At 35.3% G+C, this 230,686-nt stretch carries 208 protein-coding genes, 1 other RNA gene, 2 pseudogenes, 4 riboswitches and 1 other annotated feature (2 of these 216 running past the window's edge); of the genes and pseudogenes, 57 read left to right on the forward strand and 154 right to left on the reverse strand.

Annotation, left to right across the window (positions count from 1 at the left end; all coding sequences use genetic code 11):
• A protein-coding gene (locus SUCMO_RS0106895; protein ID WP_019879891.1) for a hypothetical protein crosses the window boundary here: on the forward strand, window positions 1-494 show its 3' portion. 469 nt of this gene lie to the left of the window's left edge; 494 of the gene's 963 nt are visible here — the last part of the coding sequence; its start codon lies beyond the left edge, outside the window; its stop codon occupies window positions 492-494.
• Between the two features lie 114 nt (window positions 495-608).
• Here SUCMO_RS0106895 and SUCMO_RS0106900 read toward each other — a convergent pair whose 3' ends face one another.
• Complete coding sequence (locus SUCMO_RS0106900) at window positions 609-1,529, reverse strand: hypothetical protein (RefSeq protein WP_019879892.1); 921 nt, start codon at window positions 1,527-1,529, stop codon at window positions 609-611.
• 148 nt (window positions 1,530-1,677) lie between these two features.
• Here SUCMO_RS0106900 and dinB point away from each other — a divergent pair, with 148 nt between their 5' ends.
• A complete protein-coding gene (gene dinB, locus SUCMO_RS10525) occupies window positions 1,678-2,928 on the forward strand; it encodes a DNA polymerase IV (RefSeq protein WP_019879893.1) in 1,251 nt (416 codons plus the stop codon).
• Window positions 2,929-3,005: 77 nt separating this feature from the next.
• Window positions 3,006-3,458: a DMT family transporter gene (locus SUCMO_RS0106910; RefSeq protein ID WP_019879894.1), complete on the forward strand. Its 453-nt coding sequence runs from the start codon at window positions 3,006-3,008 to the stop codon at window positions 3,456-3,458.
• Between the two features lie 26 nt (window positions 3,459-3,484).
• On the opposite strand, the gene SUCMO_RS0106915 is transcribed toward SUCMO_RS0106910, so the two are convergent.
• The 14 genes from SUCMO_RS0106915 to SUCMO_RS0106980 all read right to left on the reverse strand — a co-directional run bounded on the left by SUCMO_RS0106915 (window position 3,485) and on the right by SUCMO_RS0106980 (window position 14,171).
• On the reverse strand, window positions 3,485-3,874 hold the full coding sequence (locus SUCMO_RS0106915; protein ID WP_019879895.1) for a DUF134 domain-containing protein: 390 nt from the start codon (window positions 3,872-3,874) through the stop codon (window positions 3,485-3,487).
• 74 nt (window positions 3,875-3,948) lie between these two features.
• Window positions 3,949-4,143 carry a DUF5320 domain-containing protein gene (locus SUCMO_RS0106920; protein WP_019879896.1) on the reverse strand — a complete coding sequence of 65 codons (195 nt, stop codon included), beginning with the start codon at window positions 4,141-4,143 and terminating at the stop codon, window positions 3,949-3,951.
• Between the two features lie 145 nt (window positions 4,144-4,288).
• Window positions 4,289-4,534 carry a phage tail protein gene (locus tag SUCMO_RS0106925; protein ID WP_019879898.1) on the reverse strand — a complete coding sequence of 82 codons (246 nt, stop codon included), beginning with the start codon at window positions 4,532-4,534 and terminating at the stop codon, window positions 4,289-4,291.
• A 77-nt stretch (window positions 4,535-4,611) separates the two neighbouring features.
• On the reverse strand, window positions 4,612-4,944 hold the full coding sequence (locus tag SUCMO_RS0106930) for a cupin domain-containing protein (RefSeq protein WP_019879899.1): 333 nt from the start codon (window positions 4,942-4,944) through the stop codon (window positions 4,612-4,614).
• Between the two features lie 183 nt (window positions 4,945-5,127).
• Window positions 5,128-5,739 carry a dienelactone hydrolase family protein gene (locus SUCMO_RS10530; protein WP_019879901.1) on the reverse strand — a complete coding sequence of 204 codons (612 nt, stop codon included), beginning with the start codon at window positions 5,737-5,739 and terminating at the stop codon, window positions 5,128-5,130.
• Window positions 5,740-5,751: 12 nt separating this feature from the next.
• Window positions 5,752-6,084, reverse strand: coding sequence for a hypothetical protein (locus SUCMO_RS0106940; RefSeq protein ID WP_019879903.1), 333 nt, complete (start codon window positions 6,082-6,084; stop codon window positions 5,752-5,754).
• Between the two features lie 229 nt (window positions 6,085-6,313).
• Window positions 6,314-7,468: a methylated-DNA--[protein]-cysteine S-methyltransferase gene (locus SUCMO_RS11475; protein WP_019879904.1), complete on the reverse strand. Its 1,155-nt coding sequence runs from the start codon at window positions 7,466-7,468 to the stop codon at window positions 6,314-6,316.
• A gap of 108 nt (window positions 7,469-7,576) precedes the next feature.
• Window positions 7,577-8,215 carry a nitroreductase family protein gene (locus SUCMO_RS0106950; RefSeq protein WP_019879905.1) on the reverse strand — a complete coding sequence of 213 codons (639 nt, stop codon included), beginning with the start codon at window positions 8,213-8,215 and terminating at the stop codon, window positions 7,577-7,579.
• 143 nt (window positions 8,216-8,358) lie between these two features.
• Window positions 8,359-9,222: an MORN repeat-containing protein gene (locus SUCMO_RS10535; RefSeq protein WP_019879906.1), complete on the reverse strand. Its 864-nt coding sequence runs from the start codon at window positions 9,220-9,222 to the stop codon at window positions 8,359-8,361.
• Between the two features lie 244 nt (window positions 9,223-9,466).
• On the reverse strand, window positions 9,467-11,125 hold the full coding sequence (locus SUCMO_RS0106960; RefSeq protein WP_019879907.1) for a nucleoside kinase: 1,659 nt from the start codon (window positions 11,123-11,125) through the stop codon (window positions 9,467-9,469).
• Between the two features lie 27 nt (window positions 11,126-11,152).
• A complete protein-coding gene (locus SUCMO_RS0106965; protein WP_019879908.1) occupies window positions 11,153-11,623 on the reverse strand; it encodes a TspO/MBR family protein in 471 nt (156 codons plus the stop codon).
• 22 nt (window positions 11,624-11,645) lie between these two features.
• Window positions 11,646-12,350 (reverse strand): 2-phosphosulfolactate phosphatase, encoded by a 705-nt coding sequence (locus SUCMO_RS0106970; RefSeq protein ID WP_019879909.1) that lies wholly within the window; start codon window positions 12,348-12,350, stop codon window positions 11,646-11,648.
• A 120-nt stretch (window positions 12,351-12,470) separates the two neighbouring features.
• Entirely contained in the window at window positions 12,471-13,358 is an 888-nt protein-coding gene (locus tag SUCMO_RS0106975) for a cation diffusion facilitator family transporter (protein WP_019879910.1), read from the reverse strand.
• Window positions 13,359-13,407: 49 nt separating this feature from the next.
• Window positions 13,408-13,498, reverse strand: a riboswitch (NiCo riboswitch).
• Between the two features lie 121 nt (window positions 13,499-13,619).
• On the reverse strand, window positions 13,620-14,171 hold the full coding sequence (locus SUCMO_RS0106980; protein ID WP_019879911.1) for a GNAT family N-acetyltransferase: 552 nt from the start codon (window positions 14,169-14,171) through the stop codon (window positions 13,620-13,622).
• Window positions 14,172-14,393: 222 nt separating this feature from the next.
• On the opposite strand from SUCMO_RS0106980, the gene ahpC reads away from it, so the two are divergent.
• Complete coding sequence (gene ahpC / locus SUCMO_RS0106985) at window positions 14,394-14,957, forward strand: alkyl hydroperoxide reductase subunit C (protein WP_019879912.1); 564 nt, start codon at window positions 14,394-14,396, stop codon at window positions 14,955-14,957.
• A 13-nt stretch (window positions 14,958-14,970) separates the two neighbouring features.
• Window positions 14,971-16,497 carry an alkyl hydroperoxide reductase subunit F gene (gene ahpF / locus SUCMO_RS0106990; protein WP_019879913.1) on the forward strand — a complete coding sequence of 509 codons (1,527 nt, stop codon included), beginning with the start codon at window positions 14,971-14,973 and terminating at the stop codon, window positions 16,495-16,497.
• Window positions 16,498-16,592: 95 nt separating this feature from the next.
• On the opposite strand, the gene SUCMO_RS11015 is transcribed toward ahpF, so the two are convergent.
• Window positions 16,593-17,621, reverse strand: coding sequence for an MORN repeat-containing protein (locus SUCMO_RS11015; protein ID WP_019879914.1), 1,029 nt, complete (start codon window positions 17,619-17,621; stop codon window positions 16,593-16,595).
• A gap of 327 nt (window positions 17,622-17,948) precedes the next feature.
• On the opposite strand from SUCMO_RS11015, the gene SUCMO_RS0107000 reads away from it, so the two are divergent.
• Window positions 17,949-18,848 (forward strand): PhzF family isomerase, encoded by a 900-nt coding sequence (locus SUCMO_RS0107000; protein WP_019879915.1) that lies wholly within the window; start codon window positions 17,949-17,951, stop codon window positions 18,846-18,848.
• Between the two features lie 123 nt (window positions 18,849-18,971).
• Here the strand turns inward: SUCMO_RS0107000 and SUCMO_RS0107005 are convergent, their stop codons facing one another.
• The 4 genes from SUCMO_RS0107005 to SUCMO_RS11405 all read right to left on the reverse strand — a co-directional run bounded on the left by SUCMO_RS0107005 (window position 18,972) and on the right by SUCMO_RS11405 (window position 24,141).
• On the reverse strand, window positions 18,972-22,031 hold the full coding sequence (locus tag SUCMO_RS0107005; RefSeq protein ID WP_019879916.1) for an efflux RND transporter permease subunit: 3,060 nt from the start codon (window positions 22,029-22,031) through the stop codon (window positions 18,972-18,974).
• Entirely contained in the window at window positions 22,028-23,092 is a 1,065-nt protein-coding gene (locus SUCMO_RS0107010; RefSeq protein ID WP_019879917.1) for an efflux RND transporter periplasmic adaptor subunit, read from the reverse strand. Before SUCMO_RS0107010 ends, SUCMO_RS0107005 begins: the two co-directional genes overlap by 4 nt.
• A 291-nt stretch (window positions 23,093-23,383) precedes the next feature.
• Window positions 23,384-23,959 (reverse strand): TetR/AcrR family transcriptional regulator, encoded by a 576-nt coding sequence (locus tag SUCMO_RS0107015; protein WP_019879918.1) that lies wholly within the window; start codon window positions 23,957-23,959, stop codon window positions 23,384-23,386.
• Window positions 23,960-23,997: 38 nt separating this feature from the next.
• Complete coding sequence (locus SUCMO_RS11405) at window positions 23,998-24,141, reverse strand: hypothetical protein (protein WP_019879920.1); 144 nt, start codon at window positions 24,139-24,141, stop codon at window positions 23,998-24,000.
• Between the two features lie 502 nt (window positions 24,142-24,643).
• On the opposite strand from SUCMO_RS11405, the gene SUCMO_RS0107030 reads away from it, so the two are divergent.
• Window positions 24,644-26,755, forward strand: coding sequence for an EAL domain-containing protein (locus SUCMO_RS0107030; protein ID WP_019879924.1), 2,112 nt, complete (start codon window positions 24,644-24,646; stop codon window positions 26,753-26,755).
• A gap of 186 nt (window positions 26,756-26,941) precedes the next feature.
• On the opposite strand, the gene SUCMO_RS0107035 is transcribed toward SUCMO_RS0107030, so the two are convergent.
• The 5 genes from SUCMO_RS0107035 to tnpB form a co-directional block, all read right to left on the reverse strand.
• Complete coding sequence (locus tag SUCMO_RS0107035) at window positions 26,942-27,706, reverse strand: GNAT family N-acetyltransferase (RefSeq protein ID WP_019879925.1); 765 nt, start codon at window positions 27,704-27,706, stop codon at window positions 26,942-26,944.
• 27 nt (window positions 27,707-27,733) lie between these two features.
• Window positions 27,734-28,603, reverse strand: a complete 870-nt coding sequence (locus SUCMO_RS0107040) for an AraC family transcriptional regulator (RefSeq protein WP_019879926.1) — start codon at window positions 28,601-28,603, stop codon at window positions 27,734-27,736.
• A 92-nt stretch (window positions 28,604-28,695) separates the two neighbouring features.
• Window positions 28,696-29,820, reverse strand: a complete 1,125-nt coding sequence (locus SUCMO_RS0107045; RefSeq protein ID WP_019879927.1) for a radical SAM protein — start codon at window positions 29,818-29,820, stop codon at window positions 28,696-28,698.
• A 233-nt stretch (window positions 29,821-30,053) separates the two neighbouring features.
• On the reverse strand, window positions 30,054-31,121 hold the full coding sequence (gene rsgA, locus SUCMO_RS0107050; RefSeq protein ID WP_019879928.1) for a ribosome small subunit-dependent GTPase A: 1,068 nt from the start codon (window positions 31,119-31,121) through the stop codon (window positions 30,054-30,056).
• 210 nt (window positions 31,122-31,331) lie between these two features.
• Window positions 31,332-32,426 (reverse strand): IS200/IS605 family element RNA-guided endonuclease TnpB, encoded by a 1,095-nt coding sequence (gene tnpB / locus SUCMO_RS0107055; protein ID WP_019879929.1) that lies wholly within the window; start codon window positions 32,424-32,426, stop codon window positions 31,332-31,334.
• Window positions 32,427-32,471: 45 nt separating this feature from the next.
• On the opposite strand from tnpB, the gene SUCMO_RS11440 reads away from it, so the two are divergent.
• On the forward strand, window positions 32,472-32,609 hold the full coding sequence (locus tag SUCMO_RS11440; protein WP_019879930.1) for a hypothetical protein: 138 nt from the start codon (window positions 32,472-32,474) through the stop codon (window positions 32,607-32,609).
• A 111-nt stretch (window positions 32,610-32,720) separates the two neighbouring features.
• Here SUCMO_RS11440 and SUCMO_RS0107065 read toward each other — a convergent pair whose 3' ends face one another.
• From SUCMO_RS0107065 to SUCMO_RS0107160, 18 genes and pseudogenes are all read right to left on the reverse strand, one after another.
• Window positions 32,721-33,041, reverse strand: a complete 321-nt coding sequence (locus SUCMO_RS0107065) for a TfoX/Sxy family protein (protein WP_019879931.1) — start codon at window positions 33,039-33,041, stop codon at window positions 32,721-32,723.
• A gap of 359 nt (window positions 33,042-33,400) precedes the next feature.
• Entirely contained in the window at window positions 33,401-36,499 is a 3,099-nt protein-coding gene (locus tag SUCMO_RS0107070; protein WP_019879932.1) for a type I restriction endonuclease subunit R, read from the reverse strand.
• Between the two features lie 2 nt (window positions 36,500-36,501).
• Window positions 36,502-37,689 carry a restriction endonuclease subunit S gene (locus SUCMO_RS0107075; protein ID WP_019879933.1) on the reverse strand — a complete coding sequence of 396 codons (1,188 nt, stop codon included), beginning with the start codon at window positions 37,687-37,689 and terminating at the stop codon, window positions 36,502-36,504.
• Window positions 37,689-38,699, reverse strand: coding sequence for a virulence RhuM family protein (locus SUCMO_RS0107080; RefSeq protein WP_019879934.1), 1,011 nt, complete (start codon window positions 38,697-38,699; stop codon window positions 37,689-37,691). Before SUCMO_RS0107080 ends, SUCMO_RS0107075 begins: the two co-directional genes overlap by 1 nt.
• Window positions 38,692-40,248, reverse strand: coding sequence for a type I restriction-modification system subunit M (locus SUCMO_RS0107085; protein ID WP_019879937.1), 1,557 nt, complete (start codon window positions 40,246-40,248; stop codon window positions 38,692-38,694). The genes SUCMO_RS0107080 and SUCMO_RS0107085 overlap by 8 nt, the downstream gene beginning before the upstream one ends.
• Before the next feature lie 230 nt (window positions 40,249-40,478).
• Window positions 40,479-41,348, reverse strand: a complete 870-nt coding sequence (locus tag SUCMO_RS11635) for an AAA family ATPase (RefSeq protein ID WP_019879938.1) — start codon at window positions 41,346-41,348, stop codon at window positions 40,479-40,481.
• A gap of 282 nt (window positions 41,349-41,630) precedes the next feature.
• Window positions 41,631-42,752, reverse strand: coding sequence for a glycerate kinase family protein (locus SUCMO_RS0107100; RefSeq protein ID WP_019879940.1), 1,122 nt, complete (start codon window positions 42,750-42,752; stop codon window positions 41,631-41,633).
• Between the two features lie 600 nt (window positions 42,753-43,352).
• On the reverse strand, window positions 43,353-43,736 hold the full coding sequence (locus SUCMO_RS0107105) for a MerR family transcriptional regulator (protein ID WP_019879941.1): 384 nt from the start codon (window positions 43,734-43,736) through the stop codon (window positions 43,353-43,355).
• 230 nt (window positions 43,737-43,966) lie between these two features.
• The gene (locus SUCMO_RS0107110) at window positions 43,967-46,906 is read right to left on the reverse strand and encodes a DEAD/DEAH box helicase (RefSeq protein WP_019879942.1); all 2,940 of its coding nucleotides are present in this window, start codon (window positions 46,904-46,906) and stop codon (window positions 43,967-43,969) included.
• Window positions 46,906-47,304: a (deoxy)nucleoside triphosphate pyrophosphohydrolase gene (locus SUCMO_RS0107115; protein ID WP_019879944.1), complete on the reverse strand. Its 399-nt coding sequence runs from the start codon at window positions 47,302-47,304 to the stop codon at window positions 46,906-46,908. Before SUCMO_RS0107115 ends, SUCMO_RS0107110 begins: the two co-directional genes overlap by 1 nt.
• Before the next feature lie 158 nt (window positions 47,305-47,462).
• Window positions 47,463-47,882, reverse strand: coding sequence for a GIY-YIG nuclease family protein (locus SUCMO_RS0107120; RefSeq protein ID WP_028953938.1), 420 nt, complete (start codon window positions 47,880-47,882; stop codon window positions 47,463-47,465).
• Window positions 47,883-48,145: 263 nt separating this feature from the next.
• Window positions 48,146-48,709 (reverse strand): hypothetical protein, encoded by a 564-nt coding sequence (locus SUCMO_RS0107130; protein ID WP_019879947.1) that lies wholly within the window; start codon window positions 48,707-48,709, stop codon window positions 48,146-48,148.
• Window positions 48,710-49,159: 450 nt separating this feature from the next.
• Complete coding sequence (locus SUCMO_RS0107135; RefSeq protein ID WP_019879948.1) at window positions 49,160-49,414, reverse strand: IS1096 element passenger TnpR family protein; 255 nt, start codon at window positions 49,412-49,414, stop codon at window positions 49,160-49,162.
• Window positions 49,415-49,700: 286 nt separating this feature from the next.
• Window positions 49,701-50,195 (reverse strand): annotated as a pseudogene (locus SUCMO_RS0107140) (PDDEXK nuclease domain-containing protein); the annotation flags it as partial.
• Window positions 50,196-50,287: 92 nt separating this feature from the next.
• Window positions 50,288-50,419: an integrase core domain-containing protein gene (locus tag SUCMO_RS11765; protein ID WP_083938722.1), complete on the reverse strand. Its 132-nt coding sequence runs from the start codon at window positions 50,417-50,419 to the stop codon at window positions 50,288-50,290.
• 625 nt (window positions 50,420-51,044) lie between these two features.
• Window positions 51,045-51,323 (reverse strand): DUF1905 domain-containing protein, encoded by a 279-nt coding sequence (locus SUCMO_RS0107145; RefSeq protein WP_019879951.1) that lies wholly within the window; start codon window positions 51,321-51,323, stop codon window positions 51,045-51,047.
• Between the two features lie 175 nt (window positions 51,324-51,498).
• Window positions 51,499-51,723 (reverse strand): helix-turn-helix domain-containing protein, encoded by a 225-nt coding sequence (locus tag SUCMO_RS0107155; protein ID WP_019879953.1) that lies wholly within the window; start codon window positions 51,721-51,723, stop codon window positions 51,499-51,501.
• Window positions 51,724-51,970: 247 nt separating this feature from the next.
• Window positions 51,971-52,624 (reverse strand): flavodoxin family protein, encoded by a 654-nt coding sequence (locus tag SUCMO_RS0107160; RefSeq protein WP_019879954.1) that lies wholly within the window; start codon window positions 52,622-52,624, stop codon window positions 51,971-51,973.
• A 160-nt stretch (window positions 52,625-52,784) separates the two neighbouring features.
• Here SUCMO_RS0107160 and SUCMO_RS10545 point away from each other — a divergent pair, with 160 nt between their 5' ends.
• On the forward strand, window positions 52,785-53,060 hold the full coding sequence (locus SUCMO_RS10545; protein WP_245539351.1) for a winged helix-turn-helix transcriptional regulator: 276 nt from the start codon (window positions 52,785-52,787) through the stop codon (window positions 53,058-53,060).
• A 529-nt stretch (window positions 53,061-53,589) separates the two neighbouring features.
• On the opposite strand, the gene SUCMO_RS0107170 is transcribed toward SUCMO_RS10545, so the two are convergent.
• The 10 genes from SUCMO_RS0107170 to SUCMO_RS0107220 all read right to left on the reverse strand — a co-directional run bounded on the left by SUCMO_RS0107170 (window position 53,590) and on the right by SUCMO_RS0107220 (window position 62,830).
• Entirely contained in the window at window positions 53,590-54,156 is a 567-nt protein-coding gene (locus tag SUCMO_RS0107170; protein ID WP_019879957.1) for a 6-carboxytetrahydropterin synthase, read from the reverse strand.
• Window positions 54,157-55,099: 943 nt separating this feature from the next.
• Window positions 55,100-55,609, reverse strand: coding sequence for a hypothetical protein (locus SUCMO_RS0107180; protein ID WP_019879959.1), 510 nt, complete (start codon window positions 55,607-55,609; stop codon window positions 55,100-55,102).
• Window positions 55,610-55,839: 230 nt separating this feature from the next.
• Window positions 55,840-56,265 carry a cupin domain-containing protein gene (locus SUCMO_RS0107185; protein ID WP_019879961.1) on the reverse strand — a complete coding sequence of 142 codons (426 nt, stop codon included), beginning with the start codon at window positions 56,263-56,265 and terminating at the stop codon, window positions 55,840-55,842.
• 81 nt (window positions 56,266-56,346) lie between these two features.
• Window positions 56,347-57,453 carry a DUF362 domain-containing protein gene (locus SUCMO_RS0107190; RefSeq protein ID WP_019879963.1) on the reverse strand — a complete coding sequence of 369 codons (1,107 nt, stop codon included), beginning with the start codon at window positions 57,451-57,453 and terminating at the stop codon, window positions 56,347-56,349.
• Between the two features lie 59 nt (window positions 57,454-57,512).
• Window positions 57,513-58,052, reverse strand: coding sequence for a flavodoxin family protein (locus SUCMO_RS0107195; RefSeq protein WP_019879964.1), 540 nt, complete (start codon window positions 58,050-58,052; stop codon window positions 57,513-57,515).
• A gap of 55 nt (window positions 58,053-58,107) precedes the next feature.
• Complete coding sequence (locus tag SUCMO_RS0107200) at window positions 58,108-58,677, reverse strand: cyclophilin-like fold protein (RefSeq protein WP_019879965.1); 570 nt, start codon at window positions 58,675-58,677, stop codon at window positions 58,108-58,110.
• Between the two features lie 26 nt (window positions 58,678-58,703).
• Window positions 58,704-59,090, reverse strand: a complete 387-nt coding sequence (locus SUCMO_RS0107205) for a MerR family transcriptional regulator (RefSeq protein WP_019879966.1) — start codon at window positions 59,088-59,090, stop codon at window positions 58,704-58,706.
• A 20-nt stretch (window positions 59,091-59,110) separates the two neighbouring features.
• Window positions 59,111-60,178, reverse strand: a complete 1,068-nt coding sequence (locus SUCMO_RS0107210; RefSeq protein ID WP_019879967.1) for an alpha/beta hydrolase — start codon at window positions 60,176-60,178, stop codon at window positions 59,111-59,113.
• 286 nt (window positions 60,179-60,464) lie between these two features.
• Window positions 60,465-61,565 carry an MBL fold metallo-hydrolase gene (locus SUCMO_RS0107215; RefSeq protein WP_033297373.1) on the reverse strand — a complete coding sequence of 367 codons (1,101 nt, stop codon included), beginning with the start codon at window positions 61,563-61,565 and terminating at the stop codon, window positions 60,465-60,467.
• A 68-nt stretch (window positions 61,566-61,633) separates the two neighbouring features.
• Window positions 61,634-62,830, reverse strand: coding sequence for an MFS transporter (locus tag SUCMO_RS0107220; protein ID WP_019879971.1), 1,197 nt, complete (start codon window positions 62,828-62,830; stop codon window positions 61,634-61,636).
• 280 nt (window positions 62,831-63,110) lie between these two features.
• Here SUCMO_RS0107220 and SUCMO_RS0107225 point away from each other — a divergent pair, with 280 nt between their 5' ends.
• Window positions 63,111-64,178 carry an alpha/beta hydrolase gene (locus SUCMO_RS0107225; RefSeq protein ID WP_019879972.1) on the forward strand — a complete coding sequence of 356 codons (1,068 nt, stop codon included), beginning with the start codon at window positions 63,111-63,113 and terminating at the stop codon, window positions 64,176-64,178.
• A gap of 213 nt (window positions 64,179-64,391) precedes the next feature.
• On the opposite strand, the gene SUCMO_RS10550 is transcribed toward SUCMO_RS0107225, so the two are convergent.
• Entirely contained in the window at window positions 64,392-64,853 is a 462-nt protein-coding gene (locus SUCMO_RS10550) for a recombinase zinc ribbon domain-containing protein (RefSeq protein ID WP_211209234.1), read from the reverse strand.
• A 16-nt stretch (window positions 64,854-64,869) separates the two neighbouring features.
• Window positions 64,870-66,011 (reverse strand): IS3 family transposase gene (locus SUCMO_RS11300; RefSeq protein ID WP_156819268.1). Its coding sequence is split into 2 segments (ribosomal slippage): window positions 64,870-65,760 and window positions 65,763-66,011, totalling 1,140 coding nucleotides; the frame shifts between segments, so codons are not numbered across the junction.
• Window positions 66,012-66,094: 83 nt separating this feature from the next.
• Between SUCMO_RS11300 and SUCMO_RS10555 the strand changes: the two are divergent.
• A pseudogene (locus tag SUCMO_RS10555) lies at window positions 66,095-66,736 on the forward strand (hypothetical protein); the annotation flags it as partial.
• Between the two features lie 291 nt (window positions 66,737-67,027).
• Here the strand turns inward: SUCMO_RS10555 and SUCMO_RS0107250 are convergent.
• Entirely contained in the window at window positions 67,028-67,381 is a 354-nt protein-coding gene (locus SUCMO_RS0107250; RefSeq protein ID WP_019879978.1) for a helix-turn-helix transcriptional regulator, read from the reverse strand.
• A gap of 207 nt (window positions 67,382-67,588) precedes the next feature.
• Here SUCMO_RS0107250 and SUCMO_RS0107255 point away from each other — a divergent pair, with 207 nt between their 5' ends.
• The 3 genes from SUCMO_RS0107255 to SUCMO_RS0107265 all read left to right on the forward strand — a co-directional run bounded on the left by SUCMO_RS0107255 (window position 67,589) and on the right by SUCMO_RS0107265 (window position 71,170).
• Window positions 67,589-69,850: an ATP-binding cassette domain-containing protein gene (locus tag SUCMO_RS0107255; RefSeq protein WP_019879979.1), complete on the forward strand. Its 2,262-nt coding sequence runs from the start codon at window positions 67,589-67,591 to the stop codon at window positions 69,848-69,850.
• A gap of 12 nt (window positions 69,851-69,862) precedes the next feature.
• On the forward strand, window positions 69,863-70,285 hold the full coding sequence (locus SUCMO_RS0107260) for a MarR family winged helix-turn-helix transcriptional regulator (protein WP_019879980.1): 423 nt from the start codon (window positions 69,863-69,865) through the stop codon (window positions 70,283-70,285).
• A 462-nt stretch (window positions 70,286-70,747) separates the two neighbouring features.
• Window positions 70,748-71,170, forward strand: coding sequence for a sigma factor-like helix-turn-helix DNA-binding protein (locus SUCMO_RS0107265; RefSeq protein ID WP_019879981.1), 423 nt, complete (start codon window positions 70,748-70,750; stop codon window positions 71,168-71,170).
• Window positions 71,171-71,273: 103 nt separating this feature from the next.
• Here the strand turns inward: SUCMO_RS0107265 and SUCMO_RS0107270 are convergent, their stop codons facing one another.
• Genes SUCMO_RS0107270 through SUCMO_RS0107295 form a run of 6 tightly spaced genes read right to left on the reverse strand, consistent with a single transcriptional unit; the run spans window position 71,274 to window position 79,057 of the window.
• Window positions 71,274-74,432, reverse strand: a complete 3,159-nt coding sequence (locus SUCMO_RS0107270; RefSeq protein ID WP_019879982.1) for a type I restriction endonuclease subunit R — start codon at window positions 74,430-74,432, stop codon at window positions 71,274-71,276.
• A gap of 1 nt (window position 74,433) precedes the next feature.
• Window positions 74,434-75,411, reverse strand: coding sequence for an anti-phage protein KwaB (gene kwaB / locus SUCMO_RS0107275; protein ID WP_019879983.1), 978 nt, complete (start codon window positions 75,409-75,411; stop codon window positions 74,434-74,436).
• Between the two features lie 3 nt (window positions 75,412-75,414).
• Window positions 75,415-75,999: an anti-phage protein KwaA gene (gene kwaA, locus SUCMO_RS0107280; protein WP_019879986.1), complete on the reverse strand. Its 585-nt coding sequence runs from the start codon at window positions 75,997-75,999 to the stop codon at window positions 75,415-75,417.
• A 9-nt stretch (window positions 76,000-76,008) separates the two neighbouring features.
• Window positions 76,009-77,208, reverse strand: a complete 1,200-nt coding sequence (locus tag SUCMO_RS11020) for a restriction endonuclease subunit S (RefSeq protein ID WP_019879987.1) — start codon at window positions 77,206-77,208, stop codon at window positions 76,009-76,011.
• Window positions 77,201-78,829, reverse strand: a complete 1,629-nt coding sequence (locus SUCMO_RS0107290) for a type I restriction-modification system subunit M (protein WP_019879988.1) — start codon at window positions 78,827-78,829, stop codon at window positions 77,201-77,203. Before SUCMO_RS0107290 ends, SUCMO_RS11020 begins: the two co-directional genes overlap by 8 nt.
• Window positions 78,830-79,057 carry a helix-turn-helix domain-containing protein gene (locus tag SUCMO_RS0107295; RefSeq protein ID WP_019879989.1) on the reverse strand — a complete coding sequence of 76 codons (228 nt, stop codon included), beginning with the start codon at window positions 79,055-79,057 and terminating at the stop codon, window positions 78,830-78,832.
• A gap of 795 nt (window positions 79,058-79,852) precedes the next feature.
• On the opposite strand from SUCMO_RS0107295, the gene SUCMO_RS11445 reads away from it, so the two are divergent.
• Both SUCMO_RS11445 and SUCMO_RS0107305 read left to right on the forward strand, forming a co-directional pair.
• Entirely contained in the window at window positions 79,853-80,011 is a 159-nt protein-coding gene (locus SUCMO_RS11445; protein ID WP_019879990.1) for a hypothetical protein, read from the forward strand.
• A gap of 53 nt (window positions 80,012-80,064) precedes the next feature.
• Window positions 80,065-81,723: a recombinase family protein gene (locus SUCMO_RS0107305; RefSeq protein ID WP_019879991.1), complete on the forward strand. Its 1,659-nt coding sequence runs from the start codon at window positions 80,065-80,067 to the stop codon at window positions 81,721-81,723.
• Here the strand turns inward: SUCMO_RS0107305 and rlmD are convergent.
• From rlmD to SUCMO_RS0107325, 4 genes are all read right to left on the reverse strand, one after another.
• A complete protein-coding gene (gene rlmD, locus SUCMO_RS0107310; protein WP_019879992.1) occupies window positions 81,651-83,030 on the reverse strand; it encodes a 23S rRNA (uracil(1939)-C(5))-methyltransferase RlmD in 1,380 nt (459 codons plus the stop codon). The genes SUCMO_RS0107305 and rlmD overlap by 73 nt on opposite strands.
• 17 nt (window positions 83,031-83,047) lie before the next feature.
• On the reverse strand, window positions 83,048-83,794 hold the full coding sequence (locus SUCMO_RS0107315; RefSeq protein ID WP_019879994.1) for an ABC transporter permease: 747 nt from the start codon (window positions 83,792-83,794) through the stop codon (window positions 83,048-83,050).
• 5 nt (window positions 83,795-83,799) lie between these two features.
• Window positions 83,800-84,636 (reverse strand): ABC transporter ATP-binding protein, encoded by an 837-nt coding sequence (locus SUCMO_RS0107320; protein WP_019879995.1) that lies wholly within the window; start codon window positions 84,634-84,636, stop codon window positions 83,800-83,802.
• Window positions 84,637-84,756: 120 nt separating this feature from the next.
• Window positions 84,757-85,044, reverse strand: coding sequence for a hypothetical protein (locus SUCMO_RS0107325; RefSeq protein ID WP_156819269.1), 288 nt, complete (start codon window positions 85,042-85,044; stop codon window positions 84,757-84,759).
• A gap of 169 nt (window positions 85,045-85,213) precedes the next feature.
• On the opposite strand from SUCMO_RS0107325, the gene fba reads away from it, so the two are divergent.
• From fba to argH, 5 genes are all read left to right on the forward strand, one after another.
• Window positions 85,214-86,143, forward strand: coding sequence for a class II fructose-1,6-bisphosphate aldolase (gene fba, locus SUCMO_RS0107330; RefSeq protein WP_019879999.1), 930 nt, complete (start codon window positions 85,214-85,216; stop codon window positions 86,141-86,143).
• A 75-nt stretch (window positions 86,144-86,218) separates the two neighbouring features.
• The gene (locus SUCMO_RS0107335; RefSeq protein WP_019880000.1) at window positions 86,219-86,794 is read left to right on the forward strand and encodes a DJ-1/PfpI family protein; all 576 of its coding nucleotides are present in this window, start codon (window positions 86,219-86,221) and stop codon (window positions 86,792-86,794) included.
• 122 nt (window positions 86,795-86,916) lie between these two features.
• On the forward strand, window positions 86,917-87,861 hold the full coding sequence (gene argF / locus SUCMO_RS0107340; protein WP_019880001.1) for an ornithine carbamoyltransferase: 945 nt from the start codon (window positions 86,917-86,919) through the stop codon (window positions 87,859-87,861).
• Window positions 87,862-87,917: 56 nt separating this feature from the next.
• Window positions 87,918-89,132, forward strand: coding sequence for an argininosuccinate synthase (locus SUCMO_RS0107345; RefSeq protein WP_019880003.1), 1,215 nt, complete (start codon window positions 87,918-87,920; stop codon window positions 89,130-89,132).
• Between the two features lie 2 nt (window positions 89,133-89,134).
• Window positions 89,135-90,550, forward strand: coding sequence for an argininosuccinate lyase (gene argH / locus SUCMO_RS0107350; protein ID WP_019880004.1), 1,416 nt, complete (start codon window positions 89,135-89,137; stop codon window positions 90,548-90,550).
• 434 nt (window positions 90,551-90,984) lie between these two features.
• Here argH and SUCMO_RS0107360 read toward each other — a convergent pair whose 3' ends face one another.
• From SUCMO_RS0107360 to recG, 16 genes are all read right to left on the reverse strand, one after another.
• Complete coding sequence (locus tag SUCMO_RS0107360) at window positions 90,985-91,677, reverse strand: tRNA threonylcarbamoyladenosine dehydratase (RefSeq protein ID WP_019880006.1); 693 nt, start codon at window positions 91,675-91,677, stop codon at window positions 90,985-90,987.
• A gap of 27 nt (window positions 91,678-91,704) precedes the next feature.
• Window positions 91,705-91,885, reverse strand: a non-coding RNA gene (ssrS, locus tag SUCMO_RS11215) — 6S RNA.
• 51 nt (window positions 91,886-91,936) lie between these two features.
• Window positions 91,937-94,354 carry an ATP-binding protein gene (locus SUCMO_RS0107365; RefSeq protein ID WP_019880007.1) on the reverse strand — a complete coding sequence of 806 codons (2,418 nt, stop codon included), beginning with the start codon at window positions 94,352-94,354 and terminating at the stop codon, window positions 91,937-91,939.
• Between the two features lie 146 nt (window positions 94,355-94,500).
• Complete coding sequence (locus tag SUCMO_RS0107370; RefSeq protein WP_019880008.1) at window positions 94,501-94,995, reverse strand: hypothetical protein; 495 nt, start codon at window positions 94,993-94,995, stop codon at window positions 94,501-94,503.
• Window positions 94,996-95,175: 180 nt separating this feature from the next.
• On the reverse strand, window positions 95,176-95,829 hold the full coding sequence (locus tag SUCMO_RS0107375) for a YdcF family protein (protein WP_169336621.1): 654 nt from the start codon (window positions 95,827-95,829) through the stop codon (window positions 95,176-95,178).
• Between the two features lie 104 nt (window positions 95,830-95,933).
• Window positions 95,934-96,863 (reverse strand): cysteine synthase A, encoded by a 930-nt coding sequence (gene cysK / locus SUCMO_RS0107380; protein WP_019880010.1) that lies wholly within the window; start codon window positions 96,861-96,863, stop codon window positions 95,934-95,936.
• Between the two features lie 100 nt (window positions 96,864-96,963).
• Window positions 96,964-97,407 carry an Hsp20 family protein gene (locus SUCMO_RS0107385; protein WP_019880011.1) on the reverse strand — a complete coding sequence of 148 codons (444 nt, stop codon included), beginning with the start codon at window positions 97,405-97,407 and terminating at the stop codon, window positions 96,964-96,966.
• 382 nt (window positions 97,408-97,789) lie between these two features.
• Entirely contained in the window at window positions 97,790-100,399 is a 2,610-nt protein-coding gene (gene alaS / locus SUCMO_RS0107390) for an alanine--tRNA ligase (protein ID WP_019880012.1), read from the reverse strand.
• A gap of 218 nt (window positions 100,400-100,617) precedes the next feature.
• Complete coding sequence (locus SUCMO_RS10565; RefSeq protein ID WP_019880013.1) at window positions 100,618-100,929, reverse strand: metalloregulator ArsR/SmtB family transcription factor; 312 nt, start codon at window positions 100,927-100,929, stop codon at window positions 100,618-100,620.
• Window positions 100,922-101,398, reverse strand: a complete 477-nt coding sequence (gene folK, locus SUCMO_RS0107400) for a 2-amino-4-hydroxy-6-hydroxymethyldihydropteridine diphosphokinase (protein WP_019880015.1) — start codon at window positions 101,396-101,398, stop codon at window positions 100,922-100,924. The genes SUCMO_RS10565 and folK overlap by 8 nt, the downstream gene beginning before the upstream one ends.
• The gene (gene folP, locus SUCMO_RS10570) at window positions 101,391-102,590 is read right to left on the reverse strand and encodes a dihydropteroate synthase (protein WP_245539352.1); all 1,200 of its coding nucleotides are present in this window, start codon (window positions 102,588-102,590) and stop codon (window positions 101,391-101,393) included. Before folP ends, folK begins: the two co-directional genes overlap by 8 nt.
• A gap of 7 nt (window positions 102,591-102,597) precedes the next feature.
• The gene (gene folE2, locus SUCMO_RS0107410; protein ID WP_019880017.1) at window positions 102,598-103,362 is read right to left on the reverse strand and encodes a GTP cyclohydrolase FolE2; all 765 of its coding nucleotides are present in this window, start codon (window positions 103,360-103,362) and stop codon (window positions 102,598-102,600) included.
• Window positions 103,363-103,725, reverse strand: coding sequence for a 6-carboxytetrahydropterin synthase QueD (gene queD / locus SUCMO_RS0107415; protein WP_019880018.1), 363 nt, complete (start codon window positions 103,723-103,725; stop codon window positions 103,363-103,365).
• An 18-nt stretch (window positions 103,726-103,743) separates the two neighbouring features.
• Window positions 103,744-104,235 (reverse strand): hypothetical protein, encoded by a 492-nt coding sequence (locus tag SUCMO_RS0107420; protein ID WP_019880019.1) that lies wholly within the window; start codon window positions 104,233-104,235, stop codon window positions 103,744-103,746.
• A 5-nt stretch (window positions 104,236-104,240) separates the two neighbouring features.
• Window positions 104,241-104,936, reverse strand: a complete 696-nt coding sequence (locus SUCMO_RS0107425; RefSeq protein WP_019880020.1) for a TVP38/TMEM64 family protein — start codon at window positions 104,934-104,936, stop codon at window positions 104,241-104,243.
• A gap of 15 nt (window positions 104,937-104,951) precedes the next feature.
• Window positions 104,952-107,006 carry an ATP-dependent DNA helicase RecG gene (recG, locus tag SUCMO_RS0107430; protein WP_019880021.1) on the reverse strand — a complete coding sequence of 685 codons (2,055 nt, stop codon included), beginning with the start codon at window positions 107,004-107,006 and terminating at the stop codon, window positions 104,952-104,954.
• A gap of 124 nt (window positions 107,007-107,130) precedes the next feature.
• On the opposite strand from recG, the gene rpmB reads away from it, so the two are divergent.
• Complete coding sequence (gene rpmB, locus SUCMO_RS0107435) at window positions 107,131-107,322, forward strand: 50S ribosomal protein L28 (protein WP_019880023.1); 192 nt, start codon at window positions 107,131-107,133, stop codon at window positions 107,320-107,322.
• A gap of 77 nt (window positions 107,323-107,399) precedes the next feature.
• On the opposite strand, the gene SUCMO_RS0107440 is transcribed toward rpmB, so the two are convergent.
• The 13 genes from SUCMO_RS0107440 to SUCMO_RS0107500 form a co-directional block, all read right to left on the reverse strand.
• Window positions 107,400-107,798, reverse strand: coding sequence for a zinc-ribbon domain-containing protein (locus SUCMO_RS0107440; protein WP_019880024.1), 399 nt, complete (start codon window positions 107,796-107,798; stop codon window positions 107,400-107,402).
• A 97-nt stretch (window positions 107,799-107,895) separates the two neighbouring features.
• On the reverse strand, window positions 107,896-109,413 hold the full coding sequence (gene rny / locus SUCMO_RS0107445) for a ribonuclease Y (protein WP_033297381.1): 1,518 nt from the start codon (window positions 109,411-109,413) through the stop codon (window positions 107,896-107,898).
• A 165-nt stretch (window positions 109,414-109,578) separates the two neighbouring features.
• On the reverse strand, window positions 109,579-110,043 hold the full coding sequence (locus SUCMO_RS0107450; protein ID WP_169336622.1) for a regulatory protein RecX: 465 nt from the start codon (window positions 110,041-110,043) through the stop codon (window positions 109,579-109,581).
• Window positions 110,033-111,142, reverse strand: a complete 1,110-nt coding sequence (gene recA / locus SUCMO_RS0107455) for a recombinase RecA (RefSeq protein WP_019880027.1) — start codon at window positions 111,140-111,142, stop codon at window positions 110,033-110,035. Before recA ends, SUCMO_RS0107450 begins: the two co-directional genes overlap by 11 nt.
• 125 nt (window positions 111,143-111,267) lie before the next feature.
• Window positions 111,268-112,128 carry an Hsp33 family molecular chaperone HslO gene (gene hslO, locus SUCMO_RS0107460; protein ID WP_019880028.1) on the reverse strand — a complete coding sequence of 287 codons (861 nt, stop codon included), beginning with the start codon at window positions 112,126-112,128 and terminating at the stop codon, window positions 111,268-111,270.
• A complete protein-coding gene (ribH, locus tag SUCMO_RS0107465; RefSeq protein WP_019880029.1) occupies window positions 112,129-112,593 on the reverse strand; it encodes a 6,7-dimethyl-8-ribityllumazine synthase in 465 nt (154 codons plus the stop codon). It abuts the gene before it with no gap.
• A gap of 180 nt (window positions 112,594-112,773) precedes the next feature.
• A complete protein-coding gene (locus SUCMO_RS0107470; protein ID WP_019880030.1) occupies window positions 112,774-113,976 on the reverse strand; it encodes a bifunctional 3,4-dihydroxy-2-butanone-4-phosphate synthase/GTP cyclohydrolase II in 1,203 nt (400 codons plus the stop codon).
• A 5-nt stretch (window positions 113,977-113,981) separates the two neighbouring features.
• The gene (locus SUCMO_RS0107475; protein ID WP_019880031.1) at window positions 113,982-114,638 is read right to left on the reverse strand and encodes a riboflavin synthase; all 657 of its coding nucleotides are present in this window, start codon (window positions 114,636-114,638) and stop codon (window positions 113,982-113,984) included.
• A 3-nt stretch (window positions 114,639-114,641) separates the two neighbouring features.
• Window positions 114,642-115,739, reverse strand: coding sequence for a bifunctional diaminohydroxyphosphoribosylaminopyrimidine deaminase/5-amino-6-(5-phosphoribosylamino)uracil reductase RibD (gene ribD, locus SUCMO_RS0107480; RefSeq protein ID WP_019880033.1), 1,098 nt, complete (start codon window positions 115,737-115,739; stop codon window positions 114,642-114,644).
• 85 nt (window positions 115,740-115,824) lie between these two features.
• Window positions 115,825-115,941: riboswitch (FMN riboswitch) on the reverse strand.
• A 48-nt stretch (window positions 115,942-115,989) separates the two neighbouring features.
• On the reverse strand, window positions 115,990-116,640 hold the full coding sequence (gene rpe, locus SUCMO_RS0107485; protein WP_028953948.1) for a ribulose-phosphate 3-epimerase: 651 nt from the start codon (window positions 116,638-116,640) through the stop codon (window positions 115,990-115,992).
• 169 nt (window positions 116,641-116,809) lie between these two features.
• Window positions 116,810-118,747 (reverse strand): TRAP transporter permease, encoded by a 1,938-nt coding sequence (locus SUCMO_RS0107490; protein ID WP_019880035.1) that lies wholly within the window; start codon window positions 118,745-118,747, stop codon window positions 116,810-116,812.
• A 12-nt stretch (window positions 118,748-118,759) separates the two neighbouring features.
• On the reverse strand, window positions 118,760-119,188 hold the full coding sequence (locus SUCMO_RS0107495) for a DUF1850 domain-containing protein (protein WP_169336623.1): 429 nt from the start codon (window positions 119,186-119,188) through the stop codon (window positions 118,760-118,762).
• 119 nt (window positions 119,189-119,307) lie between these two features.
• Entirely contained in the window at window positions 119,308-120,282 is a 975-nt protein-coding gene (locus SUCMO_RS0107500; RefSeq protein ID WP_019880037.1) for a TAXI family TRAP transporter solute-binding subunit, read from the reverse strand.
• A gap of 381 nt (window positions 120,283-120,663) precedes the next feature.
• On the opposite strand from SUCMO_RS0107500, the gene pdxR reads away from it, so the two are divergent.
• The 7 genes from pdxR to nuoB all read left to right on the forward strand — a co-directional run bounded on the left by pdxR (window position 120,664) and on the right by nuoB (window position 129,386).
• Window positions 120,664-122,034, forward strand: a complete 1,371-nt coding sequence (pdxR, locus tag SUCMO_RS0107505; protein WP_019880039.1) for a MocR-like pyridoxine biosynthesis transcription factor PdxR — start codon at window positions 120,664-120,666, stop codon at window positions 122,032-122,034.
• A 102-nt stretch (window positions 122,035-122,136) separates the two neighbouring features.
• Entirely contained in the window at window positions 122,137-124,119 is a 1,983-nt protein-coding gene (locus SUCMO_RS10575) for a proton-conducting transporter transmembrane domain-containing protein (protein ID WP_019880040.1), read from the forward strand.
• A gap of 5 nt (window positions 124,120-124,124) precedes the next feature.
• A complete protein-coding gene (locus SUCMO_RS0107515) occupies window positions 124,125-125,006 on the forward strand; it encodes a respiratory chain complex I subunit 1 family protein (RefSeq protein ID WP_019880042.1) in 882 nt (293 codons plus the stop codon).
• A 15-nt stretch (window positions 125,007-125,021) separates the two neighbouring features.
• The gene (locus SUCMO_RS0107520; RefSeq protein ID WP_019880043.1) at window positions 125,022-125,651 is read left to right on the forward strand and encodes a hypothetical protein; all 630 of its coding nucleotides are present in this window, start codon (window positions 125,022-125,024) and stop codon (window positions 125,649-125,651) included.
• Window positions 125,652-125,654: 3 nt separating this feature from the next.
• Window positions 125,655-127,121, forward strand: a complete 1,467-nt coding sequence (locus SUCMO_RS0107525) for a proton-conducting transporter transmembrane domain-containing protein (protein WP_019880044.1) — start codon at window positions 125,655-125,657, stop codon at window positions 127,119-127,121.
• A complete protein-coding gene (locus tag SUCMO_RS0107530; RefSeq protein WP_019880045.1) occupies window positions 127,122-128,639 on the forward strand; it encodes a hydrogenase large subunit in 1,518 nt (505 codons plus the stop codon).
• A 9-nt stretch (window positions 128,640-128,648) separates the two neighbouring features.
• Entirely contained in the window at window positions 128,649-129,386 is a 738-nt protein-coding gene (nuoB, locus tag SUCMO_RS0107535; protein WP_019880046.1) for an NADH-quinone oxidoreductase subunit NuoB, read from the forward strand.
• A 64-nt stretch (window positions 129,387-129,450) separates the two neighbouring features.
• Here nuoB and SUCMO_RS0107540 read toward each other — a convergent pair whose 3' ends face one another.
• On the reverse strand, window positions 129,451-130,710 hold the full coding sequence (locus SUCMO_RS0107540; protein ID WP_019880047.1) for a diaminopimelate decarboxylase: 1,260 nt from the start codon (window positions 130,708-130,710) through the stop codon (window positions 129,451-129,453).
• Window positions 130,711-130,783: 73 nt separating this feature from the next.
• Here SUCMO_RS0107540 and SUCMO_RS0107545 point away from each other — a divergent pair, with 73 nt between their 5' ends.
• The 10 genes from SUCMO_RS0107545 to SUCMO_RS0107590 all read left to right on the forward strand — a co-directional run bounded on the left by SUCMO_RS0107545 (window position 130,784) and on the right by SUCMO_RS0107590 (window position 143,404).
• Window positions 130,784-131,806 (forward strand): PTS sugar transporter subunit IIC, encoded by a 1,023-nt coding sequence (locus SUCMO_RS0107545; RefSeq protein WP_019880048.1) that lies wholly within the window; start codon window positions 130,784-130,786, stop codon window positions 131,804-131,806.
• A gap of 101 nt (window positions 131,807-131,907) precedes the next feature.
• Entirely contained in the window at window positions 131,908-132,378 is a 471-nt protein-coding gene (locus SUCMO_RS0107550) for an acyl-CoA thioesterase (RefSeq protein ID WP_019880049.1), read from the forward strand.
• A gap of 326 nt (window positions 132,379-132,704) precedes the next feature.
• Window positions 132,705-134,744: a bifunctional diguanylate cyclase/phosphodiesterase gene (locus tag SUCMO_RS0107555; protein WP_083938727.1), complete on the forward strand. Its 2,040-nt coding sequence runs from the start codon at window positions 132,705-132,707 to the stop codon at window positions 134,742-134,744.
• Between the two features lie 42 nt (window positions 134,745-134,786).
• The gene (locus tag SUCMO_RS0107560) at window positions 134,787-136,979 is read left to right on the forward strand and encodes a bifunctional diguanylate cyclase/phosphodiesterase (protein ID WP_019880051.1); all 2,193 of its coding nucleotides are present in this window, start codon (window positions 134,787-134,789) and stop codon (window positions 136,977-136,979) included.
• Window positions 136,980-137,118: 139 nt separating this feature from the next.
• On the forward strand, window positions 137,119-137,736 hold the full coding sequence (locus tag SUCMO_RS11770) for a 4Fe-4S binding protein (protein WP_019880052.1): 618 nt from the start codon (window positions 137,119-137,121) through the stop codon (window positions 137,734-137,736).
• Between the two features lie 230 nt (window positions 137,737-137,966).
• Window positions 137,967-138,212: a TM1266 family iron-only hydrogenase system putative regulator gene (locus SUCMO_RS0107570; protein ID WP_019880053.1), complete on the forward strand. Its 246-nt coding sequence runs from the start codon at window positions 137,967-137,969 to the stop codon at window positions 138,210-138,212.
• A 16-nt stretch (window positions 138,213-138,228) separates the two neighbouring features.
• Window positions 138,229-139,647: a [FeFe] hydrogenase H-cluster radical SAM maturase HydG gene (hydG, locus tag SUCMO_RS0107575; protein WP_019880054.1), complete on the forward strand. Its 1,419-nt coding sequence runs from the start codon at window positions 138,229-138,231 to the stop codon at window positions 139,645-139,647.
• A 74-nt stretch (window positions 139,648-139,721) separates the two neighbouring features.
• Window positions 139,722-141,359, forward strand: a complete 1,638-nt coding sequence (locus SUCMO_RS0107580; RefSeq protein ID WP_019880055.1) for an AsmA family protein — start codon at window positions 139,722-139,724, stop codon at window positions 141,357-141,359.
• A 107-nt stretch (window positions 141,360-141,466) separates the two neighbouring features.
• Complete coding sequence (locus SUCMO_RS0107585; protein WP_019880057.1) at window positions 141,467-142,360, forward strand: DMT family transporter; 894 nt, start codon at window positions 141,467-141,469, stop codon at window positions 142,358-142,360.
• A gap of 66 nt (window positions 142,361-142,426) precedes the next feature.
• Complete coding sequence (locus tag SUCMO_RS0107590) at window positions 142,427-143,404, forward strand: diaminopimelate dehydrogenase (protein ID WP_019880059.1); 978 nt, start codon at window positions 142,427-142,429, stop codon at window positions 143,402-143,404.
• Between the two features lie 291 nt (window positions 143,405-143,695).
• On the opposite strand, the gene SUCMO_RS0107595 is transcribed toward SUCMO_RS0107590, so the two are convergent.
• Window positions 143,696-144,196, reverse strand: a complete 501-nt coding sequence (locus tag SUCMO_RS0107595) for a YjiG family protein (RefSeq protein WP_019880060.1) — start codon at window positions 144,194-144,196, stop codon at window positions 143,696-143,698.
• A gap of 2 nt (window positions 144,197-144,198) precedes the next feature.
• Complete coding sequence (locus SUCMO_RS0107600) at window positions 144,199-144,852, reverse strand: nucleoside recognition domain-containing protein (protein ID WP_019880062.1); 654 nt, start codon at window positions 144,850-144,852, stop codon at window positions 144,199-144,201.
• Window positions 144,853-145,121: 269 nt separating this feature from the next.
• Here SUCMO_RS0107600 and SUCMO_RS0107605 point away from each other — a divergent pair, with 269 nt between their 5' ends.
• On the forward strand, window positions 145,122-146,213 hold the full coding sequence (locus SUCMO_RS0107605; RefSeq protein ID WP_019880063.1) for an amidohydrolase: 1,092 nt from the start codon (window positions 145,122-145,124) through the stop codon (window positions 146,211-146,213).
• Window positions 146,214-146,511: 298 nt separating this feature from the next.
• Here SUCMO_RS0107605 and aspS read toward each other — a convergent pair whose 3' ends face one another.
• The 15 genes from aspS to SUCMO_RS10590 all read right to left on the reverse strand — a co-directional run bounded on the left by aspS (window position 146,512) and on the right by SUCMO_RS10590 (window position 163,658).
• Window positions 146,512-148,302 (reverse strand): aspartate--tRNA ligase, encoded by a 1,791-nt coding sequence (aspS, locus tag SUCMO_RS0107610; RefSeq protein ID WP_019880064.1) that lies wholly within the window; start codon window positions 148,300-148,302, stop codon window positions 146,512-146,514.
• Entirely contained in the window at window positions 148,296-149,570 is a 1,275-nt protein-coding gene (gene hisS / locus SUCMO_RS0107615) for a histidine--tRNA ligase (protein WP_019880065.1), read from the reverse strand. Before hisS ends, aspS begins: the two co-directional genes overlap by 7 nt.
• Window positions 149,571-149,578: 8 nt before the next feature.
• Window positions 149,579-151,042, reverse strand: a complete 1,464-nt coding sequence (gene hemZ / locus SUCMO_RS0107620) for a coproporphyrinogen dehydrogenase HemZ (protein ID WP_019880066.1) — start codon at window positions 151,040-151,042, stop codon at window positions 149,579-149,581.
• Window positions 151,029-151,481, reverse strand: a complete 453-nt coding sequence (locus SUCMO_RS0107625) for a Fur family transcriptional regulator (RefSeq protein ID WP_019880067.1) — start codon at window positions 151,479-151,481, stop codon at window positions 151,029-151,031. The genes hemZ and SUCMO_RS0107625 overlap by 14 nt, the downstream gene beginning before the upstream one ends.
• Before the next feature lie 4 nt (window positions 151,482-151,485).
• Complete coding sequence (locus SUCMO_RS0107630) at window positions 151,486-152,532, reverse strand: AI-2E family transporter (protein WP_019880068.1); 1,047 nt, start codon at window positions 152,530-152,532, stop codon at window positions 151,486-151,488.
• On the reverse strand, window positions 152,532-153,152 hold the full coding sequence (locus SUCMO_RS0107635; RefSeq protein ID WP_019880070.1) for an MBL fold metallo-hydrolase: 621 nt from the start codon (window positions 153,150-153,152) through the stop codon (window positions 152,532-152,534). The genes SUCMO_RS0107630 and SUCMO_RS0107635 overlap by 1 nt, the downstream gene beginning before the upstream one ends.
• A 22-nt stretch (window positions 153,153-153,174) precedes the next feature.
• Window positions 153,175-153,624 (reverse strand): D-aminoacyl-tRNA deacylase, encoded by a 450-nt coding sequence (dtd, locus tag SUCMO_RS0107640; RefSeq protein WP_019880071.1) that lies wholly within the window; start codon window positions 153,622-153,624, stop codon window positions 153,175-153,177.
• Between the two features lie 4 nt (window positions 153,625-153,628).
• Window positions 153,629-155,854: a RelA/SpoT family protein gene (locus SUCMO_RS0107645; RefSeq protein WP_019880072.1), complete on the reverse strand. Its 2,226-nt coding sequence runs from the start codon at window positions 155,852-155,854 to the stop codon at window positions 153,629-153,631.
• A 31-nt stretch (window positions 155,855-155,885) separates the two neighbouring features.
• Window positions 155,886-158,192 carry a single-stranded-DNA-specific exonuclease RecJ gene (recJ, locus tag SUCMO_RS10580; RefSeq protein WP_019880073.1) on the reverse strand — a complete coding sequence of 769 codons (2,307 nt, stop codon included), beginning with the start codon at window positions 158,190-158,192 and terminating at the stop codon, window positions 155,886-155,888.
• Window positions 158,193-158,262: 70 nt separating this feature from the next.
• On the reverse strand, window positions 158,263-158,583 hold the full coding sequence (locus tag SUCMO_RS10585; protein ID WP_019880074.1) for a LapA family protein: 321 nt from the start codon (window positions 158,581-158,583) through the stop codon (window positions 158,263-158,265).
• A 16-nt stretch (window positions 158,584-158,599) separates the two neighbouring features.
• Complete coding sequence (locus tag SUCMO_RS0107660; RefSeq protein ID WP_019880075.1) at window positions 158,600-159,142, reverse strand: hypothetical protein; 543 nt, start codon at window positions 159,140-159,142, stop codon at window positions 158,600-158,602.
• Window positions 159,096-160,664, reverse strand: coding sequence for a pilus assembly protein PilM (gene pilM, locus SUCMO_RS0107665; protein ID WP_019880076.1), 1,569 nt, complete (start codon window positions 160,662-160,664; stop codon window positions 159,096-159,098). The genes SUCMO_RS0107660 and pilM overlap by 47 nt, the downstream gene beginning before the upstream one ends.
• A gap of 16 nt (window positions 160,665-160,680) precedes the next feature.
• Window positions 160,681-161,373 (reverse strand): prepilin peptidase, encoded by a 693-nt coding sequence (locus SUCMO_RS0107670; RefSeq protein ID WP_019880077.1) that lies wholly within the window; start codon window positions 161,371-161,373, stop codon window positions 160,681-160,683.
• 19 nt (window positions 161,374-161,392) lie between these two features.
• A complete protein-coding gene (locus SUCMO_RS0107675) occupies window positions 161,393-162,439 on the reverse strand; it encodes a type IV pilus twitching motility protein PilT (protein ID WP_019880078.1) in 1,047 nt (348 codons plus the stop codon).
• A 10-nt stretch (window positions 162,440-162,449) separates the two neighbouring features.
• Window positions 162,450-163,658 (reverse strand): GspE/PulE family protein, encoded by a 1,209-nt coding sequence (locus SUCMO_RS10590; RefSeq protein ID WP_019880079.1) that lies wholly within the window; start codon window positions 163,656-163,658, stop codon window positions 162,450-162,452.
• A 107-nt stretch (window positions 163,659-163,765) separates the two neighbouring features.
• Here SUCMO_RS10590 and SUCMO_RS0107685 point away from each other — a divergent pair, with 107 nt between their 5' ends.
• Together SUCMO_RS0107685 and SUCMO_RS10595 are read left to right on the forward strand one after the other, a co-directional pair.
• Complete coding sequence (locus SUCMO_RS0107685) at window positions 163,766-164,248, forward strand: hypothetical protein (RefSeq protein WP_019880080.1); 483 nt, start codon at window positions 163,766-163,768, stop codon at window positions 164,246-164,248.
• Window positions 164,249-164,253: 5 nt separating this feature from the next.
• Window positions 164,254-165,441, forward strand: a complete 1,188-nt coding sequence (locus SUCMO_RS10595) for a type II secretion system protein GspD (protein ID WP_019880081.1) — start codon at window positions 164,254-164,256, stop codon at window positions 165,439-165,441.
• A 68-nt stretch (window positions 165,442-165,509) separates the two neighbouring features.
• Here SUCMO_RS10595 and efp read toward each other — a convergent pair whose 3' ends face one another.
• From efp to SUCMO_RS0107730, 8 genes are all read right to left on the reverse strand, one after another.
• Entirely contained in the window at window positions 165,510-166,067 is a 558-nt protein-coding gene (gene efp, locus SUCMO_RS0107695; protein ID WP_019880082.1) for an elongation factor P, read from the reverse strand.
• A 23-nt stretch (window positions 166,068-166,090) separates the two neighbouring features.
• Entirely contained in the window at window positions 166,091-167,143 is a 1,053-nt protein-coding gene (locus SUCMO_RS0107700; protein ID WP_019880083.1) for a M24 family metallopeptidase, read from the reverse strand.
• A 65-nt stretch (window positions 167,144-167,208) separates the two neighbouring features.
• Window positions 167,209-167,418 carry a DUF4911 domain-containing protein gene (locus SUCMO_RS10600; RefSeq protein ID WP_019880084.1) on the reverse strand — a complete coding sequence of 70 codons (210 nt, stop codon included), beginning with the start codon at window positions 167,416-167,418 and terminating at the stop codon, window positions 167,209-167,211.
• On the reverse strand, window positions 167,411-168,634 hold the full coding sequence (locus SUCMO_RS0107710) for a U32 family peptidase C-terminal domain-containing protein (protein WP_028953953.1): 1,224 nt from the start codon (window positions 168,632-168,634) through the stop codon (window positions 167,411-167,413). Before SUCMO_RS0107710 ends, SUCMO_RS10600 begins: the two co-directional genes overlap by 8 nt.
• Window positions 168,635-168,684: 50 nt before the next feature.
• Window positions 168,685-169,644: an endolytic transglycosylase MltG gene (gene mltG / locus SUCMO_RS0107715; RefSeq protein WP_211209239.1), complete on the reverse strand. Its 960-nt coding sequence runs from the start codon at window positions 169,642-169,644 to the stop codon at window positions 168,685-168,687.
• 130 nt (window positions 169,645-169,774) lie between these two features.
• The gene (locus SUCMO_RS0107720) at window positions 169,775-170,095 is read right to left on the reverse strand and encodes a DUF1292 domain-containing protein (RefSeq protein WP_019880088.1); all 321 of its coding nucleotides are present in this window, start codon (window positions 170,093-170,095) and stop codon (window positions 169,775-169,777) included.
• 101 nt (window positions 170,096-170,196) lie between these two features.
• On the reverse strand, window positions 170,197-170,610 hold the full coding sequence (ruvX, locus tag SUCMO_RS0107725; RefSeq protein WP_019880089.1) for a Holliday junction resolvase RuvX: 414 nt from the start codon (window positions 170,608-170,610) through the stop codon (window positions 170,197-170,199).
• Between the two features lie 26 nt (window positions 170,611-170,636).
• On the reverse strand, window positions 170,637-170,882 hold the full coding sequence (locus tag SUCMO_RS0107730) for an IreB family regulatory phosphoprotein (RefSeq protein WP_019880090.1): 246 nt from the start codon (window positions 170,880-170,882) through the stop codon (window positions 170,637-170,639).
• Window positions 170,883-171,034: 152 nt separating this feature from the next.
• Window positions 171,035-171,254 (forward strand) — a binding site (T-box leader).
• Window positions 171,255-171,296: 42 nt separating this feature from the next.
• Between SUCMO_RS0107730 and ileS the strand changes: the two genes are divergently transcribed.
• Entirely contained in the window at window positions 171,297-174,092 is a 2,796-nt protein-coding gene (gene ileS, locus SUCMO_RS0107735; protein WP_028953954.1) for an isoleucine--tRNA ligase, read from the forward strand.
• A 51-nt stretch (window positions 174,093-174,143) separates the two neighbouring features.
• On the opposite strand, the gene SUCMO_RS0107740 is transcribed toward ileS, so the two are convergent.
• The 5 genes from SUCMO_RS0107740 to SUCMO_RS0107760 all read right to left on the reverse strand — a co-directional run bounded on the left by SUCMO_RS0107740 (window position 174,144) and on the right by SUCMO_RS0107760 (window position 180,496).
• Window positions 174,144-175,391, reverse strand: a complete 1,248-nt coding sequence (locus SUCMO_RS0107740; protein WP_019880092.1) for a glutamate-5-semialdehyde dehydrogenase — start codon at window positions 175,389-175,391, stop codon at window positions 174,144-174,146.
• A gap of 63 nt (window positions 175,392-175,454) precedes the next feature.
• Complete coding sequence (gene proB, locus SUCMO_RS0107745) at window positions 175,455-176,594, reverse strand: glutamate 5-kinase (protein WP_019880093.1); 1,140 nt, start codon at window positions 176,592-176,594, stop codon at window positions 175,455-175,457.
• An 18-nt stretch (window positions 176,595-176,612) separates the two neighbouring features.
• Entirely contained in the window at window positions 176,613-177,881 is a 1,269-nt protein-coding gene (gene obgE / locus SUCMO_RS0107750) for a GTPase ObgE (protein WP_019880094.1), read from the reverse strand.
• A gap of 94 nt (window positions 177,882-177,975) precedes the next feature.
• Complete coding sequence (locus SUCMO_RS0107755; protein ID WP_019880095.1) at window positions 177,976-179,196, reverse strand: SLC13 family permease; 1,221 nt, start codon at window positions 179,194-179,196, stop codon at window positions 177,976-177,978.
• Window positions 179,197-179,572: 376 nt separating this feature from the next.
• Entirely contained in the window at window positions 179,573-180,496 is a 924-nt protein-coding gene (locus SUCMO_RS0107760) for a bile acid:sodium symporter family protein (protein ID WP_019880096.1), read from the reverse strand.
• 404 nt (window positions 180,497-180,900) lie between these two features.
• On the opposite strand from SUCMO_RS0107760, the gene SUCMO_RS0107765 reads away from it, so the two are divergent.
• From SUCMO_RS0107765 to SUCMO_RS0107780, 4 genes are all read left to right on the forward strand, one after another.
• Complete coding sequence (locus SUCMO_RS0107765; protein ID WP_019880099.1) at window positions 180,901-181,032, forward strand: OadG family transporter subunit; 132 nt, start codon at window positions 180,901-180,903, stop codon at window positions 181,030-181,032.
• 48 nt (window positions 181,033-181,080) lie between these two features.
• Complete coding sequence (locus tag SUCMO_RS0107770; protein WP_019880100.1) at window positions 181,081-182,205, forward strand: sodium ion-translocating decarboxylase subunit beta; 1,125 nt, start codon at window positions 181,081-181,083, stop codon at window positions 182,203-182,205.
• 309 nt (window positions 182,206-182,514) lie between these two features.
• Window positions 182,515-183,804 carry an NPN-dependent 2-hydroxyacid racemase, LarAH10 family gene (gene larAH10, locus SUCMO_RS0107775; protein WP_019880101.1) on the forward strand — a complete coding sequence of 430 codons (1,290 nt, stop codon included), beginning with the start codon at window positions 182,515-182,517 and terminating at the stop codon, window positions 183,802-183,804.
• Window positions 183,805-183,829: 25 nt separating this feature from the next.
• A complete protein-coding gene (locus SUCMO_RS0107780; protein WP_019880102.1) occupies window positions 183,830-184,261 on the forward strand; it encodes a hypothetical protein in 432 nt (143 codons plus the stop codon).
• Window positions 184,262-184,304: 43 nt separating this feature from the next.
• Here the strand turns inward: SUCMO_RS0107780 and alr are convergent, their stop codons facing one another.
• Window positions 184,305-185,429 carry an alanine racemase gene (alr, locus tag SUCMO_RS0107785; RefSeq protein ID WP_019880103.1) on the reverse strand — a complete coding sequence of 375 codons (1,125 nt, stop codon included), beginning with the start codon at window positions 185,427-185,429 and terminating at the stop codon, window positions 184,305-184,307.
• Between the two features lie 135 nt (window positions 185,430-185,564).
• Between alr and tsaE the strand changes: the two genes are divergently transcribed.
• The 8 genes from tsaE (at window position 185,565) to groL (ending at window position 192,264) form a co-directional block, all read left to right on the forward strand.
• The gene (gene tsaE / locus SUCMO_RS10605; RefSeq protein ID WP_019880104.1) at window positions 185,565-186,041 is read left to right on the forward strand and encodes a tRNA (adenosine(37)-N6)-threonylcarbamoyltransferase complex ATPase subunit type 1 TsaE; all 477 of its coding nucleotides are present in this window, start codon (window positions 185,565-185,567) and stop codon (window positions 186,039-186,041) included.
• Window positions 186,022-186,720, forward strand: coding sequence for a tRNA (adenosine(37)-N6)-threonylcarbamoyltransferase complex dimerization subunit type 1 TsaB (gene tsaB / locus SUCMO_RS0107795; RefSeq protein WP_019880105.1), 699 nt, complete (start codon window positions 186,022-186,024; stop codon window positions 186,718-186,720). The genes tsaE and tsaB overlap by 20 nt, the downstream gene beginning before the upstream one ends.
• Window positions 186,704-187,156, forward strand: coding sequence for a ribosomal protein S18-alanine N-acetyltransferase (rimI, locus tag SUCMO_RS0107800; protein WP_019880106.1), 453 nt, complete (start codon window positions 186,704-186,706; stop codon window positions 187,154-187,156). The genes tsaB and rimI overlap by 17 nt, the downstream gene beginning before the upstream one ends.
• 18 nt (window positions 187,157-187,174) lie before the next feature.
• Window positions 187,175-188,179, forward strand: coding sequence for a tRNA (adenosine(37)-N6)-threonylcarbamoyltransferase complex transferase subunit TsaD (tsaD, locus tag SUCMO_RS0107805; protein WP_019880107.1), 1,005 nt, complete (start codon window positions 187,175-187,177; stop codon window positions 188,177-188,179).
• Window positions 188,180-188,211: 32 nt separating this feature from the next.
• A complete protein-coding gene (locus SUCMO_RS0107810) occupies window positions 188,212-189,606 on the forward strand; it encodes a histidine kinase N-terminal domain-containing protein (RefSeq protein ID WP_019880109.1) in 1,395 nt (464 codons plus the stop codon).
• Between the two features lies 1 nt (window position 189,607).
• Window positions 189,608-190,198: an ANTAR domain-containing response regulator gene (locus SUCMO_RS0107815; RefSeq protein ID WP_019880110.1), complete on the forward strand. Its 591-nt coding sequence runs from the start codon at window positions 189,608-189,610 to the stop codon at window positions 190,196-190,198.
• A gap of 101 nt (window positions 190,199-190,299) precedes the next feature.
• Window positions 190,300-190,584, forward strand: coding sequence for a co-chaperone GroES (gene groES / locus SUCMO_RS0107820; protein ID WP_019880111.1), 285 nt, complete (start codon window positions 190,300-190,302; stop codon window positions 190,582-190,584).
• A gap of 51 nt (window positions 190,585-190,635) precedes the next feature.
• Window positions 190,636-192,264 (forward strand): chaperonin GroEL, encoded by a 1,629-nt coding sequence (groL, locus tag SUCMO_RS0107825; protein ID WP_019880112.1) that lies wholly within the window; start codon window positions 190,636-190,638, stop codon window positions 192,262-192,264.
• Between the two features lie 256 nt (window positions 192,265-192,520).
• Here groL and SUCMO_RS0107830 read toward each other — a convergent pair whose 3' ends face one another.
• The 27 genes from SUCMO_RS0107830 to SUCMO_RS0107960 all read right to left on the reverse strand — a co-directional run bounded on the left by SUCMO_RS0107830 (window position 192,521) and on the right by SUCMO_RS0107960 (window position 226,353).
• Entirely contained in the window at window positions 192,521-194,203 is a 1,683-nt protein-coding gene (locus SUCMO_RS0107830) for a methyl-accepting chemotaxis protein (RefSeq protein WP_019880113.1), read from the reverse strand.
• A 168-nt stretch (window positions 194,204-194,371) separates the two neighbouring features.
• Window positions 194,372-196,339 (reverse strand): TonB-dependent receptor plug domain-containing protein, encoded by a 1,968-nt coding sequence (locus SUCMO_RS0107835; RefSeq protein ID WP_019880114.1) that lies wholly within the window; start codon window positions 196,337-196,339, stop codon window positions 194,372-194,374.
• A gap of 116 nt (window positions 196,340-196,455) precedes the next feature.
• On the reverse strand, window positions 196,456-197,859 hold the full coding sequence (gene hutW / locus SUCMO_RS0107840) for a heme anaerobic degradation radical SAM methyltransferase ChuW/HutW (RefSeq protein WP_019880115.1): 1,404 nt from the start codon (window positions 197,857-197,859) through the stop codon (window positions 196,456-196,458).
• The gene (locus tag SUCMO_RS0107845; protein WP_019880116.1) at window positions 197,852-198,379 is read right to left on the reverse strand and encodes a flavodoxin family protein; all 528 of its coding nucleotides are present in this window, start codon (window positions 198,377-198,379) and stop codon (window positions 197,852-197,854) included. The genes hutW and SUCMO_RS0107845 overlap by 8 nt, the downstream gene beginning before the upstream one ends.
• 11 nt (window positions 198,380-198,390) lie before the next feature.
• Window positions 198,391-199,185: an ABC transporter ATP-binding protein gene (locus SUCMO_RS0107850; RefSeq protein WP_019880117.1), complete on the reverse strand. Its 795-nt coding sequence runs from the start codon at window positions 199,183-199,185 to the stop codon at window positions 198,391-198,393.
• Window positions 199,182-200,192: a FecCD family ABC transporter permease gene (locus SUCMO_RS0107855; protein ID WP_019880119.1), complete on the reverse strand. Its 1,011-nt coding sequence runs from the start codon at window positions 200,190-200,192 to the stop codon at window positions 199,182-199,184. The genes SUCMO_RS0107850 and SUCMO_RS0107855 overlap by 4 nt, the downstream gene beginning before the upstream one ends.
• On the reverse strand, window positions 200,193-201,161 hold the full coding sequence (locus tag SUCMO_RS0107860) for an ABC transporter substrate-binding protein (protein WP_019880120.1): 969 nt from the start codon (window positions 201,159-201,161) through the stop codon (window positions 200,193-200,195).
• A gap of 101 nt (window positions 201,162-201,262) precedes the next feature.
• Window positions 201,263-201,910 (reverse strand): energy transducer TonB, encoded by a 648-nt coding sequence (locus tag SUCMO_RS0107865; RefSeq protein WP_169336625.1) that lies wholly within the window; start codon window positions 201,908-201,910, stop codon window positions 201,263-201,265.
• Between the two features lie 325 nt (window positions 201,911-202,235).
• Window positions 202,236-202,931, reverse strand: a complete 696-nt coding sequence (locus SUCMO_RS0107870) for a queuosine precursor transporter (protein WP_019880122.1) — start codon at window positions 202,929-202,931, stop codon at window positions 202,236-202,238.
• The gene (locus SUCMO_RS0107875) at window positions 202,924-203,658 is read right to left on the reverse strand and encodes a hypothetical protein (RefSeq protein ID WP_019880123.1); all 735 of its coding nucleotides are present in this window, start codon (window positions 203,656-203,658) and stop codon (window positions 202,924-202,926) included. The genes SUCMO_RS0107870 and SUCMO_RS0107875 overlap by 8 nt, the downstream gene beginning before the upstream one ends.
• A gap of 119 nt (window positions 203,659-203,777) precedes the next feature.
• Window positions 203,778-205,274 (reverse strand): sensor domain-containing diguanylate cyclase, encoded by a 1,497-nt coding sequence (locus SUCMO_RS0107880; protein WP_019880124.1) that lies wholly within the window; start codon window positions 205,272-205,274, stop codon window positions 203,778-203,780.
• 45 nt (window positions 205,275-205,319) lie between these two features.
• Window positions 205,320-205,395, reverse strand: a riboswitch (cyclic di-GMP riboswitch).
• Between the two features lie 32 nt (window positions 205,396-205,427).
• Complete coding sequence (locus SUCMO_RS0107885; RefSeq protein ID WP_019880125.1) at window positions 205,428-206,453, reverse strand: glycosyl hydrolase family 18 protein; 1,026 nt, start codon at window positions 206,451-206,453, stop codon at window positions 205,428-205,430.
• A 13-nt stretch (window positions 206,454-206,466) separates the two neighbouring features.
• A complete protein-coding gene (locus tag SUCMO_RS0107890; protein ID WP_019880126.1) occupies window positions 206,467-208,335 on the reverse strand; it encodes a polysaccharide deacetylase family protein in 1,869 nt (622 codons plus the stop codon).
• A 14-nt stretch (window positions 208,336-208,349) separates the two neighbouring features.
• Window positions 208,350-210,182 (reverse strand): glycosyltransferase, encoded by a 1,833-nt coding sequence (locus SUCMO_RS0107895; protein ID WP_019880127.1) that lies wholly within the window; start codon window positions 210,180-210,182, stop codon window positions 208,350-208,352.
• A 74-nt stretch (window positions 210,183-210,256) separates the two neighbouring features.
• Window positions 210,257-212,893, reverse strand: a complete 2,637-nt coding sequence (locus SUCMO_RS0107900; protein ID WP_019880128.1) for a polysaccharide deacetylase family protein — start codon at window positions 212,891-212,893, stop codon at window positions 210,257-210,259.
• 20 nt (window positions 212,894-212,913) lie between these two features.
• Window positions 212,914-214,314, reverse strand: a complete 1,401-nt coding sequence (locus SUCMO_RS11025) for a hypothetical protein (RefSeq protein ID WP_019880129.1) — start codon at window positions 214,312-214,314, stop codon at window positions 212,914-212,916.
• Between the two features lie 84 nt (window positions 214,315-214,398).
• Window positions 214,399-214,482, reverse strand: a riboswitch (cyclic di-GMP riboswitch).
• A gap of 177 nt (window positions 214,483-214,659) precedes the next feature.
• Window positions 214,660-216,264, reverse strand: coding sequence for an FAD-dependent oxidoreductase (locus tag SUCMO_RS0107910; RefSeq protein WP_019880130.1), 1,605 nt, complete (start codon window positions 216,262-216,264; stop codon window positions 214,660-214,662).
• 10 nt (window positions 216,265-216,274) lie between these two features.
• A complete protein-coding gene (locus tag SUCMO_RS0107915) occupies window positions 216,275-216,952 on the reverse strand; it encodes a 4Fe-4S dicluster domain-containing protein (protein ID WP_019880132.1) in 678 nt (225 codons plus the stop codon).
• A 20-nt stretch (window positions 216,953-216,972) separates the two neighbouring features.
• Window positions 216,973-217,818, reverse strand: coding sequence for an FAD/NAD(P)-binding protein (locus SUCMO_RS0107920; RefSeq protein WP_019880133.1), 846 nt, complete (start codon window positions 217,816-217,818; stop codon window positions 216,973-216,975).
• Window positions 217,811-218,848 (reverse strand): 4Fe-4S dicluster domain-containing protein, encoded by a 1,038-nt coding sequence (locus SUCMO_RS0107925; RefSeq protein ID WP_019880134.1) that lies wholly within the window; start codon window positions 218,846-218,848, stop codon window positions 217,811-217,813. The genes SUCMO_RS0107920 and SUCMO_RS0107925 overlap by 8 nt, the downstream gene beginning before the upstream one ends.
• A 1-nt stretch (window position 218,849) precedes the next feature.
• On the reverse strand, window positions 218,850-219,830 hold the full coding sequence (locus SUCMO_RS0107930) for a 4Fe-4S dicluster domain-containing protein (RefSeq protein WP_019880135.1): 981 nt from the start codon (window positions 219,828-219,830) through the stop codon (window positions 218,850-218,852).
• Entirely contained in the window at window positions 219,818-220,270 is a 453-nt protein-coding gene (locus SUCMO_RS0107935) for a hydrogenase iron-sulfur subunit (protein WP_019880137.1), read from the reverse strand. Before SUCMO_RS0107935 ends, SUCMO_RS0107930 begins: the two co-directional genes overlap by 13 nt.
• Complete coding sequence (locus SUCMO_RS0107940; RefSeq protein ID WP_019880138.1) at window positions 220,261-222,246, reverse strand: CoB--CoM heterodisulfide reductase iron-sulfur subunit A family protein; 1,986 nt, start codon at window positions 222,244-222,246, stop codon at window positions 220,261-220,263. Before SUCMO_RS0107940 ends, SUCMO_RS0107935 begins: the two co-directional genes overlap by 10 nt.
• A 27-nt stretch (window positions 222,247-222,273) precedes the next feature.
• Entirely contained in the window at window positions 222,274-222,666 is a 393-nt protein-coding gene (locus SUCMO_RS0107945) for a 4Fe-4S dicluster domain-containing protein (RefSeq protein ID WP_019880139.1), read from the reverse strand.
• Window positions 222,667-222,675: 9 nt separating this feature from the next.
• A complete protein-coding gene (locus tag SUCMO_RS0107950; RefSeq protein ID WP_019880140.1) occupies window positions 222,676-223,464 on the reverse strand; it encodes a CoB--CoM heterodisulfide reductase iron-sulfur subunit B family protein in 789 nt (262 codons plus the stop codon).
• A gap of 184 nt (window positions 223,465-223,648) precedes the next feature.
• Window positions 223,649-225,445, reverse strand: a complete 1,797-nt coding sequence (locus tag SUCMO_RS0107955) for a heme NO-binding domain-containing protein (RefSeq protein ID WP_028953957.1) — start codon at window positions 225,443-225,445, stop codon at window positions 223,649-223,651.
• A 140-nt stretch (window positions 225,446-225,585) separates the two neighbouring features.
• Entirely contained in the window at window positions 225,586-226,353 is a 768-nt protein-coding gene (locus SUCMO_RS0107960; RefSeq protein WP_019880142.1) for a 4-hydroxy-tetrahydrodipicolinate reductase, read from the reverse strand.
• A gap of 273 nt (window positions 226,354-226,626) precedes the next feature.
• Between SUCMO_RS0107960 and SUCMO_RS11030 the strand changes: the two genes are divergently transcribed.
• Together SUCMO_RS11030 and SUCMO_RS0107970 are read left to right on the forward strand one after the other, a co-directional pair.
• Entirely contained in the window at window positions 226,627-229,110 is a 2,484-nt protein-coding gene (locus tag SUCMO_RS11030; RefSeq protein ID WP_019880143.1) for a cache domain-containing protein, read from the forward strand.
• Window positions 229,111-229,136: 26 nt separating this feature from the next.
• Window positions 229,137-230,686, forward strand: the 5' portion of a protein-coding gene (locus SUCMO_RS0107970; RefSeq protein WP_019880144.1) for a DUF3369 domain-containing protein. It continues 13 nt past the right edge of the window; 1,550 of the gene's 1,563 nt are visible here — the first part of the coding sequence; its start codon is at window positions 229,137-229,139; the stop codon falls past the right edge of the window.

Raw genomic sequence — 230,686 nt, forward strand, 5'->3', positions numbered from 1 at the left:
TCAGTTTTCAAAGCAATGTATCACCCCAAAACAACATCTCCAAAGCTGATACATTTTTTCAAGATCTCAATAGCGCTTGGCTACAATTTCGCTCTATTGCAGTAATTTTCATGCCTGTTACTTTCTTCTTTGCTCTGCTACTATCAACAACTTGGTTAGAACAGTTAGCCCCAACTTTAGATCAAATCTTACAAAGTTTTTCCCTATCTACTGCTGGTGTTATGGTTATTATTGCTGGCTTACCTACTTTAATTGCTGCTATTGGTTTAGCTGGTAGCTTATTTGCACAAGGACTTCTTTCTGCACCTGAAGTAATCTTCACACTTCTCTTAGCTGCTTTTGGGCATAACGTATATGATTCATGTTCTAGAGTCTGGCCAAGTAATGTTGCCATTTTCGGACTAAAACTAGGTACATCACTTACTTTAGTCGGAGCGAATTTATATTTGGGCACTGTCGCAATAGCTATTTTTATCACTTATAATTTCCTTTAAATATTTTTCAATTATTTTTCACAAAATGATAATAGCTCTGAAAGTTAGTAATAATACTAAAACTTCAGAGCTATTTTTATTGTTAAATATTATTTTTCTAATTTAGACTTTAGTTTATATTTTCTCTGTTTGTGCCTTCGACTTTTGAATTTTAGACGGAATTTCTTTAGCTACTTGCTTTACTTCTGCGGGGATTTTAATTTTTTCTTGTTTATCTAACATAATTACTTCAGATTTCATCGTTAATTTAGAAGCTGCTAAAAATTTAGCTAAGTCTTGTTTATCTTTATCCTTCATTTTTTTATCATATTTGGCAATAACATTATTAACAATATTTCTAGTAAAATCAGTAAAGTCAATTTCCGAATTAATAACTTTATTCTTCCGATCAATTTTTTCCTTATAAGTAATATCTCCAGCTTTACTCATAATTTCGTGATATGCTGTCAAAAATTCTGTTTTTGCTTCTGGAGTTTTAAAAGAAGTTTTATCTGCTAAGATAGCTTTCTCCACTAAATCATATAACCTAGTTGTGTTCACAACTACTGCTAATTCAACTTGTTCAGTATTATAATTTAATAATTCTACTGATTTTATGAATTCTAAACGTTCAACCTTTTGTTTTTCTGCTAACTTTTTATCATTTATAATGAGATTAGGAATTATTTGTTTAGTCCACTGCTTATCCAGTTGAGTATATACATGTAGATCTGTTCCATTTTGTTCTAAGTATTGTTGTATTGTAAACTCTTTTTTAGCTTTACCTAACATTAAAAATTCAATTTGATAATCTAATTTGCTAACTTTAGATTTACTATCTACACCTAAAACATCAATCTTAGCATTAAAGTTGGCAATTGGAGTAATTAGTTCTAAATCCACTTTAACTTTCGAACCACGTGCTTCGAACTCTTGATATATCGGCGCCAAATATCTTTCAACATCTGTCATTGTCAATTGACCTGCCGCTGAAACCTGATTGCTACTAACAAAAGCAAGTAGCATCCACATAACAATTATAATTTTTCTTATCATCAGTTTATCGCCTCCGTAAATATCTAACATGTTACTTAGAATAGCATTTTTTTTTAAGCAAATCAAGTTTATACATTATTTGCTATTTTGCGAACAATAAGCTATAATTTAACCAAACATTAGTTCGTTTGGTGGTGACAATTAGTTCATGCCTGATATTTTACATATTGACTTAAACAATTTTTATGCTTCAGTAGCTTGTCTCGAACGCCCCCAACTAAAACATCTTCCCCTAGCAGTTTGTGGTAGCCAACAAGAGCGTCATGGCATTGTTTTAGCTAAAAACGAACCAGCTAAAGCTCTCGGCGTTAAAACTGGCGAAGCTATTTGGCAAGCCAAAACTAAAGCCCCACACTTAATAATCGTTGAACCAGATTTTTCGCAATACTACTTTTTCTCGCAAAAAGCGCGTCTAATTTACAGCGAGTACACTGATCAAGTTGAACCTTTTGGCATTGACGAAGCTTGGCTAGATGTTACAGGTTCCAAGAATCTTTTCGGTCAACCTTTAGAAATCGCAGAAATAATTCGCCAAAGAGTAAAACAAGAACTAGGACTTACTGTTTCCATTGGTGTTTCTTTTAATAAAGTTTTTGCCAAATTAGCTTCTGATCTCAAAAAACCTGATGCTATCAGCCAAGTAACTCTAGAAAATTTCCAAAATGTAGTTTGGCCTTTACCCATAGAAAATCTACTTTATGTTGGTAAAGCAACAGCTAGTAAATTAAGACTATTTGGCATAGATACTATTGGTAAATTAGCCAAACTTGACAAAAACTTTCTCCGAACTAAATTAGGTAAATGGGGTCCTATGCTCTGGCTTTATGCCAATGGACTAGATCAAACCGTAGTTAGCAAAATTTCTGACGAAAAATCAATAAAATCGTTGGGGAACAGTACAACTTGTGCCCGTGACCTTCATACTGCAGCCGAAGTTAAATTAGTTTTTGCTACCTTAGCCGAAAGTATTGCTTTAAGATTACGGGAAAATAAATTAAAAGCGCAAGCCTTGCAAATAAGTATTCGAGACAATCACTTAGACTATATGCACAAACAGATTACTTTTGCTACAGCAACTGACCACAGTGAACAACTTTTATCTTTGGCCATGCAACTTTTTAACGAAACTTATCTGTGGAATAAGCCCGTTAGAAGCCTTGGCCTGCGCTGTATTAATTTAATAAACTTGACTCAAACCGGTGAACAACTTTCTCTATTCGCCGAAACCCAACAAACAACTGACCAGCAAGCACGTATAGTTGCAATAAGTGATCAAATACGTGCTAAGTTTGGCTATAATTCTCTTACTAAGGCTAGCACATTACTCGACCAACAGCTTACGCACTACCAAGAAGACGATATTCATTATCGCCAGCACAATAGTTTTCACAGTAGGTGATTTTTAGCTTTTTGTCCTTTACGAATCCTAAACCGCCAATTATAATTAGTCTAAAACAATATTAAGGAGGATAATTAATGTCTCTAGTCTATTACTTTCTATCTTTTATAGCTGGTTTAGCACTTACATTGCAAGTTAGCATCAATACTCAGTTGCGACTAGCAGTAAATAGTCCTCTATTCTCATCTTTAATTTCTTTTGCAATTGGCACTATCGCCTTGGCCATTATATTCTTTTTTTCATTATCTAGCGGTAACTATTCGCTTACTCAAACTAACTTTAGTAGCCTAAGTCTCTGGCTTTTCAGTGGCGGACTTTTAGGCGCTTTTTATGTATTCATTACTATATTGGCTTCCCCCAAAATTGGCTTTGCTAATATGTTCAGCTTAGTACTTTGTGGGCAAGTTCTCTTAGCCGTATTATTAGACCATTATGGAATTCTAGGCAATACACTACACGCCTTCACCCCACTACGCGCTTTAGGCGTTTTATTTTTAATAGCTGGTGTTTATCTTATTCATCGTTTTTAAAAAATAACTGACGGAACAATGTTCCGTCAGTTATTTTTACACTCCAAATTAAAATTTTTCTGTAGATTTTTCCCACAAGCATTACGTCGACACCGCCCACAAGCTAAGCGTCGTTCTTGTTCATTGTAGAATTCATAGTCGCCTCCAGCAATCATCAAAACATGACCATTAACTAATGAAGTAGCTAATTTTTCCCGCGCATCAGTGTACAATTTTTGCACAGTACCACGCGATACCTGCATTCTTTCTGAACACTCTTCTTGTGTAAACCGCTCTAGGTCAATCAAGCGAATAGTTTCGTATTCTTCTACTGACATTACAATAGTTTCTTGCGTTTCACCTTGATTCCTAAGGGGACCATATAATTCACTGGCTGGTAGACAACAAACTTTTTTCCATTTTCTTGGTCTAGGCATTGATGTTTTCTCCTAAAAATAATTTTTATTTACATCTATTTTACCATAACCCCGCAAGCAGACAAACTTTCCCGCTAAATACCTTGTTGACCTTTGCGTCTACCCTGTTGACAGCCTTTGCCACCACGTCTACAGCCTTTACCACTGCCAAAACCATTTATACCCTTCTCACTAGTGTTAGCTGTCATTTCTGCTGTATTACAAACACCTAATCCTCTACCTGTTTTACTGCCTTCACCCATTGGTCCTGTTCCATCTCTTCTTGGCATTTCAATCGCTCCTTTTAAAATCTTTAGTTATATTCGGCATATGCCAATTACAATTTCATTATAACTTTATATTTTGCATATGTCAATAACTTTCAATAAAAAACTACCTACTTATGTTTTTGTAGGTAGTCTGTTTAGTTTAATTTTACTGGCGTTGTGGGAAAAGACCTCTTACGGCAATATGATAATGCATTGCTGTGTGTGGAGCCTTATTTCTTAAGTCTGGCAAAGCAAATGTAGCTTGACCATCCCCTCCATAAGTTGTTCCGATAAGTGCAAACAACGCCTGATTTTCAGTTATTCTCAAAAGTTGACCTTCACAAGGCATCCAACCTTCAATTTTCCAAGAAAATGCAAATAACTGGATTTGTCCTAAAATTGGTTCATCCACGATTAATCACCTTCCTTATTTTCTTGGCTATATCATATCAGTTTTATTAGAAAAAATAAAGAAAAATAAACTTCTGCCTAGGAATGTTGAGGAATAATTGCAAATAAAATCAAGTCTTCTGTGCCCGTATTTATCACACTATGGCTATGACCTTGCGGACAATAATGGCATTTACCCACACTTAATACTTCCTCTGATGCATCATAAATAGCCTTCCCAGTTCCTTGTAAAACATACACAATTTCACTTTCTTGCTCATGCTTATGCATTCCAATTGAAGCACCTGGGGCTAAAGTTACTTTCATAATTTTATTTACTGCATCATTATAAATTTTAGCATTAAATTCTTTTTCACCACCACGAAAATTAGCAATTGTAGTTGTTGTTATTTTTTCAAAATCAATAAACACTTAAACGCCTCACTTTTTAATTTTTATAAATTTATTGAACTAATACCTTTTAAACTAGCAGTTATCTCAAACTCTCCTAACCTTTAATAAATACCCTTAACATCAGAATTTGCTCTGATTATGATAATCGCTTGAATTTCACCTAACTACTTATAGATTACTAAAATTATAATATCGTTGAACTTATATCATAGTTTCTAGTTCTGCTAAAAACAACTCTACACTTTTTTGTGCTTCTAAATTAGATGTAAAAGAAAATTTTTTACCATAAGAATCCATAAACCCATGTCGTCCTGTAATTTTTTTGCTTTCTAGATTTGCCTTGCCACTTAATAATTCAATTACTTTATCAACTTCGAACAAATCTTCACTAGCAAACAGCACTAATGCTGGACAAACTGGTTGTAAGTGCAGATAATCTCGAATTCTCGACCCATAAAAACACACTACCGCTGCACAGTTGCTGTTCTCACAACACAACCAAGCTAAAGTTGCCCCAACACTAAACCCTATAACAATTACTTGCTCGTATTCTTCTTTTAAATCATTTATTAACCGCTCTACTTGTTTAACAATTTTAAAACCAACTTGCTGGTTAAAATAAGTATAAGCTTCAGTTTCCTGCTCATAAGCAAAAGTTATCTCTCGCTTTAACAAATTAGGCGCAAACACTGCATACCCTTTCTGTTGATAGCTTATACACAATTCTTCAATAAAATCATTTAGACCATAAATTTCATGTAAAATAACTACTGCCTGTTTTAGCTGTTCTTGTTGACTAACAAATGTCCACAAAACTTTTACCTCTCATTCTAGTTCTTTACCACAATGTGGGCAAATCTTCAAATTATTGCGCTCATAATCATTTATTTTTTGGTAAAAATCTTTCAAATAATTGTAGTCTCTAGCAAATAAATCCTCAATTATTTCTGGTTTAATTTCCTCACAAGTCCCAATATTCTTAATTACTTTTGCTAGCAAAAACACATACACCGCTGCAGCATTACCTTTTTCATTTGCTTTTTTTACAGCTGTTAATTCGTCAGCAGCTGAAGCTAAGCGCATTATCCCTTTTTGATGAATAATACCTTGCCTATCAATATAACCTCCTGGTAAAGAAAACTCAAATTCCGTTTGCATCTCTACCACCTCCTAAAATTAACTCCATGTATTTACCTTTAGCTTACAAACACCATGCGCACTAAATGCCGCTCGCTGTTATGATTGCTCCGCACCAGAAAGAATTTGCAACACTTTAAATATTCATTTAAAAAGCATGAAAAATACTGTTTCAGAAGTCATTATAATAGCTGAATCACTCGGTTTCTAAACTACTATTTACTAATTAAGACAGCTTATTTTTTTTATATTAGTTTCTACGCATCGCCCGAATTTCGTTTTTAACAAGCAAAGAAACTCGACAAGATTCAATAATTTTTTGCACTGCTTTATTGTGAGTAAAGTCATCTAACAAATTGTTTTGCAAATACGCTTTAGTCAACGCTGGTGCTTTAAGAAAACAAGTTGCAATTACCCAGGCCACTGCCATCTTTACGTAGTACCCGTCATGCTTAATTTTATCTAAAGCCGCTAACACTTGCGCAGCATATTCCTCATCTAAATAATATTCTAAAAACATTACAACTGCAAAACGGACTTCAAATTCTTTTTTAGAAGCAAGATAAGGCTGCAAAAAATTCCAGACCTGTGCTTTATTATTTTTAGCAAATTTCAACCCATTACAAAAATTGTCGCAGATTGCCCAATTATTTATTTGCGGTACAAATACTTTTATATGGTGAAGCCGCTCTTCTAAACTACAGTTAGCATAACCAATAATCATACCTTGTAGCATAACTTCTTCAAAATGCTCTTGTGGTGCTACTTTTAAATATGAGCGCCAATCCTCTTTAAGCATATTTTTAGCTATTTTTCGCAAAATTGGCACACGAACTCCCAGTATATTATCTATATTCGGAACTAAACTTTTAGAAAATGCTTGGTATTTTTCTTCCGCTAATTCTTGTAGTTGCTGCTTTATTTGTTGGGGACATACTTGCGCTCCTGCTACTGCCAATTTTTCTAAGTTTAAGAGACTTTCTTTTAAACTTAAGCCTGCTGCAAAACCTATTAAGCTGCCTGTAACACCAATAACTCGATGACAAGGTATAAATATCAACAAAGGATTTTTATTATTAGCAGCCCCCACCGCCCGATATGCTTCTGGTTGACCAATTTTTTCAGCTATTTCTTTATAAGTTGCAGTTTCACCGTAGGGAATTTCACTCAAGGCTTGCCAGACTTTTTTTTGAAATGCTGTTCCTTGAGGGTTCAAAGGTAATTTAAATTCCTGCCGTTCCCCTAGGCAATATTCCTGTAATTGTTGTTGTGCTTTTTTCAAAATATAATTTAACTTATCTTGTTCTACAGGAATTTCATCTTGTACATAAGAAACTCTAATAATTTTCTTATCTTGTTCTTCAATGCAAAAATTCCCTAGGGCTGTTGTTACATATGCTTTCATCTTCCACCTCCAACTTATATTTGAAGTATACCTTAAAACAATATTTTTGTCTGCTAATGGTAAAGAAAAAATCGCTCAATTAAGCGATTTTTTTCCTGTCTTTATAATTTAATCAATTATCGTCATAACAGCTTCCACAGCTTTACGCGGTGGATTTTTTATATCAGTTCTTGCTGGTACACCTAAAGTTGACATCGCCGCCAAGTAAAAACCGGGTTTGGCAAAACCAAGATATTCACTAATTTCCTTATCAGCATAAGTTGCGCCTGTCATCCAACAAGTTCCATATCCCATATTTGCTGCAGCCAACTGTAGGTTTTGAATCGCCGCCCCAATATTTTGAATACCAGGGTTAGGTTTAGTGTATTCTAAGGCCTGTGCTTTATCTAATGTACTGTATTCCAGCAAATCGTCTGCCAAAGTTGGATATGGACCTGCATAAACCAAAATTAACATTGGCGCCCCCCTAAAAGCAGTATTATATTTCAGAGCTGCTCGAAACGCTTTTTGCTTAGCTTCATCTGTTAAATAAGCTGCCAATTCAGCATTTTTTTCTTCAACTAACTTTACAATTTTTTCGATTTTTTCTTGATTCTTAACTACCACAAAATGCCAGTTTTGTAAATTTTTGCCTGAAGGAGCATAAGTAGCTGCCTGAATAATCGCCGCTAAGTCTTCCGGTTTTACTACTTCATTTGTAAATGTTCTTACACTATGTCGCTTATAAATAAATTCTAAATTGTTCATTATTTTTGCCTCCGTTGGTTAATTATATATTTAATAAAATTCAATCATCCCCCCTAATAGGTTGTGATGAAATTCACTAAATTATAATACTATTATTGTATACATAATGCAAGAGGTTTAATGCAAAAACACTTTTTTATCTACTAACCTAGATATTCACCATATAACCAATACCCTTCTAGGCGTGTTCCATCAGATAAATATTTAATTCCTAAACCATCAGGCAAACCTTCAAAAACCTCGCCTTCATAACGAGAACCATCCTCATACTTGATTTTACCAATACCAGTGGCTTTCCCATTAATAAAGTCGCCCTCATAAGATTTGCCATTGGACCATTTAAAAATACCTGTACCTTGATATTTCCCATTTATAAAATCGCCTTTATACATATCTCCATTAGACCACTTAAAAGTTCCTTGTCCATGGTAATTTCCCTCTATAAAGTATCCCTCATAATAGTTTCCATTAGCCCATTTGAAAGTTCCTTTGCCATGATACTTTCCTTGGAAAAAATCTCCTTCATAATAGTTACCATTAGACCATTTAAATATTCCTTTTCCTTGATATTTCCCGTTTACGAAATCGCCTTTATACATATCTCCATTAGCCCAAGCAAAAACTCCTTTTCCATAATAGCTGCCGTTAACAAAACTGCCTTCATAATAATCACCGTTTGTCCATTTAAAAATCCCTTTTCCATGATATGTGTTTTCAGCAAAATCACCTTTGTAAAAATCTCCTGAAATTAGTGTATATACCCCTTTACCTTGATATTTGCCATTGACAAAATCTCCCTCATATTTTGAGCCATTTAGATATATATATACTCCCTTACCATGCATAGTACCATTAACAACATCACCTTCGTAAACATCACCATTAGAAAATTTTATTGTTTCTTTTGCACTAACTATATTTTCAGTATAACCAAGACCACTTCCAAAAATAGCAACTAGAAAACTAATTAACATCAGTCTAAGCAAAAATTTAGCCGTTGTTTTCATTGTCAACCCTCCTATTTTTGAACCAATTTTCTAATTATATCTTGCAACTATTTTTTTAATTTTGCAAATATTTATCTCGTATTTCATCTCAAAATTCTATATTTTATCTAACTGGAAAAATTTTATTAATTAGCACTGCTAATTTTTATTTTCATTTCTCCCAATCTTAATTTTATAGTGATTTTAATATTTTATATTAAAATCACTATTGTCTTGCCTGAAATTAAATACTCTCTTATAACGTTTAATCAAAAAAACAAGATTTACCTATAAACTCACGTAAAATAGAATTAAGAGGAATTTCCGCATCAGTAACAGGCGCAAAATAAGATAATAATCTAATTAGGCGTCTTGCTTCGCCGTGTTCTTTATGTTCAGTGCCTATTTTTTCTAATAGAGGAATAGCAAAGCTTCCCAATACTGCCAATTCATAAATTAAAGCTGAGTTAAACATTAAATCTGCATCTTCTGAATACGGGAAAATATTTTTTTCTTCACCACGCATTACGGAAGCCCACATTTTCAGTGTATTCAATGCATCACGATTTCTAAATTGACTATCTCTAACAATTCTGCGAATAAGTCGCGCATCAGTAGTTGGAATTCTATTGTGTTCATCAATTGCAATTTGTGTCATTGCACTAATATGAATTTTAATCTTATGATGCTTAGATACGCTAGCTGTAAGTTTTTCGTTTAACGCATGAATTCCTTCTATTATCACTAACTTTCGCTTTCCTAACTGTACTTTTCTACCAGACGCCACTTGTTTGCCAGTAGCAAAATCAAATCTAGGTAATTCCACCTCTTCTCCCAATAACATTCTGCGTAAATGTTCCTTAAAAAGTTCAACATCAACAACCTCTAAAGACTCCAAATCCAATTCACCTTTGGGCTTGGCAATTTTCTCCCGATCAATAAAATAGTCATCTAAAGAGATTTTTATCGTATCAATTCCCAATACTTTTAATTGCACACTTAACCTTTGAATAAACGTCGTCTTTCCTGACGAGGAAGGTCCTGCCACCAATATTATTTTAAAGCGATTGATATTATTCATAATATAATCTGCTATTTCAGCCATTTTTTTCTCATGTAATGCTTCCGCCATTAAAATAACATTGTTAATGTCACCAGCTTTCACATATTCGTTCAACCGTCCAATATAATCGCACTCAACAATTTCAGCCCATCTTTCAGCCTCTAAAAAAACTTTTGCTAATTTAGGCATTTCTTCAAATTGTGGCAATTTATATGGTTCCTCTTGCAAAGGAAATCTTAAAATCATTCCTGGTTCGTAATATCTAAGCTCAAAAGTTTTTATGTAACCTGTACTTGGAACCATTGTCCGATAAAAATAGTCATACCCTTCCCCACAAAAATATATGCCTGTATTTTGACGATTACTCTGTTTCAGGAGCTTAACTTTTTCAACTTCTCCCACAGCTTCAAACAATGCCACGGCTTCTTCAATACTTATCGTCTTTTTTTCAATAGGCAAATCTTCAGCAACTAATTCACGCATTCGCTTTTCAATAGCCTGAACATCAAAAAAATTCAATGGATAATCTAATCTAAATTCACAATAAAGCCCTTTACTCAACGAGTGTTCTACAATTAACCTGCCCTTCGGAAAAATTTCTCTAGCAGCTAAAACCATTATAAAAATCAGACTTCGCTGATACACTTTGAAACCGACTTCTGTTGCCAAGTCAAAAAATTCTACGACACAATCCTCATTAATCTTAGTGGACATATCTTTCAAATTATTATTAATCATCGCTGCAACGATTGGTGTTCTGTAAAATCTCAAAAAATCTTCACTTATTTTAAGTAAACTTACACCTTTGGAATAAGCGTATTCATCCCCATTAATACGTATTATAACTTTTTTAGCAAGCATAAACTCACATCCTCATCTTTGATTCAATTAGTGATTTAAAATCCACAAGCTATAATTCAAATAGCTAGCAAAACAAACCCAGGCTAAATATGGATATAGCAAATAGGATGTCTGTTTAGAAATGCGTCTAAAATAAACAATTGTCCAAACAATTGCCACTAATAATAGTATCATAACCAAAAATCCCAAATACGGAGAACGTAAACCAAAAAACACCGCTGACCAAACTACATTAAGAAAAAGTTGTCCACAAAAAATTCGCATGGCTCTTTTCCGTTGCACTAAAAATTCACTTGTCCAAATTTTATAAAAAGCAACTGCCAACAAGAAATATATAAAATTCCATACAGGTGCAAAAATCCAGTTAGGTGGTGATAAATGCGGCTTTAACAAGCCCAAATACCAGGTATTAACAGACATTTTAGTAAATATACTGCCTATAAAACCCGCTCCAAAACACAATATCAAGCTAAGCCCAAACTTAGGTATACTTTTCATTGCTACACCCCCAAGTTAAATTTTAAAAAACACTTATTTTGCCAGCTCTATAAACAGGAACTACATCACAAAGATCTTTTTGAAGGCAATAATTCAAATCATCTAAGTAGCCTAATTCTAATAAGCGTTTGCCATTTTTGCTTTGGCTTACAAATTCTTTTAGATTTTCAGACGCACTTTTGTACATTAAATAAGTGGCTATTGCAGAATCACTCCGCATATGGGTATCTGATAAATTATCAACCAAGGCTCCTGCACAAACTGCATCTTCTAAAGAAAATTGTCGATCCGTACCTGCACAAACAATAATGATATCTTTTCGCCAGCTTACCGCCTGTTGACAAACTGCTTTAGCGTTAATAAATGAACCAATCAAGCTGGTCTTTGCAGTTTTTGTAGCTTCAATTGCAATAGTTCCATTACTTGTAGTCATAATAATACTCTTATCTCTAACTGCCTCAGGGGTAAATTCTAAAGGCGAATTACCAAAATCAAATCCAGCAATCTTTACAGATTGTCTTTCACCTGCAAATAGAGCTGGAGAAATTTGTTTCCCTAAAGCCTTCGCTATATCTAAACTAGAAACAGGAAAAATATTCTTGCAACCATTAGACATAGCTGTAACAATGCTAGTCGTAGCCCGAAAAACATCTAGTATAATACATATTTTATCAGTTATATCAACTTGCTCTAAATTTATAGGTAATAATGCAACATCTACTTTCACTACTTCACCTTCTTCAATTTATTAAAGTTTTTTCCGTTGTCCATTTGCGCAACTATATAAAAAGCAAAACTGACTTGCTGTAATTATACATTAACGCAAGTCAGTTTTAAAAGCAACCTTTCATTTTTCTTTTTCATATGGCTCTGGATGTATCGTTACTTCACAGGGAGCAAAAATTTGCTTAAGTTCATATTCCACTTCATCACAAATAAAATGTGCTTGTTGCAATTTTAACTCTCCATCTAGAAAAATATACAAGTCAATTAACCTTTTACTTCCAGAACGTCTTGAATGAATATGCCGATACCCTCTAATCAAAGGGTTTTTATCTAAAAGACTTTGTATTATCAGTCGCTCTTCTTCTGGCAGCGCTACATCTATTAACTCATACACATTTTTCTTCGTCATACTATAACCCGCTTTAAAAATTATAATAGCAACTAACATAGCAATTATAGGATCTAGCCAATATAATCCTGTTATTTTTATTGCAACCAAGCCTAACAAAACACCCACGCTCGTCCAAATATCGGCCTGCAAATGCAAAGCATCCGCTTCAAGCGCATGTGATTGTGTTGCTTTCGCTACTTTTAATAAGTTTTTCGAAACAAAATAGTTTATCACAATAGAAATTAACATTACTACAATACCATATTCTAAAAATTGAGGAACTTCGTGCGCCGAAAACTTCTGTACTGCCTCATATATTATCCATATTGCGGCAAATATAATTAACAATGCCTCTACTGCACCCGATAAATTTTCAATTTTTCCATGCCCATAAGTATGTTTTTTATCAGGTTTTTTATCTGAATTTGCAACCGCTAAATAAGCAATACAAGCCGCCAATAAATCTACTGCCGAATGTGCGGCTTCTGAGACAATACTTACTGCCCCAGTAAAAACTCCTATCCCTAATTTTAAAAGCACTAAGATAAAATTAGAAATAACAGAAACTTTAGCAGCGCCTGTTTTACTACCAAAAAATTTTTCTATCAACTGATTCATACTTCCTCCCCTGCTACTTGAACAATAAAAATAGCCTATGGAACAAAAACATTGTCCCACAAGCTTAAATAATCTTGCTGCCATTTCGGCCCAGCTGTGTTAGCGCAGTAATATGCTAAACGCCTGCTTATTTGTACCATCTATATTAATAATATTGATGATACCATATGCTAAAAAATAATACAATAACTTTCTTTTCTATTGGGCAATCAATTTATAATCATAAAACTAACTTACTTACACCTATTGACTATAATTTTATTATATCGCCTGCAATTTTTGCCACCTTTTCTTAGTTAAAAAACTTACATGTTCTGTTCTAAATTCATCCAATAAACTCCAGTAAACATCTTTATTAGTGTGACTATAAATAAAACCACACTTTTTTTGGACACTTCTTGACTGTTCGTTACCTGAAAAATTACCACACCATAATTTTTCTAGTTGCAAAGTTTCAAACGCATATTGCATAACTGCATTTAGTGCCTCTGGAGTTAACCCCTTACCCCAAAACGGTTCAGCTATCCAATAACCTACTTCAGCTTCATCAACTGCTATATCTTTAACATTACTTTTTTCTCCAAATAATAAGCCTATACAACCTATTGGACAATTATCTTGCTTTAAACAGATAGCGTATGTTTCTGGCTCTGACAATATGCTGGCAATTATTTCTTGACTATTAGCGATACTAGTATGTACTGGCCAACCAGCAACAGGTCCTATTAAAGGATTTTTTGCAGATTCATATAAGCTAGGCGCGTCACTAATCAACCAAGGACGTAATCTTAATCTTTTTGTTTCTATTATCATTTTTTATCATATCCTCTATAATAGCTACTTTATATTTATTTTTTCTTAAATCTTTTATTTTATTCTAGCACAAACTTGCGTCTTGTTCGAATTATTTTAGACTAACTATTGACAAAGGATATTTAAGGTGCGATAATAATTACCAGATGATAATTATTATCCGTTAGTTTTTATTAAACGGATAATATCAAAAATTAAAACACTATTAGGAGGTAATTTATTATGTCATTAATCGGAACTGAGGTAAAACCATTTAGTGCTCAAGCTTATCACAACGGTAATTTTATAGAGGTAACAGAAGCTAATTTCAAAGGAAAATGGAGTGTTGTTTGCTTTTATCCCGCTGACTTTACTTTTGTATGCCCTACTGAACTTGAAGATTTACAAAACAACTATGAAGCCTTGCAAAAACTAGGTGTAGAAGTTTATTCTGTATCTACAGATACGCATTTTACCCATAAAGCATGGCACGATACTTCAGATGCTATCGGTAAAATAACATATATAATGATTGGTGACCCATCACATACTTTATCTAGACATTTCGAGGTTTTAATCGAAGAAAAAGGTTTAGCAGATCGCGGCACCTTTATTATTGACCCAGATGGTATTGTCCAAGCAATCGAAATTAATGCTGGCGGTATTGGTCGTGATGCAAGCATCTTAATTAATAAAATAAAAGCTGCCCAATATGTTCGCAATAACCCTAAAGAAGTTTGCCCAGCAAAATGGCAAGAAGGCGCTGAAACACTTAAACCTAGTTTGGACTTAGTAGGAAAGATTTAAGAGGTAACTAGCTATGGTACTAGACAAGGAAATCCGTGAACAATTAGCACAATATCTTGAATTACTAGAAGCGCCAATTTTAATAAAGCTAAGTGTTGATAATGATCCTATTTCCCAAGATATGACTAATTTAGTCAATGAGTTGGCCGAGTTGTCTTCTAAAATAACTGTTGTAAATACTAAGTTAGCTAGAACACCTAGTTTCAGTATTAATCGAGTTGAACAAGATATGGGCGTAACTTTTGCGGGCATTCCACTAGGCCATGAATTTACGTCTTTGGTTCTAGCGCTTTTACAAGTCAGTGGTCGAGCCCCAAAAGTGACTGAGCAAATAATTGAACAAATAAAAACAATCTCCGGCAACTTTAATTTCGAGTCTTATATTAGCTTAAGTTGCCATAATTGCCCAGAAGTAGTTCAAGCTTTAAATCTACTTAGTATTATTAACCCTAATATTACGCACACAATGATTGATGGTGCTACCTTTAAACAAGAAATAGCCGATAAAAATATTATGGCTGTCCCTTGCGTCTACTTAAACGGCGAGCTATTCGATAGCGGACGCATGAGTCTCGAAGAGATAATTACAAAAATAGCCCCCGCTTTAGAAACTACGGAGTTTACTAACAAAACCTATGATGTTTTAATTGTCGGTGGTGGTCCAGCAGGTGCAAGTGCTGCAATTTATGCGGCTCGCAAAGGCCTAAGTACAGCAATTCTTGTGGAGCGTTTTGGTGGGCAAATTCAAGATACTATGAGCATTGAGAATATTGCCGGAATCAAACACACCCAAGGACCAAAATTAGCTCAAAATTTAGAAGAACATGTTCGTGAATATAATATTGAGCTCTTTAAAGTTCAAAAGGCGGTAAAACTTCATAAAAACAACTTACTCGAATTAGAGCTAAATAGCGGGGCTAAAGTACAGGCTAAAACTTTAATTTTAGCAACTGGAGCTCGATACCGCCAATTAGGAATTCCAGGCGAAAATGAATTTAAAAACAAAGGTGTAGCCTATTGCCCACATTGTGATGGCCCTATTTTTAAAGGTAAGCGTGTGGCCGTTATCGGCGGTGGAAATTCAGGTGTTGAAGCAGCTATTGATTTAGCCGGAATTGTCGAACATGTAACCTTATTCGAATATTTGCCTGAATTAAAAGCTGACATCGTTTTGCAGCAACGTCTCTACAGCCTGCCTAATGTAACAGTTTTAAAAAATGTGCAAACCGCGGAGATTATCGGCACCGAAAAAGTAACTGGAATTAGTTATATTGACCGCGCAACTAACAACACCATAAAAGTTGACTTAGAAGGAGTTTTTATCCAAATTGGGCTTATTCCCAATACTGACTGGCTAAAAGATTCTCTAGAATTAAATGCTTGTGGCGAAATTATTGTAGATAGTCGTGGAGCAACTAATATTCCTGGCGTATTTGCAGCTGGTGACTGCACTAATACCCCATACAAACAAATTGTTATTTCTATGGGTTCTGGAGCAACAGCCGCCCTAAGTGCCTTTGATTATTTAATTCGCAACTAAATATAACTATTAAAACCCCTAGTTTATTGAGCTTATACTCATAAACTAGGGGTTTTACATTAGAATTATACATAAACAATAAAAAGGTTATTTTGTTAATAGTCTTTACTTGAACCAACCTCAGCTTTCTTTTCAAGAATATAACTAGTTTGAGGATGACCATAAAAAATCGTCACAGCAAAAGGAAATCTCCACGGAAACTGACTTTTGCCCCAAGAGGAAGGCAATTGCGGGATTTGATGTTTTCCCACCAATATTCCTAATTTATATCCTTCTCCTAAATTCCATGCAGCTTTCGAATCAAACTTGGCATCAGCTTCTGTATAAGGAATTCCATATCGTCCTGTAAGGCCTCTTTTTACGTAATGAAATTTATCTAAAATCTGGTCTTCATTGGCATATATTTGTACTGTAACCTGATACATTTTTCCTTGATAAAAGAATATTTCAACTCTAGCAGGCTCATCGTTATAAGTACTAACATATATTTGCCAACTTTGCTCTGATTTTTTGTCTGAACCAATGCGTGTAGTATTACTACGTTCGCCCATTATCTGTTTTGCCTCATTTTCCGTAGCACCCCAAGAAATTCCGAGCACTTTATCTGTTTTGAGTTTTATTACTGGCTCACCATTACTCCATTCTCCTTCATGTACAATCTCTCCCTTGGAATTTCTACTCGTACCATAACCATTTTGTAGTCCAGCTTTCCACTCGCCATCATAAGTATTCCCTACCCCAAATTTAAAAATACCCTGCCCTTCCCGAACACCATTCTTGTAATTCCCTATATATGAATCACCATCAGACCATTTTATATTTACTTTACCATTTAGTTTTCCTGCGAACATTTCTCCATCTGCTTGAACTGTAGTTTCTTTACCATCTTTGCCCTTAAAAACATATTGCAACTTTCCATACCCCTCTGCAACACCATTTACAGCTGGACCAATCCATGATGCTGATACTATATTTACATTCTCATCCCAAAATACTATACAAAATTTAATGCCATTTGTTGGATCACTTATCCATTTTTCATTAGTTGCCATAGCAATTGTGCTATGGCCAAAAATAACTAAAAATGCACTTAGTGTTAATATTACTTTTTTTAATAAATTCATACAAACTCCTCCATTAAATTAAATTCACACTACCAATCCGACAATCTATATTTTCATTATAGCATATGCTTGAGGTAATTTTTAAAACATTATGTGATAATAAAAACACCTTTTGTTTTAGTCTAACTAAACTAAAACAATTACAAGTTTTGTGTTTTTAATTACAAATCATGCCAATACTTAAATTACCTTGCTTACTAAAATTATTTAAACATTATTAATTACTTTACTATACATTAGAATAGCAACTACCCTTTAAGTGGGGTCTTGCGAAAAAATTTCTTTAATCTATAATTAACATATACTTATAGTATTGGAGTTGGAACTATGAAAAAATATAGGCTTTATCAAGTTGATGCTTTTACCAAAGAAATATTTAAGGGAAACCCAGCTGGAGTAGTCACTAATGCTGACGGCTTAACTGAAATACAAATGCAACAAATAGCTCGTGAATTAAACAATTCCGAAACGGTATTTATCTTTCAGGCTGATAATCCTAACTATACGACATATTTACGTTATTTTACCCCTACTAATGAGGTCCCGATCTGTGGTCATGCTACTATCGCCGCCCATTATGTGCGAGCTCTAGAAAACAACCTTGCAAGTCAAACTATCTATCATAAAACTGGGGCGGGAATTCTACCTGTTCATATTGAAAAGTTAAACAATGATTATAAAATTACTATGGTTCAAGGACAAATAGAATTCGGTAATTACTTAATTGATAAAGAAAAAACTATTCTTCTTAAAGCTTTAGGCTTATCTGAAACAGATTTGTTAACTACGCATCCAATTCAAATAGTATCCACTGGTCATTCGAAAGTTCTCATTGGTATTAAAGATATTAACCTTTTACACAACCTACAGCCTGAGCATCGTGTATTAAGCGAACTTAGCCAAAAGATAGATTGCAATGGTTACTATGTTTATACATTCGATCCAACCTCAGAAATTACAGTAAATGGTCGAATGTTTGCACCCGCTATTGGCATAACCGAAGACCCTGTTACTGGTAATGCCAACGGCCCCTTAGGAGCCTATCTGATTCAACAGCAATTAGTAAAAACACCTGCTACAAATTATAGTTTTAAAGCTAAACAAGGTGAAGCTATTGCTCGCACTGGAATTATCGAAGTCAATGTCCGCTTAGAAAATCATAAACCTTTGGAGGTTAGTATCTCTGGCAATGCTGTCATTGCTTTTCAAACAGAACTGCTCTTGTAAAAATATAAGCTGTATCAATCTTGGCTGTAGTGACCCCATAAAATAATAGAAAGCACAGTAGCATTATAACTACTGCGCTTTCTATTATTTTATTTACAACTTTGTTACTTATTTGTTACTCAATTAAATTTTCGGTGCTTTAAACCAAGTTGCATAAATAGTCGGCAAAACTAGTAGAGTCATTACTGTCGCTCCCAATAAGCCGCCGCCAATTGCTACCGCCATTGGTCCCCAAAACGTACTGCTAATTAATGGGACCATCCCTAAAATTGCAGTTGCTGCGGTAAGCATAATCGGTCTAAAACGTAAAATCGTAGAATCAACGATCGCATTACTTAAAGTTTCGCCGTTGCTTAAATGCTGCTCAATTTGATCTAGTAAAATTACAGAGTTACGAACAATCATACCACTTAAAGCTAAAATCCCCAGTTGGGCTACAAACCCTAATGGTAAGCCAGTTATTAACATCGCCACACTTACCCCAATTATCCCTAAAGGCAAAGTTAATAGGGCAATTACTACTAAAGATACTCTTTGCAATTGCAACATTAGCAATATTACTATAACTAAACTCATTACTGGCACGGTTTGCAATAAAAAATCTACAGAAGTTTTACTTCTCTCTGACGAACCCGCAACTTCAATACTATAGCCAAATGGCAATTGGTCTCGCAACTGTTGCAGTTCACTATAAACTTGTTGTGTAGCATCATTGCCAGTTATTTTTCCTACAACATCTGCTTGTACCGTTATTGTTGGCTTTAGATTATACCGCCAAATTGTACCTTCTTCTGCTTCATAACTAATTTTAGCAATTTGTTCTAAGGGTACAAAAGCGCCACCACCAATGTGGATTGGTAAATTCTTAATTTCTGCTAAAGTTTTTCGATTTTCCTTATCTAACCGAAATAATATGCCTAGCGTTTTATCCGCCTCATAATATTCACCAATAGTTAGACCACTAATTTGTGCCTGTAAATCTTTCGCTAAACTTTGGCTCGTTATCCCTAATAAACGAGCTTTATCTTGATCGACACTTAATTTCATACTCTTGGCTTTTTCTTGCCAATCATAATTTATGTTTTTCAATTCTGGCTTAGACTGCATAATTTGTCCAACTTTATTAGCCAGCTCTAATACTTTTGTTTGTTGATAACCAGAAACTCTCAGCATTACTGGATAATCTGATGGCGGACCAGTTTGAATTAGTTTAATATTTGAGCGGACTTCCTCAAAACCTTGATTAAATTGTTTTTCTAGCTTACTTTGTAATTGCTTACGCGCTTCTATATCTTTAGCTACAATAATAAACTGCGCAAAATTATTGGCTGGCAATTTCGGCTCTAGCGTTAAAATAAAACGTGGAGCACCTTTGCCGACATAATAACTATATTGCTTAATTAGCGGCTCATCTTCTAATAGTAAAGCTAATTTCTTGGCTTGCTGTTCTGTATCTAGCAACGAAGCCCCTTCTGGCAAAGTTAACTCTACTATCAACTCTGGTCTTGTTGAAGGAGGGAAAAATTCTTTTTTTACAAATTTCAAAGAAAACACCGCCAACACAAAACACGCTATAGTAAACCCTAAAACTAGTTTGCGATTATTTAAACACCAGACTAAAATTTTCTTAAAAAAATTATAAAACTTTGTATTATAAACTTCCTGCTTATTAGCCTGGTCATTTATATTTTCAGTCCTGCGCGGTTTTATTAGTACATAGCCAAATAGTGGGGTAACCATTACCGCCACTACCCAGGAAAATAATAAGGCAATCGTAATTACAGGAAATAAACTACTAGTAAATTCCGCAGAAGCTCCTTTGGCAAAACCAATAGGTATAAAACCTGCACAAGTTATTAAAGTTCCTGTCAACATCGGAAAAGCCGTCGCCTGGTAAGCATAACAAGCTGCCTCTACCCGTTCCCAGCCCTGTGCTAGCTTTACTTCCATCATTTCTACTGCAATTGTCGCATCATCAATTAATAAGCCTAAGGAAATAATCAACGCCCCCAGCGAAACCTTATGCAAATCAATACTCGCGATACTCATTCCAGCAAAAACCCCCGCTAAAACTAAGGGAATACACAAAGTTACCACCCAACCACAACGTACTCCTAAACTTAGAAAACTCACCGCTAACACAATAATAATCGCTTCCCAAAGTGACTTGGTGAATTCGCCAATTGATTCTTCCACGACTTGTGCTTGATTAGCAACTTGGCTAATTTCTAATCCTAGAGGCAATTCTTGTCTAATCATAGCAATTGCTTTATGTAACGCCAAACCCAAGTTAATAATATTACCGCCACTATCCATTGATACTGCCAGTCCCACCGCGGGTTGCCCATTATAATACATTTTCGGTTCGCTTGGTTCTACATAACCACGGCTAACTTTAGCAATATCCCCCAAACGAAAAGTTCTGCCCGCGGCACGTATTGGCAAATTATTCAGTTGCTCTAGATTGTCAAATAAGCCCGAAACCCGCAAATAAACATTATCAGACTTAGTCTCTAACATACCTGCGGGATTCATAGAGCTTTGAGCTTGAACTGCTTGTAATATAACCTTTGGATCTAGTCCGAGTTGCGCCAGTTTGTTACTTTGGATTTCAATATAAACTTTCTCGGGCTGAACACCAATTAATTCCACCCGCTTAACACTATTTACACCCAACAAAATTCTCCGAATTTGTTTTGCCTGAGCCCGTAATTCTTCATAACTATAATCACTTGCTGTCAAAGCATAGATACTGCCAAACACATCATCAAAGCGATCATTAAAAGCCGGCCCCACTACTCCCTGTGGCAAACTACCCTTAATATCATTAGCTAGGTTTCTCACCTCTAACCACGTAGGTCGCACATCTTTAGCGGGCACAGATTCTTTCAAATTTACATAAATTACAGCTTGCCCAGCTTTAGAATAGCTCTTTAAATAATCTAAACCAGGAGTATCTTGTAATTTTTTTTCAAGTTTATCCGTAACTTGTTCTTCGACTTGCTTAGCCGTAGCTCCTGGCCAAGCAACGCTTACAATCATTTGACGAATTACGTATTCCGGATCTTCCATTCTGCCTAAACGCGGGTAAGTAAACAGACCGGCGATAAATGTTAAGGCCACAAAAAAATACACAAGTTGCTGGTGTGCTAGCGCCCATCTGGTCAAGTTAAAATCTTTCATATACGCACCTTCTGCCCGGCGTGTAATTTTTGTACACCTGCTGTCACCACAATATCTCCTGTTTTAAGCCCTGATATTACCTCAATTTTATCATCTTTAAAATTACCTAGCTTAACCTCTTGTAACTGCACACAACCCTCACGCACTAACCAAACTTGAGCTTTAGTTTCTGTTTGATAAAGAGCAGTAATTGGAATTGTGTGAATTTTAGTTTTCTGGTCTTGATAATTTACTAATACATTAGCGGTCATCCCCAACTTAATTTCTGCTGGTGGCTCTAGCAAACTAATCCGTACCGTATATGTCCGCGTAACTTTATCGGCCACAGGCGAAATTTCTCTTACCTTTCCAACTACTTTAATGTTTTCTAAAGCCCAAAAATCTACTTGTACTGGTGTATTTATCGCTAACTGTTCCACTCTATTTTCTGGCACATTGATTTCTATTTCACGTTCCCCATCTCTTACTAAGGTAAGCACAGTTTGTCCCGCACTAACCACTTGTCCACTTTCTACAGCAATACTGGCAATAACCCCTGCCGCATCTGCTTTAAGATAACTATACTCTAGCTGATTAGCACCTTGATTATACTGTGCATTTGCTTGACGTACAGCGGCTAGAGCTACTTCATAAGCATTCTTATATTGATCTAGTTGGGAAGTACTTATTGCTCCTTGGGCATGTAAACTACTGTAACGTTGCAAATCACTACTAGCAAGTTCTAATTTGGATTCGGCCGCGGCAACTTGAGCCGCATTAATATTTACGGTTTGCCTAATATCCTGTGGATCTATTTGTAGCAAAACATCTCCAACCTTAACTTTACTACCCACTTCAACATTGCGGTTAATAATTTTACCAGCAACTTGAAAAGCTAATTTTTTTTCATAACGCCCACGTACCTCGCCTGAATAATTAGCCTGCTGAGTTGAGTCGCTATCTGTTACCGTATAAGTTCTCACTAAGGGATCTTTATTTAGACCATTATCAGCTATTTTACCGCAGGCTGTTAACGTAACTAGCAAAAGCAGCGTGCTAATTATACTAATAGTTTTTTTCATTTGGTTATCCTCCTTCTATAATCTTAAATATTCTCTCGCCTACTCACTATTTCGCGGTATTTAAAATTTAAAAAATTCACTTTATGCTCCTTATATCTATAATACATATTACAGATAGATACTCTATTTTTAATTATAATGTCAATAGACATTGCTTATTGGTGTTATAGCCTTATTTATTAAATAAAATCAACCAGTAAACTGTTTTAGTTTTTAAGTTTCCGACGTTGAAAAAAATAGTTCATAGAGACTTTACGATACTTTATAGTTTCGCTAAAAACCTCTATGTGATTAACGCGACTGGGGTTTAATAATTGCTTGCACTAGAAAATCAACTAATTCAGGTGTGTAATCTACTTCTGGCTCTAAAGGCCCTGTTTTGGCATAAGTAAAAGCTTGAAACAATTTAAAACCTGCATAAGCTACCACAGTTTCATTCACTTCGCGAAAAACACCTCTTGTTTTACCATCTTTAATTATTTGCGCAATTTTAGCAATTATTTCTTGATCAATAATTGCATGATATTTCCGTTTAACAAAAGCTGCAAATATCTCATCTTCTTTTAGAATTCCCGTTATAAAATTATCTTGATTAAAGTTTTGTACTGCAACATTAATCAAGGCAGTTAGTTTTTCTAACGGATCTGCAATTGTTTGAACTTCAGCAAATACCCGCTGCAAAAAAGCCTGTGATTCTCTTAAAATCAGGCTTTTCAATAAATCTTCTTTATCTTTAAAATGCAGATAAATTGTTTTTTTAGAAATACCGCAATCTCTACTTAACTCGTCCATTGTAGTTTTTTTAAAGCCAAAGCGTTCAATTCGATGCTGTGCTTTATCCATTATCATATTTTTAATTAAATTCAAATTTTCCCCCCCTAAAATAACATAGTATTTACTTGATACTAACCGCCAACGTATTTCTCTTTAAACTTCTTTTTTAACTTCAAAGCGTAAAATACTATTTCGCCTATTGCTACTACTTTGAAACAATAGCCATAATAAGATATTTGCGCACTTTTTTCTAATCGCCCCCTAAATTGATTCATAAACCAGCCACCAAACGTATAGATATTATCAGTCTCAAATTTAATACCTAATAATTGTTATATGTCCAAAATAGATTCTTGCGCACCTATATAAAAGGTTTTTAGTGCAATTTCTACAATCTGAACCTCTTTTACAGTATCATATTCGCTATCTTTATTAAATTTAAGTTTATCATTTATATTTTTTTCGGTCAATGATTCCGCTTTTTATTCCAATCAAATAATATTATTTTGTGTTAAATTACATTCAACCATTTATATGACTAATAACTCAAAAATACTTTTTATAACTCCAAAACTAGCTATACTATTATTAATAGCTTATAATGAAAAGATAATATTTTATCAGTTTATTTTTAATTATTGCCGTTATTCTTGCTTATACATTAACTATAATTTCTAATTGCCCTAAGTTCAATTCCCCATACATTTATTTTTGCTAATCATAAATCAAGGGTTTTTATATTGACTAAGTTTCTAGAAATTTTCTAAGGAGGATATTGTGTTTAATAATTTAATTTTAACTCTTTCTAATCAGCGACATCTCAGGGCAATTCAGCAGAGTCTTCTGTTAAATATGCCAATTATGGTAATTGGTTCTTTTGCAGCTGTATTTATAAATCTACCTCTAACTGAGTATCAAAATCTTATGAACTCCTTATTAGGCGCCAACTGGAAATTGTTAGGCACATCAATTTATAGCGCTTCCTTTGGTATTATTTCTCTTCTCTTAGCAGGAACTATCAGCTATTTGTTAGCTGAGCACCAAGAAGGATTTCATCCTTTAGTCGCCTCCATAACTGCTATTAGCTGCCTCACAATTTTAATCCAACCTGAATCAACTCAAGGTTTTTTGGGGTTGCCGGCACATTGGTTAGGAATTTTCGGCATATTTTTCTCAATAATAGTTACACTTTTGGTAACTGAAATATTTTTTTTTATTCGCTCCCTAGAATTAATAAAACTAGAAGCCTTTTTTGATAACCACGACCCCCTAATTGCTCAATCACTAACCAATATTATTCCTTTTGGGATTACACTAGCTATTTTTGCGATAATTAAATATATCAGCCTCGCTTATGGAATTGTAGATATTTGTCAACCCTTTTACAATCTAATAAAATCTTTGTTTACAGTAGGTGATTCTTCTTTATTTGCTGTACTCAAATACTACTTTGTCGTTCAAATTCTATGGTTTTTCGGTATTCACGGCCAAAATGTCTTAAGTTCAGTTTTGGACGATCTATATAAAATTGCTGCACAGCAAAATCTCCTAGCGTATAGTACTGGTGGACAACCAACCGAAATAATAACCAATGTTTTTATCACTACTTTTGCAACCATTGGTGGTACTGGTTCAACCTTATGTTTAATTTTGGCTATTTTATTTACATATAGACAAGGAATTCCCTACCGCTTAGCACAAATTTCTGTTTTGCCGGCAATATTTAATGTCAGCGAAATTTTAATATTTGGCCTGCCAATAGCCCTAAATCCAATTTTTTTGTTACCTTTTATTCTAACACCTCTAGTTCTGCTCTGTGTGGCCTATCTAGCTACACTAATTGGTCTAGTACCTATTACTAACAACATCATTCACTGGACAACGCCCCCTTTATTAAGCGGTTATTTAGCTACTAATTCTTTTAGCGGTATAGTACTCCAATGTGTTAATCTAGGCATAGGTTTTGCTATTTACTTACCGTTTGTAAAAATCTCAAAAAGGCAAAAACAGCAAGAACTGGAAAAATCTTTAACTTATTTATCCGAATTAGCATCTGTACCTAAAAATATGTATTCTACTAATCTAATTATTCGTGGTGATAATGCTGGTAAGCTTGCACGTCTTTTGGCACACGATCTCAAAGAAGCAATGGAACAAAAAACGCTTTACTTAGAATATCAACCACAAGTTTACCAAGGAAAAACAGTAACTGGTGTTGAAGCCCTTTTACGATGGAACCACTATTCACTAGGGAAAATCCCCCCTTCTTTAGTAATTATGTTAGCTGAAGAAACAGGTTTAATTCATTCTCTAGGTGGCTGGGTTTTAGCAACTGCCTGCCAACAATTAGCAACTTGGAAGAAAGCCGGCCTAGAAGATGTCGTTATGTCTGTCAATATCTCCGTTAAACAACTTACTAAAGATAAAATTTTAGAAGATGTAGCTAAAAGCATAGCTACTAGTGGTATTAATCCTTATGAATTAGAATTAGAAATAACAGAAAGTATTGCTTTGGATAATAATCATTATACCCAAAAACGCCTCCAAACCTTGACTACATTAGGTGTGAAAATTGCTATTGATGATTTTGGCATGGGACATAGTTCTTTAAGCTATATTAAAAACTTACCCATTAATACTTTGAAAATTGATCAATCTCTAAGCCGAGATATCACTTATAATTTACATAGCCGAAAAATGGTAACCAGCATTATTGAGATGTGTGCCTCTTTAAATCTAAAAGTAATTGTTGAGTATATCGATAAAATTGAACAACAACTACTCTTAGACGAATTAGGTGATGTTCATTGCCAAGGTTATTTATATAGTCCATCCTTAAGTCCAGACAGAGCTTTATCTTATATTCAAAATATGAATAACAAAAAATAAAGTAAACATCTAAAATATTATCCTATAGCCACTATAATTTTAAATGTTTTAGATTGAGCATTATAATCCTAGACTATGTTTAGTTATTCTTTTATTTTAGGAATAGAAAACTGGCCTGAAAAAATCCTGCTTTTTAAAGCTAATTTTTTCAGGCCAGTTTTCTATAACTTCTTTAATATTCTTGTTTTATTTATATCCTTTACTGTCTAAAATTTTAAGAAATTTATTTTCTGATAAAATTTCATGAGTTATAAATTCGCCTTTATAAAACAAACTAAAACTAGTAAAAGGCGTAGGTGCATTTTGTGCCGCCTCACAAGTTTTAAGTTTTATAACTTTAAGTGCAACTTGCTTATTTTCAGCTATTTTCTCAATAAGTGGCACATATTTAGCCGTAAATGGACATTGATTCGTATAATACAATGTAAATCCCACTTCACTTTCTGTTTTATGACAATTTAGGCAACTTACCTTGAATTTAGGTGGTTGGGAATTACTCGCAAAAGCTAAATAGTACAACTCAAAATAAGGCGCAAATTCTGCCGCCTTTTCAAATCCGTGGTGTTGCAAAAACTTAGTATCTGCCAAATAGGGCAATTTCTTTTTAGCTGTTAATATTGCGAGCCCTTGCTTTCCTTGCTTTTTAGCATCGTCAATACAGGCATTTAGCAATAACTTAGAATAGCCTTGCCCTTTATACTGCCCAGCTACCCATAGGCAATTAATATATATGTAATTGTCTGCTTCAATTGGTACCCAAGCTTTTTCGGCAGGGAGGTATTCAATAAAACATTTTCCTCGTATATTTCCCTTCAAAAAAACTAACCCCTCGGCAAATCTATCTTGCAGCCAGGATTTCTTAGCTTGTACCTGGCAATCATTATCATTAGCAATGGCACAACAAATATGCTCTTTAGCTATGTTTTCTGAGGTAACAGTGATAAGTTCCATTTTTTCTTACCTCCCCTGAAAATTTCTTTATTTTTTCTTAATTGGTACCCAAATTTCACTATAATAACTTTTATCTTTAATTCCTTGCGGATACTCTGCTGCATTTGTGTACAGTTCAATATTATATCCAGCTGCAATTTCATAATCACAACAATTAGGTAACCACTCAGTAAAAATTTTCTGATTTACAGCTTGTATTGCTTCTGGCAATGCTCCTTTGCATGGAAAAACAGCCCAAGTATTTTTAGGGATAATCTTTGTAGTAACACCTTGGGGAACATCTTGCATTGGATTGTAATTATCTGCGATCAAGTATTCAAATTCATCTGTCGGCATCCCACCTTCAATACTTTTATCAATGCAGACTCCATACATTCCACAAATTAATGCCCCACCTCCAGTTTGATAATGTTCGGCCCAAAACTGAGGGATTTCTGCAAAAGCATTATCATACTTAAATACTTTCGACACACCCATAATAGTAAACGCTTCTTTTTCTACAATTTTGTAATCCATAATATAACCACCTTCCAGCGAAAATTTTAATTTGAGCGGGGCCAAGGATTTTAACATTGCCCCGCCCTTTCGAACAGCAGTAGGGGTAAGCCCATGAAAACGGGTAAAAGCCTTGGTAAAACTATCTGGAGAATCGTAGCCGTACTTTAAGGCAATATCAATTACTTTATTTTCCGTTGCTACAAGCTCACTCCCAGCTAATGTCAATCTACGTTTTCTAATATATTCACTTACAGTAAAACCACATAACATCGTAAATCCTTTTTGAAAGTAAAAAGGTGATAGCCTTGCTCTTTCTGCAATGTTATCTATACTTAACTGACCTTCTAGATTGTTCTCAATATAATTTATCGCTTTACTAATGTCTTCAACCCAACCCATAAGTACACCTCTTATCTGCATTTCCATTCTACTGTAAAGTTAACATTATGTCCCGACTTTTTCTGTAAAATTTTGTCCGTTTTTTAGTCTGCTTAATAAAGCATTTCTCCTGGTCGGTAACCAACCGGTAACTCTTCTTCAACTAAAAATTTGAAATTAGGGTCTTTTAAAATTGGTAAGAAGGCGGCATAAGGTAGACAGGCAAATTCGCTAACATAATTACTAGCACCAAACCATTTGCCTTCTTTAGCTGCTAAATTTAAATCTCTAGCAAATTTTGTATGATTAGAGCAATCATGCACTATTAAATTCCATTGTTCATCTATTGCAATACGCATAAATTGCAAAGTTAATTCTCTGCTCCAAATAGGTGAAATATAGCCATGACGCGCCATATACATATTAGCCCCATAATAATTATCAATGTTGTTGGCATTTAAATGTAATTCTGCACAATTAATAAAATCAACTTTTGTAGCTAATATCGCCTGTTTCTTTTTGAAAAAAGTTTCAAAAAATTCTGGTGTCATTGGCGTTTCTATCCCTACATTATTTATATATTTTTTGGCAATAGCTATATTCTCTATAACTTTATCTGCACAATTAGAAGCGCCTAAGTTAAACCTTATTTCATTTAAACCTGCTTCCCCCAAAGCTTTCAAAGTTTCCTCCGTAGCTAAAGTCCCATTAGTGTATAAATGCTGATAAATTTCAACTTGATTAAATTTTTTGATTACCGAATAATATTTTTCTATCTCCATAAATGGTTCCAAATACACATAAGCAATTCCCGTAGGTTTATCTTGAATTTTTAGTAATAAATCAAGATCTTGTTCATAAAACTTTGTCCCACCAATACCCCATAGACCTTCACCAATTGGTGCTATATCATCTAATTCGCCATAATTATAACAAAATTTACACTCTAAGTTACATTTATTAGTTTTACGAATAGCGCTAAGCCCCGTCCCTAACAAACAAGACCGACAGCCTGGCGAAAATTTATTTTCATCGCCTATAAATCTAGTTCTTCCCTCTAGAGTTTTCAAACCTTTTATTTGCGCCATTAAAAGCTCATTGCGTTTTTCAACTGCTGCCTCGATTTGGGCTAAAGTTGCAAAAACGATTTCTTGTTGCTTGCTCATCAATTCTTCATCCTCGGGTAATTGAGCAAAAAATTCAAACCATATTAACGCATCTTTTTTAGAAATTTTCATTTTTTCTCCTTGTATTAACCTAATTAAATCATTATCTTTTATTTTATACCTATAACTTTAGCTTTTAGTATAATTTCTAATTATAACATAGTAAGCCATTGAATTATTTAAGTTTTATCCTAAAAACTATTCAAAAAAATAGTTTTTGTACCAGGTTAGTTTCGATAAAATTTTTTTCAAATAAAACAGGCTGTGTCTAAGACTAATTCCTAGTAACACAGCCTATTACTCGCTTAGTTTTTGTGTTTTTTATCTTTGGCAAACCTGCGAGCATTTTTCATGCCGCCGACTTCTTTAAACATCCGCTCTAATTTTTGAGTTTCAATTTGTTTGCTATTTAACCCTTGATAGGAAGACTCATTTTTTAATTTTATATAACTATCCAATCTCCTTTGGGTTATTGTTCCCGCGGCTATGGCCTTTTGTATTGCACAACCTGGTTCGTTAGTGTGCGTGCAATCTGTAAATTTACATTGCGGTATAAGTTCTTCAAGATCCGCAAAAGATTTTACTAAATCTAGGCTTTGAATCCCTAATTCACGCATCCCTGGAGTATCAATAACTGCGCCGCCAAACGAACACGGAAATAATTCTCTCCCAGTAGTTGTATGTCTGCCTTTATCAGCATTACCGATTTCATTTGTGGCCAAAACAGCTTCACCTAAAATCTGGTTAATTAAGGTTGATTTTCCAACCCCTGAGGAACCAATAAATGCTGTAGTAAGCCCTTTGCTCAAATATGATTTAAACTTATCAATATTATCCTGATACATACTAGTAGTTATTATCTGCGCAAAGCCAGAAGCTTGTTCAACTTCTGTGATTATGGCTTGTAGATTCGGACACAAATCGGACTTTGTAAGCACAATTACCGGAGTTGCACCACTATCCCAGGCAATTGCCAAATAACGTTCTAAGCGATTTAAGCTATAATTATTATTTAAAGACATACACAGAAAGACGACATCTACATTAGCCGCAACCACTTGAGCTTGCTCACTTACTCCCACCGCTGTACGCAAAAAAACACTTTTACGTGTTAAGATACACTGAATCAAAGCCAAATCTTCTTGGCTTTGACAAGAAATCATCACGTAATCGCCTACAGCTGGGAGCTTTGCTAATTCAGTAGTTTCATACCTTAGTTTTCCTGAGATTTGGGCAAACTGTTCCCCTTTGGTGGTTACTATTTTATATAAACCTTTATATTGGGCAATAACTCTTGCCAAAGTTAAGTCGGGATACATGCTGGACTCATTTATAAAGCGCTCTGTTAAGCCATATTTTTTTAAGATATTCATTTTCTTACCTCCTAAAAATCAAAGCAAGCTAGGAAGGAGGTTTTGATTTTTAAATTTTCAAAGCCCCCTCCCCTATTACAATCTCCATTTTTACTATATTTGATTTCTTGAACTACCACCACTTATAGAAGTGGTGGATTCTTGGGAACACGCCGACCAGTGTCAGCGTTTAACCAAGCTATCCCCGTAATTCCTACGGTTCTTTGGCTACTAAGCCAAAAGTCGAAGTCCTTCAGCAAGTATATTATTTGCTGCGTTCACATCCCTATCATGCACAGTATGGCAGTTTGGGCATTCCCATTCTCTAAGGTTCAAGTTTTTTACCTCTCTGTTGCGATATCCGCAAACAGAACAGCTTTGACTAGACGGGAATGACTTTCCAATGACTGAAATAGTCCTGCCGTACCAATTAGCCTTATATTCAAGCATAGAACGAAATTCAGACCATCCCACCTCGGCAATTGATTTTGCTAATTTATGATTCTTAATCATATTGCTAGTTTGTAAATCTTCTAAGCAAATCGTTTGATTATCACGAATTAGCCTAGTAGATAGCTTTTGTAGAAAATCACGGCGACAATTAGCAATCTTTTCGTGGTGTCTAGCAAGTTTAATTCTAGCTTTATTGCGGTTATTACTACCTTTTGTTTTTCGAGATAGTGATCGTTGCAATTTAGTTAATTTACGCTCTAATTTGCGGTAGTATTTAGGGTTATGTATTTTTTCACCAGTAGAGAGGATTGCGAAGTCTTTGACTCCCAAGTCTACACCGATAGATTGACCAACTACGGGTAATTGATCTATTTCCACATCAACCAATACTGATACAAAATATTTACCCGATGGATTACGACGAATCGTAGCACTGATTATTTGCCCATCAACTTCCCTTGATTTTGCGAATTTCACTAGTCCAAGTTTAGGTAGTTTAATGATATTATCCACGATTCGGATAGAGGAATTATTACATTTACTAGTATACGATTGCACAGGATTTTTCTTAGACTTGAATTTGGGATAGCCTTTCTTTTCTTTGAAAAACTTCTGATAAGCAGAATCTAAGTCTTTTAGTGTAGTTTGTAGTGAAGTAGAATCAGACTCTTTTAGCCAAGGAAATTCTTTCTTAAGCTTGGTTAGCAACGCAGAACAGCCATTATAGTTAATTGTTGTATCATATTCCTCATAGGCTTCTTTTCTTTTTGCTAAAAAGTGATTATACACGAAACGATTACAACCAATCGACTTGGCAATTATAGTTTCCTGCTCTTTTGTTGGGTATAGACGAAATTTATAAGCTTTATGCATTGACTTTCACCTCCTTTACCTATAAGTCAATAGGAGGAATCATTTATGCGAGTGAAATTTACTACAACATTAGACAGCGAAATATTGAAAGAGTTGAAAATCCAAGCTATTCAAGAAGGAACCGATGTTAGCAAAATACTTGAAAAACTAAGTATTGAATATCTCAAAAAGAAGGAAACTTAGCGGTGGGAGTCTTCTTGCAAACTATGATAAAGTACTCATAGTTAAGACCTCCAAAAAAATTTTCTGGTCTATAAATATTCATTATTATTTTAGCTACTTTTATGAGTTTGCCTAAGATTTTTTCTTTTTAGGCTTGGGCACAGGTATGACCTCTTCTAAAATAGCTCCTACTTGTTCACTCAAACTAACATTATCAATATCTAAAATATAATGTTCCTTTGAACCTTTATAGGGAAACCCTAACTCTGCTTGAGCCATTAAGCTCTGAAGTTTTTCATGTTTTTTTACATAAACAGTATTATCACAAACTAAAAATATCGGCTTATTATTTATATATACCATGTACTCTCCAAACATTTTTCGATATCTTATTTCACCACAGGCTCTCACCTGCTCACATACAAACTCAATGTATTCTACTGTTGTTGCCATTTGCTAACCTCTTTCTAGCTACTAGCTCAAATTTTGCAGATTTTTAAAGCGGATACCCAAATTTTTTATTATTTGGAAGTTGTAAAACTACTTTCATTATACCACTTACAATATTAAAGTTCTAAAATTTCGTTAATAAGTATTGTATTTGCTATAAAATATGCTGTATTTACCTGCTTTATAGATATATTAGTACTAGATAAGTGTTCATATTCACTTATCTTAAATTATTAGGTATATAAACTGACATTTATAGAAAATAGATAGGCTTGAGGTTATATGAAATGACCCCGCCTATCTATTTTTATTTACTTATTGACTTAAGTCGCCAGAAAACAACCTTAATTTTCTTACTAAAATTAAACCTTTCCGCCTACACCTTTAAACTTGTCCACAAAGGCCATAATTTTTTGAAAAACACTACGTTTTTTCGTTAAATATTGCGGATTTAGCGGACTCATCTTAGGCAGAATTTCATTGAGTTCGGTACCATTTTCACTGACATATTCTTTTTTTAAAGAAGTGCTAATATATCTTTTCGCCGCTTCTGCATTAAGATTTTCCGCTTTAATTAATTCTTCCGCCTCACGCTTTTGCTCAGTTTGCGCAAAACTAAAAAAGCAATCAATAATACTAGCTTTATCTTGAATTTGATCTAAATCAGTTTGATTAATAAAATCAACTACCAAAGTTTCTTTAGCACGATTACCAACACTTGAACGAATTAAACGTCGCACTTCTTCAACTAATAATTCTTTATTTTTCATTTTTTTGTTATGCTCAAAAACTAACTCTAAAATATAATCTAAATTTATTTCTTGCGATTTTAGCAAATCTATTTCAAAAATCACATCATCCCAATCAATAGTCGCAGCACCTTTTTCTTGACCTGCTTTTTCGCGACGGATCCAATCTCTAATATCGTTATAAGTAGAGCGATAATCTTGAATAACTCTGTCTTTTAGCACTTGAACACCTTGCATAAGCTCAATATCTGCATCGCTAACATAATAAGTAGCTTTAAAGTTTTCTAAAGCTACAGGATCCGCTAAATCTACAGTTTGTAGCGCTTTTAAACTGGCAAATTCATCATAGTTTTGCAAAATATTTTCCACTCGCAAATATTCCCCAAACAGTTTAGCAAAATCTTTTTTATCTTTTTCTGTAACAATATCCTCAACATTAGGAAAACGCTCTTGCAATTCTTGTACTACTGCGCTATAACCGCGACGCGCTTCGCCAGTAAGCAAATCGGTAAAACCATCCATATATTCCCGATAGCTTTTTTCTAAAACTACATTTTTAGTATTCTTGTCGCCAAAGAGGGTAATAGCGTCTATGGTTGCCCGCTCTAAATCTCGAAAAGTAACAATATTGCCAAAGGTTTTAGTCGAATCATAAATACGATTAGTGCGCGAGAAAGCCTGTATTAAGCCATGATGGCGCAGATTTTTATCCACAAATAAAGTATTTAGTGTTGGCGCATCAAATCCTGTTAAAAACATCCCCACCACAATTAGCAAATCAATTTCCTTATCCTTTACCCGTTTCGCTAAATCCCGATAATAATTTTGAAATTCATTACCTTCTACACCATAATTAGTTTTAAAAAAGTCATTATAGTCCTTAATAGCTAAGCTTAAAAATTCTTTGGCACTACTATCTAAAGCCGAAAGCTCGAAAGTTTCATCACTAATCTCACCGATAGCAGTTTGCTCTTCATTCGCCGTAAAAGAAAATATCGTGGCAATCTTTAACGGTTTAGAACTTGCTTGCTGTAAATTCTTTAATGCTTCATAGTAAAGTTTAGCTGCTTCTACACTACTTACCGCAAACATAGCATTAAAACCTTTGCCACTAGCATTTAAGCGATGGGTTTTAACTCTAAAATTATTCAAAATGTATTGTGAAATTTCTTTGATTCGCTCTGGATGCAATAAAGCCTCTTTAGTTTCGGCAGCTGAGAGTTTTTTCTCATCTTGCTCGCTTTCTAGACTTTTGAATTTGGGCCGAACATCATTATAGTCCACTTTAAATTTCAGAACTTTTTCATCTCTAATCGCATCAGTGATTACATAAGAATGTAGTTCTCTGCCAAAAACTGAGGCTGTAGTTTCTGAACCTAAAGCATTCTCAGGAAAAATCGGCGTTCCCGTAAAGCCAAACTGATAGTATTTTTTAAATTTCTTTTGAATATTCTTTTGCGCTTCCCCAAATTGCGAGCGATGCGCCTCATCAAAAATAAATACTACCTGTTTATTATAGATTGGCAATTCAGCCTCATTTTTCATCAAATTATTAAGCTTTTGAATTGTCGTAACAATAATTTTATTATCATCTTTGGCAATATTCCGCTTTAAGCCGGCTGTACTTTCCGAGCCATTAACGCTATCAGGCGAAAAACGCTGATATTCTTTGATAGTCTGATAGTCTAAATCTTTTCTATCTACCACAAAAAATACTTTCTCTATAAAATCTAACTCTGTCGCCAAACGAGCCGCTTTAAAACTAGTCAAGGTTTTGCCAGAACCAGTTGTATGCCAAATATAACCACCGCTATCAGTAGTCCGCCAATTTTTTGCTTGATATGAACTAATAATTTTCCATAAAATCCGTTCTGTGGCCGCAATTTGATAGGGGCGCATAACCAGTAAGGTATCACTTACATCAAATACGGAATATTTTAGTAACACATTGAGCAAAGTATTCTTTTGAAAAAATGTGGCCGTAAAATCTTTTAAATCTTTAATCAGACTGTTATCGGCTTTTGCCCAGTTCATAGTAAAATCAAAACTATTTTTATCGCGTTTGGTTGTATTGGCAAAATAACGGCTATCGGTGCCATTAGAAATTACAAAAATCTGCAAATATTTATAGAGTGAATTTGCTGAGTTAAAACTTTCTTTGCTATAACGATGTACCTGATTAAAAGCTTCACGAATAGCAATCCCCCGCTTTTTAAGTTCCACTTGTACTAGTGGTAACCCATTAACCAAAATCGTAACATCATAGCGATTAGCCTGTGTACCCTTTTGCTCAAATTGGGAAATAACTTGCATTTTATTATTGGCAATATTTTTTTTATCTAGCAAATAGATATTTTGGATATGACCATCATCAAACACAAAATCATAAATATAATCATTATGTATTTTACGCGTTTTATCAATAATATTATCACTAGGTTTATCTAAATACTGCTCGCAAAATCTAAGCCATTCAGCTTCGCTAAACTCAACTTTATTCAGAATTTGGAGTTGCTTGCGCACATTCGCGAGCATTTTTTCTGGCATATTTAGTTCAGGTAAATATTCATAACCTTGTTTAACTAAATCAGAGATTAGCTCCTGCTCTAAACTACTTTCAGTTTGGTAACTTTCGCAAACCTGAGATAACTTAGTATATTTATCTAATACGATAAAATTATTGGATTCTGCTATAGTGCTATATTGAAACATCTTTAATCCTCCTGTTTGGGAAAGTTCAGAAGCATATTACGATAATATTCGTATTGTTGTTGACGAAGCTCTATTTCACGAGGTAGCCCCTCGCTGATTGAATTTGTTAGGGCATCAAATTTATCGAGGATAGCAACGATGCGTTCTTGCTCGGCAAGAGATTTATCAAAATTATTGGAGTAGGGAATTGGAAATTTTACTTCTTTTAATGCATTTGCATTAAATTGTGGCTGGCCACCTCCTGATACTAATTTATTGGCTTGAGCCCAAAAAAGTTTACTCTGAGAAAAATGCCAATAATACCTCGGGTTAATAAGTTTCTCCGAAAAACTAATCTTAATCAAAAATCCAGCATAAATGGCCAAATAATCTTCTTCAAAAATCATAGTTTTCCCATATGTTGCACCTGTTCGTGCCATCAACAAATCGTTTTTTTTAAGAATATACCTTTCATTTTCTTTAGAAATATCAATATACTTTTTATCTTCTGTTATTAGCTTTCCTCTCTCGTTAATATCTGTAATTCTTACAAATCTTGCTTCACCAGATTCCTGAGCTTTTGCTGCATACCCATATGTGAATTTTCCTATTTCACCCAAAGTCTTCCACTCAACCTCCCCTTCTTCAAAAGTAAGCAATTTATCACGATAATATTCGTATTGCTTTTTGCGAGCGGTTAGCTCTGCGGTTAGCTCTGCGGTCAGCTCTGTAAAAGTGTCTAAAATACGGACGATTTCTTGTTGGATTGGTAAGGGGGGTATGGGGATAATTATATCCCCCATAACATTACTCATAAGTTTAGGATTTCCCATACCACTTCTTACATACTTAGGAGCCTCCACACGCAATATATGATAAATATATCTCATCAATGTATCTTGTTTTGTTAGCTTTAAAATTCCACATACATTTGTAACATTAAATTTCCCTATCCTATAAAAAACTGTACCCGCATTTGCTCCATCAGTAGTCCATGTTAAATACTCACCATCGTAAGCATATGTATTTATTTTACCAAGCTCACCATTATTTTCAGTCTGTGATGAATATACTGGAAATTCCCCAAAATTTTCTATAATATCTTGTTTTGAAATTACTACGCCTCTACTTACATAACATATATCTTTAATTTTAAAAAATTCCACACCATTAGGACAAAGTTCAACAATCAATTCATCTAATTTACTCATTATTTTTCACCGCCTTTTTCTAGCAGCTGTTTTACTTGCTTTTCAAAGTCCGAATTGATTTTTTGCGTTTTATTAAATTCATCATATTCAGCCTTTGCTTTTTCATCTGCTTGCTTTTTGCTTATGCGACCTTTACCTGTTAAAATATCGTATTTTCTAAAAGCTAAAAATTCATTAATGCTGGTGGCAAAATCTTGCATAGTAAAAGTATTTTCTCGCTCAATCAAATCTTCTATATAATCAAAATATCCTGCTACCGCTCTTTCTAGCTGTCTAATTTCTTTTTCTGACAAATAGTTTTTTCCCACTGTAACATCACTTCTTAAAATTCTCCCATCTGGTGCATTTTTCCAAGTAATTAAGCCCATATGCTCTTTGTTTCTATCTGCACTTTCAGCAATTATTTCTGCGGCGGTTTTTCCAGTTATGGCAAAATGAAATTTATTTTGAACCATAGCATAAAACTCTTTTGTTAAGTCTGCGTTTTTATCATAGTCCAGACTGCACTCAGCAAATATATCTGTTATTTGTAACCAAATTCTTCGCTCACTTGCGCGAATAGAGCGAACTCGTTCTAATAGTTCTTTAAAGTAATCTTTTCCAAAAGCAGTTTTACCTTGCTTTAGTCGTTCATCATCTAACACAAAACCTTTAGTCAGATATTCTTTTAAAATTCCAGTTGCCCAGATTCTAAATTGCGTAGCCTTGCGAGAATTTACCCGATAGCCCACAGAAATAATCGCATCTAAGTTGTAAAAATCAAGGCGTCTTTTTACCTTTCTACTACCCTCAGTTTGAACTATTTCCATTTTGGAAACAGTTGCTTCAAGTTGCAATTCTCCCTCCGAAAAAATATTTGTAAGATGTTTTGAAATAGCAGGCACTTCAACATCAAACAACTCGGCCATCGCCTTTTGAGTTAGCCAAATAGTTTCATCTTTCACTACTGCATTGATAGCTACATCTTCTTCTGGGGTATTATAGATTAAAAATTTCAATTCCTTATTCATCTTGCCCCTCGATTTCTGCAATAATTTTATCTATTTCAGAGCGAAGGCTATCTATTTTGGCTACAGTAGTTTTAATTTCTGCATTTAAAACCTTGATATCAATAACTTCTCTTGTATCTTTAGCTTCAACATAGGAACTTACCGAAAGATTATAATCATTTTGAACGATAGCGTCATAAGCAACAGATTTAGCAACATACTCAACATCTTCTTTGCTATCAAACATTGCCATTATTTTCTCTATATGGTCTTCGGTAAGTATATTGTTATTAGTTTCTTTTTTATAGAAATCTGCCCCACTTGCATCAATAAATTGAACTTTATTATCAGTTTTGTGCTTAGACAACACCAAAATATTCACAGCGATTGAAGTTCCAAAAAACAAATTCGGCGCTACAGCAATAACAGTTTCTACAAAGTTATTATCAATCAAATACTGTCTAATTTTTTGTTCGGCGCCACCACGATAAAAAATTCCTGGAAAACAAACTATCGCCGCACGCCCTTTACTTGATAGATAACTAAGCGCATGCAACACAAAGGCAAAATCTGCTTTAGACTTTGGCGCTAATACTCCTGCGGGCGCAAATCTATCATCATTAATAAGCGTTGGATCATCGCTCCCAATCCATTTTACGGAATATGGCGGGTTAGATACAATCGCATCAAAAGGTTTATCATCAGCAAAACGAGGATCTAATAGCGTATTGCCTAATGCAATATTAAACTTATCATAATTAATATTATGTAAAAACATATTCATCCGTGCAAGGTTATAGGTGGTGTGATTTATTTCCTGTCCAAAAAAACCATCTTCGATAATATGCTCATCAAATTGTTTTTTAGCTTGCAATAATAACGAGCCAGAACCAGCGGCGGGGTCATAGATTTTATTGATGGTGGTTTGTCCGTGAAGTGCTAGTTGGGCAATAAGTTTAGATACACTTTGGGGCGTAAAAAACTCACCGCCAGATTTACCTGCATTAGCTGCATAGTTAGAAATTAAAAACTCATAAGCATCGCCAAACAAATCAATATGATTATCTTCAAAATTACCTAAATTAAGCCCTGCCACGCCTTTAATTACGGCCGCTAAACGCAAGTTTTTATCATTTACAGTATTGCCTAAGCGGTTACTAGTGGTATCAAAATCAGCAAATAGTCCTTTTATATCTAACTCGGACGGATAACCATTGGCTGAACTTTCAATAGCTCCAAATATCGTTGCTAAATCAGTATTTAAGCTTTCATTGGTATGGGCATTTTTAGCAATATTAACAAATAGTTGACTAGGATATATAAAATATCCTTTAGTTTTGATTGCATCTTCTTTAATTTCTTTAGTTATAATTGCATCATCTAGTTCCGCATAATTAATGCTTTCATCTCCAGCTGCAATATAATTTGCAAAGTTTTCACTAATAAAACGATAAAACAACGTGCCTAATACATATTGTTTAAAATCCCATCCATCTACCGATCCGCGAACATCATTGGCTATTTTCCAAATTTGTGCTTGTAATTCTGCTCTTTGTGCTGCTGTTGTCATTTTCCACCTCTAAATTATAAATATTTATTTTATCATTCTTATGCTGATGTTTATAAACCTGCTTGCTGTAATCAGCGTGCTACAAGCTTAGTCTTTAGTTCAAAACCATTTAACTTTTAGTATAACCTATCTACGCCTATTTTTCTATGTATAAAAAGCAAAAACTGGGGCAGACTTTCTAGAATCTGTCCCCAGTTAAATTAAGCAACTTTGCTAACTACCTAGCTATTTTATTTTTCAAATTCCGCCCGATATTTTTGAAAAAATTCATAATAAACCCGTACATTATGCAACTGAGTCCATTTTTTTGTAGTAACGGGGTATTCGTCTAAATCATAAATTTTTGCTCCTTTTAAAGCCAATACAAAAGGCGAATGCGTAGCAATAATAAATTGGCAACCAAAAAAACGAGCAGATTCAGCTAAAAAATCTACTAATTGCATTTGTCTTTCTGGCGATAGACTATTTTCAGGTTCATCTAAAAGATATAAGGCGTTTTCGGAAATTTTTTCTCTAAAATAAGCAAAAGCACTTTCGCCGTTAGATTCTTCTTTAAGATTTAGTCCGAGATTGCGTTTAACATACATCGACTGTGTCATTGATTGGGCCGCAACAATCTTTTTTAGTTCATTGCTTTTTTGTAGTATATTTTCCCGAGGTGGCCTTTGTTGACGCATTTGCAGATATTCCGCAAATAGTTTTTCCCGCTTATCATCAACACCCTCGTTTAACATCCGTAACTTTAAAACAAAATCAAAAACATCATCGCTAGTAATAATCCTACTAGCTTGTGGAATAGCACCACCTTTAATATTACATGCACATAACTTTAGATATTCTTCAAAAAAACTGGAACTATTACCGATTGTACCTCTAGTTAATTTTAATTTTTCGGCAATAATATTTAAAAGCGTAGTTTTACCAGAACCATTGCCACCATAAAGTATTGTTATCGGCTCAAACTCTAAATAGCTAAGCTGTTTTTGCGATAAAATTTTAAATGGATACAAGGTATTATAACATTTTCTTTTTATGTTATTTACAATATAATCAAATTCTTTATCGCCATCTGGTAAATATAGTTCTCGTAAATAAACCATTTTCCTACTCCTTATGTGAAGTTTTTTATGTTGCTTGCAATGCTTTTAGCCCTACAATGTATATTTCAAAAATCTTGTGAAACGATATGAACCGCCAAATATTAGTTATTTACCTTATAAAAATATAAATTGACTATTTCATCTAATTGAGCCGCAATTTCTGCAAATTCGCAATCTAAATTAAGCGTTCTAACGCTAATTAAATTTCCACTCATTTTGTAATCATTATCAATTAAAACTAACTCATCTGTTTTAGCATACTTAATTGTGCATTAGCTTCACCTACACCAATAGCCGCAGAATATTTTCCATTACCAACACCAGATTTTCTCGGCTACAAGTCACAGCTTCACTAAAAGGCACTGGCTTGCGATTAATACTAAAAACTGCCGTCAACCCTTTTTCATAAGCCTGCTCGCTAACTTCATCAACTGCGCCAGCTAAACAAATTACTGGCACCCCAGCAACCTTAGCTCGTGCCGCTACACCTGCAACAACTTTGCCCATTAGCGATTGATTATCAAATTTTCCTTCACCAGTAAACACCACATCGGCGCCAGCTAGTAGTTGCGTAAAATTTACCGCATCTAATACTACATCTATACCCCGCATCAGTCGCCCCTGAAAAAAGGCCGCCGCCCCAGCTCCCATACCACCAGCAGCTCCAGCTCCAGGCAATTTATCTACAGGACTATAACCTAGCTCTACTAATTTTTGCGCCAAGTGAGCCAACCCCGCATCCAAGCTTTCAACTTGCTCTAAACTTGCACCTTTTTGCGGAGCAAAAATTGCCGCCGCTCCCAAAGGACCACACAAAGGATTAGTTATATCACACATCACAACTACCTCTACTCCAACGATATTGTTTTGCAACTTACGAATATCAATTGAAGCAATATCCCTGAGAGTATCGCCCGTTGGCACAAATTTTTCCCCCTGATAATTGTAAAACACACAGCCTAAAGCTGCCGCTGCACCACACCCACCGTCATTAGTCGCACTACCACCCAACCCTAGAATAATTTTCTTAGTTCCAGCAGTAATGGCATGTTGCATCAATTCACCTACTCCATAAGTAGTTGCAGTGCCCACCGACAAACGACCGCTAACAAGTGGTAATCCAGCTGCGGCCGCCATTTCAATAACAACCGACCCATCACTTAAAATACCATAAAAAGAATCCAACGGCTCACCTAAAGGACCTCGTACCTTGCAATGAATCTTGCGCCCCGACATTGCCGCCAAAAAAGCATCTACAGTTCCCTCACCCCCATCGGCCACTGGTATTGTAACAACTTGAGCTTGTGGGCAAATTTTAACAACCGCCTGTTTCATAGCCTCACAAACTTCCTGAGAAGATAATGTGCCTTTAAAAGAATCTGGTATCAAAATAATTTTTTCCATTATATAGTATCGCCATTACCACCAATAACAATTTAAAGATTAAATCTGGCGACTTCTCCCTTCTAAGTTAAATTTTCTTACTAAATTATCAACAAAAAATTAAAGAAAGAATGTATACTACAACTACTGTCGTAATGCCTTGCACCAATGTTACCCCTGTCTGACACTTATAAGCAACATTGGTAGGCATGTTGGAAAACTGAGAAACAACCCAAAAATATAAATTAGGTCTCCCATGATTTTTAATTTTATCATAGAAGACCCTGTTTTTAATTAAATTTTAAAATTTTTCATAATAATTGTTTCTTGCCAATCCCCCTAACTTAGTCTAGGGGATTCTGGATGATAAATCGCCAAGTAAAAATAAATTGAAAACTTTTAATTTTACATGAATATTTTTCTTAACCGCTTTTCAAGATTGAATTTACTCACATTTTATTTAATAGAAACTGCTATTTTCCCATTATCATAGACAGTATTTCTAATAAATATAATCGTCTGAAATAGCCACTAAACGAATTAATAAAAAGTTTACAACAATAGAATATACTATTTATCTTTTAGTTTCACCTCAAAACTAATCGAACTTAACGACACTTATTACCAATTATCTTTATTCATAATTACCACAGATTCTTCAAGCTGATCGTAATTGTTAATTTTATACAACAAGCGCTCTTTAACGGCCTGCAGTTCCACAATACGTTCATTCAATCTACGGTGCTCTTCTAATAAAAGTTCTTTTCTTGCCTCTTTCGTAACCGCTCCTTGTTGATAAAGTTGAACATACTCAACAAGAGTTTCTACTGGCATCCCAGCTTTTCGCATGCAGTGAATAAATTGAATCCAGCCACAACTATAATCATCATATTCTCGAATTCCATTAGGCCTACGCTTAACTGGAGGAATAAGTCCAATTCGCTCGTAATACCGCAGTGTATCAGGTGTTAACCCGTATTTTTCACCTACTTCTGATATAAGCATATACGCAACTCCTTATTAACATAAAATAATTTCCTTTTATTCTAACACCTAGAGTTAACACTAGGTCAAATATTTTTTATAATTGACACTATCTCGCCCACGCCTGACGCTTTTTATAACTGCAGAAAGCTAAAGCTGGATTAGAACTTTTGATTCTTAGTCCAGCTTTTACATCGTTATTTATTGTTCATAACCCAATGTTTGCGCAAAAATATTATTTGCAATAGTTGCTACGACTCCCCAGTGATATACACATATAAAGCTGGCGCAACTGGAACAGACAATTGCATTTGCATCTTCACTACCGATACGCTCTTGCCGTCGCTCGTCGGCATACGTTCTTCAGATACACGCCCTTCTATTACCGCCAAATCACCCAGGTAATAAAAATCTAAGCCTTCATCGTTACTCTTTTTAATAAAGAGCGGTATGCGCATATTATTCTCCTTATGTTTCAATATGGACTGAACATCTGGGCTAGATATCGTGCGTTTGGACTTGGAAAACCATGTAAAATGAACATTACTGATAAAAGCATCCTCATATTTAGTAGTATCTGATATATCCTCTGCCTTATTATAATTGACAAAAATCGGGCAATTAGTTTTGTCCGGGCTAACTATATAGCCACCAACATTTTGAGCTACAGGATTTTCCTCCCAGTTTAAGATGCGAAAAACATCTTTGCGAGAATACTTTCTGTATAACATAAAACCGCCTATATAGCGATTAAGGTCATAACCATTCTCATAGGTTGCTCGTGCATATTCCAGAACATCCTTTGTAAAGCGCACAAAAATATCATTTGCCAGCAATTTAGTAGTGAAGGGATGCCAAACAATAGATTGTCCATCTTCCATTACGAGATTAAAACCATATTTATCCCCAACGCTAATCTTCCTACTCTTATTAGCTTTTCCTTCCTTTACGCTATTTTCTGTTACAAAACGGAAATTGATATTTTGAAGAGCACTCTGGATAGTCTTATCAGATGGTAAGTAGCCATATTTTTTGTAAATAGCAGCCTTAAAATCATCTAACTGTATATTGCCAGAATCTAACAATAGCTGTAAACACACTACTTCCTCTATACGCTTACCATTAGTAAGATCACGGCTTATATATCCTAATAGTAGCTTTTCTTGTGCAGATAATGTTCCTGGAAAAACAGCTTCTCGCTCCTCTACAAAGTTAAAATAAGAGCGACTAGCCTCAACATAAAGAAAAGCATCGCGAGAGCCATGTTTCAAAAAGTCCATCATCATAGGAATTTTACCCAATTTATACTTAAGCAAATCGTAATCGCTAATTAAGTCTCTTTTTAAATTCATCTTCGCCTGGTCAATGGCAGCATAAATACGTTCCTTTGCAATTCGCTCAAAATTAACAGTGGAAGAACCAGGAATACCGTCACTTTCACCAGCAATGAGTTTTCGCAGATTATCTTTGTTGTAGCTAGAATCTCCATAAAGGGCAATTGGAACTAGGTAATTGTTATTATAATTGCCTATAAAATCAATTACGGTAAGGTAACTCTTGCCGTTGGTCTTACGCAACCCACGCCCCAACTGTTGAACAAACACAATTGCCGACTGGGTCGGCCGAAGCATTATGATTTGGTTAACCTTCGGAATATCAATGCCCTCATTAAAAATGTCTACACTAAAAATATAGTCTAATTTTATAGCCGGGTCATCAGATTCCAGAAGCTCAATAGCTTTTTCTCTTTCTGACTCACTGCTCTCACCAGACAATGCTACACTCTTAAACCCTCTTTCATTAAAGGCCTTAGAAAGCTCACGGCTTACATTATTAGAATTGCAAAAAACAAGACCACGGATATCCCCATTGTCGCAGCCATACCACTGCGAACGTTCAATAATATGATTGATTCGTTCCTCGGACACGAGCTTTAAAAAAGCGGCATCCTCACCAACAACCGCATTGTCAACAACAACGTCAGTCACCCCAAAATAGTGAAACGGGCAAAGCATTTCCTCATCCAAGGCCCTGTGAAGGCGAATTTCATAAGCAATATTGTAATCAAACTGTTTGAAAATATCAAAACCATCAGTACGCTCAGGCGTAGCCGTCATTCCCAGTAAAAACTTAGGCTTTAAGTGCTTTAAAATCTTCTGATAAGTGATAGCGCCAGCACGATGGGTTTCATCTATAACAATATAATCAAAATGCTCCGCAGCAATGGCAAATAGGTTTTCATCACGACTAATAGTTTGGACTGTTGAAAATACATAATCTTTTTCAATTTCTTTATGGGCACCGCTAAATATCCCCATAGACTTCTCAGGCATAATTTTCAAATAACTCTCTAGCGCCTTATGTGCAATATTAGCTCTATGAACCAGAAACAACAATCGCTTAGGGTTAACCGCAGCTACGTCAAATGCCGATAAGTACGTTTTTCCTGTACCAGTAGCCGATATTAACAGCGCTTTGTCTTTTCCCTCTTTTCTAAGCGATGTTAGATTATCAAGGGCATTATTTTGCATCTCGTTGGGAATTATGCTCTTCGCTGATATTGCTTCGAGACTTTTTCTTTGAGTTGCCGCAAATTGTTTTTGTGCTTTATAAATACTCTGATAAGATTTTATATATTCCGGGGTTACCGCTGTCGCTGATTCAAACTCTTTGTCAAACTCATAAAGGGTATCTAAAACAATTTTAGCCTTCCGCATAGCGGCAACCCTAAGGTTCCATTCCTTGTTTGATGTTAGAGCGCTAGCCGTTAGATTACTACTACCAATGATTAAACTGTAATGGTCCTTGTGTTCAAAAATATATCCCTTAGCATGAAAATCTCCTTTAGTAACAATCTTGAGCACAACATTTTCAAAGGCCATAAGTTTGTTTAATGCATCAGGATGCGTAAAATTCTGATATTGTGACACCAAAACCTGCCCTTTAATCCCCTTAGCTTTTAGATATTCTAAGGTATTTACCAACACTGCAAATCCGCTCATAGTTAAAAATGCCACCGAAAAGTTAAAAGACTTGCAACGTTTTAGTTCTTGTAGAATTATCCCAAGAATTTTTTTATTCTCATTTTTCTTATTTACCACCAACTGAGGCTGATAGTCATAAAGCGATTCGTGGCTATGCACAATAAAACCGGTTTCCAGAGATTCTCTTAAATTGGAAACAATATCCATTAGCAATACTCCTCAACGAGCTTATTTACAATAGGAATATCAGCTGCTGCCCAATCTAGATTCTCAAGTTCTGGTGCTGTCAGCCATTGGTAAGAAAGATGTTCTTTTAGATTAAGAGACTTACTTGTCGTAAGACATTTATAACAGTGCATGATTATTCTAAAGTCTGGATAAGTGTGATCAACTGTTATATATTTTTCAAACGGCTGAATTTCCATGTCTAGCTCTTCCTGTATTTCACGAGTTAAAGCCTCTTCTTCTGATTCTCCCGCTTCTACTTTACCACCAGGAAACTCGAATTTGCATGATATATAACTAAGTTTATTAACATTTCGCTGGGTACAAAGAATTTTATTGTCTTTAATAATTATTGCAGCAACTACTTGAATAGTTTTCATTTTTATTTATCAACTCCAGCTCTACTAAATTTTATTATCGTTAGGTGTACAATATGCGTGCTCCATCTCAAAGCAAACAGCCGCAATACCATTTGCAAATATGATTTATTACTATCATGCTTACTAAGTTATTTTTTATATCATGGTAAACTTTTTTTCTACCTTCTTAGTTTTTTTAACTCCGCTCGAAAGGTTCTATTTATAGGTGATCTGTTCTTTGCAAGATTAAGAGGCGGACTAAATTCATTGATAAGCTTATTTTCTATTTCACCAATATTTTCATCTACTAACCAATAAAAAATCATCAGATTATCTTTCATCCAAGATGATAGTTTTTCCTCACATATAGCATTAAATTTGTATTTTCTATCTCGAAAATATACCCTCATATCTCGCCATTCATGTAGAGCCCCCAAGCTTTTACGTAATGTTGACTTTCTTGCCGTGCCTGTAAAATGGTTTTTATAATCTCGAGCTCTCAAACCTTGGCTTTCTGAAATTCCTATGTATAAGACAGGATATCCTTTAAACATCGGAACCTCGGCATTAATAAACAAATGTTGTATGCTAAGCTGCATTTTTGGCAATTATCATGTATATGCCTTTTTCTGAAGGCAATTGTGAAATTTCATCGCTTAACGGGTCAAATATTCTGGGGTTATTTAGGTCAAAAGCCACTTCAAACCACCTCATTCTTATTCTATTACTTAGCTACTTACTAATAAATTTTATTATTTTTGTGTTAGTATTACAACTTTATTGTGTCAGAACAAGATTCATGAATAACTTAATCTAACATGTGAATTTTATCTTTCCAAAAGAAATATCATTTTTCATAGAGCTAACTTTTAAGCTTTTTTAGCGTTACTATATCTATTTGAGAGTTAATTTGTTCTTGTGTGAAAATATAAATATTATCAGCATATGCATCTAATTTACCATAATCCAATTCATCAAGTATTGTATTTTTAAACCACTTCATATTTTTTCCAGTTAAAATAAATACCCCGTATTTATAATCATAGCAAGCTAGCATACATTTCAATGTCTCAAAATCTTTAATAATTCCTTGTTTATTACTTCGAATATTAATCGTTTTTACTTCAATAACTATATTATTATTCATTTTGCCTTGCTTGTGAATAATTATATCTGGGTTAAAATTTTCACGAATTTTTTTGTGACCACTTTTATCTATTTCTGCATTTATAGAATAACTTTCATCCCAGAACTTTTTTTCCTGCAATAATCGCATTTGATGATACAATTCATAGCAATATACACGTTCTCTTTTTTTTGAACTAGTATTCCCTGATGTTTTAATTTCAAAATATTCGTTAGGAACATTTTTCATAGCTTGATAAATTAATTTTAAGTATTCATCTTTTGGATCATCAAAATTCATAATTCCAACCTCTTTCAAATTTTATATAAAATTATACAAGTCAATAAACTGGCAAAAAAATTTAACAAATCATATTAACTACTTAAAAACCATTAAAAAACATATTTGTTAAATATAAAAATATGATCAAAATATAATTTACTATCCCTTTGTCAAAAAACTTTTGACTTTAGTATAACCTATCAGTTTTTATTTTTCTATGTATAAAATTAAAAACTAGGCTAAGATTTTTGCTCTTAACCTAGTTTAAATACCTATTTTTTAATTTTTATATTCATTTAGTCTCATTTTTTATTTTCCGACTCTGACAAGCTGTGCTACTGCCTCAACATGTGTCGAAAGTTATCAATCAATACCGCATGTTGGTAATTGTAAACTTTGTATTATTGCCTTAACAGTACCTTGAAATATCCTGTCGTTGCGGATATCATTGCCAATTGAACACTTACGTCAAACTTTCTTTAGTTTAAGACAATCCTTCATCAACTCATTCGTATGAGCAATATTAAACGGCTGGTAATTCATTCCTTCGCCCCACTCGCGCACCGAATCATGCTCAGGGTGTCTAGGATTATTCCAAGCTTCAAGAAATTCTTCATATCCGCCAATGCCTCCTACATCCTCAGGAGGACAAGCGCTGAGATAGTCAAGCCAAATTGTGACGCAAGCACTGATATTTTTAACTTTAACTAAATCTTTTTTCAAACGGTTTTAAGTATCCCTAGGTTGTCAAATTTTTTATAACAATCACCTTTTTTATATTTTGGTTTTTTGCGTACTACAATAGAATGAAGGCTTAGTTTCTTCTTGTATTTATGAACTGTTAGATTACTAATATTAATTGTTTTTTCTAAGGACTAATTTCACCATTTTTTTCTTGAATTCTGGTTTGTAAGTTTTTTTATTCCTGTCATTGTAATAGCCTCACTTTCTTATGAATTATTTTATCATAAATATCAGCGTTGCTGTTACAATTTTATTATACCATTTCAGTCAGCTTACCGATTTTTAAATCAATAATGACAAAGCATTTCAAAATATAATTGTAAAAAACGAGGTCAATATAATAATGTTCTCCATCAAATGTAATGTGTTGTTGCCTAGACACGAATGAAAATCCACGTCCAAGCTCCAATAAGAATTTTTGCAAATGATCAATTAAACCTTGCTCAATATCTTTTTCATAAAGATTAGGTGTTTGATCTAATCCTAAAAATTCAAGTACATATGGATCTCGAATAATATCTTTGGCATCAATTCCTTTTTCCAATGTTTGAATTTCATTTCGTACGCTATCTTTGTCTTGGCTAGATAACAACCTCTGATAATAAAAGCTGTTTATTTGTCGCTCAAGTTGTCTTGTACTCCAATTTGATTTTGCACATTCATCTAAATAAAACATTCGAGCTGCATCATTTTCGACCTTTAAAAGCATTCTATAATGTGTCCAACTCAATTGGTCACGCAGTGCGTGACGTTTTGGAAAAGCATTTGATATGGTCAAGCCAAATTGTAACACAAACACTGATACTTTTAACTCTAACTAAATCTTTATTCAAACGGTATCAAGTATCCATTTTATGAATGCGGTCTAACATGATTATAATGCACGCAAATATAATTGTAAGTTGCCTCATTTAAAGCCTCATCACTCTCAAAACTATGATGATTTGTGAAGTCTGCTTTGAACGTCCCATAAAAACTTTCCATTGTGCATTATCATAAGGATACCCTGCTTTGCTCATACTTTGTGTGATATTTTGTAAAGAGCAAAACTCAGTAATTATAATAAGCATTAGGTTTTATCTTGAACTTTAATAATAACCATCGTACACCAACCTTCTCATTATAAATATCAATGAATTTGTATTCCCCTAGCATTCGCCTTTCTAGTTTTGCCCTATTGCAAAAAAACATTTGCCTTTAGTATAACCTATCAGTTTTTATTTTTCTATGTATAAAAGTAAAAACTAGGCTAAGATTTTTGCTCTTAACCTAGTTTAAATTCTATTTGCTTAATTATTATATTCAGTTAATCTCAGTTTTTTATTTTTCAAACTCTGACAAGTTGTGCTACAGCCTCCACATGCGGTAGCAAAAACGGTCGATACCAATTCGCGAAATTGGAGTTTTGCGGTAAGGTTTACCCCCTAAATGCAGGGGGGTAAACCAACAGTATTTCCGGGATGCAGATCTATTATTTTTGACATGTCTACTGTTGCTTCTTCCAATATATTCTGTGTTTTTTGTCTAAGTTGGTTTCTTATCTTTTAGGACATCCCTTTACCATGGAAGCACTATGTCTTTATCTCTTTCGCCAGATGTTTCAAGTATTTTAATCGTGCAAAAATAAAGTCACATGAACTGTATCTCCACCGCTTTTACCTATTGCATCTCTGATTTTTTTATTGATCGAGATTATCTTGTCTTCATTTTTCCTTGGAGCCAAATTAATGCTTTCTATTTCATAACCATCAATGGTCCCAGATACCTTTAGAAAACCCCATTTACCTTCAATATTAGCTGTGCCAGGAATTCTAAGGTGATATGTCCACGCCCCGAATCCTTTTTTATATTCCAATTTGAGTTCTTGATTATCAATTATTTTTATCATTTTGAGTTCAGCTCCTTTGATGCTACAAGTAACTATTCTTTCTAAATATCAAATTTGCTTAACCTATTTCTTGTTTAAGACCAAGTATAGCGGTCATAATCTGCTCATTCGTTTTTCCTTTGAGATACTCTTCAAAGTATCCTTCCGGGCTGATCATCATAGTAGTCCACCGCCTTTACTCATTTCCTGTTTTTATTTCTTTGCCATCCGGCAAAATGAAAGTCTGTTCAAACTTAACATCCATCACATCTGATACGGACTTAAGCTCTTCTAATGTTATCGTTTCACGCTTCAGCTTCTTCCCGAAGTTCTGCGGCGACTGACCTAATCGTCTAGCCAATTCGGAGACACTGATATTCATTTGTTCACATAGCAGTCGTATCATGTCGGAGTTTTTCATAATAGTCCCTCCATGCCTTAATAGAAAAATTATAAACCATTTGGTTTCAAGCAACAATATAATGTTTACAAACAGAAAACCCGCAATTCAATAAAAAAGCTGCGGGTAAAATGTATTACTGATTACTCGTCTATTTGGATTTCAATTCCGTTCCTTTTTGACACTGAAAAAGCACTGAATAAATTTATTTTAAATTCATGCGAGCTGTATACATCACAAAACTATTCGCTTACCGATTTTATCAAACTTATTCGAGCGTATTACTTACAAATCTAATTCCCATTTCAAAGGCTTTTTCACAGTCCTTGGGAAATTCCTCTTGCCGTCTTTTGGCCTTCGCCGATTCGTCGAAGGCCGTTGCAACGTACTTAGAATAATCACTAAACTGATATGTATCAGTAACAAATAGAGATTCTGTTGGCCCCATAAATTTCTCGAATAAATTTTCATATCGAGATAGAATTCGGTCATACTCTACCTCTTTTATCATGCTTTCTGGTACATTCCCTGTGTAAATCAAGCCTATCGGTTTTTTCTTCTCATTAAGCGAGGAGTAGTTTTTATCATATACGAGATACTGAAAAATTAATCTTTCAATGAATGACCTCATCTCACCAGTAACCTCACCAAAGTAGATAGGTGAGCCAAGAATAACGGCATCAGCACTCTCGATTTTTTCCAACACGGGGGTTAAGTCATCCTTATAAGCGCACTTACCGTAGCTTTTCCCGCCTTTTAGCTTACAGGCGAAACAGCTCACACAGCCTTTGAAGTTGAGGTCATACAGATTAATTAGTTCTGTAGTCGCCCCTTGAGAAGCTGCCCCTTCCAGAGCTTTATTTAATAGAGTTGCGGTATTTCCGTTTTTTCTTGGGCTTCCGTTTATAGCAATTATATACATATGCATACCTCCATTTTTTATTGACTTTGTCATTTAAATTATATACCATTAGCTTTAAAAATAAAGTATGCACTTTAATGTAATATACTATACAAAAGGGGAGTAATAATGGCAACTTGGTCTCTCGATAGCGAATGTCCAATCATCTATACTCTAGCTGTTGTGGGGGGGGAAATGGCGGTGGCTTATAATTTATAAACTGTCCGAAAATGGGATTTTAAGATATGGTGAGTTAAAGAGATGTTTACCACCTATTACTCATAAGATGTTAAGTCAAGAGTTAAAAGAACTGGAGGCAAAAAAGCTGATTCATAGGGAAGAATACCATCAAATTCCGCCAAAAGTCGAATACTCTTTAACAGAAAAAGGGAAATCTTTACTTCCAATACTCGACCTTATGTCTAAATGGGGAACGGAGAATAAATCGCTCATATAAAAAAGGAGTGCCAAAAGCTAAAATGGGTGTGAAACACTTTGGGACGTTCCTTTTTTGTCAACTTAATTCCGCGCAAAATTATATTTTCATATAATCGTTTGACATCCCATAAATAAAAATTCGCCTAAACATCACGTCTAGGCGAATATAAACACATATATCCAATTTTTCAAAAAGTCTTGAGCCGCTTGGTTTAAGGCTATTTTCTTTCTATCAACGCTACGCACTCGACGTGAAATTATTAGGCTTTTTCACATTTTTCGCAAAATGTTGATTAGGCTGCCACGTGATATATTGTTCAACTCAAGTATGTATCTATCTAAAAGTGATTATGTTGCGAAACTGGACCTTCGTGTAAATGTTTGATACCCTCACCTTGTGGGTAGAGGAATTTAAATCCGGAGCGACCCCGGATGTGAAAGAATAAATCTGAATAAATTAAGAGACACTCTATGCCAAATATGCGTAGAGTGTCTCTTTTGTTTCAGTTTAAGCAAACCAAAATTGGAGTTTGAACTATCAAATCAGACTATTTCTTGTATCCGCATTTAGGGCAGACACCATTTTCGTTTAATGCAATGCCGCATAATGGGCAACGGTCTATTAAATCCTTTTGGGGCTCATATTCTTCTGTAGAGCCATTTACTCCGCTTGTAAACGTAATTTTAACTATATTTAGTTTATCTTTCAGTAAATCGTAAACTATTTTAATCATGCCTTCAACGGTCATTGTTTCTTTCGTAACAACTAACCGACATTCCGGATAAGCCGTTGCCAGTTCCGTTTTGAAAGCTGGACCCTTTTGCTTATTGGTTGGTGCACCATTCCTAATGCCTTGTGCTTCGTAAACGCCCAGAATTGCTGGAAGCAAAGGATCGTCTTCCCTTAAAACCAGTGCGTGGTCAAAGTTTTGTAATACTTCCCAAGCGGTTTTCTGAATTTCATTACATGGGAAGACCATATTGACCCCCATGTTGACAGTATCTTCAACTTCAATAGTCAATATTCCCGTATGTCCATGCAAATATTGTGCTTCACCTTTGAACCCATAAAACCTGTGTGCATATTGTAAGTCTAACGTAGTAAAACTTTTCATAATCATTCTCCTCTTAATATATTTACGGGTGTTTCTTTGCTCCCGCATGCGCACATAGTTGAGTTGATTGGGTTGCCTGTTTTTTTAATCCGCGATAATATTAGTAATTATTCTTTGTTAATATCATATACCAATAAGCATATTATTGTCAATACTTATCCTGACAATTTTCATAAGGTCAGCTGGCGTTAGATAATTAAGTAATCTATGAATTCTGCTAATATTAACCAAATAAATATAAACTGCCAATTCATGGCGCAATTGCTCTGTTTATCAAAATTTCGGACTTTGCCTGACTTTTTTAATAAACACTTCGTACTTATTTTATTGTACCATTTAAGGTGTCCAATTATACCCCCTTAACATATTTTGCATGCTAATGATCCTCTGTAAGCTTTTGAAGGTCAAAGTGCATTAATTATCTTCTATTTTAGAAATTTCTTCGCAACTTTATACCATTCTTCAATATAAACATTTTAATAAGTCTCTTTCGCAACTAACTCAATTCAGCAAAATTACAATGTTTATAATCTTCCATACCTTTTCGCAAATCCGCCTTACTTTCGTAAAAAAGTTAAAATCAAATACAAATTTTACCCCCATAACATGCAAAAAATCCCCCGAACCGAAGTCCGGGGGAACATAAAACACATATTGAAATTATTTGTAAATCCTCAAACCCTTATGATTACTGGCTACTTACGCTCTATCAACGCCACACACTCGACGTGTGCGTTGGCGGAAACATGATACAAAACGGCATAACTATTACTCGATATACGCTAGGGGGTAAAAGGGGGTAAAATCCCAAGACCTACATTTATGTGCTGTGCCGCTTCATTGCCGAAAACAGCCTGTTTTACTGAATACATACGGTCTTAAATCAATTCGCGCATACCCTCCATAGCACGTTTCCACGCTTTTCCAAAATAAAGATACCCACTCACTCTTTAGCATCAGATAGCAATAAAGCTTTAAGCCACACCGGTAAATGATTTACCTTTTTAAATTGTAAAATTTTCTGGGCAACTTCTGCGGCGTCTTCTTCTCGCCAAAAGCGATGCCTGCGATAACATTCTGGGCTACAGAACTTGCGCCAATTGACCCCTAATGCTTTGAATTCATTCCCGCAATATTCACAGTTAAGAACATGTGCTTTTCGGTGGTCCTTTTCCCATTCTCTTTTACAATTCAATGAACAGTATTTTCTCTTCCGCCCGCAACTATTTTGTTCAAGCTTCATGCCGCAATTAAGGCAAACAACAAAAAGCATTTCCGCTTTCAATACTTCGCGGTATTCCGTCACCAACTCTGATGCATAGCCATTTAAGCCTTCTCTAATACAATAATTCCTAACCGAATCTCTTGATAGCCCTGTAGCCTTTGCTATTTTTCCATACCCAACACCTTGGTACCGCAGCATTTTAATCTTTTGCCTTTGGCCATTTGTCATGCTTATCCCCTCCTGACAAGCATTCATCACTCAAAAAACGATGCTTGTCAAGGAGGTTAATAATAGGAAAATACCATAGCAACAGGCCGGTCAAGATGCTAAATTCACCTCAACCGGCCTATTTTTTACTTCTATTCAATTAGCTTACAGGATTTTTTGTTATTGTTAACACTTAATATACTAGTCTTCATCAAAATACCTACAAATTGAATTTAATTACACTTCATCTGTTAAATTTTATCATTAAGCTTATAGTACTCTTCATCGGTGACAGGTTCTAACCATTCTGCCGGACCCGCCTGGCTATTGGTTTCAACGGAAAGGTGTACAAGCCAGCTATCTCTCGCAGCACCGTGCCAATGTTTCACATTTGCCGGGATCTTTACTACATCGCCTGCATTAATTTCGCGAGCTATTTTCCCCTCTTCCTGATACCAGCCCCTGCCACCTGTAACTAAGAGAATCTGACCGCCTGGATGCTTGTGCCAGTTATTCCGGCAGCCCGGCTCAAACGTAACATTGCCAATCGGACAGTTAAATTCCTTATCGCCTGGTACAAGCATCTCAAGATATGCTTGCCCGGCAAAGTATTTATAGTATGGCTCCGGCATTTTGTTGCCTTTGGGGAAAATTACACTATTACTTAAATCACTCATTTTGAATCTCTCCCCTTCTTGTTTTGGATGAAATTGCAATGTCTTCTGTAGAAAAAATCATGTCCGTTATTATCGCAACAACTACAAGACGACTAATTCATAATCACGACTGCCCATGCCAATCTCTTCTCCGTATTTGAGTTGTATGGTTCCGTCGACGTGGGCGCGCAAACCGTGGAATTTATCCGCACCAGCTTCGCAATTACATGACAGAAAAGAATTTGAAAAGCCAAGTTGCTGGTTTACCAGATCGTAGCTCGCTGGATCAATGGCCACAGGATCAGTGGAAGCTAAAAAGCCGATATCGGGAACGATCGGTGCGTCGCTCCAGGGCACACAATCACAATCAGGAGTAATGTTTAACAGAAAGTTGATATAGCCAATCCGCTTTTCATGAGCCTTGGCAAATCCATACCCATATTCAGTCATGCGCTCAAGAAATGCCGTTAAGTCTGTTGCCCAGTCCATCCCTGTGGCCTTTACAGGACAAACGGTCAGGCATTCGCCGCAGCCAATGCATTTATCTTCAGCGACACTTGCTTTCTTATCACTCACAGTAATCGCCTGTTCAGGACACACCGCGCTGCATTTATTACAGCCAACGCATTTTTCTTGATCAACCATAATCTTGAGAGCATGCTGCTCTTTTTTTCCAGTTGCCGGTGCTCCACCCATAGCAAGGTTTTTTATTGCTCCGCCGAAGCCCGCCATCTCATGCGCCTTAAAGTGAGACAATACGATTGCGCTGTCGGCACTGACAATGTCTTTAGCCAGTTTCACCTTATCAAAGTGTTTTTTACCTATTTGCACCTCAGCAATATTTTCGCTGCGTAATCCATCAGCTATGATAATGGGCGCCCCGGTGACCGTATAATCAAAGCCATGTTCCAATGCAGTCAGCAGATGTTCGACCGCATTATGCCGACTTCCCGAATAGAGAGTGTTGGTGTCGGTCAAAAAAGGCTTGGCTCCCCGTTCTTTTATTTTGTCAACAACCTGGCGCACAAAAACAGGACTAATAAAGCCATCACTGCCGCGTTCACCAAAGGTCAACTTTACAGCCGTAAGACCATCCGGTTGAATCAGCTCACTGAAACCGGCGCGGTCAAACAGGTTCCTAATTTTGCTGATTTTATTGCTTTTATCTGTTCTTGCTCTCAAATTTGCGAAATATACTTTGCTGGACACAAGTGTTTCTCCTTTACAAATCACATTTTTTCGGGAACTTGTAGGCAAACAGTAATTAATCAAACGTTTTTTCCCATTTGATAAGCTTCTTTCAAGATCGACGGCGAATTACAGATATCTCCCGGCTTAGTTGCTCCAACTCCGCGCACAACCCCTGCCAAATTTGTCAGATCAAAGCAATCGATCCATCCTTGCAAGCCCTTTACTGCACCATCCATAGAAGCCGGATCTACATCAGCTGATGCTGCCAGCAAATAAATGTCGCGAAAAGCATACTTCTGAGGAAAAAGAGGATTAGAACGATCCAGCAAGGTTTTCATCTGCCCACACATTTCATAAAAATATATTGGTGTTGCGAAGACTATCGTGTCGGCATGAAGCATTTTTTCGCCAATTGCATTTGCATCGTCGTCTATTACGCACTTCTTAGTAGTCTGACAAGCAAGACAACCTTTGCAAAAGCCAATATTTTGGTCATACAGACAGATTTCTTCTACGCTATGCCCGCTTTCAAGAGCGCCTCGCTTGAACTCATCAGCTAATATTTCAGAATTCCCCCCTTTGCGCGGGCTGGTGGATATAATTAGTATATTTTTCATTCTATTCGTCTCCTGTCATGGTTTTTGTAATCAGGACTTAAGGTACACTCGCTAATCAATTGCTGATTTCAAATGTAACCTGTACATCTCCCTTTCCCAGGACCTCTTTCAACCCGGAAATGTCTTCTATATAACCAAGTCTGACGTATCCACCATTTGAATTGGAAAACGTATTATAAAATAGTACCAGGCTATTAGATGACCAACACATGATCTCTCCCGCATGAATGGTTGCAGGCGTCTCTGTCGATTTGACAGGCAAATTCTCCGATAAATGATAATATTTCTCCCGGCCATTCAGTTCAGTCATACTAACAGTCATCGGCAACTTCACAATCAAAGCTCTTGTTGTTTCGTTATTATAAAGCTTCACAGGGAACACCTTGTCACCAACCGTAATCTTTGCGTTTATCATTTTCTCACTTTCAACATTGCCGGTTTGTTTGCTATGGTTACTTTCTGTAAGTGGTTTAGAATTTGACGTTGGCGATTCCGAATTTTCAGCAACTGAATTGTTTACGGCTGTTACCCCTGAATTCTTGGTAAAGCCACAAGCAGCTAGTAGGAACGCCAAAAGAACCGATAGCAACAACAGGAGGAATCTATTTAACCCTTTTATTTTCACTTATACTCCTCCAGCTTCAACAAGTCTCATTTCTTATTATCTTTATCCATAATTTCTACAGATTCCTCAAGATGATCGTAATTGTCAATTTTGCACAGCAAACGTTCTTTAACGGCCTGCAATTCCACAATGCGTTCGTCCAATCGACGATACTCATCCAGCAAAAGTTCCTTCCTAGCATCTTTGGTAGCTGGCCCCTGTTGATAAAGTTGAACATACTCAACAAGAGTTTCTACCGGCATACCGGCTTTTCGCATGCAGTGAATAAATTCAATCCATCCACAGCTGTAGTCATCATATTCGCGAATTCCATTAGGCCTGCGTTTAACCGGAGGAATAAGGCCGATTCGTTCGTAATAACGCAGTGTATCATGCGTTAACCCGTATTTTTCACTTACTTCCGAGATAAGCATCTGATTCACTCCTTATAAATTTAAATACTTGAAAAAAACTCAGTTAACTTGTCAAAGGGAATCATATCTTTCCGATCATACAAATCAATATGTCTCGCCCCTTTAACGATGTATAATTCCTTTGGCTCAGCCGCCTGTTTATAGGCGTCTTCTGTAAAGTAGCGAGAGTGCGCGTTTTCACCCATAATGAACAAAATCGGCCGCGGCGAAATCGTATCAAGATAGTTCATCTCCGGGAAGTTCATAAACGCCATACTACTCGTAATCGTAAATGCGCCTATTGAATTTGGATGGTGTCCGCGTGGCGCTACATAGTATTCAAAAAACTCATCCGTAATAGGATCTACGGATTTCTCAGGTATTTCCGCTGGGAACTGCGGCGCTAACTGGGGTGCGCCATTGTCCACATCCTTCCAACGCTGCTCACCCAGTTGATCCAGAAGTTTATTTCGTTGTTCTGGTGTCATACTGTCTTTCCAACCGTTGCGTATCACACGGCTCATATCATACATGCTCGCGGTAGCAACTGCCTTAATTCGATGATCCACCTGTGCTGCGGTAAGCGCAAACCCACCGCTTCCACAAATGCCGATCGCACCAATTTTTTCTCGGTCTACATAGGGAAGCGTTCCTAAAAAATCTACACCTGCACTAAAGTCTTCTGTAAATATGTCTGGCGAAGAAATATGTTTAGGTTCTCCGCTACTTTCGCCGTTATAAGATTCGTCAAATGCAATTGCGATAAAGCCTCTTTCAGCCATTGTCTGCGCATAAATACCAGCACCCTGCTCCTTTACACCGCCATATGGCGTACCGATAACCAGCGCTGCATGTTTTTGGGTTTTATCAAGATTCTTCGGTACATATAAATCTGCAGCAACGGTAATACCATATCTGTTTTTATAAGAGACTTTTTCAATTATTACTTTATCGCTAGGCGGGAAAGTCCTCCCATCAATCAAATTATCGGTTGCTGAATGTTTGTCCGATGCAACCGCAGCATCAACACCGTTCATAGACAATACCAGTCCCAAAGTCATAGTTGCAAGCATTTTTAAGCTTGTCGTAAAAATTGTTTTCTTTTTCATATTAGTACCCCTTTCATTTTTGATTTTTTAAATGTACATTCAATTTCTGGCTTACAGCAGTTTGATGTAGTCAAGGTAAAGCGAATACATCGCTGTGCCACTTATAAAATTTACGCAACAGCACTTCAAAATTAGTCTAACACCTAGAGTTAACACCAGGTCAAGTTCTTTTGAAGAAAAAACAAATAAAATGCAACAAGTTCGTATAAGCTACGCAAAACACATCGTCTATTATCCGCCAAAATGCAGAGATTTACACACCAAGCCCTCTCTATTCCAAGCCTTCTTACTCAACCTGTTCCCACCATCGCGAAAAGACTTTTTGTGAATTTGCCAATTCGACAATCTCTCCGATGAGGGGTGTAAGAAGTTGATACGTTTTGTTCTGACTTGCCGAAACAATACGCTGAAACGGTTCATCCCACGGGTGATTTGCAATAGCAAACTTGCCTATATGCCCTAGTAATAACGAATGTGTTTGCAATTCTCCAGCAGCTTGAGCCGCTTCTTCTGGCGTCATATGAATTAATGACCAGTTAGGGTCATACTGTCCCGCATCTAAAATCGCAAGATCGAACCCGCGAAACTCCTCCCCTATCTCCTTAAAATGAGGTCCATAGCCGCTGTCGCCACTAAAAAACACTCGACGCTCTCGCGTCACAAAAGCCGCCCCTATCCACAATGTCTTATCTTTGCTTAACATTCGTCCGGAATAGTGGCGAGCCGGCAAGACATGCACAAGCAGGTTGTCTTCCAATGGTACTTGTTCGTACCAATCTGCTTCATGTATACGTTTTTCCTCAAATCCCCATTGTGCAAAGTAATTCCCCACGCCTAACCCACAAACCACATGATTAATCTTAGATTTTAGCGCAATAATCGAAGAATAATCCAAATGATCCCAGTGGTCGTGGGAAACAACCAAGCAATCGATTTCCGGCATATCTTGAGCCGTATAGAGGTTGGTTCCTGCAAAGGCCTTATTGGCGAACGAAACAGGCGATGCATACGCGCTGAATACAGGATCGATCAATATTCTTTTCCCGCCAAGCTGCATGTAGTATGAAGAATGGCCAAGCCATATTACCACATCCTTGGAGATATCCAATGTCTTTAAATCCGTTTTTACTGCAGGAATAGATTCGCTCGGCGTTAGCCGCTCTTTTTTAGCAAAAAGGAAATCCCACCATAATGAAAGTAAATTTCGTTCGTTGACAACCACCGTAGTAGGAACTAGGTTTTGAAATTTCCCATTTGAATAATGCGGCGAGCTTTCCAGCTTCTCCAATCTAGCTCCATCGGGTAAAGAACCAAACTTAGGATGCTGAAGATACAGAGCGGTGCCAAGAAGTAGAACCGCGATAATCAGTAATAAAATCAACGTCATTTTTTTAACCATCTTTCACCATAAGTCTTTCCATAATCATTATTGTTTTTTGAAAAAATGCCAAATCATTACGCTAAGCTTTTTTCGCCCGCTTCCTCAGTCGTCATTTTTTCGTCCCTTTGGGAACGACAGAGACGCATAAAAATAAAGACGCTGCTTAGCGCGGAAAAAACCACGCCTCCAAGCATAACGAATTCCATGCCAATTTCGGATATGAAATAACCACATACCGTAGCACCCAGCGTCACCCCTAAATTAGCGGAAGTTAGAAACAACCCGTTGGCAAAATCCGGCGCTTCCGGCGCAGCTGTGGAAACCCAATACTGGTTAATATTAGCCCCGATTCCTCCTAAAACGCCCCAAATAAAAATAAGCAGCGCCGCAGGCATAGCAAATTCACCTACTAGAAATAGAAGCATATAAAGCGCTCCCAAGAAAAACGGAAAAGCGGCTACCGTTTTGTTTGCATTCTTAGTAAGCAAGCGCCCGGCAAGCATACTGCCGAGAATATTGGCCATTCCATACACAAATAGAACCAAACTAATTGTATTCCAGGAAAAGTGCGTAACCGATTCTAAATATTTTGCCAGATAGCTAAACACGCCAAACACGGCGCCATTCATAAGGAGCACTGCGATAAGGGATATCCATGTTAGTGATTTTTTCAGCACACTTACCTGTTCCCCATAAGACAGCCGCCTTTCTACCGGCATAGAGGGTACCCAGAAAAAGGTCGCCAGCAATGCCAGAGCAGTGACAAGGGCAAAAAACGCCATAGACATCTCAAGAGAAACCGCAGCGGCAATGAAATTGCTCACGGGTACGCCAATAACCATTCCGGCTGACACGCCAATGAATACTTTTGCCACAGCTTTGGGAGACTCCTCTGGTTTAACTGAGGCAGCCGCTACTGAAAAGGCCAGTGAACAATAAATCGGATGAAAAAAAGCCGGGATCACTCGCGCCAGCAGGGCAATTACGAAATTAGGCGCAAAGATAGCGACAATATTTCCTGCAGTAAAAATTCCAAGCACCAACAACATCACTTTTTTACGATCAATCCCAGAAAACAAAAGAGGCATTGTAGGGCCGGATATTGCAACAACCAAAGCAAACAAACTTACGAGCAAACCAGCCTGTGATATACTGACTTGAAACTTCTCCGCCACAAACGGCAAAATCCCAATTATTCCCATTTCAGTATTTAGGATACCAAAAACTCCTACAGTTAAAATAAATATGATCAAATTATTTCGTTTCTTCAACTGATACATCTCCTTATCTCAACGAATTCTATGCATTTGATAAATAGTATCGCCTTCTTTCGGCTGATACACCTAAGCAGTGTATCACTTGGAGTTAAGACTAGGTCAAACGTTTTTTTTTAAAGAAAATTTCACGGCCCCTATTGACTTGGTGTTAACACCAGGTTGTACCATAATAACGAAACACAAACTCTCTTGAAAACAAGAAAGAAAATATATAACAATAACGCAGTCTGTGTTTCAAAAGCATAGGATCTAAAAGAAAAGGAAGGGGTTAATTATGAAAACGTCTATTATTACTCGAAGCCTTCATTTATTAAAGACGCTAGCGTTAGGTGTGCTCTTGTCGGTAGCCGGCGTTGGCGTTGCATCCGCGGCAGACATGTCCAATGGAGCAGACAACTTTTATAAGAGCGACAATGTAACCATGCAAAGGGTTACATTTAAAAACCAATATAATATGAAAGTTGTAGGGAATCTTTTTATTCCCAAAGATTTTAATCAGAACGCCAAAAATCCCGCGATCATTGTCGGGCATCCTATGGGCGCGGTAAAAGAACAAAGCGCCAATCTATATGCCACGAAAATGGCTGAACAGGGCTTCGTTACTTTGTCCTTAGATTTGTCTTTCTGGGGAGAGAGTGAGGGGCTGCCTCGCAACGCTGTTTCGCCGGATATCTATGCCGAAGATTTCAGTGCTGCGGTGGATTTTCTGGGTACCCGCCCGTTTGTTGACAGGGAACGGATAGGTGTTATCGGAATTTGTGGCAGCGGGAGCTTTGCTATCAGCGCCGCCAAGATCGATCCGCGCATGAAAGCCATCGCCACAGTCAGCATGTACGATATGGGTGCCGCCAACCGCAACGCTTTGCACCACTCACTTAGCATTGAGCAGCGAAAGCAAATCATCGCGGAAGCAGCAGAGCAACGCTACGTAGAATTCACTGGCGGTGAAACCAAGTACACCAGTGGGACAACGCATGAGTTGAATGAGAACACCCACCCCATTCAGCGTGAATTTTATGATTTCTATCGCACTCCAAGGGGCGAATTCACTTCTAAAGGCTCATCACCAAAGCTGACGACGCACCCGACGTTTACCAGCAATGTTAAATTCATGAATTTTTACCCTTTCAATGACATCGAAACCATTTCTCCTCGCCCCATGCTTTTTATCGCGGGCGAGAACGCTCATTCCCGAGAGTTTAGCGAAGACGCCTATAAGCTGGCAGCCGAACCGAAGGAACTCTACATTGTTCCGGGCGCAGGTCATGTGGATCTGTACGACCGGGTAGATTTAATTCCCTTTGCCAAGCTCACATCCTTCTTCAAAGAAAATCTGAAATAGAAATCGCGTTAAAGCGCTAGAAACTTAGCATGCCATTGATACTTTAAGTAAAACCACCGTGAGAATCCCATATATTTTGGGTTTCTCACTTTTTTTCTGAGTAGCAAATTATCTGATGCATAATGAGAAAAATCATAATGATTTTCATTATGCATGTGCAAATAACAGCAAAAGCCGGCCAAGGTGATAACCCCAGCCGGCCTAATTTTGCTTCTATTCAAATGTACACTCGACTTCTGTGCCGTCAAGCAAAACCACCATCAATCTGCCTTCACCATGAACTACTACTTTTTCCGTCAGCGCAAAGTACAGTTCAACATCAAATTCTTTGATCCGTCCTCTCTCCGCTATGATTTTTGCAAACTGCTTTGCTTTGTAGCGTTGAAGCGAACTATCACTTTCCCGCATTCTTTTCCATTTGTCGATAAAATAATCCTTGTTTTCGACCATCATATTGAACACATTTACAAATGCCTGATACAAAACCCCATCGTCAAAATGCTTGCTCTCACAACCCCTTTTACCTTTTGATGGATACTTGCCATTGCATCGCCAGATAATTCTTCTAAGCCTTTCATCAGTAGAGTTCCATACCTTCCTGCCAAAAACTTGATCGCAAGAACCGCAAATAACTCTACCAGCAAAGGGTGTACTGGTCAAGCTTTTTTGTAACACTTCGTTCGGTAAATATCTATGCAAATCGAGCTTCCATTGGTGTTAAATAATCATTGTAAGAATGGGGTCTTACATAATTGTACCAGTTAATATATTCTTTTGTCATTTTATCTAGCATTTCTACACTTTCAAAAGTAAATCTATAGTAGAAACAACTTTTAAAAGTATTATAGAATCTTTCCATCGGTGCATTGTCATATGGGCATCCAGCTTTACTCATACTCTGTGTTATACCTTGTTCTCTACAAAACATAACGAACTCCCATGAGGCAAACTGCTGACCCTGATCCGAATGTAATATTAAATTTTTTGGATATTTCTCTTGTTTTAAAGCTGCCTTTAATGTATCTTTTGCAAGATCTGTGTTTATATAATCACTATTGACTGACGCAATAGCTGATCTATCAAATAAATCGATAATGGTGCAGTTATATCTGAACCTGCCGTTAGGCTGACGCATATAGGTAAAGTCGGTGCACCACACCTTGTTTTTATAATCAACAGTGAAGTTTTGGTTTAATAGATTATTAAATACCTTGTGTTTTTTGCCAGAAGTATATCCTGGCTTTTTACGCATGATGATAGCAGCTAAATTAAGTGTTTTATTCATATATTTATGTACCGTAGTTTTACTTAAATGAATTCCATAACGTGATAAAAATACACGCATAGCTCTGTGCCCTACAGTTCTATTATTATTGTAATAAATATACTTAATCCTTTCATAGATGGTCTCGCGCTGCTCGTGATATTCAACTTTAGTATCTTTAAGATAATTATAATAACCATTAGGACTAATGCCAAATCTGCGACACAGCCACCTTAAACCAAAATATTCTTTATTGTTGTCAATGAAACGATATACCACTAATCGATTTCCTTTGCGAAGAATGCCGCTGCTTTTTTTAAGAACTCAATCTCTTTATCTTTTTCCTTGAGCATCTGGTTGAGTTTTCGAATTTCACTTGCAGAATCACTTTCACTTGTTTTTTGAGTGGTATGTTTGTATTGGCATTCTTCACCATATTTTTTAGACCATTCTGTAATGGTGCTTTTGGCAACATTATATTCAGCAGCTAATTCTACTGTTGATTTATTGCCTGACATATAGGCTCTTACAACTTCTCTTTTGAAGTCATCGTTGTAACGTACTGACATTGCTCAGTCCTCCTTGGATAATAAATTTATTTTATCATATTATCCGAACAGGGTGTTACAAATTTAGTATACCACTACAAACCATCAAAGGAATTAAGCCGCTTACCTCCAAAAGAAAACCAACACAAAAACCTGTGCAGCGTGTTAATCTGCTTGTGGATATACAGGCAAAATTACAGGCAGGAAAAGGAGAGAGCTACGAGCGATGGGCAAAGGTTTTTAACCTCAAGCAGATGGCACAGACCATCAACTTTTTATCAGAAAACAATCTCCTTGCTTATGAGGACTTAGAGCAAAAAGCCCAAACCACAACCTTTACATTTAATAAGCTTTCTGCCAAAATCAAAGCTGCTGAGAAGCGTATGGGCGAGATTGCTGTGCTGAAAACCCACATTATTAATTACGCAAAAACTCGTGATACTTATACCGCCTACCGCAAGGCAGGATATTCAAAAATGTTTTATGAGGAACACACTGCCCATTTGCTTTTACACAAGTCGGCAAAGGCAGCTTTTGATGAATTGCAGATGAAAAAACTCCCCACCGTCAAGACCCTCCAAGCGGAATATGCAGAGCTGCTTTCCGCTAAGAAAAAAGCGTATGCCGAGTATGTGACTGTTAAAAAATCCATGCAGGAAATCCAGACCGCAAAGGCGAATGTTGACCGACTTTTAGGATATGATGACCTCTTGAAAGAGAAAGAAAAAAAGCAGGAACAGCGATGAGCTGACCTGTGTTTTTTGAGCCTCCGCAGGAGGCGTAGCCACACAATTTATTGTGTGTTCAAATGGGGATTGGGGATACTCCCCAACAAGCATTTTGCCGAAAATTCCGATAGGAAATTTTGAGCAAAATCGCAAGGTGTGTACCACCTTGCCCTGCTTGCCACTTTACTTCAGCTCAGATATCAATAACAACGAGAAAATAAGTTTTCCTAGTAAGTATAAAAGAAAAACGCTGCAAACCCGTATCGGCTGCAACGTTTCTTATTCCATATTCTGTTGTGCTTGGGACATTCATTCGTCCTCTGTTTCGACTTCCTTAACCTCTTTTGCTGTGGCAGTAACTATCCGCAATCCATTATCGCTTATATCATCAAGCAGGCTTTCAAGCTGTCTGCGCTGCGTAGATTTGTCCGTTTCATTATTTGGAAAAAAGAACTGGTCTACCGACACATCTAAAAGAGTGACAAGTTCATAAAAGATTTGCAGGCTGGGATGCTGTCCACTATTTTCAATGGACGCAATATACCGAGGGGCAATGTGCATTTGGTCTGCTAACTGATTCCTCGATATTCCTTTTGCTTTTCTTGCTGCTTTTATGGCTTGACCGAAAGCCTTAAAATCATATTTGTCGATTTCACGCTTCATTATTATTTCACCCTACTACATCTTACCGTTCACCTTTATGCTTTGGATATGATTACACACATCATATACATGACTTAATTAAATCTAATTATTATGCTTTTCACAAAATTCTATTCTAGTCATTGCAAAGAAATAAAAATGGTGATAAAATATAGTTAACCCACTCATATATTAACTATGTCACATAAATAAAAGCGAGGAAAAAGTATGTCTGATAATTATATTCAGGTATCAGGTGCAAGGGAACGAAATCTAAAAAACATAAATGTTCTGATACCCAAAAAAGAAATTACGGTTTTTACAGGTGTTTCCGGTTCAGGAAAATCATCTTTGGTATTTGATACAATAGCGGCAGAATCGCAAAGACAATTGAATGAAACCTACACCAGTTTTATCCGCCACCGTATGCCACATTACGGAAAACCCGATGTGGACACCATTGAAAATTTGTCCGTAGCCTTTATTATCAATCAAAAACGATTAGGCGGTAATGCTCGTTCAACAGTTGGGACAATTACAGATATTTATTCTGTATTACGTTTATTGTTTTCCAGAATTGGAGAGCCATTTGTAGGTTATTCAGACGTTTTTTCATTCAACAATCCGGCTGGAATGTGTGAATATTGCGAGGGCTTGGGCAAAATTGAAACCATTGATATTGAAAGGCTGTTAGATAAAAATAAATCCTTAAATGAGGGGGCTATCCGTTTTCCAACTTTTGAACCCGGCGGTTGGCGATTAACCCGCTATATTCATTCAGGCTTTTTTGATAATGGCAAAACAATTAAGGACTATTCTGCCGAAGAACTGGAGCTGTTACTTTACGCTGATGGAATTAAGGTTAAAAATCCTACCCCCGAATGGCATAAAACCTCATTGTATGAGGGTTTGCTTCCACGCATTGAGCGGAGTTTTCTTAAAAAAGAAGATGGCGAAAAGGTTAGATATGGAAAAGAAATTGAGCGGTTTGTTGTAAAACAGGATTGTCCCCACTGTCATGGAACACGCTTGAATGATAAGGTACTATCTTGCAAAGTGAACGGAAAAAATATTGCGGAATGCGCAGATATGCAAATAAATGAGCTTTTGGATTTTGTTCAATCTATTCATGCTCCCGTAGCCGCTACAATCGTTTCGGAACTTGTGAATCGGATTCAGCACATGATATCCATTGGGCTAGGCTATTTAAACTTAGGCAGAGAAACCTCTACACTTTCAGGTGGAGAGTCGCAAAGAATTAAAATGGTTAGCCAGCTTGGCAGTAGCTTGACCGACCTTACTTACATTTTTGACGAACCGAGTATAGGGCTTCACCCTCATGACATAAGCAAAATTAATGAGCTTATGAGGTTGTTGCGTGACAAAGGGAACACTGTTCTGATCGTAGAGCATGATCCAGACATGATAAAAATTGCAGACCATATTATTGATATGGGACCAGGTGCGGGAACCCACGGAGGGGAAGTTGTATATCAAGGAAATTTAGATGGGCTGAAAACAGCGGGTACTCTCACGGGAAAATATTTATCCTACTGCCCCAAACTAAAATCTGATATTCGTGCCCCGAAAGGTTGGCTTTCTATTCAAAATGCAACCATGCATAATTTGAAGAACCTTTCGGTTGATATACCAAGCGGAGTAATGACTGTTGTAACCGGAGTTGCCGGTTCAGGAAAAAGTACGCTTATTAATGGGGTATTGCCACGGTTATATCCAGAAACTGTTTTTATTGACCAGAAAGGAATTCAAGCGTCAAAACGTTCCAACATTGCGACCTTTACAGGTATCTTTGACATTATCAGAAAATTATTTGCGAAAAGGAACGGTGTAAGCGCCTCCCTATTCAGTTTCAATTCACAAGGTGCTTGTCCTGCCTGCAAAGGTCTAGGAGTTACTTATACAGATTTGGCGTTTATGGATACAATTGTTACGGTATGTGAGGAATGTCACGGAAACCGTTATACGGACGAAGTGCTTGCCTATCAGCTAAGAGGAAAAAGTATTGCCGATGTTCTTAAAATGACGGTCACAGAAGCCTTAGAATATTTTCAGGAAAAAGAAATCGTAACGGTACTAAAACGGCTTTCAGACGTTGGTATCACTTATGTTTCTTTAGGACAACCATTAAGCACGCTTTCAGGTGGTGAATTACAGCGAATTAAACTTGCTTCCGAACTCGAAAACGGTGGTCAGATTTATGTTTTGGACGAACCGTCAACAGGTTTGCATATGGCTGATATAAAACAGTTGATTAGTGTAATGAATCGCCTTGTAGAACAAAATTCCACTCTTATTGTTATAGAACACAATTTGGATATTATTTGTCAAGCAGATTGGATTATTGACATAGGCCCCTATGCAGGACAGAATGGTGGTAAGATTATGTTTACAGGATTACCAAAAGATTTAATCAACTGTCCAGATTCTTTAACTGGAAAGCACCTGAAAAAGTATATTAATGAAAAATAGGAGGTTGACTTAATGGCTATAAAAGAATTAGAGGAAAGTTATGTTCCCTTTCAATGCATGATTGTATCAGATTCAAATCGGTTCAATGTTGAGGGTGTTTCAACGGCACAATACTATATACTCGATACATTGAATAAGCAAGGGGCGAAAACCACGAAAGAACTTGCTGAAATGAGAGGTATCTCACAATCTGGTATTTCAAAATTAACAAAGCGTTTGCTGGAAAAAAAATATATTATTCAGGAAAGGCAGGCGAATGACCGCCGCTCTTACAATATTGTTCTTACCAAAGATGGAAAAGCTTTTTTAAATCGTGTTGAGGATTTTGGAAATGAAATTATGAACCTAATTGAAGAAGCATTAACAGAGGAAGAAGTACATGCCTTTTCAATGATGTGCAAAAGGATTACGAACTTATACGCAGGAAAGCAATAGGCATACTTAGTAGAATACGAGAATTTATCTGCCCTACGGTAAATAAAAAAAACCGTAGTTATGGCAGATGTTTCGTTGTGCTGTAATTGCATAAAGTGCCAGACGGCGGTTTTGAGATAAAATCAAAGCCGCCGTTTTTCTGAAAAAAATTGAATTGCGGAGGGTGTATTAAAGTCGCCCATTTTTTAGGACACGACGGTATTAGGAGGTATCGTTGTGTCCATTTTTATTTGTCATACACCACCTGATTTTTATTATTCGTTAAAAAAAGTCCAGCTCCACCAACGGGATATTTCGGTCATCAATATGAATACACACATCATCATGTAACTTCTAATAATTCCCTTATGCCCGGTTGCACTATGCAGCTGGGCCTTTTTGCTTTTATAGAGCCTCACTGCCGATCTCCACCACTGTCCTTTCGATTTCAGCAAACTCCAAAAATTGAAAGGATGGAAAAATATGAAAACAATAAATTTAAAAGATTATTACCCCTTCTACACACAAGACACCTTTGTGGACGTTCCTGATGAACTATTAGCTATCTTTGAGGAATCTGCAAAAGCTGAAGCAGCATACGAGAGAAAAAAATTTCGCTATAAAGCTCACTATTCCCTTGACCGTGGCGATGGAATTGAGCATGACATCTTGTTTGTTTCGCTCTCACCCGATGAGATTTACGAACGTAAGCTCACAAGTCAGCAGCTCCATGCTGCCATTGCCTCTCTGCCTGACAAGCAGGCAAAGCGGATCTATGCTCATTATTTTATGGGCATGAGTAAGTCTGCTATTGCCAAAGCTGAAGGAGTGAATAAAAGTCAAATATCACGCTCTATTAAAAAGGCTTTAAGAAGTATAGAAATATATTTAAAAAACGTTTTTTAAAAAATAACTCATAGATTATGAACCAGTAATTTTAAGAGATACATTCAGTGAATAGCAAAAAACTCGACCACACCAAAGTGTAAAACTTTAGTGTGGTCGTTTCCTATTTTGTATTTGTCCAAAAATCCGCAAGATTCTCTGCTTGTTTCATAACATGCTCAATAGCAATTTTTTGCTTATCAGGAGGATAACCGTATTTATTAAGTATTCTTCTCACGATGACCATAAGCCTTGCTCTAACACTTTCTTTTACAGTCCAGTCAATCGTTGCGTTTTTACGCACCTTTTCTGCTAGTTCACGAGCAATCTCTCTCAGTTGTTCATCACCTAAAACTTTTACTGCACTATCGTTTATTTCCAAAGCATCATAAAACGCAAGCTCATCTTCTGTTAACCCAAGCTTGTCTCCTCTTTTATCAGCAGCGTTGATTTCTTTTGCTATACGTATCAATTCATCGATTATCTCCGCTGTCGTTAAAAGGTTATTTTGATATCGTTTTATTGCACCATCTAGCATATCCATTAATGATTTAGATTTCGTAAGATTGTGCCTAGATCGTATTTTGATTTCATCTGAAAGCAATTTTTTTAATAATTCAATGGCTACATTTTTGTATTTCATTCCTTCAATTTCTTTTAGGAATTCATCTGATAAAATTGATAGTTCTGGCTTTTCTATTCCAGCAGCATTAAAAACATCAATAACTTGGTCTGATGCAATAGCAGAATCAACTATGTTTTTAATAACTGTATCATACCCATCGCCACCACGACTACCCGTTGATTCAAATTTCGAAATACGAGCCTTTACAGCTTGGAAAAAAGCTATTTCTTCAGCATTTTCTATTGTCTTAGGGTCTGGTTTCGCAAGGGCATAAGCTTGTCCCAAAAGAGTAACTTCCTTAATATATCTGTTCTTACCGTCATCAAGAGCAAGTATGAAATCTTCCGCTTTAAGTATTAAAGAGAGCTTGTCCTTAACCTGTGCCGAAAAGAAATCGGAATAATCAAATCCACAAAACAGCTGTCGTACTACTTCTAGCTTTTCTATCATAATTGCAACTGCTTTTTCATGAGTTTCGGCAGGCACACCTTTTCCGCCACTTTCTGCATAAAAACCTAATGCTTTTTTAAGGTTTGTGGCTATTCCAATATAATCAACTATTAGTCCACCCGGCTTGTCCTTAAACACACGATTTACACGAGCAATTGCTTGCATTAAACTGTGGTCTTTCATTGGCTTATCAATGTACATAGTATTCATACAAGGTGCATCAAAACCCGTTAACCACATATCACGAACAATTACTATTTTTAGCTCATCATTTTCATCCTTCATGCGGTTTGCCAGTGCTTTTCTTTGTGCTTTTGTTGTATGGTGTTTTTGCAATTTTGCACCGTCTGAGCTTGATGTGGTCATAACTACCTTAATAACACCCTTGTCTAAATCATCGCTATGCCAATCCGTTCGAAGCTTAATAATCTCATCATATAAATCAGCGGCTATACGACGGCTCATTGCAACAACCATAGCTTTTCCTGTAAACACCTTTTGCCTGTCCTCAAAATGTGTCACAATATCATTTGCCAAAATTTTAATACGATCTTTATTACCAACAATAGCCTCAAGTTTTGCCCATTTTAACTTAGCCTCTTTCGCTTCGTCAATTTCATCTGTTTCATCAAGTTCTGCATCGAACTGCTCTATTAGCTTCTTTCCTTCTTCTGTGAGATTTACTTTTGCTAATCTACTTTCATAATAAATGCGAACAGTCACCTTATCTTCAACTGCCTGCGCAATATCATAAATATCGATATAGTTACCGAATACAGCCGGAGTATTTGCATCTTGTTTTTCAACAGGCGTTCCAGTAAAACCAATAAATGTTGCATTAGGCATTGCATCTCGCATATACTTAGCAAATCCATATGCTATGCGTTGGCCTATAATATTTTTGTTTTCATCCTTAACATCTCTCAATTTTGCATTAAATCCATACTGGGTTCTATGTGCTTCATCTGCAATAACAATTATATTATCTCTTGACGAAAGCAGTTCATATACAGATTTATCATTGTCTGGTATAAACTTTTGTATAGTAGTAAATACAATCCCTCCAGACGCTACCTTCAAAAGTTCTTTCAATTCCTCGCAAGAGTCCGCTTGCTTTGGTGGTTGCCTAAGCAGGTCACTGTTATCTGCAAAAGTATCGAAAAGCTGATCGTCAAGGTCATTGCGATCATTAATGACTACGATAGTCGGGTTGTTCAGTATCTGTACCATTTTCCCAGTATAAAACACCATTGAAAGAGATTTTCCAGCGCCTTGCGTATGCCATACGACTCCCGCTTTTTTTGTTCCATCTGCTTGTGCCGCATCAATGGTTCTGGATACAGCCTTATTCACTGCATAATACTGATGATAAGCTGCAATTTTTTTTACTGTTTCAACCTTTGTAACTTTAGTTTCCTTATCTTCTGTCTTGGTCTTTTCATATGTGATAAAATTCTTTATATAATCGAGTAAGGTAACAGGATTGCAAAGCCCATGTATTAATGTCGACAATTCATCATCAAATTTTGATGCTTCCTCTATACCGTCTTTTGTTTTCCATGAACTAAAACGAGAAAAAGAAGCCGTTAATGATCCTGCCTTTGCTTCTAGCCCGTCAGATACAATACATATTTCATTATAAGTAAAAAGACTTGGAATAGTGGCTTTGTATGCTCCTATCTGGTCAAAAGCTTTACGAACCGTTGCATTTTCATCAGCTGGATTTTTTAGTTCAAACAAAACCATTGGAATACCATTTATAAAAATCAATACATCCGGTCTTTTGTTATTGTTATTTTCTATGATGGTAAACTGATTTACTACAAGAAACTCATTATTCTTTATGCCATCCTCCGAAAAGTCACAAACCCGAATGGTATCACCAACAATATCACTTCCACTACGGTATTCCACAGGAACACCATTAACAAGCATACGATGAAAGTTTTCGTTGTCCGTAAGCATATTAGATGACGCTATCCGGGATAATTTTTTAGTTGCATCTCTTATTGCTTCAGAGGGCACAGCAGGATTAAGCATTGCAAGAGCATTGCTCAGTCTATCCATGAGCAGTATATCTGAAAAGCTGTTTCGTTCCGCATTTGGCATTTCAGGTGCAATATCAACACCAGCAAGATATGTATACCCCAGAGAAACAAGTTCTTCTATGGTCATTATTTCTATTTCAGATTCGCAGAGTTTTGGCATTTCACTCACCACCTTGTTCTTCAACTGTTAATGTGTCCTTTGCTAAGCTGTCGTAATAAGCCTGTGTTAATTCAGAACGTAAATAATCATCGTTTAACATCTTCAAAAACTGCTTTTTTGATTCCTTTGTATCAAGATGCAACTTTCTTTCGTCTTGAGTAAGCTTAATCTTATCCTTTAATTTAGGATGATTTTTGACAAAGTTTATGATGGCTGGTGTTGGTATTTTGCCAAGAACAGGTGACCCTTTTGCGGTTTTGGTAAGCTTTCTCGCAAAACTCACTTCATCTACCATATCTCTCAGAACTTCAGCATTATCAACAATGTCTGCCTCTGTGATAGCCTGTACACTTACAGTAGCCTCTCGTTTGATAACATCATGGAAACCTGCATATTTTTCTAATGTGTCAAGTTTTTTAATTACGATTGTCCCATCAACATAAAGCATCTCGAAATTAGTATCAAGCCTAATCATTGGTTTTTCTAATTTAGTAAACCTATGATCTGATTCAAAAATACAAAACTTTTCAGGACTAAAATAACTTGTTGTAAAATGCTTTTTAAAGAGCAACGCTTTGTTCTGATTGGTTCCTACAGCAATCACATATCCGAATAAATCTTTTAAACTATCGTTATTGGACGAAAAAATTTGTTGTTCTCCATCCTGTGCAATTGTATTAAAAAATGCGAATTCATCAGGAATGTCCTCGAGGTCATATTCATATAAGGCATTGTCTCTTTGGTCTGCAACAGATATCTGCAAAAGTTGTAATTCTTCAACTCTAGCATCCTCCGTATTCATTATTGAGGTAGTAAGACTGTTTAGATAACAAGTTTTTAAGTCATCCAGGAATTCATTCTTAATATCAACCATTCTAATACATAATTGGTTTTCAATTTTAAGAATAAAATATGCAACAGCACCAGCTCCGTCTTCATAAAGGCAATTCAATTTTTCTCTTAATTCAGCAATCGTCATATTTTACACCTTCCTGACAAAAAACGCGTTTCTGTCTAGTCTTATATATCGTATTTTTTCATTTTCTTCGATATCACCTTGGGATATCATAATTCCGCATATATCTCCGTTTTCTGTTTTAATATCATTGATTTTGTAACCCAACAATGCTAGTGTGGGATTTGATAAAAACATGTCCGTTTTCACATACATAAAACCTATTGAAATAAGTAGCAATATCAATATCAGTACTTGCCTTTTTGAATCAAAGTTAACAAATACAAGAGGAATGATATAAGTAGATAGAAAAGCTAAATAATCTGCATTCCTATTGCACACCTTAGTTACCTTTACAGGCAACTGAGTAGTACCACTTAGCTCATGCTTAAATTGAAAGTAAAATATTATACACAACACGAGCATTATGATGCAAACAATTGGAATAATATTTCCAGTCAACATATTCAACCAGTCTATCTTTTCAGAGCAAAAACTTTCGCATATTATCTTAAAATCCAACGTGGCTATAGTGATGAAGCAAAACAGTAGCCACAAGGATAAAATATACATTTTTACTTTAAGTCTAACATTGTTTTTTCTATTTTGCATAATAACTCCTTACATTTTTATCCTAACCTCACCGCTGATAAGCTTCGGAAGTAGGGTATCTCTTAATTTTTGTAGAGTGATTATTTCGGCTTGATTTTTATCCACTTTTCCCATAACAGGTGTAAACACATCATTAAATTTATCAAGTAACCTCTCATCTGGAGCAGGTGTTTCAACCTCTGTTATATATTCTGGGCGGATTCTCTGATGACTACCGCTTGTGCCAGATGCACTCATAGCAAATGATTGCACTACATCATAAGATTTCATCAAGCAATACAAGAATAGATAATGTTTCATATCAAACGGATTTAATACTTGAAACTCAGTAGAGCATACGCTGTTAGATGCTACCGTTTCGCCTATTCTCCAAATGCGAGGTTTTATTGGGTTTAGTTTTGAAATTAGAATAGTGTTTGGCTGCACAATATATTTGTTGCTTAAAATTGCTTGCCCCAATTCGATAGCAGGTGTATGCCCATCATCGAAAGACGGTAGACTATAATGATAAAAAGGTTCCAGTGGCTTTTTTGATGGATTTACGCTTACATTATTTAGCTTCGCAAGGTCTGAAACAAAAATATTATCGTTATTGTTGCTCTCTACAAACCACTGTCTAAAATAAGTCTGTGCCAAATCTTCAAGGGTTTTGTTTTGGCGACTTAACAGGTCTATTTTATCGTCAAGAGAGGACAATACTTCTGCTACGGCTTGTTGTTCGGGTAAATCAGGTAAATCTATTACCACTTCTTCTATTTGTGTTGCAGATATATTTGCTTGATTAGCACTGCCGCTAGCTATATTAGCTAATGAAAAAACTGTGTCATCTTGTATCATATGGTAAAACAAAAAATCCTCATCAAGATTTTCACTATCTGTACTGACGATCTTTCCAACTCTTTGGTTTATATACGCTTTATGCTCTAAACTATATCGTGTAACACGACCTACCATTGAAGATGGTTGAGTAATATGTGACCCAGTCATTGCAATAAGTATATCTTTGGTTTTGGCTTCATAATTACTGGCTCTTATAGCAATTTCATTTGTGATATATTGACAACTACTCATATCAATTTTTCCACTAGCAATATTTTTAATTTTTATTACTGGATAATCAGCTGTTTCTTTAAAATCAGCTGATTTAAATGCATATCCACCTAATACTTTTGCATAGTCACCTAGCTTACACTTTTTCCATTCACTCACCGCTTTTCACCTCGACTTTTGAAAGGTTTTCTTTGATACGCTTATCAAGCTCAACTCCTTCAGACATCTGTTTCTCAAGCTCTGCGGTCAGGGTTGCCACACGTTCGTTAAAATCGAATTCTTCCTCATCATCTGCAAGACCTATATACCTTCCCGGTGTTAATACATAGTCTAGTGCTTTTACACCATCTTCACCATTGAGGTCAGCAGATTTACAAAAACCAGGAATATCCCCATAACTACCATCATTCTTTTTCCATTTGTGGTAGGTGTCTGCTATCTGGTGAATATCATTTGTTTCTTCGCTCTCTGCACCACTTGTCAGTTCTCTTGTTTTACGACTAATCAGCTTGCCCATGTTACGAGCATCAATAAACAAAATTTTATTTCTACGTGGGTGGTTAGGGTCATTTTCTTTTTCACGTGACAAAAACCACAGACAAGCAGGTATTTGAGTGTTCAAAAACAATTTTGTGGGTAAGTTTACAATACAATCCACCAAGCCAGCATCGATGAGAGCCTTTCTTATTTTGTCCTCACCGTTTGTTTTACTTGAAAGTGATCCTTTTGCCAAAACAAAGCCCGCTGTTCCTTTTGGTGAAAGGTGATAAAGAAAGTGCTGAATCCATGCATAGTTCGCATTACCTGTCGGAGGTGGATTATCTTTTGCATACTGCCAACGACCATCATTACGAAGCAATTCACCACTCCAATCACTGTCATTAAATGGTGGGTTTGCAATCACAAAATCAGCTTTGAGATCGGGGTGTGCATCATTAAGGAAAGAACCCTCGTTGTTCCACTTTACATTAGAACTATCAATACCACGAAGCGCAAGATTCATTTTACATAGACGCCAAGTGGTTTGGTTGCTTTCTTGTCCGTATACAGACACAACGCTGTCAAACAATTTGTCAATTTCGCTTGTTTTCCCATTATAACGGTCTGCGTGTGCCTCAATAAACTTTTCGCTTTGCACAAACATACCGCCACTACCACAGCAAGGGTCTAAAACTCTACCCTCGTAAGGCTCAAGCATTTCGACAAGCAACCTAACAACGCATTGTGGTGTGTAGAACTGACCACCCTTTTTACCTTCGGCAAGAGCAAACTGTCCGAGAAAATATTCATATACACGTCCCAAAACATCATTGGAACGAGAAATACTGTCGCCCAATGCAATGCCACTTATTTTATCGATTAAACCACCCAGAGATTGCTTATCCAACTTTTCTTTGGCATATTCCTTTGGTAAAACGCCTTTTAGCGAAGGATTATCCTTTTCGATGGCATCCATAGCATCGTCAACATCTTTACCGATAGATGAAAGCTTTGCTCTTCCTTGTAGATAATCCCAACGAGCTTGTGGTGGGACGTAAAACACACCCTCTGCACGGTATTCGTATGGGTCATCGGGGTTAGCGCCCTCGTATTCACCTTCACCAGCTTCAAATTTACTATACAATTCATAAAAATTATCAGATATGTACTTTAAGAATATGAGGCCTAGTACAACATGTTTATATTCAGCTGCATCCATGTTTTTACGCAACGCATCAGCAGCCGACCACAGCACCTGCTCAACAGGTAATTCTTTCTTTTCTTTTTTAGCTTTTGCCATTTATTTATCCTCACTCTCTTCTTTTTCGTCGGGTACTAACTCAATTACATCTGAAATATCAGCCTTTAAAGCAACACAGACTTTTACTAGCACATCCATACTTACATATTCATTTTTAGAGAGCTTAGCAATTGACGATGAACTAATACCTGCAATAGTCTGTAAATCTCTCTTTTTCATATCTCTATCAATTAGTAATTTCCATAATTTTTTATAACTAACTCTCATTTTGCACCTCGCTAAAAGTTTGGTTTATTTACGTTTTACTTACTTAGTTTTGTTCATTTTAGCATAAAATATTTGAGAACACAATGCTTATTCTCCATTATCAAAGACAATCTTTATATTCTAGCTATTTACACATGTATTTTTTTCTACACAGTGAACAAGTTGAAACGGATTGTGTATGAATACAAAAGCATACTTAAAGGGAGCAACTTTTTTCCTATTTTTGTCATGGTTAATGAAGGGAGATATTTTCTTCCATTGTTCCTTGACAACCGAATATACGGTATTTTGAGTACGAAACTTATGTGGCTGAAAAGCAAAGCGACATAATGGGCATCGCCATGATGACTGCTGTAACACACTTGCCAAAACAGGAAACCAAATAATTGATTCAACCCTTTATGAACATAGGTATTACAGCAGTCGAAGCGATAAATGCAGCCATTAGACCGAACGGTGGCACGTTCGCCGCAATAACGCACATAAGGGATAATGATACTTTCTCACGACCTCCCACAGACTTGAGGGGGAGTTCCTGCGGTATGCGTAGCTTTTGGGACAAGCACATACGGTAATTGCAGGGCTATGATGCCGAGCTAACGGCAGCTCAAAATATCCCCTTGCCGGGTTGCGTGGCAAATATGGCAAACAGATAAAACTAACCTCACCGCATTTTTGTTTTTAGCAGATTTGCGGTGTGCTTGGTTTTACGATAAATGATGCAGTGACAAACTTTTCATAAATGGTATATACGCTTATACTTTATGTAAGCAATACACTTGGAGGTGATTGCAAATGGAAAATATCAAAAATGCAGCTGATAATACTACGACTGCTGAACCGTCTAAATCCTATGAGAAAACCAAAGCATATCAGGATTTTATCAATGTACTTTCTCAGATTATAGAAAAACATGGTGCAGAGGTCTTAGATGAAATCAATCGTGTTGTCTAAAAGAGCAGTGTATGGATTGATGTTTTCCAATCATTGATTGGAGGTCAGCTACTATGAATAGGAGCGGAAAAAAATGTGTACTTTACCCTCGTGTAAGTACCGAAATGCAGGTTGATGGGTTCAGCTTGGACGGGCAGAAAAACAGCTTAAAGCGTTTTGCAGACAGAGAAGAAATGGAGATTGTAGACATTTACGAAGATGCTGGTAGATCGGGCAAATCCATAGAAGGCAGACCCGCTTTTAAACAAATGCTGTGTGATATTGAAAATGGTTTAGAAATTGATTACATCTTAGTCTATAAGCTCTCTCGATTTGGAAGAAACGCAGCCGATATTTTAAATTCTTTGGAACACGTTCAATCCTTTGGCGTAAACTTAATTTGCATTGAGGAAGGAATTGATTCTTCTCAAACAAGCGGAAAGCTTTTAATATCAGTGCTGTCTGCTGTTGCTGAAATAGAGCGTGAAAATATCATAGAGCAGACAATGAACGGACGAAAAGAAAAGGCTCGTCAAGGTGGCTGGAACGGCGGATTTGCTCCCTATGGTTACTACCTGAAAGACAAACAGCTCTATATCCAAGAAAATGAAGCAGAAGCGATACGCATTATCTTTGATAAATATGTAAATGGTAATATGGGATTTTATAAAATTGCAAACTATCTAAATTTGCAAGGTATCCCAAAAATCAAACGTGCAAACGGTACTCTTTCACAATGGAGTACGCATTTTGTCAGAATGATAATCGACAATCCTGTGTACACTGGAAAAATTGCTTTCGGCAGACGAACAAGAGAAAAGGTCAAAGGCACTAAAAATGAATACCGCCAAGTACACCAAGATGAATACATTATTGCAGACGGTCAGCATGAGGCTATTATAGATGAGGAACTATGGAATGAAGCACATGAAAAACGAGAATTAACAGGCATTAAATCCCCGTCCAAAATTGGTAGGGACAGAGCACACTTATTAAGCGGTATTTTAAAATGCCCGAAATGCGGTGGCCCGATGTATACCAACAAACACGCTTGGACAAACAAAGACGGTACATATAAAGAAATTTACTATTATGTATGCAGCAAGGCTCGCACCGCACGGGGAAAAAGCTGTGATTATAAAGCCATGCTCAAAAAAACTGATATTGAGCCGCTTGTCATTGAGGCTATCAGAGAGCTAATTAAAAATCAGGATTTTGCGGCAGAAATCAAATCAAGGATAGGCAAGGAAATTGATACTTCCACTTTAAACAGAGAACTCAAGAACTATGAAAATAAACTTAGAGAAGTGGAACTCAATAAAACTCGTCTTGAAAATGAAATTGACAGTCTGCCGGAAGATATCCGTTTTAGAGAACGCAAGCTCCATGATATGACCCTTCGCCTTGATGGACTGTATGATACTATCGTAGAGCTTGAAGAAAAAATTGAAGATGTAAAGCTGCGCCGCAAAGCCGTGGAGCAAGATGCTATCACACTGGAAAACATCTACACCCTGCTGGAAAACTTTGATAAGGTGTATGATAAAATCAGCGAGGAAGAGAAAAAATCTCTGATTTCTTCGTTAATCAAAGAAATAGAGATTTTTCCATGTGACGAGGCTGAATTGCCTTTGAAGTCTATTTTATTCAATTTTCCTGTTTATAAGGACGGTGGAGATGTTTGTGGGTTTTTGTGGGACAAAAGTACGCACGTCTCAACGTGGCTAGTTTGACCAAACATATCTACTGGTTGCACTTTTACTAGTTCATATAGGCCGCTATCTACCAAAATCCGTAAATCTCTCGCTAGTGTTGCTGGATTACAAGATACATATACAACTCGTTTTGGTTTAGAGTTTACAATTGTATCTAACAAAGCTTTATCACAGCCAGCGCGTGGTGGGTCTAATACCACAACATCCAGGCGGGTTTTTTTCGAGATTTTCTCTAGAGCCAGATTAACATCCGCCTTGAAAAATTCTACATTTTCAATTCCATTAGCTTTGGCATTAATTTTAGCATCTTCTACAGCAACATCGACAATTTCAATCCCCCAGACTTTTTTAGCTTGCTTTGCTAAAAACAAACTAATTGTCCCAATCCCGCAATACAAATCCACTACCTGCTCTTCACCGGTTAGTTGTGCATAATCTAATGCTGTTTTATATAGAACTTCAGCTTGCTTAGTATTTACTTGAAAAAATGATTTAGCCGCAATTTGGAAGGTGAATTCACCTATTTTATCGGCAATACTTTCTTTACCATATAATACTTTGGTAATATCACCCAAAATAACGTTCGTGCGACGGGAGTTAATATTTTGCACGACGCTCGTAATATTGGGAATGCTTAGTTTGAGCATTTCAATTAGTTCTTCTTTGTGAGGCATAGATTTTTGAGTACAGACAATCCCGGCCATTACTTCACCGGTTGCACTGCTCACTCGTCCTAGGACATGGCGCACCAAGCCTTTACCTGTTTGTTCATTATATACTGAAATGCGAAATTTTCTAATCCAATCACGCACTACCGTCAAAATTGTATTATTAACTTGGTTTTGAATATGGCACTCGCGCACATCTACTACTTTATGTGAACCAACTTCATAAAAACCTAATTTCAAACCATCTTGGCTGGCTACAGGACATTGCATTTTATTGCGATAATTTAAAGGCTGTTTATCCGCCAAAACTGGGAAAATTTGCACATCACTAAATTTACCAATTCGCTCTAATGCATCCCGCACTTGTTGTTCTTTGACTTTCAATTGCCCAGGATAATCTAGATGTTGCAACTGACAGCCGCCACATTTGTAAAATACTTCACAAACTGGACGTTGGCGATGTGGACTTTTTTGATTAATTTCCAACAATTTCCCAGTTGCATAGCTTTTTTTCACCAATGTTAACCGTGCTTTAATTTTCTCGCCTGGTAAGGCGCGGGCTACAAATACCGCAAAGCCATCGACTTTGCCAACCCCTTCACCCGCACTACCTACACTAGTTATTTCTAAATCTACAATATCGCCTACTTTAAACATTCTCTAATTCCTCCACTTTATTCGTTGGTCGCTTTGTTGACCAATTTATTCGCCATTACTATAAATACCACAAAATAACCTATCATTAAGGCAATTTGTGCTAAATCAACCACTCCCCCTTGACTTAAGGCCCGCAAACTCACACTGGCTGGGGTCAAGGGTAAGAGATTTACAAAGTATTTTAAAACTACTGGCAGACTATCTGCCTTAAAAAAAGTTCCGCATAAAAAAGACATCGGCACTAAAACATAGGTACTAAAATTGGCCATATCCTCATGAGAACTCATGGACATCGCCGCGGTTACCGCTAAAGCTGAAAACACCAAGCAATTTAAGCTCAACACCAATACAAATCCCAGCCCAATTTGCAACTGAGCTCCAAAAGTATAGCCTAAGGCAATAATTATTAGTGAAGATAACAGGCCGCGTAAACTTCCCGCTAGAACTTTACCTAATACAAAGGCCCAAGAAGATATTGGGGCCGTTAAATATTCTTCAAAAGTTTTATGATATAGCTTCGCCATATTTAGCGGTGTCCCCACCGAGTTAAAACTAATATTCATAGAATTCAGGGCAATAATCCCAGGAATAATAAAATTAAGATAGCTGCCACCATCAAAACTAATACTTTTGCCTAAGCCTAGACCAAAGGCAAAAATATATAAAATTGGCGTTACCATGCGTGATAAAATAAATTTTGCCATCCGGCGGTTTAGCACAATCCATTCCCGCCAAAAAACAGTATATATATCTTGAAAAAACATCTTCTCTACAGCACCTTTCTTCCCGTAAGCTCGACAAATACATCTTCTAAATTACAATCGCGAATTAAAGTCATGCCTTGTTTGCTGGCCGCAAATTCCGCCGCACTTTCTCGTTTACTAAAAAATTTAGTTTGCAATACTTCATCTTCTAGATATTCGACTACATATTGTCCTAATTTGGCTTTAAGCGCCTGTGGCGTGTCAGTTACCAGCAATTGCCCTTTTTCCATAATCGCCACTCGGTCACATAGCGCATCAGCTTCTTCAATATAGTGAGTAGTTAATAAAACCGTCATGCCTTGATTTTTCATTTTACGAATAATTCCCCATAAATTCCGCCGCACTTGCGGATCTAAGCCCACGGTCGGTTCATCTAAAAACAATACCTGGGGCTGATGTAACAGTGCTCGTGCAATCATTAGGCGGCGTTTCATCCCACCTGAGAATTTTCCGACCATATCAAACCGTCTTTCATACAGTTCTACAAATTGTAACAACTCTTTAATTCGATAACAATATTCCGATTCTGGCAGATGATGCAACTTGGCATGTAATACTAAATTTTCCGCACAAGTAAGATCTGTATCTAAATTAAAATGCTGTGGTACAATCCCAATTACTTTTTTTATAGCCAAGGGTTGGCTTTGTAAATCATGGCCCGCAACCTGGATTTGGCCACTACTTGCTTTAGCTAACATCGTCAAAATTCTAATTAACGTAGTTTTGCCAGCGCCATTAGGTCCTAATAGGCCAAAAGCTTCTCCTTTGACAACTTGGAGACTTAAATTATTTACTGCCGTCATCTCGCCAAAATTTTTAACGAGTTTTTCTATTTTTATCATTTTTCCTCCATAACAACATCTGCATAAAAATTCACAAGATAAAAAGTAGGGACGGTCACAAACCATCCCTACTAAATAAATTTTGCGTTTCTAGGTTCGAGTTATCATCCTCACGCGTTGCTACTCTTTTTTGCTTTTTAAAATTTTAGCAAAAATCAAAAACATAGTATACAGACTGGTTATACTACTGCCGAGCATAAAATAAAATGGAATTGGATGAGCAACCATAATTTCACTTGTAGCTATTAACAACATCAGGGTAGTAATAATATAAGCAAAAAATTTATTTGAATAATCTTTCGTTGTCGCTTTAGGTAACAAAACCAAAGACATAATAAACCCAATAAAGGCAATGCCTGCGTTTGTATGTAGTAACATCAATCTCCCAACCTCTTTTTCTTTAATCATAAGATAATAACATATTATACCAATTTTTCACAACTGACACAACCTAAATTGCTAAAATCATCCAAATTATATACTGCTTTTATATCAGTTATATAGTATATTCTATTTTGTCTTTTTACGTTAAATATGCTATAATTAATGCGAATTTAAATAGGTAGGAGGATATTTTATGCCTTTAGTTACATCAAAAGAAATGTTTCAAAAAGCGTATGAAGGTGGTTATGCAGTAGGTGCCTTTAACGTAAATAACATGGAAATTATCCAAGGAATTGTTGAGGCTGCCAAAATTGAACAGTCGCCTCTAATTTTACAAGTATCTGCGGGCGCACGTAAATACGCTAAACACATCTACTTGATGAAATTAGTTGAAGCAGCTGTAGAAGATTCAGGGTTGCCAATTTGCTTGCATCTTGACCATGGTGAAGATTTTGAGATTTGCAAATCTTGTATTGATGGTGGCTTTACTTCTGTAATGATTGATGGTTCTAAACATTCCTTTGAAGAAAATATTGCCTTAACTCGTAGAGTTGTAGAATATGCTCATGCACGCGGCGTAGTTGTAGAAGCCGAACTCGGTAAACTTGCTGGCGTGGAAGATGCCGTTAAAGTAGATGCAAAAGACGCCACTTATACTGACCCAGATCAAGCTGTAGAGTTTGTAGAACGTACTGGAGTAGATTCTTTGGCTATCGCCATTGGCACTAGTCATGGGGCTTATAAGTTTAAAGGCAAGCCAGAGCTAGATTTTGCACGCCTAGAAAAAATTTCACAATTACTGCCAAATTTCCCCTTAGTTTTGCACGGCGCGTCTACTGTATTACCAGAGTTTGTTGCCGCTTGTAATCGTGCTGGTGGCAAAATCGATGGTGCTCAAGGAGTTCCAGAAGACATGCTTCTTCAGGCTGGTAAATTAGGTGTTTGTAAAATTAACATTGATACTGACCTGCGTTTAGCAATGACTGCTTCTGTACGTGAACATTTAATGAACAATCCTGGTGATTTTGATCCTAGACAATATTTAAAACCTGCACGAGAAGCTATTCAAAATATGGTTGCTCATAAAATGCGCAATGTTTTAAATTCCTCTAATCGTTTATAATTATCGCTTGATTTTTTCTTAATTTGGTTGTCTAATTAATTAGACAACCTTTTTTTATAATTTGGAGGTGCTTATATGCTAAATGTTGGTATCTTAGTCTTTCCATTTATTGAAGAATTAGATTTTATCGGTCCTTTTGAGGTTTTAAATTATGTAAATAAAATTAAACCGCATAGCGTTCGCGTTCAATTAATTGCCAAATCTTTCGAACCGGTTCAAGCCTTTAATGGTCTACGCTTTTTACCAGATAGCAAACTCGAAGATGTGCATGCTCTAGATATCTTAGTAATCCCTGGTGGTAAAGGCCGACTTACAGCAATGCATGATTCTAGTTATTTAACCTTTTTAACGCGGATTTTCCCAACCTGCACACATGTCGCATCTGTTTGTACAGGAGCATTTTTACTGGCTGAAGCAGGTTTTTTAGCCAATAAGATTGTAACAACGCACCACGCAGCTTTGAATGAATTGCGACAATATCCTCACGTTCAAGTAGTTGGAAATACTAAAGTTATCGCCGATGGCAAGATAATTACTTCAGCTGGGGTTAGTTCAGGGATTGATCTAGGGCTTTTTCTGTTAGAAACTTACTTTGATCGGGCTTGTGCCGAGCTAGTTGCCAATTCTATCGAATACTCAATACAGTATTAGTAACTTTGTATAAAAAATTCTTTTGAAAATCAGGTAAAATCCTCTTGAAATTTTATGCGAACTTGTTGTATAATAAAACAAGTTTAAAATCTAGTTATTATTTTTAGGAAGTGATTTGCCTTATGCAACTATCAAACAAAGATTTATTAAGTATCCATAATTTAACAACTTCTGAGGTTTGTAAAATTTTAACCCTCAGCACCAAGCTAAAAGCACTACAAAAAGCAGGTACAGCTCATAAACTTCTTGCAGGCAAAACACTAGGTATGATTTTCAATAAAGCCTCTACCCGTACCAGAGTATCTTTTGAAGTCGGCATGTACCAACTAGGTGGGCACGCACTTTATTTAAATGACAGTGCAACCCAAATTGGTCGTGGTGAACCAATCGAAGATACTGCTCGCGTACTCTCACGCTATGTCGATGGAATTATGATAAGAACCTTTTCCCATGACAGCGTTGAACAATTAGCTAAATTTTCTAGTGTTCCTGTTATCAATGGTTTAACAGACTTGCTTCATCCCTGCCAAGCTCTTACCGACTTATTTACTATTCAAGAATACAAGGATAGTTTTCAAGGACGTAAGCTAACTTATGTAGGTGATGGTAATAATATGGCTAACTCACTAATGTTTGCCGCAGCAAAAGTCGGCATGGATATTACTATCGCTTGCCCTGCTGCTTACCAACCTAATGCTGAAATTCTAGAGTTAGCTCAAAATGACGCACTTTGTACTGGCGCAAAAATTGAAATAACTAACGACCCACTCAAAGCTTGCGAACAAGCTGATGTTTTGTATACAGATGTTTGGGCTAGTATGGGTAATGAAAGTGAAACTAATATTCGTGCTACAGCCCTTAAGGATTACCAAATCAATGCACAAAGTTTTGCCGTTGCTAAACCAGATGCAATTTTGTTACATTGTCTGCCAGCCCATCGTGGTGAAGAACTCACCGCTGAAGTTTTCGAACTCCACGCCCAAGAGATTTTTGATCAAGCTGAAAATCGTCTACATGTACAAAAAGCAATTATGGCCCTTCTGATGTCACCAGAAAATCTGCTATAATTATGCTAAGTATCTAATTCATAAATTTATTTTAAAAAAATTTGGGGGTTATTATTTTGAAGAAAAATGTAAAAAAAGTAGTTTTAGCTTATTCCGGTGGTTTAGATACCTCTGTTATCATCCCTTGGTTAAAAGAAAACTATGACAACTGTGAAGTCATTGCCATGTGTGCTGACTTAGGTCAAGGCGATGAATTAGAACCAGTTTATGAAAAAGCACTTAAATCTGGTGCTAGCAAATGCTATATTGAGGATTTAAAACAAGAATTTGCTGAGGATTTTGTTTGGCCAGTACTCAAAGCTGGTGCTGTTTATGAGAAAAAATATCTTTTAGGTACTTCTTTTGCACGTCCACTAATTGCTAAAAAATTAGTAGAAATTGCTGCTAAAGAAGGGGCTGATGCGATAGCTCATGGCGCTACTGGTAAAGGGAATGACCAAGTTCGTTTTGAACTAACTGTAAAAGCCCTAGCTCCTGAATTAACAATTATTTCGCCTTGGAGAGAGTGGGATATTCGTTCTCGTGAAGATGCGATTGATTACGCTGAAAAACACAATATTCCTGTACCTGTAACTAAAAAACGCCCTTATAGCATGGATAGAAATATGTGGCATTTAAGTCATGAAGGTGCAGATTTAGAAGATCCATGGAATGAACCAAAAGAAGATTTATATATGATTTTGACTGCTCCAGAAAAAGCACCTGATCAAGCTGAATATTTAGAAATCGGTTTTGAACAAGGTCTTCCTGTTACTTTAAATGGCGAAAAATTGGACGCTGTAAGCATGATTGAAAAGTTAAATGTTATTGGCGCTAAACATGGTGTAGGAATCTCTGATATGGTTGAAAACCGTTTAGTAGGGATGAAATCACGTGGGGTTTATGAAACTCCAGCCGGTACTATTTTATACTATGCGCATAATGAACTTGAAGCTTTAACTTTAGATCGCGCTACTTTACATTATAAACAATTAGTTGGCATCAAATATGCGGAAATGGTTTATGATGGTATGTGGTATGCACCACTGCGTGAAGCTCTTGCTGCTTTTGTGGACGAAACACAAAAAACCGTTACTGGTACTGTCCGCGTTAAATTATATAAAGGTGGCATCTACAGTGCGGGAGCAAAATCACCATTTTCTTTATACCATGAAGGCTTCGTAACTTTTGGTCGTGATGAAGTTTACAATCAAGCAGACGCTGAAGGCTTTATCAACCTGTTCGGTTTACCACTAAAAGTTCGTGCGCTCATGAAAAAGGAGAACAACTAAGCGTGAATAAAAAACTTTGGGGTGGGCGTTTTAATAAACAAACAAACCAACTAGTAGAGGCATTTAATGCCTCTATTAGCTTTGATTGTCGTTTGTACAATGAAGATATCCGCGGCAGTAAAGCCCACGCTGCGATGTTAGCCAACTGCGGAATTATTAGTTCAGCTGAAGCTGAAGCCATAACTACTGGTTTAGATGAAATTCTTAGTGATATCAATAATGATAATTTTACTTTCGAGCAGTCTCTAGAAGATATTCATATGAATATTGAACATCGCTTGACAGAACGTATTGGTGACGCCGGTGCAAAACTTCATACTGCGCGGAGTCGTAATGATCAAGTTGCTTTAGATATGCACATGTATGTCAAAAAAGAAGTTGCCGAAACAGCTAAGTTATTGCTCAATCTGCAACAAGTGCTCATTAATTTAGCTAGTCAGCACCAAAAAACCATTATGCCTGGCTACACACATTTGCAACGCGCTCAGCCTATAACTATGGCTCATCATCTACTTGCCTATTATAATATGTTCGCGCGTGATTTCCGTCGTCTAAAAGGCGTATATGAAGGTGCAGATATTATGCCTCTAGGTGCAGGCGCAATTGCTGGAACTACTTTGCCAATTGATCGACATTTTGTCGCAGAACAGCTATCTTTTTCGCAAATTTATGCTAACAGCATGGATGCTGTTAGCGATCGTGATTATGTAATCGAGTACTTGGCTTTCGCTAGCACTTGTATGATGCATCTTAGTCGTTTAAGTGAGGAAATTATTCTTTGGTCAAGTACTGAATTTGGCTTTATCGAATTAGATGATGCTTTTTCAACTGGCTCAAGCATGATGCCGCAAAAGAAAAATCCTGATATCGCCGAGCTAGTTCGTGGCAAAACTGGGCGGGTCTATGGACATTTACAAGCAATGCTCACAACCTTAAAAGGCTTGCCACTTACTTATAACAAAGATATGCAAGAAGATAAAGAGGGGCTATTTGATACTATCGATACTTTAAAATTCAGCTTACAAGTTTATGCCGATATGCTGGACACAATGACTGTTAATGTTGATAAACTGTATCAATGTGTTTCTAAAGATTTCTCAAATGCCACAGATTTAGCTGATTATTTAGTAAAAAAAGGCTTGCCGTTCCGCAAAGCTCACGAGGTTGTGGGCAAGTGTGTGCGTTATGCAATTGAACAACAGCGTTATTTAACTGAAATTAGCTTAAGTGAATACCAACAATTTTCCGAGCTATTTACTGAAGATTTATTAGAGGCAATCAAAATCGAAACCTGTGTTGCAGCGCGAAACTCTTATGGCGGGCCTGCCTATGAGCAAACAGCTTTCCAATTAACTCGTGCTCAAGAAGATCTAAATCAAGAGCAGTTAGTTGTAGAATATTTTGAGCAAAACGCTTAACTCGTAACTATAGATTTCTAGCAAATATTATATTGAAATATGAGTAAACAAATTTAAACTGGATTAAGAAGGTAAAAGTTCTTAATCCAGTTTTGTATTTCCAGATATATTAAGGTTAGACTCTATAATTGGGGGCGCTATAATATATGTTATAGCGTGTGGAAAACTTCTGCATAGCACAGCATTTTTTTAGAAAAAATGCGCATTATCTTGAAAATTCTTTATGATAACAAGGAGGATTTTCAAATCATGCTCAATATAGATAATTTACTAGGACTGGAAGATGTCATTATAACAAAAGTCCAAAGAAATTTAAATGAAACTTTAGTTTTCGTAGAATTGCCTAGAAATACCTTTATTATTATAAAAAACAGACAGTATGAACTTCACGATTTAAACCTTTAAACCGGAATATTTTCATAATGCCTGTTCACTTATATTGTAGTGCCTATAATTTGGCGAACTACTAACGAACCTAATAATAAACCTGCTGTAGCTGGTACAAAAGCCATGCTCGCAATAGTATTATCCTTTCGTTCTGGATTTATTACTTTTTTTTCAGTGGAAAAAACTACGGTGAGACCTTTTTCTAAGCCTTGCTTTTTCAAATTAACCCGCAATTTTTTAGCTAAAGCACAGGTATGTGTCTTACTGATATCCGCAGCTTTAATCTGCATTGGGTCTAATTTGTTTCCCATCCCCATCGAAGAGTAAACTTTTATCCCTCTTTGCTGAGCCGCTAAAATTAAATCTTGCTTAGATGGCAAGCTATCAATTGCATCTACTATGCAATCTACAGGTTGCGGAATAAATTTTTCAAAATCGCCTGGATAATAAAATTTAGTGATAATTTCAATTTGGCATTGTGGGTTTATATCTAACAAACGTTGCCGCATAACTTCCGTTTTGGCATGACCTAAAGTCGAGTTTAGAGCCGGTAATTGTCGATTAATATTACTTGCCACAACTACATCTGCATCTATTAAAATCAACTTCCCCACACCACTACGTGCTAAACTTTCAGCTACATAGGAGCCTACTCCACCTAAGCCGAATATTGCTACTTGGGCTGCTTTAAGTTTTTCTATATTGGCACTGCCTACTAACAAACTAGTGCGTGTATACATCTTGTCACCTCTTTTAAAAAGAAAAAGAACAATCCCGCCAAGCCGTCTCGCGTTAACGTTTTGAACCTGCTAATGCAGGTGGGTGTCCTCCCAAATAAATCATGGTTTCCAACTTAATGGCTTACTATCCCTATTTGGAGCTCTGGGACTCCCCTATTCGAAGTGTTGGCTCAAAACATCAACTTAATAACTAACTCGGCAGGAATTGCTTTGTGTCTTTATCATAACAAAAAAGAGAATCATTTTCAAGTAATTTTTTTTACTTGTCCAATTCACGAAGTTTTTCACTATTTTTCCGTAAATTCTCTGATACTAATTTATGCACTGTCCCCTCTGGATAACAACCATTTTCCTCTAATTTACCTGCGGGTAAATCTGTGAGAATTTCAATTCCCTGATCAATTTTCCAAACTGGGTAAATATGAAATTTTCCGTCGGCAATCGCAGCGACAATTTCATCTGCCAAAATCAACTCATCTACATTTTGCCCTGGAATCATAACCCCATGACTTCCATCTAAGCCTCGCTGCTTACAAAGTTCAAAAAATCCTGTGATTTTCTCGCTCACGCCACCAATCGGCTGAATTTCACCTTTTTGATTAACCGAACCTGTAACAGCGATATGTTGTTTTAATGGAATTTTGCCAATTGCACTTAATAAAGCATACAGTTCTGCACTAGAGGCACTATCTCCATCAATGCCGCTGTATAACTGTTCAAAGGTTAAACTTGCTGATAGTGTCAAGGGAATATCTTGAGCATATTTTTCGCCTAAATAGCTACTTAAAATTAGTACCCCTTTAGAATGGGAGGTACCACTCATTTTTATCTCGCGTTCGATATTGATGACTCCATCCGTACCTAAATAAGTATTAGCTGTTATTTTACTAACATTACCAAAAATATAATCAACAGTGCTCAATACTGCCAACCCATTTATTTGTCCAATAGCTTTACCAGTTGTATCTAGCAAAATTTTTCCTTGTTGCACCATTTCTTGCAAATAAAGCTCATAACGATTTACACGGTTATTCATCTCACTTTTAGCTTTAACTACACATTCTTCATCAACTAGCGTTTTGCCAAGCACTTTACGCCAAACATCTGCTTGATAAGCTACTTCCAATACTTCGTTAAAATATGTAGTCAGCTTCTTTTGACTACCTGCGATATAGCAACTATGTTGTAAAATTTTAGCCACAGCGTCTTTAGTAAAAGCCGCCAATTTTTTTTCTTTTGCTTTGTAGGCAATAAAATTCGCCAATTTAAATGCATTTTCTTTATTATTTTCCATATCATCTTCAAAATCAGCATAAATTTTAAATAATTTGCCAAAATCAGCGTCTCGTGTTTTTAGCATATTATAAATATAATTATTGCCAATTAATAGAACTTTTATATTTATCGGAATCCGTTCCGGCTTTAATGTAATAATATTTACACCGGTAAATTGGTCACTAAGATTTTCTACTTCAATATAGCCTGATTTTAAAGCTCTTTTCAAGCCTTCCCAGGCCAATGGGTTTTTAAATAAATCATAGGCATTTAAAATCAAATAACCTCCATTAGCTCTTTGAATTGCCCCTGGTTTAATTAGATTATGATTAGTACTCAAAACGCCAATAGCATTTTTATATTCAATTTTACCCGTTAAGCGCTGATATGTTGGATTGGTTTCATATATAACAGGAGCACCTTTGCTATTAGAATTATCTACCAAGACATTGACCGTGAAATAATTGCGAAATCTAATTTTAAAATTGCGTTTTTCTGCCATTAAAGTTTGATTTAGTTGTTCATCCTCTGTATCAGGTGGTTCGGTTTTAAAATAATGCAAATTTTTTAAAATCGCTTGAGTTATATCATCTAAATATTTATCAATTACATTATTATCTTTGTATTTTTCCCGCAAAGCCAAAAAATATTCATTAATAAACTGCATAACAAACTTTTCTTCGACTTTCTTCATATTCCCAACAAACAGCTCTTCTAAATTTTGACTGCGCCGCACCATTTCATCTGCTGCTTCTTGAACAATAAAAATTTTTTCGTTAACCTTCTCGCGTATTTCTTTGGGAAGTTTTTGCAAATCATCGCCAATAATTACATTGCCTTCATACAGTGGCGTCATATTTATCCTAGCTTCTTTACTAGCCCACTGCACCATCACTTCGTGCATTTCTGCAAAGGCACTAAACTCATCCCATAGGGCCTCTTGTTTTGTTTGCAATTCTTTAAACAAGGCCATTTTCGTTTTATCATAATCATCACTTTTAAACATATCTTTCAACTTATTACTTACCTGTTCAAAAAGATGCTTAATATCTTTGGCAAAAACTTCTCCTTCACCGGGCTTAAAACTTAAAGCCATCGGTTTGCTAGTCTTTTTAAAATTGTGTACATAGCACCAGTCTTGAGCTGGCAATTCTGTGGCCGCAATTTTGTGTGCAGCTCGACAAGCATAGCTTGTTTTTCCAGTACCTACGGCACCCGCTAAAAAAATATTATATTCCGGATTCTTACATAATAGTCCAAAGTCTATCGCTTGGATGGCTCGATCTTGACCAATCATTCTATCTTCTGGTTTAAGCTCACTAGTATCAGCGAAATCAAAGATTTCAGCACTGTAGTAGTTTGTTAGTTCTTGAGCTGTTATTTTATTATACTCTTTAATCATAGATAAGCTTCAACTCCTTATGCAAATTTATCTTCTATATCTCTAATTCGACAATTTAAAGAAAAATCCTACATTTTTTCAAAAAAAAGAAAAATGTTTAAAAACTCTGCTTGTTTTTAAACACTTTCTTAGGTAAATTGTTATAATTACAGCTTTATTTCACTTTTATAATCTTTACGTTCATCACCCAAAGGTTCATCTTTTTTGGGGTTATCAAGCAATAGAGTGATGTTTTTTTTGGCTTTACTTTGTTCTTGTTCAAAAACTTTTTTCAAAAAATCTAAATCATTGGGTTTACCAGCTTTCAACCAGGCATGTGCTACTTTTCCTAAAGCATAAGTCACACTCACCGCAATTGGAATTTGTACTGGCGCAAAAGGAATTAAAGTGGCTAAAGTTTGTCCTACAAAAGCCGCTCCCAATGAAGACAAAAATCCCACGACCATACTCTCCGATAAAGTTTCTCCATGTGCTTTGCCAATACGCATTATCATATACACTTCATTGGCGATTAAGGCCATCGTGCCTAAAAGTGGCGCTACCACGATAACACCTGCTCGTGCAGCAGCCCATTTACAAATACTTTCAACCTCTTGTTCTATTTCTCGCTCTAGCTTTTCATCAATAATATCTATACCCATGTTCTGCCTCCTCGCTTATTTAAATATTAGATTTTTACTTTATAAATGCTAGACATTTATAAAGTTATATTTGGGAATTTTAATATTCTGACCTTATACTACTTTACAGCAATCCCCGCTAATTTAATTTTATCAAAGCTTTTACAATTATCAGAATTATTACTAGTTTAATTACCTAGATTATTTAGCTAAATAAAAGCCTACATATTCCCAAAGACAAATAGTTATATCTTGCATAGCCCCCGCAGTCGGGATAAATTTATCGATTTTAAATTCACTATTCACTTGATTAGTTCGATAGTCCCCCGCAAAAGGCACTACAGTGATTTGTCGATTTTGGAAATTAGACATAGCTCGCGGCATATGATAAGCCGAGGTAACTAAAATCGGTTTAAAAAAACCCTGTTCCTGAAGAATTTTTTTTACTTGCTCTGCATTTTGTCGAGTGTTTAAACTTTGGTTATCTTGAAAAATTATTTCCGGTCGAACTCCTACTTGTACTAAAATCCGCTTAGCTATTTCCGCTTCACAGCCAGTGTCAACAAATACCTTACCACCAGTTACAATAATGGGCAATGCCGTTTGTTGATGCAATTGCAGAGCTGTTAACAAGCGGTTTGCAGCACCTGAACTAAGATGCCCTTTGCCCAACAAATTAGGCGTATCCGCCGTAGCCCCACCACCTAATAAGACAATTACATCTGCATCACTAGGTAATTGGTTTTGATAGCGATATTCCAGACTATACATTAGTTTTTCTGCTACATAACCATTAGCACTACAATATAACAGAAAAGTTATTAATAATAAAAAAGATGCTATTCTATTTTGCATGCGCCGATATAAATACACCGCTAGTATAAATAGTATGATAATAAAAATACTCGGTGGGAGACACAGCAACATTAAATTTTTTAACACATACAACATTGTTATCTCTAAACTTCAAATAGCGGTGTTGACAGATAGCGTTCTCCGCTATCAGGTAAAATCACTACTATGGTTTTGCCTTCATATTCTGGTCGCGATGCTAATTCTGTTGCCGCCCACAAGGCTGCACCTGATGATATGCCAATCAAAATACCTTCATATCTGGCCATTTGCCTAGCTGCAGTAAAAGCTTGTTCAGTCTGCACAGTTACGATCTCATCATAGATATTGACATCTAAGGTTTGGGGTACAAAACCTGCACCAATTCCTTGTAATTTATGAGCCCCGGCAACTCCAGTTGATAGAACTGCAGAATCTGCCGGTTCTACAGCTACGATTTTTACAGCAGGGTTTTGTTGTTTTAAGTATGCTCCCGTACCACTAATTGTCCCACCGGTACCGACTCCAGCGACCAAAACATCCACAGCACCTTGAGTATCTGTCCAAATTTCTGGGCCAGTACTGTTTAAATGCGCCTGTGGATTGGCATTATTTGTGAACTGTCCTGGAATAAAAGACCCTGGAATTGTTGCTGCCAATTCCTCGGCTTTAGCGATTGCACCTTGCATCCCTTTACTACCGTCTGTTAACACCAGTTCGGCCCCATAAGCCTTAAGCAAATTACGTCGCTCTAAGCTCATCGTTTCTGGCATCGTCAAAATAATTTTATAACCGCGGGCCGCAGCCACACAAGCTAAGCCAATTCCAGTATTACCACTGGTTGGCTCAATGATTATGCTATTTGGTTTTAACAGTCCTGCTGCTTCAGCGGCATCTAACATAGCTTTAGCTACTCGATCTTTAATACTACCAGCTGGATTTTTATATTCAAGTTTTACTAAAATTTTTCCTAAAAGTTGGTTAGCTCTGTTGTAATTCAGTGGTTCTAACAAAGGCGTCTTACCTATTAATTGTGTCACACTTGTATATATTTGCATTAATAAACCTCCCTGCTTAGACTTGTTTCCATTATACTGCAAAAAAATATATAGCACAACACGCCACAAGCGGTTGTGCTATATTAGTTTACAATATAAGTTATTCGACTGTTATTTTTTTTGTAGTTGTTACTTTCTCAACTTTAGGCACTTTCACCTCTAAAATCCCGTTTTCTAACTTCGCTGTAATTTCACTATCTTGAGCGTCTGCCAAATAAATACTCCGACTCATAGCTGATGTCCGTCGTTCCTTATGGATATAATTTTTCCCTTCTTCTTCTTTATTTTCTTCTTTTTTCACAGCTATTGTTAAACGACCTTTTTCCATTTCAACTTCAACATCTTCTTTATTTACTCCAGGAATTTCTGCCTGCACTACATATTCTTTTTCAGCGTCACATACATCTACTTTAAAAGAATCCCGCAAAAAATTTCTTGAGAACAAACCTTCATCACTAAAAAAATCCTCCAACATATTATTTAGTGGCGACCGATTAGCAAAAAGTTCATTCTTTCTCCTGTTAAAAGGAATTAAACCTCTCATACTATACCAACTCCTTAAATAATATATTATTTTCTCGGTTAGCACTCTATTGTCTCGAGTGCTAACTTTAATTATTTTATATCATATATTTTTAAATTTGTCAACTATTTTAAAGGTTTCTAATTAAACTCTTAATTTTTTTAGTCATTATGCTCGACTTGCTTATACTCTTGAGAAAATATCTCAGTAAGTGGTGTTTTTTATGGTTAAAATCCATGTAATGAACTTATTTAAAGGCCTTGAGGGAGTTCCAGTAATTGTACCTTTAATAAAAAAACTATGCTCGCTCAATAATATCTATCGAGCAAGCATAGTTTACGATACTTTATTTTATAAATTTCTACTGTTTTTAACTACTAAAATCAGCCTAACACCTTTAAGTTTACTTAATTTGTTGCTCAATTACAGTAGCTGCTAATTGTAAGGCTTCTGGCAATTTACTAACATCCTTACCGCCAGCTTGGGCCATATCTGGGCGACCACCGCCACCGCCACCCGTTACTTTGGCAATTTCTTTAATAATATTTCCAGCATGAATCCCTTTAGCTACCACATCTTTCGTAGCCATAGCCAATAAGCTGATTTTGCCTTCTTCTTGTACACTAGCTAAAACTATTACGCCCGCGATTTTATCTCGCAATTTATCACCTAAAGCGCGTAAATTTTCTACATCCATAGCTGGTATTTGTGCAATTAAAGCTGCCACTCCTTTAATTGTTTGAACTTGTTGTTCGATATCAGCCGTTTGATTTTCAGCTAAAGCACTATTTAACTTGTTAATCTCCGCATGCAATTCTTTAGCTTCCGCTTGCAAGGCTTCTACTCTAGCTACCACATCTTGAGCACGACATTTAGCTATCTGGGCTACCTGTTGTACTAGTTGCTCTTGTTCATATAAATAAGCTAAAACTCCAGCTCCAGTTACTGCCTCAATTCTTCTAATACCTGCCCCAGTACTGCTTTCAGTTAAAATTTTAAATAGACCAATTTGGGCGGTATTATCTACATGTGTACCACCACAAAGTTCAATACTATAACCAGCTACAGTAACTACCCGCACTACTTCGCCATATTTTTCACCAAACAACGCGGTAGCGCCCATGGCTTTCGCTTGCTCTTTATCTGTTAAAACTTTAGTTACCACTAAACCTTTGAGAATTTGCTCATTAACAATATTTTCTACTTGTTGCAATTCTTGTTTAGTAACTTGTGAAAAATGGGAGAAATCAAAACGCAAACGATCTTCGCCCACATAGCTACCAGCTTGGTTTACGTGTTCACCTAATACAGTTTTTAACGCTTTATGTAACAAATGTGTCGCTGTATGATTTCGAGCAATACTTAGTTTACGTACTTCATTTAACTTAATTTCTACTGCCTCACCAACTTGAGCTAAGCCATCTGTCAAGCTACCTACATGTACTACACTGCCATCGGCAAGTTTTATCGTATTGCTGATCACGATATTACCGGATGGGCATTTCAATTCGCCAATATCACCGACTTGTCCGCCCCCTTCAGCATAAAATGGTGTAGTATCTAAAATCAAGCGCACATCTTGACCATCATAGGCTTTAGCAACTTGCTTGCCTTGTTCATCAAAGATTGCCACAATTTTTGCTACTTTAGCTTGCTCATCTTGTTTTAGACTAGCAGTGTCAATTCCATTTAAATCTACTAGTGCAGCATTCCCATTTTTATCAGCACGAGCCGCTCTTGCTCTTTCGCGTTGCTCTTGCATTGCCGCATCAAACCCTTGTTTATCCATACTTAGGTTATGTTCTTCTAATATTTCACTGGTCAGTTCCCAAGGGAAACCAAACGTATCATATAGCTTAAATGCCGTTTGTCCGGCTAGAACTACTTGTTGTTGTGCTGTTAAATTTTTAATTTCCTCGTTTAGTAACTCTGTACCTTGCTCTAAAGTCGTATTAAAACGTTCTTCTTCTAATTGAATTACTTTTTGGATGTAATCGCGTTTTTCTTTTAACTCTGGATAAACAGTAGCAAATATTTCAATTACTTTATCTACTGCTCCCGCTAAAAACATTTCTTTTATCCCAATTAATTTTCCATGACGTACCGCGCGCCGTAAAATTCGTCTTAAAACATAGCCGCGCCCTTCATTAGATGGTAATACACCATCCCCAATCATAATTGTCATACTGCGCGCATGGTCAGCAATAACTTTTAGGGAAATATCAGATTTTGTCGCTTGTCCATATTTTACTGTAGCTAAAGCTTGGGCGTAGTCAATAATCGGAAAAATTAAGTCCGTTTCAAAGTTAGAAGGTTTGTTTTGAATTACTGAGGCTAAACGCTCTAAGCCTGCCCCTGTATCAATATTCTTTTTAGCTAGTGGTGTGTAACTACCATCTTCTTCTTTGTTAAATTGCGTAAATACTAAGTTCCAAATTTCTAAATAGCGATCACAGTCACAACCAACTTTACAGTCAGCAGAACAACCGCGTTCTGCACCTAAATCTACATGTATTTCTGAGCAAGGTCCACAAGGGCCCGTGCCTATTTCCCAAAAATTCTCTTCTAAACGCACAATACGCTCTGGCGCCAACCCAATTTCTTCGTGCCAAATTTTAAAAGCCTCATCATCTTCTGTATGAATTGTCACCCACAATTTTTCCGCAGGAATTTTCAATACGTCGACGACAAATTCCCAGCCCCAGGCAATAGCTTCTTTTTTAAAGTAATCCCCAAAAGAAAAATTACCTAACATTTCAAAAAAAGTGTGATGACGCGCTGTCCGTCCAACATTTTCAATATCACCTGTGCGCACACATTTTTGACAAGTAGTTATTCTAGTGCTAGGTGGTTTCATTTTCCCAGTAAAAAAAGGTTTAAACGGTGCCATGCCTGCACCAATTAACAATAGCGTGGGATCATTTTCGGGAATTAAAGGGGCACTTTGCAAAATCAAATGTTGTTTGCTTTCGAAAAACTTTAAATACTTCTCTCTTATCTCATTGCCTGTCATATTTCAAGACACTCCTCACACACACTTTTATCTATTTATTGTAGTAAAACATATGAAAATTATACAAAAATAAGCTATTTCTGTCAATTAATCGCCTTTATTTACCCGCTTAATTTAGCGAACTAGAAAGGCAACAAAACTTTATAAGTGTTCCTCTCTCTTATACTTAAATTTAAAATTAAGAGTTATACGCACTTTTTATAGTTTGTTGCCTAAATTTATTTTAATGCATTATTGGATTGAGGATAAACATGCTCATTTTCTCGTAATTGTGCATTTTCGGCCGCAAAGGCTTGCACTTTTGCAAAAGTTTCGGGATTTAAAGAATAATATATCCATTTACCTTCCCGTTTGTCATTTACCAAACCTGCTTGCCGCAAAATTTTCAGATGATGTGATATCGCTGGTTGCGAATGAGAAAAAGCATCTAAAATATCACATACACACAATTCTTTAGTTTTTAGCAAGCCTAAAATATCTAAACGTGTTTTATCCCCTAAAGCTTTAAAAACTGTTGCTAGTTCACTCATCATCTTTCACACCTTTTAATTGTTGATATAATTCTTTAATTGTTTTTTGTAAAACTGGATGAACTTTCTCTGGGGCTAACTCTAACAGTGGCCCCAAGACAAATTCACGATTTTGTAAGTCAGCGTGAGGAATTGTTAATTGAGGTAAATTGCAGACGATATCGTCATAAAAAATAATATCTAAATCAATACACCGCTCGCCCCAGCGTATTGTAGACACTCTACCTAATTGCTTTTCAATGCCTTTTAGTAGTGTCAATAATTGTAACGGCTCTAACTGGGTTTCCACCAATAATACTGCATTTAAAAAATCAGCCTGCTGCTCATATCCGTAAGCTTTGGTTTTTATGGTAGTAGAACTTGCTAAAATTTTTAGTCCATACTTCTGTAATTGCTCTTTAGCTAAAGCAAAATACTGTTCTGTATCTCCTATATTTCCACCTAAAGCTATATATACCTGTTTATACATTTTTTATCGCCTCTAGCATCTGGATTAGTTGTTTATTTTCTAAAACATCATGAACGCGAATAATATTAGTACCTGCTTGTACTGCTTGCGCAGTTATCGCCAAAGTACCTGCTAAACGATCCTTTGCTTCAGGCAAATTAAGAACTTTCCCCACTACACTTTTGCGTGAAGCACCTAATAAAGTCGGATAACCCAAGCCTTGAAATTGACTTAAACATTTTAACAGTTGCAAATTATCCACAGTTGTTTTCCCAAAACCAATGCCAATATCTAAAATTATCTTATCTGGCGCTAGTCCTTGAGTTTGTAATAACTCTGCCCGAGCACTTAAGTGCGTAGCTACTTCACTTACAATATCGCTGTATGGCTTTAGTTCATTTTGCATACTACCAATCTGACCGCGCATATGCATCAGCACAATTGGCACTTGATGTTTTACTGTTATTTCAAACATTTTTTCATCGGCACCAGCTGTAACATCATTGATAATATCTGCTCCAGCCCCAATTGCCGCTTCTGCGGTCTGACTTTTATAGGTGTCAATAGATATTAAAACTTGATTGCCAAATTTTTCTTTTAAGGCATATATCGCTGGCACTACCCGCTCTATTTCTTCTTGTGCACTTACATAGTCAGCATTAGGTCGCGTAGATTCACCACCAATATCCAAAAAATCTGCCCCAGCCGCCAACATGGTCTCAGCTTTATTCAAAACATCTTGGACACTTTCTTGGCGCGATTTTGCAAAAAAAGAGTCTGGCGTAACATTTATAATACCCATCACTTTGGTATTATTATATTCAAGTAGTTGTCCATTAGCTAATCGAGTTTGTACTGGCTGATTTTGTAAATATTTTTGCACAGCTAAAATAACTCTATTAATCCCAAAATAACCATGCATCATTTTCAATTTAGGAATCACCTTTAAATAGTGTTTCCGTGTACCGAGCAGTAGAATATCAGTGTAATCTTGCTTGCAGGTAATACAATTGCGGTTAACTACACAGTCGCCACCTAAAGCTAACATTTCTTGCTTAATAATATTGGCAGCAGGTGTACGCACCTGAAAAATTTTCAAAGGTTGAATATAGCTTTTATTTACTAACATAAGATTAGAATCCATATGTACACCAATCTTATGTATTTCCTCTACTACTTGCTCTTTTTCTATAGGTAAATACAACATCTTCATTCTCACTTTATTTACTATTTTTTTCTATACAGGCAAATGCGTTGTGGTTATGAATACTCTCAATACTCTCCACACTAACTCTATACCAATCCAAATCATTTAGTTGTTCTAGAGCCAAGCCAATTTCTCGCACCGCATCTTCAACAAACATCGGGTTTTCGTATGCTTGTTCAGTTACATATTGTTCATCAACTCTTTTTAACAAGGAGTAAATAGGTGTACTTGCACCTAAATCAGCAATTTCTACCAACTTTTCAATGGAGTAGATTTTATCACTGCTTACCTCAATACTTACAATTGCTCGCTGATTATGTGCTCCATATTTGCTAATTTCTTTCGAACAAGGACATAATGTGTTTACTGGTACTTTAACAAAAGTATTAACCTTTAAATTTTTACCTAAATTGGCAATATAGGCACATTCAATATCAACCAACGCTTGTTTTTTGCTTTTCGGAGCGGTTTTATTAATAAACCCAGTAAACTGAACTTTTAAATAAGATTTTTTACTTTTTAAGCGGGTTTTTAAATCACTTAAGATTTTTTCTAATGATTTTTGCTCTAAAATTTTAATATCTTTTAAAGTTTCAATAAAGCGGCTCATATGTGTCCCGCGAATTTCTTTATCTAAATCTACTGCCATATCAAACTTTGCCACAGTGGGCTGTAAATCGCCTTGAATTTTCACACTCAAGGGCCAGACTAATTTATTAATCCCAACCTTTTTTATTGGCAGTTTAACTTTAGCCAATTCGTTTTGGACATCCTTCATTTACAGAGCCTCCCCCTTGTAAACAACCCCACTGGTTTTTGTTTCCCAAACTTCAATTTCATATAATTGACAATTATCTTTTCTAACTAAATCGACCAATTTTTGCCATACCCAAACAGCAATATTTTCGGCCGACGGTTGCGGTAATATATTGTTTAGTAGCGCATGATCGAGCTTACTTAGCACTTGCTCTTTGACAAATTGCTTCAAAACAATAAAATCCATAATCATCCCTTCTGCATCTGGTTTGCCTTGCAACTTTACTACCAACTTATAAGTATGTCCATGCAGATTCTCACACTTACCATGATATTCTGGTAAATAATGTGCCGCATCAAATTCAAATTCTTTTATTAAAATCATCTCTTATCACCTTTGTTCTTAATTATTATAAAATGGCGCATAACCTAGTATTCCCCATAACTTGTTATTATATACCTTGGCAAACATGGAGATTTTCATGCTTTGTAAATTTTTCACTTCTGCTAAAGAGCTTAAGAATAATTTGCTCAAGGGATGGGGTACATTGGCACTTGCTTGTTGATAAAATTCTTGCAAACTTTCATTAGCCTTATCTAGCATTAACAATCCTAATAATTGCTGGGGTTGATATTCCAAATCCGGCATTATTTTATCTAACTCCGCTTGCCAAGTTTCTTGTGTAAAAATAATTTCTTCGATGTTAAGCTCTGGATATTCTGGAAAACTATCTTCTTGCTTAGCCGCTTGTTCTAATAAAACTACCACATTTTTTTGGCTAGCTAAAATCAAGGACATATAACTGTGGGTAACTTGAGCTTCATTAGCAAATTTTTGAATTATATTTAAAACTTCATTTTCTAGTTTTTGCGCAATTTCTAGGCATTTTTTCATTTTTTTCACCCACTATTTTTATTTTTTCTTTGTTTTTTATACCAAATAAATAAATAAATTGCTATAACAATAATTATAATAAAAGTTAACCTATTTAAATTATCTTGATAATTTACTACATCATGCCCTACTACAACCTCTAAAGCTGTCGAGGGAAACTTGCCAATAAAAGTTGCTAAAATGTAATCTCGCGTACTAATGCCACTAACTGCTCCAAGTGCGGTTAAAATTCCCGAAGGAAAATAAGGCATAGTTCTAGCGGCAACCATAAACTGAAAACCATTTTTGCTACTTAAAGTATCTAAATCATGCAAGCGTTTACTTTTGCTTATTATTAATAATGCTGTATCACGCAACAAAAAACGCATAACAAAAAAACTAATAATAACGCCCACGGACTCAGCCGTCCAAGAAATTAAAATCCCTAGAGGCAAACCAAACAAAATGCCATTAGCCGTTGAAATAAAAATAGATGGCAAAAAACCTAAACTATTTACAATTACATCCACGATAAAACTAATTAAAATCGCCCAAACACCAAAAGAGCGAAAAAAATCAATTATTTTATCTACATCACCTTGGGTCGATAAGTAAAATAATTTTTGGTAAAAGTCAGGCATAGCCGTATGAATACCTACTAATACACAAATTAGTGCCGCTATTAAGGCTAAATTTATTTTACTTTCTGTTTTTATTCTCATTTATTCACCATCTTTTTAGTTTAAGCGCTGAAAAAATTCTTGGGTCACAAAAGAATTCAACTTACTCTTTTGCAAAGCTTCGAATAACTCTAAATTATCTTTATTGTTCTGCAGATAAGAGCTTATTCTTAAAATTAACTCGCTATCTCTTATGATATCAGCCATCAGGAAATCTGACAAGCCATGTTGCTGTTCGCCTAACATTTCCCCCGCGCCTCGCAATCGCAAATCTTCTTCCGCCAATTTAAAACCATCTGTATATTTTACCATGAGTTCTAATCTTTCCCAGCTATCTTGCTTACTACTTTCACTTAATAAAACACAGTAAGACTGTTCACTGCCCCGGCCTACTCGGCCCCGCAATTGATGCAGTTGTGCTAACCCAAAAAATTCAGCATTCTCGATAATCATTAAACTGGCATTGGGAACATTTATTCCGACTTCAATAACAGTTGTACTAATTAATATTTGAATTTCGCCAGTAATAAACCCTAGCATTACCTTATCTTTCTCTTTACTTGCAAGCTTGCCATGTAAAATCGCGCAATTATATTTAGAAAAATATTTCTCTTTCAAAAACTTATGTGTCTTTAAAACAGAACTTATTTCTTCTTCCTCGTCTTCACCTTCAATTAACGGACAGACTACATATACTTGTCGCCCTAAAGCAAGTTGCCTGCAAGCACCTTGATAAATTTTATCACGCATTTCTAAGGTATATAGCAGAGTCTTTACGGGCTTTCTCCCCTCAGGCATACTTTCTATCCTAGAAACTTCAAGGTTGCCGTATAGCGCCAATGCTAAGGTTCTAGGAATAGGTGTGGCTGACATCACTAGTAGATGTGGTGTGGAAATCTGATTTTTGGCCAACAAACATTGTCTCTGCAATACTCCAAATCGATGTTGTTCATCAATTATTCCTAATGCAAGTTTAGCAAACTGTACTTGCTCATTTAAAATCGAATGTGTTCCCACTAAAATATTAATTTTGTTATTCCTTAATTCTTCTAAAATTCTAGTACGTTTAGACGCCAAAACCGAACTTGACAAAAATTCAATTTTCAAAGCAAATTCGGCCAGCAAAGTTTGAAAATAGTTATAGTGTTGTCGTGCTAAAATTTCCGTTGGTGCTATTATTACCGCTTGATAACCATTTTCTACCGCTGTTAAAATTGTTAAAATAGCTATTATTGTCTTGCCAGAGCCAACATCACCTTGAATTAGACGTTGCATACATTTTTTTGCTTGAAAATCATTTTTTATATCTTGCCAAACATTTTTTTGAGCCACTGTTAATTCAAAAGGAAGTTTCTTTAACAAGTTTTTAGCATATTCGTTTTTATTCAAAACCACACTACTTTTGTTTTCCTGTTGTTGCTTTTGTTCAAATAAACTATATTGTAAAAAAAACAGTTCTTCAAAAATTAAGCGATATTGAGCTGACTGAAGCAAATTTCGATTTTGTGGAAAGTGAATATTTTCTATTGCCTGTTCAAGTGATATAAGTCCAAAATCTTTACAAATTTTTATTGGCAAACTTTCGGAATAATTTTTTTTATAAACTTGCAATGCACTTTTTATGGCTTGCTGCAATTGTTTTTGAGTCAAACCTTTAACTAATTTATATTTAGTTAACACGCCAAAGAATTCTTCAACATTAAAATGCTTATTTATTATAGCATTTTTCAAAGTCAATTTACCGTGTTGCCACTCAGCTTTAGCAATTATTAAAATATTATCACCTGGTTTTAATATTTTAGCCTGATAAGTTTGACTAGCAAATAATAATATTTCAGCATAACCACTGCTATCTTTTACAATTATGTTAGTATATTTCAATCTTTGTCTAGATTGTCGATTTTGTATTCCTACCACATTTGTTAAAAACAAGGCCGTTTGATAATTCTCGGCCGTTTTTAATGGTACAATATTTTCCAAAAAAGTATAACTGCTCTGTTTCGGATAAAATTTAAGTAAATCACTTACTGTATTTATCGCTAATTTCTCAAGCAATTGTGCACGTTTAGCGCCAATTCCCTTTAGTTTAAGTACATTATCTTGTAAACCCATAATCTAACTTCACAACCTATTTAATTATTTTTATACTTTTCACTTGCCTTTTTAGTCCCGTCTATGTTAAAATAATGCTGTTATACGGTAAGGTTATGACCTTCACTAAAAGGAGGTGTGCTATATGGCAAATGTTTGTAAGCTTTGTGGAAAAGGTGAAACTAGTGGTTTTAATGTGAGTCACTCTCATAGAAAAACAAAACGCACTTGGAAACCAAATATCCAAAAAGTAAAAGCTCAAGTTAATGGTTCTGTAGAACGCATCAATGTTTGCACTCGCTGCTTACGTTCTGACAAAGTAACTCGTGCTGTCTAATTAAAAATAGCATTCCCATCCCCCTAAGCAATGGGGGTAATAATACAAACCAAATTAAATTTGGTTTGTTTTTTTATTTACTGTGGCGTGCCACATTCAGGACAAAATTTAACTTCTTTGGCAATATTAGCTTGACAATTCGGGCAAATCTTACCTTGTTCGTAAATTTCTAAAAGTTTTTCAAATTTACCAAAAAAAATCTCTACACTTTTCACATTGTTGTTAAATCCAAACAGTCGAGCTTTTTTACCCGCAACATCAATTATCACTTCTACTTGCTCCGCAATAGGTTTTATACCTATTGTATAATTATTTTCTTTCTGATCCTGACCTTTTATTACATAATTCTCGTAATCAAGTTGAGAAATTTTAATCTCTAATTCTGTAACTATTTGACAAACAAAATCCCAAGCTTTACTGTCAGCCACATGGTATTTTCTGGACTCAAAACAACTTCCTGCTCCTACAACTCTCATTATCTTCATCCCCTTTCAATTTTCAATATTTCGTCAAACACGGGACTGTGCTAAAACTAAGTTTTAGTGCAGTCCCGTGCATATTTTATATTCAAATTTATTTTGCGTAATCAACCGCACGTGTTTCTCTTATAACCGTAACCCTTATTTGTCCTGGATATTCTAATTCAGCTTCAATTTTCTTAACAATATCTCTAGCTAATTGAACTGAAAGAACATCATCAATTTTATCTGGTTTTACCATTATTCTTACTTCGCGGCCAGCTTGAATCGCAAAAGATTTTTCTACACCTTCAAAAGAATCTGATATTTCTTCTAACTTAGTAAGGCGTTTTAAGTAGCTTTCTAAAGTCTCTCTTCTTGCACCAGGTCTAGCCGCTGAAACAGCATCAGCTGCTGCAACTAGGACTGCTTGCACTGTAGTTGGCTCCACGTCACCATGATGAGCCATAATTGCGTTAATAACTTCTTTTGACTCGCGATATTTGCGAGCAATCTCACCACCGATTTCAATATGTGAGCCTTCCATTTCATGGTCGATTGCTTTACCAATATCATGCAACAAGCCCGCTCTTTTAGCCAACATAGCATCTACACCCAACTCTGAAGCCATCATACCTGCTAAATGTGATACCTCTATTGAATGTTTCAAGACATTTTGGCCATAACTTGTGCGATATTTTAATCTACCTAACAATCTAATTAATTCAGGGTGTAAGCCATGCACTCCCGTTTCAAAAGTAGCTTGTTCACCAGCTTCTTTCATTTTTTGTTCTACTTCTTTTTGCGCTTTCTCTACCATTTCTTCGATACGCGCAGGGTGTATTCTACCATCGTTAATTAATTTTTCTAAAGCGATTCTTGCAACTTCGCGTCTTACAGGATCAAACCCCGACAAAATAACGGCTTCTGGAGTATCATCAATAATTAAATCTATTCCAGTCAAAGTTTCTAAAGTACGAATATTGCGACCTTCACGTCCAATAATTCGACCTTTCATATCATCGTTTGGTAAACTAACCACTGAAACTGTAGTTTCAGCAACATGATCTGCAGCGCAACGTTGAATTGCTAAGGAAATAATTTCACGGGCTTTTTTATCCGCATCTTCTTTTGCTTGTTGTTCTAAATCCTTAATCAGCATTGCAGTTTCATGTTTGATTTCTTCTTCAACCGCTGCTAATAATTCATTTTTTGCTTCATCATAGGTCAAACTAGCAATTCTTTCTAGTTCAGCCATTTCTCGCTCTTTTAATTCTAAAATCTCTTCTTTAGTCGTTTCTACTTCTTTTTCTTTTAATTCTAAATTTGCTTCACGTTTTTCAAAAGAATCTAATTTTCTATCTAAATTCTCTTCCTTTTGAATTAATCTTCTTTCTACTCTTTGTAATTCGCTACGACGATCTTTGTTATCTTTTTCTACGTCTGCCCGCAAGCGATGGATTTCTTCTTTAGCCTCAAGTAAAATCTCTTTTTTTCTAGCCTCTGCAGAATTTTCCGCATTTTCAACAATCTTACGTGCCACATCTTCTGCTAAACCAAGCTTGCCTTCAGAAATATTTCTTCTCACAAAATATCCTACTAGCGCACCTATAAGAGCACCTACTAATATCATAAGTATAGTAATTAAAATTTCCTTCACCTCCACAACTTTCAAAATAAAAGAGACAGCATGTTCATGCTGTCTCTTTGGCATTTTATCACCCATTGATTATACATGCTCACTCAATAATTGTAATTCTTTTTGAAAAAAGTGTCAAGATACCGCATATATTCAACACTATTCGAAAAAGTCATTTGTACACTCATTAAGTGCAGTATTTATCACTCTAGGCGAGTATCCTTGGTTTTTCAAATAATTATATATTTTCATTTTATTTTCAAGAAAACTAGTCCCCGTACGCTTTAAGTATTTTTCTAGCAGTAATTTAGCTCTTGATAACTCTAGTTCTTGAAAATCAGCTTCTGTATACTCATTTACTATTTCTTCAGCAACTTTGTGTTTTTTCAATTTTAAAAGCAAATATATTTTTCCTTTTAACCCTCCGTCTAACCAACCATTATAAATGCTTTGAGCATAGCGTCGATCGTTTATATAGTTATTCAACAAAAAATCTTTTAATAATTCTTCTATTTCAGCTGAATTCAGATCCTGTGTTAATAAAAATTCGCGTAATTCTCCATAACTATAATCACGTCGATTTAACTTCCTTAAACAGGCCGCATACGCAGTTTTACTTGTCAATAAAGATTTCTTTTTCTTGTAAAATCTCATCTAAATTATCTTCTTCCAAATTTTCTATACTTTCCGTTAAAGGCAAAATGCTATTTAAACTCAAAGATGCCGCCTGAGCTCTTACTTTCAGCTCTATTTCTTTAGCAATTTCTAGGTTGCTTTGCAAATATTCTTTCGAAGTTTCTCGTCCCTGCCCCATCCGAATATCGTTGTATGAATACCAAGAGCCACTTTTGTTTATAATTTCCATGCTCGTAGCTAAATCTAATAAACTACTTTCATGAGAAATTCCTTGTCCATACATAATATCAAATTCAGCTTGTTTAAAAGGAGGCGCAATTTTATTTTTAACAACCTTGATACGAGTTTTATTACCAACAACATCACCATTTGCTTTAATAGTGTCTATTTTACGAACATCTAAGCGGACACTCGCATAAAATTTAAGTGCTCTACCACCGGTAGTGGTCTCAGGGCTACCGAACATTACCCCAACTTTTTCCCGAATTTGGTTAATGAAAACAGTAGCTGTGCGTTGTTTACTTATTGCCCCTGTTAGTTTTCTTAATGCTTGACTCATTAAGCGTGCATGCAGTCCAACATGCGAATCACCCATTTCCCCGGCAATTTCTGCCCTAGGCACAAGCGCTGCCACAGAATCAATTACGATAATATCTAAGGCTCCACTGCTTACCAAGGCATCTACAATTTCTAAAGCTTGCTCACCGTTATCAGGCTGAGAAATCAGTAAATTATCAATATCCACACCTAAACGCCGTGCATATTCTGGGTCAAGAGCATGTTCCGCATCAATAAAAGCCGCCAAGCCACCTTGTTTTTGTGCTTGCGCAATCATATGTAAAGCTACAGTAGTTTTACCAGATGATTCTGGTCCATAAATCTCAATTATTCTGCCTCTAGGAATACCGCCCACGCCTAAGGCAATATCTAAAGCTAAACAGCCTGTGGGAATAACTTCAATATTCATCCGCGCACTAGCTTCGCCTAAACGCATTATCGAACCTTTACCAAAATCTTTTTCTATGCTTTTTATTGCTAATTCAATAGCTTTATCTCTATCTACTAAGGATTTTTTATCTAAACTCATTTTCGCATCCCCTTTAATTTTACTTTATATGTTAATAGTATATAAACACTAGTTCGCTTTGTCAAGTTAATTCCCCAAACTAAATAAACAGTCCTCCTTATTTTTTATAAAGAGGACTGTTTAAACTATTTTTCTCTAATTAGCTCTGCTATTTCTTGTGACGTAAAATAATATTTACTATTGCAAAAATGACAAGAAACCTCTGTTTGAGCGTCAGCTAATAGTTCTTGTAAGTCATCTTTATTCAAAGTCGCTAAGCGTTCACTAATTTTTTCTTTGCTACATTGGCATGCAAATTGCAATTGTGTTTGTTCATAATAATTAACTGCAAGTTCGCCAGCAATTTGGCCTACAATTTCTTGTAAGCTATAGCCTGCTTCTAATAAAGTGGTTATTGGTGGTAATTGGCTGATATTAAACGCAATTTTATCTAAATTTTCTTCTTCTGCCTCTGGCAAAGCTTGTACAAAAAAACCACCCGCATGACTTACAACTCCATCTGGTTGTACTAATACGCCTAAGGCCACACTACTGGGAGTTTGCTCTGATACATATAAGTATTCGGTTATATCTTCAGCAATTTCACCGCTCTTTAAATCACAAACCCCTGTAAATGGTTCTGTATAATCATTAAAGCGCGTTACGGAAATTTGCCCAGAACCTATAGCTTGACCTACAGCTAATTTGCCATTAACTAATTCTAATTCAGCATAAGGATTGTCAACATAGCCTCTTACTACCGCATTACTGGCATCTGCAACCACACTTCCAAGAATTCCATCGCCTTTTATTTTCAGCGTAATGCATTCATTCATTTTCATAGTTGCTGCTAACAGCAGGGCTCCCATCATTGTTCGCCCTAAGGCAGCACTTGCTAAGGGCAAGCATCCATGTTTTTTGCAAGCTTCATCAACTAAGTGACTTGCTGACAAAATATATATTCTAATTCCTCCAGCAATTGTTGCTTTTAATAATACATCTTGCATCTAAATTACCCTCATTAAATTCGCCATTTCTATTGCGGTAATCGCTGCATCAAAGCCTTTATTACCAGCCTTTGTACCTGCTCGTTCAATAGCCTGCTCAATATTTTCTGTTGTCAATACCCCAAAGGCTACAGGTATATTAAATTTCAAACTAGTTTGAGCCACACCTTTTGAGACTTCTGCACAGACATAATCAAAATGTGGTGTGCTACCACGAATAACTGTACCTAAGCAAATTATCGCATCATATTTGCCACTTTGAGCAGCTTTTTGAGCAATCAACGGAATTTCGAAAGCCCCAGGAACCCAAATTGTATGTATATCAGCTTCCTGTGCACCATGTCTTATTAAAGCGTCTTTAGCGCCCCCGAGTAACTTGCTAGTAATAAACTCATTAAATCTGGCTACTACTACTGCTACTTTTAAGTTTGTTGCTACTAAATTTCCTTGATATATATTTTCCATAATCTTCATCTCCCTAAATTAATTTTATTATATTTGCAGTTTTTCAAGCTATTGCATCAAGCAAACCCTAATTAGTTTTTTATTTAGCAACTTTAATATCCAATACTTTTTCATAAATACCTATATTAACTGCTATAATACTTAATATTTCTTAGCTTTCTATTTTAAGAAGCTAACTATTTATTCTTCAGTTTGAAGCATATGCCCCATTTTTAATTGTTTGCATGACAAATAATGCTCATTGTATTTATTGGCAGGTATTTCTATTGCGGTTCGCTTAGTAATACTTAAACCATAGCCAGATAGTCCCGAAATTTTTTGTGGATTATTGGTAAGTAAATTAATACTGGTGATCCCTAAATCCGCTAAAATTTGTGCGCCGACACCATAATCGCGCAAATCAGCTTTAAACCCTAGTTTCTCATTAGCTTCTACTGTATCATAGCCCGCATCTTGTAACTGATAAGCCTTCAATTTATTAATTAAGCCAATCCCACGGCCTTCTTGACGCAAATATAAAACTACACCCTCACCAGCTTTTTCAATCATTTGCAAAGCCGCAGCTAATTGATCCCCACAATCGCACTTTAAAGAACCTAGAACATCACCAGTTAAACACTCTGAGTGTACTCTTACTAAAACATCCTGTTTATCTGCAACTTCGCCTTTAACTAAAGCAAAGTGAGTGAATTCATCAAGTGAGTTTTTGTAAGCTACCATCTTAAACGTGCCAAATTTAGTGGGCAAATTAACTTCTACTTCGCGCTCTACTACTTTTTCTGTAGCCTTACGGTAAGCAATTAAATCAGCAATAGCAATCATCTTTAAACCATGTTTTTGCGCAAAAATTTCTAGATCTGGCACACGAGCCATTGTTCCATCAGCATTTAAAATCTCACAAATTGCCCCAACTGGTTTTAATCCAGCCAAAACAGCTAAGTCAACTGTAGCCTCTGTATGCCCAGCACGTTTTAATACCCCGCCTTTTTTGGCACACAAAGGAAAGATATGGCCTGGGCGACGAAAATCATCCCACTTGCAACCATTTTCTGTGAATTTTTTAATTGTCAATGCCCGCTCAAAAGCACTGATACCTGTCGTGGTTTCCACATGATCAATCGATACTGTGAAAGCTGTTTGGTGATTATCGGTGTTTTGCACAACCATCTGATTTAGTTGTAGTTTTTCCAAATACTCTTTAGTAGTTGGCATACATACTAACCCACGAGCGTGAGTTACCATAAAATTAATTGCTTCAGGTGTTACAAATTCGCCTGCCATCAGCAAATCCCCTTCATTTTCCCTGTCATAATCATCAACTACAATAATCATTTTGCCATTTTTAATATCTTCAATCGCTTCTTCAATTTTATTAAATTGCATTATTTTCACCCCAAAAATCCATTTTCTTTTAAATTTGCTAGACTTATACCTTTTCTTTCAGTCTGCTGAATTTGTCCAAATTGTAAAAACCGCTCGACATATTTCCCTAAAATATCCGTTTCAATATTAACCCGTTCACCTACTTTTTTAATTCCTAAAGTTGTATTTTTCAACGTATGTGGTATTATTGAAACTTCAAATTCAGTTTGCTGTACTGCAGTTACCGTAAGGCTAATTCCATCTATTGCAACTGATCCTTTATGTAATATATATTTCAACTTCTCAGGAGCTAAGCTAATTCTTATGCGCCAGGCAATTTCATCTTGTTGCTTGCTAGCAATTATACCAACAGCATCTACATGTCCACTAACAATATGTCCATCTAAGCGATCGCTGACGCGTAGCGTGCGTTCTAAATTAACCTTAAAACCGCTTTTAAGTTGCCCAATAATCGTATTTTGAGTGGTTTCAGGCATCGCCTCCACGGTAAAGCTAGTCGCAGATAATTCAACAACTGTCAAACAAGCCCCATTTACAGCTACACTATCGCCAATTTTTAATTCTTCCAAAGTTTTTTTTGCCCTTATTTTTAGTTTTGCCGACTCACCAGTATTGCTAATACTTATTATTTCCCCTAATTCTAAAATTAAACCTGTAAACAAACTCTACTCACCTCTTTTTAGATAGCCTGTAATTAAAACATCTTGCTGCAATTTTTCAACTGTTAAATCTTCTAATTGTAAAGCTGCTGACATATAATCAATACCTAAATCGCCGACAGGAGATTTTGCTGTACTTCCGCCAATAATTTTCGGCGCAATAATTGCATAAACTTTATCAACTAATCCAGCTTGCAAAAATCCTGCATGAATTTCACTCCCGCCTTCAACTAAAACACTCGTCAAATCTCGTTGAGCTAGAAAGTCCATTAACTCAGTTAGAATAACTTTGCCGTCGCTGCTCGGTAGTTCCACCACTTCAATATTAGGTATTCCTTTAAATTCTTCATAATTTTCATTGCCGCTAGTTGTTATTATTATTGTCGGAACCCCATCTGCCAAAAATACTTTACTATCTAGAGGTAAGTTAAAAGAATTAGTTAAAATAATTCTTACAGGATTACGGCCAGCAACCAACCTGCACGTTAACTCAGGATTATCAATTCTTATCGTATTACCACCTACTAAAATTGCTGCATAAGTAGTACGCAAAACATGAGCATATTCTCTAGATAAAGGACAACTTATCCACTTAGAATCACCTATGCCAGTTGCTATTTTTCCATCTAAAGTCATCGCAAACTTCGCAGCCACAAAGGGCTGTTTTTTAGTAATCCATTTAAAAAACACTTCGTTTAAGCGTTGTGCTTTTTTCTCTAGTAAACCTATTTCCACACTAATGCCAGCAGCCTGCAATTGTTTTACGCCTTGCCCAGCAACTAATGGATTGGGATCTAACGTGGCAATGATAACTTTGGTAATACCTGCTTTTATAATCGCTTGAGTGCAAGGTGGTGTTTTGCCAAAATGTGAACAAGGTTCTAAGGTTACAATTATCGTTCCGCCTTTAGCTAAGGATCCAGCATTGCGCAATGCATTAATTTCTGCATGAGCTTCGCCTACTTTTTCATGCCAACCTTCAGCCAAAAAGTTGTCTTGTTCATCTAAGATAACAGCGCCTACCATGGGATTAGGAGCTGTAAAGCCAATAGCGCGTCTAGAAATATCTAAGGCATGTTGCATCCATTTTTTATACTTTTCCATAAATCCACCTCAAAAACAAATTAAAAAAACAAAAAAACATATATCAACTATAAAAAGTGATATATGTTCCCTAATCCAACTCTTATATCGCCTTTTATCATCCAGACTATACTGTCGGTTTTGGAATCGCACCAAATCATGCTTATATAAGCTCGCGGACTTTACCGCCGGTCGGGATTTTCACCCTGCCCCAAAGGCCAATATTAACTTATGAATAAATTATACGTTCTTCTTTTAGAATTTGCAAGTATTATTTTTCCGCCTTCAAAACCTTAATTGTTTTCACCATATCGGCTGAATTATAAATCGCTGAGCCCGCTACCAAAACATTTGCTCCAGCTGCCGTTACTTGCTGCGCATTTTGCTCTGTAATTCCGCCATCTACCTGAATATCAAAAGCCAAATTTAAATTTTGCTGCATTGCTTTTAAACGTTTTATTTTGTCAAGACAAGTTGGAATAAATGCCTGTCCACCAAAACCTGGGTTTACACTCATAATTAGAACTAAATCCACAAATGGTAAAATTTCTTCTATACTACCTAGTGGTGTTCCAGGATTCAAAGACACACCAGCTTTTAAACCTGCTTCTTTGATTTGCTGCACCAAACGATGTAAGTGTAAGGTCGCTTCAGCGTGCACTGTAATTAAATCTGCTCCCGCTTTAACAAAATCGTTAATATAATTCTCTGGATTGTTAACCATTAAGTGGCAATCAAAAAACAATTTCGTTACCTTGCGAATTTTACTGACTACTGGTGCACCAAAAGTTAAATTAGGTACAAACTGTCCATCCATTACGTCAATGTGAACCCAATCTGCTCCAGCTGCTTCAACTTTTTTTATTTCTTCCCCCAAACAGGAAAAATCTGCCGATAAAATTGAAGGTGCTATTTTTATCATTCTTAACCATCCTTTGCTAAATTTTTTATTTTGCAATATAGTATAACAATTAATTTTATTTTTTTCAACAGACATAGGAAAAAGGCGAAGCGAAAAAAATCCGCCTCGCCCTAAAATTTGAGGTTCAGAGATTAAAGCATTAATTTCTGAAAACCTTTTATTTTACTATTTAGCCAACTTTATTTTGTGCATCAAGCTTTCTTTTACGCTTATATTGGAAGAAACTTGCTGTTGCCAATATTGCAATACCAATTAAATCTGTCATACCACCTGGGTCAATCATAAATACACCACCGACAAAGTATAACAGTCGTTCCAATTTTGTAGTTGGCGCCACGAAAAAGCCAATCATGGAAATACTCAGACCCCACATTCCAATTAAGGCAGTTAAGGTTGCCATAATCAATGTCGGTATAGTCGCATTAATCATCAATATTGTTGGTGACAATACGAAAACATAAGGAATTATAAAAGCTGCAATTGCCAATTTAGCCGCAACAACGCCAGTGCGCATAGGATTTGAACCTGCAATTCCAGCCCCAGCATAAGCCGCTAAGGCAACTGGAGGAGTTACATCAGCTACTATACCAAAATAGAAAGCAAACATATGCGCTGCTAAAATCGGAATACCCATTTGTTCTAAAGCTGGTGCAGCGATAGTCGAGGTAATAACATAGTTAGCCGTTGTTGGTACACCCATACCTAACAATAATGAAGTAATCATTGTGAAGAACATCGCCGGGATCAAATTTCCCCCTGCTAGTTCTAGTAGTGCTGTAGCTAATTTTAACCCAACCCCAGTTTTAGTAACAACACCAATGATAATCCCCGCTGTAGCACAGGCTACTAATACCCCCAAAATTCCTTTAGCACCATTAATCAGCCCTTCAACTATTTGCCAAGGTGTAATGCGCGTAGATTTTTTCAACATCGATGCCCCAATTGCTAAAACTATCGCGACTAAGGCAGCCCGCATCGGAGTATAACCTGTAACCAACAGATATACTATTACAATTAACGGAATTGCTAAATGTCCTTTTTCAAATAACAAGTCTTTAAATTTAGGTAATAATTCTCGCGGTGTACCTTTTAAACCATGTTTTTTAGCTTCATAATGCACACCTAGCCAAACACCTACGTAGTAAAGGAGCGCAGGAATTGTAGCTGCTTTAACTACATCAATATAAGGCACGCCTACGAATTCAGCCATTAAAAAGGCAGCGGCACCCATTACTGGCGGCATTAACTGCCCACCAGTAGAAGCGGCAGCTTCTACTGCTCCTGCAAATTCAGGTCGATAGCCTAATTTTTTCATCATTGGGATAGTAAAACTACCAGTACCAGCTACGTTAGCAACTGAGCTACCAGATACCGTACCCATAAGTCCACTGGATAATACGGCAACTTTGGCCGGGCCACCAGCAGCCCAACCAGCTAAGGCATTTGATAAGTCAATAAAAAACTTACCCAAACCTGTTGTTTCTAGATACGCCCCAAACAAAATAAATAAAAAGATAAAAGTTGAAGATACACCTAAGGGAATTCCAAATACCCCCTCAGTAGTAAAATACAAATGCCCTACTAGCTCTTCCCAGCCTAAACCACGATGGGCTAATACCCCCGGCATATAAGGTCCAAGGAAGGAATATGTAATAAAAAATAACGCGACTAAAATCATCGGCCAACCAACAACGCGTCTAGTTGCCTCAATCAGAAGAATTATTCCTATTAATCCCACCAGTAAATCTGTACTAGTGTTAATTCCCGCTCGAGTAACCAGCTCATTGTAAAAAACTATTATATATATTGGTGTAGCCGTTGCAATTAATCCCAGAATTAAATCTACGGGGTGCAAAGTTGTTCTAGACCAAGAACTACGTCCTGGATATAGTAAATATATTAATAATAGACCAAACGCCAAATGAACTGCTCTTTGCAAATGCGCATCAAGCACACCAAATACTGCAGTATAGATTTGAAAACCTGAAAATAATACACAAATGGCCATAATTAACTTACCCATCGTGCCTTGATAATTTCGCGAACCTGCTTCTTTATCAAATTTTTCCAAGACTTCTTCGGCAGATAATTCTTTATATTCGCTCATAATTTACCTCCTTTAAAAGTTACTTATAAAAATTTTATACCTAGGCAATACATTTATTTCTAACAGGCTTCCTGCTGGATATATCTTATATAGCTCTAGTGTTTCGTTTTTAGTTTTTAATTCAACTTTTGCCTCTTGTCCCGTCCAAACTTTTACAAGGGGAAAAGTTCTTTGCAAAAGCAACTGCATGCGCCCATCCGGCATTATTTTTAATTTGCCATCAGTTGCCAAGAATGGTAATCCTACGCCATAAGAACTAAATCTAGTTTCATATAACAAAAATCCTTGTTCTTGCACCTGAAAAAATTCCTCGACCAAAGTTTTCTGCACAGAATGAGTGTAGCTCAAATACCATTTCCCATCAGGAATATTCACAATTCGGTCTTGTATATTGCTATTTTTCGCCTGAATTACCAACACTTTTTCAGTTTCATACCACAAAAAAATACTTACTAAAACTATAAGTATCCCAAATAAAAGCAGTCTTTTTTTTCGGCTACCAAAAAATACAGGGCCAGTAAACTGACCCTGAACAGTATTTTTCCTCTCAAACAACAATTTTATTTTTCCTTGAAGTATTTATCAGCACCAGCAGCCATTGGTAAAGACATACCCTCTGTTGCAGTTGCTTTGGAAATATTTTTTGCTATAGCATGAGATGATTTTAATCTATCAGTGTTCGTATATAGGGCTTTAGCAATATTATAGCTTAGATCATCAGACATTTTATCTGTAGCCACTAACATTGCTTTAACAGCAACAGTATTGATGTCTTGTTCTTGACCTGGATATGTTTTGGCTGGAATAACTTGTTTAGTATAGAAAGGATATTTTTTAATAAGTCCATCTGCTTGTTGAGCATCTACACTCAATAGTGCTACAGGATTTTGGGTAGAGATATCTTGAATGGCTGCAGTTGGTATACCAGCAGTTACAAAGGCGATATCTACATTACCATCTTTCAAAGCACCAGCAGCTTCAGCAAAAGATAGATATTGTACTTTAATATCAGAATATGTTATGCCATTAGCTTCTAAAACCTGACGAGCATTAGCTTCTACCCCACTGCCCGCAGCACCAACGGCCACTCTTTTACCTTTAGCCTCAGATAATTTTTTGATACCTGATTTTTGAAGAGTTATTATCTGTACTGTTTCTGGATATAAAGTTGCAATCCCCTTAAGGTTTGCCACTTTTTTGTCTTTAAACATTTCTGTTCCGTTCAAAGCATAATAAGCAATATCATTTTGGACAAAAGCTAAATCAACTTTACCCGTAGATAATAAGTTAACATTGGCAACAGAAGCACCAGTACTTTGAGCACTAGCATTAACTCCTGGAATATTTTTATTCAATATTTCTGCCATCGCACCACCTATTGGGTAATAAGTTCCTGCTGTACCACCTGTGGCAATATTAACAAATTGTTGTTTTGCAGCTGGTTTTTGATCTGCTTTTTTATCTCCACCACAACCAGCAACAAGACCAGATACTAAAACCCCAGTAACTAATAAAGCCGTAAGTTTTTTGTTCATACAAATAAACCCCCTCAAAAAATTTTTATGGAATATACTTTCTATGCTTCCGATTATATCATAGTTTTGAATTTTTACAAAGAGTGTATTGTATACTTTACGCTTTAATTTACCTGCTTTTCAAACTATTCTTGCTTAAGCCTATGTTCTTTTTTTTATCCAAAAGTAAACATTTCTCGCTTTTTCAAGGGTTTTTAAATTTATTATTGTTACAAATAAATTTAATATTTTCACCAATGTTTATTTTTGTCTTTATGTTTTTCGTTTCTCATTATTGGCACTATTTAAAATTTTACAATAAAAGCGGTATTTCCCTTGTTGCAATTGTTTTTATGTAACAATAAATATATAATGAAAAAAACAATTGAAGGAGCCCCTACTATGAATTATATAATTTTAAATAAATCTGCTAAAACTCCAATTTATTTACAACTTTATAACTATTTTGTTCAAGAAATATCCACAGGCAAAATCAAACCATTTAGTAAATTACCTTCAATAAGAAAATTATCCTTAAATTTGGCCATTAGTAAAACTACTGTGCAAAACGCTTACGATCAACTCTTAGCCGAAGGTTATATCTGTAATCATTCACGTTCACATTATTCGGTCTGTGATTTTTATAAAGAACCACTTATAATGAATGCACCTGAAAAACCCCGCATCATTTCTCTAGATAAAATCGTGTATGATTTTTCCAGTGGTGACGTGCCTGCAAACAGCTTTAATTTTAATGTTTGGCGGAAATATCTAAATTCTATCTTGCGTACTCCTGAGATTTTATTTGATAATTTTAATAATGCTGGGGAGTTAACCTTGCGTCAGCAACTTACTTCATATTTAAAAGATTCTCGGGGCATTAATGCTAAGCCTGAACAAATAATAATCGGCGCGGGAATCCAGTCTCTATTATTCATCGTCTGCCAATTATTACATCCTGAATATACCAACATAACTTTTGAAAAACCTGGTTTTGTTTTAGCCCAGCAAATTTTTCAAAATATAGGCTATAATTTAAATTTTATTGAAGCAAATCAGCAAACATTTACTAGTAAAAATTTACCATTAAGAAAAAAAAGTTTAATCTATCTCACACCCTCAAACCAATTTCCAACTGGCTTTATTATGCCCATTAATCAGAGGCTTGATTTATTATCTTGGGCCAATAATCATGGTAATTTTATCATTGAAGATGACTATGAAAGTGAGTTTAAGTACTATGGAAAACCAATACCTGCTCTCAAAGCACTAGACCAAGCTGATAATGTAATATACCTCGGTTCACTATCTAAGATTATTCCTGCAGCTATTCGTATTAGCTATTTAGTTTTACCAGAATGTCTGTTGGCAAGTTATAATCAAAGGCAACCGTACTTTAAACAAACAGCTAGCAGCCTTGAACAACTTACCTTAGCAAAATTTATTGAAAATGGCGATTTCTATCGACAAATTAGGCGTTTGCGTAAAATTTATTTTGAAAAAAGTACTACCTTTTTTAACCTTCTACATAGTATTTTTTCAGATAAAATTATTTTCGAAAAAAAACATCATGGTATCAATGTGCTTGTTAGCGTAAAAACTAACTACACTGCTCAACAATTATATGAATTAGCTTTAAAAGTTAATTGTAAAATAAAAATTATCGAAGATTATAATTCGGATTTCCCCACAATTCTCCTTTATTTTAATAAAATCTCAAATAATGACTTAGAGTTAGCTTTACGGAAGCTTTATGCTGCTTGGTTTAGTTAAAGTTTTTCTATTTAGTTTAATCTAACTTTAAAAATTAAAAAAAGTGTGCTAGAATATAGGGGTTTTCTATAGCCAAAAAATTTATAGCAAAGGTGTTTAAATATGTACATAAGAATTTTGTTTTTTTTAACAATAACTTTATATTTCTTGGGTATAAGTACCGTGTTTTTGCCTAGTCATAATCGAATTAAAGGACATAGACTTGGCTGTTTTTTAGCTGGACTAGCAAGTTTTTTGTTAATAATAATTGGAAGTTCGCTACTTATAGGTGCAACCGATAATATCTCTTTATTTAATTTGGAAAATACTTTTTTTAAACTAGAATTAGATAAACTCAACTCTTTTTTTATAGTGATCCTCGGTTTGGTTGGCACAATAACCAGCATCTACGCTTATAGCTATGGTCTTAGCTATAAAAATGATAAATTGAAGATTTTGACTGCAGAATATAATCTCTTTCTGCTTACTATGTGCCTAGTTCTTGTAGCCTATAATGCTTTAGCATTCCTAGTTGTTTGGGAATTTATGGCCATTGCCTCTTTTCTTTTGGTGAATCATGAACAATATAATCGTGTTACCTGGCAAGCAGCCTATCAATATATTTTAATGACTAACTTAGGTACTGCCTTTATTGTCGGTGCCTTTTTCCTTTTATCTGTTAATAACTTTACAAGTTTAGATTTTTCCGTTTTCCAAGAAAATCAATTTAATTCCCAAAATAACAGCCTCATATTTTTCTTATCATTAATTGGTTTTGCTACTAAAGCTGGCCTAGTCCCGCTACATGTTTGGCTTCCGAAAGCTCATCCAGTTGCGCCTACACATGTTTCTGCACTAATGTCCGCTGTAATGTTGAAGATGGCTGTTTATGGATTCTTAAGATTTATTCTAGATTTTTTAGGTACACCTGATTTTTCTTGGGGGATTGCTACTTTATTTTTAGGGTTAATTAGCGCCTTAGTCGGAGCCTTATACCTCCAGGTTGAAACCGACATAAAAAAACTTTTAGCTTATTCTAGCATTGAACATTTAGGAATTATTTTTTCTGCAATTGGCGCTGGTTTAATTTTTAGTTATGATCAAAATTTATATTGGGCGAGTATTTGCTATCTAGCAGCAATTGTCCATAGTTTCAATCATGCTATTATAAAAACAACACTGTTTTTAGTTGCTGGTTGTATTATTCACAGTACCCATACTCGTAATATTGAACACATGGGTGGTTTATTGCGATTTTTACCTGTAACTAGTAAATGTGCCTTAGTTGCCAGCATGAGTATTTGCGCGTTACCCTTTACTGCTGGATTTTTAGGCGAATGGCTATTACTAATAGGTTTAGTGAAACTGCCAATAATTGTGCATAGCCATAATATTCAACTCCTGATAATTCTAAGTATAATTATGTTTGGTTTAACAAGTGCATTGGCTTTAGCAGGTTTTGTACGTTTCTTTGCAATTATTTTTCTAGGCAAATTACGTTCCAATCTTATTCAAAAAAACCTCCACGAATCTGGCAAAAGCATGTTATTAGCTATTAGCATTCCTAGTATTATTTGTCTACTTAGTGGTTTTTTCTCCAGTAGTTTACTAGATTTTGCAAGTAACATCTTACCACTTAAGTTAGAGCTATCACCATATTTTTCACTAATTACATTAAATAGCACCTCTAGTTTCAATCCTCTTATTTTAACTATTATCCTGGTAACATTAATTGGGGTACTATATTATTCTTTAAAAACTTCTCCCACGAAGCAAGTTCAAGAAGTTTGGAGCTGTGGCATTCATCCTAATCAGCGTATGCAATATTCTGCAACTGGCTTTTCCGAGCCCATTCGCAGAGTTTTCTCATTCTTTCTTAAACCAGAACAGCGTTTTTCATATTTGTTGACTAATGGTCATAATAAAAAAATGCTCTTTAAAACCGATATTCATTATGTTATTACCGAAAAAATTTATGAACCTTTACAAAGATTGCTAGTGAGAATTGCTGGTCTTCTACGGAGAATTCAAGCTGGTGGGGTTCAGCTTTATATTAGTTATGTTTTAATAGCCTTAATCTTTGTATTATTATATGGAGCGAGGTAGTTTATATGCCAGAATTTTTACCTTCTTTTATCCAAGCATTCTTCATTATAGCTTTAGCACCTTTAAGTATAGGTATTACCAAAAAAACTAAAGCTTTATTACAAAATCGTTTCGGTGCTAGTATTCTCCAACCTTACTTTGATTTATTCAAATGGTGGCATAAAGAAATAATATATTCTCCTATTGCCACTTACGTGTTTACTTTTGCACCCATAATATTTTTAGCCACAACAATAATTGCAACCCTCCTTTTATCTAATCAGTTTATCATTTGGAATGTTGGCGATGTTTTCGTATTATTATATTTTTTAGCCGCTGGTCGTTTTTTCATGACGATTGCTGCTTTAGATACTGCTACCACTTTCGGAGGCATGGGGGCATCTCGTGAAGTATACTTGGCAACACTTATTGAGCCAGTAATGCTCTTAGCTGTTCTAAGTGTTTTTAAAACTACTGATACTAGTCTTTTAGCTAATATTTCTGTTTTTAGCGCTACGCAACCAATAAATATTTCTACAACACTTGCTATGTTAGGTTTTTTCATGTTGCTTTTGGCTGAAAACGGCAGAATTCCAATTGATAATCCTGATACTCATTTAGAATTAACAATGATTCACGAAGGCATGACTATCGAATATTCTGGCCGCTTACTCGTCTTTATCCATATCGCAGCCTATACTAAGCAATTGCTGTTTTGTATTCTCTTTGCTAATTTGTTTTTTGTTGGAACTTTACCTGTTATGCTGAAAATTTTCTTAACTTTAATTTTGCTGGGAATCAGTGAAACTTTAAATAATAAGATGCGCCTATTCAGAATTCCTAATTATATAGTTATTGCCGGAATTTTAATTATTCTATCTTTAATTTCTCATAAAACTATTTTATAAAGGAGAGTTAAGCTAGTGGATATTTTAGTAATAATACTTCTGTTTGTTGCCTTTTATCAAACCAGAGTAATGCATCTTAAACGAGCTGTACAACTCATGGCTTTACAATCGGCCTTATTGACAATTTTCTGCTTATCTATTGCCTTTGCCAATACCAATAATGAACATAGCTACATTGCTAGTTTTTTAACCTTTCTGGTAAAAGTACTCCTTATCCCAGCAAGTCTTTTACATATAACAAGTCGTTTAAAAAATGAATACGAATTGGCAACCGACAAAAAAGTCCACTATTCATCTATCGCTTGTGCAATTTTCGTTGTTCTTTCTTATAATATTGTTGACCATCTTTTGCCACTTAGTGAAGCTCGTGATATCATCGCTTCTTCTTTAGTTTTAATTTTTACGGGCTTGATAATTATAATCATGCGTAGCCAGGCTATAATGCAGATCATTGGTCTAATAACCATGGAAAACGGCATATATTTATTGGGTATGAGTATGACAGCTGGTTTACCTTTAATAATTGAACTAGGTATTTTCTTAGATGTTCTTATCGCGGTTGTGGTGTTAGTTATTTTAACCCATCGTTTGCGTTTATCTTTTAAAACTACCGATACCGACGTTCTTAGAAAGTTGCGAGGTTAGAATATGCATTATTTAATATATCTAATGATTTTTTTACCACTTTGTTCAGCTTGTTTATGCTTTTATCCTTTAATAACTGAACAGCAAACCAAATATCTATCTCGTGCAACCAGTATTGCTAATTTTATAATCTGGCTACTACTTTATAAATTCATTCAAGATATTCAAATTTTTTCCAATAATTTTTTTCGCCTAGATGCCCTTAGCATTTGGTTTTTACTTGTTCTAGTGATAATGTATATTTTAGTTTGTTTTGTTTCCGATACATATTTACAGCGTGAACGCCAACAATATACTAATAACCTAAATTACATTAATAAATATTACTCACTGCTACATGTATTTATAGCCATAATGTTTCTTGTCTTAATTTTAGATAATTTAGGTCTTATGTGGGTATGTATCGAAGCCACAACTTTAGTCTCAGCACTACTTGTTGCTTTCAAATTCACTCGACTAGCAGTTGAAGCAGCTTGGAAATATGTTATGGTCTGTACTGTAGGAATATGCTTAGCTCTTCTTGGTACAATAATTTTATATTATGCTCAACTTAACTCCCTTGGTCAAGATAATGCCCTTAGCTGGAGTTGGTTAATGGCCAATGCTGTAGCACTCGATAAAAATATTGTTAAATTCGCGTTTTTCTTTATTTTTATTGGGTATGCAACTAAGTTAGGCTTAGCACCTATGCACACTTGGCTTCCAGATGCCTACAGTCAAGCGCCTTCTCCCATTAGTGGCCTACTATCTGGTGGGTTGTCAACTTGCGTAGTTTATGTATTGATTAAAAATCTAATGATAATTAAGCTATGCATCGATTTTCATCTCATCAATAATATTCTAATATTTTTTGGGATACTTTCAATTGCCATTGCCTTGCCATTTTTATTAGTGCAACGAGAATTAAAGCGCCTTTTAGCTTATTCCAGTGTCGAAAACATGGGACTTATTGCTATTGCCTTGGGTTTAAACTCTCCATTAGCTGCTACTGGGCTCTTAATGCATATTTTGAACCATGCGCTTATTAAATTCAATCTATTTTATTTAGCCAGTCGCATAATTCATGATTTTAACACTAATAATATGATGCGCATTCATGGTATGCTTTTAGCATCTCCAGCTTTAGCTAGATCTCTATTAATTGCAACAATTGCAATTGCTGGAATGCCTCCTTTTGGGATGTTTTTTAGTAAAATGTATATTATTCAAGCTCTATTTGTCGATAAATTTAACTACACAGCCTTAGTTCTACTAGTTTTGTTAGTAGGTATATTTTTAGGTTTCTTTTATCATATAATGCGGATGCTCTGTGACCGTAGTAAAAATCATAATTTGCCTGAATTTAAAGGTGAGGATAAAAACATCATTTATTTTTCTCTGTTTTTATCTGTTTTAACTTGCATTTTTCTAACTGATTTTGCCGGCCCACTTTTACAACAAGCTACTGCGATCCTGGGAGGTATGAAATAAATGCTTAAAGAAATTAAAACAACTGAATTGAGAGCCTATGCTAATAGCTACTATCGTCAGGGTAAAAATAAACTTCTCGCTATGTTTGGCGCAGATGAACAGTTGTTAAATGGTTATTTCGCTATTTACTGTGTTTTTCAAAATAATAGTACCTCAAATCCTAGTATAAATATCTTAAAAGCCTGTTTCCCCGAAAACAGTGATTTGACTTACCCTTCTTTAACACCTTTAATTCCTGCTGCTAATTGGTATGAACGTGAGATGTCCGATATGTTTGGTTTCATTGCCTTAGAACACCCTGACTTGCGACCATTAGTATTACATGAAAACTATCCAGAAAAAACCTACCCACTCCGTAAAAAATTTGCCGCTAACACCAAATTAAAACATAAGCCACAAGTTTTTAATTATCCCAAAGTTGAAGGCGAAGGGGTATTTGAGGTCCCAGTCGGTCCTATCCATGCTGGAATTATCGAACCAGGGCATTTTATTTTTAGCCAAGCCGGAGAAACCGTACTAAATTTAGAAGCAAAATTGTTTTTCACCCATCGCGGCATTGAAAAAAACCTAGAGGGGCTATCGCCTGTCCAAGCTCTATATCTAGTTGAACGTATTTGCGGAGCTTGTGCTGTTTCTCATGCCCTTTCTTTCACTCAAGCTATCGAAAATTTAGGCGAGCACAAAGTTTCAAAGCGTGCCCAATTATTTCGTGTTTTCATAGCTGAATTGGAAAGGATCTATAATCACATTGGTGATACGGGTAATATTTGCGCCGGAATAGGCTTTGCCCCAATAATTAGTCACTGTTCTCGCTTGAAAGAATATATTATGCGTATTAACGAAGATATTTCAGGTAATCGATTTTTACGTGGTGCTATTATCATTGGTGGTGTAAATAAAGATATCTCGGTACTTAAAGTCCGAGAAATTATCAGTGTTCTCAATGATATTGAACGCGAATACCTAAGTATGGTTGATTCAATGTATAAGCAACAAGAGTTTGTAAATAGAGTAAGTACCACCGGAATAGTCCCCAATCATCTTGCTAAAGAGGGAGCATTTTCTGGTATTGCTGCTCGTGCTACTGGAATTTTAAGTGATACCCGCAAAGATTTCCCTTATCTAGTTTATGACGAATTAAATTTTAAAATTATTACTGAGCAAACGGGTGATGTTGATGCTCGAATCAAAGTTCGAATTGCAGAAGTGCAAGAGAGCCTCAAAATTTTAAGACAAATAACACCCCTTTTAGATCAAGTAGATGACCAACCGCTTTTTACGGAAATCGGCGCTTTAAAAACAAACACTCTTAGCATCGGTATGAGCGAATCAGCTCGAGGCAATAACCTGCATGCGCTAATTATTGATAGCCAGCAAAATATTTATCGTACCTTTGTTCGTTCTGCTTCCTACTCCAATTGGCCAGCATTACCAATAGCCGCACCCAACAATATTATTCCCGACTTTCCTTTAATCAATAAAAGTTTTGAATTATGCTATGCCTGCTTAGACAGATAGGAGTAGAAAATGTTTAATTTATTAAATAAAATCTTTAAAACAGGAATCGTGAGCGAAAAACTTGAAACAAATGTTCATTCCCAATTTGCACGTGGAACACGAAAAATCATGCCTAAAATTTGCAATAAAAATTGTCAAACTTGCATTAACGCTTGTCCAGTTCAGGCAATATCATTTTTAAAAGAAGAGCTACAAATAGACTATCGGCGCTGTTTATTTTGTGGTCACTGTATTGATGTATGTCCAGAGAATTTTCTAGCTAGTACATCTGAACCACCGCCAATTATTTCGGCTTCAGGTGAAACACTCGAGATAGCCACAACTATTAAAGCTAAACTAGGACATTCTCTCCATGTGCGTCATCTAGATGCTGGTTCTTGCAATGCTTGTGATTTTGAAATGGGTGCTTTACATAATCCGTTTTACGACATTAGTCGTTACGGTATTGAATTTGTTGCTTCCCCAAGACATGCAGATTTATTGATGGTTACGGGAATGGTAACACGCAATTTACTGCAGGCTGTAGAAATGACTTACCAGGCGATGCCCAAACCCAGTCTAGTAATGGCCGTCGGCGCTTGTGCCTGTGGTGGAAACACCTATGGCAAAAGTTATGCTCAAATTGGTAGCGTAGCTGAAGTTTTGCCAGTGGACATCTTCTTAACAGGTTGCCCACCAACTCCTAAAATGATGTCTTATGCTTTAATCCATGCCAGTGAACTATTGGCACTAAAATTAAAAAAATAAAAACTAAATGAGCTACCTATTAGTATAGGGTAGCTCATTTAGCAATTTTATATTATAATAGACTTTAATTTTTAAAAGTATCCAAAATATCAAAAGTTGCAAAGTAGTCTTTAGGAGTTTCTGCACGACGAATCAGGTCAAAACTTCCATCAGCTTTTAAAAGCACCTCAGCCGAACGCAACTTTCCATTATAGTTATAACCCATAGCATAACCATGAGCGCCAGTATCATGAATAACTACTAAATCGCCAATTTCTGTTTTCGGCAACATTCTATCTATGGCGAATTTATCGTTATTTTCACATAGCCCCCCAGTAACATCATACTTGTGATCACACGGCTGATCTTCTTTGCCCATAATTGTGATATGATGATATGAACCGTACATAGCAGGTCGCATTAAGTTTGCTGCACAAGCATCTAAGCCGATATAGTCCTTATGTGTTTCTTTTTTATGCAAAACTGTAGAAACCAAACAACCATAAGGTCCTAACATGAATCTTCCTAGCTCTGTGAAAATCTTCACATCGTCCATACCTGCAGGAATTAGCACCTCTTCGTAGGCTTTACGTACCCCTTCGCCAATTTGCATAATATCGGTTGCTTGTTGTTCTGGTTTATAGGGAATACCTACTCCACCAGATAAATTTATAAATGTTATTTTAGCTCCTGTTTCTTCCTTCAACTCCACAGCTACTTCAAATAAAATTTTAGCTAAAGCTGGATAATATTCATTGGCAACTGTATTACTAGCTAAAAAAGCATGTAGGCCAAATTCTTTTACTCCTTTGTTTACTAAAATTTTAAAACCCTCAGTTAGTTGTTCTCTAGTAAAACCATACTTTGCTTCTCCTGGAGTATCCATAACATTGTTTTTAATTTTAAAATCGCCGCCTGGATTATAACGACAACTAATTATTTCTGGAATCCCAGCGACCTGTTCGAGAAAATCGATATGCGTAATGTCATCTAAATTAATAGTGGCATTAAGCTTACGTGCTAAAACAAAATCCTCTGCTGGAGTTACGTTAGAAGAAAACATAATATCAGTACCTGAATATCCAAGTTTTTCTGACATCATTAACTCCGTTAAAGAAGAACAATCAACCCCACAACCTTCTTCTTTTAAAATATTAATTAACACTGGATTTGGTGTCGCTTTTACAGCAAAATATTCTTTAAACCCTTTATTCCAGGCAAATGCTTTATTTAATTTTCGAGCATTTTCTCTTATTGCCTGTTCATCATATAAATGAAAAGGAGTAGGTATTTGGGCAGTAATCTCTTTTAACTTTTCTAAGCTTACAAATGGTTTTTTACTCATGTACTAACCTCCACTTTTATCTAGACATTTGGTTTGACTAACTATATTTTATCATAAAGGAGCGAATATCTCAATGAATACTAAACACACTTTGTTACAGTTTTTGCAAAAAAAAGACATAAATCCATCTAGTAATTTATATTTTGTACAAGCAACTTCCGCAATGGCTCAAGGTTTGTTTTGTTCGCTCTTAATTGGCTTAATTTTATCTACAATTGGTCAAAAATTTAATTTTCCTTTTTTAATAGAAGTTGGTAAATTTAGCATGAGTATGTTAGGAGCATGTATCGGTGCAAGTATTGCCTATACATTAAAAGCTCCTCCCCTGGTAATCTTTTCTTGTATCATCACAGGTTTTATTGGCAATAAACTTGGCGGTGCTGTAGGCGCCTATATTGCGGCACTTATTAGTTGCGAACTTGGAAAATTGGTTTCTCGTTCCACAAAACTTGATATCATCGTTACTCCTTTCACTACAATAATCAGCGGTGCCTTAATTGCTACTTTAATTGCCCCGAGTATTGATCGCATAATGAAACTTTGCGGTTTTATAATTATGCAAGCAACTGAGTTGCATCCTTTTTTGATGGGAATTATCGTTTCCGCTGTTATGGGTATTATTCTTACTTTGCCAATATCTAGTGCGGCCCTGAGCATTATGCTCGATTTAGGCGGTTTAGCAGGTGGTGCGGCTACTGTTGGTTGTGCTAGTCAAATGATTGGTTTTGCTGTTGCCAGTTATCGTGAAAATAAATTTGCTGGCTTAATTTCTCAAGGTTTAGGAACCTCAATGCTACAAATAGGCAACATAGCTAAAAATCCTTATATTTGGCTACCACCAACACTTACTAGTATGATCCTCGGTCCTTTAGCAACCTTATTATTTAAAATGCAAAACTTGCCAGCTGGTTCTGGAATGGGTACTAGTGGATTAGTCGGCCAATTTACAACAATTGCTGTTATGGGGCATAGCAATGAAGTTTTGCTGAAAATTTCACTCTTACACTTTATATTTCCAGCAATTTTATCATTTTTAATTTCAGAGCTCATGCGTAAATACAAATTTATTAACTATGGCGACCAAAAATTAGATTAAGGTTAAATAAAAGTTTGCTTTAAATTTTTTTTTTCGTTAAAATTAGGTATATGATTGGACAAATCATATACCTAATTTTATTTGTAAAGGATGTGCATCGTATGCAAAAATCAGCAGCTGAATCTATCTTAATTATTAGCGAAGTCATGATGCCTAGCCAAGCTAACGTCGCAGGAAATATTCATGGTGGCGAAATAATCAAACTTATGGACTCTACAGCCTATGCCACAGCACGGCGCTATGCACGTTCAAATGTGGTAACAGCTCGAGTAGATGAACTGGAATTTCATTTACCGATATTTATTGGTGATTTGGTGATATGCACTGGCAAAGTAATTTTTGCCGGCAACTCATCAATGGAAATCGCCGTAACAGTTGAAGTTGAAGATTTAGAACACGAGGGACGTCAGCGAGCCTTAAGTGCTTTCTTTACTATGGTTGCTTTGGATAAAAAGGGACGACCTAACAAAGTTCCTGAGTTGATTTTAACTAGTGACGAAGACAAACTCGCCTTTGAACAAGGTCAATTGCGTTACGAATCTTACAAAACTAAAAAAAGACAAAAAAAATAGGCTACTAGTATCCTTATTACAAGAAAAATGCAAGACTAAATATTCAATTTAGCTTGTATATTCTTGTAATAAAATAATTAGTAGCCTATAATTAGTACTAAAGTATTTTTTATAAAGGAGGCATTACTATTATTAGTCGTTTACTTAACAATAAATCGCAACTTTATAAAAAACTGCTTTTCGCAATTATTATTTCTCTACCTCTTTTATATATTGCTTTACAAATAAATAACACGCTCGTTCATAATTCAGAAAAAAATCTTAAAGAGATTTTCGCTAGAGCTAATACTTTAATTAATATTAAATTAGACAATAATTTACAACAATTGAATATTTTTGCTCAAGATATCCAGTCAATAAATAGTCTTAACAGGCAGCAACAATTATTATTGTTGCAAAATATTCTCAAAAACTCTGAGTTTTCACAACTTGGTTATGCCGACAACAATGGTCTTGCTTTGATTTCTAACGGCTTAACTTTTAACATTGCCGACCGTGATTACTTCAAATTATCAATAATTGGTAAACACACAATTACGGATTTAGATAATAATCGATTCAATATTCCTGGAAAAGTAGTAGTCTTTGCAGTTCCGGTTCACAACAAAGAAGGTAATTATATTCAAGGTATCTTACTGGGAGTTTATGATATTGAGAAACTTTTAGATACTATATCATTGAATTTTTTTGATAAAAACATTCATATTCATGTATTAAAAAAAGATTTATATGCTAGCTATGAGTTACTACATAAAGAACTTTTCAGTGTTCCTGATTCAATAGTTACAGAAAAATTATTTGCAAATTCCAGTTTTCAAAATTATCTTCATTCTACTAGTTCTAAAGAAGCTATTTTTGAAATTTTTGCCAATCGCGAACGAAATTTTGTGGCTATATCTCCGGTTAATTCAAAAAAAGTCACTAATTTAAATTGGTATACTTTTGCAATTTTTCCTAAATCAACAGTTTTTAAGCACGCTAATGCTGCTATAAGCCAAATTGTATTTTTGATAATTATTTTTTCGGTAGCTTTTACAATTTTCTTTTTCTATGTGCTCAAGGTGAAAAAATACAACAAACTTAAATTAGAGAAATTAGCCTATCAAGATGAGTTAACTAAATTAAATAACTACAATGGTTTTCTAGCAAACGGAAACTATTTAGTAGAAAATTCGCTCTACAAAATAGTTGTTATTTATTTCGATATAAATAATTTTAAATTAATTAATGGAATTTTTAGCTATGACTATGGAAATGATTTGTTAAAAATAATCGCTCAAACTTTAAAAGATACTTTTAAACAAGATACGGTATTAGCTCGATTGTCCATGGATCATTTTGCGGTAATTAGTCGTTATGCCAATAAAGAGCAAATTTTTGATATCCTAGAGCATTTTTTGAGCTTAATAAACCATAAATACACTGGCAAGTACTCTATAAAGTTATCTATTGGCGTATATTTTAACCCTAGCAATCATAAGCCTAATATCTTAAACATGTTGAATAAAGCTAATTTAGCTCGAAAATATGTTAAAAATCAAGAATACCTGCCTTATGCAATGTTCGATAAGGACATTGAACAGAATTTAATTGAACGAACCTGGTTGGTTGATGAGTTAAAATTGGCTATCGAAGCGCAATCTTTTGAAGTTTACTATCAACCAAAATTCGACTTAAAAAATGGCAAAGCCGTTTCAACAGAAGCTTTAATCCGCTGGAATCATCCCCAAAAAGGATTTATTAATCCAGCAGTATTCATTCCCCTTTCAGAAGAAAGACAAATAACGCCTGCAATAACTAAAATTGTTTTAACTAAAGTTTGTAAAAATATCCTAGAATTGCGCCAAGAAAACTTGCCTGTATTAACTTGTGCTGTAAATTTTTCTCAAATTGATTTTTATAGCCCAAATCTCAGCCAAAATATTTCAGAAATTCTCACGGCCTACAACATTGTTCCAGAGTTATTAGAAATTGAAATTACTGAAACCGCAATATTTAGCGATTATCAATACATGGAAAGTATCTTAAAGGAATTAAAAAAACTTGGATTATCAATAGCAATTGATGATTTTGGCAGTGGTTATTCTTCAATCGCTAATTTAAGTGCGCTTACGGTCGATATCATTAAAATTGATCGATCAATTTTGGTAAATGCCTTTAAGGATGATAAGAGTATGAGCATTCTAAATTCTATCATAAAATTAGCTCAAGACATCCAATTGCAAATAGTCTGCGAGGGCGTTGAAACAGAAGCGCAACTCGAGCTTTTAAAAACTTTGAACTGCGACTATGCCCAAGGTTATATTTATTCCAAACCATTATCCTTTTCAGAATACAAGCTATTTTTACAACAAATTTACGCTTAACCTAATCTCAGCAGATTTAACTTTGGAGCTGGAGGTCTATTAATGAATAATAATAGCAACCTAAAAACTATTGCTGCGGCTATTCTTTCTTGTTTGTTGTTTTTTTCAATGTATTATATGCATTCTATAAAAACTTCACTCACTCAAGAATCTGCCTCTTACTTTGTTGAACTCCTAGACAAAACCGCTAAACTTATAAAAATCAAGGCAGATGCAAATTTTCAAATTTTGCGCACAATTGTACCTGAAGCTTCAAAACTCGATAAATTATCACTTAATGACCGCCTTTATTTTCTAAATTCGAAGCTAGAAAACTCACCATTTAAAAAATTAGCATATGCTGACAATACTGGCATGGCGTTATTAAGTTCTGGCGAAAATTTAGATATTATTACCACAAATTTCTATCAAACCAGCTTTTATAAACACGAAAATTGCATAGAAAACGAGCATGGCGATATTGTTTTTAGCATTCCAGTTTTTAACTCAAATAAAATAGTCACAGGCGTTTTATACGCTATTGTGCCTAGTGTAGAATTCTTTGAAGACAGCACTAATACCTTATTAGGTATCAACGATAAAGTAAACTCATATGTTCTCAATAATACTACTTTAAATATGCATTTTCTTACGAAAGAATTGGATAGTTCTTTCTTCGAAAAGGTTAAGCATAACCATATCGAAAAAATAATTCCTATTTTCTCTAATAACAATATTCGTCTAACAGAATTCTTCTCTGACCACCAAAAATATATTTTTGCCAACACCTCAATTCAAAGTCCTGAAAATAATCTAAATTGGAGTTTAATAACAATTTTACCTAGTTCTGTTTTGGCAGTAGCTGCAACTCAAACTATTGCGCTAATTTCGCTTTTATTATTTTTATTGTTGCTAATTTTCATCGGTACAATTGCCTATATTCTAAATATGCAAACTCAAAACAAACACAATCTAGAAAAAATAGCATATATTGACAGTCTCTGTTCAATTTATAATAACAATGGACTAATCTTTTATGGCGAGAAAAAAATTAGACTTTGGCAAATAAATATTGCAGTTATTTATTTAGATATAGACAATTTTAAAATGATCAACAATGTATTTGGCTATGATTATGGTGATCAGTTACTAAAAACATTTAGTTTAATCTTAAAAAAATGTTTTAAATCGCATTCAATAAGTGCACGCCTTTCTATGGACCATTTTGCGATAATTGTCCACTATTCTAACAAGATAGCTTTTTTTAAAACCCTGAATAAATTTATTACTACCATTAAAAACAATTATGCCCATAAACATCTTTTAAAACTTTCTCTAGGGCTCTATTTCCCAGTTGATCATACAAGCGAAACTATAAGTAATATGCTAAATAAAGCTAATATTGCTAGACAAAAAGTGAAAAACAAAGATCGTCTGCCTTATTTTATTTATAACTCAAAGTTAGAACAAGATTTATACTACAAAACATGGCTCCTGGCTGAACTAAAAGCTGCCTTAAAAAACAAAACGCTAGAATTATTTTATCAACCTCAATATGATCTGAAAAATTTTAAGCTCAACGCGGCTGAAGCAATTCTAGTTTGGAATCATTCCGAAAGAGGTTTTATTCCGCAAAGCGTATTTTTTAAAATCGCTGCCGACAACCAGTTGCGAACCGACTTAACTAGTATAATGCTAGAGAAAATATGCATCGATATGCATAGCTGTAAACTACAAAATTTACCCCTCCAAAAAATCACCCTAACTCTCTCTAAATTTGATTTCTATCAAGAAAATTTAGTAACTAATTTCACAGAAACTATAGGAAAATACAAGCTCGATTTTTGCTTATTTGAAATAGCAATCGAAGAGACTATCTTGGTTAACAATTATACAAAAATAGAACCGCATTTGCTAAAATTAAGGGATTTAGGTATTAGTATTGCCATTGACAATTTTGGTACGGGCTATTCATCTTTCTCTACTCTCGGGACCTTAGCCGTTGATGTAATAAAAATCGACCACTCTATTGTGATTAATTCAATAGATAAAAGCAAACAAGTAAATATAATTAAAGCTATTGTTGCTTTGGCTAAAAATATTAATTTAAAAACTGTAGCTACTGGAATTTCAACTCAAGAACAGCTGGATATTTTGGTTGAGCTCCAGTGTGATGCAGCCCAAGGATTACTTTTCTCCAAACCTCTAGCACTTGTTGACTATTTTAAATTGTTAGCGTATATAAAAGAAGATTAATTTAGGTGATTTGCTCACTAAAATTAATCTTCTTTTTTGTTATACTTGGTAAGTAAAAGGCATCAGGACTGTATTATGGTTAGTTTTGTAAACAAATACAAATTCTGATTTCCAAAACTTATTATCTGCGGGGGTTAATATGAGAAAAATTTTAGCTGTGTTTTTTGTTTTATTTTTGTTTTTGGCTTCATTGTACCCAGTAATAGGAATTTTCGCTCTTATTTGTATGTTAGCTCCACCTATATTTGCTGTATTTTCAGGCCGCTTTTGGTGTGGTAATTTTTGTCCTCGTGGAGCTTTTTTAGATTTGTTTTTAAAAAAATATTCGCGCCATCAAACTCCACCTAAATTTTTAAAAGAAAATAGTTTTAGAATTTTCTTTTTTCTTATTTTAATGTCTTTATTTACTTTACAGCTATTTTCTGTACCCAATAGCTTGGAGTCTTTAGGGTTGGTTTTCATTAAAGTTATTTTTTTAACTTCTTTGCTCGGAATTATTCTAGGTTTGTATTACATTCCTAGAACTTGGTGCATGTTTTGTCCAATGGGGAGTTTAAGTAAATTTTTGTCACTTTCTAGAACACAAAATTTGTTTGTCAAAAAAAATTGTATTGACTGTAAAAAATGTTCTAAAGTGTGCCCACTCCACCTGCAACCTTATCTAGACAAAGGTACTTTTTTTCAAAATTCCGACTGTTTAAAGTGTGGCAAATGTATATCAAACTGTCCGGTAAATGCTCTCAGTTTTGAGAAATAGTCTTGCTAAATAAATATAGTATGAGTTTTACATTAATTATTTTTTATGTTATAATCGATTTGTAATTTTATACTTTGTTCTAAACCTAAAGGTCATCTGACGGGGCAGAAATCTTTTTATAATTCTGAATCTAAGGGCTTATACCTAAAGATAAAGATGCTACATATAAAATATATTCTGCCTTTATACCTGTTTAGGTTAAAGGCTTTTATTTTTTTCAAGGAGGACTTATGCAAGAACGTATAGCTCTAATAGGTATAATTGTCGAAGCACCTGAAAATGTCGAGTTGTTAAACCAAATATTACACAATTATAACGAATATATAATTGGGCGTATGGGTATTCCCTACCCTAAAAAATCACTTTGTATAATTAGTGTAATAGTCGATGCCCCTAATAATATTATCAGTGCTCTAACAGGCAAAATAGGTATGATTCCTGGGTTAAGCGTAAAAACAGTTTACTCTAAAAATTAAGGATGGTGATTGCAAGATGTCTACTTACAATAGTAAGTCGCCGATAGCAACAGAATTTATTGATGATCAAGAAATTCTTGAAACCCTAAAGTTCGCCCAAGAAAATAAAAATAATTCCGTTTTATTAAATAAAATTTTAGAAAAGGCAGCTTTATATCATGGTCTTGACTATCGCGAAGCTGCTGTTTTATTGGAAACTAATGATGAAAATATTCTTGAGAGAATTTTTGATTTAGCCCGTGAAATAAAAGACAAGATTTATGGGCAAAGAATTGTAATGTTTGCACCTCTATATTTATCTAATTATTGCGTAAATAGTTGCCGTTATTGCCCTTATCATAGTAAAAACAAGAACATTGCCCGCAAAAAACTTACTCAAGCAGAAATTGCTAAAGAAATAATTGCCTTACAAGACATGGGACACAAGCGTTTAGCTTTAGAGACAGGTGAACATCCTGAATATGCACCTATTGAATACATCTTAGAAAGTATTAAAACTATCTATAGTGTGAAACATAAAAACGGTGCAATTCGCAGAGTCAATGTTAATATTGCTGCCACTACCATAGAAAATTATAAAAAATTAAAAGAAGCAGGTATTGGTACTTATATTCTCTTTCAAGAAACTTATCACAAACCAACTTATGAGTATTTACATCCCCATGGTCCTAAACACGATTACGCTTATCATACCGAAGCAATGGATCGAGCTATGCAAGCAGGAATTGATGATGTTGGCATTGGCGTATTGTTTGGACTAAATTTATACCGTTATGATTTTGTTGGCTTGTTGATGCATGCTAAACATCTTGAAGACAGCTTTGGTGTAGGACCACATACTATCAGTGTGCCACGCATTAGACCAGCCGATGATGTTGATCTTAAGGAATATTCCAATGCTATAAGCGATGCCACCTTTAAGAAAATAGTTGCTATTCTCCGTTTAGCAGTTCCTTATACGGGGATTATTGTTTCTACCCGGGAATCCAAAGAATCACGTCAAGAAGTCTTAGACGTTGGTGTTTCACAAGTTAGTGCTGCCTCCTGCACCAGCGTTGGTGGTTATGCAGAAAAAGAGCTAGAAAACTCTTCGCAATTTGAAGTAAATGATGAACGTAGCTTAGATGAAATTGTTAACTGGCTATTAGAACTTGGCTATATCCCAAGTTTTTGCACTGCCTGTTATCGTGAGGGTCGTACTGGTGACCGCTTTATGCAGCTTGCCAAAAGTGGCCAGATATCTAATTGTTGTCAACCAAACGCTCTTATGACCTTAAAAGAATATCTCGAAGATTACGCATCAACCGAAACTGCCCTAAAAGGGGAAGCTCTTATTACCCAGGAAATAGAGCGAATTACAAATCCTAAGGTTAAAGAAATCGCTCGAAATTATTTACAACAACTTCATGATGGAAAGCGCGACTTTAGATTTTAAACAAATTACCCTTTATTTATTTGCCGATTAATGTTAACATTACATTAATCGGTATTTATTTTAGGAGTGTTACTATGTTATTTAAATACAAGAAAATAATTTTAATTGTTTTGGCAACAATTTTCTCCATTGTTATCGCTATTAATATTATCAGCGCAAAATCTGTATCTATAGTCCGCGATTTGGCTGCAAATCAAAAAACTCTCCAAGGCAAATTATCGCTCACTGATGTAGAAGCTTCTTGGTCTGGTAATATTGTTTTTAAAAATATCCTTTGGGTAGCTCCTAATGGGACAACTGTCGCCCAAATACCGCGGGTAATTGTAAATTTTAATTTGCTCGATGGACTTAGCGGTAAAATTGGTGTTAATTCGATTAAAGACATTACTGTTGAAAACGCTGTTTTCAACTTGACTTATACGCATAAGCTGGGATTAGATATTGTTCAGTTAATAAATTTTGAAAATCTTGAAAAAGATGATAAAACAAAAAAAACCAGCACTAATCGCGAGCCTTTTGCTGGTAAATTTACTGTAAAAAAGAGTAATTTAAATTTAAATTTTGAAGATAAACAGTTTAAATTCAATGAGTTAAATTTCTTTGCTGACTTAACTAAAAACCCGCTTCTATTAGCAAAGCTTGAGATCAAAGAAAAAGATACCCATTTTGATATTGATTTTAACTTTACCCCTGAAAAAACAACCATTAAAGGTACCGCTAAAAATATTGTCGCCACTGACGTAATGGCGGTCTTACCACCTATTGGTAACATTAAAATAGTTAGTGGGAAAATACCTTCAACTAATTTTATAGCTGAACGACAACAAAAGATTTGGCAACTCACAATGCAAGGCAATGTAGAAAATTTATCTGGCTCAGCCCTCGATTATAAACTCGATTCGATAAATGGTAGCTTTAATTTAAATAATCAATCACTGAAACTCAATAATTTTAACCTTAATTTAGAAAATCAAGCAATTAAATTAGATGGTCAAGTGAATTTACAACCAACGCCCGCTTATGATCTAGTTGCAAATGCACCAAATTTTTATATTTCCGCTCTAAGCCCAAGCTTAGCTATTAGTGAATCGGTAGCTATTGCTGCTAAAATAAGTGGGGCCTTAGACGCTCCTAAAGTGGATGGAACTTTTAGCCTAGCAAGTGTTACATTTGAGCCGCTTACCTTGACTAATGTTCACGGTAATTTTAATTACTTTAACACCGTTTTAAATATCACTAATACGCAAGCTCAAGCTTTTAATGGAGTAGTCTATGCTGCTGGTAATATTTATTTAGTTCCCAAAACCTTTAGTTTTAATGTATCAGGTGAAAACCTCGACAGCACTCAAGCTACTGGAACACAAATAAAAGGGCCCTTACAATTTTCCTTAACCACTTCTAGAACAGCAGAAGCTAGCTCTGCTAATGCCCAAGGAAGCTTTGCAATTTATGATGGCGATTTTGCAGGAATTCCTTTTAATTCCTTACAAGGAGACTTCACTCGCGCTAATGAGAAAATGAATTTCTCTAATATTATTATTAAAACTTTTGCTGGCACTTTTAATTCAAGTGCTATACAAGATGCTGCTGGTAAAATTAAGTTTAACAAATTAGATTTAGTTTTTCAAAAAAATGATTTTTCCGAACAAAAAGAAGCTTTAAAAGCTGAAATAAATACTAAGTTAAAAAATAAATTAAAATCAATCTTCTAAATGAGTATTTTTATATAAGTCTTTGAAGACTTGCTCCCTGTTATGCTACTAGCAGAGAGCTTGTCTTTTTGTTTTGTTGAATTGATTTTATAATTTGAGGAGTTCTTATGAAAAATAATATTTCAAAATCACTTGCAACCTTATTAGTTTTAACCGCTTCTATTGCTTATGGAACGCTTTCTACCACTATAAAGTTGGCTTATAAAGCCGGCTTTACTGTAGGCGAAATGGTTTTTGGTCAAATTTTCTTAGCTTTCCTTTTTATGTTTTGTTTTGCACTTATTAAAGATTATAAATTTCTTGGTAGTATAAAGCCCAAAACTATTTTAATTTTAATTGGAGCTGGCAGTATCTCTAGTTTAACAACTATTTTCTATAATCTCTGCCTGCAATATATCTCCGCTTCTTTAGCTATAATTTTACTGTTTCAATTTACTTGGATAGGCATTTTATTAGACTATATTTTCAACAAAGTAAAACCTAGTAGATTACGCATAATTGCTTTATTAATAATTTTACTAGGAACCTATTTTGCCTTAAATATTAGTTATCAAGCTTTGGCTGTTAATCCTTTAGGCATAATATTTGGCTTAGCCTCAGCTTTTAGCTACTCTTTTTTTATCTACTTCAGTGGAAATTTAGCCACAAATATTCCGATAATATATAAGAATTCAATTATGCTCTCTGGCTCATTGATAATTTCCTTAGTTTTTTTTCCGCCAATATTTCTTTTCACTCCTAGTGTCATACCGATTTCATTTTACCTATATTCTTCTTATCTAGCCGTTTTGGGTATGGTCTTGCCATTTTATTTTTTTTCTAAAGGCGTACCTATCATCGGTACCACTTCAGCTACTTTAATCGGAGCCTTAGAGCTGCCAACCGTATTAATTGGAGCCACATTAATTTTAGGTGAAAAGATAGTTTTACATCAAATTATTGGAATTTGTCTAATTATTTTAGGAATTTTTATTTCTACTCGAACTAAAATTTCCACGTGACAAAGTTTAATCTAGTAAGTTATAATTAACCTTGTTATTAAAATACGAACTTAGGAGGCTATAGAAATGACAAAAAAATTTAATGTTGCTATTGTAGGTTATGGTAATGTAGGACGCGGTGCTGAACAAGCTTTACTTAATACTCCTGACATGGAACTGGTAGCTGTAATTTCGCGCCGTACAAATATCGCTGTGGCCTCAAAGGTGCCAGTATTATCCTTTAATGATGTACTTAATTGGCAAGATAAAATTGATGTACTTTTACTCTGTGGCGGCTCAGCTACTGATCTAATTGAACAAACCCCATTTTTCACACGCTATTTTAATACTGTAGATAGTTTTGACACGCATGCTCGAATTCCTGAGCATTTCGCCAATGTTGACAATGTGGCTAAGGCTAATGGAAAAACAAGTATTATTTCAGTAGGTTGGGATCCTGGTTTATTTTCTCTAAATAGAGTTATTGCCGAAAGTATTCTACCCAATGGTCAAGACTATACTTTTTGGGGCCCTGGTGTAAGCCAAGGTCATTCTGATGCTATCCGCCGCATTCCTGGAGTAATTGATGCTAAACAATATACTTTACCGGTAGAGAGTGTTATTAATGAAATCCGCTCTGGCCATTGCCCAAAGTTATCTACTAGAGAAAAACATCATCGTGACTGTTACGTAGTCGCTGAAGAAAATGCTGACTTAGAATATATTGCAAAAACCATCAAGGAAATGCCTAATTATTTTTCTGATTATGATACTACAGTTAATTTTTTAGATCAAGCAACCTTTAATCTTGAGCATAATCGCATGCCTCATGGTGGTTTTGTTTTTCGCAGTGGATCTACTAGTTCCGAGCACAGACATGTAATTGAATTTTGCCTAAAACTAGATAGCAATCCCGAATTTACTGCAAGTGCCATGGTGGCTTATGCTCGCGCCGCTTACAGACAAAATGCAGCTGGAAATCATGGAGCTTTAACTGTTTTTGATATTCCACCTAAAGATATTTCTCTATTTGGTAACGAATTTCTTAGAAAAAATCATCTATAAATATTATGTTAAAAAAACTGTTTCTCTTGCAAAGAGGAGCAGTTTTTTCGCGTACTCGCCACCACCACCTAGATTTACTTTAGTTTTCAGCGCAGCTTATCATGATTTTATATTTTTTATTAATTAACTATTTAACACTACTTAAACATAGTCAATTCAATTTATATTTTAGGAACACTATTTTTATGAAATTTATAATTTTTATAAGTCCGTGATCCCGTGATAAAAATAGGGTGCCTCAAAATAGATTTTAAAACCTATTTGAGGCACCCTATTTTCTAACATATAATTTTAAGGAGTTACTATCTTCATAATAAACATAGCTACTCCAGCATTTAAAACTGAGATACCTATTAATATTGGATAATGTTTAGCGGCTACACCTGCTGTACCTAGTAACCGACCAACATATTGAATTTTAGAACCAAGTAAATATATTGCTGGAATAATTATTGTAATATGCGTGCCATTAATTGCCCCACTATTAAATAAAGCCATAGCCACACCTACTGCCCCACCCATAGACATTAATGCGCTAAGCAAAACCATAATTGCTTCACCGGGTAATCCCCAAATTGCCATAACCGGAGCAAATACCTTCCCGGCTAGAGTCAACAAACCTGTAACATTTAAAATTTTAATACAAACATACGCCATAAGTACATTAGGGATAATATTATCTATAGCTACGTCCCAGCCTTTACGAGCCCCACGCACAAATATATCCATTAATGAAGGAGCAGCTTGTTTAATAATAACTTCTTCTGTATTTTTTTCTTTAGTATCAGCCATTATTAATTCCCCTCCTTACAAAACCTATTTACATAGAGGCGCATAATATTAGCCCCAAAAATCTTCATCAAAAACAAAACTGCTAAAGGCAAAGCAATTGGTACAGTTAAAAAGCCAAATAAAGCTGAACCAGAAGCCAAATAATTGGTAATTAAGCCACCAGCTGTAAATTGAAATGCCGAAAAAATCAAGCGTTCATTGTCGGTTATAAGTCCTTCATTATACAAAGCCTTAGTCATACCTGCGCCAGCATCAGTACTTTGCAAACTAGATACTAAAGCAATACCACAAACACCTGGGATACCTAGGATTGGTTTTAAAATCGGCGTCATTAATTTTTGTGCCGCTTTTAGCCCACCATAGTGTTCTACAACTTCTATCAGTCCTAAAGCCAACATTACCCCTGGTGCTAAACCAAAAGCAAATAAAAATCCATCACGAGCCCCATTACCACCTTGTCCTGAAAATGTAGCTTTTGCTGCATCTTTCATTGTTCCAAACTTACCATTTAAAGTATCAAAGTCAAAAATATTTAAACCATGACCAGCCTTTGCAAACAATCCTGAGAAAATTGCAATGGCAATAAATAGTACAATATAACCTGATACAGGCACTTTATTTACTGCCGTTTTCAAGTCATCTTTAAGATTATCCATTTTTCCACCCCCATATATTTATTGGTTACACTATTTACCAATATCTCATATTATAACAAAATAATATTGTATTTTTCAAGTGTTAACACAAGTATACAAAAAACCTCGTAAGTCCTAGAGTTTTCCAAGCTTAAATGTAATATTAATATTTTTGATAAATACATTGGATATTGTTTTTTTAATCTTTTAAGTTTTGTAACTTGACTTTTTTTTTGTTAAAATATACAATCAAGTAAACATTATAAACTTATAAGAAAAGAGGTCATTATATGAACGTCAAGGAAATTTATAATTTACTCCATAGTATGCCTGAAGAAGGTATGCAGGAATTTAAAACTTCAGAATATCTCGCTAAACAGCTTGAGATTTTAGGCTATAAAGTAACACGTAATATCGGCATAACTGGAGTAGTTGGCACCTATAACACCGGTGTTCCTGGTCCCACACTGGCTATTCGTGCTGATATGGATGCCCTTAAACATCTTATTAGTGGTGAAATAAAATTCATTCACTCTTGTGGTCATGATGCCCATGCGGCTATGGTTTTAGTTGCTGCTAGCCGTCTAATAAATAACGTCAAAAAGGGAACACTGAAAATAGTATTTCAACCTGGTGAAGAAACACTTCTTGGAGCTCAAGCCATGATTAAAGATGGTTTACTTGAGGACATTGATATTATGCTAGGATTACATTTACGGCCAATTCAAGATGCTAGTATGGGACAGGCCTCGCCTGGAGTATACCATGCCGCTAGTGCTGTGTTAGACGTAACAATTCAAGGGTTAACCGCTCATGGTGCCCGTCCTCATTTAGGGATTAATGCCATCGATGCTGCCGCACTTGCCATACTTGCCGTAAATTCAATTCGCACCAATCCTATTATTGCTTGTTCTGCCAAGGTTACAGCTATTAACGCTGGTGGCGCTGCAAGTAATGCTATTCCTAATAAAGCGACGTTGGTATTAGACGTACGTGCTCAAACTAATGCTGCTATGCAAGACTTACAAGCCAAAATTAAAGCTGCCATAACGGCAGCGGCTGCAACTATCGGTGCTACTGCAGAAGTTACAATTCGTGGTGAAGTTCCTGCTGCCGAGCTTGATGATACCTTGACTAACGAAGTTGCTGAAGTTATTGAGGAAGTTTTAGGTGCAGAAAATTTAATTCCTCGTTTACAAAATCCTGGGGGCGAAGATTTTCACTATTTTGCCGTAAAGAAACCAGGCTTGAAAGCAGCCTATTTCGGATTAGGCTGTGATTTAAAACCAGGCTTACATGATCCTAATATGGACTTTAATAAAGATGCTTTAGAAAACGGCGTAAATATTCTTACAAAAATGGTCTTGAAAAAACTTGGCTAAAAATATAATTACCTATTTTGTTTTCTTAATTTCTTGACTACATAAAACATGTTGTGTTTTGCAGCAAACTTCTGCATAGCACAGCATGTTTTTTTTAAATGGGTGCTCCAATATAATAGTGTAATATGCGAAAAATTTTGGCTCTATAATATAAAATTTTCTGCATGTCCCAACATATTTTTCAGAAAAAATTCTGCTTAAAAATACCAAAACTGGATTAAGAACTTTTACATTCTTAATCCAGCCTAATTATCAATATTTAATTTATGTAGCAAATCACTTTACAAGCAAGCTAGTATTATTTACTACTTGGTAGTACTCTTGTTCTAATATGTAATTCTTGAAGTTGTTTTTCTGCTACTTCTGAAGGAGCTTGAGTCATAACACAAGTCGCACTTTGTGTTTTAGGGAAAGCAATTACATCCCTAATTGAACTTCTTTGAGCCATAAGCATAATTAAACGATCTAACCCAAAAGCAATTCCACCATGTGGCGGGGTGCCATATTCAAAAGCATCTAACAAGAAACCAAATTTTTGTTTAGCTTCTTCATCAGTTAAGCCAATAGCTTTAAAAATTTTCTCTTGGATATCACGACGATAAATCCGAATACTGCCGCCACCAATTTCTGTACCATTTAACACTAAATCGTAAGCCTTAGCGCGAATATCACCAAGATTACCATTGTCTAATAGGTGCAAGTCTTGATCTCGAGGTGAAGTGAATGGATGATGCATCGCTACATAACGCTTGTTCTCTTCATCATATTCAAACATTGGGAAATCAACAACCCATAAGAAGGCTAATTTATCAGGGTCAATTAAATTTAAACGTTTTGCCATTTCTAAACGCAAATTACCTAAAGCTGCTGCTACTACCGCTGGTTTATCAGCTACGAACATAATTAAATCGCCTTCTTCAGCTTGGGCAGTTGCTTTAATTTTTTCTAAGTGCGCTTCACTGAAAAACTTAGCAATTGGTGATTTGATGCCTTCTGGAGTTACCATCATCCAAGCCAAACCTTTTGCGCCATAAATTTTAACAAAATCTACTAAAGCATCTACTTCTCTACGGGCAATATTGCTATAGCCTTTTACATTAATTGCTTTTACTTGACCGTTTTCTTCCAAAGCTGCATTAAACACTTTGAAATCTGAATTAGCTACTGCCTCTGACATATCTATTAGCTTCATATCAAAGCGAATATCCGGTTTATCAGAACCATAATAATTCATTGCCTCATCATAAGTAATTCTATGGAAGTTTTCGGTTAATTCTAGTTGCATTGCGTTATTGAAAATATATTTCGTCAAACCTTCCATATAAGAAACAACATCTTCTAATTCCACAAAAGACATTTCCACGTCCAATTGTGTAAATTCTGGTTGACGGTCTGCTCTTAAATCTTCATCACGGAAGCAACGTACTATTTGGAAATATTTTTCATAACCAGATACCATCAATAATTGTTTAAAAATTTGAGGTGATTGTGGTAATGCATAAAATTTACCAGCATTAACGCGACTAGGAACTAAATAATCACGTGCTCCTTCTGGCGTACTTTTTGTTAGCATAGGTGTCTCAATTTCTAAAAATCCTGCTGAATCCAAGAAATCGCGCATATATTTAGTAACTTTATGACGCAAAATTAAGTTTTTTTGCATTTCTGGACGCCGTAAATCTAAATATCTATATCTCAACCTTACTGTCTCATCTACATCAATATTATCTTGAATATAAAATGGTGGTGTTTTAGCAGCATTCAAAACTTGTAATTCCTTCGCGATTAACTCAACTTCACCAGTAGCAATATTAGCATTTATTGTATTTTCAGAACGTGCCCTTAGTACCCCTTTAATTTTTACAACATACTCACTCCGTAAACTTTCAGCAACTGCAAAGTCGCCGCCAATTTCTGCTGGCGAAAAAACTACTTGCAACACGCCTGAACGATCGCGTACATCTGCAAAAATCAAACCACCGTGGTCACGTCTTTTAGCTATCCAACCAGCAATTGTAACTATTGTTTCAGGTTGAACATCTGTCAATCTAAATTCGCCACAATGATGGATTTCGTTAAGTTTTAACATTCTTTATCCACTCCTAATTTACTTAATAACATGTTTAAATCTTGATTTTTTATAGAAACTTGCTCACTAGTGAGCATATTTTTATAACTATAAGTTTGTTCTTGTAGTTCTTGTTCGGCAATTATTATTACATGTTTAGCCTGTAATTTATTAGCAGCTTTCATTTGCGCCTTCATTGAGCGATTAGCAAAATCTATTTCACAACTTAAAGCATACTTACGTAATTTTACTGCTAATTTAATTGCTTCTTGATTAGCTTCTTCCCCTGTTGCAACAATATATACATCTACTGTACTAGCTAGCTCTTTTATTAGATTTTGCTTTTGCAAAGCTAATAAAATTCGCTCAATTCCCATCGCAAAACCAATTGCCGGCGTAGGATTTCCACCACATTCGGAAATTAAACCATCATAACGGCCCCCACCACAAACGGCACTTTGTGCTCCTAATGGCAAATATTGTATTTCAAAAGCAGTTTTTGTATAGTAATCTAAGCCTCGAACTAAGTTATTATCTAATTTATATTTAATTCCTAATGCCGCCAAGTAATTTTGCAACTTTCCAAACTGTGTTGTGCATTCTTCACATAAGCATTCCTTAAGTGTTGGTACGCCCACACTTAATTGTTTGCATTTATCGATCTTGCAATCTAAAATCCGCAGTGGATTTTGTTCATAACGACTTTGACAATCTTTGCAAAGTTCTCCTAAGTTCTCTTGAAAAAAAGCTTGTAGTTTTTCTTTATAAACAGGGCGACACTTTGGACAACCAACAGAGTTTATTAACACATTTAAATCAGTTAAACCAAGTTCTTGTAAAAGATTGACTGCTAGAGCAATAACCTCTGCATCAATTAAAGGATTTTCCGAGCCAATAGCTTCGATGCCGAACTGGTGAAATTGTCTAAACCGCCCAGCTTGAGGACGATCATAGCGAAACATTGGGCCTATATAAAACAACTTGTTTAAATAGTTATCTGCATACAATTTGTTTTCTAAATAAGCGCGCACCACTGAAGCCGTATTTTCTGGGCGCAAGGTAATACTTCGACCCCCGCGGTCTTCAAAAGTATACATTTCTTTGGATACAATATCTGTCGTATTGCCAATACCGCGCAAAAACAATTCTGTATGCTCAAAAATCGGGGTGCGAATTTCTTTATAATTATAACGCAGACAAATATCTCTAATTAAGCTTTCTATTTGTTGCCAATTAGCTGTAACACTTGGTAATATATCACTAGTCCCTCTAGGGGCTGTAGTTAACATCTCAATCATCACTCCTGTTTTTTGATAGCATTTCTAAAAAGTTGCTCACGCTTTGTTAACAAATTTTCAATTTCGCTTATATAAGTTTCAACATTCTTTGGCATGAAAAAAGTTGTTATTTTCCCATTGTCTGAAATAATTTTAGTAGTTGCTGAAGGCCCAATTCCTAATACGGTAAATTTTTCACTCATAATCATTGCATTATAGACACATTCATAGCCTTTAATTGCATAGCCGATATTTTCTAAATTACCCAAAATATAATGTTGTCTATATAAATAGTACGCTTCTTGGTTAAGCTTTTGCATAAAATCACTAGCTAAAATAGCCATCTGGCTTAAAGTATTAACTTGATAGTATCTACCAACATCTTGAAATAACTCAGTTCCCTTTTTAAACGCCAACGTATGAATTGTAATATTATGTGGTTTAAACTCCTTTAACTGTGATAAAGTAAACCTTACATCTTCTATATTTTCCTGTGGCAACCCTAAAATTATATCTGCATTAATTGTCCATTCTGGATAATTAGTCTTAACATAATAATACCACTTATAAAATTCTGACAAACTATGTTGCCTTCCAATTAGCTTTAAAGTTTTTTCATTTAAAGTTTGGGGATTCAAACTTATTCTATTAATTCCTAAAACATGCATTTGTTCTAATTTTAATTTGCTTAAACTGTCAACTCTACCAGCCTCAAAAGTAAATTCACGTTTTACAGTTCGAGGAAAATAGCGCTTCAATATGTCAACAAATTTCCTAAAGTGTGTTTCTGAAAAACTTGTCGGAGTTCCCCCGCCAATATACAAACAAGCCACATTTAAGTTATACTCATTTGTTAATTGTAACACATTTTGTATATCTTGTTCAATTGTCTGTAGAAATATTTCTATAGTTTCAGCTTGATTTGGGAGTAAACTGCTAGGAAAAGAACAGTAGCTGCACTTAGTATTACAATATGGTATGCCAATATAGATAGAAATATCCTGCTTACCATAACCAGCAAGCAGGTGATTCTGAGCTCTCGCTACTTCAATTGCTAGTGTAGCTTTTTCCGCTGTTAGTGCGTAGTTATCTATTAGATAACTACGCACTAATTCAGGCTCTTGAAATTTTTTTAATAATTTACTAACTAGTTTTAAGGGACGTACACCTCGTAAAATACCCCAAGCAATTTTTCTTGCCGGGAATATTTGTCGAAATGCTAAAAACAAGCTCAATTTAACTTGTTGCTTGTGCTTATGTTCTGGAATTTCTAACAAATCAATATTTTTCGCAAACAGCACTTCCCCAGCTGATAAAATTGTTAATTCTACTGCACCTAATCTTTTTTTAAGTTTAATAATATATTTAACCGTTAACAGATCTGCTGAATATTTTAAAGCATAAAGTTCAGCTATGTCTGCAACTAACTTTAATGGTTGGGTAAAATCAGTCAAGTTTTCTAAAAAATATTTATTTTTCTCCATCTTGGCACTCTCGACAATATCCAAAAAATTTTACTTGGTGATCTGTTATTTTGAAATTATGTACCTCTTGGATGCTTTTTTCCAAAGCTTCTAATAAGGTATCCTTAAATTCAGTAACAGCGCCACATTTTCCACAAATCAGATGATGGTGATGATGAATTTCCTGTAATTGGCGAAATTCATATCGAGTACGTCCATCACCAAAATCTATTTTATGTAGTATCGCAATTTTTTCAAGCATATCCAAAGTTCGATATATAGTAGTTAAACCAATATCAACATTTTTATTTAGTAATAGTTTATAAACATCTTCTACACTTAAATGTTCTTCCGGGTGTTCCTCAAATACCTCGAGTACCACTGCCCTTTGTCTAGTTAGTTTATAATTTTCTGCTTTTAATTTATCACGTATTTCATCCATTCTACTCATTTCAGCCAAAAAATCACCCTCTACTTACAAAAAATATATGCTTAAAAGAAATTTTCAAAAAGGCTGTAACTGGTACAGCAAAAACCATTCCTAAAATACCAAATAACTTTGCACCTACCAATAAGCTGAAAATAATCATTGTAGGATGCAATTTTATGGCATTGCCCATAACTTTAGGAATAATGATGTTACTATCAATTTGATTAAATATTAGATAGAAACAAACTACACTCGCTATCATATCTGGCATATGAATAACTGTTAGAATAATGGCCGGAACAACCGCTAAAATTGGTCCAATTATTGGCAATGCTTCTGCAAAAGCAGCTAACAAGCCTAATACTAATGGATAATCGATATCAATCATAAAAGCATACGCAGTTATAACCGTTCCCGCAATAAGGCTTAATTTTGCTAAACCACGTACGTAGGCAGACATTGCATTTTGTACTTCATAAAAATATTCTTCACATTTTTCTTGATATTGTAATGGTAAAATACTCAAAAAATTATCTCTTATTTTTCTGCCATCTTTAATAAAATAAAAGGTTAATACCGGAACAATTATTATTTGCAGAGCATTAGACAGAAACTCAAAAATTGCCTTAATAGTGTTATGTATAAAATTTGCTATGTACATTTCAGCTTGATTAATAGTTTGGTTAAGCATTGAATTAATATTATCTGGTAGTAATAATTGTAATTGCAATAAATTTTCTCGGATATTGCCTGCCAGTTGTGGTAAACTCAATGATAATTTATCAATTTCTGCAAGCAACGGAAAAATTATAAAAACTAAAGATATGATAAAAAAGCCACTCGCTAAAATAAATGCTAAAATAATTGCTAAAAATCTAGGTAACGGAAATTTATTAGGTCCTATTTTTATTCTACCTAATTGCTCTACAAAAGGATTTAAAACAAAAGCCAAAGCAATAGAAATAATCAAAGATACCCAAAATTCCATAGTAACATAGATACTAATTGCAACAATTAACACCAAAAATATTTTTAGCCAAAAGTTTCTTAGTTGAAGAAAGTTATCTGGTAGCGTTTTCATTATTGCAAAAATGGGTTCATGCGTTTTTCCCAAGCAACATCTGTGCTCGGTCCATGCCCTGGATACAATTTAGTATTTTCTGGCAAAGTTAAAATTTTAGTTTTCAAATTAGAGATCAAAGATTTATAAGAACCGCCCGGAAGATCCGTTCTACCGATAGATTCTAAAAATATACTATCACCCACAAACACATGCTCACCTATTTTAAAGCTACACCCACCTTTTGTATGTCCTGGAATTGTCAATACTTGAATTTCTAAACCTGCTATGTTCAATAATTGTCCGTCCGCTAGATTTTCTTCTGCCTCTTTAAATATTCGATCAGCCCCAATAAAAGATGATAAATTTTGCTTGGCATTCGTAAGCATTGGTGCATCATCAGCATGTATATAAACTTTAGCCAAACAAGCTTCACGAACCTTGTCTAGTGCTGAAATATGATCAGCATGTCCATGAGTCAACAAAATTGCCACTACCTTTAGTTCATTTTTTTTAATAAAATTAATGATTTTATTCGCCTCTGCACCAGGGTCTATTAAAATAGCTTGCTTATCTTGTAAATTCTCAATAATATAGCAATTGGCTTGTAAATCTCCCACTGGTATTGTGTGTATTTTCATATATTTTTTTCCCTCACTGTTTCTAATAGTTTTTTTTACTGTCTAATAAAATTGTAACTGGTCCATGATTTTTTATATCTACTAACATTTCTGCCTGAAATTGTCCACCAAAAGTTTTTATCTGCTGTTGCATGCATAATTCAATAAAATCATTGTATAAACTTAGAGCAATTTCTGGTTTTGCAGCATTATCGAAACTTGGCCTGCGACCTTTTCTACAGTCTGCTAGTAAGGTGAATTGTGATACCACAAGTAATTCACCCTGTATATCTTTTAAAGACAAATTCATTTTATAATTTTGATCTTCAAAAATTCTTAAATTAACTATTTTTTCGACTAAATATTTAACATCCACAATGCTATCCATGCTTTCTACACCAAGAAAAACCAATAGACCTGCTCCTATACTCGAAATTTCTTGACCTTCAACTTTAACGCTAGCACTCTGAACTCTTTGTAATACTGCTTTCAATAATCTAACCCCCTGATGTTAAATACCTATACACACTATAAACATTTTTAACTCTTCTCATTTTTGCCATTATATATTCCAAATGATCTAAGCTACTTACCTCTAAACCTAATGTTATAGTGGCACTTTTATTTTTTTCGTCAACTTTTGCGGTGACAGAAGTTATGCTAACCTTAGATTCCGAGGCAACCATCATTATATTGGCCATAACACCTGTATTATTATTAGAATTAATTTGAATTGCTACCCTATATTTACTATCTGATGTACCAATATCCCAAGCAACTTCAATAAGTCTTTCATATTCATCTGGATTATTAGCAATATTTTTACAATCAATAATGTGTACTGACACACCGCGGCCTCTAGTTATATAACCTACAATTTGATCCCCCGGTACAGGATTACAACATTTAGCTAGTCGCACTAATAAACCAGACTCACCTTTAACCAAAATCCCCTTGCCCTTACCAACTTTTTCACTGCTACCTTTTGTCTTTAATTCTGCAAGCATTTTAGACATATCACCGTTTGTAGTTGCTTTTTCTTCTTGTTTATATAATTCAATTAACCTAGTCATTACTGCTTGAACAGTAACGCCGCCATAACCTAAAGCTGCCAAAAGATTGTCATCTCCTGCCACAGTTATTTTCTGCGCTACACTTTTTAATCTATCTGGTTTCAGAAAACTTTTACTGTCATAACCTAAACGCTTAACTTCACGTTCTAATAATTCTTTTCCTTTAGCAATATTATCATCTCGGCATTCACGCTTAAACCACTGCCTTATTTTGTTTTTACTTTCTGATGCACGGGCAATATTTAACCAGTCTCTACTCGGTCCATTAGCTTGTTTAGACGTTATAATTTCTACAATATCGCCATTAGAAAGCTTATATTCCAAGGGAACTATTCTTCCATTTACTTTAGCTCCAATACACCGATTACCGACATCTGTGTGAATGCGATAAGCAAAATCAATAGGAACTGAACCCATTGGCAAATCAATAACATCACCGCGCGGTGTAAAAACAAAAACCTCATCGGCAAAAACGTCTAGTTTTACAGAATCCACAAATTCTCTTGGATCTTTCATATCTTGATGCCACTCTAGTAGCTGCCTAAGCCAGGAAAGTTTTTCATCAAACCCAGAATTTCCACCTTTACTTTCCTTATAACGCCAATGTGCGGCAATTCCATATTCTGATATTCTATGCATTTCAAAAGTTCTTATTTGAATTTCCAGTGGTTGTCCGAAAGAGGTCATTACTGTAGTATGCAGAGACTGATACATATTAGATTTAGGCACAGCAACATAATCTTTGAATCTCCCTGGAATAGGGCGCCATAGAGAATGTACTACCCCTATTGCTCCATAGCAATCCTTTACAGTATTAACCAATACTCTTATTGCCAGCAAATCAAAAATTTCATTTAGTTCCTTATGACTTTTTAGCATTTTTTTGTGTATACTAAAAAAATTTTTAGGTCGTCCTTGAATTTCACACTCAACCCCGACTGCTAACAGTGCTTCTTTTAATTCTTTTACGGAATTAGCTATAAGCTCCTCACGTTCTCTTCTTTTCTGCTTAACCTGTTCTACAAGATCATAGTATTTTTCCGGTTCCATATATCTAAAAGACAAATCTTCTAATTCCCATTTTATACTATAAATTCCTAAACGATGTGCTAATGGCGCAAAAATCTCTAATGTTTCTTTGGAAATACTCCTTTGTTTCATGGGATTCATAAACTTCAAGGTTCGCATATTATGCAAACGATCCGCAAGTTTTATCAATACTACCCTTATATCCTTAGCCATCGCCAAAAACATTTTTCTGTAGTTTTCCATCTGTTGCTCTTCTTTAGAAATATACTCAATTTTGTTTAACTTAGTTACTCCATCAACCAACATAGCAACAGTATTACCGAATAATTCTTTAATATTGTCAATAGCCACAGGAGTATCTTCTACAACATCATGCAAAAAAGCTGCTGCGATAGTTTCTTCATCTAATTGCAAATCTGCTAAAATTTTACATACTCCTAATGGATGAGTTATATACTCTTCACCAGAAACTCGTTTTTGACCTTGATGCGATTTTTCGGCAAAAAAATAGGCCTTTTTGGCAAACTCAAATTGTTGTTCCCCTAAATATGATTTTAGCAATGTAAATAATTCATCTTTAATTGTTTCTGGCACCACTTTTTTCTCAGCTTCTTCGCCCATAAATCTATTCTCCTTCAATTCCACACAATTGCTAAAACAAATCCGAAATATTAGTTGCCTTTAGTTTTTGCAAAAACTCCTGTTTTAATTTATTATCAATATGTCGTTTTTGGAAAATCTTAGAATTATTCAGTTCTTTCTTTTCTTTTTCACAACTATTTTTCAAACTAAAACAATCTCCACTACACTCTAGTAAATTTATTTCTTGCAAGATAGACAAATAATCAAAATCAAATTCTTGAAACCAGTTTTTGTTTTGCAAAACACTTAATAGTATTCTATCAGAAAGCTGTAGTTCTTGTCTTAATAATATAAAAAATTTTTTCATTTTTTCACGATCTATATATTCTTCTTCTAGTCGTAACAAAGCTTTATCAATTTCAACAAAAGAAAAACCTAATATAATTTCTAATTCTAAGCACTTGCTTATTTTTTTTTGAAAATTCTCCCATTCTTCTTTTAGAGGTAGATCTAGGATAAGCAATTTTTTATAAAAACAATCATACTTAGTTAAATCAGTTATGACATTATCAAACTTTGTCAACGTTAAAGCTTTTTTACTATATATACAGGTTGTTTCTTGCTCGCTTTCATTTACTAGTTCGTTCAAATCAAATTTCTCCATTCTCAAATCTATCCAAGAAACCTGCTTTTTTAAATCTTTTATGGTAATTTGAATTGGGTCTATCCAATCTGTAATACTTAAATTAAACACCATATTAACACTGTCATTTACTTGTAACCACGAAAATTTTCTTGCTTCTCTCCAAAAAACAGCATTTTTAAATATCGAGTTTTTAACAAAACTTAAGTTTATACTCTTGCCATCTTGAAATGATCTTTTATTTAATAGTTTTAATCCATATATTGCAAAGCTAGGTTTGGGATTCCCCTCACCAAAAGGCTCTAATTTTTCTAGTTCGTCCATAACTTGCTTCGTCAGTTCCGAAAAATCAGAGACTAGTGCATCGATTTTTACAGTTGGTACAAAGTCTCCTTGCAACAAAGTATTCTGTACATAAGTTTCGAATCGTTCTGAAAAAGCTGGCAAATCCTTCTCCCTTAGACTTAATCCAGCGGCTTGATGATGTCCCCCAAAATTTAAAAACAACTCTTTCATACTGGCTAAAGCCTTATGGAGATCTAGAGCCCTAATACTTCTCCCCGATCCTTTAGCAATACCCTGCTCGTCTACACTAAAAATAATTGTTGGTAAATAATATTTTTCTACTAACCTCGAGGCCACAATTCCAATAACACCCGCATTCCAATTTTTACCAGCTAATACAATCGTTTTCTCAGGTGGTTTTTCTGCTAGCATTTTTAAAGCTTCATCCAAAATTTCTTGCTCAATATTTTGTCTTAATTCATTTTCATTATTAAGAAATTCTGCAATTTCTTTCGCTTCATGTTCTTTATCAGTTGTCAATAATTTTACTGCCAACTGTGCATTTCCTAATCTTCCAGCTGCATTTAACCTCGGGGCCAAAATAAATCCAATTTTTCCCGCATCTATTTTTTTCCCTGCCAATTTACTAACAATAATTAACTCTTTCAAACCCAAAATATTAGTAGTTCCTAAAGCTTTCAATCCTTGTTTAACTAAAACACGATTTTCATCTTGTAATTCCACAATATCTGCCACTGTAGCTAATGCTACTAATTCTAGCAAGTCATTATAATAAACTTCAAAATCATTTTTTTCTATTTGCCAAATTGCCTGACAAAGTTTATAAGCTACACCTACCCCAGCTAACTTTTTAAATGGGTATTTACAATCAAGCTTTGCAGGATTAATTATAGCAAATGCTTCTGGTAATTTTTCCGGTGGTTGATGATGATCTGTAATAATAACATCAATTTTTTCTTTAATTTTTTCTATTTCAAAATAATTACTGATTCCACAATCAACTGTTACAATTAATTTTGCTCCTAATGAGCAGATGTTTTCTAGTGCCGTTATATTTAGCCCATAGCCTTCTGTTTTTCTATCGGGGATATAATAACTTATATCTTTCGCTCCCAAGTTTCTTAAAAAGCGATACATTAAGGCTGTCGAACAAATTCCGTCTACATCATAATCTCCATAAATCACTATTTTTTCGTTTATTTCTATCGCTTTTAAAATTCGCTTTGCCGCTTTTTCACAATCAGTCAATAGTAACGGACTGTAGTACCTAGTTTGATCTTGCAAAAATTCCTCTATTGCTTCTAAACTAGTGACACCACGATTAACAAGAATCTGAGCTGTTAACGTTGATATCCCCGCAGCCTTAGCTATTTCCAAAACTTCATTTTTTTTATTTTTCTCTACTACTATCCATTTTTTATCTTCCAATCGAATTCCCTCATTTGCAAAATCAAATGCCTTAATTATACCATAAAATCAAGGTTTATTTGCAATTTACTCAAACCTCATCCTCTTTAATTACTGCTTCACCAGTTGTAGCGTTTTTTGTATTAATCTGAGCTTCTAATAAAATTATTTTTTCTTGCAATTCATTTATTTCTCGTTCTTGCTTGCGTAGTTGCCAAAAGTTTTTCAACTTAAAATACATTGTAAATAACATTGCCACCAAAAATCCTAAACAAATACTACCTAAAATCACTAACACCAAGGACGTTTCGAATTCCCAAAAAAACATTCGCACCCAAACCGCAACCGCATTTTGAATTGCAAATGCCGCTGCCAAAAAACTAATTAACATTGCTAAAATTATATATATCATTAGCCTCACCTCAACATTATTTTAACGCATAATATACTAATTGCATAGCAACCAATAACTCGCCGCGCTCATCTACATTTACAGAATGTAACTTTATATTCATAATCCCTTGTGTTTGAGTGATTTTTAGCCAATTTAGCCAAGAAAAATAAGAACCCCGTGCTTTACATTCCGTGATATATTCGCCTTTTTCTTCAATTTGATAAACAGGATTAAGACTCTCGACTTGTAAATTTTCTTTTTTCAAAGAATTATTAATTTCAGTAATAATTTGCACTTGATCTAACTCATTGGGTAAAATTGTTTCTAGCATTGCTAATTTTTCGCGTTCTGCTTTTATTAAATCTTCATATGCGGCTTTTGAGATATTATATACCTGTAAGTTGTTATATTTATCTATATAAGCCATTTTTTCAATCTGACACAAACGATTTTCTTCTTGAATTGGTTCAACAATAAATTTTCCAAATATAAGTGTAAACAAACAACTCGCTAAAAGCATATAAGCGAGTCTATTTTTTTCTATCATTTTTTCCCATATTTGTCTTAGATTTTTCATTTCTCACTCCCGTAAAAATAAATTTAATTTTTGCTTGAATTACTTGATTTTGTTCAATTGATTGTATTTTTGTTTTTTTAGTAACATTTTCTTTCTCTAGATTTCCGAGATAATTACTTAAAATAGCAATATCTGGTGCTTCTATCGTCAATAAATACTGATTATCAGTGTCTTGAACCAAAGAAATAATTTTTACCGTATCCGGGGTAAAATACCCCAAGTGTAAAAAAATTTTATACCAATCATTTCGTTTATCAACGTGTTTTTCAATTATCTCCGCTCTTTGCTCATAATTTTTCTTTACAGTAGCCAAAGTTTGAGCACGTTTTTCCCATATCCCTACTTCTAGTTGAGTCTCTGTTATTTTCTTGAATTCCTCATAATTTTTATGCCGCTCCCAGCAACTACAAAAAGTCGCAAATACACAAACTAATAAAGTTACTATAATCACGCCTTTTTCCAACCAAGACAATGGTAATTTATTAACGGGAATTAAATTAAACCGCTCAATTTTACTAGTTTCTGAGACTAACGACAAAGAACAGTTAAATTGATTTTCTAAAATGCTTTTTTCGCATAATTCATCTTGCTCTATCATTTCAATTTTTTCCCAAGGATTTAGGAGCGTTATTTTTAACCCTGTCTGTTTCTCTAAAACTTCTTCTTCAACTATTAATTTTGCTAGCTCGCCATAAACAGTAATTTCAGTAAGCGAAGTTCTATCAACTTCTTTCGCTACCAACTCTAGTAAGCTACATATTTCTTGTGCTAGTTGTTTTGCCAAAAACAACTTATCGAATGGAGCACCTTCTCTTTCAAACCCTTTGTTAACGAAAAATTCACTTCCAGTTCTACTATTCATATCCGCTGTTATGGTCACGCTCTTTTGTTCTAAGGGCAGAGAATCTTTAATAATCGAAATCGTAAATTCACAAGTATTAATCTCCAATAAAACAAAGTCTTTCTTTTCACTGGAGATTAAACTAATTACTGCAAAAATATCTATTATTACTAAGTGTAATTCCAATTTAGCAGATTTTACACTTTGCCTTAACTTGTCTACTATATTTTTTTCTACCGCCCAAAAAAGTACTTTTTTTTGTTCTTCATCTTCTGTTACTTTTTCATCGAGCACCAAATAATCGTAATAATAATTATCTATTGTTTTAGGTAAATATTCTACTAAATCCCATTTAATCGCTGCCTTAAGCTCTTGATTATTTAACTTTGGAAAAACAAGTTTATGGAAAATACTTTCTCGACAACTGATGCTTATATATATTTTTTGTTTTTTGCTAGGTATTTTTTTTAACTGTTTCTGCAAAATTTCTATCCATAAATCCAAAATTATTTCGTTTTTATCTACCTTGTTATTCTTCATAACAGGTATTATCTGATAATTTTGTACAGCAATCTTTTCGTCCTTTGTTATCGTTAGATTAATGATTTTAACAGAGACTTCATTTAATTCAATAGCTGTAATAGTTTTTGGGACCCTAAAAATATTTTTAACAAAAAACATTTCCACCCGCCTTCTTTTAAGAAAAAATTTCTTGATAACAAACTATAATTTCTGCACCCCAATAAAAACTAATTAGGCTTGCGACAGATAAAAATGGTGCAAAAGGAATATTTTTCTTCATATTATTGACATCCCGCACTAAATAATAAACTCCTACTATGCCCGCTAGCATAAATGCTATTATTATACATAAAATAATCAAAGGAAACCCTAGCCAAAGACCTAAAATAGTATTTAAATAAACATCACCACTACCCATTCCACCTAAAAAACCAAAATAAATAAAACCCATAACTAACAATCCTACTAGGCTACCATAAACATGAATTTCTAAAATTACCTTACTATTCAACAAATAACTTATACATAAAATAAATTCTAGCAATATACTTTCTGTATAAATCACTTGTTTTTTTAAATCAATAATACTAATCGACATCAATCCTAAAATAAAATTTCCTAAGAGAATTTGTGCGTTATAGATTTCCTTAGTGTTGTTTAAACATATTTTTCCCACCACAAAAATAATAAAACCAGCAAATATTTTCAGCAATAAATTTTTTGTTATTTTATTCTTCCCCATGAAAATACTTTTTGTTTCTTGAAATTGCATTTTTATCACTTGCTGCCAGCTAACTTCATTCATCCATCTTTCAAAACAACCTATCCAAAAAACACCTATTAATACTAGCATAATATTATCGTTCAATATTTTCCCCTCCCTAAAATTACAAGCCCAAGAGATTTTTCAATAATTCTGGTTTATCAGTTCGCGACAAAACCTCCATTAAATCTACTTTATTCTGTTCATACAGTTTCTGCAATGATTTTTCCATACTATGCATTCCTTCCGTAGTAGTTGTTTGAATAAAAGAATTAATTTGCTCCACCTTTCCCGACCTTATTAGATTTTTAATTGCGGTGTTTATAATAACCATTTCTGTTGCTAAGATCAGCCTCCCCTCTTTTCCTTTGAAAAGTTTTTGTGCTACAATTGCCGATAAAACAAGTGATAATTGCAGTTTTATTTGTGCTTGCTGGGCACTTGGAAAAATATCAATAATACGATTAATTGTTTGCGGAGCATCATTAGTGTGTAAGCTAGTCAAAACTAAATGCCCTGTTTCAGCGGCCATAAGGGCTGTTTTTATTGTCTCTAAATCACGTAATTCCCCAACCAAAATCACATCCGGATCTTCTCTCAAAGCTGCTTTTAAGCCGCTAGCAAATGTTTTCGTATCTACATATACTTCTCTTTGAGAGACCAAACTATTTTTGTTTCTATGTATATACTCTATTGGATCTTCTAATGTAATAATGTGTTTCTTACAATTTACGTTTATGAAGTCTATAATTGCAGCTAGTGTTGTACTTTTCCCTGAACTAGTAGGACCAGTTACTACTATCAATCCTTTCTCATTTAAAGATATTTTTTCTAAAATTAATGGCAAGCCTAATTCTCTAAAATTAGGTATATGCTTATGCAAAAGTCTAATTGCTAATGCAAGACTACTATGATTTTTGTACATATTTATTCTCAAACGAATATTTTCTTGTGATTCCCACGAGAAGTCAACTTCTCCATTTTTCTCTAAAATCTTTTTTTTAGCTTCATCAAGTAATTGTGAACAAATCTCCTTGAAATATTGTTCCCCAACAATCTCTTCCTTTAAAAATACAATCTCACCTAAAATTCTTAAAGTCAAAGGAGCATTGGCCATAATATGTATATCTGAAGCTTGATGTTCGCGAGCTATTTCGATCAATCTATTCATCATTAATCACCTAATCTATTATATTGTAAGCAACTCTCTGTAGTTCTGCAAAAGTTGTTTGTCCTGTTAATACCTTTTTAATTCCATCCTGTAATAATTCACAGTACTCATTTTTTTTAATAAGCTCATCTAATTCAGCTTTACTTTTACCTTGAACAATTGCTTCTCTTAAATCTGGGGTAATTTTTAAAACTTCTTGAATAGCTAGTCTACCTGAATAGCCTGTAAAATTACAATCAATGCACCCAGACCCTTTTAGTAAATTTATATCTTCAAAGTTTTTCAACTGTGAACCTCTTAGGTCGATAATTGATTGCAATTCAAGTTTACTTGGATAGTAGCGCGTTGCACATTGCGGACAAACTTTTCTCACTAACCTTTGAGACACAACTCCAATTAAAGAAGCAGCCAACAAATAATTTTCAATACCCATATCTGCAAGTCGTGGAATAGCTCCTAACGCATTATTAGTATGTAAAGTACTCAACACTAAATGTCCAGTAAGTGCAGCTCTTACAGCTATACTAGCCGTTTCTGTATCTCTTATTTCCCCAACTAAAATTATATCTGGATCCTGTCGCAAAATTCCTCTCAGTCCATTTGCAAAGTCTAGACCAGCCTTTTGATTAACTTGAACTTGATTAATGTTAGGCAAATAGTATTCTACTGGATCTTCAATTGTAACTATATTTTTATCGATAGTATTTATTTCTGAAAGCGCCGAATATAAAGTTGTAGTTTTCCCCGATCCAGTAGGCCCTGTAAGCAAAATCATTCCATAAGAATTACTATATAATTCCTTAAATATAAGTTTATTGCAAGTACTTAAAGCCAAGCTTTCAATGTCTAAAGGCTGCTTTTGTTGATCTAGTAGTCTTAAAACAACTTTTTCTCCCATTATTGTCGGTAATGTAGCAACTCTGATATCTAAGTTGGGCTTATCTTTAAGTTTCAATCTACCATCTTGTGGCAATCTTTTTTCAGCTATATCTAAATTAGACATAATTTTAATGTGGGAAACAAGTTGCGCTTGCAAATTCAAAGGCAAACAAATTATTTCTTTTAAAATTCCATCCAAACGATATCGCACCCGCAAATTATTTGTAGTACTTTCTAAATGGATATCACTGGCCGCTAGATTAACAGCTTTTGTTATTATTTGTTCAAATAAATCTACTACTGAAGTGATTCCCGTAGAACCTAAATCCTCTTTTATCAAAATAATCATCTTCTTTTCTATTTTTTCACAAAAAAAACTGAAAATATTGTATAATTAACTATATAATATTTTCATTATTTTTACAAATTTATTTGGAAGTGATGTAATTGTTAGAAAAAATCAAAATTATTTGTTCGCCCCAAAACTGTTTAGTCTTAATTTTTCTGTTCTTTTTAATTTTAGCCTATGCTAATCTTTTTACTAAAACTGAGCCCCCCGTCAATAACGAACTTTCGCCACCGCAACAACTCCCCTTAATTTCTCTGCAAATTCTAAATAAATTATATCCTCAAGAAAATAGCACAATTACAAAAAAATTAAAAAATCCTTTTTTGACAAAACAGTTTAAAGAAAATGATAGTGCTGAGAAAAAATATACTTCTGCCGATAAAAAAATACTATTTCATTTACAAGGCACCATAATAAATCAACAAGAAAAACTAGCTATAATTTCGATAAATAATACCGTTGCAGCCTATCGCCAAAATGATTTTGTTGCAGGCTATACTATTAAAGAAATTGCTGCAAACTCAGTTACTATTTTCAATCAAAATAGCCAAAACTTAGAAATTCTAAACTTAAAGGACTGAATTTTATGGAGATTTTACGCAATTCTTTGCTTATCTTATCTTTAATATTTTGCTCTAATTTTTTTATTTGTTATCCCTGTAATGCCCAAGAGAAAACACTTAACCTAAATTTAGAAAATGCTGATTTGCGAACTGTCCTAATTTCTATAGCCAAAACAAGCAATATTAATTTAATTTTAGACAATTCCATAAGCGGTTCGATAAGCCTCCACTTGCAAAATATTGAAGCTGAGACAGCATTGAAACTAATAAGTAATGCTGCTGGTTATAATTGGCAGCATTACAATTCTAATATTCTAATAAGCAAAAATATCAATAGTAGCCAAAATTTAAACAATCTTTCAATAATAAAATTAAAATATCTCAATGCAAAGGAATGCCAAACTATTCTAAAGCCTCTTTTAGGCGAAACAAAGATTAGTATCGATTCTACGGCCAACTGCTTAATTTTCTCGGGTAATCAAACAGCACAGAGTAATATTAAGCTACTTTTAACACAATTAGATATTCCTAGCAAACAAATTTCTTTAGATGTAAAAATAATCGCTGTAAACAAAGAGCACACTGAAGTTTTGGGCGTGCAGTGGCTTTGGTCCGAACTACCAGCAACTACAAATAGCAGCAATAACGATCACAGCTCTGAACAAAGTTTACCAGGCAAACTAAAACTCTCCTCAACACAAGGCCTTAATTATCAGGCAACTTTAGATGCTCAAATAAATAGTGGTCAAGCAAAAATTCTAGCTAATCCTAAAATAACAACTCTACCTGGTCGCGAAGCTAAAATATTTATTGGCGATCATATTCCTGTGGTAACTGAAAAAAATAATAATGGTACAACAACTCAAAATACCGAATATATTGACGCTGGAATTAAGTTAATCTACACAGCGTATATTAATTCCGACGATTATATTACTGCTTCTGTTCACACTGAAGTTAGCACCCCTACCTTGATTGCCAGTTTAAGAAACTATAAAATAAGTACTCGCCAAGCCAATACAACTGTAAGATTAAAAAATGGCGAAACACTTGTAATTGCGGGTTTAATCGGGCAAGAAGATTTGCAAAAAATAACTAAGATTCCTCTTTTGAGTAATATCCCCTTTTTTGGCAACCTTTTCAAACATCAAGAACAACATAAACAATCTACTGAAGTTATAATATTCATAACTTCAAAAATATTGGACTAAAAACGCTAAACGGCGCTATTCCCACCTTAAACAAGGTAAAAACAGCGCCGTTTAGCGTTTAATTTAATTTAAGCACGTTCAATATAGTCGCCAGTTCTAGTATCTATTCTTAATACATCACCGACATTTATAAACAAAGGAACTTTCACAACATAACCAGTGTCCATAGTAGCCAATTTAGAGCCACCCGTAGCCGTATCCCCTCTGATTCCAGGATCTGTTTCAGCAACAACTAATTCTACAGCATTAGGCAAATCCACACCAATAATTTTATCTTGATATACCATTACACCAATCTTATTATTTTCTTTAATAAAAGACATTGCATTTCCCAAAGTTTCTTTATCAAGTTCACTTTGATCAAATGTTTCTAAATCCATGAAAACATACATGCCTTCATTTTCATATAAATATTCCATTTCACGGCGGTCAATATGTGCTTTAGGCATTCTTTCACCAGGATTAAAAGTTCTTTCTACAACAGCACCACTACAAAGATTACGCATTTTCACACGCACAAAAGCTGCGCCTTTACCTGGTTTTACATGTTGGAAATCAATAACTTGCCAAGCATCGCCATCAATCGTAACCGTAGTTCCAGTTCTAAATTCATTAGTTGTTATCATTTTGAAACCTCCACCTTAAATTTCTAATATATTTCCAACAGCTGTTTTTCTGTAGCTGTTAAAATATCTTTACCGTTTTTAGTCACAACAATTAAGTCTTCAATTCTAACACCGCCAAAACCTGGAAGATATATCCCTGGTTCTACCGTTATTACCATGTTTTCTTGTAAAACAACATTGGTATTCCCCGCTGCAATCCTTGGTTCTTCATGGATTTGTAAACCTACACCATGTCCAGTACTATGTCCGAAAAATTGTCCATAGCCTGCTTGAATAATTTCTTCGCGGGCTGCAAAATCAACTTCTGCTGCAGTTATTCCTGTTTTCACTTTATCTAATGCTTTAAGTTGGGCCGTTAACACTATTTGATATATTTCTCTTTGTCTATTACTGGCTTTTCCCATAACTACTGTTCTAGTAATATCAGAATGATATCCTTGACAAACAGCCCCAAAATCAATAGTAACAAAATCACCAGTGCTTAAAGTTCTTACCCCTGGTTTAGCATGCGGCTTACTAGAATTTTCTCCAGAAGCAACTATTGTTTCAAAAGCCAACTTTTCCGAGCCTAAAGTTCGCATATAATACTCTAATAATGCTGCCACTTCAATTTCGCTCATACCAACTTGCAAATTTTTTGTCAATCTTGTAAAGGCTTGATCAGCAATCATCGCTGCTTTTTTAATACATTCTATTTCTTGTTTAGATTTAATTATTCTGAAATTATCTAAATCAACTAAACTCCATGACACCCGTGGCAAAACTTGGCGATATTTTTCCATTTGTCTTGCCGTTACATACTCAGCTTCAACTGCTATCTTGTCCATTGTATTCAAATGTTTTTTCATAAATTCCGTTAAAGTTTCATCACCTGAAATCTGAATTTCAGCTTCTATTTTGAGCTCTGAACGAATCTGCTCTTGGTAGCGAAAATCAGTAAATATCACTACTCGGTCTTCTAAAATCAGCAAAGTAGCGTTAGAACCAGTAAAACCAGTGAAGTATCTAATATTGGTAAGATTAGTCACTAACAATGCTTGATATGAATTGTTTTTAAGATATTCTTGTAAAATCATTTTTCAACCTTCTTTTTTGGAAAATGAACAGACTTTAAAATTTTAACATATTTTATTGCTTTTTACTATAATATTTCTATTTGAAAAGGTAGATTTTGCAAAATTTTTTCTGCTTGCTCATATAAATCCGAAGTTGTTCGTATTAATATTTCACCAGCCCTACTATCTATAGTGCTAACTAAACCAACATGTTCATAGCCTTCAAATATCCAACCTGTAAATCCAATTTTTTCTTTAGGCACAATTGCCCTAATCAAGCACTGTTCTTTAGACATTAATTTTCCTCCGTACTAAAGAATTTTCAGCTACAAATTGCAGATATGGTACACTGATAATTTGTCTAGGATGAGGCGCAACACTTATTTCTTGTCCTTTATCATCTTGCATATCTACTAAAACCAAAGAAAGAAGTTTGCCATTTGGTTGCAAAATCTCTAGTTCTTCCCCACTTTTAATATTGTTACGCTGTTCAATATATAGTCGCTTAGCAAGAGCATCATATTTAACCGTTAAACCAACAAAGTCGTGTGTTTGCTGATAGCTCGAAGTAGTATATACTTGTGAATTTTCATCAGTTTTTCCCGTCATAAATCCCTGTGTATAACTTCTATGCGAAACTTTAGCTAATTCTTCTAACCATTTTTCTTGAACTATATAGTTTTCTGGAGCCGCAAAATAACTGTCTATCGCTTGACGGTATACACTTACTACACTAGCAACATAATGCATACTTTTCATTCTTCCTTCAATTTTAAAACTATCTACGCCGGCTTTAATTAACTCGGGCACATAATTAATCAAACATAAGTCTTTAGAATTGAAAATATAAGTACCGCGCTCATCTTCCAAAACTGGGAAATGCTCATTAGGACGATTTTCTTCTACTAGGCTGTATTTCCAGCGACAAGCTTGCACACAAGCCCCTTTGTTTGCATCTCGACCAGCCATATAATTACTTAGCAAGCACCGCCCTGAATGGGAAATGCACATCGCCCCATGAACAAAAACCTCTAATTCCATTTTTGTTTTATCTTTTATTTCTGCAATTTCTGTTAGCCCTAGTTCTCTTGCTAAAACAACCCTATCAGCCCCTAATTTTTGCCACATTTCTACAGCTGACCAATTACTAGTATTGGCTTGTGTACTAACATGCAAAGACATTTGCGGAACTGTATTTTTCGCAATATTCCAAACACCCAAATCAGAGATTATTAAAGCGTCAACTTTTAGCTCTTGTAATTCCAATAAATATTCGGGCAAGTTTATTAAATCTTCATTATGAGGGACTATATTAACAGTAACATATATTTTTTTATTTAAAGAATGTGCATATTCAATCATTTCTCGCATTGTTTCTTTGTCAAAATTTGAAGCAAAAGCTCTCAAGCCAAAGTTTGTTCCGCCAAGATATAAAGCATCAGCACCATAAAGTAAAGCCATTTTTCCCTTTTCCAAACTGCCTGCTGGCGCTAATAGCTCTGGTTTTTGCATTATTCGCATTCTAATAATTCTCCTTTAAATTTCTATCATTACTTTCAAAATCATTTGATCGCTCTCAAGTGATCTTCGTAGTTGGTGCTAAAAGTATGCTTGCCACCTGAACTAACTACAAAATACAAGTATTCCGTTTTTTCCGGATCTAAGGCAGCTAAAATTGAAGGCATGCCTGGATTAGCTATTGGTCCTGGTGGCAACCCGCTATTAATATAAGTATTATAAGGGGACTGAATTTTAGTATCAGCAATACTTAATTCTTCCTTTGGATATCCCAAAATATATTGAATAGTAGCACAAGACTGCAAAGGCATCTCTTGTTTTATTCTATTTTCAAATACACTAGCCACTACTTTGCGTTCTTCTGCTACTTGCGCTTCTTTCTCAACTAAAGACGCTAAAATAATTAAGCGTTGGATATCCATCTTCTTTACTTTTAACTTTTCTCGAATTTCCTTATTGATTTTTCTATCAAACTCATCCACCAACAATTTTAAAATTTCCGCTTCTTTCATCTCTACACCAATATAGTATGTTGCTGGGTATAAAAAACCCTCAGATTTGAATTTTATATTAGCGTTTTTTGTCTGCATATATTCATAAGGAGCATAATTTTGAGCAAGTTTTAAAAATACATCTTTCTTTCCCAGTCCTTCTTGTTCTATTAATTCTGCAATTTGAGTAACATTATAGCCCTCAGGAATTGTTAATTTTGTATAAAAAACACTACCTTTACCCAAAATTTCTACTATTTCTTGTTCTGACATTCCAACTTTAAATTGATAAGACCCAGCTTGTAAAGATTTTTCTAAATTCTTCATCTTCGCAATTTTGGTAAAAGAATTTTCTTTCGGCAAAAGACCTTGTTTTATCAACAAATTCATAATATCGTTAGTATTCATGCCACTTTTTACATTAACCATCACTGTAGCACCTTGATTGGGCAAATCTGCAACTTTACTTTTACTGCATCCCCAAATAAAAAAACTACAAATCAGTATTAACACTATAAATAGAAGTTTCTTCGTATTCATATTTTCACTCACTTTTAACATTTCTGTAGATTTTTAGAACAAAAAAAAGCCTTACGGCTTTTTTTCTTATAATTAACTAACCCGCCTAGGATTCACACAAAATTTATTCTTGTTCTTCCCAAAGTTTTTCATAGGCTTCTTGTGCCTTTTCAAATTCTTCTTCTGATGGGTCACAATATACTTCTTCACCATTTTCATCAATAACTATTTTCGCAATTATAGCTTCATCTTCTTCAGCTTCACAATCACACTCTTCATGTTCACAAGTTTGCAATGGAACCAAAATCGCATATTTATCTTCGCCTACAGCAAAAATTTCTTCCTCAACATAGTAAAATTCATTGCCTTCTTCGTCTGTTATAACAACCACATCTTGGTCTTGCATTTCCATTTCATCCACAACGCTATCTTTATTGTCTGACATCGTACACCTCTTCTATCTTTTTTTTGCAGAATACCTAAGTTCTCTACTTGAGTTCATTGTATATTATAAAAAAATTACTGTCAATAAAACATTTTAAAGTTTTAAAGTTGCCTATCCAAATAACCTTGTAAAATTATTACAGCTGCCATTTTGTCGATAACTTTTTTTCTTTTATCACGTCTTACATCAGAGCTTATTAAAATTTTTTGTGCTTCCATAGTCGATAAGCGTTCATCCCAATAGTGGTACTTAATTTGTGGGAATGCGTTTTTTAGTAGCTCAGTAAATTTTTCTACTATTACACAACGTTCCCCAATACTACCATTCATATTTTTGGGATAACCTACCACAATTTCACTGACATCATACTCTGATATTAATTCTGCTAAACGAGCTAAATCTTTCACATTGCCAACACGGCGAATTACTTCTATACCTTGGGCAATCATTTTTGTAGCATCGCTTATCGCAATCCCAATAGTACGATCGCCAACGTCTAAAGCCATTATCTTCAAATACTTTCCCCCTCTAAAATTGCTGGTCAATCTTTTAGATAATCTTTTAACAAGTCTTCTAAAATTTCATAACGCTCGACTTCCCGTAGTTTTGTTCGCGCATCTTTATAACTAGTTATATAAGTTGGGTCGCCAGATAATAAGTATCCTGCTAATTGATCTACAGGATTGTAACCTTTCTCTTGCATAGAACGGGCAACTTCAATCATTATCTCTTTTACTTCTTTTTTATTTTTATCATGCCTAAACATCATTGTTTCTTGTATATTCAATGTCTCCACTCCTTTACAATCCACTTGCTTGTAGTTTATCACAAATTTTAAAAATTCTCTACAAAATATTTGCACATCCAGCGTTTTTTTCTTATTGAGAGATTGACTATTGCCCGCAATTATTGCTATAATAATTGTGTTTTTACATAATGATATCAGCAATGATAGAGACAGTACTTGTAAATCATAACTATCCAGCGAATTAGGGGCAGTGTAAGCCTAATTTTTTATCTTACAAGGAAAATCACTCTTGAGCTATAGACTGAGTAATATTTTATTAGGTCTAATCGTTTTACATACGTTACAATGTATCAAGTGGCTTATTTCATAAGCTAACAGGGTGGTACCGCGGGTATAAGTCTCGTCCCTATGGGGATGGAGGCTTTTTTATTTTATGGAGGTGTATTTATAATTATGTCTACGGAAAAACTAGATTATAGCAAAACATTAAATTTACCAGTTACTGACTTTCCTATGCGGGCTAATTTACCAGAGCGCGAACCGGAAATTTTAAAACACTGGTATGAAAAGCAAGTATATCAAGAAAAACAAGCCCTACATGCTGGTAAAGAAAAATTTGTTTTACATGATGGGCCACCATATGCCAATGGTAATATTCATATTGGCACCGCTTTAAATAAAATTTTAAAGGATATTATTGTCAAATATAAGTATGCTCAAGGATTTGACACACCCTATGTGCCTGGTTGGGATACGCACGGGATGCCTATTGAACATGCGGCCATCAATAATTTGGGGTTAAATCGTCATGAACTTGATCCTTTAGTATTACGCAATGAATGTAAAAATTATGCTTTAAAATGGCTCGATACACAACGCGATGATTTCAAACGCTTAGGCGTTCTCGGTGATTGGGATAATCCTTATATCACGCTTGTGCCTGAATATGAAGCTGAGCAAATTAAAGTTTTTGGCAAAATGGCTAAACAAGGCTATATTTACAAAGGTCTTAAAGCTGTTTATTGGTGTACTTGTTGTGAAACGGCTTTAGCTGAAGCAGAAATCGAATACGCTGAACAAAAATCGCATGCTTTATTTGTCAAATTCCCTTTAAAAGATGCAAAAGGCATTTTACCACCTGGATTAAGCGAGAAAAAAGTTTTTGCTGTAATTTGGACAACAACCCCTTGGACTCTACCAGCAAATGTAGCTATTGCTATTAATCCCGAATTTGAATATAGTTTTGTAGCTTCAGAAGATGGTGAAGAAGTTTATCTTATGGCCAATGAGCTTATTGGGCAAGTTCAAAAAGAGTGTAAAACAACGTTCACCACAATTTTTAGTATAAAAGGTGATAAACTGGAAAGTATGCTCTTTCAACATCCATTTTTAGAACGTGAATCACCAATTGTTTTTGCTGATTATGTTACCTTAGATACTGGTACTGGTTGTGTTCACACTGCTCCTGGTCATGGTCAAGAAGACTTTGAAACAGGTATGCGCTATAAGCTACCTGTAATTAGTCCTGTAGACAAATCAGGTAAATTTACAAAAGAGGCCGGCGATTTTGCCGGGATGTTTGTCTTTGATGCCAACGTACCAATTATTAAACATTTAGCTCAATTAGGCGTACTATTAGGCAAGGGTACTATTCGTCACCAATATGCACACTGCTGGCGTTGTAAATCGCCAATTATCTATCGTGCTACGGAGCAATGGTTTGCTTCAGTAGATGGTTTCCGTGACGCAGCTTTAGAGCAAATAACTAAAAAAGTTGAGTGGATTCCCAGTTGGGGTGAAGATCGGATTCGGAATATGGTTGCGGATCGTCATGATTGGTGTATTTCCCGTCAAAGAGTGTGGGGAGTTCCAATTCCAATTTTCTACTGTAAAGATTGCCATAAACATTTAATTACAGACGAAACAATTACGGCTATTTCTGAGCTTTTCGCTAAAGAAGGTTCCGATGCTTGGTGGTCTAAAACTGCGGCAGAAATTTTACCAGCAGGCACCACTTGCGAATGCGGTTGTGCAGAGTTCGAAAAAGAAACTGATATCATGGACGTTTGGTTTGATAGTGGTTCTAGCCATAAAGCTGTACTAACTAAACGACCTGAACTTCAATGGCCAGCTACTTTATATTTAGAAGGCAGTGATCAACATCGTGGTTGGTTCCAATCTTCCTTGCTAACATCTGTAGCTACCGAAGGTGTTGCACCTTACAAATCAGTTTTAACTCATGGCTTCGTAGTTGATGGTGAAGGCCGAAAAATGTCTAAATCCATTGGCAATGTTATTTATCCTCAAGAAGTTATTCAAAAATATGGCGCTGATGTGTTACGTTTGTGGGTGGCATCAGCTGATTATAAAGCAGATATTCGAATTTCTAACGATATTTTAAAACAATTATCAGAAGTTTATCGTAAAATTCGCAATACTTTCCGTTATATTCTAGGAAATATTGCTGACTTCAATCCTGATCAAGATGCCGTTGCTTTTGAAGAAATGACCGAACTTGACAGATGGGCCTTAATGCGACTTGAGCAAGTTAAAACTAAAGTTACTAATGCTTTTAATGAATATGAGTTCCATGTTTTGTACCATACTATTCATAATTTCTGTACAATCGACTTATCTTCCTACTACTTAGATATTTTAAAAGATCGACTTTATGCTTCTACGCCAGACAGCCTTGAACGTCGTTCTGCTCAAAGTGCCATGTATGAAATTTTAGTGGATTTAGCAGTAATGTTAACCCCCATTATTTCTTTCACTACAGAAGAAATGTGGCAATATTTACCTAAAAAAGCAACCATGCCAGCTACCAGCATTCAAATGATGCCTTGGCCAGTTGCTAAAGCCGAACGACATGATGTAGCTTTAGAAGAAAAATGGGCAAATTTCATAGAAATTCGCAATGAAATTACTAAAGTTTTAGAGGCTGCTCGTCGTGCCAAAACTATTGGTCATTCCTTAGATGCCAAAGTAGTTTTATATGCCACTGGTGAGTCTTATAAATTATTAACTACGGTGCAAAATCAATTAGCAAACTTACTTATTGTCTCTCAAGCTAAAGTTTGTGAAGGCACTGATTCTACGGCTACAGCCACAGCTTTAGCTGATTTACAAATTAGTGTTCTCGCTGCTACCGGAGAAAAATGCGAACGTTGTTGGATTTATTCCGAAGAAATCGGACAAAATCTAGCACACCCAACGCTATGCCCACGTTGTGCAAGTGTTGTAAAATAATAATTCAAAAATCACAAAAAAGTTCGGCAGAAACCTTTCTGCCGAACTTTTTTATCTTATTTGCCCATTTCCATTGACTATGTATTTTATACTTGTAAGTTCACTCAAACCCATTGGTCCACGCGCATGCAATTTTTGTGTACTAATTCCTATTTCCGCGCCTAAACCAAATTCAAATCCATCGGTAAAGCGTGTTGAAGCATTAACATAAACCACTGCCGCATCAACACGTTTCTGAAATTCTTGTGCATTTTGGTAGTCATTAGTTACTATCGCCTCTGAATGTTTTGTTCCAAACCGCTCAATATGTTCTATAGCTTCTGCTAGATTCTCTACAATTTTAATTGAAATAATCAAATCCAGATTTTCTGTAGCAAAACAAGCATCATCAGCTAATTTTGTTCCTGGAACTTCTATTAGTCCTTGTTCACAAACTTGCACTTTCACATTTTGCTGTTGCAGTTTTGCAACAATTACAGGTAAAAAGTTTTTCGCAATATTCTTGTGAACTAATAAAGTTTCCATAGAATTGCAAACTGCGGGGCGGGATACTTTTGCATTTATAACAATATTTTCAGCCATAACTAAGTCCGCACTGGAATCTACGAATACATGGCATACCCCAACCCCTGTTTCAATAACAGGAATAGTGCTATTTTCAATCACAGTCTTTATTAATCCAGCACCTCCCCGTGGAATAATTACATCAATATACTCATTTAATTTTAAAAGATAATTTACCGCCTGCCGATCAGTATAAGCAATAAAGGTTATTAATTCCTTTGGCAAACCTTTTGTTATTAAACAATTTTGCATAATTTCTACTAGTGCTGTATTAGAATTAATCGCTTCGGATCCACCACGCAAAACTGGCAAATTACCTGACTTAAGACACAAAGCAATCGCATCTATCGTAACATTAGGACGTGATTCATAAATAATACCTAAAACTCCCAAAGGAACTCGCACTTTATTAATTTGCAAACCATTTGGTAAAGTTTTTCCCGATATAACTTCCCCGATTGGATCAGGCAATTTCATAACCTGCCTTATCCCTGTTGCCATATCCCTAATCCTATCCGAAGTTAGCCGTAGTCGGTCTTGCATTGCAACACTAACTCCTTTTTCAGCAGCTTGAATTAAATCGCGTGCATTGGCCTGCAAAATATATTCTATCTCTAACTCTAATTTGTCAGCCATTGCACCTAATAGTTCATTTTTTTGCAAAGTTGACATATTAGCTAAAATATTAGCCACATTACGTGCTTTTTTCGCTTGTTGCTTAATTTGTTCTAACATAGAAAACCTCCTGCAACTACTTCATTTTGTTAAAGCAGGCCGCAATTTGCGACCTGCTAATTTTTAAACTAATATAACCATATTATCGCGATGAATTACTTCTTCATAAGCTTTATGACCTAATAATTTTTCCACTTCTGAACTTTTTAACCCTTTTATCATCTCTAATTCTTGAGAATTAAAGTTAACCAACCCACGCGCTATCTCTCTACCAAAAACATTATAGATGGGTACGGTAGCACCTATATCAAATTTGGCTTCTACTGAAACTATTCCCGCAGATAATAAACTTGAACCTCTTTCAATAAGTGCTTTTTCGCACCCTTGATCTACTATTATTTTTCCTTTAAGCCTGGCTCCGAAAGCTAACCAACGCTTACGAAATTGCAACTTAGTTTCTTTAGGTAAAAATATAGTACCTAAATCTTCTCCTTGCATTAATTTCGCAATAATATCTTTTTGTTCACCACTAGCAATAAGCATACTAATCCCTGAATTTACAGCAATTTTAGCCGCCTGAATTTTAGTTGCCATACCGCCTGTCCCAACTGTACTTCCAGCACCACCGGCTGATTTTTCAATTTCTATTGTTATGTCAGTCACTTCTGCCACCAATTCAGCATCAGGATCTACTTGTGGATTAGCTGTATATAAACCAGCAATATCTGACAGGATAATCAAAACATCGGCATCAACTATACTGGCTACAATAGCAGATAAAGTATCATTATCGCCAATTTTAATTTCATCAACTGCGACCACATCATTCTCATTAACAATAGGAATAACTCCTTGAGCCAACAAAGCCATAAAGGTATTTTTACAATTCGTATAACGTTTTCTATCTACTGCATCAGCTTTAGTTAATAGAATTTGGGCTACAATCTGTCCATAATCAGCAAAAATCTTCTCGTAAGTATGCATCAAAATACCTTGACCTACGGCAGCCGCTGCCTGTTTTCCCGGAATTGTTTTCGGTCTCTCGCTTAAGCCTAATCTAGCAACCCCAACCGCAATAGCACCAGAGGAAACTAGTATAACTTCTTTGCCTTGATTTACCAAATCAGCTATTTGCCTGGCTAAATTTTCTATTTTAGAAAAATTTAATTTTCCTGTCTTATGTGTCAAGGTACTGCTACCAATTTTTATAACAATTCGCTTGGCACTAGATAAGTTTGCTCGATTTATTAACACACCTACCACAATCCTTCTATTGTTAATTTATGGTCTATATTCAAAAACCATATCTCTAATTCTAACACTATCCCCTTCTTTAACGCCCTTAGCTTTAAGAGCATCTTCAATTCCCATATTGCGCCAAATCACTTGGAATCTAGTTACAGCTTCTTCATTATCGAAATTAGTCATAGCTACTAAACGATCTATAGCTTTACCAACCACTAAGAAATCAGCATCTTCACAGTCCGTTAAAATTTCAAATTTATCGGGGTCTTCTTCTAAGTTTGCAACTACGACATCTTCTGGTTCTTCCACAAAATTTTCCAACATATGCAAAGCTGCAAACATTGCTTCTTGTAAACCTTCACCTGTTGCTGCTGAAACTGCAAAAACTTGAACCTCCTTATCTTTGATGTGTTCTTTAAATGCACTTAAATTTTCTAAAGACTCAGGAAGATCCATTTTATTAGCCAAGACAATTTGTTGACGCTGTGCCAATTTTTGACTATATAAGGCTAATTCTTTATTTATTTTTTCGTAATCTTCAATTGGATCTCGTCCTTCCTGCCCAGACATATCCAATACATGTAATAAAACCTTCGTTCTTTCAATATGGCGCAAGAAATCATGTCCCAAGCCCACACCTTGGCTAGCCCCTTCAATTAAACCGGGAATATCTGCTAAAACGAAACTCTTTTCGGCATCTAATCTAACCATCCCTAATACTGGTGTCAAAGTAGTAAAATGATAAGCTGCTATCTCTGGTTTTGCCGAAGAAACCTTAGATATAATACTAGATTTCCCTACACTAGGGTAGCCAACTAGTCCAACATCAGCAAGCAACTTTAATTCTAGTTGTAACATATGTTCCTCGCCGGGTTCACCTTTTTCTGCAAAAATAGGTGCTCGATTTACACTATTAGCAAACTTAGCATTACCACGTCCTCCACGACCACCTTTTGCAATAATACATCTTTGTCCATTTTCTTTTAAATCTGCTAATATCATTCCGCTTTCAAAATCTTTTACTAAAGTACCCAGGGGAACTTTAATTATTATATCTTCTCCCGCGGCACCATATTTGTTGCTAGTACCACCTTTTTCGCCATTTTCTGCCACAAACTTTCTCTTATAACGAAAATCTATTAAAGTATTAATATTTTCATCTGCCAAAAAAATTATATTCCCACCTCGGCCACCATCGCCGCCACTGGGACCACCTTTCGGGATATACTTTTCTCTTCTAAATCCTGAATGTCCATCACCACCAGTTCCTGCATGCACAAAAATCTTCGCTCTATCAATAAACATTAAACTACACCTATCCTTTTAATATTAAATTCACACTTTTTAAAAACTAGTTAAATTACCTTAAACTACATTATACCTTAAAAACAGCTACAATTCAAAGTTTATATAACATTTTAAAATAAGCTACAATTGTTAAAACAATAGTTAGGGGACAACCAATTTTAAAATATTCCCCAGCCGTTATCTTAATATTTTTACCTTTAGCTATTTCCACTACTATTAAATTAGCCATTGAACCAAATAAAGTTAAATTCCCTGCAACTGTTGAAACTAAAGCTAAACTAGTCCACCAAATTTCTGTATCGGAACCAGGAATAAAATTTTTCAAAAGTAACACAGCTGGTACATTGCTAACTATATTGGAAAGAACAACTGTTAGTCCAATAAAAAATATAAAACTATCTTGTAAAGTACTGCTTAAATTCTTTAATAACAATTCTAACAGACCACTTTTTTCAATACTACCAATTATTGCAAACAGTCCAACAAACATGATAAGTAAATTAAAATCAATGCCTCGATAAATTTTATTCGGATTAACTCGTCGAGTTAAAAGCAATAAACTCGCCCCCAATAATGTCAATATCAATAAATTGTGCCCCAACATATAGCCAACAACAATACCCAGTAAAACAAAACTACTCTTCAGCAATAAATATTTATGATAAAAACAATTACTCGCTTTGTTAAATACCACTACTTTTTTTAAACTAGCCCGATATTGAAAGGCAATCCAAAAATAACTTAATACTAACCCTAATAACACAATCGGCAATGTTTCAGAGATATAAAAGCTAAAAGATATTCCTGATAAACTGGCAACTAAAATATTTTGCGGGTTGCCAATCAAGCTACCTGCACTCCCAATATTTGATGCAATAGCTAGTCCGATTAAATGTGGTTTTGCTGCTACCCCAAAATTATTGCAAACCATAATAACAATAGGTGTAAACAATAGACATACGATATCATTAATTGCTATTGCTGATAAAAAACCTGACATTATAATTACAGCTAGCAATAATTTACGTTCACTATTTATATGCGTATTCAATAAATTTCCAACCAGCTCAAACATTCCTGCCAACCGTAAATTGGCGACAATCACCATCATACAAAAAAGAATCGTAATAGTTTGAAAGTCCACAAAACTTACCAACTCTAAAAAATCATTAATTTTTGTACATAGTAAAACGGAAACCGCGATAAGAACACTACCAGTTCTATCAACTCTAAAAAGCGGACTTTTACCTAAAGTGAAAATTATCAAAACGAAAATCATGACCGCTAAAACAATTAACTGTTCTGATTGCAATATTAAAATCTCCTTATTTGCTTTTGCTTATTCAAAAATTTTTTTAAATTTATCTAGCTATTTTATCATCTTCACATATAAAAAAACAACAGTGTTTGGCAAGTTTATATAAGTATTTTAAAGTTCCTAAGCAACATCTGCTCTTCTTTAATTAAAATACTTATCCACTTGTCAAACACTGTTTAGTTAAAATTAGCTATTTTTTATATTTTTTTCTTTAAAAGATAGACACTGCTGATTCGATAAATTCTTAGTAACCCGACAAGGAATAATCTTGGATTTAAATCCCATAGCTCGGCAAGCATAAGGCATATTCTTATCCCAAGTTATTTGAAAATATCTACACCGATAGCACAGTTCCAATTTCTTCGCCATTTTATTTGTCTCTTTTTGCCCAATAGCCTGCTAACATTGAACCAGAAATATTATGCCAAACACTAAAAATTGCACTAGGCAATGCTGCTAAAGGATTTAAATGTGCCATCGCTAAAGCTGCACCCAGTCCAGAGTTTTGCATTCCAATTTCAAATGACATTGTTTTACAACGCCGATGATCAAGTGAAAACAAATATTTAGAAACTAAATAGGCAATAAAATATCCCAATAAATTATGCAAGATTACGCCGATTACGACAACTCCAGCTACAGTAGAGAGTCGCCCAGCACTAGCAGCTACTACTGCTGATACAATTGCAATTATCGCCCCAACAGAAACCAATGGTACAGCGTCAATCAAAGCTTCGACATATTTAGCAAATAATTGTCTTAATACTACCCCTAAAATAACTGGTATCAAAACAATCTTCACAATATCCACAAATAAAGCCCATGCATTAATGGGAATAAATTTCCCCCCTAATAACAAAAACAAATATGGTGTAACAAACGGAGCCAGTAAAGTTGTCACAGAGCTCATCGTAACAGACAAGGCCACATCACCTTTTGCCAAAAATGTCATTACATTTGAAGATGTTCCGCTGGGAACACAACCAACTAAAATAAAGCCTGCTGCAAGTTCTGGGCTCATATTTAGGCCCATCGCTAAACCAACACCAATTAAAGGCATAATTATAAATTGCATTACAACACCAATAAGCACATCTTTGGGACGAGTAAAAACAGCAGAAAAATCTTGTTTTGTCAAAGTCAAGCCCATACCTAACATTACTATCCCTAGTAATACGGGAATATGTTTGGCTATAGGTTTAAAGGTCGCTGGAAAATAAAATGCCGCAACCGCAAAAACAATAACCAACAAGGCGAAACTTTTGTTTATAATTTCAGTTATATTTTTTAACACGTGCTACTTCCTCCTTATTTTTATATTTTTTTTGTTAATACATTAATAATAATATAATAATTAGAAAAGATAATCAAGCGAAAAATATAACACAAGGTTTATTTAAATTTCGGGACTAAAGTCCCTATTGCTAATTTATGTCAGACTGTTATAATACTTAGCGGAATTGTTTTTTTTTAACGCTAAATTCACTGAAAATTCTTTCAATTAAAAAACTAAGTTAATTGTTTTTTTAAGTTAAATAATGCCTTACTTTACTTAAAAAAATTGTTTTTTATTTGTTTTTTATAAACATGAAAGTTCAGAGGTGATTTTGCAAGGCAAGTTATCTTACAAGGAGGCTGATGCCAAAATAACAATTTTAAGTTATTCATTTTAATTTATAATCCAGAGGAGGATTAATTATGGACGGAGCAGCTACAACTAACCCTTGGTTAATTGCATTAATTAACATGACTATAGTTTTCGCTGTACTAGGAATGCTTGGTGTGGTTATCGGATTCATCAACAAAGTGGATCCTACAGCAAAAAGATAATCTCATTAAAGTATCAAATTCACTAACAGTATAAGGAGATGTAAAAGAATGGAAGCTTTTTCAATCGCATTAGCGTCAGTTTGGTCTGACAGCGGTTTCACAGCATTTACTGGTGGTAATGCTATCATGGTTGTAGTAGGGATACTATTACTTTACATGGCAATTGGTAAAGGTTTTGAACCACTATTGTTATCACCAATAGCTTTTGGTTGTATTTTAGGTAATATGCCTAAAACAGGTTTTACAACTGATCCCGGAGTTATGCAAGTTATTCTTTATGGTATTCAACATGAAATCTTCCCACCACTTATCTTTTTAGGTGTAGGCGCTATGACAGACTTTGGTCCATTGATTGCTAATCCTAAAACACTTCTTTTAGGTGCTGCAGCTCAAGCTGGTGTATTCGTTTCTTTAATTGGAGCTATGCTTCTTGGTTTTAACGTAAAAGAAGCTGCTGCTATCGGTATTATCGGTGGAGCAGACGGCCCAACTGCTATTTATTTAACAATGAAGCTTGCCCCACATTTACTTGGCGCAATTGCGGTTGCTGCTTACTCTTATATGTCACTAGTTCCACTTATTCAACCACCTATCATGAAACTTTTCACTAGTGAAGCTGATAGATGTATCGTTATGGAACAACTTCGCCCAGTAACTAAATTTGAAAAATTAGTATTCCCTGTAGTCGTAACTATTATCGTAAGTTTGTTGTTACCACCTGTAACTTCTCTTATCGGGATGTTAATGCTTGGTAATATATTTAGAGAATCCGGCTGTACACAACGTCTTTCTGAAACATCAGAAAATGCGTTGATTAATATAGTAACAATTTTCTTAGCAACTGGTACTGGTTTGACAATGGCTGCTGAAACTTTCTTGACTCTTGACACAATTTTAATTATTTGTCTTGGTCTTATTGCTTTCTGTGCTGGTACTGCAGCAGGTGTTATTTTCGGTCAAATTATGAAAATCGCTTCTGGTGGTAAAGTAAACCCACTTATCGGTTCAGCTGGCGTTTCTGCTGTACCAATGGCAGCGCGTGTATCTCAAATCGTTGGTCAACAAGCTAATCCTTCAAACTTCCTTTTAATGCATGCTATGGGACCAAACGTAGCTGGGGTTATTGGTACAGCTGTAGCAGCTGGTACAATGCTTGCAATGCTTAAAGGTTAAGATTTGTAGTTCAAATTAATTCCTCTAAAATTTACTCATATATTTGGAGGTATGCCGAAAATAGTTTTTTGTATTGCATCCACAAAAAATTATCTTAAGCAATTTTCCAGAAGCAACCAAAAAACTGTGTTGTCTAGTGTGCTTTAATATATACTGGAGCGTATATTATTGATAGTACATGAGATGACACAGTTTTTATTTTATTTAAAGCTAAAACCACCTAAATAATATAAACTTTATTGTTAAAAAAAGCTAGTTGTTATATAATGATATGTGTTTTTAATTAATATTTGTAATGAGGTGTATTCAATGGAAAAAACTTACTCTTTAAAAATCGGTAAAGAAAAAATGCAACTTGTACTACCTGAAAGCAAGGTTTTATATCACATCGAAGGCAATGAGTATCCCCCGATAACTGATTTAGCCAGCGCTATTGCTGCGGCTATTAATAATCCCATTGATAGTAAGCCTCTTGCCCAAATCGTAACCCCAGGAGATAAAGTTGCTATTTTAGCTAGTGATGTCACGCGTGCTTGGCTAAAAATGGACCAATTCCTACCTATAATTCTCAACAATTTAAATAGCTTTGGTATTCCCGATCAAGATATTTTTTTAGTTAATGCTACGGGAACACACCGGGCACATACTGAAGCCGAGAACATTATAACTTACGGACAAGAAATCGTAAATCGGATTAAAATTTACCAACATAACGCCTATGATAATGATAATTTACTGGAACTTGGCGTAACCAGCCGAGGCACACCAGTGTTTTTAAATAAATTAGTTTGCCAAGCTGATAAAGTTATTCTAACGGGCGGCACTGTATATCACTTGATGGCTGGCTATGGTGGTGGTCGCAAAAGTGTTATGCCTGGTATTAGCGGGGATAAAACCGTTCAGGCTAATCATAGTATCGCTATGCATCCTGAAGTTGGTAAAGGAGTCAATCCCCTTTGTCAAGCCGGAGCTACAACTGGCAATCCTTTGCATGAAGATATGGTTGAAGTAGCTCAAATGCTAAACCCAGACTTTTTAATAAATTTTGCTTACAATGCCAATGGTGAATTTGCCGAAGTTGTCGCTGGCAATTGGCTAACGGCTTGGGAGAAATGTTGTCAATATGTTGATAAAATCTTTGGCATAGAAATCAATAAACAGGCAGATTTAGTAATTGCGACTGCTGGTGGTTTTCCTAAAGATATTAATCTTTATCAAGGTTCCAAAACTGTTGATAATGCCTATTTTGCTTGTAAACAAGGCGGCACAATTATATTTTTATTAGAATGCCCAGATATTTATGAACCGCCGGCTTTTACACAATGGTTGCGGTTTGAAGACATCCAAGAATTTGAAAATGCTGTACGCGCTGATTTTTCTATTCCAGCTTTTATCGCTTTCAAACTGACCGATACTGCGCAAAAATACAATTGTATTGCTGTTACTAAGCCAGAAAATTTTGAAGTATTTAAACGAGTAGGGATGAAAACTGCAACTAATTTAGACGAAGCCTACGCTTTAGCACAAGAAAGTTTACCAAAGAACTTTACGGTAACTCTAATGCCACAAGGCGCAAATACTTTGCCAATTATTAAATAAACTGTTTTTAGGAAAGGAAAGTTAAATGAACTTTATTGCGGATTGGATAAATTTTTTGCGTAATGATTTAACTGCTACAGGAATTAACCACGAACATATTCCCGCAGAACTTATTCCTCAATACTACCTTGCTGTCTTAGACAAACTTAAGTGGAGTCGCGACAACAACATTGCCCTAGATATCTCTACTTTGAGTAGTCTAAACGATGTATCTATTATGGCTGCCGCTGGAGAACTTGCCCTTAAGTGCCAACAAGAAATTGCCGCTAATGAATCTTATATTAAAGAGAATGAACAATTAATTCATAATTCTTTATTAAAACAATGTCCTGAATTAACAGATGAAAAATACACAATTTTTCTAAATTGGCAAACTTGGGATGAATGTGAATTAGTTTGGGAGTTTAGCGAATCTAAAATAGCCCTAAAAGAAAAATTAAAATTACGCTTAAACTAAAGTAATACCCCCTACATTTTATAAAAATGTAGGGGGCTTATTCTCATAGTTCACTTATATATTCACGTTTCAAATTGCCTTTTAAGCCACAAACCAGTTCATAATTAATTAAGCCAGCCTGCTTAGCCAAGTAGTCTACAGTTATTTGTTCAAGATTATTACCACCAATCAATTGAACTTCGTCGCCAACAGCTATTTCGGCTTTATTTAGACCTAAATCCACCATTAAAGTACTCATACAAATATTGCCGACAATCGGATACATTTTATTTTTTATCAACACTGCTGCTTTATTAGAGAGATTTCGCGGATAACCTTCTGCATAACCTACTGGAATTGTAGCAATCTGCGTAGAATTTTGTGCTGTAAAAGTCCCCGAGTAACCAATTTTTTCTAAACTCTCTATTTCTTTTATAAATAGCACTTTACTTTTAAAACTCAAAACTGGCTTTAAAGCTGATAAGTCTACGGGAATATTTTCATCAGGCTTTAAACCATACAAAGCTATTCCTGCTCTTACGGTATTTCCATATAGTGGCTCTAAAACAAAAATGCCTGCGCTATTAGCAATACTTATTATTTCAATTGAATCAATTACTTGGGAAATTTGCGCTACTGCCTGCTTGAATTTTTCAAGTTGTTGCTGCGTAAATTCATTAAACCCAGCATCTGCACTAGCTAAATGCGTAGTCACACCTTTAAGCTCGATATTATTGCATTGTAATATGTAGTTAGCATAATTAGCCGCTTCCGAATATTTAATACCAATTCTATTCATCCCTGTATCAACTTTCAAAACTACTTTTGCCTTTATTTTAGCTTCTTCAGCAAATTTTTCTAGCTGCTCTAGTTGTTGATAACTACAAACAGTGAGCATTATATCATTTTGCAAACATTGACAGTATTCATCAAAGTCAATTAAAGAAATTATTAGAATGGGTATTTTGATCCCTGCTAACCTTAGTTCCAAAGCCTCCGGCAAATTTGTCACTGCTAAGTAATCAACTCCTTGGTTAACTAAACATTTACTTACCTCAACTGCGCCATGCCCGTAAGCATTAGATTTCACAATTGCCATAACCTTCATTTTTTCCCCAATTTTACTTCTAATAACTTGTAAATTATTGTTTAAATTATCTAGATTTATCAAAATGCTTGTAGCACTCATTTTTCAACCTTCTTTTCTGATTCTTTTTTGTAAAAACAGCTTTTTTTTGCTATACTAGGCATTATGGAATACCAAGATATTATACAACTTTCTTCCAAAAAAATATATATTTTTCTTATATAATGAGGTGTTATTTTGATTGAAATTATAGCCCACGATCTTACAGCTACTATAAATATTGCTAAGCTGTTAGCACAAAAAATTGATTTTCCGTTTAATTTGTGTCTAGACGGTGATTTAGGTGCTGGTAAAACCACCTTCGCCCGAGCTTTTCTCGAAACTTTAGGTGTTGCTCCTGAAACAATCTCCAGTCCAACTTTTACAATTGTAAACGAATATTCAACGGCTACGGCTGTTATTAATCATATCGATTTATATCGTATCAACAATTATCAAGAATTAGATGCTCTAGGCTATTTGGAACTACTTAATTATGCACAAGTTAACTTAATTGAATGGAGTTCACTTTTTCCTAACTATAAACCTTCTGAAACCATTGAACTTGCTATTAAGTTAGTTTCCTCCAACGAAAGAGTATTAATCTTTTCTGCCACTAATCAAAAACTAGCTAAGTTATTACAGGAGTTAAAAAATGATTATTTTGTCAATTGATACCTCAACTAAGATTTGTTCTTTAGCTATATCTAAAGCCGATAAACTGCTGGCTCAATGGTATGTAGATAGCGGTCGAACACATTCAACTGGAATTATGTTGCAACTGCAACTTCTCTTAGAGCGTTCGGCAATCAACAAGCATAGTTTAAATGCCATAGCCGTAAATATCGGGCCTGGCTCTTTCACCGGCTTACGCATTGGTTTAAGCCTTGCTAAAGCTCTTGCTCTTGCCTTAAAAATACCTTTAATTGGGATCTCTTCGGCTGATGTTTTAAGTTACAATGCTCTTTATACAAACCAGTATGTAGCAACATTGATCGATGCCCAAAGAAATAATTTTTATTATACTTTATATAAAAATCATCACAATACTTTTATAAAAATAACTGATACATCTATCCACTCCGACAAAAACATCATTAGTACTCTTAGCGAAATACCAGAGTCAGTTTTACTAGTAGGTGATTTTTCTCCTGATTTATTCGCGGAACAATCTAAAAATATCATAATTCCTCACGATGCAGCACGTTTCCCCCATGCTAGCAATTTAGGTCTTTTAGCCAATATAAAGCTACTAGCTGGAAATGTTGATTCCGCAACAACCTTAAAAATAGACTATATTAAACCATCTGAAGCCGAAATTGTTTGGGAGCAAAAAAATGCACAAAAGAACTGATTTTGTAATTAGAAAAATGACTTGCCAAGATATCCCGGCTTTGTTAGAGGTCGAAACAGATGTTTTTACCACAACTTGGTCTGAACAAGCTTTTTTAGATGAATATAATAACCCCTTAACAACTTATCTACTAATCTGTGAACAACAGCAGGTTATTGGCTATGCTGGTTTTTGGTTAGTTGTAGATGAAGCTCAAATCACTAATGTAGCTGTCAAACAAAATTGGCAAGGCTTAGGTTTAGGTCGAGAACTAATGCAGGCTCTAATTAAAGAAGCCCGCAAACAAAAAGCACAAAGCATTTCTCTTGAAGTTCGAGCTAGTAATCTAGTAGCTCAGAATTTGTATACCTCTTTAGGGTTTCAGGAGGTAGGAATACGTCCTGGCTACTATTTAGACAATCAGGAAAATGCTTTGCTGATGCAGCTGATCATATAATTTTGAGGAGTGACTTTTTTGAAACGAATTTTAATTTTAGGTATTGAAACCAGCTGTGACGAAACCTCGATTTGTGTTTTAGAAAACGGCAAAAAAATCTTAGCTAATATTATCTCTACCCAAATTCCAGTACACCAAAAATTTGGTGGTGTAGTTCCGGAAATAGCTTCCCGCGAACATCTTGACCATATAGCGCCCGTACTCGAAGAGGCTCTTTTAGAAGCCAAAATTGAATTGTCAGAAATTGCAGCTATTGCTGTTACTTACGGACCTGGTCTAGTGGGTGCGCTTTTAGTTGGACTATCCTTTGCTAAAGGACTCGCCTTTGCTTTAGATAAACCTTTAATTGGTGTCAATCACCTCGAAGGGCATTTTTACGCCAACTATCTCTGCCACCCAGAATTAAAACCACCTTTTATTGCTTTAATAGTTTCTGGCGGACACACCTCTTTACTACATGTTGCTGATTTTAATAATTTTACAGTTTTAGGACAAACTCAAGATGATGCTGCCGGTGAAGCTTTCGATAAAGTTGCCCGAGTTTTACAACTAGGATATCCTGGTGGTCCGAAAGTCGATACGTTGGCCCAAACTGGAACTGCTTGTATTCCTTTTCCTGTTGCTAAACTCAAAGGTATTTATGATTTCAGCTTTAGTGGTCTAAAATCAGCTGTTATCAACTATTTACATTCGCAACAACAAAAGAATCTCCCGATTAATCCCGCCGATGTCTGTGCTAGTTTTCAAACCGCTATTGTGAGTGCTTTGGTTGAAAAAAGCCTTTTAGCCTTAACTAATCACAATTTGAATAGGCTAGTCTTAGCTGGCGGTGTTTCTGCCAACAGTAAACTCCGCGCGGAATTAGAATTGGCACTAAAACAAATAGATGCTCAACTTTTTTATCCAAGCAATATTTTATGCACCGATAATGCCGCAATGATAGCTTGTCGCGGCTATTACTTATATGAAAACGGTATATACAGTGACTTAAACTTAAATGCTAATCCAGCTTTAAGAATTTAAATCTAGACTTTATCATAAAAGGGTGAGCGAAATTGCAAAAAATCTTAGCAAATTTTTCTTTAGCAGAACAAACCAAACTAAAATCCATTATGAGTATTCTCAATTTCGCTAGTGATTTATCACATGCGCAAATTAGCATTTATCTGAATTTGCCCAGTGAAAAAGCATTGGTAGTCCTTGCTCAAGCCAAGCCAGAAACTGCTTTTGTCTATTATCGCAAAGAAAATATTGGCAAAAATATTGCTTATATTGACGAACCACTAATTTTTCATGCTTTCAACGTAGGTAGCGCTGTCCAAGGAAAACGTGAATGGGCTTCGGGAATGTTTACTAATATGTATTTACACCCACTTACACTGGACAATCACATTTTTGCCGTAGTCGCTTTAGAATTTGTCGATTCTTTACAATGCTATCCTTCTCAAGGCCTGTTTATGAAAATTGCTATTGAATTACTAGAAAATCCCGAGCAACTTGACGTAAACTTAATAAAAGAACGGTTAAGCACCCGTGATGGGATGATAATCGTTAATAAGGAAGGTTTGATTATCGGTCTTAACAATATTATCCAAAATATCTACTTAACTCTAGGCGTTTCTAAAATTATCTCACGACGTATTACTGACCGAAACTTATTTTTAGATGGATTAATTTCTGCCTATAAAAATAATTTAGCTACAGCCTACGAATTGAAAAAAGATAATCAGATTTTTGCCCAACGCCTTATTCCCATAACGAAAAACAAGCTATTAAAATTTGCCATAATAATCATGGTTGATATTACTGAACTAAAAAAGCGTGATACACAACTTTTGGTAAAATCAGCTGTTATTCAAGAAATTCATCATCGGGTAAAAAACAATCTACAAACTATTGCAAGTTTATTAAGAATCCAAGCCCGCCGTACTGACTCTCCCGAAACTAAACTAGCTTTAAAAGAAAGTATTAATCGAATTTTAAGTATTTCTGTTGTCCATGAGTTTTTGTCCCAGCAAGATCAAGATTTAATAGATGTCCAAATTGTTGGTCGCAATATTTTTGAACTAATTATTAAAAACATGCTTGATCCCGCCATTCAAATTACTACGAAATTTTATGGCAATACCATTATTTTGCCATCAGAACAAGCCAATAGTATCGCTTTAGTAATTAACGAATTAACGCAAAATGCTGTAGAACATGCTTTTATCGGGCGCGAACAAGGGTTTATCAGCCTCAGTATTTACATTACACCCAAAAGCTATTGTATTGAAATTCAAGATGATGGTACTGGCTTACCGCAAAATTTTTGTCTCGAGCAAACGGGTAGTCTAGGCTTACAAATTGTTAAAACTCTAGTTGAAAGTGATTTAGGGGGTAAATTTTCTTTAATGAATAATCTAGGTACCCTAGCAAGAATTGTTATTCCCAAAAATAAGGAGGCTTAAGATGGATAAATTAAAAATATTAATTGCTGATGATGAAAGTATTATTAGAATGGATTTAAAAGAAATGCTCGAAGATGCTGGGCACATTATTATCTCTGAAGCCTCTGATGGACAACAAGCCGTTGAACTTGCACGCAAATTACACCCCGACTTAGTAATAATGGATATTAAAATGCCAATTCTTGACGGGATTGCAGCTTCTAAAATATTAACAACTGAAAAAATTGCTCCTGTTTTATTACTGACTGCTTATAGTCAAAAAGAAATTGTTGAATCTGCGAAAAACTCTGGAGTCCTCGCTTACCTCGTTAAACCGCTGAAAGAAGAACAACTATTTCCCGCTATTGAAATTGCCATATCTCGATTTCTAGAAATTAAAAATTTGGAAGACGAAATCGATAAATTGAAAGATACCATTGAAGTTCGCAAAATTGTCGAAAAAGCCAAGGGTATCCTTATGCAAGTGCATAATTTAACCGAAGACGTAGCTTATAAAAAGTTACAACAATACTGTATGGTTAAGCGAAAAACTCTCAGAGAAGTATCGCTAGCAATTATAAAATCTTTTGAAAACCAGAAAAAAAATACTTGATTTTTTTAGCAAAATTATATATTATATAAACATACTTAGCACTCAGTAATAATGAGTGCTAACAAAATAAAGTTTTACATATTAAGGGGGATTATTGAAAAATGTTAAAACCACTAGCTGACAAAATAATAATTCAAGTAGTTGCTAAAGAAGAAGTTACTAAAAGCGGTATCGTTTTACCTGGTACAGCCCAAGAGAAACCTCAAGAAGGAGTAGTAATTGCTGTAGGTGCTGGACGCATCCTTGACAATGGTAGTCGTGTGACACCAGATGTTAAAGTAAATGATAAAGTAGTTTTTGCTAAATATTCTGGTACAGAGTTTAAATGCAATAATCAAGAATACTTAATTGTATCTGAAAAAGACATTCTTGCTGTAATTCAATAACAACTTTAATTTTAATAAATAAGCATTACATTAAATGGAGGTAATTTATCAATGGCTAAACAAATTTTATTCAACGAAGATGCACGTCGTGCTTTGGAGCGTGGCGTTAATGCACTAGCAAATACTGTAAAAGTTACACTTGGTCCTAAAGGCCGCAATGTTGTTTTAGAGAAAAAATTTGGTGCACCGACAATCACAAATGATGGTGTAACAATTGCCCGCGATATTGAACTAGAAGACGCTTTTGAAAATATGGGCGCTCAACTTGTAAAAGAAGTAGCTACTAAAACCAACGATATCGCTGGTGACGGTACTACCACTGCTACTTTGTTAGCTCAAGCCATGGTACGTGAAGGCATGAAAAACGTAGCTGCTGGTGCTAATCCTATGATTGTAAAAAAAGGTATTCAAAAAGCAGTAAATGTTTTAGTAAGTGAATTGAAAAAAATATCTTCTAAAGTTGAAGATAAGCAAGCAATTGCTCAAGTAGCTTCAATTTCTGCTGCTGATGAAGAAGTTGGCCAACTTATTGCAGACGCGATGGATAAAGTTGGTAAAGATGGCGTTATCACTATTGAAGAATCTAAAACTATGGAAACTGCGATGGAAGTCGTAGAAGGTATGCAATTTGATCGCGGCTATATTTCGCCTTATATGTCTACCGATGCTGACAAAATGGAAGCAGTTCTTTCTGATCCATATATTTTAATCACTGATAGAAAAATCACCATGATCCAAGATCTCTTACCAGTATTAGAGAAAGTGGTTCAACAAGGTAAAGAGCTATTGATTATTGCTGAAGATGTTGAAGGCGAAGCATTAGCTACTTTGGTCGTTAATAAATTGCGTGGTACGTTTAAAGCCGTTGCCGTTAAAGCTCCTGGCTTTGGTGACCGTCGTAAAGCAATGTTAGAAGATATTGCTATCTTAACTGGTGCAACTGTAGTTAGCGAAGAATTAGGTCGTAAATTAGATAGTGTACAAATGGAAGATTTAGGCCGCGCTGCTCAAGTTCGCGTAACTAAAGAAATAACTACTATTGTAGATGGAAATGGTAATAAAGATGACATTAAAGCTCGTGTTGCTCAAGTGCGCGCACAAATCGAAGAAACAACTTCTGATTTTGATCGCGAAAAACTACAAGAGCGCCTAGCTAAAATGGCTGGTGGTGTTGCTGTTATTAAAGTTGGTGCTGCAACTGAAGTAGAGATGAAAGATCGCAAATTACGCATTGAAGATGCTCTAAATGCAACTCGCGCTGCTGTAGAAGAAGGTATTGTTGCTGGTGGTGGTACTAGCTTTATTCAAATCCAAAGCGCTTTAGATGCTATTGATGTTACTGGCGACGAAAAAACTGGTGTAGAACTAGTTAAACGTGCAATTGAAGAACCTGTGCGTCAAATAGCTAATAATGCTGGATTAGAAGGCTCAGTAGTTGTAGAAAATGTAAAACGCGCTGCTAAAGGTATCGGTTTTAATGCTTTAACTGAAGAGTATGTAGATATGTTGGCTGCTGGTATTGTAGATCCAACTAAAGTTACTCGTTCAGCTTTACAAAACGCAGCTAGCATTGCAGCTATGGTTTTAACTACTGAGAGTATCGTAGCAGATATGCCTAGCAAAAACGAACCTGCTATGCCGCCAATGGGTGGCATGGGTGGTATGGGCGGCATGATGTAATTCAACTTTCGACCGCTAAGCTCCTTATCTATAAATAACAAACTAAAATATGATTTACTAATGAACATTGTAGAGTTATACTTTACAATGTTCATTTTTTAATAATTTACTTAAAATCTGTTAATATTTTTAACTAAATAAAGTAGCTCACACAAACTGATATGCTCCCTCCTAAGCAACAAGTTTCTATTATTTTACTTGTCTACCTAGAAGGAAGCATATCAAAAAGCCATTGTATAAGCTACTTTATTTTTTATTAAATTTTAAATTTACTAGTTTCTGATTTCAGGTTAACGGCCAAACCAGCTAAAATATCCGTTGAAGAAGCGATTTCTTCCATCGTAGCTGATAGTTCCTGCGTCGCCGCTGAAACATTTTGCGATTGCACGGCTACATTTTTCCCCGAATTATTAATATCCTCAATTGCAACTAAAATTTTACTATTGCCTTGAAACATATTTCCTACCAAAGTACTTATTTCTTGTGTTTGATTATTAACTGCTTGTATTTGCTGATAAATTTCCGCAAAAGCCTTCCCAGCATTATTAACAACTGCGGAACCAGTTTCTACCTCTGCTTTGCCAGCACTTATTGCTTGAACTGCTTGAGTTGTATCCCGTTGAATAATAGTAATTAAGTCTACAATATCCTTAGAAGCTAAGGCTGACTGTTCCGCTAATTTTCTAACTTCCTCAGCTACAACAGCAAAACCCCGTCCATGTTCACCTGCTCTAGCAGCTTCAATGGCTGCATTTAAAGCAAGTAAATTTGTTTGGCTAGCAATACTAGATATCGTATCGACAATCTTGCCAATTTCTTGAGAACGTTCACCCAAATCATTAACTGCATTTGCCGAAAAAACTACAGTTTTGCTAATGCTGGCCATTTGTTTTACCACAGTATCAATGGCCTGGCTCCCGTTTTTCGCATTTAAAGTAGCTTGATTGGCATTTTCTCTAGCTTTATTAGCTGTATCCATAGTGTTTTCAATATCTAGAGCTGTTTGCTCTACAACTTCCTTGACCACTGAAATAGCACTAGATTGACACTCCGCATCGCTTGATACCTCACAAATGGAATTCGCTACTTGAGAAGAGACTTCAGCCGCTTCCATGGCATTGGTGCTCAGTTGTTTAGAAGAGTTTTCTACTAAATCACTACTATGTTGAATGGTAGCAATTACTTTTTGGATATCGCCCACCATTGTTTGCATAGCCTGGGCCAATTGACCAACTTCATCTTTACTATTGCTGCTTACTTTTACTCTTAAATCACCCTTGGCTATTAATTCCGCACTCTTAACTAAAGCTTCAATGGTTGCTGTTATTTTTTTAGAAACAAATATTATTACGCCAATTGCTAATAGCACCGCTAAAACAATAAAAATACTTATATTTTTAGCAAAACTAGCTATTTCCGTCTTAAAAGGTGTTGGCGTACCCATAAACAATATGCCTACAACCTGTCCTTGAGCATCTACTATCGGCTTATATATCGCCTCGTTTTCAACACCTACAACACTAGCTTTACCTTCAAAAACAGCTTTGTTATTTAAAACTCTTTCCACGACCTCATTACTAGCCTTTGTACCAATTGCTCTTTTACCTTGAGCATCTTTTACACTTGTCGCGACCCTAGTATCAAATAAAAATATTGTTACATCATTTTCTGTAGTAGTTTTTATTTCATCAACAATACTAGCATTATCATTAATTAGGACATTCCCCTTAAACAACTTATCACCTTTTACCTGCCAAGCACCTGGTAGTTTTGTATCAATATGTTCTTGCGCAAAGCTAATATCATGTTTAACTGTTTTTTTAGCTATCGCAGTTAATAAATCTTGCATATTACTTACAGCATAAAATCCTAATAACGCAGTAGTTACCAGCATTATTGTTGTACAAACCACAGCAAATTTCCAACTTAGTTTTTTCAATATTTTGCCCCCCCATAAATAATCTAATACCAAAAAGATATCACTATCATTATACTTTAAGATTTTAACCTGTCAAGAATAATTTCTTTGTTAAATTTTTTATAAAAACTCTAAATTAATTATAAAGATACAGGAAAACTGAGTTTTCCTGTATCTTTATAATTAATTTTATAATTTCATTTCTAAACCTAATCGCCAAACTCGTCCGTCAACATTTAACTCATCTACTTTATTATTGAAGATATTATCTATCCCCACATAAGAGCTAAAAGACTTATTCCAAGTTTTGTGAACTGCCAAATTCAAGCTTGAATAGTTAAAGTCTTGCGCTTTTGTCGCACCTGTAGGAATATAGTTGTAATCATTCAACCATTCTTGCCAAAGCGTAATACTTAGAGGCTTTGCCGTATTATCAGTATATTCTAGCTGCAAGCTGCTGATATTTTTAGCGCGATCCGTAAGTCTAGCACCCGTATTTTTATCGGTAGCATCCAAATAAGTATTCGTCAGTTTCACACTGAAATTTTTATTCAACTTACGCCCTATTTCTGTTTCGATTCCATTAATTTGCGCTTTATTTATATTAATATAACGACTTTTGGTTTCTGTTGGAGTCGTAGCTAGTCTTTCTGTGGAAATTAAATTGGTAACATCATTATTAAAATAACTAATTTTAGCCCAATTATTATCGCGTTCCGCTTCTAAGCTAAATTCAAATGAAGTAGTTTCTTCTGGTTGCAAATTAGGGTTGCCGAGTACCGTTACAGTTTTACTGCCCATCTTTCTGCGCATATCCATATATAACAAGCTAATCGTTGGCGCTCTAAATCCTTTCCCATAGCTTGTTTTAAAGCGGGAATTATCCGAAAATTTATAAGTCGCCCCCGCTTTAGGACTAAAATTAGAACCAAAGCTACTATGTTCATCTAATCTAAAAGAAGGCGTAAACAATAGCCGCTCGTTTACTACCCATTCATCTTGCAGATAAATAGCTTTAGAATTGATTGTTTTTTCCGAGCCCTTTTTAGCTAGGCCTAAATAATTATCTGTATATACATTATCGGCGCCTTCACCTAACCTAGTACCTTTATAACTATATTGTCGATACTCGCTACCAAAAGTTAATAAGTGATTTTCGGCAACCTGCATACTATTGCGGCCCTCTACAACCCAAGTGTCGTATTTAGCATGATCGAAATCTGCCCAAACATTTTTATTGGTTTTACGTGACTCTTTTTTAAGTCTATTAAAATAAGTTCGTAATTCATAGTCCCCTTTTGTTGTCTTGCCCTTATAGGCTAAACTATAACCATAGCGCTCATTATCAAACCATTCTTTTTGATTTATCGAAGAAGTTCCAGCATCTTGGTAGTAAGTTTTTTGATTTTCTTCCATATATTCTAAATCTAAAACTAGTTTTTTATTTTTATCTAACTCATAGTCAGCGCTTATATTAAAGTAAGATTTATCGCCAAACATATTCGTATTAGTTGAAAGTGCCTCATCTTTTTTACGGACATCTGTAAAACGTATATCCGCACTTACCGCTAATTTACCTTGTTTACCAAAATCAAAGCGCGTGGAAGTACTAGATTCTTCTGAGCCAAATACAAAGCTTTGCGTCGTCTGTTGTTTAGTTGATCGTTTAGTAATAACATTTATTACGCCGCCCAAAGCATCAGAACCATATAAAGAGCTCCCAGGACCACGAATAATTTCAATTCTTTCTATATTATCTAAATTAATTCTATTTAACTCGTAAACATTGGACGTGGAAGAGGCATCTTCACCAGCTATTCGCTTGCCATCAACTAAAATCAGAGTATGAGCACTATCCATGCCACGAATTGAGACTTGATTACCCGCCATAGCTGCTTTAGATAGATTAATGCTTGTAGCACGTCTTAGAGCCGCTGTCACCTTTTCTGCGCCTAATTTTTTTATATCAGCGGCTGTTATTACCTCTACTGCATTTGGAATTTCTTTTATTTCCTGCTCGGTTCTTGTAGCCGTTACAACTACCTCGCGCGTTTTTAGATCATAATCTGTAGCGGATTTTTCTTCGGCAAATACGGGCATTGCCCAGGCCGAAAAAGCTAATAGGGAGGCTAAAATCTTATATTTTCTGTTATTCAATGATATCTACTCCTCGTATTATAAAGTTATAAATTCTGCTTTCTTTATGAAAAAATAAACCTTTAGTAAGCATTACTACTTATGCGCTATGTTATAAGCACCATTTTATTAGCAATTTATCCTTGTGCAGCAATTTTTTGAAAACTAAACTGCGTTTCTCCGGTATATAAACTATGAATACTTTCAATAATAGTTTGCGCAATATTTATTTTCCAAAATTGCCCTGCTATTGTTAGGCAAAATAACACCCCGTTATTTTTAACTAAACCACGTTTCTCCCAAATATCAAGTAGCCATAAAAGTTCTTGTAGCCGCTTGTCTCCACAACTTTCTAAAACAGCAATATCCAAATAACCTTGTTCTAATTGATGTAATACGGCACTATATAAATCTTGTAACTCTGACTGTCTACTCAAACTCATAATTGGCTTGTTGCAATTTTCTACAGCCTGAAGATAGCTATTTAAATCACGGTGGAGCATACAACTGTAGCCTGCCAGTTTACCACCAGCACCAGCACCAAAAGGTAGCGTTTCTGCACCTTGTTTATTTAAAGTATTATATAAACTGCGTTCTCGATTTGTTTTTGCCCAATGACAATTACTTAACCGCCTAAAAGGACGTTTTTCAAGCCATTCATAAGCAAAAGCAAACATTTCTGCCTGCTGCACAGTTGTAGCCGCCGGTTGAATTTCACCAGCCGCAATTTTCTTTTTCAAATCACTATGTTCATAGACATTTAGTTGATATAAATCCATGCCATCAATTTTAGTTGATTGCAATAACTCTAAGTCTTCTTGCCAAATTTTTAAAGTTTGCCCTGGCAAGCCATACATCAAATCTATAATTACAGCGGCTTGATTATAACTAGCAAGCAACTCTAAGCTCCGTAGAATTGTCTGTTTATCATCTATTCTACCAATACTTTGTCGAATTTCTGTATCAAAAGTTTGAACTCCAATCGAAACTCTATTTACACCATTTTCTAGCCAAGCTTCTATTTTTTCTGCCTGTAAATCATTTACTCTGGCTTCTAAGGTTATTTCGCAATCGTTTGCTAAGGGCAAAGATTTTTTTAAAGTATGCAAGATTTTTTTTATATTATCCTTATCTAAAACACTCGGCGTACCCCCACCCAAAAATACGGCATTTATTTTACCTTGTTGCAAATAGCTTGCTGTTTCCGCAAGCTTAATTTCTTTACAAAGTTTTTCAACATACAAATCTTCTAAGTTTTTATTGCTATAGTTTTGAAAAAATCCGCAATATAAGCACTTGGTTTTACAAAAAGGGATATGGATGTAGGCTGTACGTTGCTTAAGCTGTAATTCCTTGTTTGCTACAATTTTTTGCCAAGTGTTTTGTACTTCTAGTGGCGATAAGGTTTTAGAATAACCTTTAGGATGTACTACTCTTTTTTGTGCAAAAGCCTGAGTTAACGCATCCCCAACATTATTTCCGAGTTGTAAAGCAACCTGTGCTTTCGGTAAATTGGCAAATATTTTTTCCAACTTACTCATTAATTGTCCCTTTTACTAAAGCATAGGTCTGCTTAGCAAATTCCGCAGCTTTTTTAAAATCTTGTTCATCGGGATGCTTGCTGGCTTCTTGATGTTTAGCAATGCGTTCTGGCGTCATGGCATGGGGATGTCCAGCCGGATACTTTTTAAAACTTTCTGCAAGACTTTTAGCTATTTTTCCTTGGCAAATAAAGCTATTTACTACCACACTGCCCTCTGGTAAAAGTGCGGCTGCATTATCTAGACTATTTTGAGCATGCTCTGAATCTGGATAAGCTCCTAAAGTAGCAAATAAAGCTACTTTTTTATTAGGTAACTGAGCTAATAAATTAGCGGCTTTTTTATCTGCCGTACCACGATCAACCCAAAAACCTACAAAAACCAAATCATAATCCGTTAAATTTGTTGATAAATCTTCAACTGCAACTAACTTTGTCCCTTCGGGCAATGATTTAAAAATTGCCTGGGCTACCTGCTTGGTATTGCCCGTTAAGGATGAATATACTACTAATGTTTTCATCTGCTTCACCTCTAAATATTTTTATATGGAAAACAGGCTAAATACTCTGTTTCAGCTTGTTTTAGTTTCATAACTAACATCTTCACATTATATAATTCTTCTAAAACCTCAGTTTTAAAAACTTCTTCAACACTGCCATCGGCAATTATCCGACCTTTTTTCAAACCAATTAAACGATGACTAAATCTTGCCGCGTGATTTAAATCATGCAATACCATAATTACCGTAATTTTCATTTGGCTATGTAAGTGCTGTACTAATTGCATAAGTTCAAATTGATGCTGTACATCTAAGTAAGTAGTCGGCTCATCTAATAATAGCACTTTTGGTTTTTGCGCGATGGTCATCGCTAACCAAGCCCGCTGCCGCTCTCCTCCTGAAAGCATATCTAAGCGTCGATGTGCCAAATCTTCTAGATTAGTTAGCTGTATTGCCTCAGCAATTGCTGCCGCATCTGTAGTGCTTATTTCTGTAAACAAGCCTTGATATGGCAACCGGCCACACGCCACCAAATCTCTAACCGTCATATCACCTGGAGCTTGGGCAGCTTGTGGTAAAATTGCTAACTGCTTAGCTACTTCTTTAGTCGATAAATCCTGTAACAATTTACCATCAAAAATCACATTGCCCTTAGACGGTTGCAAAATCCTGCCCAAGGCCTTTAAAATGGTAGACTTGCCCGAACCATTAGCACCAATAATACTTACTATTTCGGGTTTATCAAAATCTATGGACAAGTCCTCTACAATAATTTCATCTGCGTATTGCAGTTTAACTTGCTGTAAAGCTACGCTCAATGTTTTCATCTATGCATCTTCCTTTTTAACAAATATAGAAAAAACGGTGCTCCTAGAAAGGCCATAAAAATTCCTACAGGAATTTCTATGGGACTAAATACTGTTCTAGCAACTGTATCAGCCACAACTACCAGTACCGCTCCAAAAAACATTGACGTTGGTAACAGATATTCAAAGTCAGAGCCCACAATTAAACGCATAATATGGGGAATAATCAAACCCACAAACCCTAATAAGCCAGCTACACTCACAGCTGAAGCGGCTAGTAAAGCTGCTAAGATAATTAAAATTATTCTAGCTCGTTCAACTTTAACACCCAGCCCTTTAGCAACTTCATCACCTAATTGCAAAGCATTTAAATATCTATAGGATGCTAAAACACCAACAATCCCCACTGCACTATAGGGCAAAATCATTTTTACATGTTCCCAACTCCGTCCTTGAAAACCACCAGCCATCCAATTAACCGTACCTTGAACGCGATCTGAGAAAAACACCATCAAGGCACTCATTCCCCCGCCAAAAAAAGCGGCAATTGCCACCCCGGCTAAAATTAACCGCAACGGATTTATGCCTCGTTCCCATGACAACGCAAATACTACACAGGTTGCAACTAACGCCCCCACAAAAGCAGCAATAGGAATTAAGCCTGTATATTCTGGCAATAAAATCATAATTAGCATTGCCGCTAAGCCAGCCCCTGAAGAAACTCCAATTATACCTGGATCAGCTAAGGGATTACGTAATACTCCCTGTAAAATGCACCCTGCTAGGGCTAAATTAGAACCTACTAAAGCCGCAGTTATAACGCGCGGAATTCTTAAGTGATAAATAATCCGATAAGATTCGCTATCTAGCGGTGCTAAAATGCTTTGATAAATTTCAGACACTGAAAATTTTACCGAACCTTGAACAACGCCAAAAATTAGCGCCGCAATTAAACAAACAATTCCTAAAATGATGGCGGCAATTCTCTGTTTACTACGCTTATCCTGTTGAACAGCTTGTGGAAACATTTATTTTTTCTCCTTTGTGTATAAGTAATTAGCAATAATTTGTAACGACTCCCCAACTTGTGTGCCTGGATTTACCGAGAACAAAGGAGCTGGTAATTGATAGACTCGAGTATTTTTTACAGCACTAATATTTTGCCAAATAGGATTTGTTGATAATTCTTGCCGGAACTTTGCTAGTACTTTTTCTTCACTCCCATGTGTTATCAAAAAAATAACCTCTGGATCTTTAGCTGTAATGTATTCCATACTTAGCGGCACAAAAGCTGTATTTAGCTTGTTTTCTGCATCAGCAATATTACCACCACCTAAACGATTAACCAGATCGCCGCTAAAACTTTTATTAGTTGCCATACTGAAACTAGCGGGCGAACCCCATATTATTAAACTTTTAGGCACTTTTTCTCCCTGTATTTGAGCTAAAATTTGTTGATACTGTGTTTCTATCGCTTGCTTTTTCTGGGCAGCTAAACTTTTTTTATTAGTCAATTCCCCATAAAAATCTAAAGTTTGCAAAACATCTTCATACTTATCTAATGAGTTTATAATTATGGGAATATCAGCCTTAGCTAAAATATCAATTAGATTATGATGAAAGGGAATATCTATCCCCAAAACTAAATCTGGTTTTAAAGCTAAGATTTTTTCAACATCTGGACTATGAATAATTCCCACGGCTGGAACCTCTTGCGTTGCCTTAACTAATTCCAAAGGCAAGGCACTACTTAAAGGTTTTCCTACCACCGTTCCACCAGCAGCATAATATAATTCCAAATTCGAAGCATTTAAAGCCACTACTCTTTGGGGATGTTGTGGTATTTGCAATTGTCTACCGATACTATCCGTAACTAGGCGTTTATCTACCGCCTTTTTGGCAAAAATTTTGCCTTCACTATGGGTCGCTAAAAAAATTGTAAGACTAATCGCCACTAAGGCAAAGATAATTATTATATAGCGTAAATATTTGGGCAAAACTAAATCCTCCTTAATATAAGCATAGATATTTTCTCTGCTACTTGTTATTGCAGAAATTTAACCGTTCTTAAAATGTCTTTTAGTGTCCTCAGCCAAACTTAATTTAACAACCGATATACAATCGGTACACTAGCTTGCACATAACCGCCAGTTCCATGTTGATAAGGACACGAGGCTTGTATAGATTTTAAAGCAGCTTTATCTAAAAGTTCACTGCCGGAAGAATCTTCAATAATTGCCGATAATAAATTCCCTTGGGGGTCTAATTTCATTAAGACAGTGACCGTCCCCTCAACTCCTCGCTTACTCGCCAAATAAGGATATTTTTTATGCCGTTCTAGTACATCTAAAAATCCATCTAGGTTAATACTAGTAAATTCTTGTTTGCTAGCAGTTACTGTGCCTGGACTCTTATCTTCTTGATTTAGGACTGAGTTATTCACAATTGCTAAATTAGTAGCCAAACTCCCACTTTCTTTATGCCCAACTAAATTAGTTTGTTGCTCAAGTTGTGACTGTGTAAAGTTGCTACTTGTAACCTTTTGTGCTACCATGTCATTTGTACTATTTTTATTATTGTTTGTATTTCGAACAGTTTCTAGATTGGCATTTGTATTTAAATTATTTGCTGAAAATGTTTTTGAATTTTGCAAGTTAATTCTAACCTGATATTCTGGCACTTTATCTTTGGCTAATCCATCTCCTACTAGGAGCAACAACACTAGAGTTAGAATATGTATTAGCATCGACAAGCTCAAAGCTTTATTCCAAGACAAGTTCAAGTTCACCAGTCCTTTCTGTTTAGTTTTTTAAACCGCTCCTTAGTTAGTTAATACTAACTTCGTGTAAAAAAATAAACTACTTATTTAATTTTCCCTAATAAATATTAGTAGTAGCATTATCTCCAAACTTGAATTTTTTTATTTTGTATTATAATTGCAACTTTAAATCAAGCTTGTAAAACTCAGTTCGTAAATAATTAATAACTGGTTAGCTTTGCCTAACCAGTTATTAATTATACGTTAGCTTTTAATTAGTGTCAACACACAAGTTATTCAAAACTAACTTTTTTTATTTATCTGGGGGCTGAATTTTTCTAGCCCAATAAACCACTGGGGTGTCTGTAATACTGGTAACAATGAAAATTATATAGCTTGTATAGATAATATCTACTAATACTGCTGTTTCATAAACTCCATAAAAAGCTGCTATAGTAAATAAAACCGTATTTAAAAGTTGTGAAATTAAAGTAGAAGCATTATTTCTAAACCACAAAAATTTATTTTTACACCCATACCTATCAGTTGTTTTTTGCCAAACTTTATGATAAAGCCATACATCAAATCTTTGCACCACAGCGTATACCAACAATCCCGCAAACATCACTCGGGGAGTATTAGAAAATACCGCCTGCATATGCGGAAATATTTGGTCATTTTCACTAGGCAAATAGTTTAGCCAGATTTGACTGACTACAATAAACATTGCCGAGACTATTATCCCAATATTCACCGCTTCATTAGCTTTTTTCTTACCTTGTACTTCACTTAAAATATCAGTAACTATAAAAGTTGAGGCAAACAAAATATTTCCTAGGGTTTGTTCCATTCCATAAGCTTTTATCAAAATCAATACCTCGATATTCGCTGCAATAGTTGCAAATACCGTCCAACATAATAAGCCTTTACTGCCAAACAGCTTATAAAACACCAGTACCGCGCTGTATACAACCAGTAAGTTAATAATCAATAATACTTCATTACTCACTAGCTAATACCTCCCCTACCCCAAAATCAGTATTATCTAGCAAAATGTCTATTTTGGGGTTATTTTTATAGCGCGGATAAATTTCCGCAATAAATTTAGCTCTTAATTCATAATCAGGTCTAAGAGCTGTTGTATTCATTCGAAAAACATTAACACAAACCCGCTCAAAATGCAATAAGGCACATTCTATATCATTTAAAATGCTCTGTATACTTTGACCCTTAATTCCGACTAAGAGGCAACATTCTTCAAAATAATTACTTATTTGTTGGGGCGAACTATCGCCTAGTCCTTTTAATAAAACATTTTCTCGAAAATTAATATCAAAAGTTTCTATCCCAATTTTCATTTTTAAATTTATACCACTACTTTTAAACTCAGCCTTTAATTTTGCTATCTGCTGATGATAAGCATAATGCGCTTCACAATGCAATTGTTTAATTTTTTTATTTTGGCAAATTGTTTTTATTAAATCCATTGTCGCTTGGTCTAATTCAAAAATACTACCTGAATTTACAATTTCTAGCACGCCAAATTCACCTGTAACTAAGTCCAAGGCTTCTTTGTTAAGTTCGAAGTTAGCCAGCAAATCCCCACTACTGTCTAAATGATAATCACAAAAAGCACATTTTTTCCAAAAACATCCTCGCCCCCGTAGTAATACTATTTCCCGCGGGTTTTTGTCTTTAATTACTGAATAGCGTTGTAAGTTTTTATTTTTTTCCATATTTAAGTTACTCCTCTTTCTTTTTTACGGAGGGTGCAAAGGCAAAACTCCGAACTTTATGGCTATTCTATTTTTAGCACAGCGAAAATTATATCATTTTTTTTACTTTCTTGCTATATTTATTTTCCAACAAATTTATATATGCTATAAGTACCTTTCCCGTCTTCTTTAGCCTTGTATAAAGCTTGATCAGCTAAACTTAATAGTTCTTTTAAGTCTCTAGAGTGTTCAGGATAAATAGCTATGCCAATACTAGCGGAATAAACTATTCCTTTTCTCCGCCCCCTTAAATTAGCATTTATATCTTTCAGTAAAACTAATAGTTCTGCCTTTGGTAAGTCGTGCAGATACAATAAAAATTCATCACCACCAAATCTACCTATCAAAACATCTTGTTTATGAAAAAAATTACGTATTTTTTTATAAAATAAATTTATTATCAAATCCCCATAGTTATGGCCCAAGGAGTCATTGATTAATTTTAAATTATCCATGTCAATAAAGAATAAATATGATTGGGTTTTTGTGTTAACTATTTTTTCTTGTACTTTACTTAAAAATATATCCCTTCTTAAAGCTCCTGTCTGTTTATCAATCATTCCCCCTACTGAATATTTCAAAAGTTTATCAATATTTTCTTGACTGTCATTATTACAAATTATCTTTTTGCTTTTTATAAGCATCGAGTCTACACAACAAGTATTTTTATATATTTTTTTATTTAGTAGCTTCATGATTTTTTTTGTTATCCAAACAAATATACTAATTTTCAAAGCAAACAACATTAATAATGCCAATAAATAGTTATTTAAATTAACCCTACTAAGCAGCAACCAATTTGTATTTTCTATCCAACTATAGACATTCCAGTAAAACACACCTTTAGCCTTTGAATATGATAAGAACGGAATTATTTCGCCATTATTATAACGTTTTTCAAATTCATCTTGTGAATATCCAATTATTTTTTCGCCATGCTTTTTAGCATTACTATTCAAATACTCATCTTTATAGCTATGTGCAACTATTTTGCGATTTTCCTGAATTATTAACGAATAGCTTTCATCTTCTTGATAATACGCCCTTAATATGTTCTGAATATTTTCAAATGGCAAAACAAAGTACAGCAGTTCTTCCTGCCCCTGCTTTTCTCCTAATTTATTCCACATTGCATAAACATAACGATTACTATCTGCGTTCCAACTAACTTCAGTAATACCCCAATTTCTACTATTACCTAAGGTAATTTTTCCTACATGCAAAAAATCATTGTAAAAAATTTCTTTATTGTTATTTTGCCCATCTAATATCCCTATATCAATTATATGAAATTTATCTTTATAAATTCCTGTCCAAGCACGCACTCTTTCTGTGGTTTTATCGATCTGATTTTTTTCATGATCAATAGTTAGTGCTTCCAGCAATTTCTGATATTCTTTTAGTTCTCTGACTACTGCAAAGTTAATAAATTTATTATCTGCCCATAGTTTAGCATTCATTCGTTTGTATACATATACACTTGAAAAAATAATATCTAACAAAGTCAAAATTATCAGCAAATATTTTATATGTTTTTTAACTTTTTCCGTTATATCTTTACCGATAATAACTATCACCTCTTAATTCGCCAATTAAATTAAATAAAATGACAGCCGTTGTTAATCTACAACTGGCTGTCATTTTAAAGACCCTATAGTTTTGCGTCATAATGTTTCCACTATTTTGCCAAAATTTATTTCTCTATAAAATATTCTGCAATAATAATTCAACTAAAATATCTTCTTTATGTCAACATTGCCACCTAATCGCCAGATACTAAAATTAGTATAACCTAGTTTTTTAGCAACACTCATCCAATATTTTAGTGTTTCAGAATCAGCATACCATACCGTTTGCCCTACACCATTTTCATCTAAATATTCAAAGTTTAGTGCTTGGCTAGCAGAATTTCGTAATACCTCGGCACTGTGTTTTTTAGCAAGTTTAACCGCTTGTATTTCTGTAATAAATCTTTTTTTACCATCATTCGACCAGATACAACCACCAGTAGCAAAAGCAATTGTTTTTTCACCTGGTAATTTTTGCATTTTTTTCAAAGTATTATTTATAAAATTCTTGTCGGCTTTTGGTCCTGGTTCGCTATGTATGCCATATAAATTATATAACATTACCACGTATTCAGGGCCACTACTAAATCCCAAATGAGTAAATTTAGTACTAGGTTCTAATACAACTCGTAGCTTTAAATTATTTTTTAGCGCTTGCACGAACAATCTATTTACAAAACGAGTAAAATTATCCCCTAGATCTGCATCTTTCCAAATTTGCTCATAATCAAGTTCAATTCCCTGATAACCAAGCTTTTTAGTCATATTAACGATTTCATCAATATGAGCATCCATTTTTCGTTCATCAGCAAAAATATTTTTTAAAATCTCTGTATCTTTTAAGCTAATAGAACCATCTGCTTTTTCTCTATCATTAACAATAGTTAAATAGTTTTCCAGTTTTTTATTACTCTTAACTATCGCTTTAGATTGTTCTTGTAAGTTTTCCGGAACAAACAATTTACCCTGCACATCAAAATAGGCCGCAAAATGACTCAATTTATTTATTTTATTGTTTACTTTTTTCAGCTCACTTCTACCTGATTCCAAATCCCAATACGCAATCCAAGTAGAAACCTTAGTATCTGCTGTTATAACCATATTTTCGCCATAATTGCAGCCAGTTAGCATAAAAACTAATGCAACCAAAATACTGAGTCTAGCTATTTTGTTTTTTCTTATATACAAACTTCCACCTCATCTACATATTTACTACAAACCAACTGATTATCTTGTTCCAAAACTTAGTTGCTGTATATTTTATTTTTTCAAAACCGCTTAAATTACTATCAAATAAAACCGTTTCTTTTGCTTTTCCTGCGTTTTCAGTTATTTTTAATTTTTCAAACACTCCATCATAAACATCATCCGCCAAATTTCTTTGACTCCAAGCATTAGCACCCCAAGAACTCTCTAAATATAGATAACCCACATTTAGATTCTTAATTTCTATATTTTTCGCAACTTCTTTATCATCCACATTCAAGCTTAATTTATCATCTTTAATATCAATAAACAGTTTACGTTTACCAGCAGCACTAGCACTTAAAGGTGCTTGATATTCTACTGCTCCTTCAGCCACTTTAGCTGGTTTATCCAACATTTTATCTTTTAATTTTTCCGTGTAAATTGTAGCTTGCTTAGCAGAATCTGCGTATTTTATAAAAGTTTCTAAAGTCCTTTTTTCTGCAGCAGCTCTATCTTCCGCAACTGAAATTGGCTGTTTACCATCATGTTTATCTAAATTTAGTTTATATATCTCACGCTCTACATTTTTAAGTTTCTCCCTTACATACAGCATATTATTTACAATGCTAATAGCTAAATAATTTTCTAGTTTTTCATCAGCTCGTAAATAAATAGTTTGTGCACCTAATTTATTCCCAGTTAACTCAAGATTTATTTTATTATTGAAAAAATATTTACTATTCTTAAGCTTAATTAAACCATTTGTTAAAGGTTGTGAGGTCACAATGAGTTTTTCTGGTTTGGCTTCAAGAGCTCCTTTTAAAACTTCCCACTCCGCATGTCTCTCTAAATCGCCTGTTACAAAAGCTAACTTCTGTTCGTTGTCATAATTAAGCCGCATTAACAGATGATTGGTATACCAATAAGCTTGCGGTTGTATTCTGGTTAAATCATAGACGCTACTATTGCGCTTGTTTAAAGAAAAACCTTCTCTATTGAAGTTCATTTTAAATAGCTTTTTAATCCAATACTCGTTTATTAAACTCACTTGATCATTGTTGCCAAAACTTCCCGTGTTAGAGTGCATTAAAATGTACATATCGGGAACAAAACCTAGCGAATCAGTATAAATAGCCTGCATAGCTTGATAGTCATAAGCTATACGTTCTCGCATTTTTTCATAGCTTTCTTTAGGTACCCCATCAGCATCTCTAATATAATCCATTAAATAATGATTATATTTTCTAGCCAAATAAGGTGCTAGCATAGAATGTTTTAATGAACTCAATTCACCTAAATAATTATTGTATCTATCAAACACATTAATAAACGCTAAGCGATGCCCATTGCTACCGATTTCCCAATAAGTACTTTTTTGCAAAGCTAATAATTCCTTAGGTTTTAAAAATTTCGGATCTGGTTTTGCAAACTTCTCAGAATATGTCAAAATTGTTGCTTTGAAATTCAAATCCGCTAAAATTTTTTCTGCAAAAATCGCTGTATCTCGACGCCCATCTTCAAAAATTAGGAATACTGATTTTTCTGGCAAGAGTTTCCCAGAATTATAGTACTCTTCAATATCTTTTTGGGTTATTGTCACATAGCCATCATTTTTAAGTGCCTGCAGTTGTTCTTGCAACCGCTCTACTGAAATTAAAGTCTGATCACCACTACGATCTACTCCGAAATAAGCCAGCGCTATAAATCCCCGATCTTCGCCAACCTTGCCACTCCCATGTTTAGCATCTTGATATTCTTGCCATGTCGTAAGATTTAAGGCAGCAACTACAGCTACAATAGCCAAGAAAATTATTTGAAATATTACGCGTATTTTTTTATTGCGATTTTTTTGTTTTGAAAACTGCTCATTTGCTAAGCTCATATCTCATACCCTCTTTACTTTCCGCGTTTTTTTTTCATGCTGGCTTCAATATCCGCAGGTGTTAAGCGTGTACCCCAAGTGTTTTTCCAAAAAGTAAACCAAGCAATTGGCATTTGCCACAGCAAAACAGCTTCGTAATAAGCAACAAACCATAATCCATAAACCCAAGTTGTGCTTTTTTTCAACAGTAATTGAGCCATACTCATTAATAAAGCCATCAAAAAAATTCCTGTAACAAAAGTAACTGGAAAAACTCTATGCATGAGCGGTATGTAAATTAAATTATACAGAACAATAAAAGGTGCAAATATTGGTACCAACACCCCCATATAGAAGGACAAAGCCATAAACGGCTCTTTTTTCCACATAAAAGAAGCAGCAATCAAAGATTCTCGCAACCAAGAACGTTTCCAGCGCATTTGTTGCTTTAAAAAAACAGAATAGGTGTTGGGAACAATAGTACTACAAATTGCTGTGTCTTGGTAAGTTGTGCGATGTTCACGCAAAATAAAATTCGTCATACTTCGATCATCGCCAAAAGTTGCTCGTTCGCCAAAAAATTTCTGTTCTAGCCAAGGATCAAGGTATTTAAGAACCAAATCTTTTCTATAACAAGCTAGTGGACCTGAAAGACAAGTAACAGCATCAAAATAACTCTCTGCCGCTTTCATTATTCTAAAAGAAATATAATAGCGAACTGCCTGCATTTTAGTTAAAGCATTCGTATAGGTATTGGCTACATCTGTTCTACCAGATACTCCACCCATATCTGCATCTTTAAATGGTTGAACTATATTTCTTATCGCATAAGGATCTAGAAAACTATCAGAATCCACAAAAACTAATAAATCATGCTTAGCCAATAAAGCGCCCCGTCCCATGGCTTCTCTTTTACCAGCATTTTGTTCTTGTCTGATATAACTAACGCGATTTTCAATATCATAAAGTTTCTCTCGTTCCTTCAGCTCTTCGATTACTGCGCTTATCTTTTCATAAGAGCCATCTATTGAGCAGTCATCTACCACGATAACTTCAAGTTTTTCCAAGGGATAGTCTTGATTTATACAGCTAACAATGGTTCTTTCAATCCAATCCACTTCGTTAAAACAAGGAATTATGATGCTTACTCCTGGTGTAAATTCTTTGTCAATTGGTACTGGTCGATAAAACACAGCAAACAAATATCTTGTAAGTAAAAATGTTGCTGCAATTATGCTATATGTGTACAAAGTTTTATTAAATTTGAAATAAAGCACACTTTCGGCACGCATTAACATAATACACAAGGTAGCAATGAACAATGCCAAGGCCGCTACCCCTAATAAATATCTATTTTTCTTTTTATTAGCGTACTGAGCCAAGGACTGCGTAAACTCCAAACCTACTAAAGTTTTCCCATCTTCACTTTTAGCACTTCTTATAACTTTTGCTAAAATATCAACTTGCATTTCATAACCTTCTGGCATACTTCCTGGGGTTATTTCAAATTTCAAATTAATATCAGTAGCTATATCTAGTGCGGCAGCTAATTCCTCACTAGTTTCCAATAATATTCCTGTAGTAGATATATCTATAGCTCTGGTTATGTCTAGATGCTTATTACCAACAAGATAATACTCCACCTTAACTGGATAATTAACTAAATAGCGTCGCCCCAAATTTTCTTTACCAATCATTTCTTCAAATGTTTCTTCAGCGCTTTTCCCAGGAACCTTTATTAATCGCCGATCGAAATTTTTACGGTATCCAGCTTTATCTGGCACTCTTGACAAAACCCGTCGATCTTTTTTAGATACCACCAAAATATCTTCGTTGTTTTTTAATTGTTCTTGTAGTAATTTATCCATAAAATAAACCTGCCATTCACAAGACTTGCTTATAAATTACTTTATAAGCAGCTTTTAATTTTTTAGTTTACTCATCATCTGTTCACCGGAATTGATTTTTTAATATCGACCGGTACATAATTATCATTCAAGTAATCTGATAATTTACCTACTTTAAACTTAGTCCGATCGTTTGCTGCCTTTCCTTCATTAGCAGTTAACAATATATCAAGTGCTGCTGCTGTATAAGCGCATACATCTGACATATGGAAAATAAGAACAGCTCCTTTTTGGATGTTACCTTCCGGAGTATAGATTACTTCCTTAAATCTATTTACCAATTGACCTGCATTTTCGGCCTTATAGTCATACATATTCCCAGAACCACAAATAACATTAGTATAGCTAGTTTCAAATAAAGCCTCAAAACCAATGCGGCTGATTGCTAAAGTTGGTGGTCTAAAAAATCTTGTTAATACAGGTTTACCATCTATAACTATGTCTCCAGTCAAAGACCTTAATTTTATGTAGGCATCTGTGTAGTCTTTTAAATATTCTTCTTTAGTTGAGGTTCGCACTTGTTTTTTTGTAAGTGGATCCCGTACAACCATTGCTTTGTGTTTGTCTGAATGACTGGCAATATCGTGACCTTCTATTGCAATACTACGTAATAAGTTTGGATTAAATAAGACATTATTTGTTAAAACAAAAAATGTCGCTTTAACTTTGTGCTTTCTTAGTACATACAATAATTTATTTATCGAGGCGTCTGTACCCCAATCATCAAATGTTAAAAAAATTACATTTTCCTGAGTATTTACATAGCCAGTGGTATCAAAACGTCTCGCATCCATCTTCGAAAAACCTAACATTCGATCATCTGGGGTTATATCGCGATTTCCAATATAACGTTTACTCACTTCTGCTAGAAAATCTTCTTTTTCAATTACTAAGTTATTGGAATCAGAACGCAAATTTTCTGGCACTTTAGTAATTTCTACTGGAAAGCTATATTGCGCCTGCTTGTTCGCCAAAATTGAGCCTACCGTTTTTAATTTATAGCTTGAATTATTAAATTTATTTATCTTAGGATTATCAAAAGAATAATTATAAGCTATATTATCTACTTTTAATATTTTTATTTTTTCTACTAAATCTGGAATAATATTTTTTTCATTATAAAAATTTATCCGAAAATATAAAATATCTCCCTTGGCAAGAGCCAGCATCGAAGGTTTGAACACTTCTGCAATAATATCATCTGCCCGCTTATAATTTTGATGTTTAATTTGCATTAAATTTAAAGATTGTCCAATTATTCTACAATTCAATCTAGCTATTGCTATTTTTGTGTTCTCCGAAATCTTCCCCCATGGTTGCTTAATTAAGTTTGTTTCCAAAGCAAACTTATCTTTTAACATTTTTTTAGTTCTAATTATAATTTCTTGCACTTGCTCTACACTTGCGTCATCTTTCGGTCTAATAGCTAAACCAATTTCATGCCCTGCTCTAATTATTCTTTTAACATTTTCCGGTTGCCTTAACATTTCTACTTCTGTAACAAAAAAAGTAGCTTTAATATCTAATGTTTGTAATTTATTCAAAACAATTTCTAAACTACTAGCATCACTAATTTCTCCAAAAGTAAAAGCCAATGCTGGTTCAACCGTTAAAATATTCTTTAGTTCTTCTTGTTTTAGTTCCCCAGCATATGCCTTTTTAGTATTTATTAAGCTAGTAATTGTATTTTGTAAAAAAACAATCACTCTATCTAGTTGTTCTTTGAACAAAAAGTTTCTTTCAATATTAGTTGCCTTTACCTGTCTATTTGCGACTTTTTGTGGTATTTCGCTCAAATATGCGGTTTTATAATTAGCTTTTTTCAAAGCTATTAATAATTTTTCAACTGCATCACTCGTTGCTTTATCTAAAACTACGTCTTCCTTTATAATTTGCTTTAATCCCGGCTGTTTGTCTATAGCCGGCATAGCCTCTGTTTTAACTGGCTCTTTTTTTACTATTTCCTCTGTCAATTTTAGTTTTAATGATATGACACTTCCTGGCTTTATCGTTTTAACAAAATTATCAGCCCCAGACGGAGAATTAAGCTGTTTGACATTTAAATACACATCGCTTTTTACAGCACTATTTAAGCCACATGCTTTAGCGACCTTTAATATTTCGTCTGTATAAATTGTGTCATTGCATTTCAAAAAAGTAGCTGTTTTATCAGTATTTACACTAATTATTTTTTGTGTCTTTGCAAAATCCTTTACTAACTCTTCTTGAGTTAGTTTCTCCATTGCTCTTCTGCCAAAAAGTGTATAGTTTTCAATTTTTTGACCACTATTTTTTATGTTTACCAAAATACTAGGATTTTCAGCACTTTGCATTCCATCTACAAAAAATGTAGCCTTTGCTTCGTGTTTTTTTAATATGTCTAAAATTCTCTGGATAGTTGTGCTATCCGTCAAACCATCAAAGGTAATTATCACTTGACGTTCTTTATTATCTTGTGTTGTAAAAATCTCGGCCTTACTAACATTAGTTTTAAGCTTTTCCAAAATTTGCTTTTGTTCTATTTCTATCGAATAAGCACTTTGAAGATCATTTATATTATTTGAATCGCCCGCAGTTTTTGTCGTAAAAAAGTCCTTCGTAAAAAAACCAATCAAAGCAATTACACAGACTATGAAAATTGCAATAACCCATTTTTTATTTTTTTCTTGCATGTTTTTCACCTACTTATTTATTAAAAGTAATATGTTACACTACCCCACAAAGTTTTTCCTCGCAACCCAGTAACTTTATCTTCTAAATTAAAATACTCCAATCCTAGAACAACATTTTCTACTAAAGTATAATGTGTCCCCACTGCGTACCCTTTGAACCCTTGCATTCTTGTACCAATACCATTCATACCATGCGCAATATATGTGCCTTGTGCCTGATTATAATATTTAGCAAAAATATCGTAAGTTTTGGGACGAAAAGTTTTTAAATCACCATACTTAATCCCCAAAACATAACCATCATCATCACCACGAACATCTTGCCAATTACTTTTTAAATACATTGCTCCCACACTAAAATTACTAAAATAATAATTATACCCTAAACTGGTAATCGTATTTTTTCTATCTGTTTCCTCTGCTCGATAAGAATATATCCCTAGTTCTAAATCATAATCTAAATCTGAATATTTTGCCGTACTTACAAAAGTATCTTTACTAGAATTAGTTTCACCATAAGCCAAAGCATATTTAACCTGCTGGCCAAACTCAAACTTCAATCCATCAAAACGACTATCATATACATTGCCCTCGGCCATTAAATAACCAAAAGCTCCAGCTGTTACTCCTGTTTTACCTAATTTACCCTTAACATAGAACCGATTAAACTCTTCAACATCATCGTAATCGTGAATATCAGTTTTTAATTCAAACATACCATAAGCCCGCCAATCTTTGGCAAGATAGGCATCAATACCAATACGTGTTCTTAACCCAGCTTGGTCATCATTTAGTCTGCCTATTCCTCTGTTGCCACTAGAATGAAACCTTATTTCACCACCAACATTAAACTTATTCTGACCACTATTATTGACTTTGCCAATATTGTTCAACTCTTGCAGTAACTTATTATACGTTTCTAAGTCAATATCTTTATTCTCTGTTTTGACACTACTTTTAATAATTGCTTTGTTTTGCGTTCCCAAAATCAAATTTTGAATTTGTTCCGTTTCATATATAAAGCTTTTTTTTGCAGCTTCTGGCAATAAATCTTTATCATTATTTATCTTATTTCTAAATTCTGTCATTTTATAATTGACATCTTCTTTTTCTGCTCCTGGCAATAAGGGTAAACTTTTAGAAATCAAACTTACAATTGCTTTATCCAGTTCTCCTTTAAATTTTTCAATATTATCTGTTGGTAAGTTTTGGACTTGCTCTTTTAATTTTGTACTCTCCATTTTAAAAGTTTCTTTTTCATCAAGCGCAATTGGTGCAGTACTGTCTTCGCTTTTTTGTCGAATTTCTTGTTGATATTTCAATAAAGAATTATCATAAGCATAGGTTGTCGGTGGCTGAAAAATAACCATAATCTCCAATAATACTGTAATAAATGCGGCAACTGAAACTCCTTGTTTCATTGCAAATACCTCCTCTTGGGATAAAGTTTATAAAAGTGTATAAAAAAACCTGGTCATATAAAAAATAATTGTATATATTATTTCTTATGCAACCAGGCAGTCATAGATAAAATCTTTAGACCCACGGCTTTGCGTCCTTATTTTTCAATAAGTTTGCGTTTTAGATTGAACTGAGTAGTTTAACTAGTTTTCTAAAAACCCGCTATATTTTTATTCTCATTAAGTATATTTATATACTAATGATACAAAAATTATCTACAATTAGCAAGTACAAAAATTTTATTATTTTGATAAATCAAAAATGACTGCTCTACCCAAAAATAAAAGGTAGGAGCAGTCCTTTTTTTAGCGGCTTTTTCTACCGTGTGTATACTTAGGCAATAATACTGGGGAAGGTTTTCCACTTAAAATATTAGCATTTTTCAACTCATTGGCAAAACTATCAATATGTTTTAAAGTCAGATTTCCTAACTGTACTGTTTTGCTTTTTTGCGCCGCATTTTTGCCAGCCAGTCTGCCAAAAACAATAATATCTAATAGCGAGTTGCCCATTAAACGATTTTTACCATGGATACCGCCGACAGCTTCACCAGCCACAAACAAATTTTCTATTTTTGTTTGCCCCTGGGCATCTATCAGCAAGCCCCCATTTTGATAGTGCAAGGTCGGATATACCAATATGGGTTGCTTGCGCAAATCAATTCCAAATTTAGCATACATTCTGAGCATTCCCGGTAATCTTTTTTCTATTGTTCCTGCTACTTGCAAAATCTCTATCATTGGCGTATCCAACCATACCGCATTTCCCTCTAAAGCAGCTACACCTTTGCCTCTCGTGCTACATTCCCGAATAATTGCCGCGGCAGCTACATCACGTGTTTCTAGAGGATGCATAAATGCCTCACCTTGAGAATTTACAAGCATCGCCCCTAAAGAGCGAACTTTTTCGGTAACTAGAGCCCCAAATATTTGCGCTGGATAGGCAACGCCTGTAGGATGATATTGAATTGCATCTGCATAGATCAATTCCGCACCTACTCGATAACCTAATACCAAGCCGTCTGCCGTAGCACCATAGTGATTGGAAGTAGGAAAACCTTGATAATGCAGTCTACCAGCACCCCCAGTGGCTATAATTACTGTTTTAGCACGCACTACTAAGTACTCTCTTGTTTCTAAGTTCATTAGCACTGCACCTGCAGCTTTTCCTGCTTCATCTAAAATTAGTTCTACCGCCGGAGCAAAATCCACCGTGCTAATATTGCTATTTAACACTTCATCTTTCAATACCCGCATTATTTCCGCACCGGTATAATCAGCCGCCGCATGCATTCGTTTGCGCGAAGTACCACCACCATGTGTTGTTACCATTACGCCTTGGTCATTTTTATCAAACATTACGCCTAGATCATTTAGCCACTTTATCGCTAAAGGTCCATCATTTACTAAACGTTTTAACAACTCCGGTTTATTGGAATAATGACCGCCACCTAAAGCGTCTAAGTAATGAATCATTGGCGAGTCATTGGGCTTGTCTGCGGCTTGAATCCCCCCCTCAGCCATAATTGTATTGGCATCACCTAAGCGTAACTTCGTAACTAATAAAACATTGGCCCCAGCTCTTTGGGCTTCAATTGCCGCGGCGGTACCGGCACCACCACCACCTATTACTAGAACTTCCACATCATAATCTAAATCTAACAGATTTAATTGTTCACTGCTAATTCTACTTGGCGCTTGCAATAACTCTGCCAACTCAACAGGAACTTTATCGCCTTTATTTACACCTACTTCTAAGGTTTTAAAGCCACTTTCACGATAATCAGGATGATACTCTTGCAATAGTTCTTCTTTCTCTTTTGCACTCATACGCTCTAGTTGACAATTCAATCTTGCAACTCTAGTTGCCTCAACATTTTTCATAGAAGCTAACATTGATTCTGTAAACATATTCTACCTCCTAACTTTCGATTTCCCGATTATTATAAAGTTCTTTTATTTCTGCTAAAGGTTTTTGCATCAACTGCTCTAATAACCGTTCATGCTCACCTTGTTCAACTTCTTGCACACGATTTTCTAAATGTTCACTTACTGGCAAAATATATTTTCCGGTTAACCGTCTTGCTAATAACCCCACTTGCGAGTGACTAATTTGTGCCGGACATTTAGACGCACAGATATTACAACCTACACAGTCAAAAGAGGCATGCGCACATTTTTCAAAGTCACCTCGTTGTGCATAGGCAATATACTGCATAACATCTAGTCCTTGTGGGCACCCCTTCGTACAAGCATTGCAACCGATACAAGCATAAATTTCAGGATAAAGTTGGGCCATAATATTTTCTGTAGGTCTCAACTCTTCTAGCGAAAAAGTTTTTTTATTGATTGGAAAAGATTGCAAATATCCTACAACCATCCCAGCTTCAACCTTTGTTTGACAGGACAAACAAACTTTCAGCTCGTGCTTGCCTTTTATCCGATAAATCGCCGCACACGCCCCACAAAATCCCGAACGACAGCCACAACCTCTAATTAACTCATAACCGACATATTCAAAGGCATCCATTATTGTTAAACTAGCTGGCACAGAATATTTTTTGCCCAATAAAAATATTTCCACCATTTCATTTTGCATAAGCTTTACCACCTTTTATTTTAATATTCATCTGGTAGTTCTTCTAATTCATCACACCTAAATACTGGCCCATCTTTACATACGTACTTACTGCCGATATTGCAGCGACCACATTTACCAATACCACATTTCATTTTCAACTCTAAAGTTGTATAAATTTGTGATTTGTCCATACCTAGTGCTTGCAGTTTTGCTAAAGTTAGCTTAATCATAATCGGTGGTCCACATACTATTACAGTCTTCGTGGCACTAATTTGCAATTGCTCAATATAATCAGGAATAAAACCTACATGACCTGTCCATGCTACTTCGGCTTTATCAACTGTTAAATTTACACTGGTATCTTTCTGTTTAGCCCAAACATCTACTATTTCTTGATAATGCACAAAATCTTGGCTACTTCGCGCTCCATAAATTATATCAACCGCTTTGTAAGCTTCGCGTTTAGCAAACACATAATTAATCACGGAGCGCAGCGGCGCTACCCCAATACCGCCGGCAATAAAAACCAGCTCTTTGTTTTTTAGTTCTGTATCTACCGGGAAACTATTACCATAAGGTCCACGAATAGCTATTTGCTGTCCGATTTCCATAGCATGCAAACAATCAGTGACTGTACCGCACTTTTTAATACTAAATTCCATATATTGCTGATTAGTTGGCGCTGATGTAATAGAAAAAATTGCTTCTCCTTGACCTGGCACTGATAACATCGCACACTGTCCAGGTTTAAAATCAAAACATCTGCCTCCCCCTAAAGCTTCTACCCGAAAAGTAGTAATATCACTGGTATCTTTACGCATATCCGTTATTACAGCTACTTGAGGGATGAGCGAATCTTTTTTTTGTTCTCCACAATTACACATTTTTTCCAACCTCCAAAGCTTTGACAACTTTAATAATATTCATACATGCTGGACATTTTTGCAAACACCGCCCACAGCCCACACAAGCAAAAGCTTTTTGATTATCTGGAAAATATACTAATTTATGCATAAAGCGTTGTCTAAAACGTTCTTTTTTAGAAGCGCGAGGATTACCATGAGCCATATTCGTAAAATCTGAATACATACAAGAATCCCAACATCTAAAGCGTTCTATCCCTGACTTAGTTACTGCATCTTTAATATCATAACAATGACAGGTTGGACAAATATAAGTACACGTGCCACAACCGATACAAGTCGCACTTAATTGAGCCCAAATTTCCGACTCAAAAATTTGTTCAAAATCCAATCCAGCTAGTTGCTGGCTAAAATTTATTTTATTTAGAGGTAGTTCACAAAATTTATCGCGCACCGCTTGTTTGGCAATTGTTAAACTGGTTAACTCAGCTTCCGTAACTTGCTCTAAAAATTCTGCTAATTTATTGGTAAGGAGTTCCCCTTTACTGGTCTGTGCTCGCCAGTATAAAGTTTCATCAATTAGCCAAGTCGCAACATCTGCCTGTGGTTCTAGCGGGTCGATAGCAAAACTCTGACAAAAGCAAGTTTCCTCAGGCGCAGTACAAGCTACAGCTATCAACAAGCAGTTTTCTCGCCGCGCTCGATAAAATTCATCAATTGGTTCACTTAAAAACACTTTATCTAATAAATTAAAACTCTGTAAATCACAAGCACGCACGCCAAAACCTATTACCTGCTCTGTTTGCAATTTTTGCGGCTCAATTGCCAAAGTTTTGCCAGTGGTTTTGAAGGCCAGCAAATTTTCCACCTGGGGAAAAAATATATCTTTTAAAGATTTAGCCGTTATTGTCGTCTTTAAATCTAGGTTTGCTTGCGCTTGCCAGAGCGCAAAATCAGTCTGATTATTTTTTTTCACAGGCAAGTAGAGACTATTAGTTTGAGCCAGAAATTCTAACATTGCTGGCAATTCACTCATTTGAATTTTAAGCATGTTATCTGTTCTCCTTCCTTGGTAAAATTGCCTCACTATCTTCTAAGCTAAAGTCTAACAAGGGAGATTTGCTATTTAAATCTTCACCCGCTTGATATTCACCAAAAAATTCATTTAAGTCCTTAATAATTTTGCGATTAATTAAATGTAACGGAATACCTTGTGGACAAACCCTGCTACACTCACCACAATCAGTACATCGACCAGCTACATGAAAGGCTCGCACTAAATGATACAATTGTTCTTCACTAGCATCACAATTGGCTTTGCTAGCCATTTCCGAGTTAGGATTATCAAAAACGCATTTTTCACAACTACAGGCTGGACAAATATCCCTGCACGCATTGCAACGAATACATTTGCTAAATTCAGCTTGCCAAAATTCAAATCTTTCCTGAGTAGTTAGCCGCTCTAATTCCTGTAGTTTTGCATACTTATCAATCTCTGGCAAATAACTTTCTATATCTGCTCCTATCGCTTCATCTGTGCTACGATGCGTTTTACCCTTGCAAACTAAGCATTTATCCAATAAAATTTCTGCTTTATAAACTGTATGTTCACCACTAGTAGTTGTAATCACAATTTCTTCTTGATTATTTTTAACAGCTTTTAATCCCCGAATATTGGCTTGTTTAAGTTTATTAATATCTAGCATTCCACAACAAGGAATAGCAATTGTGAGTACCTTTTCTTTAATTATTCTATTTTCTTTGAGTAGCTGATTGAAAGAATAACTATCGCACACTTTTAGAAATACAGCTATTTTTTCATCTTTTTTACTATTAGCAATTAAATATTTACTTAAATTGCTGCCACAAAAATTATTATATACAAAATTAGTCAGTTGCTCAGATTTTTTAAAATAAGCTGGTGAGCAATCATGATAAAAATCGCCCCTGGCCCAACCTAATACAGCTTGTACTTGCTTGCTTGCTAATAATTTTTCTGCTCGCTCCAACATTAGTTTTTCTATTTGTTGCATCGCAAATCCCTCAACTTTACATTTTTTCCTAAAGTTCTAATTGTATTTGCAAAATCATTCATTACATTAGCAAATTTATTACCTTCTGCGGCCGAAACCCAATCCAAGCGTAATCTTTCTTGCTCTACACCAAAAAACTCTAATAAACTCATTAAAACTTTCAAGCGTCTTCGCGTATAATAATTTCCTGTACTATAATGGCAATCGCCCGGATGACAGCCAGCAATAATGACCCCATCGGCACCTTTTTGAAAAGCGCGCAACACAAAGTTAGGACTAACGCGGCACGAACAGGGTACCTTAATTATTTTTATATTAGCTGGATATGCTAAGCGACTTGTGCCGGCTAAATCTGCCCCAGCATAGCTACACCAATTACAGCAAAAAGCAACAATTAGCGGCTCAAATTTAATATTTTCTTGATTTGCATCTATTGACATATTGCATCCACCTCCGCCATGATCTGCCGATTGCTAAAACCTCTTAAATCCATTGCCCCAGAAGGGCAAGCAACTGTACAGGCACCACAGCCTTGGCATAAAGTTTCATTTACCTTTGCTAATAAGCGGCGCTCTTTGATACCATGAAGACTAACAACCTTGTAACTAGAAGATATCGCCCCATAAGGACATACTTTTTCACAAGCTAAGCAACCACTACAAAAATCTTCATTACAATTAGCCACACAAGGGTTAGCTAACAATTGGTCTTTAGCTAGCAAACCAATTACTTTAGCTGCCGCCGCCCCAGCTTGTGCTACCGTCTCGGGGATATCCTTCGGACCTTGGCAGGCTCCTGATAAAAATATTCCAGCTGTGGGACTTTCTACTGGTTTTAGTTTCGGATGAGCTTCTGTAAAAAAATTATTCGTATCAATGCTAGCTGTAAATAAAGTAGCTAAGCTTTTAGCAGTTTTATCAGCTTCAATTGCGGTTGCTAAAACCACTAAGTCTGCCGCTAATTCTAGTTTTTCGGAATTATTAACACTAACTGCCTGAACTTGTAATTGCTCACCGCTATTTACAATTTTCCCGACCATCCCTTTTATATACTTAACTCCATATTCTTCCACGGCTCGCCGATAAAATTCATCAAAATTTTTCCCTGGTGTCCGCACATCAATATAAAAAACAGTTACCTTAATATCTGGATATTTTTCTTTAACCAACATTGCATGTTTAGCTGTATACATGCAGCAAATTTTGGAACAATAGCTTTTACCGCGTTCTGTTGTATCTCGCGAACCAACGCAAGATACAAATACTATCGACTTGGGTTTTTTACCATTAGATAACCTGATTAATTGTCCTTTCGTTGGTCCGGCCGCATTAGTTAAACGTTCAAACTCTAAAGAGGTTATCACATCTGGATTACTGGCATAACCTAATTCTTCAAAGTTTTCTAAACTTATCGGCGAAAATCCTGTGGCCAAAACAATCGCGCCATATTTCGTCGTAATAATTTCATCTTGTTGCTGATATTCGATTGCTCCTGCTGGACAAACTTTTTCGCAAATTCCACACTTGCCATTAAGAAACTTTAAACATTGTTCGCGGTCAATTACCGGGACATTGGGTATCGCTTGTGCAAAAGGTATGTAAATTGCGCCACGCTTAGCTAACCCTTCATTAAATTCACTATCTGCCTTACGTGCTGGGCATTTTTCAGTACAAATTCCACAACCACTACAGCGATCTATAGATACACTCCGGGCCTTTTTGCGAATATCAACTGTAAAATCGCCAACAAATCCACTGACCTTGGCAACTTCACTATAAGTATAAATATTAATATTTTCATGACTTGCCGCTTCCACCATTTTAGGCGTTAAAATACAGGCAGAACAATCTAACGTTGGAAAAGTTTTATCCAACTGCGCCATCTTTCCACCAATTGTTGGTGATTTCTCGACTATATCTACTTGATATCCAGCTTCAGCTATATCTAGTGCAGTCTGCAAACCAGCAATTCCACCCCCAATTACCAGTGCTCGTTTAGTAACTAAACTGGAATTAGCAGTCAAAGGACTATTTAACTTCGCTTTAGCAATAGCCGCTTGAGCCAAAGCTATTGCTTTTTCTGTAGCTAATTTTTTATCTTTATGTATCCAAGAACAATGTTCTCGAATATTAGCAATTTCTACTAAATAAGGATTTAGGCCCGCTAATTTAGCAGCTTTTCTAAAGGTTGCTTCATGCATACGTGGCGAACAAGAACAAACTACCACCCGGTCCAGTGCTTGTTCTTGAATTGCTTTACGCATAATCTCTTGACCACCTTCAGAACACATATACTGATAATCTAAAGCATAAACTACTCCCGGAGTCTGTTTTACAGCTGTGGCTACAGCGCTCACATCTACTGTTGCCGCGATATTACTACCACACCAACATACGAATACACCTATTCTTAGCAATTTTATCCCTCCCCAAACTTAAACCAACTATTTGTTGTATTTCCGCAATAAACTTACCAAGGCTTGTTGTGGTAACTTATCGTCTATTTTTTCTAGCAAGTCATTAAGATCTATCCGATTGCCATTTTGTGGCCTAATAACACTTAAACGTACTGCTTCAATTAATCTAGCTGGATCAATTCCTTTAGGGCAACGGGCACTACAAGCAAAACAAGATACACACTGCCACAAAGTCTCTGCTTTAGCTAATTGAGCAATTTTCGCATTTACTACGTAGTTAACAAACTGGTGCGGCAATATATCCATTTTTGCACTAGCTGGACAAGTTGCCGAACATTTGCCACATTGAATACAATTTTGCGCTTTAACACCACTTATTAACAATATTTTCTCCATCTGTTCTTTTTCTGTTAAATGCATTTTTACCTCCTACTCCTTAAGGCCTAAGGCTTCTGCTAATAATTCTGTAAAATATGCTACCGGTAATTTATCTGCTAAGGAACAATTATTTTCTAAATTATAAGTGCAAAGTGGACAGGCACTTATAATTTCTAAGGCCCCTTGACGCTTTGCCGCAGCAACTACTTTATCTACCATGCTTGTCGCCACAGCGCGATCTTCCAAAGTTATATAGCCGCCACAACACTCGTTACGATAATCATAAATTATCGGTTCAGCGCCAATTGCTTTGATAAACTCTTCTAAAATTTTAGGATTTTCAGGATTATCAAATTGCATAATGCTATGAGGCCGCAATAACATACACCCATAATATGCCGCTATTTTTCTATTTCTTAGTGGATTTTTCACTGTTTTTTGTAAATTTTCAAAACCCACTACATCTCTTAGTAATTCTAAATAATGTATTACTTGGGTTTCTCCTTGATATGGTTGTGGTAATTGTAAGTAATTATTAACTTTCAAACTTAAATCATTTTTCTGTTGCATATCAGCATTTACTCGTTTTAATACATGGTGACAGGCTGAACACAGCGTTACCAATTTGCCATCACTTTCTTTTGCTAAAGCTAAACTGCGCACTGCTGGTAGTCTAGTTGCAATTTCATCAGTTGCTAATGGATATACTGCGCCACAACATTGCCATTGTGCTTGCTCCACTAGATTAAATCCTAGTTTTTTAGCGGCTGCTCGTGCCCAATAATCTAACTGTTTGGCTTTTGTGCTTAGCGTACAACCTGGATAATAGTTGTAATTCATCGTCTTTCGCCCAAAAATCTTGGACTTCCCCCTTGTTAATTAAGATTTTTACATATTGTATACATTATACCTTTTTCTTATTATCTCATTTTTCTACTATAATTACAACAATTTAGAAATGGCAAAAAATTTTTTTTGAAAAAAAAATCTTTGAACAAATTTATGTCCAAAGATTTTTTATCTATCAAGTTCTATATTTATTAATATCCTCCCGGAAATGACCAATTACAACTTTAAATTCACCTATTTTTTCCATCATATCCTGTAGTTTTTCATTATATGTTTGTACCGCTGCGCTTACTTCTTCACTTGCTGCAGAGTTTTCTTCAGAAATTGCCGCCAGTGATTCAATTTTACCGTACACTTGACCTAACCCAGTCATTTCATTTTCTAATTTTTCAATTGTATCAACAATATTATCAGCAACATTCTGCACATTATCTACATACTTGACATTCTTTTCTACTACTTCGTTAAGTTGTTTACTTTCAATTTCTAAGACATCATATTCTTCATCAATTTTTTCTACAACATTTTCAATTATATCCATAAGGACCTTTAAATCAGTCGTAATACTTACGGAGTGTTGTTGGGATTGTTCGGCTAATTTACGTACTTCTTCAGCAACTACAGCAAACCCGCGCCCCTGTTCACCAGCTCTAGCCGCTTCAATAGCCGCATTTAAAGCTAATAAATTAGTTTGACCAGCAATCGCTGAAACCATCCCAGTAATTTCTGTAATTTTATTGGCTTGAGCCTGTAAATTATCTGCTGAATTCTTCACTTCTGCAAAGCTGTTTAAACTATGTTCCAGTTTCGTACCTGAATTCTGCACCTCACCAAATCCACGACTTATTTCTTGCATTGCCTCTTCTAATTGAATTTTATTACGATTTTGTTCTAGAACTACATTTTTCAAAGTATCTAAGTTCCCACTTAAAATTGCTACCGCTTCTGTAGTTTCCTCTGCTTGGTTGCCAGCAGCAGTTGCGACGTCATATACAACCCCAGAAATGCTTTTTGAGGTATCGGTCATTCTTTCTGCTAAAAAATTAAAATTATCCGCATAGCGATTCATTTCGTCAGACGTTCCTTTAAAGCCTACAAATTCACGCTTAAGTCGCTTTTTATATTCCGACAAACCCTTCATGATATCTTCATATTCATCATTTGTATATAACTTGGTTTCTAAAAAATATTTTTTATCTCTAATATTTTCTATTTCTGCTTTAATAACAGCCAATGGCTTTAATAACATAGCGGCACTAGCACTTGCTAAAACTCCTACAACTAGCGAAAACCAATAAGGAACACTCGCACCTAAAGCATTAGCAAGCAAACTTAAACCTAAAGTTGCCAGTAATACAGCCACACCAATTTTTCCTGCCAAACTGTTAATTACCCCGAAAGATAACAACTTATTTAACCTAAACGTCTTATTACTAGTTATTGGTTTTTCAAACTTCATTTTAATTTTCATATGCTCATTAGAACTTTCTAAAACTTGCATTTCTAATTTTTCTTTAAAATGTTCTGCTCCGCCTGCCAATAATCCTTTTAAATAACCAAACATCCCCCGTTTAGAACGATAACTAAAAATAGCCTCATATTCTGAAATCGGTTCAATTAAAATTTCCGGCGGTTTTGATCCAGGAATGCGTTGCACTACTACCACATGAACATCATACATAGACCGTAAAAAAGAATATAAATTTTCTTGTTGAAAGAAAGCGGGATAAACTTTAAAAAAAGTTTTTACATTATCTTTGCCAATTATCAACCAAACTTCATCTTCCGTTTTATTTGCTGCTTTTGCCAATAAACTGATAAACTTTTTTACTTCACTATCGCTGATATCCTCTGTTGGCATAATAATTCTGTCTTTTGCCCAACCAGTCTCCTGCATAATTTTTCCAATTAACTCTGTACCCCAAGTTTTATTTGCAGTTTCTATCCATGTAGCCACAACTGTCCCTTTTATAATGCTCACCCCAATCAAAATGTGTAAAACCTAAAAATTGCCTAGATATATTATTGTAATTAGACAATTGGTCTTATTTTTTTGCTTTTACACAATTATAATACAGGCTTAGCTGGTATACAATAGTAAAAAAACTATATCTAATATACTGGAATATTTTTTCTAAACATCTCCGCTATAATAGTTTCCATAGTATAAGTTCCAGGAACCTGTTGCAATAAATATTTAACCGCAAAAATAGCCCCTTGTCCAAAAGCAGCACGATTAATACTTTCGTGTGAAAGTCTAATTATTTGATTAGGCATACCGAAAATTATTTCATGCCTGCCAATTATTCCCCCTACTCTAATAGAGTTAATATGTTCTTTAGCATCTAATTCTAAAGCTTTCGCTATTTTTCTAGCTGTTCCTGATACTTCCGGTTTTTCTTTGAAATGTTCTTCTACAATCTCAATGTCAGCATGAGGCAATATTTTTTGCAAAATTTGTGCGGCTACCATTAAAACGTTGATCCCTAGCGTTATATTCGGAGAGTGTAGTACTGGTGCCACCCTAGCATATTCTTGCAGGAGTTCTAATTCTGATTGTTCATAGTGCGAGATTGCAGATACTATAGCTGTACCATTTTCCGCTGCCTTTTTATAGATATGTAAACCTTGTGAATCCGAAAAATCTACAATTACATCTACTTGGTGTTCTGCAAAAAACCCCTCTGTTACATCTGCAAAAGAATATATTTTACCTGCATCAAATTCATGTCCTAAAAGTCTACTAGCATACTTTGAGCGTTCTTCTTGACCTTTTCTCATTACCCAGCAAACATCAAAGCTATCTTCTTTTAAAAATTCATTTACAACTAGTTTACCTGTTTTACCAAATCCAACTATCCCTACTCTTGTTTTTTTCATTGTCTATATCGCTACTTAAATTGAAACTTAATAATTACTCTTTAATTATTAAGTCGTAAAACAAGTAACAACTTCACCTCTCTTTAATGTAGTTTATTTTTCAATTATACTACATTAATCAAGTACTTGTATAGTTTTTGTTGCTTTGAAAATCCAATTAAATTTATCTTTATTGAATAATTAATTACTTTAAGATTGCAACTTTCTAAATGATTTTATCTGTGATATTATTAGAGAAAATACAGTCTGATAGACATCTAGGAGGTGGTGAAAATGTTAAAATCGCTCCGTTCTCAGCTAATAATTATAGTTTCGGTTATGGTCATTTTAACTTTGTCAACTTCTATGTCTGTTTCATTTTATCTAAATTCCAATGATTTCGAACAGCATATTCGTGAAACAAACTCTATTATGGCCGAAAGTCTTGCAGCTAATATTAGGCAATATATGGAAAAAGCTTATAATATAAGCTTTGAGTTATCTGAAAACCCAGACATTATAAATTTTATACCAGAAAAGCAATCTATAATGCTCGAAGATTCTATAAAACACTATCCTTTTTTTCAATTGTTTGCCACGCACTCTCTCAATGGCGATCAAGTAGCTCGTTCTAGTGGAGTTCCCGCTAATCGCTCTGATCGTTGGTGGTTCAAAAAATTTCTTGTTGAAAAAAAAGATTATATTGGGCACTCTTATTATTCGGTTTTTTCCAATACAGCTATTATCACAATGATTCATGGTATTTATGATAAAGAAGCTTTAGTTGGCGTACTTATGTCAGATATCGAAACCAAAACCCTCCAGCCCATGGTCGAAAAATACAATTCCGGACCTGGAAGTTATGCCTACATTTTAGACGGTTCTGGCTTTGTAGTCGTCCATCCTGATAAAAAACAAGTTTATGAAATATATAACTATAAAACACAAAAAAAATTCAGTCTGCGCAAGGATGCCAATGGAATTCCCTTAAGAGATGATCGAGGCTACGAATTAACAGAAGAAATTGATTTTAAGATCCCTGAAAAATTAAAAATTATAATTGATAATGTTATGCAAGGTAAAACTGGATTAGGTGAATATACCGATTTTAATGGTGATGAATACATCTGTGCCTATCGTAGCATCCCTTTACCTGGAAACTCTGATCCTTGGAACTTAATTATGGTCCAAAAAAAGAATACCGCCTTTGCCTTTCTTAAAACTGTAGCTTGGAAGAATTCTTTAGTCGGATTTTTGGTTTTAGTAATTTCAATTTTTTCAACTTACAAATTTGCAACACGTATAACTAAACCCCTAACAAATATTGTAACCACTACCGAAATAGTAGCTAGTGGCAACTTTAATGTTGCTGTAAATCCTAGTGGTGAAAAAAATGAAATTGGACTTTTAGAAGCTAGTATCAACCAAATGATTGTAAATTTGAAAACTATGATGCAAGAACTAGAAACGAAAAACTTTCTTTTAAGAAAAGAAATACAAGAAAAACTAGCTGTTCAAAACACTTTAGCTTTTTCCGAAGAAAAATACTCCAAAGCTTTCCATCACGCCGCTGATATTGTCGCAATTATCAATGCCAGAACCCAGAAATATCTCGAACTAAACGACTCTTTTTATCGAACTTTTGGCTATACTCCTCAGGAAGTAATCGGTAAATCTGCTATCGATATCGGACTATGGGTTTCTATGCAGGAGCGAGACAATATTTTAGCAATGCTTGACAACCAAGAAATCGTCCGCAACGTTGAAGTATGTTGGCAAACTAAAACTGGCGATACTCGTTGGGGCCTTTGTTCTGTCGAAAAATTTACAATTGCTGGCGAAGAATATTTTCTTCAAGTTTGGCATGATATTACAACAACCAAAGAAATTAACGCCCAATTAGTAGCTGCTAAAGAAGATTTAGAAATCAAAGTAGACCTGCGAACACAAGAATTAACCGCAGTAAATCAAGAATTACGCTCTATGAACGAAACGCTTTCACATACTTTAGAACAATTACAACTAACGCAAGAACAGTTAGTTCAATCTGCTAAGATGGCTTCCTTAGGTAGTTTAGTTGCTGGTATTGCACATGAGGTTAATACGCCGATTGGAGTTAGTGTTACGGCAGCTTCTTATTTGTCTGATTTAAATAAAAAACTTAATAGCAGTTATGAAAAAAGCTCCCTATCAAGAGAAGAATTAGAAATTTATTTAAACGATTCAGAACAATCTTTGGCGATTCTTCTTTCCAATTTAAATAGAGCCGCTAATCTTATAAGCAGTTTTAAAAAAGTTTCCGTTGACCAGTCTAACGAAAATAAGCGAAATTTCATTGTAAATGAGTACTTAAACGAAATTCTTTTAACTTTAAAACCTAAATTCAAAAATACCAGTTTACTTGTCAACATTGATGGCGATCCTAACTTGGAAATATGTAGTTGTCCCGGGTCTTTAGGACAGATTTTAACCAATTTGCTAGATAATTCTTTAATTCATGCTTTCGATGCTAAATCAATTTCACCTAGAATTGATATTAGTTTTAAACTTGAAAATCGGAACTTTATTTTAATATATTCCGATAATGGTAAGGGTATGTCTGAAAGCGTTCGCCAAAAAATTTTCGATCCTTTTTTCACCACTAAAAGAAGTGAAGGGGGGACTGGATTAGGAATGCACATTGTTTATAATATTGTTAAGCAGACTTTTTTAGGTAATATAGAGTGTTCCAGCACTGTCGGTAGTGGAACTAGTTTTAAAATAACTTTTCCAGTTTAAATATCCCCAACTTAGGAGGCAAGAATATGGATTCAAATTCTACGACTAGCATGGATGACTGGCTTTTAAAAGAAAAATCTCCTATCCAAAACAAACTCCCAGAATTGGGGAATCATTGGAAAGTTTTAATTGTAGATGATGAAGAAGCTGTCCACAGCATTACTAAATTAGCATTAAGCAATTTGATCTTCGCCAATAAAAGCATCGAGTTTTTTAGCGCTTTCTCAGCTGCTCAAGCTAAAACAATTTTAACTGCTCATCCTGATATTGCCGTAATACTTTTAGATGTTGTCATGGAAGAAGATAATGCTGGCCTAAAGTTAGCCGAATATATTCGTTATAATTTAGAGAATCGTATAGTGCGAATTATCTTACGAACTGGCCAGCCTGGACAAGCCCCTGAAGAAAAAGTCATCTTAGAATACGATATAAATGACTATAAAGAAAAAACGGAACTGACCGCCAGAAAACTGTATAGCTCCATGATTACTGCTTTGCGCTCCTATCAAGATTTAGAGCGGATTAATTATAGTAAGCTAGGTTTGGAAAAAATCTTAGATGCGACAGCAACAATTTTCGCCATCCAATCTATTAAAAAATTCGCCACAGGTGTTCTTGAACAATTAGCAGCCCTCTTAAATATTAATGGTACTGCACTTTGTGTTCATCCCCAAGGTCTAATTGCCACTCGTGAAAGAACTACCGATTTTTTAGTTCTTGCCGGCACTGGTCAATTTAATAAAGTAATCGGTCTACCAATTTCCTCTGTTTTACCAGCCAAAATTAATAGTGAAATTGAAGCGATATTTGCAAGCAACAATTGTAATTTTCACAAAGGAACTAGCTATGTTTTATTTAGGAGTAAGCAAGGTTCAGATGGAATTCTTTATCTGGAAAGCAGTAAAAACCTTGATGAATTTGATCAAAATTTAATCGATATTTTTTGTGTAAATATCTGCATAGCTTTTGACAACTTGGAATTAAGTAGGGAAATTGAAGAGACACAACGAGATTGTATTTACACTCTAGGTGAAGCTGCTGAAGCTCGTTCTCAAGAAACTGGCAATCACGTAAAACGCGTTGCTGAATGTTGCTGGCTGTTGGCATTAAAGTATGGTCTGAGTTCCGAAGAGGCTGCTCTCTTGCGCATGGCTTCGCCAATGCATGATATTGGTAAATTAGCTATTCCCGACAGCATCCTAAACAAACCGGGGAAACTGACTGCTGAAGAATTTTCTATAATGCAAAACCACTGTGAAATCGGTTATTATATTATGAAAAAATCCCCACGCGCTATTTTGCAAACTGCTGCGATGATTGCCTATCAACATCACGAAAAATTCGATGGCACTGGTTACCCTCAAAAGCTTAATGGTTCTGAAACACATATTTTTAGCCGCATTACTGCTTTAATAGATGTTTTTGATGCTCTACATAGCGATAGAGTATATAAGAAGGCCTGGCCACTATCAGAAATTATTGAACTACTTCAACAAGAAAAAGGAAAACATTTCGACCCTCAATTAGTTGATTTGTTTCTAGCAAATTTAGATGAATTTCTAGACATATATCGTAA

The organism is Succinispira mobilis DSM 6222 (assembly GCF_000384135.1).
GTDB classification, from domain to species: domain Bacteria; phylum Bacillota; class Negativicutes; order Acidaminococcales; family Succinispiraceae; genus Succinispira; species Succinispira mobilis.

Excerpts from the sequence above, each read along its gene's own strand:
- SUCMO_RS0106900 (WP_019879892.1), bottom strand. The coding sequence starts at position 1,529 with ATGATAAGAAAAATTATAATTGTTATGTGGATGCTACTTGCTTTTGTT.
- dinB (WP_019879893.1), top strand. The coding sequence starts at position 1,678 with ATGCCTGATATTTTACATATTGACTTAAACAATTTTTATGCTTCAGTA.
- SUCMO_RS0106910 (WP_019879894.1), top strand. The coding sequence starts at position 3,006 with ATGTCTCTAGTCTATTACTTTCTATCTTTTATAGCTGGTTTAGCACTT.
- SUCMO_RS0106915 (WP_019879895.1), bottom strand. The coding sequence starts at position 3,874 with ATGCCTAGACCAAGAAAATGGAAAAAAGTTTGTTGTCTACCAGCCAGT.
- SUCMO_RS0106920 (WP_019879896.1), bottom strand. The coding sequence starts at position 4,143 with ATGCCAAGAAGAGATGGAACAGGACCAATGGGTGAAGGCAGTAAAACA.
- SUCMO_RS0106940 (WP_019879903.1), bottom strand. The coding sequence starts at position 6,084 with ATGCAAACGGAATTTGAGTTTTCTTTACCAGGAGGTTATATTGATAGG.
- SUCMO_RS11475 (WP_019879904.1), bottom strand. The coding sequence starts at position 7,468 with ATGAAAGCATATGTAACAACAGCCCTAGGGAATTTTTGCATTGAAGAA.
- SUCMO_RS0106950 (WP_019879905.1), bottom strand. The coding sequence starts at position 8,215 with ATGAACAATTTAGAATTTATTTATAAGCGACATAGTGTAAGAACATTT.
- SUCMO_RS10535 (WP_019879906.1), bottom strand. The coding sequence starts at position 9,222 with ATGAAAACAACGGCTAAATTTTTGCTTAGACTGATGTTAATTAGTTTT.
- SUCMO_RS0106960 (WP_019879907.1), bottom strand. The coding sequence starts at position 11,125 with ATGCTTGCTAAAAAAGTTATAATACGTATTAATGGGGATGAATACGCT.
- SUCMO_RS0106965 (WP_019879908.1), bottom strand. The coding sequence starts at position 11,623 with ATGAAAAGTATACCTAAGTTTGGGCTTAGCTTGATATTGTGTTTTGGA.
- SUCMO_RS0106975 (WP_019879910.1), bottom strand. The coding sequence starts at position 13,358 with ATGAATCAGTTGATAGAAAAATTTTTTGGTAGTAAAACAGGCGCTGCT.
- SUCMO_RS0106980 (WP_019879911.1), bottom strand. The coding sequence starts at position 14,171 with ATGATAATAGAAACAAAAAGATTAAGATTACGTCCTTGGTTGATTAGT.
- ahpC (WP_019879912.1), top strand. The coding sequence starts at position 14,394 with ATGTCATTAATCGGAACTGAGGTAAAACCATTTAGTGCTCAAGCTTAT.
- ahpF (WP_019879913.1), top strand. The coding sequence starts at position 14,971 with ATGGTACTAGACAAGGAAATCCGTGAACAATTAGCACAATATCTTGAA.
- SUCMO_RS11015 (WP_019879914.1), bottom strand. The coding sequence starts at position 17,621 with ATGAATTTATTAAAAAAAGTAATATTAACACTAAGTGCATTTTTAGTT.
- SUCMO_RS0107000 (WP_019879915.1), top strand. The coding sequence starts at position 17,949 with ATGAAAAAATATAGGCTTTATCAAGTTGATGCTTTTACCAAAGAAATA.
- SUCMO_RS0107005 (WP_019879916.1), bottom strand. The coding sequence starts at position 22,031 with ATGAAAGATTTTAACTTGACCAGATGGGCGCTAGCACACCAGCAACTT.
- SUCMO_RS0107010 (WP_019879917.1), bottom strand. The coding sequence starts at position 23,092 with ATGAAAAAAACTATTAGTATAATTAGCACGCTGCTTTTGCTAGTTACG.
- SUCMO_RS11405 (WP_019879920.1), bottom strand. The coding sequence starts at position 24,141 with ATGAATCAATTTAGGGGGCGATTAGAAAAAAGTGCGCAAATATCTTAT.
- SUCMO_RS0107035 (WP_019879925.1), bottom strand. The coding sequence starts at position 27,706 with ATGGAACTTATCACTGTTACCTCAGAAAACATAGCTAAAGAGCATATT.
- SUCMO_RS0107040 (WP_019879926.1), bottom strand. The coding sequence starts at position 28,603 with ATGGGTTGGGTTGAAGACATTAGTAAAGCGATAAATTATATTGAGAAC.
- SUCMO_RS0107045 (WP_019879927.1), bottom strand. The coding sequence starts at position 29,820 with ATGAAAATTTCTAAAAAAGATGCGTTAATATGGTTTGAATTTTTTGCT.
- rsgA (WP_019879928.1), bottom strand. The coding sequence starts at position 31,121 with ATGAATATCTTAAAAAAATATGGCTTAACAGAGCGCTTTATAAATGAG.
- tnpB (WP_019879929.1), bottom strand. The coding sequence starts at position 32,426 with ATGCATAAAGCTTATAAATTTCGTCTATACCCAACAAAAGAGCAGGAA.
- SUCMO_RS11440 (WP_019879930.1), top strand. The coding sequence starts at position 32,472 with ATGCGAGTGAAATTTACTACAACATTAGACAGCGAAATATTGAAAGAG.
- SUCMO_RS0107065 (WP_019879931.1), bottom strand. The coding sequence starts at position 33,041 with ATGGCAACAACAGTAGAATACATTGAGTTTGTATGTGAGCAGGTGAGA.
- SUCMO_RS0107070 (WP_019879932.1), bottom strand. The coding sequence starts at position 36,499 with ATGTTTCAATATAGCACTATAGCAGAATCCAATAATTTTATCGTATTA.
- SUCMO_RS0107075 (WP_019879933.1), bottom strand. The coding sequence starts at position 37,689 with ATGAGTAAATTAGATGAATTGATTGTTGAACTTTGTCCTAATGGTGTG.
- SUCMO_RS0107080 (WP_019879934.1), bottom strand. The coding sequence starts at position 38,699 with ATGAATAAGGAATTGAAATTTTTAATCTATAATACCCCAGAAGAAGAT.
- SUCMO_RS0107085 (WP_019879937.1), bottom strand. The coding sequence starts at position 40,248 with ATGACAACAGCAGCACAAAGAGCAGAATTACAAGCACAAATTTGGAAA.
- SUCMO_RS11635 (WP_019879938.1), bottom strand. The coding sequence starts at position 41,348 with ATGGTTTATTTACGAGAACTATATTTACCAGATGGCGATAAAGAATTT.
- SUCMO_RS0107100 (WP_019879940.1), bottom strand. The coding sequence starts at position 42,752 with ATGGAAAAAATTATTTTGATACCAGATTCTTTTAAAGGCACATTATCT.
- SUCMO_RS0107105 (WP_019879941.1), bottom strand. The coding sequence starts at position 43,736 with ATGCTTATATCAGAAGTAGGTGAAAAATACGGGTTAACACCTGATACA.
- SUCMO_RS0107110 (WP_019879942.1), bottom strand. The coding sequence starts at position 46,906 with ATGGATATTGTTTCCAATTTAAGAGAATCTCTGGAAACCGGTTTTATT.
- SUCMO_RS0107115 (WP_019879944.1), bottom strand. The coding sequence starts at position 47,304 with ATGAAAACTATTCAAGTAGTTGCTGCAATAATTATTAAAGACAATAAA.
- SUCMO_RS0107120 (WP_028953938.1), bottom strand. The coding sequence starts at position 47,882 with ATGCAGCTTAGCATACAACATTTGTTTATTAATGCCGAGGTTCCGATG.
- SUCMO_RS0107130 (WP_019879947.1), bottom strand. The coding sequence starts at position 48,709 with ATGAATTTTGATGATCCAAAAGATGAATACTTAAAATTAATTTATCAA.
- SUCMO_RS11765 (WP_083938722.1), bottom strand. The coding sequence starts at position 50,419 with ATGGAAAGTTTTTATGGGACGTTCAAAGCAGACTTCACAAATCATCAT.
- SUCMO_RS0107145 (WP_019879951.1), bottom strand. The coding sequence starts at position 51,323 with ATGATAAAAATAATTGATAATCAAGAACTCAAATTGGAATATAAAAAA.
- SUCMO_RS0107155 (WP_019879953.1), bottom strand. The coding sequence starts at position 51,723 with ATGAAAAACTCCGACATGATACGACTGCTATGTGAACAAATGAATATC.
- SUCMO_RS0107160 (WP_019879954.1), bottom strand. The coding sequence starts at position 52,624 with ATGTATATAATTGCTATAAACGGAAGCCCAAGAAAAAACGGAAATACC.
- SUCMO_RS0107170 (WP_019879957.1), bottom strand. The coding sequence starts at position 54,156 with ATGAAAAGTTTTACTACGTTAGACTTACAATATGCACACAGGTTTTAT.
- SUCMO_RS0107180 (WP_019879959.1), bottom strand. The coding sequence starts at position 55,609 with ATGACAAATGGCCAAAGGCAAAAGATTAAAATGCTGCGGTACCAAGGT.
- SUCMO_RS0107185 (WP_019879961.1), bottom strand. The coding sequence starts at position 56,265 with ATGAGTGATTTAAGTAATAGTGTAATTTTCCCCAAAGGCAACAAAATG.
- SUCMO_RS0107195 (WP_019879964.1), bottom strand. The coding sequence starts at position 58,052 with ATGAAAAATATACTAATTATATCCACCAGCCCGCGCAAAGGGGGGAAT.
- SUCMO_RS0107205 (WP_019879966.1), bottom strand. The coding sequence starts at position 59,090 with ATGCTTATCTCGGAAGTAAGTGAAAAATACGGGTTAACGCATGATACA.
- SUCMO_RS0107210 (WP_019879967.1), bottom strand. The coding sequence starts at position 60,178 with ATGAAAAAGAAAACAATTTTTACGACAAGCTTAAAAATGCTTGCAACT.
- SUCMO_RS0107215 (WP_033297373.1), bottom strand. The coding sequence starts at position 61,565 with ATGACGTTGATTTTATTACTGATTATCGCGGTTCTACTTCTTGGCACC.
- SUCMO_RS0107225 (WP_019879972.1), top strand. The coding sequence starts at position 63,111 with ATGAAAACGTCTATTATTACTCGAAGCCTTCATTTATTAAAGACGCTA.
- SUCMO_RS0107250 (WP_019879978.1), bottom strand. The coding sequence starts at position 67,381 with ATGAAGCGTGAAATCGACAAATATGATTTTAAGGCTTTCGGTCAAGCC.
- SUCMO_RS0107255 (WP_019879979.1), top strand. The coding sequence starts at position 67,589 with ATGTCTGATAATTATATTCAGGTATCAGGTGCAAGGGAACGAAATCTA.
- SUCMO_RS0107260 (WP_019879980.1), top strand. The coding sequence starts at position 69,863 with ATGGCTATAAAAGAATTAGAGGAAAGTTATGTTCCCTTTCAATGCATG.
- SUCMO_RS0107265 (WP_019879981.1), top strand. The coding sequence starts at position 70,748 with ATGAAAACAATAAATTTAAAAGATTATTACCCCTTCTACACACAAGAC.
- SUCMO_RS0107270 (WP_019879982.1), bottom strand. The coding sequence starts at position 74,432 with ATGCCAAAACTCTGCGAATCTGAAATAGAAATAATGACCATAGAAGAA.
- kwaB (WP_019879983.1), bottom strand. The coding sequence starts at position 75,411 with ATGACGATTGCTGAATTAAGAGAAAAATTGAATTGCCTTTATGAAGAC.
- kwaA (WP_019879986.1), bottom strand. The coding sequence starts at position 75,999 with ATGCAAAATAGAAAAAACAATGTTAGACTTAAAGTAAAAATGTATATT.
- SUCMO_RS0107290 (WP_019879988.1), bottom strand. The coding sequence starts at position 78,829 with ATGGCAAAAGCTAAAAAAGAAAAGAAAGAATTACCTGTTGAGCAGGTG.
- SUCMO_RS0107295 (WP_019879989.1), bottom strand. The coding sequence starts at position 79,057 with ATGAGAGTTAGTTATAAAAAATTATGGAAATTACTAATTGATAGAGAT.
- SUCMO_RS11445 (WP_019879990.1), top strand. The coding sequence starts at position 79,853 with ATGGAAAATATCAAAAATGCAGCTGATAATACTACGACTGCTGAACCG.
- SUCMO_RS0107305 (WP_019879991.1), top strand. The coding sequence starts at position 80,065 with ATGAATAGGAGCGGAAAAAAATGTGTACTTTACCCTCGTGTAAGTACC.
- rlmD (WP_019879992.1), bottom strand. The coding sequence starts at position 83,030 with ATGTTTAAAGTAGGCGATATTGTAGATTTAGAAATAACTAGTGTAGGT.
- SUCMO_RS0107315 (WP_019879994.1), bottom strand. The coding sequence starts at position 83,794 with ATGTTTTTTCAAGATATATATACTGTTTTTTGGCGGGAATGGATTGTG.
- SUCMO_RS0107320 (WP_019879995.1), bottom strand. The coding sequence starts at position 84,636 with ATGATAAAAATAGAAAAACTCGTTAAAAATTTTGGCGAGATGACGGCA.
- SUCMO_RS0107325 (WP_156819269.1), bottom strand. The coding sequence starts at position 85,044 with ATGATTAAAGAAAAAGAGGTTGGGAGATTGATGTTACTACATACAAAC.
- fba (WP_019879999.1), top strand. The coding sequence starts at position 85,214 with ATGCCTTTAGTTACATCAAAAGAAATGTTTCAAAAAGCGTATGAAGGT.
- SUCMO_RS0107335 (WP_019880000.1), top strand. The coding sequence starts at position 86,219 with ATGCTAAATGTTGGTATCTTAGTCTTTCCATTTATTGAAGAATTAGAT.
- argF (WP_019880001.1), top strand. The coding sequence starts at position 86,917 with ATGCAACTATCAAACAAAGATTTATTAAGTATCCATAATTTAACAACT.
- SUCMO_RS0107360 (WP_019880006.1), bottom strand. The coding sequence starts at position 91,677 with ATGTATACACGCACTAGTTTGTTAGTAGGCAGTGCCAATATAGAAAAA.
- SUCMO_RS0107365 (WP_019880007.1), bottom strand. The coding sequence starts at position 94,354 with ATGATTAAAGAGTATAATAAAATAACAGCTCAAGAACTAACAAACTAC.
- SUCMO_RS0107370 (WP_019880008.1), bottom strand. The coding sequence starts at position 94,995 with ATGGGTATAGATATTATTGATGAAAAGCTAGAGCGAGAAATAGAACAA.
- SUCMO_RS0107375 (WP_169336621.1), bottom strand. The coding sequence starts at position 95,829 with ATGCAAAATAGAATAGCATCTTTTTTATTATTAATAACTTTTCTGTTA.
- cysK (WP_019880010.1), bottom strand. The coding sequence starts at position 96,863 with ATGCAAATATATACAAGTGTGACACAATTAATAGGTAAGACGCCTTTG.
- SUCMO_RS0107385 (WP_019880011.1), bottom strand. The coding sequence starts at position 97,407 with ATGAGAGGTTTAATTCCTTTTAACAGGAGAAAGAATGAACTTTTTGCT.
- alaS (WP_019880012.1), bottom strand. The coding sequence starts at position 100,399 with ATGACAGGCAATGAGATAAGAGAGAAGTATTTAAAGTTTTTCGAAAGC.
- SUCMO_RS10565 (WP_019880013.1), bottom strand. The coding sequence starts at position 100,929 with ATGAGTGAACTAGCAACAGTTTTTAAAGCTTTAGGGGATAAAACACGT.
- folK (WP_019880015.1), bottom strand. The coding sequence starts at position 101,398 with ATGTATAAACAGGTATATATAGCTTTAGGTGGAAATATAGGAGATACA.
- folP (WP_245539352.1), bottom strand. The coding sequence starts at position 102,590 with ATGAAGATGTTGTATTTACCTATAGAAAAAGAGCAAGTAGTAGAGGAA.
- folE2 (WP_019880017.1), bottom strand. The coding sequence starts at position 103,362 with ATGAAGGATGTCCAAAACGAATTGGCTAAAGTTAAACTGCCAATAAAA.
- queD (WP_019880018.1), bottom strand. The coding sequence starts at position 103,725 with ATGATTTTAATAAAAGAATTTGAATTTGATGCGGCACATTATTTACCA.
- SUCMO_RS0107420 (WP_019880019.1), bottom strand. The coding sequence starts at position 104,235 with ATGAAAAAATGCCTAGAAATTGCGCAAAAACTAGAAAATGAAGTTTTA.
- SUCMO_RS0107425 (WP_019880020.1), bottom strand. The coding sequence starts at position 104,936 with ATGAGAATAAAAACAGAAAGTAAAATAAATTTAGCCTTAATAGCGGCA.
- recG (WP_019880021.1), bottom strand. The coding sequence starts at position 107,006 with ATGGGTTTACAAGATAATGTACTTAAACTAAAGGGAATTGGCGCTAAA.
- rpmB (WP_019880023.1), top strand. The coding sequence starts at position 107,131 with ATGGCAAATGTTTGTAAGCTTTGTGGAAAAGGTGAAACTAGTGGTTTT.
- SUCMO_RS0107440 (WP_019880024.1), bottom strand. The coding sequence starts at position 107,798 with ATGAGAGTTGTAGGAGCAGGAAGTTGTTTTGAGTCCAGAAAATACCAT.
- rny (WP_033297381.1), bottom strand. The coding sequence starts at position 109,413 with ATGATATTAGTAGGTGCTCTTATAGGTGCGCTAGTAGGATATTTTGTG.
- recA (WP_019880027.1), bottom strand. The coding sequence starts at position 111,142 with ATGAGTTTAGATAAAAAATCCTTAGTAGATAGAGATAAAGCTATTGAA.
- hslO (WP_019880028.1), bottom strand. The coding sequence starts at position 112,128 with ATGCAAGATGTATTATTAAAAGCAACAATTGCTGGAGGAATTAGAATA.
- ribH (WP_019880029.1), bottom strand. The coding sequence starts at position 112,593 with ATGGAAAATATATATCAAGGAAATTTAGTAGCAACAAACTTAAAAGTA.
- SUCMO_RS0107470 (WP_019880030.1), bottom strand. The coding sequence starts at position 113,976 with ATGCAATTTAATAAAATTGAAGAAGCGATTGAAGATATTAAAAATGGC.
- ribD (WP_019880033.1), bottom strand. The coding sequence starts at position 115,739 with ATGGAAAAGTATAAAAAATGGATGCAACATGCCTTAGATATTTCTAGA.
- rpe (WP_028953948.1), bottom strand. The coding sequence starts at position 116,640 with ATGATAAAAATAGCACCTTCAATTTTATCGGCAGATTTTTCCTGTTTG.
- SUCMO_RS0107490 (WP_019880035.1), bottom strand. The coding sequence starts at position 118,747 with ATGAGCGAATATAAAGAATTATCTGCCGAAGAAGTCTTGGAAAAATTT.
- SUCMO_RS0107500 (WP_019880037.1), bottom strand. The coding sequence starts at position 120,282 with ATGAACAAAAAACTTACGGCTTTATTAGTTACTGGGGTTTTAGTATCT.
- pdxR (WP_019880039.1), top strand. The coding sequence starts at position 120,664 with ATGAATTATATAATTTTAAATAAATCTGCTAAAACTCCAATTTATTTA.
- SUCMO_RS10575 (WP_019880040.1), top strand. The coding sequence starts at position 122,137 with ATGTACATAAGAATTTTGTTTTTTTTAACAATAACTTTATATTTCTTG.
- SUCMO_RS0107515 (WP_019880042.1), top strand. The coding sequence starts at position 124,125 with ATGCCAGAATTTTTACCTTCTTTTATCCAAGCATTCTTCATTATAGCT.
- SUCMO_RS0107525 (WP_019880044.1), top strand. The coding sequence starts at position 125,655 with ATGCATTATTTAATATATCTAATGATTTTTTTACCACTTTGTTCAGCT.
- SUCMO_RS0107530 (WP_019880045.1), top strand. The coding sequence starts at position 127,122 with ATGCTTAAAGAAATTAAAACAACTGAATTGAGAGCCTATGCTAATAGC.
- nuoB (WP_019880046.1), top strand. The coding sequence starts at position 128,649 with ATGTTTAATTTATTAAATAAAATCTTTAAAACAGGAATCGTGAGCGAA.
- SUCMO_RS0107540 (WP_019880047.1), bottom strand. The coding sequence starts at position 130,710 with ATGAGTAAAAAACCATTTGTAAGCTTAGAAAAGTTAAAAGAGATTACT.
- SUCMO_RS0107545 (WP_019880048.1), top strand. The coding sequence starts at position 130,784 with ATGAATACTAAACACACTTTGTTACAGTTTTTGCAAAAAAAAGACATA.
- SUCMO_RS0107550 (WP_019880049.1), top strand. The coding sequence starts at position 131,908 with ATGCAAAAATCAGCAGCTGAATCTATCTTAATTATTAGCGAAGTCATG.
- SUCMO_RS0107560 (WP_019880051.1), top strand. The coding sequence starts at position 134,787 with ATGAATAATAATAGCAACCTAAAAACTATTGCTGCGGCTATTCTTTCT.
- SUCMO_RS11770 (WP_019880052.1), top strand. The coding sequence starts at position 137,119 with ATGAGAAAAATTTTAGCTGTGTTTTTTGTTTTATTTTTGTTTTTGGCT.
- SUCMO_RS0107570 (WP_019880053.1), top strand. The coding sequence starts at position 137,967 with ATGCAAGAACGTATAGCTCTAATAGGTATAATTGTCGAAGCACCTGAA.
- hydG (WP_019880054.1), top strand. The coding sequence starts at position 138,229 with ATGTCTACTTACAATAGTAAGTCGCCGATAGCAACAGAATTTATTGAT.
- SUCMO_RS0107580 (WP_019880055.1), top strand. The coding sequence starts at position 139,722 with ATGTTATTTAAATACAAGAAAATAATTTTAATTGTTTTGGCAACAATT.
- SUCMO_RS0107585 (WP_019880057.1), top strand. The coding sequence starts at position 141,467 with ATGAAAAATAATATTTCAAAATCACTTGCAACCTTATTAGTTTTAACC.
- SUCMO_RS0107590 (WP_019880059.1), top strand. The coding sequence starts at position 142,427 with ATGACAAAAAAATTTAATGTTGCTATTGTAGGTTATGGTAATGTAGGA.
- SUCMO_RS0107595 (WP_019880060.1), bottom strand. The coding sequence starts at position 144,196 with ATGGCTGATACTAAAGAAAAAAATACAGAAGAAGTTATTATTAAACAA.
- SUCMO_RS0107600 (WP_019880062.1), bottom strand. The coding sequence starts at position 144,852 with ATGGATAATCTTAAAGATGACTTGAAAACGGCAGTAAATAAAGTGCCT.
- SUCMO_RS0107605 (WP_019880063.1), top strand. The coding sequence starts at position 145,122 with ATGAACGTCAAGGAAATTTATAATTTACTCCATAGTATGCCTGAAGAA.
- aspS (WP_019880064.1), bottom strand. The coding sequence starts at position 148,302 with ATGTTAAAACTTAACGAAATCCATCATTGTGGCGAATTTAGATTGACA.
- hisS (WP_019880065.1), bottom strand. The coding sequence starts at position 149,570 with ATGTTAACTACAGCCCCTAGAGGGACTAGTGATATATTACCAAGTGTT.
- hemZ (WP_019880066.1), bottom strand. The coding sequence starts at position 151,042 with ATGGAGAAAAATAAATATTTTTTAGAAAACTTGACTGATTTTACCCAA.
- SUCMO_RS0107630 (WP_019880068.1), bottom strand. The coding sequence starts at position 152,532 with ATGAAAACGCTACCAGATAACTTTCTTCAACTAAGAAACTTTTGGCTA.
- SUCMO_RS0107635 (WP_019880070.1), bottom strand. The coding sequence starts at position 153,152 with ATGAAAATACACACAATACCAGTGGGAGATTTACAAGCCAATTGCTAT.
- SUCMO_RS0107645 (WP_019880072.1), bottom strand. The coding sequence starts at position 155,854 with ATGGGCGAAGAAGCTGAGAAAAAAGTGGTGCCAGAAACAATTAAAGAT.
- SUCMO_RS10585 (WP_019880074.1), bottom strand. The coding sequence starts at position 158,583 with ATGATATATATAATTTTAGCAATGTTAATTAGTTTTTTGGCAGCGGCA.
- SUCMO_RS0107660 (WP_019880075.1), bottom strand. The coding sequence starts at position 159,142 with ATGAAAAATCTAAGACAAATATGGGAAAAAATGATAGAAAAAAATAGA.
- pilM (WP_019880076.1), bottom strand. The coding sequence starts at position 160,664 with ATGTTTTTTGTTAAAAATATTTTTAGGGTCCCAAAAACTATTACAGCT.
- SUCMO_RS0107675 (WP_019880078.1), bottom strand. The coding sequence starts at position 162,439 with ATGAATAGATTGATCGAAATAGCTCGCGAACATCAAGCTTCAGATATA.
- SUCMO_RS10595 (WP_019880081.1), top strand. The coding sequence starts at position 164,254 with ATGGAGATTTTACGCAATTCTTTGCTTATCTTATCTTTAATATTTTGC.
- efp (WP_019880082.1), bottom strand. The coding sequence starts at position 166,067 with ATGATAACAACTAATGAATTTAGAACTGGAACTACGGTTACGATTGAT.
- SUCMO_RS0107700 (WP_019880083.1), bottom strand. The coding sequence starts at position 167,143 with ATGATTTTACAAGAATATCTTAAAAACAATTCATATCAAGCATTGTTA.
- SUCMO_RS10600 (WP_019880084.1), bottom strand. The coding sequence starts at position 167,418 with ATGTCTAAAGAACAGTGCTTGATTAGGGCAATTGTGCCTAAAGAAAAA.
- SUCMO_RS0107710 (WP_028953953.1), bottom strand. The coding sequence starts at position 168,634 with ATGCAAAAACCAGAGCTATTAGCGCCAGCAGGCAGTTTGGAAAAGGGA.
- SUCMO_RS0107720 (WP_019880088.1), bottom strand. The coding sequence starts at position 170,095 with ATGTCAGACAATAAAGATAGCGTTGTGGATGAAATGGAAATGCAAGAC.
- ileS (WP_028953954.1), top strand. The coding sequence starts at position 171,297 with ATGTCTACGGAAAAACTAGATTATAGCAAAACATTAAATTTACCAGTT.
- SUCMO_RS0107740 (WP_019880092.1), bottom strand. The coding sequence starts at position 175,391 with ATGTTAGAACAAATTAAGCAACAAGCGAAAAAAGCACGTAATGTGGCT.
- obgE (WP_019880094.1), bottom strand. The coding sequence starts at position 177,881 with ATGTTTATTGATAGAGCGAAGATTTTTGTGCATGCAGGAACTGGTGGT.
- SUCMO_RS0107765 (WP_019880099.1), top strand. The coding sequence starts at position 180,901 with ATGGACGGAGCAGCTACAACTAACCCTTGGTTAATTGCATTAATTAAC.
- SUCMO_RS0107770 (WP_019880100.1), top strand. The coding sequence starts at position 181,081 with ATGGAAGCTTTTTCAATCGCATTAGCGTCAGTTTGGTCTGACAGCGGT.
- larAH10 (WP_019880101.1), top strand. The coding sequence starts at position 182,515 with ATGGAAAAAACTTACTCTTTAAAAATCGGTAAAGAAAAAATGCAACTT.
- SUCMO_RS0107780 (WP_019880102.1), top strand. The coding sequence starts at position 183,830 with ATGAACTTTATTGCGGATTGGATAAATTTTTTGCGTAATGATTTAACT.
- alr (WP_019880103.1), bottom strand. The coding sequence starts at position 185,429 with ATGAGTGCTACAAGCATTTTGATAAATCTAGATAATTTAAACAATAAT.
- tsaB (WP_019880105.1), top strand. The coding sequence starts at position 186,022 with ATGATTATTTTGTCAATTGATACCTCAACTAAGATTTGTTCTTTAGCT.
- rimI (WP_019880106.1), top strand. The coding sequence starts at position 186,704 with ATGCACAAAAGAACTGATTTTGTAATTAGAAAAATGACTTGCCAAGAT.
- SUCMO_RS0107815 (WP_019880110.1), top strand. The coding sequence starts at position 189,608 with ATGGATAAATTAAAAATATTAATTGCTGATGATGAAAGTATTATTAGA.
- groES (WP_019880111.1), top strand. The coding sequence starts at position 190,300 with ATGTTAAAACCACTAGCTGACAAAATAATAATTCAAGTAGTTGCTAAA.
- groL (WP_019880112.1), top strand. The coding sequence starts at position 190,636 with ATGGCTAAACAAATTTTATTCAACGAAGATGCACGTCGTGCTTTGGAG.
- hutW (WP_019880115.1), bottom strand. The coding sequence starts at position 197,859 with ATGAGTAAGTTGGAAAAAATATTTGCCAATTTACCGAAAGCACAGGTT.
- SUCMO_RS0107845 (WP_019880116.1), bottom strand. The coding sequence starts at position 198,379 with ATGAAAACATTAGTAGTATATTCATCCTTAACGGGCAATACCAAGCAG.
- SUCMO_RS0107850 (WP_019880117.1), bottom strand. The coding sequence starts at position 199,185 with ATGAAAACATTGAGCGTAGCTTTACAGCAAGTTAAACTGCAATACGCA.
- SUCMO_RS0107855 (WP_019880119.1), bottom strand. The coding sequence starts at position 200,192 with ATGTTTCCACAAGCTGTTCAACAGGATAAGCGTAGTAAACAGAGAATT.
- SUCMO_RS0107865 (WP_169336625.1), bottom strand. The coding sequence starts at position 201,910 with ATGCTAATACATATTCTAACTCTAGTGTTGTTGCTCCTAGTAGGAGAT.
- SUCMO_RS0107875 (WP_019880123.1), bottom strand. The coding sequence starts at position 203,658 with ATGGAAAAAAATAAAAACTTACAACGCTATTCAGTAATTAAAGACAAA.
- SUCMO_RS0107890 (WP_019880126.1), bottom strand. The coding sequence starts at position 208,335 with ATGAGCTTAGCAAATGAGCAGTTTTCAAAACAAAAAAATCGCAATAAA.
- SUCMO_RS0107895 (WP_019880127.1), bottom strand. The coding sequence starts at position 210,182 with ATGGATAAATTACTACAAGAACAATTAAAAAACAACGAAGATATTTTG.
- SUCMO_RS0107900 (WP_019880128.1), bottom strand. The coding sequence starts at position 212,893 with ATGCAAGAAAAAAATAAAAAATGGGTTATTGCAATTTTCATAGTCTGT.
- SUCMO_RS11025 (WP_019880129.1), bottom strand. The coding sequence starts at position 214,314 with ATGAAACAAGGAGTTTCAGTTGCCGCATTTATTACAGTATTATTGGAG.
- SUCMO_RS0107910 (WP_019880130.1), bottom strand. The coding sequence starts at position 216,264 with ATGTTTACAGAATCAATGTTAGCTTCTATGAAAAATGTTGAGGCAACT.
- SUCMO_RS0107915 (WP_019880132.1), bottom strand. The coding sequence starts at position 216,952 with ATGCAAAATGAAATGGTGGAAATATTTTTATTGGGCAAAAAATATTCT.
- SUCMO_RS0107920 (WP_019880133.1), bottom strand. The coding sequence starts at position 217,818 with ATGTGTAATTGTGGAGAACAAAAAAAAGATTCGCTCATCCCTCAAGTA.
- SUCMO_RS0107925 (WP_019880134.1), bottom strand. The coding sequence starts at position 218,848 with ATGCTTAAAATTCAAATGAGTGAATTGCCAGCAATGTTAGAATTTCTG.
- SUCMO_RS0107930 (WP_019880135.1), bottom strand. The coding sequence starts at position 219,830 with ATGCAACAAATAGAAAAACTAATGTTGGAGCGAGCAGAAAAATTATTA.
- SUCMO_RS0107935 (WP_019880137.1), bottom strand. The coding sequence starts at position 220,270 with ATGTCAATAGATGCAAATCAAGAAAATATTAAATTTGAGCCGCTAATT.
- SUCMO_RS0107945 (WP_019880139.1), bottom strand. The coding sequence starts at position 222,666 with ATGCATTTAACAGAAAAAGAACAGATGGAGAAAATATTGTTAATAAGT.
- SUCMO_RS0107950 (WP_019880140.1), bottom strand. The coding sequence starts at position 223,464 with ATGAATTACAACTATTATCCAGGTTGTACGCTAAGCACAAAAGCCAAA.
- SUCMO_RS0107960 (WP_019880142.1), bottom strand. The coding sequence starts at position 226,353 with ATGAAAAAAACAAGAGTAGGGATAGTTGGATTTGGTAAAACAGGTAAA.
- SUCMO_RS11030 (WP_019880143.1), top strand. The coding sequence starts at position 226,627 with ATGTTAAAATCGCTCCGTTCTCAGCTAATAATTATAGTTTCGGTTATG.